Source organism: Streptomyces sp. NPDC048671 (assembly GCF_055587045.1).
Genome location: NZ_JBVJHB010000012.1, coordinates 56,844 through 287,529, shown reverse-complemented (window position 1 = coordinate 287,529; position 230,686 = coordinate 56,844). Strand labels below are relative to the sequence as shown.

156 protein-coding genes and 12 pseudogenes (2 of these 168 only partly in view) are annotated in these 230,686 nt (G+C 70.7%); 113 read left to right on the top strand and 55 right to left on the bottom strand.

Features of this window, described 5'->3' with window-relative positions; all coding sequences use genetic code 11:
* Both ACZ6S6_RS25345 and ACZ6S6_RS25340 read right to left on the bottom strand, forming a co-directional pair.
* Positions 1-426, bottom strand: the 5' portion of a protein-coding gene (locus tag ACZ6S6_RS25345; protein WP_469707014.1) for a glutamate ABC transporter substrate-binding protein. 417 nt of this gene lie to the left of the window's left edge; only the first 426 of its 843 coding nucleotides appear in the window; it begins with the start codon at positions 424-426; its stop codon lies beyond the left edge, outside the window.
* A gap of 81 nt (positions 427-507) precedes the next feature.
* Complete coding sequence (locus ACZ6S6_RS25340; protein WP_469707013.1) at positions 508-1,296, bottom strand: amino acid ABC transporter ATP-binding protein; 789 nt, start codon at positions 1,294-1,296, stop codon at positions 508-510.
* Positions 1,297-1,645: 349 nt separating this feature from the next.
* On the opposite strand from ACZ6S6_RS25340, the gene ACZ6S6_RS25335 reads away from it, so the two are divergent.
* Together ACZ6S6_RS25335 and ACZ6S6_RS25330 are read left to right on the top strand one after the other, a co-directional pair.
* Positions 1,646-2,338 carry a response regulator transcription factor gene (locus tag ACZ6S6_RS25335; RefSeq protein WP_326591124.1) on the top strand — a complete coding sequence of 231 codons (693 nt, stop codon included), beginning with the start codon at positions 1,646-1,648 and terminating at the stop codon, positions 2,336-2,338.
* Positions 2,339-2,353: 15 nt separating this feature from the next.
* Positions 2,354-3,748 (top strand): sensor histidine kinase, encoded by a 1,395-nt coding sequence (locus tag ACZ6S6_RS25330; protein WP_362965254.1) that lies wholly within the window; start codon positions 2,354-2,356, stop codon positions 3,746-3,748.
* 32 nt (positions 3,749-3,780) lie between these two features.
* Here the strand turns inward: ACZ6S6_RS25330 and ACZ6S6_RS25325 are convergent, their stop codons facing one another.
* Positions 3,781-4,782, bottom strand: a complete 1,002-nt coding sequence (locus ACZ6S6_RS25325) for a TAXI family TRAP transporter solute-binding subunit (protein WP_469707012.1) — start codon at positions 4,780-4,782, stop codon at positions 3,781-3,783.
* A gap of 135 nt (positions 4,783-4,917) precedes the next feature.
* Between ACZ6S6_RS25325 and miaB the strand changes: the two genes are divergently transcribed.
* Both miaB and ACZ6S6_RS25315 read left to right on the top strand, forming a co-directional pair.
* On the top strand, positions 4,918-6,438 hold the full coding sequence (miaB, locus tag ACZ6S6_RS25320) for a tRNA (N6-isopentenyl adenosine(37)-C2)-methylthiotransferase MiaB (protein WP_469707011.1): 1,521 nt from the start codon (positions 4,918-4,920) through the stop codon (positions 6,436-6,438).
* Between the two features lie 85 nt (positions 6,439-6,523).
* Entirely contained in the window at positions 6,524-7,237 is a 714-nt protein-coding gene (locus tag ACZ6S6_RS25315; protein ID WP_362965260.1) for a class III extradiol dioxygenase subunit B-like domain-containing protein, read from the top strand.
* Positions 7,238-7,339: 102 nt separating this feature from the next.
* Here ACZ6S6_RS25315 and ACZ6S6_RS25310 read toward each other — a convergent pair whose 3' ends face one another.
* Positions 7,340-7,576, bottom strand: coding sequence for an antitoxin (locus ACZ6S6_RS25310; RefSeq protein ID WP_362965262.1), 237 nt, complete (start codon positions 7,574-7,576; stop codon positions 7,340-7,342).
* Positions 7,577-7,815: 239 nt separating this feature from the next.
* Between ACZ6S6_RS25310 and miaA the strand changes: the two genes are divergently transcribed.
* The 6 genes from miaA to hflX all read left to right on the top strand — a co-directional run bounded on the left by miaA (position 7,816) and on the right by hflX (position 15,847).
* Positions 7,816-8,754, top strand: coding sequence for a tRNA (adenosine(37)-N6)-dimethylallyltransferase MiaA (gene miaA, locus ACZ6S6_RS25305; protein WP_362965264.1), 939 nt, complete (start codon positions 7,816-7,818; stop codon positions 8,752-8,754).
* A gap of 107 nt (positions 8,755-8,861) precedes the next feature.
* Positions 8,862-9,302, top strand: coding sequence for a hypothetical protein (locus ACZ6S6_RS25300; RefSeq protein WP_469707031.1), 441 nt, complete (start codon positions 8,862-8,864; stop codon positions 9,300-9,302).
* Between the two features lie 91 nt (positions 9,303-9,393).
* On the top strand, positions 9,394-10,266 hold the full coding sequence (gene dapF, locus ACZ6S6_RS25295) for a diaminopimelate epimerase (RefSeq protein WP_362965266.1): 873 nt from the start codon (positions 9,394-9,396) through the stop codon (positions 10,264-10,266).
* A 242-nt stretch (positions 10,267-10,508) separates the two neighbouring features.
* On the top strand, positions 10,509-12,623 hold the full coding sequence (locus ACZ6S6_RS25290) for a RelA/SpoT family protein (protein WP_362965268.1): 2,115 nt from the start codon (positions 10,509-10,511) through the stop codon (positions 12,621-12,623).
* 110 nt (positions 12,624-12,733) lie between these two features.
* Entirely contained in the window at positions 12,734-14,194 is a 1,461-nt protein-coding gene (locus ACZ6S6_RS25285) for a M1 family metallopeptidase (protein ID WP_469707010.1), read from the top strand.
* A 132-nt stretch (positions 14,195-14,326) separates the two neighbouring features.
* Positions 14,327-15,847, top strand: a complete 1,521-nt coding sequence (hflX, locus tag ACZ6S6_RS25280; RefSeq protein ID WP_362965272.1) for a GTPase HflX — start codon at positions 14,327-14,329, stop codon at positions 15,845-15,847.
* A gap of 80 nt (positions 15,848-15,927) precedes the next feature.
* Here hflX and ACZ6S6_RS25275 read toward each other — a convergent pair whose 3' ends face one another.
* On the bottom strand, positions 15,928-17,094 hold the full coding sequence (locus ACZ6S6_RS25275; protein ID WP_469707009.1) for a trypsin-like serine peptidase: 1,167 nt from the start codon (positions 17,092-17,094) through the stop codon (positions 15,928-15,930).
* Positions 17,095-17,331: 237 nt separating this feature from the next.
* On the bottom strand, positions 17,332-18,561 hold the full coding sequence (locus ACZ6S6_RS25270) for a trypsin-like serine peptidase (RefSeq protein WP_469707008.1): 1,230 nt from the start codon (positions 18,559-18,561) through the stop codon (positions 17,332-17,334).
* 371 nt (positions 18,562-18,932) lie between these two features.
* On the opposite strand from ACZ6S6_RS25270, the gene ACZ6S6_RS25265 reads away from it, so the two are divergent.
* From ACZ6S6_RS25265 to ACZ6S6_RS25245, 5 genes are all read left to right on the top strand, one after another.
* Entirely contained in the window at positions 18,933-20,309 is a 1,377-nt protein-coding gene (locus ACZ6S6_RS25265) for a diaminobutyrate--2-oxoglutarate transaminase family protein (protein ID WP_469707007.1), read from the top strand.
* A 28-nt stretch (positions 20,310-20,337) separates the two neighbouring features.
* Positions 20,338-22,230, top strand: coding sequence for an IucA/IucC family protein (locus ACZ6S6_RS25260; protein ID WP_469707006.1), 1,893 nt, complete (start codon positions 20,338-20,340; stop codon positions 22,228-22,230).
* Between the two features lie 63 nt (positions 22,231-22,293).
* Positions 22,294-23,067, top strand: a complete 774-nt coding sequence (locus tag ACZ6S6_RS25255; protein ID WP_469707005.1) for a GNAT family N-acetyltransferase — start codon at positions 22,294-22,296, stop codon at positions 23,065-23,067.
* A gap of 60 nt (positions 23,068-23,127) precedes the next feature.
* Positions 23,128-25,104, top strand: coding sequence for an IucA/IucC family protein (locus ACZ6S6_RS25250; RefSeq protein WP_469707004.1), 1,977 nt, complete (start codon positions 23,128-23,130; stop codon positions 25,102-25,104).
* Between the two features lie 50 nt (positions 25,105-25,154).
* Positions 25,155-27,125, top strand: coding sequence for an ATP-dependent DNA helicase (locus ACZ6S6_RS25245; protein WP_362965736.1), 1,971 nt, complete (start codon positions 25,155-25,157; stop codon positions 27,123-27,125).
* A gap of 86 nt (positions 27,126-27,211) precedes the next feature.
* Here the strand turns inward: ACZ6S6_RS25245 and lexA are convergent, their stop codons facing one another.
* Complete coding sequence (gene lexA / locus ACZ6S6_RS25240) at positions 27,212-28,006, bottom strand: transcriptional repressor LexA (protein ID WP_362965738.1); 795 nt, start codon at positions 28,004-28,006, stop codon at positions 27,212-27,214.
* Between the two features lie 520 nt (positions 28,007-28,526).
* On the opposite strand from lexA, the gene nrdR reads away from it, so the two are divergent.
* Both nrdR and ACZ6S6_RS25230 read left to right on the top strand, forming a co-directional pair.
* Entirely contained in the window at positions 28,527-29,039 is a 513-nt protein-coding gene (nrdR, locus tag ACZ6S6_RS25235) for a transcriptional regulator NrdR (protein ID WP_362965740.1), read from the top strand.
* 159 nt (positions 29,040-29,198) lie between these two features.
* Positions 29,199-32,105, top strand: coding sequence for a vitamin B12-dependent ribonucleotide reductase (locus ACZ6S6_RS25230; protein ID WP_469707003.1), 2,907 nt, complete (start codon positions 29,199-29,201; stop codon positions 32,103-32,105).
* A gap of 103 nt (positions 32,106-32,208) precedes the next feature.
* On the opposite strand, the gene ACZ6S6_RS25225 is transcribed toward ACZ6S6_RS25230, so the two are convergent.
* Entirely contained in the window at positions 32,209-32,745 is a 537-nt protein-coding gene (locus ACZ6S6_RS25225; RefSeq protein WP_362965744.1) for a TerD family protein, read from the bottom strand.
* A 260-nt stretch (positions 32,746-33,005) separates the two neighbouring features.
* Here ACZ6S6_RS25225 and ACZ6S6_RS25220 point away from each other — a divergent pair, with 260 nt between their 5' ends.
* The 4 genes from ACZ6S6_RS25220 (at position 33,006) to ACZ6S6_RS25205 (ending at position 37,372) form a co-directional block, all read left to right on the top strand.
* Positions 33,006-33,611: a YdbC family protein gene (locus ACZ6S6_RS25220; protein ID WP_362965746.1), complete on the top strand. Its 606-nt coding sequence runs from the start codon at positions 33,006-33,008 to the stop codon at positions 33,609-33,611.
* Positions 33,612-33,703: 92 nt separating this feature from the next.
* On the top strand, positions 33,704-34,363 hold the full coding sequence (locus tag ACZ6S6_RS25215) for a histidine phosphatase family protein (RefSeq protein WP_362965748.1): 660 nt from the start codon (positions 33,704-33,706) through the stop codon (positions 34,361-34,363).
* A gap of 10 nt (positions 34,364-34,373) precedes the next feature.
* Positions 34,374-35,270: an ADP-ribosylglycohydrolase family protein gene (locus tag ACZ6S6_RS25210; RefSeq protein ID WP_362965750.1), complete on the top strand. Its 897-nt coding sequence runs from the start codon at positions 34,374-34,376 to the stop codon at positions 35,268-35,270.
* Positions 35,271-35,503: 233 nt separating this feature from the next.
* Positions 35,504-37,372, top strand: a complete 1,869-nt coding sequence (locus ACZ6S6_RS25205; protein ID WP_469707002.1) for a DUF4153 domain-containing protein — start codon at positions 35,504-35,506, stop codon at positions 37,370-37,372.
* Positions 37,373-37,501: 129 nt separating this feature from the next.
* Here the strand turns inward: ACZ6S6_RS25205 and ACZ6S6_RS25200 are convergent, their stop codons facing one another.
* A complete protein-coding gene (locus ACZ6S6_RS25200; RefSeq protein ID WP_469707001.1) occupies positions 37,502-39,055 on the bottom strand; it encodes an MFS transporter in 1,554 nt (517 codons plus the stop codon).
* Between the two features lie 253 nt (positions 39,056-39,308).
* On the opposite strand from ACZ6S6_RS25200, the gene ACZ6S6_RS25195 reads away from it, so the two are divergent.
* From ACZ6S6_RS25195 to ACZ6S6_RS25185, 3 genes are all read left to right on the top strand, one after another.
* Positions 39,309-39,935, top strand: a complete 627-nt coding sequence (locus ACZ6S6_RS25195) for a TetR/AcrR family transcriptional regulator (protein ID WP_362965756.1) — start codon at positions 39,309-39,311, stop codon at positions 39,933-39,935.
* A 139-nt stretch (positions 39,936-40,074) separates the two neighbouring features.
* Positions 40,075-40,785 (top strand): ribonuclease HII, encoded by a 711-nt coding sequence (locus ACZ6S6_RS25190; RefSeq protein WP_362965758.1) that lies wholly within the window; start codon positions 40,075-40,077, stop codon positions 40,783-40,785.
* A gap of 60 nt (positions 40,786-40,845) precedes the next feature.
* Complete coding sequence (locus ACZ6S6_RS25185) at positions 40,846-41,466, top strand: hypothetical protein (RefSeq protein WP_469707000.1); 621 nt, start codon at positions 40,846-40,848, stop codon at positions 41,464-41,466.
* Positions 41,467-41,531: 65 nt separating this feature from the next.
* Here the strand turns inward: ACZ6S6_RS25185 and ACZ6S6_RS25180 are convergent, their stop codons facing one another.
* The gene (locus tag ACZ6S6_RS25180) at positions 41,532-42,161 is read right to left on the bottom strand and encodes a hypothetical protein (RefSeq protein WP_362965762.1); all 630 of its coding nucleotides are present in this window, start codon (positions 42,159-42,161) and stop codon (positions 41,532-41,534) included.
* Between the two features lie 425 nt (positions 42,162-42,586).
* Here ACZ6S6_RS25180 and ACZ6S6_RS25175 point away from each other — a divergent pair, with 425 nt between their 5' ends.
* From ACZ6S6_RS25175 to ACZ6S6_RS25145, 7 genes are all read left to right on the top strand, one after another.
* Positions 42,587-44,746, top strand: coding sequence for a RecQ family ATP-dependent DNA helicase (locus ACZ6S6_RS25175; protein WP_362965764.1), 2,160 nt, complete (start codon positions 42,587-42,589; stop codon positions 44,744-44,746).
* Positions 44,747-45,006: 260 nt separating this feature from the next.
* Positions 45,007-46,305 (top strand): DUF4192 domain-containing protein, encoded by a 1,299-nt coding sequence (locus ACZ6S6_RS25170; protein ID WP_469706999.1) that lies wholly within the window; start codon positions 45,007-45,009, stop codon positions 46,303-46,305.
* Positions 46,306-46,434: 129 nt separating this feature from the next.
* Positions 46,435-47,199 carry an NUDIX hydrolase gene (locus ACZ6S6_RS25165; RefSeq protein ID WP_362965768.1) on the top strand — a complete coding sequence of 255 codons (765 nt, stop codon included), beginning with the start codon at positions 46,435-46,437 and terminating at the stop codon, positions 47,197-47,199.
* Positions 47,200-47,438: 239 nt separating this feature from the next.
* The gene (locus tag ACZ6S6_RS25160; protein WP_469706998.1) at positions 47,439-49,301 is read left to right on the top strand and encodes an ATP-binding cassette domain-containing protein; all 1,863 of its coding nucleotides are present in this window, start codon (positions 47,439-47,441) and stop codon (positions 49,299-49,301) included.
* 160 nt (positions 49,302-49,461) lie between these two features.
* Entirely contained in the window at positions 49,462-50,349 is an 888-nt protein-coding gene (locus ACZ6S6_RS25155) for a FadR/GntR family transcriptional regulator (RefSeq protein ID WP_362965777.1), read from the top strand.
* Positions 50,350-50,670: 321 nt separating this feature from the next.
* Complete coding sequence (locus ACZ6S6_RS25150) at positions 50,671-52,218, top strand: RNA polymerase sigma factor (RefSeq protein WP_362965771.1); 1,548 nt, start codon at positions 50,671-50,673, stop codon at positions 52,216-52,218.
* Between the two features lie 202 nt (positions 52,219-52,420).
* Positions 52,421-53,251 (top strand): S1 family peptidase, encoded by an 831-nt coding sequence (locus ACZ6S6_RS25145; RefSeq protein ID WP_362965773.1) that lies wholly within the window; start codon positions 52,421-52,423, stop codon positions 53,249-53,251.
* Between the two features lie 104 nt (positions 53,252-53,355).
* On the opposite strand, the gene ACZ6S6_RS25140 is transcribed toward ACZ6S6_RS25145, so the two are convergent.
* Complete coding sequence (locus ACZ6S6_RS25140; RefSeq protein ID WP_024489001.1) at positions 53,356-53,589, bottom strand: DUF7455 domain-containing protein; 234 nt, start codon at positions 53,587-53,589, stop codon at positions 53,356-53,358.
* Positions 53,590-54,028: 439 nt separating this feature from the next.
* Here ACZ6S6_RS25140 and ACZ6S6_RS25135 point away from each other — a divergent pair, with 439 nt between their 5' ends.
* The 7 genes from ACZ6S6_RS25135 to ACZ6S6_RS25105 all read left to right on the top strand — a co-directional run bounded on the left by ACZ6S6_RS25135 (position 54,029) and on the right by ACZ6S6_RS25105 (position 62,162).
* Positions 54,029-56,149, top strand: a complete 2,121-nt coding sequence (locus ACZ6S6_RS25135; RefSeq protein ID WP_469706997.1) for a DNA gyrase/topoisomerase IV subunit B — start codon at positions 54,029-54,031, stop codon at positions 56,147-56,149.
* 157 nt (positions 56,150-56,306) lie between these two features.
* Positions 56,307-56,825: a DUF1453 domain-containing protein gene (locus tag ACZ6S6_RS25130; protein ID WP_362967164.1), complete on the top strand. Its 519-nt coding sequence runs from the start codon at positions 56,307-56,309 to the stop codon at positions 56,823-56,825.
* Entirely contained in the window at positions 56,822-57,985 is a 1,164-nt protein-coding gene (locus tag ACZ6S6_RS25125) for a sensor histidine kinase (protein ID WP_469706996.1), read from the top strand. The genes ACZ6S6_RS25130 and ACZ6S6_RS25125 overlap by 4 nt, the downstream gene beginning before the upstream one ends.
* A complete protein-coding gene (locus ACZ6S6_RS25120) occupies positions 57,982-58,659 on the top strand; it encodes a response regulator transcription factor (protein WP_362967168.1) in 678 nt (225 codons plus the stop codon). The genes ACZ6S6_RS25125 and ACZ6S6_RS25120 overlap by 4 nt, the downstream gene beginning before the upstream one ends.
* A 131-nt stretch (positions 58,660-58,790) precedes the next feature.
* Positions 58,791-59,234, top strand: coding sequence for a DUF485 domain-containing protein (locus ACZ6S6_RS25115; protein ID WP_469707030.1), 444 nt, complete (start codon positions 58,791-58,793; stop codon positions 59,232-59,234).
* Entirely contained in the window at positions 59,231-60,823 is a 1,593-nt protein-coding gene (locus ACZ6S6_RS25110) for a solute symporter family protein (RefSeq protein ID WP_362967170.1), read from the top strand. Before ACZ6S6_RS25115 ends, ACZ6S6_RS25110 begins: the two co-directional genes overlap by 4 nt.
* Before the next feature lie 319 nt (positions 60,824-61,142).
* On the top strand, positions 61,143-62,162 hold the full coding sequence (locus tag ACZ6S6_RS25105) for a LacI family DNA-binding transcriptional regulator (protein ID WP_362967172.1): 1,020 nt from the start codon (positions 61,143-61,145) through the stop codon (positions 62,160-62,162).
* 29 nt (positions 62,163-62,191) lie between these two features.
* Here the strand turns inward: ACZ6S6_RS25105 and ACZ6S6_RS25100 are convergent, their stop codons facing one another.
* Entirely contained in the window at positions 62,192-63,514 is a 1,323-nt protein-coding gene (locus ACZ6S6_RS25100) for a citrate/2-methylcitrate synthase (protein WP_469706995.1), read from the bottom strand.
* 112 nt (positions 63,515-63,626) lie between these two features.
* Here ACZ6S6_RS25100 and ACZ6S6_RS25095 point away from each other — a divergent pair, with 112 nt between their 5' ends.
* Positions 63,627-64,787: a citrate synthase/methylcitrate synthase gene (locus ACZ6S6_RS25095; RefSeq protein WP_469706994.1), complete on the top strand. Its 1,161-nt coding sequence runs from the start codon at positions 63,627-63,629 to the stop codon at positions 64,785-64,787.
* Positions 64,788-64,807: 20 nt separating this feature from the next.
* Positions 64,808-65,920, top strand: a complete 1,113-nt coding sequence (locus ACZ6S6_RS25090; protein ID WP_469706993.1) for a CobW family GTP-binding protein — start codon at positions 64,808-64,810, stop codon at positions 65,918-65,920.
* A gap of 35 nt (positions 65,921-65,955) precedes the next feature.
* Here the strand turns inward: ACZ6S6_RS25090 and ACZ6S6_RS25085 are convergent, their stop codons facing one another.
* A complete protein-coding gene (locus ACZ6S6_RS25085; protein WP_362967180.1) occupies positions 65,956-68,406 on the bottom strand; it encodes a DNA gyrase/topoisomerase IV subunit A in 2,451 nt (816 codons plus the stop codon).
* Between the two features lie 245 nt (positions 68,407-68,651).
* Here ACZ6S6_RS25085 and ACZ6S6_RS25080 point away from each other — a divergent pair, with 245 nt between their 5' ends.
* The 4 genes from ACZ6S6_RS25080 (at position 68,652) to ACZ6S6_RS25065 (ending at position 73,725) form a co-directional block, all read left to right on the top strand.
* Entirely contained in the window at positions 68,652-70,034 is a 1,383-nt protein-coding gene (locus ACZ6S6_RS25080) for a M16 family metallopeptidase (protein ID WP_469706992.1), read from the top strand.
* Positions 70,035-70,060: 26 nt separating this feature from the next.
* A complete protein-coding gene (locus tag ACZ6S6_RS25075) occupies positions 70,061-71,443 on the top strand; it encodes a M16 family metallopeptidase (protein ID WP_469707029.1) in 1,383 nt (460 codons plus the stop codon).
* A gap of 565 nt (positions 71,444-72,008) precedes the next feature.
* Positions 72,009-72,845 (top strand): M23 family metallopeptidase, encoded by an 837-nt coding sequence (locus ACZ6S6_RS25070; protein ID WP_469706991.1) that lies wholly within the window; start codon positions 72,009-72,011, stop codon positions 72,843-72,845.
* 175 nt (positions 72,846-73,020) lie between these two features.
* Complete coding sequence (locus tag ACZ6S6_RS25065; protein ID WP_469706990.1) at positions 73,021-73,725, top strand: GntR family transcriptional regulator; 705 nt, start codon at positions 73,021-73,023, stop codon at positions 73,723-73,725.
* Between the two features lie 179 nt (positions 73,726-73,904).
* On the opposite strand, the gene ACZ6S6_RS25060 is transcribed toward ACZ6S6_RS25065, so the two are convergent.
* Positions 73,905-74,186, bottom strand: a complete 282-nt coding sequence (locus tag ACZ6S6_RS25060) for an HPr family phosphocarrier protein (RefSeq protein ID WP_123462851.1) — start codon at positions 74,184-74,186, stop codon at positions 73,905-73,907.
* Between the two features lie 173 nt (positions 74,187-74,359).
* Here ACZ6S6_RS25060 and ACZ6S6_RS25055 point away from each other — a divergent pair, with 173 nt between their 5' ends.
* The 4 genes from ACZ6S6_RS25055 (at position 74,360) to ACZ6S6_RS25040 (ending at position 79,894) form a co-directional block, all read left to right on the top strand.
* A complete protein-coding gene (locus tag ACZ6S6_RS25055) occupies positions 74,360-77,293 on the top strand; it encodes a bifunctional acetate--CoA ligase family protein/GNAT family N-acetyltransferase (protein WP_469706989.1) in 2,934 nt (977 codons plus the stop codon).
* 76 nt (positions 77,294-77,369) lie between these two features.
* Positions 77,370-77,966, top strand: a complete 597-nt coding sequence (locus ACZ6S6_RS25050; protein ID WP_123462856.1) for a DUF5998 family protein — start codon at positions 77,370-77,372, stop codon at positions 77,964-77,966.
* Positions 77,966-79,153, top strand: coding sequence for an alkaline phosphatase family protein (locus ACZ6S6_RS25045; protein WP_469706988.1), 1,188 nt, complete (start codon positions 77,966-77,968; stop codon positions 79,151-79,153). Before ACZ6S6_RS25050 ends, ACZ6S6_RS25045 begins: the two co-directional genes overlap by 1 nt.
* A gap of 90 nt (positions 79,154-79,243) precedes the next feature.
* On the top strand, positions 79,244-79,894 hold the full coding sequence (locus tag ACZ6S6_RS25040) for a thymidine kinase (RefSeq protein ID WP_362967087.1): 651 nt from the start codon (positions 79,244-79,246) through the stop codon (positions 79,892-79,894).
* 70 nt (positions 79,895-79,964) lie between these two features.
* Here the strand turns inward: ACZ6S6_RS25040 and ACZ6S6_RS25035 are convergent, their stop codons facing one another.
* The 13 genes from ACZ6S6_RS25035 to ACZ6S6_RS24975 are packed head-to-tail and all read right to left on the bottom strand — an operon-like array spanning position 79,965 to position 93,205.
* Positions 79,965-80,681, bottom strand: coding sequence for a DUF6390 family protein (locus ACZ6S6_RS25035; RefSeq protein WP_469706987.1), 717 nt, complete (start codon positions 80,679-80,681; stop codon positions 79,965-79,967).
* Positions 80,682-80,717: 36 nt separating this feature from the next.
* Positions 80,718-81,890: a hydrogenase expression/formation protein HypE gene (gene hypE, locus ACZ6S6_RS25030; protein WP_469706986.1), complete on the bottom strand. Its 1,173-nt coding sequence runs from the start codon at positions 81,888-81,890 to the stop codon at positions 80,718-80,720.
* Between the two features lie 8 nt (positions 81,891-81,898).
* Positions 81,899-83,002 carry a hydrogenase formation protein HypD gene (gene hypD, locus ACZ6S6_RS25025; protein ID WP_362967091.1) on the bottom strand — a complete coding sequence of 368 codons (1,104 nt, stop codon included), beginning with the start codon at positions 83,000-83,002 and terminating at the stop codon, positions 81,899-81,901.
* Complete coding sequence (locus tag ACZ6S6_RS25020; protein WP_469706985.1) at positions 82,999-83,295, bottom strand: HypC/HybG/HupF family hydrogenase formation chaperone; 297 nt, start codon at positions 83,293-83,295, stop codon at positions 82,999-83,001. The genes hypD and ACZ6S6_RS25020 overlap by 4 nt, the downstream gene beginning before the upstream one ends.
* A gap of 48 nt (positions 83,296-83,343) precedes the next feature.
* On the bottom strand, positions 83,344-85,938 hold the full coding sequence (hypF, locus tag ACZ6S6_RS25015) for a carbamoyltransferase HypF (RefSeq protein ID WP_469706984.1): 2,595 nt from the start codon (positions 85,936-85,938) through the stop codon (positions 83,344-83,346).
* Between the two features lie 2 nt (positions 85,939-85,940).
* Positions 85,941-86,507 carry a hydrogenase maturation protease gene (locus tag ACZ6S6_RS25010; protein WP_469707028.1) on the bottom strand — a complete coding sequence of 189 codons (567 nt, stop codon included), beginning with the start codon at positions 86,505-86,507 and terminating at the stop codon, positions 85,941-85,943.
* A 13-nt stretch (positions 86,508-86,520) separates the two neighbouring features.
* On the bottom strand, positions 86,521-86,640 hold the full coding sequence (locus tag ACZ6S6_RS25005) for a DUF6893 family small protein (RefSeq protein WP_469706983.1): 120 nt from the start codon (positions 86,638-86,640) through the stop codon (positions 86,521-86,523).
* Complete coding sequence (locus ACZ6S6_RS25000; protein ID WP_469706982.1) at positions 86,637-88,040, bottom strand: hypothetical protein; 1,404 nt, start codon at positions 88,038-88,040, stop codon at positions 86,637-86,639. Before ACZ6S6_RS25000 ends, ACZ6S6_RS25005 begins: the two co-directional genes overlap by 4 nt.
* Before the next feature lie 34 nt (positions 88,041-88,074).
* Complete coding sequence (locus ACZ6S6_RS24995) at positions 88,075-88,719, bottom strand: DUF6084 family protein (RefSeq protein ID WP_469706981.1); 645 nt, start codon at positions 88,717-88,719, stop codon at positions 88,075-88,077.
* Positions 88,716-89,369, bottom strand: a complete 654-nt coding sequence (locus ACZ6S6_RS24990; protein ID WP_469706980.1) for a DUF5947 family protein — start codon at positions 89,367-89,369, stop codon at positions 88,716-88,718. The genes ACZ6S6_RS24995 and ACZ6S6_RS24990 overlap by 4 nt, the downstream gene beginning before the upstream one ends.
* On the bottom strand, positions 89,366-90,310 hold the full coding sequence (locus ACZ6S6_RS24985; RefSeq protein WP_469706979.1) for a NifU family protein: 945 nt from the start codon (positions 90,308-90,310) through the stop codon (positions 89,366-89,368). The genes ACZ6S6_RS24990 and ACZ6S6_RS24985 overlap by 4 nt, the downstream gene beginning before the upstream one ends.
* On the bottom strand, positions 90,310-92,103 hold the full coding sequence (locus ACZ6S6_RS24980; RefSeq protein ID WP_362967104.1) for a nickel-dependent hydrogenase large subunit: 1,794 nt from the start codon (positions 92,101-92,103) through the stop codon (positions 90,310-90,312). Before ACZ6S6_RS24980 ends, ACZ6S6_RS24985 begins: the two co-directional genes overlap by 1 nt.
* Positions 92,104-92,149: 46 nt before the next feature.
* A complete protein-coding gene (locus tag ACZ6S6_RS24975; protein ID WP_469706978.1) occupies positions 92,150-93,205 on the bottom strand; it encodes an NADH-quinone oxidoreductase subunit B family protein in 1,056 nt (351 codons plus the stop codon).
* 254 nt (positions 93,206-93,459) lie between these two features.
* On the opposite strand from ACZ6S6_RS24975, the gene ACZ6S6_RS24970 reads away from it, so the two are divergent.
* A complete protein-coding gene (locus ACZ6S6_RS24970; RefSeq protein ID WP_207316343.1) occupies positions 93,460-93,789 on the top strand; it encodes a hydrogenase maturation nickel metallochaperone HypA/HybF in 330 nt (109 codons plus the stop codon).
* A 3-nt stretch (positions 93,790-93,792) separates the two neighbouring features.
* Positions 93,793-94,572 carry a hydrogenase nickel incorporation protein HypB gene (hypB, locus tag ACZ6S6_RS24965; protein ID WP_469706977.1) on the top strand — a complete coding sequence of 260 codons (780 nt, stop codon included), beginning with the start codon at positions 93,793-93,795 and terminating at the stop codon, positions 94,570-94,572.
* A gap of 50 nt (positions 94,573-94,622) precedes the next feature.
* Here the strand turns inward: hypB and ACZ6S6_RS24960 are convergent, their stop codons facing one another.
* Complete coding sequence (locus ACZ6S6_RS24960) at positions 94,623-95,399, bottom strand: VOC family protein (protein ID WP_469706976.1); 777 nt, start codon at positions 95,397-95,399, stop codon at positions 94,623-94,625.
* Between the two features lie 231 nt (positions 95,400-95,630).
* Between ACZ6S6_RS24960 and ACZ6S6_RS24955 the strand changes: the two genes are divergently transcribed.
* Complete coding sequence (locus ACZ6S6_RS24955) at positions 95,631-96,461, top strand: sulfurtransferase (protein ID WP_469706975.1); 831 nt, start codon at positions 95,631-95,633, stop codon at positions 96,459-96,461.
* Positions 96,462-96,623: 162 nt separating this feature from the next.
* On the opposite strand, the gene sepH is transcribed toward ACZ6S6_RS24955, so the two are convergent.
* Positions 96,624-97,688: a septation protein SepH gene (sepH, locus tag ACZ6S6_RS24950; RefSeq protein ID WP_362966749.1), complete on the bottom strand. Its 1,065-nt coding sequence runs from the start codon at positions 97,686-97,688 to the stop codon at positions 96,624-96,626.
* Positions 97,689-98,185: 497 nt separating this feature from the next.
* On the opposite strand from sepH, the gene ACZ6S6_RS24945 reads away from it, so the two are divergent.
* Complete coding sequence (locus ACZ6S6_RS24945) at positions 98,186-99,274, top strand: hypothetical protein (protein WP_469706974.1); 1,089 nt, start codon at positions 98,186-98,188, stop codon at positions 99,272-99,274.
* A gap of 13 nt (positions 99,275-99,287) precedes the next feature.
* Here ACZ6S6_RS24945 and ACZ6S6_RS24940 read toward each other — a convergent pair whose 3' ends face one another.
* Positions 99,288-100,610, bottom strand: coding sequence for a D-arabinono-1,4-lactone oxidase (locus ACZ6S6_RS24940; protein WP_469706973.1), 1,323 nt, complete (start codon positions 100,608-100,610; stop codon positions 99,288-99,290).
* Positions 100,567-101,814, bottom strand: a complete 1,248-nt coding sequence (locus tag ACZ6S6_RS24935; RefSeq protein ID WP_362966743.1) for an MFS transporter — start codon at positions 101,812-101,814, stop codon at positions 100,567-100,569. Before ACZ6S6_RS24935 ends, ACZ6S6_RS24940 begins: the two co-directional genes overlap by 44 nt.
* Before the next feature lie 160 nt (positions 101,815-101,974).
* Here ACZ6S6_RS24935 and ACZ6S6_RS24930 point away from each other — a divergent pair, with 160 nt between their 5' ends.
* Together ACZ6S6_RS24930 and ACZ6S6_RS24925 are read left to right on the top strand one after the other, a co-directional pair.
* The gene (locus ACZ6S6_RS24930) at positions 101,975-103,105 is read left to right on the top strand and encodes a ferrochelatase (RefSeq protein ID WP_469706972.1); all 1,131 of its coding nucleotides are present in this window, start codon (positions 101,975-101,977) and stop codon (positions 103,103-103,105) included.
* A gap of 46 nt (positions 103,106-103,151) precedes the next feature.
* On the top strand, positions 103,152-103,973 hold the full coding sequence (locus ACZ6S6_RS24925; RefSeq protein ID WP_469706971.1) for an inositol monophosphatase family protein: 822 nt from the start codon (positions 103,152-103,154) through the stop codon (positions 103,971-103,973).
* 85 nt (positions 103,974-104,058) lie between these two features.
* On the opposite strand, the gene ACZ6S6_RS24920 is transcribed toward ACZ6S6_RS24925, so the two are convergent.
* Complete coding sequence (locus tag ACZ6S6_RS24920; RefSeq protein WP_362966737.1) at positions 104,059-104,232, bottom strand: hypothetical protein; 174 nt, start codon at positions 104,230-104,232, stop codon at positions 104,059-104,061.
* A gap of 395 nt (positions 104,233-104,627) precedes the next feature.
* Here ACZ6S6_RS24920 and ACZ6S6_RS24915 point away from each other — a divergent pair, with 395 nt between their 5' ends.
* The 4 genes from ACZ6S6_RS24915 (at position 104,628) to ACZ6S6_RS24900 (ending at position 108,220) form a co-directional block, all read left to right on the top strand.
* Positions 104,628-105,281: a response regulator transcription factor gene (locus ACZ6S6_RS24915; RefSeq protein ID WP_024490544.1), complete on the top strand. Its 654-nt coding sequence runs from the start codon at positions 104,628-104,630 to the stop codon at positions 105,279-105,281.
* Between the two features lie 5 nt (positions 105,282-105,286).
* Complete coding sequence (locus tag ACZ6S6_RS24910) at positions 105,287-106,522, top strand: sensor histidine kinase (RefSeq protein ID WP_362966735.1); 1,236 nt, start codon at positions 105,287-105,289, stop codon at positions 106,520-106,522.
* 404 nt (positions 106,523-106,926) lie between these two features.
* A complete protein-coding gene (locus ACZ6S6_RS24905; RefSeq protein WP_003965732.1) occupies positions 106,927-107,223 on the top strand; it encodes a DUF4193 domain-containing protein in 297 nt (98 codons plus the stop codon).
* Positions 107,224-107,236: 13 nt separating this feature from the next.
* Positions 107,237-108,220, top strand: coding sequence for a hypothetical protein (locus ACZ6S6_RS24900; RefSeq protein ID WP_469706970.1), 984 nt, complete (start codon positions 107,237-107,239; stop codon positions 108,218-108,220).
* Positions 108,221-108,289: 69 nt separating this feature from the next.
* Here the strand turns inward: ACZ6S6_RS24900 and ACZ6S6_RS24895 are convergent, their stop codons facing one another.
* On the bottom strand, positions 108,290-108,748 hold the full coding sequence (locus ACZ6S6_RS24895; RefSeq protein ID WP_362966731.1) for a DUF3093 domain-containing protein: 459 nt from the start codon (positions 108,746-108,748) through the stop codon (positions 108,290-108,292).
* A 58-nt stretch (positions 108,749-108,806) separates the two neighbouring features.
* Between ACZ6S6_RS24895 and ACZ6S6_RS24890 the strand changes: the two genes are divergently transcribed.
* The 12 genes from ACZ6S6_RS24890 to ACZ6S6_RS24835 all read left to right on the top strand — a co-directional run bounded on the left by ACZ6S6_RS24890 (position 108,807) and on the right by ACZ6S6_RS24835 (position 121,183).
* Positions 108,807-109,391 (top strand): PaaI family thioesterase, encoded by a 585-nt coding sequence (locus ACZ6S6_RS24890; RefSeq protein WP_362966729.1) that lies wholly within the window; start codon positions 108,807-108,809, stop codon positions 109,389-109,391.
* Positions 109,391-109,924, top strand: a complete 534-nt coding sequence (gene dut, locus ACZ6S6_RS24885; RefSeq protein WP_362966727.1) for a dUTP diphosphatase — start codon at positions 109,391-109,393, stop codon at positions 109,922-109,924. Before ACZ6S6_RS24890 ends, dut begins: the two co-directional genes overlap by 1 nt.
* Before the next feature lies 1 nt (position 109,925).
* Complete coding sequence (locus tag ACZ6S6_RS24880) at positions 109,926-110,699, top strand: DUF3710 domain-containing protein (RefSeq protein WP_362966724.1); 774 nt, start codon at positions 109,926-109,928, stop codon at positions 110,697-110,699.
* A gap of 338 nt (positions 110,700-111,037) precedes the next feature.
* A complete protein-coding gene (gene kdpF / locus ACZ6S6_RS24875; RefSeq protein WP_037777601.1) occupies positions 111,038-111,127 on the top strand; it encodes a K(+)-transporting ATPase subunit F in 90 nt (29 codons plus the stop codon).
* Between the two features lie 7 nt (positions 111,128-111,134).
* Entirely contained in the window at positions 111,135-112,799 is a 1,665-nt protein-coding gene (kdpA, locus tag ACZ6S6_RS24870; RefSeq protein ID WP_362966722.1) for a potassium-transporting ATPase subunit KdpA, read from the top strand.
* A complete protein-coding gene (kdpB, locus tag ACZ6S6_RS24865; protein ID WP_469706969.1) occupies positions 112,796-114,922 on the top strand; it encodes a potassium-transporting ATPase subunit KdpB in 2,127 nt (708 codons plus the stop codon). Before kdpA ends, kdpB begins: the two co-directional genes overlap by 4 nt.
* A 6-nt stretch (positions 114,923-114,928) precedes the next feature.
* Complete coding sequence (locus ACZ6S6_RS24860) at positions 114,929-115,606, top strand: potassium-transporting ATPase subunit C (protein ID WP_362966719.1); 678 nt, start codon at positions 114,929-114,931, stop codon at positions 115,604-115,606.
* A gap of 111 nt (positions 115,607-115,717) precedes the next feature.
* Positions 115,718-116,455: an ABC transporter ATP-binding protein gene (locus tag ACZ6S6_RS24855; protein ID WP_362966717.1), complete on the top strand. Its 738-nt coding sequence runs from the start codon at positions 115,718-115,720 to the stop codon at positions 116,453-116,455.
* Between the two features lie 170 nt (positions 116,456-116,625).
* Positions 116,626-119,169 carry a DUF4118 domain-containing protein gene (locus tag ACZ6S6_RS24850; protein WP_469706968.1) on the top strand — a complete coding sequence of 848 codons (2,544 nt, stop codon included), beginning with the start codon at positions 116,626-116,628 and terminating at the stop codon, positions 119,167-119,169.
* Between the two features lie 50 nt (positions 119,170-119,219).
* Positions 119,220-119,912, top strand: a complete 693-nt coding sequence (locus tag ACZ6S6_RS24845; RefSeq protein ID WP_123462937.1) for a response regulator — start codon at positions 119,220-119,222, stop codon at positions 119,910-119,912.
* Positions 119,913-119,998: 86 nt separating this feature from the next.
* Entirely contained in the window at positions 119,999-120,415 is a 417-nt protein-coding gene (locus ACZ6S6_RS24840) for an OB-fold nucleic acid binding domain-containing protein (protein WP_073737652.1), read from the top strand.
* Between the two features lie 3 nt (positions 120,416-120,418).
* Positions 120,419-121,183 carry a DUF3159 domain-containing protein gene (locus ACZ6S6_RS24835; RefSeq protein WP_469706967.1) on the top strand — a complete coding sequence of 255 codons (765 nt, stop codon included), beginning with the start codon at positions 120,419-120,421 and terminating at the stop codon, positions 121,181-121,183.
* 84 nt (positions 121,184-121,267) lie between these two features.
* Here ACZ6S6_RS24835 and ACZ6S6_RS24830 read toward each other — a convergent pair whose 3' ends face one another.
* Both ACZ6S6_RS24830 and ACZ6S6_RS24825 read right to left on the bottom strand, forming a co-directional pair.
* On the bottom strand, positions 121,268-121,945 hold the full coding sequence (locus tag ACZ6S6_RS24830; RefSeq protein ID WP_362966675.1) for a potassium channel family protein: 678 nt from the start codon (positions 121,943-121,945) through the stop codon (positions 121,268-121,270).
* Entirely contained in the window at positions 121,945-122,613 is a 669-nt protein-coding gene (locus ACZ6S6_RS24825) for a potassium channel family protein (RefSeq protein ID WP_024490560.1), read from the bottom strand. Before ACZ6S6_RS24825 ends, ACZ6S6_RS24830 begins: the two co-directional genes overlap by 1 nt.
* A 340-nt stretch (positions 122,614-122,953) precedes the next feature.
* Here ACZ6S6_RS24825 and ACZ6S6_RS24820 point away from each other — a divergent pair, with 340 nt between their 5' ends.
* The 3 genes from ACZ6S6_RS24820 (at position 122,954) to ACZ6S6_RS24810 (ending at position 127,492) form a co-directional block, all read left to right on the top strand.
* A complete protein-coding gene (locus ACZ6S6_RS24820) occupies positions 122,954-125,002 on the top strand; it encodes an APC family permease (protein WP_362966677.1) in 2,049 nt (682 codons plus the stop codon).
* A gap of 155 nt (positions 125,003-125,157) precedes the next feature.
* Positions 125,158-126,555, top strand: coding sequence for a class I SAM-dependent RNA methyltransferase (locus ACZ6S6_RS24815; RefSeq protein WP_362966679.1), 1,398 nt, complete (start codon positions 125,158-125,160; stop codon positions 126,553-126,555).
* Positions 126,556-126,730: 175 nt separating this feature from the next.
* Entirely contained in the window at positions 126,731-127,492 is a 762-nt protein-coding gene (locus ACZ6S6_RS24810) for a hypothetical protein (RefSeq protein WP_362966681.1), read from the top strand.
* 177 nt (positions 127,493-127,669) lie between these two features.
* Here ACZ6S6_RS24810 and ACZ6S6_RS24805 read toward each other — a convergent pair.
* From ACZ6S6_RS24805 to ACZ6S6_RS24795, 3 genes and pseudogenes are all read right to left on the bottom strand, one after another.
* Positions 127,670-128,465: pseudogene (locus tag ACZ6S6_RS24805) on the bottom strand (SDR family oxidoreductase).
* Positions 128,466-128,543: 78 nt separating this feature from the next.
* A pseudogene (locus ACZ6S6_RS24800) lies at positions 128,544-129,107 on the bottom strand (cytochrome P450); the annotation flags it as partial.
* Between the two features lie 75 nt (positions 129,108-129,182).
* On the bottom strand, positions 129,183-129,527 hold the full coding sequence (locus ACZ6S6_RS24795; RefSeq protein ID WP_362966683.1) for an aldehyde dehydrogenase family protein: 345 nt from the start codon (positions 129,525-129,527) through the stop codon (positions 129,183-129,185).
* A gap of 143 nt (positions 129,528-129,670) precedes the next feature.
* On the opposite strand from ACZ6S6_RS24795, the gene ACZ6S6_RS24790 reads away from it, so the two are divergent.
* From ACZ6S6_RS24790 to ACZ6S6_RS24760, 7 genes are read left to right on the top strand one after another with little or no spacing between them, the layout of a single operon-like run.
* Entirely contained in the window at positions 129,671-130,831 is a 1,161-nt protein-coding gene (locus ACZ6S6_RS24790) for an NAD(P)/FAD-dependent oxidoreductase (RefSeq protein WP_362966685.1), read from the top strand.
* The gene (locus tag ACZ6S6_RS24785; RefSeq protein WP_362966687.1) at positions 130,828-131,091 is read left to right on the top strand and encodes a 2Fe-2S iron-sulfur cluster-binding protein; all 264 of its coding nucleotides are present in this window, start codon (positions 130,828-130,830) and stop codon (positions 131,089-131,091) included. Before ACZ6S6_RS24790 ends, ACZ6S6_RS24785 begins: the two co-directional genes overlap by 4 nt.
* Entirely contained in the window at positions 131,084-132,520 is a 1,437-nt protein-coding gene (locus ACZ6S6_RS24780; protein ID WP_469706966.1) for an FAD/NAD(P)-dependent oxidoreductase, read from the top strand. Before ACZ6S6_RS24785 ends, ACZ6S6_RS24780 begins: the two co-directional genes overlap by 8 nt.
* A 9-nt stretch (positions 132,521-132,529) precedes the next feature.
* Positions 132,530-133,444: a dihydrodipicolinate synthase family protein gene (locus ACZ6S6_RS24775; RefSeq protein ID WP_362966691.1), complete on the top strand. Its 915-nt coding sequence runs from the start codon at positions 132,530-132,532 to the stop codon at positions 133,442-133,444.
* Between the two features lies 1 nt (position 133,445).
* Positions 133,446-134,447, top strand: coding sequence for a proline racemase family protein (locus ACZ6S6_RS24770; RefSeq protein WP_362966693.1), 1,002 nt, complete (start codon positions 133,446-133,448; stop codon positions 134,445-134,447).
* The gene (locus tag ACZ6S6_RS24765; protein ID WP_362966695.1) at positions 134,444-135,520 is read left to right on the top strand and encodes a proline racemase family protein; all 1,077 of its coding nucleotides are present in this window, start codon (positions 134,444-134,446) and stop codon (positions 135,518-135,520) included. The genes ACZ6S6_RS24770 and ACZ6S6_RS24765 overlap by 4 nt, the downstream gene beginning before the upstream one ends.
* Positions 135,517-136,458, top strand: a complete 942-nt coding sequence (locus tag ACZ6S6_RS24760) for an ornithine cyclodeaminase family protein (RefSeq protein ID WP_362966697.1) — start codon at positions 135,517-135,519, stop codon at positions 136,456-136,458. Before ACZ6S6_RS24765 ends, ACZ6S6_RS24760 begins: the two co-directional genes overlap by 4 nt.
* Before the next feature lie 104 nt (positions 136,459-136,562).
* Here the strand turns inward: ACZ6S6_RS24760 and ACZ6S6_RS24755 are convergent, their stop codons facing one another.
* Positions 136,563-137,273, bottom strand: a complete 711-nt coding sequence (locus ACZ6S6_RS24755) for a GntR family transcriptional regulator (RefSeq protein WP_362966699.1) — start codon at positions 137,271-137,273, stop codon at positions 136,563-136,565.
* Between the two features lie 79 nt (positions 137,274-137,352).
* Positions 137,353-138,734 (bottom strand): annotated as a pseudogene (locus ACZ6S6_RS24750) (aminopeptidase P family protein).
* A 267-nt stretch (positions 138,735-139,001) separates the two neighbouring features.
* Between ACZ6S6_RS24750 and ACZ6S6_RS24745 the strand changes: the two are divergent.
* The 10 genes and pseudogenes from ACZ6S6_RS24745 to ACZ6S6_RS24700 form a co-directional block, all read left to right on the top strand.
* The gene (locus ACZ6S6_RS24745) at positions 139,002-140,747 is read left to right on the top strand and encodes an ABC transporter substrate-binding protein (RefSeq protein WP_469706965.1); all 1,746 of its coding nucleotides are present in this window, start codon (positions 139,002-139,004) and stop codon (positions 140,745-140,747) included.
* Positions 140,748-140,767: 20 nt separating this feature from the next.
* On the top strand, positions 140,768-141,739 hold the full coding sequence (locus tag ACZ6S6_RS24740) for an ABC transporter permease (protein ID WP_362966704.1): 972 nt from the start codon (positions 140,768-140,770) through the stop codon (positions 141,737-141,739).
* A complete protein-coding gene (locus tag ACZ6S6_RS24735; protein WP_362966706.1) occupies positions 141,736-142,722 on the top strand; it encodes an ABC transporter permease in 987 nt (328 codons plus the stop codon). The genes ACZ6S6_RS24740 and ACZ6S6_RS24735 overlap by 4 nt, the downstream gene beginning before the upstream one ends.
* Positions 142,723-142,725: 3 nt before the next feature.
* Positions 142,726-143,793: an ABC transporter ATP-binding protein gene (locus ACZ6S6_RS24730; RefSeq protein WP_362966708.1), complete on the top strand. Its 1,068-nt coding sequence runs from the start codon at positions 142,726-142,728 to the stop codon at positions 143,791-143,793.
* Positions 143,790-144,821, top strand: a complete 1,032-nt coding sequence (locus ACZ6S6_RS24725) for an ABC transporter ATP-binding protein (protein WP_362966710.1) — start codon at positions 143,790-143,792, stop codon at positions 144,819-144,821. The genes ACZ6S6_RS24730 and ACZ6S6_RS24725 overlap by 4 nt, the downstream gene beginning before the upstream one ends.
* 338 nt (positions 144,822-145,159) lie before the next feature.
* On the top strand, positions 145,160-147,676 hold the full coding sequence (locus tag ACZ6S6_RS24720) for a collagenase (protein WP_362966712.1): 2,517 nt from the start codon (positions 145,160-145,162) through the stop codon (positions 147,674-147,676).
* A 245-nt stretch (positions 147,677-147,921) separates the two neighbouring features.
* Positions 147,922-148,192: pseudogene (locus ACZ6S6_RS24715) on the top strand (IS110 family transposase); the annotation flags it as partial.
* A gap of 700 nt (positions 148,193-148,892) precedes the next feature.
* A pseudogene (locus ACZ6S6_RS24710) lies at positions 148,893-149,333 on the top strand (transposase); the annotation flags it as partial.
* 17 nt (positions 149,334-149,350) lie between these two features.
* A pseudogene (locus tag ACZ6S6_RS24705) lies at positions 149,351-149,620 on the top strand (transposase); the annotation flags it as partial.
* 132 nt (positions 149,621-149,752) lie between these two features.
* A pseudogene (locus tag ACZ6S6_RS24700) lies at positions 149,753-149,833 on the top strand (telomere-protecting terminal protein Tpg); the annotation flags it as partial.
* Positions 149,834-151,423: 1,590 nt separating this feature from the next.
* Here the strand turns inward: ACZ6S6_RS24700 and ACZ6S6_RS24695 are convergent.
* Complete coding sequence (locus tag ACZ6S6_RS24695; RefSeq protein WP_362960266.1) at positions 151,424-151,867, bottom strand: hypothetical protein; 444 nt, start codon at positions 151,865-151,867, stop codon at positions 151,424-151,426.
* 574 nt (positions 151,868-152,441) lie between these two features.
* A pseudogene (locus ACZ6S6_RS24690) lies at positions 152,442-152,687 on the bottom strand (IS1380 family transposase); the annotation flags it as partial.
* A 418-nt stretch (positions 152,688-153,105) separates the two neighbouring features.
* Here ACZ6S6_RS24690 and ACZ6S6_RS24685 point away from each other — a divergent pair.
* Entirely contained in the window at positions 153,106-153,873 is a 768-nt protein-coding gene (locus tag ACZ6S6_RS24685) for a transposase (RefSeq protein WP_469706964.1), read from the top strand.
* A gap of 1,037 nt (positions 153,874-154,910) precedes the next feature.
* Here the strand turns inward: ACZ6S6_RS24685 and ACZ6S6_RS24680 are convergent.
* The 3 genes from ACZ6S6_RS24680 to ACZ6S6_RS24670 all read right to left on the bottom strand — a co-directional run bounded on the left by ACZ6S6_RS24680 (position 154,911) and on the right by ACZ6S6_RS24670 (position 162,055).
* A complete protein-coding gene (locus tag ACZ6S6_RS24680) occupies positions 154,911-155,177 on the bottom strand; it encodes a hypothetical protein (protein ID WP_362960269.1) in 267 nt (88 codons plus the stop codon).
* Positions 155,177-160,378, bottom strand: coding sequence for a DUF6531 domain-containing protein (locus ACZ6S6_RS24675; protein WP_469706963.1), 5,202 nt, complete (start codon positions 160,376-160,378; stop codon positions 155,177-155,179). The genes ACZ6S6_RS24680 and ACZ6S6_RS24675 overlap by 1 nt, the downstream gene beginning before the upstream one ends.
* Before the next feature lie 1,353 nt (positions 160,379-161,731).
* Complete coding sequence (locus ACZ6S6_RS24670) at positions 161,732-162,055, bottom strand: site-specific integrase (protein WP_362960275.1); 324 nt, start codon at positions 162,053-162,055, stop codon at positions 161,732-161,734.
* 91 nt (positions 162,056-162,146) lie between these two features.
* Between ACZ6S6_RS24670 and ACZ6S6_RS24665 the strand changes: the two genes are divergently transcribed.
* Positions 162,147-162,377, top strand: coding sequence for a hypothetical protein (locus ACZ6S6_RS24665; protein ID WP_362960277.1), 231 nt, complete (start codon positions 162,147-162,149; stop codon positions 162,375-162,377).
* Positions 162,378-162,491: 114 nt separating this feature from the next.
* Here the strand turns inward: ACZ6S6_RS24665 and ACZ6S6_RS24660 are convergent, their stop codons facing one another.
* Together ACZ6S6_RS24660 and ACZ6S6_RS24655 are read right to left on the bottom strand one after the other, a co-directional pair.
* Complete coding sequence (locus tag ACZ6S6_RS24660; protein WP_362960280.1) at positions 162,492-162,881, bottom strand: hypothetical protein; 390 nt, start codon at positions 162,879-162,881, stop codon at positions 162,492-162,494.
* Positions 162,882-163,128: 247 nt separating this feature from the next.
* Positions 163,129-164,250: pseudogene (locus ACZ6S6_RS24655) on the bottom strand (IS701 family transposase); the annotation flags it as partial.
* A gap of 69 nt (positions 164,251-164,319) precedes the next feature.
* On the opposite strand from ACZ6S6_RS24655, the pseudogene ACZ6S6_RS24650 reads away from it, so the two are divergent.
* The 4 genes and pseudogenes from ACZ6S6_RS24650 (at position 164,320) to ACZ6S6_RS24635 (ending at position 168,418) form a co-directional block, all read left to right on the top strand.
* A pseudogene (locus tag ACZ6S6_RS24650) lies at positions 164,320-165,529 on the top strand (IS3 family transposase).
* Between the two features lie 548 nt (positions 165,530-166,077).
* Entirely contained in the window at positions 166,078-167,031 is a 954-nt protein-coding gene (locus ACZ6S6_RS24645) for a helix-turn-helix domain-containing protein (RefSeq protein WP_362960283.1), read from the top strand.
* A gap of 14 nt (positions 167,032-167,045) precedes the next feature.
* Positions 167,046-167,507 (top strand): cupin domain-containing protein, encoded by a 462-nt coding sequence (locus tag ACZ6S6_RS24640; RefSeq protein ID WP_024494953.1) that lies wholly within the window; start codon positions 167,046-167,048, stop codon positions 167,505-167,507.
* The gene (locus tag ACZ6S6_RS24635; protein ID WP_469706962.1) at positions 167,504-168,418 is read left to right on the top strand and encodes an NADP-dependent oxidoreductase; all 915 of its coding nucleotides are present in this window, start codon (positions 167,504-167,506) and stop codon (positions 168,416-168,418) included. The genes ACZ6S6_RS24640 and ACZ6S6_RS24635 overlap by 4 nt, the downstream gene beginning before the upstream one ends.
* A gap of 416 nt (positions 168,419-168,834) precedes the next feature.
* Here the strand turns inward: ACZ6S6_RS24635 and ACZ6S6_RS24630 are convergent, their stop codons facing one another.
* Positions 168,835-169,275 carry a hypothetical protein gene (locus ACZ6S6_RS24630; RefSeq protein ID WP_362960289.1) on the bottom strand — a complete coding sequence of 147 codons (441 nt, stop codon included), beginning with the start codon at positions 169,273-169,275 and terminating at the stop codon, positions 168,835-168,837.
* A 211-nt stretch (positions 169,276-169,486) separates the two neighbouring features.
* Positions 169,487-181,567, bottom strand: coding sequence for an amino acid adenylation domain-containing protein (locus ACZ6S6_RS24625; protein WP_469706961.1), 12,081 nt, complete (start codon positions 181,565-181,567; stop codon positions 169,487-169,489).
* A 386-nt stretch (positions 181,568-181,953) separates the two neighbouring features.
* Here ACZ6S6_RS24625 and ACZ6S6_RS24620 point away from each other — a divergent pair, with 386 nt between their 5' ends.
* The 8 genes from ACZ6S6_RS24620 to ACZ6S6_RS24585 all read left to right on the top strand — a co-directional run bounded on the left by ACZ6S6_RS24620 (position 181,954) and on the right by ACZ6S6_RS24585 (position 200,644).
* A complete protein-coding gene (locus ACZ6S6_RS24620) occupies positions 181,954-183,531 on the top strand; it encodes a TIGR02677 family protein (protein ID WP_469706960.1) in 1,578 nt (525 codons plus the stop codon).
* Positions 183,528-184,772: a TIGR02678 family protein gene (locus ACZ6S6_RS24615; RefSeq protein ID WP_469706959.1), complete on the top strand. Its 1,245-nt coding sequence runs from the start codon at positions 183,528-183,530 to the stop codon at positions 184,770-184,772. Before ACZ6S6_RS24620 ends, ACZ6S6_RS24615 begins: the two co-directional genes overlap by 4 nt.
* Positions 184,769-188,965 (top strand): TIGR02680 family protein, encoded by a 4,197-nt coding sequence (locus tag ACZ6S6_RS24610; RefSeq protein WP_469706958.1) that lies wholly within the window; start codon positions 184,769-184,771, stop codon positions 188,963-188,965. Before ACZ6S6_RS24615 ends, ACZ6S6_RS24610 begins: the two co-directional genes overlap by 4 nt.
* Positions 188,956-190,200, top strand: coding sequence for a TIGR02679 family protein (locus ACZ6S6_RS24605; protein ID WP_469706957.1), 1,245 nt, complete (start codon positions 188,956-188,958; stop codon positions 190,198-190,200). Before ACZ6S6_RS24610 ends, ACZ6S6_RS24605 begins: the two co-directional genes overlap by 10 nt.
* Before the next feature lie 144 nt (positions 190,201-190,344).
* Positions 190,345-191,493, top strand: coding sequence for a protein kinase domain-containing protein (locus ACZ6S6_RS24600; RefSeq protein WP_469706956.1), 1,149 nt, complete (start codon positions 190,345-190,347; stop codon positions 191,491-191,493).
* A gap of 81 nt (positions 191,494-191,574) precedes the next feature.
* Positions 191,575-194,559 carry an SNF2-related protein gene (locus tag ACZ6S6_RS24595; RefSeq protein WP_469706955.1) on the top strand — a complete coding sequence of 995 codons (2,985 nt, stop codon included), beginning with the start codon at positions 191,575-191,577 and terminating at the stop codon, positions 194,557-194,559.
* 1 nt (position 194,560) lies between these two features.
* Entirely contained in the window at positions 194,561-200,065 is a 5,505-nt protein-coding gene (locus ACZ6S6_RS24590) for an Eco57I restriction-modification methylase domain-containing protein (RefSeq protein WP_469706954.1), read from the top strand.
* Between the two features lie 162 nt (positions 200,066-200,227).
* Positions 200,228-200,644, top strand: coding sequence for a hypothetical protein (locus ACZ6S6_RS24585; protein WP_469706953.1), 417 nt, complete (start codon positions 200,228-200,230; stop codon positions 200,642-200,644).
* Between the two features lie 89 nt (positions 200,645-200,733).
* On the opposite strand, the gene ACZ6S6_RS24580 is transcribed toward ACZ6S6_RS24585, so the two are convergent.
* Positions 200,734-200,979, bottom strand: coding sequence for a DUF397 domain-containing protein (locus tag ACZ6S6_RS24580; protein ID WP_469706952.1), 246 nt, complete (start codon positions 200,977-200,979; stop codon positions 200,734-200,736).
* A complete protein-coding gene (locus ACZ6S6_RS24575) occupies positions 200,976-201,827 on the bottom strand; it encodes a helix-turn-helix domain-containing protein (protein WP_469706951.1) in 852 nt (283 codons plus the stop codon). The genes ACZ6S6_RS24580 and ACZ6S6_RS24575 overlap by 4 nt, the downstream gene beginning before the upstream one ends.
* A 220-nt stretch (positions 201,828-202,047) precedes the next feature.
* Here ACZ6S6_RS24575 and ACZ6S6_RS24570 point away from each other — a divergent pair.
* The 6 genes and pseudogenes from ACZ6S6_RS24570 to ACZ6S6_RS24545 all read left to right on the top strand — a co-directional run bounded on the left by ACZ6S6_RS24570 (position 202,048) and on the right by ACZ6S6_RS24545 (position 215,238).
* A pseudogene (locus ACZ6S6_RS24570) lies at positions 202,048-202,450 on the top strand (ATP-binding protein).
* 93 nt (positions 202,451-202,543) lie between these two features.
* Positions 202,544-203,836 (top strand): GmrSD restriction endonuclease domain-containing protein, encoded by a 1,293-nt coding sequence (locus ACZ6S6_RS24565; RefSeq protein WP_469706950.1) that lies wholly within the window; start codon positions 202,544-202,546, stop codon positions 203,834-203,836.
* Complete coding sequence (locus ACZ6S6_RS24560; RefSeq protein WP_469706949.1) at positions 203,829-205,016, top strand: AAA family ATPase; 1,188 nt, start codon at positions 203,829-203,831, stop codon at positions 205,014-205,016. The genes ACZ6S6_RS24565 and ACZ6S6_RS24560 overlap by 8 nt, the downstream gene beginning before the upstream one ends.
* Before the next feature lie 124 nt (positions 205,017-205,140).
* On the top strand, positions 205,141-206,055 hold the full coding sequence (locus ACZ6S6_RS24555; protein ID WP_469706948.1) for a hypothetical protein: 915 nt from the start codon (positions 205,141-205,143) through the stop codon (positions 206,053-206,055).
* Positions 206,056-206,179: 124 nt separating this feature from the next.
* The gene (locus tag ACZ6S6_RS24550) at positions 206,180-212,971 is read left to right on the top strand and encodes a DEAD/DEAH box helicase (RefSeq protein WP_469706947.1); all 6,792 of its coding nucleotides are present in this window, start codon (positions 206,180-206,182) and stop codon (positions 212,969-212,971) included.
* Entirely contained in the window at positions 212,968-215,238 is a 2,271-nt protein-coding gene (locus tag ACZ6S6_RS24545; protein WP_469706946.1) for a UvrD-helicase domain-containing protein, read from the top strand. Before ACZ6S6_RS24550 ends, ACZ6S6_RS24545 begins: the two co-directional genes overlap by 4 nt.
* A gap of 134 nt (positions 215,239-215,372) precedes the next feature.
* Here the strand turns inward: ACZ6S6_RS24545 and ACZ6S6_RS24540 are convergent, their stop codons facing one another.
* The gene (locus ACZ6S6_RS24540) at positions 215,373-215,588 is read right to left on the bottom strand and encodes a hypothetical protein (protein ID WP_469706945.1); all 216 of its coding nucleotides are present in this window, start codon (positions 215,586-215,588) and stop codon (positions 215,373-215,375) included.
* 112 nt (positions 215,589-215,700) lie between these two features.
* Entirely contained in the window at positions 215,701-215,943 is a 243-nt protein-coding gene (locus ACZ6S6_RS24535) for a hypothetical protein (RefSeq protein WP_469706944.1), read from the bottom strand.
* Between ACZ6S6_RS24535 and ACZ6S6_RS24530 the strand changes: the two genes are divergently transcribed.
* From ACZ6S6_RS24530 to ACZ6S6_RS24520, 3 genes and pseudogenes are all read left to right on the top strand, one after another.
* Entirely contained in the window at positions 215,921-216,403 is a 483-nt protein-coding gene (locus tag ACZ6S6_RS24530; RefSeq protein ID WP_469706943.1) for an NUDIX hydrolase, read from the top strand. The two genes, ACZ6S6_RS24535 and ACZ6S6_RS24530, sit on opposite strands and share 23 nt — an antisense overlap.
* A 9-nt stretch (positions 216,404-216,412) precedes the next feature.
* Positions 216,413-216,664, top strand: a pseudogene (locus tag ACZ6S6_RS24525) (RHS repeat-associated core domain-containing protein); the annotation flags it as partial.
* 571 nt (positions 216,665-217,235) lie between these two features.
* Entirely contained in the window at positions 217,236-217,670 is a 435-nt protein-coding gene (locus tag ACZ6S6_RS24520) for an Imm1 family immunity protein (protein ID WP_469706942.1), read from the top strand.
* 280 nt (positions 217,671-217,950) lie between these two features.
* Here ACZ6S6_RS24520 and ACZ6S6_RS24515 read toward each other — a convergent pair whose 3' ends face one another.
* Both ACZ6S6_RS24515 and ACZ6S6_RS24510 read right to left on the bottom strand, forming a co-directional pair.
* Complete coding sequence (locus ACZ6S6_RS24515; protein WP_469706941.1) at positions 217,951-224,727, bottom strand: beta-ketoacyl synthase N-terminal-like domain-containing protein; 6,777 nt, start codon at positions 224,725-224,727, stop codon at positions 217,951-217,953.
* A gap of 69 nt (positions 224,728-224,796) precedes the next feature.
* Positions 224,797-230,686, bottom strand: partial view of an SDR family oxidoreductase gene (locus tag ACZ6S6_RS24510; protein WP_469706940.1) — the 3' portion only. The gene runs 257 nt beyond the window's last position; the window shows 5,890 of its 6,147 coding nt (coding positions 258-6,147); its start codon lies off the right edge, out of view — the gene reads right to left on this strand; it ends in the stop codon at positions 224,797-224,799.

The window sequence follows — 230,686 nt, the reverse complement described above, 5'->3', positions numbered from 1 at the left end:
CGACTTGATCGAGTCGTCGTCCGCGCGGACCAGGATGTCCTGGTGGGCGAGGAGGTACGGGCCCGCGAAGTCGACCTTCGCCAGACGCTCGTCGTTGATCGAGTAGGAGGCGGCGATGAGCTTCACGTCACCGCGCTCGAGCGACGTCTCGCGGTCGGCGCTCTTGGTCTCCTTGAAGTTGATGTCCTTGGCGTCGTAGCCCAGTTCCTTGGCCACGTACGTGGCGACATCGACGTCGAAACCGGTGAACTTGCCGTCCGGGGTCTTCAGGCCCAGACCCGGCTGGTCGATCTTGATGCCGATCGAGATCTTCTTGCCGCCGCCCGAACCGGACGAGTCGTCCTTGTCGTCGGAACCACAGGCGGTGGCGGTGAGAGCGAGAGCGAGCACGGCGGCCGAGGCGGCGGTGACCTTACGAAGCTGCATGGTGAAATTCCCTAGAGTTGACGCGATGTGAGTGATCAGCCGGTCCGGAAGCCGGCGCTGAAGGCCACGACGGCGGCTCCATCAGTGGTGAAGGATCTTCGACAGGAAGTCCTTGGCCCGGTCACTGCGCGGGTTGCTGAAGAACTGGTCGGGCACGGCCTCTTCGATGATCTTCCCGTCCGCCATGAAGATGACCCGGTTCGCCGCGGAGCGGGCGAAACCCATCTCATGGGTGACGACGACCATGGTCATGCCCTCGCGGGCGAGCTGCTGCATGACCTCCAGCACCTCGTTGATCATTTCCGGGTCGAGTGCGGAGGTCGGCTCGTCGAACAGCATGACCTTGGGGTCCATCGCCAAGGCCCGCGCGATCGCCACGCGTTGCTGCTGACCGCCGGAGAGCTGCGACGGGTACTTGTCGGCCTGGGTCGCCACGCCCACCCGGTCGAGCAGCGAACGCGCCTTGTCCTCGGCCGCCCTCTTCTCCGTCTTGCGGACCTTGAGCTGGCCCAGCATCACGTTCTCGAGCACCGTCTTGTGGGCGAAGAGATTGAACGACTGGAAGACCATGCCGACATCGGCGCGCAGCCGTGCCAGCTCCTTGCCCTCCTCGGGCAGGGGCTTCCCGTCGATCGAGATCGCGCCCGAGTCGATCGTCTCCAAGCGGTTGATCGTGCGGCACAGCGTGGACTTCCCGGACCCCGAGGGCCCGATGACGACCACGACCTCGCCGGAGGCGATCGTCAGGTCGATGTCCTGGAGCACATGCAGCGCGCCGAAGTGCTTGTTGACGTTGCTCAGCACGACCAGGTCGTCGCCGGCCGCGGGCACAGCGTCCTCGGCGCCCTTGGTCACTGAAACTCCGCTCATCGGCTTTTTGCTCCGTCCTCCTCGGTTGGGAAGGACCCTAGTGACGCAGTGCGACCAGCGTCATTACATCTGAGCGGAAATTGAGCATAACGATCCGGCCGCAACCGGACACTCCGTGTGAAGGGGACGCCCTGCGGGCCCTCCGGGCGTACCGGGTGCATAACGGAAACATGGATGCAACGGGTGAGCACTTGACTGGTCCACCGGTCATCGGAGTGGATGCCCTGATACACCCTGATGTGAAACGCCTCGAAACGGGGAAGTGACCAGAGGTCCACGCGACCGCGCCGACATCACGACCGCACCGACCCACAACCGCACCGACACCGCACCTTCGGAGAGGGGGCCCATGAGACTGCTGCTCGTCGAGGACGACAACCACGTCGCCGCCGCCCTGTCCGCGATCCTCGGCCGGCACGGCTTCAAGGTGGTGCACGCCCGCAGCGGCGAGGAGGCCCTCCAGGCCCTCCTTCCCACGGATACGGAACCCTTCGGCGTCGTGCTCCTCGATCTGGGGCTGCCCGACCAGGACGGCTACGAGGTGTGCGGCAAGATCCGCAAGCGCAGTTCCGTTCCGGTGATCATGGTGACCGCACGGGCCGACGTCCGCTCCCGGATCCACGGGCTGAACCTCGGCGCGGACGACTACGTGACCAAGCCGTACGACACCGGCGAGCTCCTCGCCCGTATCCACGCCGTCAGCCGCCGCAAGCCGGCCGGTGAGGAGACCGGGCCAACGCCCGTCGCCGCGCTGCGCCTGGGCCATGTGCACATCGAGCTGCCCACCAGGCGGGTCAGCGTCGACGGGAGCGAAGTACAGCTCACCCGCAAGGAGTTCGATCTCCTCGCCCTCCTCGCGCAGCGGCCCGGAGTGGTGTTCCGCCGGGAGCAGATCATCAGCGAGGTCTGGCGCACGAGCTGGGAGGGGACGGGGCGCACGCTTGAGGTGCACGTCGCCTCCCTGCGCGCCAAGCTGCGGCTGCCCGCACTGATCGAGACCGTGCGCGGGGTCGGCTACCGCCTCGTCGCCCCGTCCGCGTAGAGGCGTACGTCTCCGGTGCGTACCAGGCTGCTTCCGCTGCTCATCGTGCTCATGGCGAGTGTCCTGCTCGCGCTCGGCTTCCCGCTGGCCGTCAGCGTGGCCGCCGCCCAGCAGCAGGGCGTCGTGATCGACCGGATCGACGACACGGCACGCTTCGCCGCACTCGCCCAGTTCATCACCGAACGCACCCACGGCTACGACGAACGGCAGCGCACGCTCCAGACCGAACTGGAGACGTACGACTCCGTGTACGGCATCCGGGCGGGCGTCTTCTACCGTGACGACTCCGCGATGGCGAAGGCCCCGGCGAGCTGGCGGCTGCCAGCCGAGGGCGAGGGCCGCGAGGCGTTCAAGGAGGCGCTGCTCGGCCGTCGCAGCCACGATCCGCCGCAGGTCTGGCCCTGGCAGAACGGCCGGGTCGTCGTCGCCTCGCCCGTCGTGCGGGACGGCGACGTGGTGGCCGTCGTCGTCATCGACTCGCCCACGGCGCAGATGCGTTCCGACACACTCCGCGGCTGGCTGGTGATCGCGGCGGGCGAGGTGGTCGCGATGCTGGTGGCCGTCGGCGCGGCGATCCGGCTCACCGGCTGGGTCCTGCTGCCGGTGCGGACGTTGGACGTGGCCGCCCACGACATCGCCAGCGGCCGGATGCGGTCCCGGGTGGCGGCTTCCGGAGGGCCGCCGGAACTCAGGCGGCTGGCCCGTTCGTTCAACGAGATGGCCGACAACGTCGAGGACGTGCTGGAACAGCAGCGCGCCTTCGTCGCGGACGCCTCGCACCAGTTGCGCAATCCGCTGGCCGCCCTGCTGCTGCGGATCGAGCTGCTCGCCCTCGAACTTCCCGAGGGCAACGAGGAGATCGCCTCCGTGCGCACGGAGGGAAAGCGCCTCGGCCAGGTCCTCGACGATCTGCTCGACCTGGCCCTGGCCGAGCACGCCGCGGCCGATCTCCAGCTCACGGACATCGGCGCCCTCACCGCCGAGCGCGTCTCGTCCTGGCGGCCGGTGGCGGAGGAGAGGGGCGTACGGCTCAGGGCGGACGGCACGCCCGCCGTCACCGCCTGGACGGACCCCATAGCCCTGTCCAGCGCGCTCGACGCCATCATCGACAACGCGCTCAAGTTCACCCCCGCCCAGGAGGAGGTCCGGGTCACGGTCGCCTCCGGCAGCGAATGCGTCACGGTCGTCGTCGCGGACCGGGGGCCGGGTCTCACCGAACAGGAGCTGGAGCGGGTCGGAGACCGCTTCTGGCGCAGCTCACAGCACCAGAACGTGCGGGGGTCCGGCCTCGGCCTCTCCATCTCCCAGGCACTCCTGGCCGCGAGCCGCGGCTCCCTCACCTATGAGCGGCAGGAACCGCACGGGCTGCGGGTGACGGTGTCGGTGCCGCGCAACGGACCGCACGGCTGAGCCCACTTCCGTAGAGCGGCCGGGACGGGACGTCAGGGCTTGACCGAGCGGTAGTAGCGCTTGGCCCCTTCGTGCAGCGGCAGCGGATCCGTGTAGATCGCGGTCCGCAGATCCACCAGCTGCGCGGCGTGCACCTCGCGCCCGATGCGGTCCCGGCTGTCGATCACGGTCCGGGTGAACGCCTCGGTCATCGCCGCATCCGTACGGTCGGTGGTCACCAGCACATTGGCGACCGCCACGGTGGGCACCGCCTGGCCCTGCTGCGCGTTGCGGTAGGCGTCCGCGGGCATCACGGCCGAGCGGTAGTAGCGGGTGGAGCCGCCCGCCGCCTGGAGCTCCTTGATCAGCGGGTCCTCCAGCGGGACCAGCCGGATCGCGAACCGCTCCGAGAGGTCCGCCACCGCGGTGGTCGGCAGCCCGCCGGACCAGAAGAACGCGTCGAGCCTGCCCTCCTCCAGCAGCTTGGGCATGGTGTCGATACCCGCCGGTATCGCCGTCACGTCGTTGACCGGGTCAAGGCCGGCGGCCGTCATCAGCCGGTCGGCGACCAGCCGCACCCCCGACCCCTGCTGTCCGACCGCGACCTTCTTGCCGCGCAGGTCCGCGACCTTGCGGATCTCCGAGCCCCGGTCCACGACCAGCTGTATGTAGTCGTCGTACAGCCGGACACAGCCGCGCAGCCGCTCGGCGCCCGGCTTCCCGTCCCGCAGATAGGTGGCCACGGCGTCGGTGGTCGCGATGGTGAAATCGGCCTTCCCCGCCGCCACCCGGGCGATGTTCTGCTGAGATCCCTCGCTGGTCTGCAGCTGTACGGACACATCGGGCAGGTCCTTGGCGAGTGCGCCCTTGAGCCGCTCGCCGTAGCGCTGGTAGACGCCGCTGCGGACCCCGGTACTGAACGACAGGGTTCCGCTCGGTGTGGAATCCCCGAGCGGAAACAGCCACCAGAGGAGCAGCCCGAGCACGACGACGAGGGCGGCGCCCGCCCGGAAGGAGCGGCGCCGGCCGATTCGGGACAGTGCGGCCGGGAGCATGGCGGCGATCCTGCCAGGTCGTTCCCGGCCATGGCCAGGGGTGCCGACGGATCCTCCGCCCGCCGCGACGGCCGGAAGAAGGGTCCACAAGCCGCCCGCGACGGGAGGTGTCCGGGCAGCGCCTACCCTTGTCGCATGAGCAGCGGCAACCGGAGCGAAGCAGTGGACGTCAGAAAAAGCTACGAGGTGCGTACCTACGGGTGCCAGATGAACGTCCACGACTCCGAGCGGTTGTCGGGGCTGCTGGAGGACGCCGGCTACGTACGGGCGCCCCAGGGCTCCGACGGGGACGCCGACGTCGTCGTCTTCAACACCTGCGCGGTGCGGGAGAACGCCGACAACAAGCTGTACGGCAACCTCGGCCGGCTCGCCCCGATGAAGACGAAGCGCCCCGGGATGCAGATCGCGGTCGGCGGCTGTCTCGCCCAGAAGGACCGCGACACCATCGTCGCGCGGGCTCCCTGGGTCGACGTCGTCTTCGGTACGCACAACATCGGCAAGCTGCCCGTGCTGCTGGAGCGCGCCCGTATCCAGGAGGAGGCGCAGATCGAGATCGCCGAGTCCCTGGAGGCGTTCCCCTCGACGCTCCCCACCCGCCGCGAGTCCGCGTACGCGGCCTGGGTCTCCATCTCCGTCGGCTGCAACAACACCTGCACCTTCTGCATCGTCCCGGCGCTGCGCGGCAAGGAGAAGGACCGCCGGACCGGCGACATCCTGGCCGAGATCGAGGCCCTGGTCGCCGAGGGCGTCTCCGAGATCACCCTGCTCGGCCAGAACGTGAACGCCTACGGCTCCGAAATCGGCGACCGCGAGGCCTTCTCCAAGCTGCTGCGCGCCTGCGGGCGGATCGAGGGGCTGGAACGGGTCCGTTTCACCTCCCCCCACCCGCGCGACTTCACGGACGACGTGATCGCCGCGATGGCCGAGACCCCGAACGTGATGCCGCAGCTGCACATGCCGATGCAGTCCGGCTCCGACACGATCCTCAAGGCGATGCGGCGCTCGTACCGGCAGGAACGCTTCCTCGGCATCATCGAGAAGGTGCGCGCCGCGATGCCGGACGCCGCGATCTCCACCGACATCATCGTCGGCTTCCCCGGGGAGACCGAGGAGGACTTCGAGCAGACCATGCACGCGGTCCGGGAGGCGCGCTTCGCCAACGCCTTCACCTTCCAGTACTCCAAGCGCCCCGGAACCCCGGCCGCCGACATGGAGGGGCAGATCCCCAAGGAGGTCGTCCAGGAGCGTTACATGCGCCTGTCCGTCCTCCAGGAGGAGATCTCCTGGTCGGAGAACAAGAAGCAGGTCGGCCGCACGCTGGACGTCATGGTCGCGGAGGGCGAGGGCCGCAAGGACGGCGCGACCCACCGGCTGTCCGGCCGCGCCGCCGACAACCGCCTGGTCCACTTCACCAAGCCGGACCAGGAGGTCCGGCCCGGCGATGTGGTGACCGTCGAGATCAGCTACGCCGCCCCGCACCACCTGCTCGCCGAGGGCGCGGCCGTCGCTGTGCGGCGCACCCGGTCGGGGGACGCCTGGGAGAAGCGCAACGCCGCCCCGGCCGCCGAGCCCGCCGGCGTGATGCTGGGCCTGCCCGGGATCGGTGCCCCGGCCCCGCTGCCCGCCGCCCCGGCCCCGGGCTGCGGCTGCGACTGACGGAGCCGCACCGCTTCGCCCGCCACGGGCGTCGGGGGCGCGTGCGCCGAGGGGCGGGCGATCCCCAGCCAGTACGCTGCCCACCATGCTTGTCGCCGCCGCTGTCTGCCCCTGTCCGCCGCTGCTGGTCCCCGACGTCGCCGCCGGTGCCGCGCCCGAGCTCGACGCCGCCAGGACCGCGTGCACGGACGCCCTGGGCGTCCTGGCCGCCTCCCGGCCCGATCTGCTGATCGTGATCGGCCCGGCGGACCTCGCGGGCCGCGGACCCCATCCCGAGGGCGCCACCGGCACCTTCCGGGAGTTCGGCGTCGATCTCGCGGTACGGCTCGGGCGGGACCTGGGCACGGTCGCGGACCGGCCTCTTCCGGCGTCACTCGCGGTCGGCGCCTGGCTGCTGGCCCGTACGGGGTGGGCGGACGCCCCGGTCGAGGGGCTGGGCGTGGGGGAGCCGCTGGAGACCGGCCGCTGCACGGAGACCGGGCGGGCGCTGGCCGCGCGGGCGGACCGGGTCGCGCTGCTGGTGATGGGCGACGGCAGTGCCTGCCGCACCCTCAAGGCCCCGGGCTACCTGGACGAGCGCGCCACGGAGTTCGACGCGGCGGCCTCGCGCGCGCTGGGCGCGGCGGACACCGATGCGCTGATCGCGCTGGACGAGGCGCTGGCGTACGAGCTGAAGGCCGCGGGCCGCGCACCCTGGCAGGTGCTCGCGGGGGCCGCGCGGGGCGCCGGTCTCGACGGCCGCCTGCTGTACGACGACGCGCCGTACGGCGTGGGCTACCTGGTCGCCGCCTGGTCCTGACCCCGCGGCGGCCCTGACCGCGACGGGGCCCGCCGTACCGGCGCACGGCGGCCGCGGAGCGATGCCGCTCCGCGGCCGTCACGGTGTCCTGCCGGACCGGGGTCAGGAAGCGGGCGGCGTGGTGCCCCCGTCCTTGTGGGACAGCCGCTCCACCGCGTCCTTGGCCTTCTGGGTGCCGGACTCGATCTTGTCGCTGTACTTGCCCTTGGTCTTCTCGTCCACCGTCCGCGCGGCCTTTTGGAGCCCCTGGTCGATCTTGCCCCCGTGCTGCTGCGCGAGGTCGCTGACCTTGTCCTTCGCCGGGCTCAGCTTCGCCTTCAAATTGTCCATGAAGCCCATCGGACACCTTCTCTGCTGGGGGACTGCGTGCGAGTGTTCTCTCCGGCCCGGATACCCGCCGTGCTGTGACGCACTCTCCCGGCCGCGATATCGGCGGTCGTGGAGGACGGACGGCAGAACCGTAAGAAAACGCCCATATATACTCGACATTTTACTTGACGGGGCATCCGGACGCGTCCCCGTCCCGGCTGCCGCGTCGTCCATTCGGGAACGGCCCCCGGGTTTGCGAGACTGTCGCAGTGAGAAGTCCAGCTCCCGCACCGCGGGTCATCGCCGTCGTCGGTCCCACCGCAGCCGGAAAGTCCGACCTGGGGGTGTTCCTCGCCCAGCAGCTCGGGGGCGAAGTGGTCAACGCCGACTCCATGCAGCTCTACCGGGGGATGGATATCGGCACCGCGAAACTGACACTTGAGGAGCGCGCGTCCGTCCCGCACCTGCTGCTGGACATCTGGGACGTGACCGAGGCCGCCAGCGTCGCCGAGTACCAGCGGCTGGCCCGCACCGAAATCGACCGGCTGCTCGCCGAGGGCCGCACCCCGGTCCTGGTCGGCGGCTCCGGCCTCTATGTGAAGGGCGCGATCGACGCCCTGGAGTTCCCCGGCACGGACCCCGGCGTCCGGGCCGCGCTGGAGGCCGAACTGGCCGAACGGGGCTCCGGCGCCCTGCACGACCGGCTCGCCGCGGCGGACCCGGAAGCGGGCCGAGCCATCCTGCCGAGCAACGGGCGGCGCATCGTCCGGGCCCTCGAAGTCATCGAGATCACAGGCAAGCCCTTCACCGCCAACCTCCCCGGTAACGATGCGGTCTACGACACCGTCCAGATCGGCGTCGACGTGGCCCGCCCCGAACTCGACGGGCGCATCGCCCAGCGGGTCGACCGGATGTGGGACGCGGGCCTGGTCGACGAGGTGCGCGCCCTGGAGGCACGCGGGCTGCGGGACGGCCGCACCGCCTCCCGGGCACTCGGCTATCAACAGGTGCTCGCCGCGCTGGCCGGGGACTGTACCGAGGACGAGGCGCGCGGCGAGACCGTGCGCGCCACCAAACGGTTCGCGCGCCGCCAGGACTCCTGGTTCCGCCGCGACCCGCGTGTCCACTGGCTGAACGGCGCCGCGGCGCACCGCGGGGAACTCCCGGGCCAGGCGCTGGCGTTGATCGAACGAGCGGTCACAGCCTGATCACGTGATGGCATCGGGAAGCCCTGCCCGTCAGTTCGGCGAGTCCCGACGTGCCATCATCGAGCATCGATCGACCAGTGGAGTCCGAGTTGGGAGGGCGCGTGGCGATGGAGGCCGGCCCTCGCGACACAGAACAAGACGCACCGGACACGCAGCACGAGGCAGGACGCTTGAGCCCCGACGGGCCCGATGAGCTCGAAGTGACCCCCGAGGTCCAGGTCGAGCTGCGCCCCGCCCGCCGGCTGCGTATCTGGCAGCTCGCGCCGATCGTCACCCTCGCCGCGATGGGATCGCTGATGTTCGCCTTCCCGCTCGCCTTCGAGTTCGGTGACGGTGGTGCGGTCGTCGCCATGCTGGGGCTGCTGATCAGCTGCTGCGCCGCGGGCTGGGGCATGATGGCCGCCCGCCGCGTCGGACACACCTGGCCCGGACTGCCGTCCAAGGGCTCGGGGGAGCGCCCCGACTGGCGCGTGATCATGCTGTACGTCGCCGTGTGCGCGGCACTGGTCGCGCTGGCCGTGTGGCGCGTGGCGCGGCTGCGTTCCTGACACCGGGACGGACCCCGCCGGGCCGGCGGCAGCCTCTCCACGCGGGTGGCCGGTTCGCGGGGCTGTCGGCGCCGCCTCGTACAGTTGTCCCGTGACCACCTCGCAGATCGCCTTCCTCAAGGGCCACGGCACCGAGAACGACTTCGTGATCGTCCCGGACCCGGACAACGCCGTCGACCTGCCCGCCTCCGTCGTCGCCCGGCTCTGCGACCGCCGGGCCGGCATCGGCGGGGACGGCCTGCTGCACGTCGTGCGGTCCGCCGCCCACCCCGAGGCGCGGGCCATGGCGGACGAGGCCGAGTGGTTCATGGACTACCGCAACGCGGACGGCTCGATCGCCGAGATGTGCGGCAACGGCGTACGGGTCTTCGCCCACTACCTCCAGCGCTCCGGCTCGGTCGGGCAGGGCGATGTGGCCGTCGCCACCCGCGGCGGGGTGAAGAAGGTGCACCTCGCCAAGAACGGCGACATCACCGTCTCCATGGGCCGCGCGGAGCTCCCCGCCGACGGCGTCACCGTTACCGTCGGCGGCCGCAGCTGGGACGCCCGCAACGTGAACATGGGCAACCCGCACGCGGTCGCCTTCGTCGACGATCTGGCGCACGCCGGTGATCTGCTCTCCGAGCCGTCCTTCGGCCCGGCCGCGGTCTACCCCGACGGGGTCAACATCGAGTTCGTCGTGGACCGCGGCCCCGGCCATGTCGCGATGCGCGTCCATGAGCGCGGCTCGGGGGAGACCCGGTCCTGCGGCACCGGCGCCTGTGCCGTGGCCGTCGCCGCGGCCCGCCGGGACGCGGCAGACCCCACACTGACCGGCGCCCCGGTCACGTACACCGTCGACCTCCCCGGCGGCACGCTGGTGATCACCGAGCACCCGCACGGCGAGATCGAGATGACCGGACCGGCCGTGATCGTCGCCGAGGGCACGATCGATCCGGCCTGGCTCGAAACGCTGAACGGCTAGGTCCTTTCGCTTCGCATGAGGCCGGATCAGGGTGGATGAGGCCGGATCAGGATGCGGTGCCGGAACCCGCGAGACCGGCATGATCCAAACGAGAGGCCCTGGAGCTTCGCTCGAATGGGTGATCCGTTTCACGCTGGGCGAGAGCCGGACTCCGCCACGTGGTGGGGTCGGTAGCATCAAGCACCGGCCCGGAGGCGCGACCGCACCTTCTCACCGCCGGTCGACGTTGCCGGAGGTGCCCCATGAGCGCAGAGGCCACCAACCCAGGTGCCCCCATCCGCAGGCGGGGCCGTCCCCGGATCGACCTCCGCAGGCTGGGCCGGGTCGCCCTGCTCGGCCCGGTCTCCCGGGACCGGCTGCCGGACGCCATCGGCCATGTCGCGGAGGCGCACCGGGCCCACCATCCCGACGCCGACCTCACCGTCCTGCGCCGGGCCTACGTCCTCGCGGAGTCCTCGCACCGCGGGCAGATGCGCAAGAGCGGCGAGCCGTACATCACACACCCGCTCGCGGTCACCCTGATCCTCGCCGAACTCGGCGCCGAGACGACGACGCTGACCGCGTCGCTGCTCCACGACACGGTCGAGGACACCGAGGTGACCCTCGACCAGGTGGGGGAGGAGTTCGGCGACGAGGTCCGCTATCTGGTCGACGGCGTCACCAAGCTGGAGAAGGTCGACTACGGCGCGGCGGCCGAGCCCGAGACCTTCCGCAAGATGCTGGTGGCCACCGGGGACGACGTCCGGGTGATGTCGATCAAGCTCGCCGACCGGCTGCACAACATGCGCACGCTCGGCGTGATGCGCCCCGAGAAACAGGCCCGGATCGCCAAGGTCACCCGCGACGTACTGATTCCGCTCGCGGAACGGCTCGGGGTGCAGGCGCTCAAGACCGAGCTGGAGGATCTCGTCTTCGCGATCCTCCACCCCGAGGAGTACGCACACACCCGCGCCGTGATCTCCGCCGCCACCACTGCGGCCGACCCGCTCACCGCCATCGCCGGGAACGTCTCCTCGGTGCTGCGGGAGGCCGGTATCCCCGCCGAAGTCCTCGTCAGACCGCGGCACTTCGTCTCCGTGCACCGGGTCAGCATCAAACGCGGCGAACTGCGCGGCACCGACTTCGGACGGCTGCTGGTGCTCGTCGGCGAGGACGCCGACTGCTATGCGGTCCTCGGTGAACTCCACACCTGCTTCACCCCGGTGATCTCCGAGTTCAAGGACTTCATCGCGGCCCCGAAGTTCAACCTGTACCAGTCGCTGCACACCGCCGTGGTGGGACCCGAGGGCGAGGTCGCCGAAGTCCTCATCCGCACCCACCGGATGCACAAGGTCGCCGAGGCGGGCGTCATCGCGCTCGGCAATCCGTACGCCGCGGACAGCGTCGCGCAGACCGCCGAACCGGCCGACGGGGAACGCGCCGACCCGACCCGGCCCGGCTGGCTGTCCCGGCTCCTCCAGTGGCAGCAGTCCGCGACCGACCCCGACACCTTCTGGACCACACTCCGCGCCGACCTCGCCCAGGACCGCGAGATCACGGTCTTCCGCACCGACGGCGGCACGCTCGGCCTGCCCGCGGGCGCCAGCTGCGTCGACGCCGCCTACGCGCAGTACGGGGACGCGGCACACAGCTGTATCGGGGCCCGGGTGAACGGCCGGCTGGCCACGCTCGGCACCGCGCTCGGCGACGGCGACACCGTGCAGCTGCTCCTCGCCGAGGACACCGCTTCGGGGCCCTCGCCCAGCTGGCTCGACCACGCCCGGACACCCACGGCGCGCATCGCGATCACCGGCTGGCTCGACGCCCATCCGCAGGATCCGGAGACCGTGCCCGGCAGCCGGCCCGTGGACGCCAGGCCCGTACCGCAGCCCGCGCCGCCGGGATCCGCGGGGCCGGGCGGCCGTACCGCGAGCGCCCTGGTCGACCGGCCGGACGCCACCGTACGGCTCGCCGGCTGCTGCACCCCCGTACCGCCCGACGACGTCACCGGCTTCACGGTGCGCGGCGGCGCCGTCACCGTCCACCGGCTGGCCTGCCCCGCGGCGGCCCGTATGGAGGCCATCGGCCGGGTACCGGTCGCGGTGAGCTGGGGCGACGCGTCCGAATGCCGGGTGACGCTGGTCGCGGAGTCCTTCGGACGGCCCCGGCTGCTGGCCGACCTCACCGAGGCGATCGCCGGCGCGGACGCGGCGATCATCTCCGCCACCGTCGAACCGCCCAGTGAACAGCGCGTGCGGCACACCTACACCCTGCAACTCCCCGACGCCGCGGGCCTGCCCTCACTGATGCGCGCCATGCGTGACGTACCGGGGGTGTACGACGTGAGCCGCGCCCAGCACCCGGCCGCCGTTCTCTGACCCGGCGGGCTCCCGGGCCCGGCCCGCGTCATCGGCCACCGCGGATCTCGTTCGAGTGGCGCGGCGCGCGCCGTCCCCTGACGGGCGGGCGGCGCTGGTAGCCGTAGTCCATGCCGTTCCTCTCCCGCCGTCTGCGGGCCGCTCTGCTGGCCACCGCATCGGCCACTCTCGTCGCCGCCACCCTGCCCGCACCGGTGCCGCTCGGCATCGGTGACCCGCTCTTCCCCCACCTCGGCAACCCCGGATACGACGTACTCGCCTACGACATCGGCCTCGACTACCCGGGCCGCAACGATGAACCGCTCGAAGCCGTCACCACGATCGACGCGCGGACGACCGGGCCGCTGGACCGGATCAACCTCGACTTCACCCGGGGCACCGTGCACTCCGTCGAAGTCAACGGCCTGCGCGCCGGCTTCGCGGTCGAGGACGAGGACCTGATCGTCGAGCCGCCCGGCCGGCTCCCGGCCGGCGTGCCGCTGCGGATCACGGTCCGGCACACCAGCGACCCACGGGGGGAGCGGAACAGCGGCGGCTGGGTGCGGACCGCCGACGGACTCGCCATGGCCAACCAGGCCGACGCCGGGCACCGGGTCTTCCCCAGCAACGACCACCCGGCCGACAAGGCGTACTTCACCTTCCGGATCACCGCCCCCCAGAACCTGACGGTGGTGGCCAACGGTCTGCGCACCGGGCGTACCCGGCACGGCGACCGCACCACCTGGACCTATCGCACCGGCCACCCGATGGCCACCGAACTGGCCCAGGTCAGCATCGGGAAGTCCGCCGTCGTGCGGCGGACCGGGCCGCACGGACTGCCGGTGCGCGACGTCGTGCCGGCCGCGGACCGGAAGCGGCTGGAACCGTGGCTGAGGAAGACACCCGGGCAGCTGGCGTGGATGGAGAAGCAGGTCGGCCGCTACCCCTTCGAGAACTACGGCGTACTGATCGCCGACACCGACACCGGCTTCGAGCTGGAGACCCAGACCCTGTCGCTCTTCGAACGCCGCCTGTTCACCGACGACGGCTTCCCCGAGTGGTACGTCGACTCGGTCATGGTCCATGAGCTGGCACACCAGTGGTTCGGCGACAGCGTCTCGCCACGGACCTGGTCCGATCTCTGGCTCAACGAGGGACACGCCAGCTGGTACGAGGCGCGCTACGCGGAGGAGCACGGCGACAAGCCGCTCGAACGCCGGATGCGTGACGCCTACACCAGCTCCGACGGCTGGCGCGCCGACGGAGGACCGCCCGCGCGCCCCGACGCGCCGGCCCCCGGCGAGAAGATCAGCCTGTTCCGCCCGGTGGTCTACGACGGCAGCGCCCTCGTCCTGTACGCGCTCCGCCAGGAGATCGGCCACGGCGCCTTCGACCGGCTGGAGAGGCTCTGGGTGCGCGCGCACCGCGACTCCAACGCCGCCACGGCGGACTTCACCCGGCTGGCGTCCCGGGTGGCGGGACGCGACCTGAGCACGTTCTTCGACGGCTGGCTGTACGGGACACGTACGCCGCCCATGCCCGGCCACCCGGACTGGCACAGCACCGCACCGGCGGGCGGTAAACCCGCGTGACGGGCCGGGCGGGCCATGTCACTATCGACGGGTCGCCGCGGCGGCCGGACCGGAGCCTTCCCCGTGCGGGAATCATCCGGGGAGGTCACGCGTTGTGACTGTTACAGACCATTTCTTCGACGTAAGGATCCAATGACCTCCTCTTCTTCCCTTCCCCAGGACGCGCAGGACGCGCAGAGCGCCACGGAGAACGTCACCGAGAGCCTCAACGAGCCCCTTCGGGCCGACGCCCTGATGGAAGAGGACGTCGCCTGGAGCCACGAGATCGACGGAGAGCGGGACGGCGCACAGCTCGACCGCTCCGAGCGCGCCGCGCTGCGGCGGGTGGCAGGACTCTCCACCGAGCTCGAGGACGTCACCGAGGTCGAGTACCGGCAGTTGCGCCTGGAGCGTGTGGTGCTGGTCGGTGTCTGGACCTCGGGCACCGTGCACGACGCGGAGATCTCGCTCGCCGAGCTGGCGGCTCTCGCCGAGACGGCCGGGGCCCAGGTGCTCGACGCCGTCTTCCAGCGCCGCGACAAGCCCGACGCGGCCACCTACATCGGTTCCGGCAAGGCCCTGGAGCTGCGCGACATCGTCCTCGAAACCGGGGCCGACACCGTCGTCTGCGACGGTGAGCTCAGCCCCGGCCAGCTGATCCACCTGGAGGATGTCGTCAAGGTCAAGGTGGTCGACAGGACCGCCCTGATTCTCGACATCTTCGCCCAGCACGCCAAGTCCCGTGAGGGCAAGGCGCAAGTCTCGCTGGCACAGATGCAGTACATGCTGCCGCGGCTGCGAGGCTGGGGTCAGTCGCTGTCCCGTCAGATGGGCGGCGCCGGTTCCGGCGGCGGTGGCGGCATGGCGACCCGTGGCCCCGGTGAGACCAAGATCGAGACGGACCGGCGCCGGATCCGCGAGAAGATGGCGAAGATGCGCCGGGAGATCGCGGAGATGAAGACCGGCCGCGAGATCAAGCGCCAGGAGCGCAGGCGCAACAAGGTGCCTTCGGTCGCGATCGCGGGCTACACCAACGCCGGTAAGTCCTCACTCCTCAACCGGCTGACCGGCGCGGGCGTGCTGGTGGAGAACTCGCTGTTCGCCACCCTCGACCCGACCGTGCGCCGGGCCGAGACACCGAGCGGCCGGATCTACACCCTGGCCGACACCGTCGGGTTCGTGCGGCATCTGCCGCACCACCTCGTCGAGGCGTTCCGCTCCACCATGGAGGAGGTCGCCGAATCCGACCTGATCGTGCACGTGGTGGACGGCTCGCACCCGGTGCCGGAGGAGCAGCTCGCCGCCGTGCGCGAGGTGATCCGCGAGGTGGGTGCGGTGGACGTGCCCGAGATCGTGGTGATCAACAAGGCGGATGCCGCGGATCCGCTGGTGCTCCAGCGGCTGCTGCGCATCGAGAAGCACGCGATCGCGGTGTCGGCCAGGACCGGCGCCGGAATCGATGAGCTGCTCGCGCTCATCGACAGCGAACTGCCCCGGCCCTCGGTCGAGATCGAGGCGCTCGTGCCGTACACCCAGGGCGGCCTGGTCTCCCGGGTGCACGCCGAGGGCGAGGTGATCTCCGAGGAGCACCTGCCGGAGGGCACCCTGCTCAAGGCACGGGTGCACGAGGAACTCGCTTCGGAGCTCTCCACGTTCGTACCCGCGGTGCACTGACCGCGGCGCAGCACCGTACGGACCGACGGCCCGCTCCCCATCCAGGGAGCGGGCCGTCGGCCGTTCGTCGTGCGGTGTCGTCACTGACCGCCGAACTTGTCGCTCATCATCGTGAAGATCTCCTCGGCGCCCCGGCCCAGGTGAGGTCCGGCCAGCCAGCCCGAGGTCACCGGGCCGATGGAGGTGTTGGAGACCAGCACCAGTCTCCCGTCGTTGCCCTCGCTGAACCAGCCGCCGCCGGAGGAACCGCCGGTCATGGTGCAGCCGATGCGGTACATCGTGGGGGTGGCGGGGCTGATGGAGAGCCGGCCGGGACGGTCGACGCACTTGTGCATGATCAGGCCGCCGTACGGCGGGGCGGCTGGGTAGCCCCAGGCGCCCATCGCGCTGATCTGCTTGGCCTCGGGGGCGTCGAAGTCGACCGCCAGAGCGTTGCCCACGGTCTCCTCCAGGGACTTCGTGCCCTTCTCCGGCCTCACATGCAGGACCGCGTAGTCGTACGGCGCGCCCTCGCCACCGGTGGGGCCTCCGTCGGCCAGCCACTCGCCGGAGGTGGTGGCCCAGTCGGCCCAGTAGGCGCCGTAGGGGGCGATCTCCTGGGGCTGCGCGTTCCGGAGCGCGGCGGCGTCCTTGCCCTGGTCGTTGTACGCGGGAACGAAGACGATGTTGCGGTACCAGCCGCCCCGGGAGCCGGCGTGGACGCAGTGGCCGGCGGTCCACACCAGGTTGGACCTGCCCGGGTTCTCCGGGTCCTTGACGACCGTGCCCGAGCAGACCATGTGGCCCTCGGGGGAGTCGAAGAACACCTTGCCGACCGGCGCCGCGTAGTCGTGGTACGGCGTCTTCTCGCGCTCGGCGCTGACCGGCTTCGGCTCGGGGTCGCTGACGCCCTGGCCGCCGGAGAGGTCGCCGGCGGACATGGTCTTGGCCGGGTCCTTGGCGGACTTCATCCGGTCGGGCTTCCACAGCCCGTCGATGACCGGGTTCACGAAGTCCTTGGCCTCACGCAGCCACTTGTCCTTGTTCCAGTTCTTCCACTCGCCGTTCTTCCACTTCTCCGGGTCGACACCGTGCTTCTTCAGCGTGTCGGCCAGACCGGCGGACAGGCCGCCGTCGCCGGCACCGGCGGTCTCCGTGGCGGCGGGCTTGTCGGCCGCCTTGTCCTCGCTCGAACCGCAGGCCGTGGCGGTCAGAGTCAGCGCGGCGACGAGGCCGGTGACCGCGAGCAGCGGACGTATGGATCGCATGGAAAAGATTCCCCCTGAAATCTTATGAATGGCATGAGCGTGTCATGCGAAACGCCGGCCGGACCGGCTGTCGGTGACGATGCGGGACCACCCTGTGCGGGGTGTGGGGGCCCGGAAGAAGGCCCGGACGGCCCGTCGACAGGTCAGGGGCCTTCGGTTCCGGCGGGCGGCATTCCCGCCGGAACCGAAGGCCCCTGACCGGCCGTCACCCGTGCCTGGACGGGTGACGATCCGTCCTCACTGTCCCGCGTACTTCTTGCTGACCGAGTCGTAGACGCCCTTGGCCTCCTTGCCGAGGCGCGGACCGGCCAGCCAGCCGGCCTTCACCGGGCCGATGGAGGTGTTCGAGACCAGTGCGGGCTTGCCGTCCCGGCCCGCCGCGACCCAGCCGCCACCGGAGGAACCACCGGTCATGGAGCAGCCGATGCGGTACATCGTCGGGTCGGCCTTGGTGAGCGAGAGCCGGCCCGGCTTGTCCTTGCACTGGAACAGCTTCTGGCCGTCGTACGGCGGCGCGGCCGGGAAGCCGGTGGCCGTCATGCCGGCGATCTCGGGGACGGCCGGGGCGTTGAACTCGACGGGCAGCGCCGCACCGACGGTCTCCTCCAGGGACTTCCCGTTCGAGCCCTTCTCCGGTGTCACGTGCAGCACCGCGAAGTCGTACGGGGCGCCCAGACCGCCGACCGAGGAACCCTGGTCGATCCACTGCTCGGAGGTCTGCGCCCACGCGCCCCACCACACGCCGTACGGGGCGACCTTCTCCTTGGGCGGGTTGTTCCGGAGCTCAGCGGTCGACAGGCCGCTGTCGTTGTACGACGGCACGAAGGCGATGTTGCGGTACCAGCCGCCCTTCTTGCCCGCGTGGACGCAGTGGCCGGCGGTCCACACCATGTTGGACTTGCCGGGGTGCGCAGGGTCCTTCACCACGGTCGCCGAGCAGACCATCGAGCCCTCGGGGCCGTCGAAGAACAGCTTTCCGGACTCGGCGGCGTTGGCGTGGAGCGGAGTCTTCACGCCCACGGCCTGGACCGGCGCGGGAGTCGGGTCGGTCACGCCCTCGTCACCCGAGATGTCGTTGTCGACGGGCTTCTCGGGCGACTTGTCCGCGTCCCGCATCCGGTCCGGGTCCCAGAGGCCCGCGATGATCGGATTGATGAAGTCCTTGGCCTCACGCAGCCACTTGTCCTTGTCCCAGTTCTTCCAGTCGCCGTTCTTCCACTGGCCGAGGTCGATCCCGTGCTCCTTGAGCCGGTCCTTGAGATCGTCCGGGACGGTGATCTTGTTGTCCGACGTCCGGCCCGCGGAGCTGCCGCTCGGCTCGGCGCTCGCACCGTCGTCGTCCGGTCCGCAGGCGGTCGCGGTGAGGGCGAGGACGGCGGCGACCGCCGCGGTGGCGAGCACGGGGGAGGAGGAACGACGGGCGCTCCCCCCACGGCGTGCGGTGGCTGCTGGTCGAATGAGTCGCATCTGGTGATCCCCCTGGGACTTCGTAACTCAACGCTTCTGTACTGCACTTCTGCACGGCGCACCGGACTCCGTACGGCACACCGGACGGTTCCCCGGATGGCGTTCCGGGACTGCTCCGGAGGTGCCGCGGCCGCCGGGAAGCTGTCCCGGAGGCTCGGCGCGGTCCCCCACTATGCCGGTGCCGGTGTGGACGGTGTGCGGCAGGGGCATGGTTCCGCTCCGCAAGGATCTTCAGATTTACCCGTGATCCCCTGCGTCCTGCGTCGTTGGTACATCCGGGGGACACAGGGACAGAGTTCACCCCCGCAGTCCGTCCCTGCGGAATCGTGCTGACGTGCAACGCAACTGTTACAGCGGGAGGATCAAGAGCCGTGGCCGTGACCGAACCAGCTCCGGCGCCGCCCGCGGCGTACGAGGGAATCCTGCGCCGCCAGGCCATGCGCGAGTCGGCCGCCCGTACCTACGCCCGGTCGCTGCCGATCGTCCCGGTACGGGCCCGGGGGCTGACGATCGAGGGCGCGGACGGGCGGCGCTATCTCGACTGCCTGTCGGGAGCCGGGACGTTGGCCCTCGGGCACAACCACCCGGTCGTCCTGGAAGCGATCAAGAAGGTCCTCGACTCAGGCGCACCCCTGCATGTGCTCGATCTGGCCACCCCGGTCAAGGACGCCTTCACGACGGAGCTGTTCGCCACGCTGCCGTCCGAGTTCGCGGACGACGCGCGGATCCAGTTCTGCGGACCCGCCGGTACGGACGCCGTCGAGGCGGCGTTCAAGCTGGTCCGCTCCGCCACCGGACGCAACGGCCTGCTCGCCTTCACCGGCGCCTATCACGGCATGACAGCCGGCGCCCTCGCGGCATCCGGCGGCGCCGGGGACGTCCGGGTGACCCGTCTCCCCTTCCCCCAGGACTACCGCTGCCCCTTCGGTATCGGCGGCGAGCGCGGCGCGCGGATTGCCGCGCGGTGGACCGAGACGGTGCTGGACGACCCGAAGAGCGGAACGCCCGCGCCGGCCGGAATGATCCTCGAACCGGTACAGGGTGAGGGCGGCGTCAACCCCGCCCCGGACGGCTGGATGCGCCGGATGCGGGAAATCACCGCGTCCCGGTCCATCCCTCTGATCGCGGACGAGGTCCAGACCGGCGTCGGCAGGACCGGTGCCTTCTGGGCCGTCGAGCACAGCGGGGTCGTTCCCGATGTGATGGTGCTCTCCAAGGCCATCGGCGGCTCCCTCCCGCTCGCTGTGATCGTCTACCGCTCTGAACTCGACACCTGGCAGCCCGGTGCCCACGCGGGCACCTTCCGCGGCAACCAGCTCGCGATGGCGGCAGGCACGGCCACCCTCGCCCACGTCCGGGAGAACAAGCTCGCCGAGCGGGCCGGGATCCTCGGCGCCCGGATGCTGGCGAGCCTGCGGGCACTCGCCGCGGACCACCCGTGCATCGGCGACGTCCGAGGACGTGGCCTGATGATCGGGGTGGAACTTGTCGACCCCGAGGCGGCCCCGGTGGACGGCGGTAACGAGCCCCCGCCCGACCCGGTCCTCGCCGTCGCCGTCCAGCAGGAGTGCCTGCGCCGAGGCCTCATCGTCGAACTCGGCGGCCGTCACTCCACGGTCGTACGCCTGCTACCTCCCCTCACGCTCACCGACGAACAGGCAACAGCGGTCATCGACCGCCTTGCCGACGCCATGGCAGCCGCGGAGCGCTCACCGCACCGACGGACCGCGACCGGGTCGATCCGCTGATCCGGACACCATCACAGGAAAGACCGCCGTGAACCCCACCCCCGCGCCCGAGGCCGACGGCCCTCCCTCCAGCCCCCACCGAGGAGAGGCCGGAACATCCGGCCACCTCACTGTCGAGCCGACGACCGTGCCGCGTCAGAAGGAGGTGCCGCACGGTCAGTGGTACGCCTCCAGGGCAACGCCCGCCTGCCCGGCACCGGCCGCCGACCCCCTGGACCACCCGGACCCGGTCCAGGCCGCGGACGCCGCCGGCATCGAGAACCTGCTGCGCTGCTGGGTCCGCGAATGCGATCTGCCCCGCCCGGAGGGGGAGACCCTCCGCATCCCGCTGACCGCGAGCGGCACCGCCCTGCTCGTCCCCGTCCGCCACTGGTCGGCCACGGGCTGGCACCGCTTCGGCGCGCCCGTCCTGGAACAGGCACCCGACGGGGCACCCACCGCGGACGCCGTCACCGTCGCCGCTCTCCTGGGCCGCGAGGCCGACCACAACGAGGGCGCCGACATGGTGGCCAGGGTGGCCGACTCGGTAAGGCGAACCGCCGGATTCATCGACAGCCAACGCCGCCGCCCCACTGCTCCTGCCGAGGCCGACCTCTTCCTCACCGCGGAGCAGTCACTTCTCCTCGGACATCCTCTCCACCCCTCTCCCAAAAGCCGCGAAGGTCTCTCCGACTCCGAATCCCGCCTCTACTCACCTGAGTTGAACGGCTCCTTCCCTCTCCACTGGATGGCCGTCGACCGGTCCGTACTGGCATCCGACTCCGCATGGACCGACCAGGGCCGACCGGTGCCGGCGACGGAACTCGTGGCCCGGCACGCCGAGGGGCTGCGATTCCCCGAGCACACCGCGCCGATTCCGCTCCACCCCTGGCAGGCCCGGGAACTGGGGAACCGGCCCGAGGTCGCCGCCCTGCTCGACGCCGGACTCGTGCACGATCTGGGCCCGTACGGAGCGCGTTGGCACCCCACCTCGTCGGTGCGCACCGTGCAGCGGCCCGGCGTCGACACCATGCTGAAGCTCTCCCTCGGACTGCGCATCACCAACTCCCGCCGTGAGAACCTCCGCAAGGAACTCCACCGGGGGGTGGAGGTCCACCGTCTGCTGCGCAGCGGACTCGCCACGCAGTTGCACCTGGCCCAGCCCGGTTTCGACATCATCCGGGACCCCGCATGGCTCGCGGTCGACACCCCGGACGGCGAGCCCGTCCACGGCTTCGACGTCATGCTGCGCCACAACCCCTTCGGCCGGCACGACGACGCGGTCTGCATCGCCGGACTCACCGCGCCGCGCCCCTGGCCGGGCCGGGAAGGCATGCACTCCCGCCTCGCCGACCTCGTCCGCCGGCTCACCGCAGGCACCGGACGGACCACGACCGCCGTCGCCGCCGAGTGGTTCCTGCGCTACCTCGACCGTGTCGTGCGGCCGGTGCTCTGGCTCGACGCACACGCCGGGGTCGCCCTCGAAGCCCACCAGCAGAACACCCTGGTCATGCTCGACGCCGAGGGCTGGCCGGTCGGCGGCCGCTACCGCGACAATCAGGGCTACTACTTCCGTGAGTCACACCGCTCGGCCCTTGAGCGCAGGCTCCCCGGCATCGGATCGGTCAGCGACACCTTCGTCTCCGATGCCGTCACCGACGAGCGCTTCGCGTACTACCTCGGCATCAACAACGTGTTCGGTCTGATCGGAGCGTTCGGTGCCCAGCGGCTCGCCGACGAAAGGATGCTCCTCGCCGCCTTCCGCCGGTTCCTGGCAGCGGCCACCGGGCTGGGATCCCCGCTCCCCGCACACCTGCTGGAGACTCCGCGCCTGCGCTGCAAGGCCAACATGCTGACCCGGCTGCACGGCCTCGATGAACTCGTCGGCCCCGTCGACACCCAGTCCGTCTACGTCACCATCACCAACCCCCTTTGCTGCTGAAGGAACCCCACTGGGCCCGAAGCGACCTCGTCGTCCGAATTGCTGAGAGAGGAGAGCATCACCGTGCCTCCCACCGACGCACACGCCGAACCCGGAACCGGCCCTGCCCTCCAGGCCGGTACGGGGGCCGAGGACACGCTGGATCTCGAGCTCACCGATGACCTCCTCGCATTCCTGGCGCAGGACATACCAGGCATACGCGGCACACCGGGCACGCACGGCACACCCGGCACACCCGGCACCGAGTGCCGAGCAGCCGTCTCCGAACTGCTCGACCGGCCGGCCGTTTCGTGGAAGCCCGTCACCACGCCGGCCGGAGTGTTCCAGCTCGTGCCCGTGCGGCTGGAGCGCGACCTCGCGGTGATCAGCCGCTGGATGAACGACCCTGCCGTGGCGGCCTTCTGGGAACTCGCCGGAGCCGAAACCGTCACGGCGGAGCATCTGATGCCCCAACTCGACGGCGACGGACGCAGCCTCCCCTGCCTCGGGGTGCTGTCAGGCGTCCCCATGAGCTATTGGGAGATCTACCGCGCCGACCTGGACCCGTTGGCCCGCCATTACCCCGCCCGCCCGCATGACACCGGAATCCACCTCCTCATCGGTGAAGTGAACAATCGCGGCCACGGAGTCGGCACCTCGCTGCTCAGGGCCGCCTCCGACCTCGTACTCGACAACCGACCCCTGTGTACACGAGTCGTCGCCGAACCGGACCTCCGAAATACCCCTTCCGTCTCCGCCTTTCTCAGCGCCGGATTCCGCTTCTCCGCGGAGGTCGAACTCCCGGACAAGCGGGCCGCGCTGATGATTCGCGACCGAGCCAACCGTGCCCAGCTGTGAACCATCTGCTGCCTTCTCTACACCGCTCGAACCCCATCGGTTCCATCCCGAGGAGTCCCCGTGCCCACATATCCTGCGAGCCATGATTCAGCGGAGTCGCCCGCGCTGCTCAGCACTCCAGAACTGAACCGGGCGGTGTGGGACCGAGCCGCCGCCCGGATGCTTGCGAAGATGCTCGGCGAATTCGCCTACGAGGAAGTCATCCAGCCGGTTCCGCGATCCGCCGGGGGCGTTACGTACACCCTCGTGCTGGACGACGGCGGAAGCCTGATCTTCACCGCCGGGCGGGGGGTCTACGGCAGCTGGCGGGTCGCCCCCGACTCGATCCGCGAGGCGACCACCGCCGAGACCGAGGCACACGCACTCGCCGCGACCCCGGCCGAAGCGCCCGAAGCGCCCACCCCACCCGTCGCGCCCGCCGCGCCGGGGCCTGACATGCCCGCCGAGCCCGGCCGCCGGGCCGGACATCCCGATCCGGCCCAGGGCTCCGTCCCCGCCGGCGTCCCCTTCCGCGACCCGCTCCTCTTCCTCGCCCGCGCCCGCCGTCTCCTCGGGCTCGACGGCGCCACCCTCGGCCACCTCGTCCGCGAGCTCACCACCACGCTCACCGCCGACGCCCGCCTCGACCACGGCGCGCTCAACGTCGCCGAGCTGGCCGACCTCGACTACGCGGAACTCGAAGGACACCAGACCGGCCACCCCTGGATCGTCGCCAACAAAGGGCGGCTCGGATTCTCCGCCACCGACGCGTCCCGCTTCACCCCCGAGGCCCGCAGGCCGGTCAGACTGCCGTGGATCGCCGTCTCCTCCCGGATCGCCGCCTACCGGGGCGTGAACTCGCTCGCCTCCGCCGAGCAGCTCTACGCCCAGGAGCTCGACCCAGCGGTCCGCGAGTCCTTCGCCGCCGCCCTCCGCGCCCGGGGCCTCGACCCCGACGACTACTACTGTCTGCCCGTCCACCCCTGGCAGTGGGACGAATGGATCGTGCCCCTGTTCGCTCCGGCCATCGCCGCGGGCGACATCGTCCCCCTGCACGTCGACCCGGATCTGCGGCTGCCCCAGCAGTCCATCCGTACCTTCGTCAACCTTGAGCGGCCCGACCGGCACACCGTCAAACTGCCGCTGTCGATCCTCAACACACTGGTCTGGCGCGGGCTCCCCACCGAACGCACCCTCGCCGCCCCCGCGGTCACCGGCTGGGTCCAGGGGCTGCGCGACGGCGATCCCTTCCTGCGCGACACCTGCGGCGTCATCCTGCTCGGAGAGGTGGCATCGGTCACGGTCGAGCACCCGCTGTACGACCACCTCCCCGAGACGCCGTACCAGTTCAAGGAGATCCTCGGCGCGATCTGGCGCGAGCCCCTCCTTCCGCGTCTGGCACCCGGCGAGCGTGCCCGCACCCTCGCCTCGCTGCTGCTCACCGATCCGCAGGGCCGCTCCTTCACCGCCGAGCTGGTCGCCCGCTCGGGACTGACCCCCACCGCGTGGCTGACCCGGCTCTTCGCCGCGCTGCTCCCGCCGCTCCTGCACTTCCTCTACCGCTACGGCACCGTGTTCTCACCGCACGGCGAGAACGCCATCGTCGTCTTCGACGGCCAGGACGTCCCCGTGCGTCTGGCGATCAAGGACTTCGTGGACGACGTGAACGTCAGCGCCCGGCCGCTGCCGGAGCACGACACCATGCCGCCCGACGTACGCCGCGTCCTGCTCACCGAGGAGCCGGCCTTCCTCACCCAGTTCATCCACTCCGGGCTCTTCACCGGCGTCTTCCGCTTCCTCTCCCCGCTCTGCGAGGAGCAGCTGGGCGTTCCGGAGGCCGAATTCTGGTCACTCGTCCGGGCGGAGATCCTGCGCCACCACGCCCGCTTTCCCGAGCTGAAGGACAGGTTCGAGATGTTCGACATGCTGACGCCGCGCATCGAACGCCTCTGTCTGAACCGCAACCGCCTGCATCTGGACGGCTACCGGGACCGCCCCGAGCGACCGCACGCGGCGGTCCACGGCACGGTGGCCAACCCGCTCCACCCCTCCGCGTGAGGCCGGGACTGATCGCTGTTGTCAGTGGCGCCCCGTAGGCTGGTCGCGCTATGACGAAGCCATCCCTCCCCGAGCTCCTGCACGCCGCCGTGACCGCCGTCGGCGGTACGGAGCGGCCCGGTCAGGCCGCCATGGCCGACGCGGTCGCCGTGGCCGTAGACGACCATTCCCACCTGCTCGTCCAGGCCGGTACCGGCACGGGCAAATCGCTCGGCTATCTGGTGCCCGCCCTGGCGCACGGCGAGCGTGTCGTGGTGGCCACAGCGACCCTGGCCCTCCAGCGCCAGCTGGTGGAGCGGGATCTGCCACGTACGGTCGACGCCCTGCATCCGCTGCTGCGCCGCCGCCCCCAGTTCGCGATGCTCAAGGGCCGGTCGAACTACCTCTGTCTGCACCGCCTCCACGAAGGAGTGCCGCAGGAGGAGGAAGAGGGGCTCTTCGACCAGTTCGAGGCCGCGGCCCCGTCGAGCAAGCTCGGCCAGGACCTGCTGCGGATGCGGGACTGGTCGGACGAGACGGAGACCGGCGACCGTGACGACCTCACCCCGGGTGTCTCCGACCGTGCCTGGGCGCAGATCTCCGTCTCCTCCCGCGAGTGCCTGGGCGCCAGCAAGTGCGCGTACGGGGCGGAGTGCTTCGCCGAACAGGCCCGTGAGCGGGCGAAGCTCGCCGATGTGGTGGTCACCAACCACGCGCTCCTCGCCATCGACGCCATCGAGGGCGCCCCGGTGCTCCCGCAGCACGAGGTGCTGATCGTCGACGAGGCCCATGAGCTGGTCTCCAGGGTCACCGGCGTGGCCACCGGCGAGCTCACCCCCGGCCAGGTCGGCCGAGCGGTGCGGCGCGCGGCGAAGCTGGTCAACGAGAAGGCCGCCGACGCGCTGCTGAGCGCGTCGGAGGGTTTCGAGCGCGTGATGGAGCTGGCGCTCCCCGGCCGCCTTGAGGAGGTGCCGGAGGATCTGGGCTACGCGCTGATGGCCCTGCGCGACGCGGCACGTACGGTGATTTCCGCCCTCGGCTCCACCCGGGACAAGTCCGTCCAGGACGAGGACGCCGTCCGCAAGCAGGCACTGGCCTCGGTGGAGACCATCCACGGTGTCGCCGAACGCATCACGCAGGGCTCCGAGTACGACGTCGTCTGGTACGAACGCCACGACCGCTTCGGTGCCTCCGTAAGGGTCGCCCCGCTCTCCGTCTCCGGACTGCTGCGGGAGAAGCTCTTCACGGACCGCTCCGTCGTACTCACCTCGGCCACGCTGAAGCTCGGCGGCGATTTCAACGGAGTGGGAGCGTCACTCGGGCTCGCACCCGAAGGCACCGCGGGCGACGACATCCCGCAGTGGAAGGGGCTCGACGTCGGCTCGCCCTTCGACTACCCGAAGCAGGGAATCCTGTACGTCGCCCGGCATCTGGCGACACCCGGCCGGGAGGGCTCCCGCACTGACATGCTGGACGAGCTCGCCGAACTGGTGGAGGCCGCGGGCGGCCGCACCCTCGGGCTGTTCTCGTCCATGCGGGCCGCCCAGTCGGCCGCCGAGGAGCTGCGGAGCCGGCTGGACAGGCCGATCCTGCTCCAGGGCGAGGAGACACTGGGAGAGCTGATCAAGAACTTCGCGGCCTCCCCGGAGACCTGTCTCTTCGGCACGCTCTCGCTCTGGCAGGGCGTGGATGTCCCCGGGGCGAGCTGTCAGCTGGTGGTCATGGACCGGATCCCGTTCCCCCGCCCCGACGACCCGCTGATGAGCGCCCGCCAGAAGGCGGTCGAGGAAGCGGGGGGCAACGGCTTCATGGCCGTCGCGGCGACACACGCCGCACTGCTGATGGCGCAGGGCGCCGGCCGGCTCGTCCGTGCCACCGGCGACAAGGGCGTCGTCGCGGTGCTCGATCCGCGGCTCGCCAATGCCCGGTACGGGAGCTATCTGCGCGCCTCACTCCCCGACTTCTGGTACACGACCGACCGCAATCAGACGCGTCGCTCGCTCGCCGCGATCGATGCCGCCGCGAAGGCGGAGGAGAAGTAGTCCCGGACGGGGCCGGGTCGCACGGACGGGGCCCCGGGGTCGGTACGTACAGCCGATCCCGGGGCCCCGTCGGAGCGGTCGAGGCCTCACACCCGCCGCAGCACCGCCACGACCTTGCCGAGGATGGTCGCCTCGTCGCCGGGGATCGGCTGGTACGCGGAGTTGTGGGGGAGCAGCCAGACATGACCGTCCTCCCGCTTGAAGCGCTTGACCGTGGCCTCGCCCTCCAGCATCGCCGCGACGATGTCTCCGTTCTCCGCCACGGGCTGACGCCGGACGGTGACCCAGTCGCCGTCGCAGATCGCCGCTTCGATCATCGAGTCACCGACGACCTTCAGCACGAAGAGCTCTCCGTCACCGACCAGCTGGCGGGGGAGCGGAAAGACGTCCTCGACGGATTCCTCGGCGAGGATCGGGCCACCGGCGGCGATCCGGCCGACCAGCGGCACATAGGAAGCCGCCGGCTTCCCCGTGGTGTCCGTGGGCTGTGTGCTGGGCTGATCCGAACCGCGCACCTCGTACGCCCGGGGGCGGTGCGGGTCGCGGCGCAGGAAGCCCTTGCGCTCCAGAGCCATGAGCTGATGCGCGACGGAGGACGTACTGGAAAGGCCCACCGCCTGACCGATCTCCCGCATCGACGGGGGGTACCCCCGCCGCTGCACGGAGTCCCGGATGACCTCGATCACTCGCCGCTGGCGGTCCGTGAGCCCCGAGCTGTCCGCCCGGATTCCAGGAGGTCGCCCGGGAAGCGAGCGCGCTGGGCGCGCGGGCTCCGGCCCCTCCGTGTTCGTGCCTGAGTCATTCATGGCATGCACCGGCTCGAGTCGGCTCTGGGAGCGGTCCTGGGCAGTGATGATGGCACTGTCTGCGGTGGTGGTCACGTCGGCCCCTCTCGAATGGTCTCCCTAGCTGCACAACGGTAGTAGCTTTCGAAAGGTTGCGCCAAACACACGTTCGAGTGAAAAACAAATAAAAGCCTGTTGAGCGTTCATTGCTAGGTGTATGTGCGAAGCCGGAGGGTGCGCTGCCCGCCGTCGGGTCGAACGGCAATTCGGACCATTACGGTAGCGTTCGCGGCCGCGGTGGCGCCGCGCGGGGTCGCCGTCCGGTCCTCCTCGTGCCCCGGAAGCCGCCGACCCGCGATCGGTGGAGCCAGATGCTTCCCGTACCCTCTTGCTCGGTCGTACGCTGCCTTCCGGCCGCCCGTGACGCGCGACACGCGCTAGGGCCAAATGCGCGGCCAAACCCAAGATCTAGTGGTTGGATTGTTCCAGCCGCCCAGAAGTTGTGGTCCCCGTCCTTCGGGGGTGCGGTCATCGCCTATGCTTGAGACTGCTTCGAAGGCCCCTCGCGGGGCCTGATGAGGCCATTCAGTCGTGCTGTGAAGGAGGGTTGGGAGCCATGCACTGCCCCTTCTGCAGGCACCCCGACAGCCGGGTCGTCGACAGTCGCACCACCGACGACGGGACCTCGATCCGCCGGCGCCGTCAGTGCCCCGACTGCTCCCGCCGTTTCACCACGGTGGAGACCTGCTCGCTCATGGTGGTGAAGCGCAGCGGCGTGACCGAACCCTTCAGCCGTACCAAGGTCATCTCCGGCGTGCGCAAGGCGTGCCAGGGGCGGCCGGTCACCGAGGACGCCCTCGCCAAACTCGGCCAGCGGGTCGAGGAGGCGGTGCGCGCCACCGGCAGCGCCGAGCTGACCACGCACGACGTGGGCCTGGCCATTCTCGGCCCCCTGCAGGAACTCGACCTGGTCGCTTACCTGCGGTTCGCATCCGTGTACCGGGCGTTCAACAGCCTCGAAGACTTCGAGGCCGCCATCGTGGAACTCCGCGAGCAGCGGCCTCTCGCAGAAGGATGCGGGACCGGCGAGACCCCTGAGGTCCCCGTTCCCGCCGTCGCCGCCGACTGAGCGGCGCAGGCCGACCGCCGCCGGTCCGTGGACCGGCGGCCGGGCGGCACACAGACCTGCTCCGGATGCCCTGCGCGGCGTCCGAAGTACCAGACACACACTGTGCCCGGGGAAGTTCTCGGCACTTCAGGGCGTTTTTGCCCACATATGGGAGGCGGCATGACAGAGACGGCGAGCGGCCCGGCACGAGGTTCCCGCAACAAGGGGACCAAGTCGACTGCGACCAAGCAGGGCCTGCGTATCGAGCGCATTCACACCACCCCCGGCGTGCATCCGTACGACGAGGTGGCGTGGGAGCGCCGTGACGTCGTCATGACCAACTGGCGCGACGGCTCGATCAACTTCGAGCAGCGTGGCGTCGAGTTCCCCGACTTCTGGTCGGTGAACGCGGTCAACATCGTCACCAGCAAGTACTTCCGCGGTGCCGTAGGCACCCCGCAGCGCGAGACCGGTCTGCGACAGCTCATCGACCGGATCGTGAAGACCTACCGGAAGGCCGGCGAGGACTTCAGCTACTTCACCTCTCCGGAGGACGCGGAGATCTTCGAGCACGAGCTGGCGTACGCCCTCCTGCACCAGATCTTCAGCTTCAACTCGCCGGTCTGGTTCAACGTGGGCACGCCCCAGCCGCAGCAGGTCTCCGCCTGCTTCATCCTGGCCGTCGACGACTCCATGGAGTCGATCCTCGACTGGTACAAGGAAGAGGGGATGATCTTCAAGGGCGGCTCGGGCGCAGGCCTGAACCTCTCCCGTATCCGCTCCTCCAAGGAGCTCCTCTCCTCCGGCGGCAACGCCTCCGGTCCGGTCTCCTTCATGCGTGGCGCCGACGCGTCCGCCGGAACGATCAAGTCCGGTGGCGCCACCCGCCGTGCGGCCAAGATGGTCATTCTCGACGTCGACCACCCCGACATCGAGAACTTCATCGAGACCAAGGTGAAGGAGGAGGAGAAGATCCGCGCCCTGCGTGACGCGGGCTTCGACATGGACCTGGGCGGCGACGACATCACGTCCGTCCAGTACCAGAACGCCAACAACTCGGTCCGGGTGAACGACGAGTTCATGAAGGCCGTCGAGGCCGGCGGGAAGTTCGGGCTGCGCGCCCGGATGACCGGTGACGTCATCGAGGAGGTCGAGGCCAAGTCCCTCTTCCGCAAGATGGCCGAGGCCGCCTGGGCCTGCGCCGACCCCGGCATCCAGTACGACGACACGATCAACCAGTGGCACACCTGCCCCGAGTCCGGCCGGATCAACGGCTCGAACCCGTGCAGCGAGTACATGCACCTGGACAACACCTCGTGCAACCTGGCCTCGCTGAACCTGATGAAGTTCCTCAAGGACGACGGCAAGGGCAACCAGTCCTTCGAGTCCGAGCGCTTCGCCAAGGTCGTCGAGCTGGTCATCACCGCGATGGACATCTCCATCTGCTTCGCCGACTTCCCGACCGAGAAGATCGGTGAGAACACCCGCGCGTTCCGCCAGCTGGGCATCGGTTACGCCAACCTCGGCGCCCTGCTGATGGCGACCGGCCACGCGTACGACAGCGACGGCGGCCGCGCGCTCGCCGGCGCCATCACCTCGCTGATGACCGGCACCTCCTACCGTCGCTCCGCGGAGCTGGCGGCGGTCGTCGGCCCGTACGACGGCTACGCCCGCAACGCCGAGCCGCACCTGCGCGTCATGAAGCAGCACTCCGACGCCAACGCCGTGGCCGTCCACGCGGACGACCTCGACAACCAGATCTGGGCCGCCGCGACGGAGGCCTGGCAGGACGTCATCCGCCTCGGCGCGAAGAACGGTTTCCGTAACGCGCAGGCCTCGGTCATCGCGCCCACCGGCACCATCGGTCTCGCGATGTCCTGCGACACCACCGGCCTGGAGCCCGACCTCGCCCTGGTCAAGTTCAAGAAGCTGGTCGGCGGCGGCTCGATGCAGATCGTCAACGGCACCGTCCCGCAGGCCCTGCGTCGCATGGGTTACCACGAGGAGCAGATCGAGGCGGTCGTCGCCCACATCGCCGAGAACGGCAATGTGATCGACGCGCCCGGCCTGAAGGCCGAGCACTACGAGGTCTTCGACTGCGCGATGGGCGAGCGTTCCATCTCCGCGATGGGTCACGTGCGCATGATGGCGGCCATCCAGCCGTGGATCTCCGGCGCGCTCTCCAAGACGGTGAACCTGCCGGAGACGGCCACCGTCGAGGACGTCGAAGAGGTCTACTTCGAGGCGTGGAAGATGGGCGTCAAGGCGCTCGCGATCTACCGCGACAACTGCAAGGTCGGCCAGCCCCTCTCCGCGAAGACCAAGGAGAAGGAGAAGGCGGCGGTCACCGCCAAGACCGAGGACACCATCCGTACCGCGGTCGAGAAGGTCGTCGAGTACCGCCCGGTCCGCAAGCGCCTGCCCAAGGGCCGTCCCGGCATCACGACCTCCTTCACGGTGGGCGGTGCCGAGGGCTACATGACCGCCAATTCCTACCCGGACGACGGTCTCGGTGAGGTCTTCCTGAAGATGTCCAAGCAGGGTTCGACCCTCGCGGGCATGATGGACGCCTTCTCCATCGCCGTCTCGGTCGGTCTGCAGTACGGCGTCCCGCTGGAGACGTACGTCTCGAAGTTCACCAACATGCGCTTCGAGCCGGCCGGCATGACGGACGACCCGGACGTGCGGATGGCGCAGTCGATCGTCGACTACATCTTCCGCCGCCTGGCGCTCGACTTCCTGCCGTTCGAGACCCGCTCGGCGCTCGGCATCCACTCGGCCGACGAGCGTCAGCGCCACCTCGACACCGGTTCGTACGAGGCCTCGCTGGACGACGACGAGCTGGACGTCGAGAGCCTGGCCCAGTCCGCCCCCGTGCGGACGGCGGAACCGCTGAAGGCGGTCGCCCCCGTGCGGGCGGCCGAGAAGCCGGACCCGAAGACGGCGCACACCTCGGCGGAGCTCGTCGAGATGCAGCTGGGCATCAGCGCCGACGCCCCGCTCTGCTTCTCCTGCGGTACGAAGATGCAGCGCGCCGGATCCTGCTACATCTGCGAGGGCTGCGGCTCGACCAGCGGTTGCAGCTGATCCCGGCAGCCTGAGGCACAACGGCTGAGCCGCGAAGAGCGGCCGGCCAAGGGGCGGGAAGATCTCCTCGGAGACCTTCCCGCCCCGACCCGTAACCGGAGTCTCACGCTCCGGAAGGGCGGCTTCCCATCGTCGCGGCGAACGAGTCGGCGTCCCCGTCGAAGCCCCGTACCGTGTCGTGGAACAGCCAGACTCCAGAGGCGTCCCGGACGAACTCGGCGACGACGGCCGCAGTGGAGGACCCGACCGCCGAGAAGTCGTCCTCGGCCAGGGCGTCGTAGCCCTCGCGGATCTGCACCGCGGTGTTCTCCACGGCGTCGAAGGTCTTGTGGCCGTCGCGCTGCTGGATGGCCACACCGACGATGACCCGACTGTACGACTCCGACAGCCGGTCCAGTTCCAGCGTCATCACCTCGTCGTATCCCAGGCCCTGACCGGTCCGGCTGTCCCGGTTGAGCGTGATCGTGCCGTCGGGGGCACGGCTGTCGAAGTGCACGAGGTAAGCGGGGCTGCCGTACGGCTCCTCGGCCGGGTAGGTCGCCGCGATGATGTCGAGGTCATTGGGGGACTCGCCCTGGGAACTGGGGTCCCACTTGAGCCTGACCTCGACCTTCTCGATGTCCTTGTTGGGGGTGCTCATCGGACTTCCCTCCTGCGCGCGCGGGGCCGTCGCTCCGGTTTTATCACCCGATCATGTCCGTAACTGTCGGTGAAACCAACCGGCTTGGCCACGGGCGGCGGAATCGGGCCACCGAACTCCCCCGGACCGCCGGGGCGATCGACCGTCGATGATGCCCGAGTGCCGCGGGGTGCGCTCCTGTTGATCATTCCGCGGGCCGGTTCCGGTGCACTCCGCCAGAGCGTGACCCACGCCACGCCCGGCACCCGTACGATGGGGCCGTGCTGGTCAAGTGGATTCGCTGCAATGTGGTCGACCGTCGCGGTTTCGAGCGGGGGCAGCGGAAGTGGGCGGGGCTGCTGGGGGAGCCGGGCTTCAGGGGGCAGGGTGGCGGCTGGAGCCGTGGCCGGCCGGAGGTGGCGCATGTCTTCGCGTTCTGGGAGAACCGGGTCTTCTACGACTCCTTCATGGCACGCGGGCACGACGCGCTGGCCGCCGCGCAGTCAGGTACCTGCAACGACATACAGGTCAAGCTGTTCGAGTACCGCTTCGACGTGAAGACCGGCTTCGAACCCGATTTCGCCGACGCGGACGTGCTCAGGGTGGCGCACAGCAGGGTGTACGAGGACCGGGTCGAGCACTTCGCGCTGATGCAGCAGCGGGTGTGGAACCCGGCGATGGCCGGATCGCCCGGGATGCTTCGGGGAGTGTTCGGAGAGGCGCCGGGCCATGAGTTCCTGGTCCTTTCCATGTGGCAGTCGAGCGCAGAACGCGGCAAGTACCGGGCGGGAAGCGTCGAACGGCTCTCGCAGCGGGCGCAGACCGAGGACGACGTCGCGGCGCTCGCGGGTGACGTGGTGCAGCTCGAACCGTCGTGGACGGTGTGAGCGGACGCGGCGCCGGTGTCGCGCCCGCGACATGCGACCGTCGGGATCCGGACAATTGCTCGAACGGCGGCGACTCGATCTAGGGTCGGTACATGGCAAGACCGAAACGCATTGTCCTCGTCCGGCATGGCGAGTCCGAGGGCAATGTCGATGACACCGTGTACGAGCGTCAGCCCGACCATGCGCTGAGGCTTACGGCAAAAGGGCTGCGGCAGGCTCGCGAGACGGGGGTGCGGCTGCGCGAGCTCTTCGGCGACGAGCGGGTCAGCGTGTACGTCTCGCCCTACCGCCGTACGCACGAGACGTTCAGGTCCTTCGGCCTCGACCTCGAACGCGTGCGGGTGCGGGAGGAGCCCCGGCTGCGCGAGCAGGACTGGGGGAACTGGCAGGAACGGGAAGACGTCAAGCTGCAGAAGGCGTACCGGAATACCTACGGGCACTTCTTCTACCGCCTCGCGCAGGGTGAGTCCGGGGCGGATGTGTACGACCGGGTGGGAGCTTTCCTGGAGAGCCTGCACCGGAGTTTCGAGGACCCGGACCACCCGCCGAACGTCCTGCTGGTCACTCACGGTCTGACCATGCGGCTGTTCTGTATGCGCTGGTTCCACTGGTCCGTGGCCGAATTCGAATCTCTCTCGAATCCAGGCAACGGGGAGTCCCGCACGCTCGTGCTCGGCAAGGACGGGCGCTACACGCTTGACCGTCCGTTCGAGCGCTGGCGTACCCCTGAGCCGTACGGCATCACCGGATAGAGTGGAAGCGATGACCGAATCCGCTTCCGACCAGCGCTTCGAACGCGCCCTTGCCAGCCTGCGCGGCCTCTCCGTGGGAGACGCCCTGGGCTCCCAGTTCTTTGTGCCCGCCAACTATCCGCTGCTGAAGGACCGCTCCCTGCCCCCGGGGCCGTGGCAGTGGACCGACGACACGGAAATGGCCTGTTCGGTCCTGTCCGTGCTCCGGGAGCACCACCGTATCGATCAGGACGCGCTCGCCCGCTCCTTCGCGGTGCACCACGATTTCGACCGGGGATACGGCCCTGCCGTGAACCGCCTCCTCAGGCTGGTCCGGGAGGGCGGGGACTGGCGGGAGCTGGCCTCCGCGCTGTTCAAGGGCCAGGGTTCCTGGGGCAACGGCTCGTCGATGCGCATCGCACCGCTCGGTGCCTGGTACGCGGACGACCCGGAGCAGGCCACGCACCAGGCCGAGATCTCCTCGTACCCGACCCACCAGCACCGGGAAGCCGTCGTGGGCGCGATGGCCGTGGCGGCTGCGGCCTCGCTCGCGGCGTCGCCCACCGGACCGCCGAAGCCGGCGGACCTCCTCGACGGGGTCATCGCGCTCGTACCGCGCAGCGCGGTCGGTGCCGGACTGCGCCGCGCCCGCGACATGCTCGACTACCGCGACGCCGGTACGGTCGCCGCGGTCCTCGGCAATGGCCGTCGCACCAGCGCGCACGACACCGTCCCGTTCGCACTCTGGTCCGCGGCCCGCAGCCTCGGCGATTTCGAGCAGGCCTTCTGGGTGACCGCGCAGGCGGGCGGAGACGTCGACACGACCTGCGCGATCGTTGGCGGAGTGGTCGCGGCGGGCACGGCGGGAGCGCCGCCGGCGGAGTGGACGGCCAAGACGGAGCAGCTTCCCGACTGGCTCGCCCGCTAGAGGCTGTCCCGCCAGGGAATGGGGGGCAGCCGCTTCGAAAGCGGCGCGCTGTACCCGAGTGTCACGGTACTGCCACAGCGCTTCCCCCTTCGGCCGACGCCGGTAACGGGGGGTTACTCTTTCGGCCACGCCGCCCTCGATGATCATTACGACGGGTGTGCACCGAATGAGACGCCGGGGGGCCGCGCGCTGCCCAGGGCTCGCGCGGGCGGACCTCGGTGGGGAGGGGTCCCATGTCCGATCACAGATCAGAGTCACCCCGGCCCGAGCACGCGCCGGGGCCGCCGGAGCCGGCGGATCCGCCCGGAGCGGCCGAGGCCCGGATACCCGAGGCCCGGATACCCGAGGCCCGGATACCCGAGGCCCGGACACCCGAGCCGGTGCCGGCCCAGGTACAGACGACCAAGCCCGTGCGGATGCCCGCGCAGTCCGGTACGCCGGATCCCGCCGTCCCGGACGAGCGCGACACCGTGCCGGAGCCTCCGAAGGTGCCGGCATACGCGCAGCAGCAGCATCCGCGGCAGCCGCCCGCTGCCGGGCCGCACACCGCCAAGCGGACGTCCCCGGAGCTCACGCGGATCCGCCCCGCCGAACCGGGGGTCATACCCGCGGCCACGCTCTGGTCCGTCCTGGCCACCGCGCTGCTCGGCGCCCTGCTGCTCGGTGACGGGATCGGTCTGAACCTGCTCGTCGTGGCGGTGCCCGCGGCACTCGCGGCGTACTTCGCCGCACGGGCGGCCGGTCGCCGGCTGCGCCCGTGGACCGCTGTCTGGGCGGTCGGCGGCCTCTCGCTCCTGGTCGTCCCGGCACTCCGTGACGCCGGCTGGCCGGTCTTCCTCGCCATCGTGTCCGCCGTGGCGGTGGGCTCACTCGCGCTGCACGGCAGCCGGGGCTGGCTCGGGATCTTCCTCGGCTCGCTGGGGCTCCTGACATCCGTCGCCGGATCGCTGGGCTGGGGCGCCCATGGCGTACGCGACCGGATGGCCGGCTCCCGGGGCCGCTGGGGCGTCGCGTTCCGCTCCACGGCCGCGGCGGTCGTGCTGCTCATCGTGTTCGGGGCGCTCTTCGCGAGCGCCGATGCCGCGTTCGCCGATGTCCTCGGCAGCCTGATCCCCGATGTGTCGCTCGGCGAGGGCCCGTGGCGGCTGTTCCTCGGCGCGATCGGGCTCGTGGGTGCGCTCGCCGCCGCGTACACCGCCGCCGCTCCGGTGCGCTGGGACGCGCTGACCGTGCCTCCCGGCCCGGCACGCGGGCGGCTGGAATGGGCCCTGCCACTGATCGTCCTGAACCTGCTCTTCGCCGTCTTCCTCGCCATTCAGCTCACGGTGCTGCTCGGCGGGTACGGCAAGGTGATGGCCGAAACCGGTCTCAGCGACCAGTACGCCCAGTACGCCCGCGAGGGCTTCTGGCAACTGCTCTGGGCCACCCTGCTCACGCTGGGCGTCATCGCGCTCGCGCTGCGCTGGGCGCCTCGCGGCGGAGCACGCGACCGTACGCTCGTGCGGGCCGTGCTCGGCACGCTGTGTCTGCTGACCCTCGTCGTCGTCGCCTCCGCACTGCGGCGCATGGATCTGTACGTCGAGGCCTACGGTCTGACCCGGCTGCGTATCTCCGTGGCGGCGGTGGAGCTCTGGCTGGGCGTGGTCCTGGTGCTGATCATGGCGGCCGGGGTGTTCGGCGCCAAGCTGCTCCCGCGCGCAGTCGCGGCGAGCGCCGCCCTCGGGGTGCTGGCCTTCGGGCTGGCCTCGCCGGACGCCCTGATCGCGGAACAGAACGTCCACCGGTACGGCCAGGGCCACTCGATCGACATCCAGTACCTCCGTGGCCTCTCAGCCGACGCGGTACCGGCTCTGGACACCCTGAGCGAGCCGCTGCGCTCCTGCGCTCTTCAGGAGATCCAGCGGACGCTGAGGAACTCGGACACGCCTTGGTACGCGACGAGTTGGGGCGAGGCGCGGGCGCGGGACATTCTCGGTGACTGGGATCCCGGTGCGCGGGTGCGGAACTGCCAGGGCCTGGGAACGGGCGACGAGGAGGGCGGCCGAGGCGGTGACGGGGGCGGCGACGGGGGCGACTCGTACGATCCGTACGACCCCTACTGATCCGCACGACCCATGCGGCCCGCACGACCCATACGGCCCGTACGCCTCTGCTGATCCAATTCGGGCCTGTCCGGCGGATCGGGGCCGGACAGGCCCGTGCTCCCTTCCGTCCTTCCGGACGGCTGCGCGTTACGCGGCCGGCCCTCCCGCCGACGCCTTGCCGCTCAGCGCGTCCAGATCGCTCTTGCGCACACGGATCACCAGCGCCGCGGTCAGCAGAGCGAGGGCCGCCATGGCCACCGCAGCGATGAACGCGCTTGAGATGCCCTGGGCGAGCACCTCGTGCCCCCAGCTCCCCGGCAGCTCCCGGCTCCTGGCGAACGCCGCCTTCTGTTCGGGTGTCGCCTTCGCCAGGAACTGCGGAACCTGCTTCTCCGCCTCGTTGCGGCTCGCCGTGCCGAAGACCGTGACCAGGATCGAGAGCCCCAGCGAACCGCCTACCTGCTGGCTCGCGTTGAGCAGGCTGGACGCCGCCCCCGCCTCGTGCTGGGCGACGCCGGAGACCGCGGTGAGGGTGAGCGTCACGAAGTTCAGCCCCATGCCGACGCCGAAGAGGAGCATCGGTCCCAGCACCCCCGACAGATAGGAGCTGTCGGAGGATATGAGCGTGAGCCAGCCGAGACCCACGCCGGTGAGCGCCGAGCCGGTGACCATGAAGGGCTTCGGTCCGAGCACGGGAAGGAGCCGTTGCGAGAGTCCGGCCCCGATGGCGATCGCGAGGGCTACGGGCAGGAACGCCAGACCCGATTCGATCGGACTGTAGGCCAGTACGTTCTGCACGAACAGCACGATGAAGAAGAACATGCCGAGCATGGCCGCGGACAGGCTGAGCATGATCACGTACGTTCCGGAGCGGTTGCGGTCGGCGAACATCCGCAGCGGGGTGATCGGCTCCCTGGCACGCATCTCGATGAGGACGAACGAGGCGAGCAGCACGACCGCGGCGCCGAACGAACTCAGCGTGAGTGAGTCGCTCCAGCCTTCCTCGGATGCCCGGATGAACCCGTACACGAGCGAGGCCATGCCGAGGGTCGAGGTCAGGGCACCCGATATGTCGAAACGGCCCGGATGCTTCTTCGACTCGTCGATGTACAGCGGAGCGAGTACGGCGATCAGCACGCCGATCGGCACGTTGACGAAGAAGACCCAGCGCCAGTCCAGCCATTCGGTGAGCATTCCGCCCGCCAGCAGGCCGATAGCGCCGCCACCCGCCGACACGGCGGCGAAGACACCGAAGGCGCGGTTGCGCTCCGGGCCCTCCGGGAAGGTGGTGGTGATGAGGGCGAGTGAGGTCGGTGAGGCGATCGCGCCGCCGATGCCCTGGAGGGCGCGGGCCGCGAGCAACTGCCAGGGTTCCTGGGCGAATCCGCCGAGCAGCGAGGCCAGGGTGAAGATCAGGATTCCGGCCATGAAGACCCGGCGGCGGCCGAGGATGTCCCCGGCCCGGCCACCGAGCAGCAGAAGTCCGCCGAAGGTGAGCGTGTAGGCGCTGAGGACCCAGGAGAGATCGGTGGTCGAGAAACTCAGGGCGTTCTGGATGTGCGGGAGTGCGATGTTGACGATCGTGGCATCGAGCACAACCATCAACTGGCAGGCGGCGATGACGGTCAGGGCGATGCCCGGACGGCCTTGCCGGCGTGCTCCGCCCGGTGCGCTCCGCGCTTCTAACTGAGAGGTTGTCACTATGGGTCCCCCACAAGTGAATTAGTGAACGGATCCGTTCACTGTTCCGGCAACGGTAGTGAATCCCCTTCAGTGAACGCAAGCGTTCACTGAATCCGCTGTTGCACGGTCATGCCCGGAGCCGCCGCCCCGGCCGGGACTGCTCGGTCCCGTCCGGCCCCACGCGCCGCCCCTTTCCGCTGTGCCTGCCCGGGTCCGAGAGCCGGTCGGGCCGGTGCGGGTGCGGCGAACCCGTTTCGATGGAGAGAAGCTCATGGTTACTTCGCGAACGGCAGCCGCCGCCCGGCCGCCGGTGGAGTCCCTTCGCCGCCGAGGCCCAGTGCTGGAGCGCGCGATCCTCGAAGCCGCACTGGAGCGGCTGAGTACGGTCGGCTGGAACGGGCTCACCATGGAGGGAGTCGCCGCGGGCGCCCAGACCGGAAAGGCCGCGATCTACCGCCGATGGTCCTCCAAGGAGGATCTGGTCGTGGACGCGTTGCGCTGTGCGCTGCCGGCGATCGGCGATGCGCCCGACTCCGGCAACATCCGTGACGATCTCGATCAGCTGTGCCGGATCCTGCGTGACGGCATGCTCTCCAAGTCCGGCACCGCACTGCGGTCGGTCCTTCACGAATGTGATGCGAGCACGGCTGAGCGGTTCCAGTCGGTGATCCTCAACGGCGTGATCGCACCGACGACCGATCTCATCAGGGAAGTGGTGCGCCGTGGTGTCGACCGGGGTGAGGTCCGTCCCGACGCGCTGCGCGGGCTGGCCTTCGACGTGATCCCCGCGATGATGATGTATCGCAGCAAGGTGTGCGGCAGCGAATGGAGCGACGGCGACATCGCCGAGCTGATCGATCAGGTCGCGATGCCCTTCTTCCGCTCAGGCGCCCGCTGACCGCCCTGCCGGACGCCGTCCGGGACCCCTCCCTGCGGCGGTGTCGTGGTCCGTCCCGGGGCGCGGCACCGGACGGCGGCGGCCGGCAGGTGCCCCGGGGTGTTCTCGGCGGCAGCATCGGCGTACGCTTGCTGGCGCCATGCCGTATGAACCACCCACGCACACCGTCGAGCGCTCACTGCGCGCCACCACCGGTGCCAGGACCGTCGCCGGTGTCGACGAGGTCGGGCGGGGAGCGTGGGCGGGTCCGGTCACCGTGTGTGCCGCCGTCACCGGTCTCCGTAAGCCGCCCGCCGGACTCACCGACTCCAAGCTGATCAGCCCCAAGCGTCGCGCCGAACTCGCGCCGCTCCTGGAGCGATGGGTCACCGCGTACGGTCTCGGTGACGCCTCGCCGCAGGAGATCGACGAGCTCGGGATGACCGCCGCTCTCCGGCTCGCGGCCGTCCGTGCCCTGGAGGCGCTTCCGGTCCGTCCGGACGCGGTGATCCTCGACGGCAAGCACGACTACCTGGGCCGGCCCTGGCAGGTCCGTACCGTCATCAAGGGCGACCAGTCCTGCGTCGCGGTTGCGGCGGCCTCGGTGATCGCGAAGGTCCGCAGGGACACGGTGATGGCCGAACTCGGCGCGGAATCCGGTGAGTACGAGGACTTCGCGTTCGGCGCCAATGCCGGTTACCCGTCCCCCGTGCACAGGGCCGCACTGGAGGAGCGAGGCCCCACGGCCCACCACCGCCTCTCGTGGTCCTACCTCGACGCGCTGCCCAGGTGGCAGCACCTCAAGAAGGTCCGCTTCTCCGCCGAGGCGGCCGCACTGGAAAGCGGGGGCCAGCTCGGCTTCGACTTCTGATCGCACACACGTACCCACTCGCTGATGTCTTGTGCGTCGGCGTTTGACAGACAATCACCCATGCCTCTCATCCCCGAGGAGCCTCAGATTCACGAGAGCGCCCAGGGTCCCCGCGCCACTCCGGCCACCGGCCGTACCGCGTCGACCCCTCGTCCCGTACCCGGTCCGCGTACAGCGGCCATGCCGCGCCCCGGTCGTCCGGGTCCCGGCCCCGCGAGGCCAGCGCCCCCGGCGCAGCGCCCGCACCCCACCTCCGGCCGGCCCCAGGCCGCTCCGCCGGAGAATCGTTCCTCGCCGCAGCTCCAGCTGATCCCCGCCTCGGCCGACGGCGCGCTTGCCGCCGCCGACGAGGCGGTCGACCTGCTGCTCGACTCCGGTCGGGCACCCGGCGACATCCTGGTGCTCACCACGGGCGAGCAGCACCCGTGGGCGACGCACGAGCTGTCCTTCGGCGAGGACGCCTACTGGGCCCAACAGGAAGCCGGCGACGACGTGTTCTTCGCCGGAGCCGCGGCCGCGGACCGGGTGAAGCCCCGGCCGGTGGTGATCATCGCGGTCAACGGTGCCGTGGACGACGCCGCCACCGACGCGCTGTCCGCGGCGCAGCGGAACGCCGGAGCCCTGCTGATCGTCTGCGGTGACCCGCAGTCGGTCAACGCGGTGCTCGGCGCGGGCGTCTGACACCGGCGCGAGCCGGTCTGTGGTGACCCGGCTGCCCCAAGGGGCGGCCGGGCCCACGACCGGGGTCAGCGCGCCGCGCTGTGGCGCAGAGCCTGGGCCGCCCCGCCGCCGGTACGAGACGGCGCCGGATCCTGGGCCGCCGCGGTGTCGGCGAGAGCGGCCGGCTGCGAGGTGGAGCTGGGGCGCCGGCCGCCCCGGCCCTCGCCCAGCACCTGCCAGCCGCCGCGGGTCAGCGTGATGTACGCGCCGCACCTCAGACCGTGCAGGGTGCAGGCGTCCCGCAGCCCCCACATCCACGCCCCGTCCTCCTCCGTCCAGCGCTCGTCCCCCTCACGGCAGTAGAGAAGCACCGCGGTACGGACGGGTGTGCGGCGGCGGAGATCGTGCGGGATGACCCGGCGCAGATGCGCCAGCAGTGAGTTACGGAATTCCCAGCCGTCCGCCGTCACCGAGCGACGGGCGAACGACGCGCTGGCCGTCAGGCGTTCCTCGTGATCGAGCACGGCGACGACGGCGGTCGCCGGAGTCGGCCGGTGTCTGGCGTGCAGGCCGCTGACGACCTCGCGCGGGTTGCGCAGCAGCGGTATGCCCGCCGCGGCCCACTCGGCCGGTTCGAGTATCCGGGCGAGGCGGTTGGCGGAGTCGGCGGCTGCCGACATCGAAGTGGCTGCGGACGGAGCGAATCCGAAGGTCACGGTCCTCCCTTCGCATACGCGCCCACGATGCGGGCAGGGTCGGGTGAGGGCGCGCCGCGGCACAGCCCTTCCGGGCCGCGAAAGAAACCGTGCGGGGAGCGAGTCCAATTCTTCCTGGCGTATCGGCAGGCGGCAACGAGCAAGTGGCGCAGCTGACGGTAATCAGCTGGAATGACACGCATATCCCTGCCCAATCGGACCCCGGATGACGCCACCTGTCCCGCCTGAACAGCGAGGACCAGCGGAAACACGGCGTCCGCTCCGACCGGCCGCAGCTCAGGCCCGTGACAGCTGCCCCGTCGCAGCTCGGGCTCGTGAGACCCGGTGGCGGCACATCGCGGCACCTGTGCGTGCGCGACTGGTGAGTTGGTTGTCACGCGGGGTGAAGTGGTCGATTGTCCGTGCCATCGGGTTGCATGGGGGGCATGGACAACCTGGAGCTCCGTACTGAAGCCGATGCCATCCTCGCTGAGCTCGTCGGCGACCCCGGGGGGTCGGCACGGCTGCGCGAGGATCAGTGGCAGGCGGTGGCGGCTCTGGTGGAGGAGCATCGCCGTGCGCTGGTCGTGCAGCGGACCGGGTGGGGCAAGTCGGCCGTGTACTTCGTGGCCACCGCTCTGTTGCGGCGGCGTGGCGCGGGCCCCACGGTGATCATTTCGCCGCTGCTGGCGCTGATGCGCAACCAGGTCGAGTCGGCGGCGCGGGCCGGTATCCAGGCGCGCACCATCAACTCGGCCAACCCGGAGGAGTGGGAAACGATCTACGGGGAAGTGGAGCGCGGCGAGACCGACGTTCTCCTTGTGAGCCCGGAACGTCTTAATTCTGTTGATTTCCGCGATCAGGTGCTGCCGAAGCTCGCGGCCACGACCGGTCTGCTGGTGGTCGACGAGGCGCACTGTATTTCCGACTGGGGGCACGACTTCCGGCCTGACTACCGTCGGCTGCGCACCATGCTCGCCGAGCTGCCGGCCGGGGTGCCGGTGCTTGCCACGACGGCGACCGCGAACGCCCGGGTGACGGCGGATGTGGCGGAGCAGTTGGGCACGGGGAGCGGGGACGCCCTGGTTCTGCGGGGGCCGCTGGACCGGGAGAGCCTTCGGCTGGGCGTGCTGGAACTGCCGGACGCGGCGCACCGGCTGGCGTGGCTGGGAGAGCGGCTGGGAGATCTGCAGGGTTCGGGGATCATTTACACGCTGACCGTGGCGGCGGCGGAAGAGGTGGCGGCATTCCTGCGGCAGTGCGGGTATCCGGTGGCCTCCTACACGGGGAAGACGGAGAACGCCGACCGGCTGCAGGCCGAGGAGGACCTGCTGGCGAACCGGGTGAAGGCGCTGGTGGCGACCTCCGCCCTGGGGATGGGGTTCGACAAGCCGGACCTGGGATTCGTGGTGCACCTGGGGTCGCCCTCCTCCCCGATCGCCTACTACCAGCAGGTCGGGCGTGCGGGGCGTGGCGTGGACCATGCCGATGTGCTGCTGCTTCCGGGCCGGGAGGACGAGGCGATCTGGGCGTACTTCGCCTCGGTGGGCTTCCCGCCCGAGGAGCAGGTGCGACGCACCCTCGACGTTCTTGAGCACGCCGGCCGGCCGCTCTCGCTGCCTGCGCTGGAGCCGTTGGTGGAGCTTCGGCGCTCGCGGCTGGAGTCGATGCTGAAGGTCCTGGACGTGGACGGGGCGGTCAAACGGGTGAAGGGCGGCTGGACGGCCACCGGGCAGCCGTGGACCTACGACGCGGAGCGTTACGCGTGGGTGGCGCGCCAGCGGAAGGCCGAGCAGCAGGCCATGCGGGACTACGTGGCGAGCACGGGGTGCCGGATGGAGTTCTTGCAGCGGCAGCTCGACGACGAGAAGGCCGCCCCCTGCGGTCGCTGCGACATCTGCGCGGGACCCTGGCTCGACACCGCCGTCTCACCCGGGGCTCTCGCCGGAGCGGCCGGCGAGCTGGACCGCCCGGGAGTCGAGGTGGAGCCGCGCCGCATGTGGCCCACGGGCATGGCGGCGGTCGGAGTCGACCTCAAGGGCCGCATCCCCGTGGGCCAGCAGGCGGCCATGGGGCGTGCCCTCGGCAGGTTGTCGGACATCGGATGGGGCAACCGACTGCGCCCCCTGCTGTCGGAGCAGGCACCGGACGGGCCGGTCCCGGACGATGTGCTGGCCGCCGTCGTGACGGTGGTGGCCGACTGGGCCCGTTCACCGGGCGGCTGGGCCAGTGGCGCCCCTGACGCGGTGGCGCGGCCGGTCGGCGTCGTCGCCATGCCCTCCCGCACCCGCCCGCAACTGGTCTCCTCCGTGGCGGAGGGCCTGGCCCGCGTCGGCAGGCTCCCGCTGCTGGGCAGCCTGGCCTACACCCCGCAGGCCGACGAGCACGCGGGCCACCGCAGCAACTCCGCCCAGCGGCTCAGGGCCCTGGCCGCCTCGTTCACCGTGCCGGACGAACTCGCGGCGGCCCTGGCCGACGCCCCCGGCCCGGTCCTGCTCGTCGACGACTACACCGACTCGGGATGGACCCTGGCCGTCGGCGCGCGCCTCCTCCGCCAGGGCGGGGCCGGCCAGGTGCTCCCACTCGTTCTCGCACAGGCCGGATAGACGGACCCGGCACAGATCGGCTCGACAGCTCGACTCGACAGACCAACTCGACGGGTCGGCTCGACAGCTCGACTCGACAGACCAACTCGACGGGTCGGCTCGACAGCTCGACAGCTCGGCTCGGCAGACCGATTCGACGAGTCGGCTCGGCAGACCGACGCAACGATCGGCTCGACGGGGCGATTCGGCAGGCTGACCCCCTGTGGATAACTTATCCACAGGGGGTCGCGGATTCTCGCCCGGCACGAGACGGTCATGCCATGAACAAGCACCACGAATCCACCGGCCCGTCCGACGAACAGCAGATCACCCTGCGAGGCCCGGCCGAGCTGGCCGATGCCCTCCCGTATCTCATGGGGTTCCATCCGAGCGACAGCGTGGTCATGGTCGCCCTGCACGGTGGCCGGGGCCGCTTCGGCGGCCGGCTCAGGCTCGGCATTCCGCAGTCCGCGCAGGAGTGGCCGTCGGTTGCCGAGCAGCTCGCGGAGTGCCTGATCAAGGGGAGCGAGCGGCGCGGCGGCCGGCCCGACGCGATCGTCGTTTTCCTCTGCCAGGATCCGGCCGACGGAGAGACCGGCGGCCAGGTCATGGAGCGTCTGCGGCCCTTCGCCCAGCGTCTGCGCACCGCCTGCGGCGCACTGGACGTGCCCGTGCTCGAAGCGCTCTGCATCTCCGGCAACCACTACTGGTCCTATTGCTGCCCCGACGCCCGGTGCTGCCCGGTCGACGGCAATCCGCTGGCCGTGCCCGGCACCTCGGTGATGGCGGCGGCAGCGGCCTACGCGGGCATTCAAGTACGGGGATCGCTGCGTGAGATGGAGGCGAGGCTGGCACCCCTGACGGCGGCGGGTACGGAGCAGCAGCAGGCGCTCGATTCCGCGGGGGCCGTGCTGCTGCCGAAGCTCCTCGACGAGGAGGGCCGCAGGGAGGTCGGCGGCTCGACGGTGAAGCTCGCCCGGCGGCTCATGAAGCGCCTCGGGGAGGCGCCGGCGGCGATGCCCTCGCTCGCCGACCTCAACGATGATCGGCTGATCAGTCACGAGGAGGCCGCCGCGGTGATTCTCGGCCTTCAGGACCGGGAGACCCGCGACAGGGCCGCGGAATGGATGGAAGGGCCCGAGGCGGAGTCCGCGCTGAGGCTGTGGCGGGCGCTGGCGCGCCGTTGTGTCGCGCCGTACGAGGAGCACGCGGCGGCCCCGCTCACGCTGGCGGGCTGGGTCGCGTGGTCCACCGGGGACGAACCGGCCGCACGGGTCGCGCTGGGCCTCGCCCTGCGGCTGGATCCCGGTTACACCTTCGCGCAGCTCCTGCACGAGGCGTGCAACCAGGGCCTCGATCCGGAGACGCTGCGACGCTGCCTGCGCGGTGAGCGGACCACGCGTACGGTGCGGCGCGGCCGGCGCACGGGCGGGGTCGCGGGGGCCCCTTCCGTACGGGCGCGGGCCGCAGGGCGGCGCGGGACGCAGCCGCGTGCCGCCGGGCCCGGAACGGCGACCGGAAGGCGTCGCGCCGGACAGCCGCGGACCCAGGGACGCCGGGGGACCGGGACCCGCCGGTGACGGAGGGCGCGGCAGCGGAACGCGGTCGGGGTGGGCGGCCCGGCCGGCGCGGGGACGGGGGGTGCGGGGACGGACGAAGATCGCGACGAAGGGCGTGTTTATCGTCAGGCAGACGACTATGATCACGACATGCCGCCCTACGACCCGTCGACCTTCCCGCCCTTCGCTGTCACCGTCGACCTGGTCGTGCTCACGGTGCGCCGTCATGCGCTCTGCGCGCTGGTGGTGCGCCGAGGTGAGTCGCCCTTCCAGGGCAGGTGGGCGCTGCCCGGTGGCTTCGTCAGAGCCGATGAGGATCTCGGTGCAGCCGCGGCGCGTGAGCTCGTCGAGGAGACGGGGCTGTCCGCGCACGACCCGGCGGTCCCGGCCGTCGGGAACGGTGCCCATCTCGAACAGCTCGCCACCTACGGGGACCCGGGGCGCGATCCGCGGATGAGGGTCGTCAGCGTCGCCCACCTCGCGCTGGCCCCTGATCTGCCCGCTCCCCGGGCGGGCGGGGACGCGAACAGCGCGCGCTGGGCACCCGTCGAGGACGTGCTCGGACCGGAGGGCGGGTACGGCCGTGACGGCGAACACCGGGCGCCGTTGGCCTTCGACCACGCGCAGATCCTGGCCGACGGGGTGGAGCGGGCCCGTTCCAAGATCGAGTACTCCTCGCTGGCCACGGCCTTCTGCCCGCCGGCGTTCACGGTTGGGGAGCTGCGCAGGGTGTACGAAGCGGTGTGGGGCGTGGTGCTCGACCCGAGGAATTTCCACCGCAAGGTGACGGGCACTCCCGGCTTCCTGGTGCCCTCGGGCGGCACGACCACCCGACAGGGCGGCCGTCCAGCCCAGCTCTTCCGGTCAGGCGCGGCCACCGTACTCAATCCGCCGATGCTCCGGCCCGAGGTCTGACCCTGCTTCGGCGGTCGCTTCGGCGGTAGTGCGGTGCACCGGCTGCGTGCCCGCACCCCCGCTGCGTACTCGTACACCGGAGGCGTGCCCGTTTGCCGGATGCGGCAGCCGTACGCGGTCCTGCGAGGGTGAGGCCGGAACGCCACAGATACGGTGCTGCGCAAAAAGTCGTATATGTCGGGTTATCTTGCTGCGGTACCCACTGCCGTCGAGCGGTCTCACCTCCTGCGAGAGAAGCGATGCTCCAGGCCATCGGACTCACCAGCGCCCGCCACCGCGGACTTCCGCCCGCCGTGGACGACCTCACGTTCGAAGCCGCCTCCGGCTGCGTCACCGCCCTTCTGGGCGCACCGGGCTCCGGCAAGACCGCAGCCCTGCGGCTGATGCTCGAACTCGAGCCGGGCCGGGGGATCACCTACTTCCGGGGCAGAGCGCTGCACCGCGTTGCAGACCCCGCCCGCGAAGTGGGAGTGCTGCTCGGGGACGTGCCGGGCCACCCGGTCCGCACCGTCCGCGGACAGCTCCGCATGCTCTGTGCCGCGGCGGGCGTACCGGCGTCCAGAGCCGACGAGCTGCTCGACACCGTAGGCCTCGCCGGGCTCGGCGATCAGCGCATCGCCTCGCTCTCCCACGGCATGGACCGCAGGCTGGCCCTCGCCTCCGCGCTGCTCGGTGACCCGCACGCGCTCATCCTCGACGACCCCACGGAAGGCCTCGCCGCGCGGGAGGCCGACTGGCTGCACGGGGTGCTGCGGTCCCACGCCGCCCGGGGCGGCGTCGTGCTGTACACCACCAGCGATCCCAAGGAGGCCGCGCGGTCGGCGGGGCATGTGGTCTCCATCGACGGCGGACGGCTTGTCGCGGACCAGGACGTCGCCGACTTCGCACGCACCCGGCTCCGCCCCCGCGTCGCGGTCCGTACCCCGCACGCCGCCCGCCTTGCCGCAGTCGTCAGCCGCGAGGCACGGGCGGCCCGGCGCTCCGTCGAGGTTGTCACCGAGGCGAGCCGCAGCCGCCTCTCCGTCTACGGCAGCACCTGTGCGGAGATCGGCGACACGGCATTCAGGCACGGGCTTCCCGTTCACCAGCTCGCCGACGAGGTCGGCGACGCCGGCCCGGTCGTCGACCACACGGTTCCCGGAGGTGTCACCCCAGCGAGCGGTGCCGACGGGACAGGTGCCGACGGGACCGATGGCCACGTGACCGAGGCCGAGGAGGCAGGCGCCGACGAGGCAGGGGGCAAGGGGGCCGGGGCCGCCGTGGCCGCACCGCAACCGGCCGTGCGTGCCGCCGGGCCCGAGCTTGCGCCACCGATCAGACGGCGGCCCGCCCGCGGTCCGCTGCGCCCGGTGCGTTACGAACTGCGCCGCCTCTTCGGGGTCAGGACCACGACCCTGATCATGGCCGTCGCCCTGGTCGCCTCGGCCGGCATCTCCGTACTGCTCGCCCGCGACGGCCGTACGCCGCTGCCGAACGTGCTTGCCGCCTGGCCGTCCCTGCTCCCGCTGCCGCCCGCCGCGCTCTGTGCCGGGCTGCTCGGGGCGCTCTCCTTCGGAGACGAGTTCCGCTACCCCGCGCTCGCCGCCGGCCGCGGCACCGTACCCCGCCGCCTCGGACTGCTCCTCGCCAAGCTGGCGGTGTCCGCGGGCGTCGCCCTGCTGCTCGCCCTGCTTGTCGTACTGGCCTCCGCGGCGTCCCTTCGCCTCGTCTACGGCGGTGACTTGATCAGGATTCCGCCGAATGTGATGTCGCTGGCCGTCAGTTGGTCGGGCCTGACCGTCGGCTGCGCCTGGGCCGGGCTGCTGGCCGCCGGGGTGTTCCGGGTGACGGCGGCGGGTGTGGCCGCGGTGCTCGCCGTTCCGGTGCTGATGGTTCCGCTCGTCCAGCGGATGCCGAAGGCTCCGACCGCCCGTTCGATGGCCGGACTTCCGGGCCGGCTGCGGGACCTGGCCTGGCCGCGGTGGCCGCACGAGACGGACCGGTGGGCGCTGGCCGCGATGCGGGTCGTGGCGCACCCGGTGGGGACCGCATTGACCCTGTCGTTGTCGGTCCTCATCTGCGCGTATCTGTTCACCAGCCTTCGCGGCAGGGTGCGTTGGTGATCACAGGACGGCGCCGGAACGTCAAAAGTCCCACAACTCCACTGAGAATGCCTGGTTTGCACCAATAAGGCGTCAATTGGGAAGCAGGTGCCGATCACCCTTTCGTGTGCTTTTCACCAAAGACCTCAAGGGGCGGCTGAGCCGCGCCGACAAAGGATGCGTGAGTACCCTTGCGCACACCATGATGACCGCCGCCCGCGCTGCCGACTCCGGCCTCGCCGGCTCGGGCGAACTCGACCGTTACCCCTATGCGGAGGCGTCGGCCGGCGAGCGTGCCGCCACTCGTTCCTGGGGCGGTCCCGACAATGAGCTCGGCAGGGTGGGCCGACGGGGATCGGCCAGCCGTGGCCGAGGCCTGCACGGCCAACTTGTCCAGCAGCTCGGACAGATGATCGTTTCCGGGGACCTGGGTGCTGACCGCCCCCTGGTGCCGGAGGAGATCGGCCAGCGTTTCGAGGTCTCGCGCACCGTCGTGCGGGAGTCGCTGCGCGTGCTGGAGGCGAAGGGGCTGGTCAGCGCCCGGCCCAATGTGGGTACCCGGGTCAGGCCCGTCAGTGACTGGAATCTGCTCGATCCCGACATCATCGAATGGCGCGCCTTCGGCCCGCAGCGCGATGACCAGCGTCGCGAGCTGAGTGAGCTCCGGTGGACGATCGAGCCGCTCGCCGCCAGCCTTGCCGCGGGCCACGGCCGGGAGGATCTTCAGCAGCGCCTCGCCGACATGGTCGAGATCATGGGGCACGCGCTCGGACAGGGTGACGTGATCACCTGCGCTCGGGCCGACGCGGAGTTTCACGCCCTGCTCATCCAGGCCGCGGGCAACCGCATGCTGGAGCACCTCTCCGGCATCGTCTCCGCCGCCCTGCATGTCTCGGGTGGTCCGGTAACCGGTTGTGACCGCCCCAATGAGGCATCGCTCGGCCACCACGCGCGGATCGTCGACGCCCTCGCGTCCGGCGACTCCGCGGGCGCCGAAGCGGCCATGCGCCAGCTGCTCGCGATCCCTCTAGAGGTGGAGCGGGTGGTGCCGGCGCCGCGCGAGCACTGAGCGCGGCACGGGCAGGGCGTACGAGCCAGGTGTCGCCGGACCCTCGTGGTCCGGCGGCACAATTGTGGGGGGATGTTGCCCCTGGTCGCGTTCGTCGGAAATGGGGTGTGACTCGGGCCACGCGGATTGGGCGTAACACTCCTCGAAACAGCGCGATGACTTAAGAGGTGACCGCCGCGGAAGGAATACAGCAGCCAGTCAGTGCGCTGTGCAGTTCTGAGGCATAGCCCGCGCCGTCGGCACACTCCCAGCCGACGGTCGTCGGTTCAGCCCTCTCAGGGCCGGGCCGGAAGCCGTTTCCATCGTTCCGAGAGGTTGTTCGTGTCGGCCAGCACATCCCGTACGCTCCCGCCGGAGATCGCCGAGTCCGAATCTGTGATGGCGCTCATCGAGCGGGGAAAGGCTGATGGGCAGATCGCCGGCGATGACGTGCGTCGGGCCTTCGAGGCTGACCAGATTCCGCCAACCCAGTGGAAGAACGTTCTGCGCAGCCTCAACCAGATCCTCGAGGAAGAGGGTGTGACGCTGATGGTCAGTGCCGCGGAGCCGTCCAAGCGCGCCCGCAAGAGTGTCGCAGCGAAGAGCCCGGTCAAGCGCACCGCCACCAAGACTGTCGCGGCCAAGACGACCGTGACGCGTACCGTCGCGGCCACCGCCGCCCCGTCGGCCGAGACCGTGGACGTGGTGGCCGATGACGCCACCGCGGCCGCCCCTGCGAAGAAGGCGGCAGCCAAGAAGACGGCTGCCAAGAAGACCGCCGTGAAGAAGACGGCGGCCAAGAAGACTGCGACGAAGAAGGCCGGCAAGCAGGACGACGAAGCCCTCGACGGCGACGACGCTGCCGAGGAAGTCAAGGCCGCCAAGGGTGAGGAAGAGGAGGGCGAGGGCGAGAACAAGGGCTTCGTCCTCTCCGACGACGACGAGGACGACGCACCTGCGCAGCAGGTCGCCGTCGCCGGCGCCACGGCCGACCCGGTCAAGGACTACCTGAAGCAGATCGGCAAGGTCCCGCTCCTCAACGCCGAGCAGGAGGTCGAGCTCGCCAAGCGCATCGAGGCGGGCCTGTTCGCCGAGGACAAGCTGGCGAACTCCGACAAGCTCGCGCCGAAGCTCAAGCGCGAGCTGGAGATCATCGCCGAGGACGGCCGCCGCGCCAAGAACCACCTGCTGGAGGCGAACCTCCGTCTCGTGGTCTCGCTGGCCAAGCGGTACACCGGCCGCGGCATGCTCTTCCTGGACCTGATCCAGGAGGGCAACCTCGGTCTGATCCGCGCGGTCGAGAAGTTCGACTACACCAAGGGCTACAAGTTCTCCACGTACGCCACCTGGTGGATCCGTCAGGCGATCACCCGCGCCATGGCGGACCAGGCCCGCACCATCCGTATCCCGGTGCACATGGTCGAGGTCATCAACAAGCTCGCGCGGGTGCAGCGCCAGATGCTCCAGGACCTGGGCCGCGAGCCCACCCCGGAGGAGCTGGCCAAGGAACTCGACATGACCCCCGAGAAGGTCATCGAGGTCCAGAAGTACGGCCGCGAGCCGATCTCCCTGCACACCCCGCTGGGTGAGGACGGGGACAGCGAGTTCGGTGACCTGATCGAGGACTCCGAGGCGGTCGTCCCGGCCGACGCGGTCAGCTTCACGCTCCTCCAGGAGCAGCTGCACTCGGTGCTCGACACCCTCTCCGAGCGTGAGGCCGGCGTGGTCTCCATGCGCTTCGGTCTCACCGACGGACAGCCGAAGACGCTGGACGAGATCGGCAAGGTCTACGGCGTGACGCGTGAGCGCATCCGTCAGATCGAGTCCAAGACCATGTCGAAGCTGCGTCACCCGTCGCGTTCGCAGGTGCTGCGCGACTACCTCGACTAGGGAGTGTTTTAGAAGTAGCGTCGGCCGCCCGGACCACGCGAGACAGACGGGACTTCTAAACACGACCTAGGTCGCAGGAGTACACGGAACGAGGGCCCGCGTCCCACTGGGGATGCGGGCCCTCGGTCTGTGCTGGGGTGCGGATCGGCGTCGGTGGAATGACTCTGGGTAGGCATGGTCCATCACAGAGTCAGGAGTACGTATGTCCCGTACCGTCGTCCGCACCGTGACCCGGGCGCTCGCCCTCGCTGCCGCCGCGGCCGTGATACCGCTCGGATTCCCCGCCCCGGCCGTCGCGGACAGCATCGTCATCGGGGGGCAGCCCGCTCACGTCAAGGACAGCCCGTGGGTGGTGGCGCTCTCCAGCCGTGACCGGTTCGGAGACGCCCGCGCCGGCCAGTTCTGCGGCGCCGTGGCGGTGGGGCCGAAGAAAGTGCTGACGGCCGCGCACTGCCTCAGCAGGGAGGCGCTCGGTGTCGATGTCGGCCAGGTGCGCGATCTGCGGATCATCTCCGGCCGGGACGAGCTGAACGGTTCCGGCGGCAAGGAGATCGCGGTGAGCGGGACCTGGGTCAACCCCGGGTTCGACACCACCACCAACAGCGGCGACGTCGCGGTGCTGACCCTCGCCGAGGCGTTGCCGCAGCAGAGCGTGATCCCGATGGCCGAAGCCGGTGACGCCGGGTACCAGTCGGGTACTCCCGCTGTCGTCTACGGGTGGGGGGACATCACCGGTAACGGCGACTACGCGTCGTCACTCCGGTCCGCGAAAGTGAGCATTCTGCCGGACAGCTCGTGCGAGCAGGCCTACCCGGGCGGCAGGAACGGCACGTACGAGGCCTCTGCGATGCTCTGCGCGGGCGAACCGCAGGGCGGGTACGACGCATGCCAGGGCGACAGTGGAGGGCCTCTGGTGGCCCATGGGCGCCTTGTCGGGCTGGTGTCCTGGGGGAGCGGCTGCGGTCGGGCCGGGAGCCCCGGGGTCTATACGCGGATTTCCGCCGCCATCGGGTGGATGGCCGACGCCGGCTGACCGATACCGGCTCCGGGTACGAGAACGGGCGGCTCCCTCTTGCGGAGGGGGCCGCCCGTCGGTCGGTCCGGGACCGGACCCTGGCTCGTCGTGGATGCGAGGTGTCAGTGTTGTTCCTCTTCGGCGGCTTGGGCCTGCACGGCCGTCAGTCGGTCCGTCTCATCCTGTATTTCCGCGGCGATCTTCTTGAGTTCCGGCTCGAACTTGCGACCGTGGTGGGCGCAGAAGAGCAGTTCACCGCCACTGATCAGGACGACGCGCAGGTATGCCTGGGCGCCGCAACGGTCACAGCGGTCTGCTGCGGTCAGCGGGCTCGCGGGGGTCAGAACAGTAGTCACGTCGCCTCTTCTCTAGCTCGACGAGCTGTCGTACCAGGGTCAACATCCAACCAGGCCGAAAACGTTCCCGCTCGTGGCTTTTCTTCGAAACTTCTTCTCAAGATGGTTGTCTGTTGCCGGTTCGCGGCGAATGTGCCGTATTGCGTGGCGCTACGGTTTCGCGTTGCTTGTCTTGGTCGGTCCGTCCGACCGGCTGGCTTGCCGGCTTGTTCATGAGGACGTGCCCGGAGCCTAAATGGTTCATGCGTGGAAGGGAACGTGATGTGCACGTCACTCCAACAAGGGATCGAACGTGTATGCGAGGCTGGACTAGTGTGAGCGTTCTCCCGAGGGTGGCGTTACACCCGCTCTACCAGGCCTCGGTACCCTCTCAGCGGCAACCGAAGCCGAGCCCGTTACCCACTGGGCCCCAAATGAAATTCAGCGAGGAGCGAACCGCGTGACCGCCGATACGTCCGTGCCGTCCACTGCGCTGCTGACCGGAGCAGACCGAGACGGTTCCAACTACACCGCGCGGCATCTGCTCGTACTCGAGGGGCTCGAAGCGGTTCGCAAGCGCCCCGGGATGTACATCGGGTCCACCGACAGCCGCGGCCTCTTGCACTGCCTCTGGGAGATCATCGACAACTCCGTCGACGAGGCTCTCGGTGGTTACTGCGATCACATCGAGGTCATCCTCCACGACGACAACTCCGTCGAGGTCCGCGACAACGGCCGGGGCATCCCCGTCGACGTGGAACCCAAGACGGGTCTGTCCGGCGTCGAGGTCGTGATGACCAAGCTCCATGCCGGAGGCAAGTTCGGCGGCGGCTCGTACGCCGCCTCCGGCGGTCTCCACGGCGTGGGCGCCTCCGTGGTCAACGCACTCTCCGCCCGGCTCGACGTGGAGGTCGACCGCAACGGCGTGACCCACGCGATCAGTTTCCGGCGCGGGGTTCCGGGCATGTTCACCGAGCAGGGACCGGACAGCCCCTTCGACCCGGCCAACGGGCTCCTCAAGGGCAAGCGGGTCCCGAAGTCGCGTACCGGTACCAGGGTCCGGTACTGGGCCGACCGGCAGATCTTCCTCAAGGACGCCAAGCTCAATCTGGACACGCTCTACCAGCGGGCCCGCCAGACGGCCTTCCTCGTTCCCGGCCTCACCATCGTCGTGCGCGACGAGCGGGGCCTGAACGGCGAGGGCAAGACCGAGGAGACCTTCCGCTTCGACGGCGGGATCAGCGAATTCTGCGAGTACCTCGCGCAGGACAAGGCCGTCTGCGACGTCATGCGCCTGACCGGTCAGGGCACCTTCAAGGAGACCGTGCCCGTACTCGACGAGCGCGGGCACATGACGGCGACCGAGGTCACCCGGGAACTGGTCGTCGACATCGCCATGCGCTGGGGCACCGGGTACGACACCAACCTGAAGTCCTTCGTCAACATCATCGCCACCCCCAAGGGCGGCACCCATGTGTCCGGGTTCGAACGCTCCGTGACCAAGACGATCAACGAGGTGCTCCGCTCCGCGAAGCTGCTGCGCGTCGCCGAGGACGACATCGTCAAGGACGACGCGCTGGAGGGCCTCACCGCGGTCGTCACCGTACGGCTGGCGGAGCCGCAGTTCGAGGGGCAGACCAAGGAGGTGCTCGGCACCTCCGCGGCCAACCGGATCGTCGCCAACGTCGTGGCCAAGGAGCTCAAGGCACACCTGACCTCGACCAAGCGGGACGCGAAGGCCCAGGCCAGGGCCGTCCTGGAGAAGGCGGTGGCCGCCGCCCGTACCCGGATCGCGGCCCGCCAGCACAAGGACGCGCAGCGCCGCAAGACGGCTCTGGAGTCCTCCTCGCTGCCCGCGAAGCTCGCCGACTGCCGCAGCGACGACGTGGAGCGCAGCGAGCTGTTCATCGTGGAGGGCGACTCCGCGCTCGGGACCGCCAAACTGGCCCGGAACAGTGAGTTCCAGGCCCTGCTGCCGATCCGCGGCAAGATCCTCAACGTTCAGAAGGCATCCGTCTCCGACATGCTGAAGAACGCCGAGTGCGGCGCGATCATCCAGGTCATAGGAGCGGGGTCCGGGCGGACCTTCGACATCGACGCGGCCCGCTACGGCAAGATCGTCCTGCTGGTGGACGCCGATGTGGACGGCGCCCACATCCGGATCCTGCTGCTGACGCTCTTCCAGCGGTACATGCGGCCCATGGTCGAGGCGGGGCGGGTCTTCGCCGCGGTGCCCCCGCTGCACCGGATCGAGCTCGTCCAGCCGAAGAAGGGCCAGGACAAGTACATCTACACGTACTCGGACAACGAGCTGCGCCAGCGGCTGCTGGAGCTCCAGCGCAAGAACGTCCGGTACAAGGACTCGATCCAGCGCTACAAGGGGCTGGGCGAGATGGACGCCGACCAGCTGGCCGAGACCACGATGGACCCGCGCTTCCGCACCCTGCGGCGGATCAACATCGGCGATCTGGAATCGTCCGAGCAGGTCTTCGATCTGCTGATGGGCAACGAAGTGGCGCCCCGCAAGGAATTCATCACCAGCTCGGCCGCCACGCTGGACCGCTCGCGCATCGACGTCTGAGTTCGCGGCCGTCCGGCCCGTGCGGCACCGGAGCCGTCGTCTCCACCCCTGGGTGGAGACGACGGCTCCACCCACGATCCACCCCTGAGCCGATCCCCTGACCTGGCCGTTTCCGTAGCGTCGGAGTCGTAGAACTTCCCGCTATTCGGAGGCCTCCATGTCCGGGCTCGTCAATGTCCTGGTGATCGTCGCGGTCATCGCTTTTGTAGTGGTCCGCCAGTGCTCGGCCCAGCAGATCTCCGGCGACCGGCGCTGGTGGGTGCTGCCGGGCGTCCTGCTCGTCATGGCGCTGCGCGAGCCCGGACTCGTGGACCGGCACCACGAGACACTCTCCGTCGTCGTCCTGGGCGCCGAGCTGGTCGTGGGGCTGGTCACGGGCGCCGCCTGGGGATGGACGGCCCGGCTCTGGCGCGCGCAGGACGGCTCCCTCTGGAGCAAGGGGACCAAGGCCACTGCTTACGTCTGGACCGGAGGTCTGGTGCTGAGGGCGGCCCTCTACGGGGTGGCCGCGGCGCTGGGCGTGCATCAGGGGAGCCCCGCCCTGATGATGGCTCTCGCCGTGACACTGCTGGTGCGCAGCGGGGTGCTGGTCCGGCGGGCCGCGGAGATACCGGCGCCGTACGGTGTTCCTGCTGACCGCGCGCCGTTCCGGCAGGCATGGAAGGACCGTGTGTGACACCCGCTTCATGGACGAGCTGGCCATCGCGGGAGGCTCTCTCGCGGGACACGAGCACCCGCTCACGGATCGTCATCGCATGGTCCGTACGGGCCGGGCTGCTCACCCTGATGCTCTGGGGAACCTTCACGGGCGGGCTGTTCGAGCCCTGGGAGATCGCGGTCGGCCTGCTCGGGGTGCTCGGCTGCGCGGTGCTCGCGGTGGCCTTCTTCCGGGCCACTCTGGAGAACCGCCTGTGGGTGTCCCTCGGCGCGCTCGCCCTGCTGATGCTGGCGGCGTTCGGGGCCCAGCAGGACGGGGCCACCGTGCCGGCGGTGGTGCTCTGGTGCGGCTGCGCGGTCACGGCTCTGGAGCGGCTGCCGCTGGTGGCGGGAGTCCCGTCCACGGCGGTGGCGCTCGGCGCGTACGCCGTCGTGAACACCGACGACTGGCCGGCCACGGCCATGACCACGGCGGGGCTCTGTCTCGCGGGCTACGTGCTGCGCCTGGACGCCGAGGCCCGCGGCAGCGCGCGGCGGCTTCTCGCGCAGGAGCGGGCCGCGCGGGTGGCGGAGGCCGAGACGGCCGCTCTGGACGAGCGGTCCAGGATCGCCCGGGAGATCCACGATGTGCTCGCCCACAGTCTCTCCGCGCAGTTGGTGCATCTGGAGGCGGCGCGGCTGCTCATCGAGCGGGAGCCTGCGGGTCAGTTCCGGGACCAGGTCCTTCAGCGGGTGGTCGCGGCCCGCTCCATGGCCCGTGAGGGGCTTGCGGAGACCCGCCAGGCGCTCTCCGCCCTGCGCGGCGAGGTATCGCCGGTGGAGGACTTCCTGCGCCAGCTGGTGGCGGCCGAGCCGGCCGAGGTCAGGGTGGAGGGCGAGCGCCGGACGCTGACCGCCGAGGCCTCGCAGACGGTCCGGCGCGTCGCACAGGAGGCGCTGACCAATGTGCGCAAGCACGCGCCGGGGGCCAGGGTGATCGTCCGGCTGGAGTACCTGCCGGACGGGATCGCCCTGGAGGTCAGCGATTCGGGTGGGAGAAGTCCCGGGGGCGACCTCGCTGTCAGTGGCTCCGGATACGGTCTGCTGGGAATGAGGGAGCGCGCCGAACTGCTGGGCGGCACGCTGGAGGCCGGTCCCGGCGAGGAGGGGTTCGTGGTGAATCTGAGGGTGCCCGCGTGACCGCGCGGGTGGTGGTGGCCGATGACCAGTCGGTGGTGCGCGAGGGAATCGTCATGCTGCTGAGCCTGCTTCCCGGGATCGAGGTGGTCGGATCGGCGAAGGACGGGGAAGAGGCCGTTGCCCTGGTGGCCGAGCATGCGCCGGACGTGGTCCTGATGGACCTGCGGATGCCCCGCTGCGACGGGGTGGAGGCAACGCGCCGTATCCGCGAGGACTTTCCCGCCACCCAGGTCGTGGTGCTCACGACCTTCGCCGAGGACGACTCGCTCTTCCCCGCACTCCGGGCCGGGGCCCGCGGCTATCTCACCAAGGACGCCGGGGGCGACGAGATCGTGCGGGCCATCGAGGCGGTGCTCTCGGGCGAGGCCGGGCTCTCGCCCGCCGTGCAGCGCCGGCTGCTGGAACAGGTCACCACGGGGCCGCTGCCACTGGCCGGGGGCGGTGAGCCGGAGCTGCCCGACGGGATGACCCCCCGCGAGGTGGAGGTGCTCGTCCTGATCGCCGACGGGATGTCCAACGCGGAGATCGCCCGCGGCCTGCATATCTCGCAGGCCACCGTGAAGAGCCACATCAACAACCTGTTCGCCAAGGCGGGGCTCCGCGACCGGGCCCAGGCGGTCCGCTATGCGTACGTTCGAGGACTCGCACAGCCACCCGGTACGTCCTTCACCTGAAGAGGTGAAGTCTCGCGAATGAAGTGCCCGAGATCTTCCCGATCTGCCCATTCTTGGGTACGCGGCCGAAGTGGTCCGTGGACAAGGGGAGTTGTTCGGTGGAGAAGGAAGCAGGGCGCGAGTCCGCAACGATGAGACTCGACGACCCGTGGTACGACGCGCTGGCCTCCGGATGGGGGGAACTGGACGGTACGGGAAGCTTCGCGCCCGCCGGGACGTCCGATTCCGTTGCGCCGCAGCGCGGCCACAGCGCGGCGGACATCTATCTGGAGGTGCAGCGCAGCGACGCCTTCCAGGAGGTGCGGCGCCGGTACCGGCGCTTCATCGTCCCCGCCACCCTCGCCTTCCTCGTCTGGTACCTCGCCTATGTGGTCATGGCGGTCACCGCGCCCGGCCTGATGGCGAGACCGGTGGCCGGGGCGGTCAACGTCGCCATGGTCGCGGGGCTCGGGCAGTTCCTCACGACGTTCCTGCTCACCGGTGCGTACGCACGGCACGCGCGGCTGCGCAGGGACCGGGCGGCGCTCGATCTGCGCTGGGAGACACAGGAGATGACACGGGGGCTGGGGCGTTGAGCGGGAATCACCAGACCCTGGCGCTCCTGCTGTTCAGCGTCTTCATCGCCGTGACACTCGGCATCACCACCTGGGTGAGCCGCAACCGGCACGGTTCGGCCGAGGAGTTCTACGCCGGCGGCCGGCTGTTCTCGCCCATGGAGAACGGTTTCGCCATCGCGGGCGACTACATGTCGGCCGCGTCCTTCCTCGGCATCTCCGGTCTGATCGCCCTCTTCGGATACGACGGCATGCTCTACTCCGTCGGCTTCCTGGTCGCCTGGCTCGTCGTGCTGCTGCTCGTCGCGGAACTCGTCCGCAACTGCGGCCGGTTCACCCTCGCCGATGTGGTCGCGGCGCGAATGGCGGAGCGCCCGGTCCGGATCGCGGCGGGGACGTCATCGGTCACGGTCTCCGTGCTCTACCTGGTGGCGCAGATGGTCGGCGCGGGCAGCCTGGTGGCCCTGCTCCTCGGCGGAACGAGCGGCGCCGCGCGGTCCTGGACCGTCATCGGCGTCGGTGCGCTCATGGTGATCTACGTGTCGCTCGGCGGCATGCGCGCCACCACCTGGATCCAGATCGTGAAGGCCGTCCTGCTGATGGCGGGCACGATCGTCCTCACCGTGCTCGTCCTGGTCCACTTCCACGGCAATGTCAACGAGCTGCTCAACTCCGCGGCCGACCGCAGTGGGTACGGCAAGAAGTTCCTCTCGCCCGGCCTGCGGTACGGCGGCACCTGGACGGCACGCGTCGACTTCATCAGTCTCGGACTGGCCCTGGTGCTCGGCACGGCCGGACTGCCGCACATCCTGTCGCGCTTCTACACCGTGCCGACCGCCCGCGCGGCCCGCCGGTCGGTCGTCTGGTCCATCGGCCTCATCGGCAGCTTCTACCTGATGACGATCGTGCTCGGATTCGGGGCGGCGGCGCTGGTCGGCTCGGCGGACGTCCGGGCGTCGAATCCCGCCGGGAACACGGCCGTTCCGCTGCTGGCCCTGGTGCTCGGCGGCGGTGAGGGCTCCACCGGGGGAACGATTCTGTTCGCCGTGGTCGCCGCCGTGGCCTTCGCGACCATCCTTGCCGTCGTCGCCGGGATTACCCTCGCCTCGTCCGCGTCCGTCGCCCACGACCTCTACGCGTCGCTCCGCCGTCCGGGTTCCAAGCAGCGCAGCGAGGTCGCCGTGGCCCGGGTCGCCGCAGCGGGGATCGGGGTGGCCGCCATCGGGCTGGGGCTGCTCGCCCAGGACCTGAACGTGGCGTTCCTGGTGGGCCTGGCCTTCGCCGTCGCGGCGTCGGCGAACCTGCCGGTGCTGCTCTACTCGCTGTTCTGGCGGAACTTCACCACGCGCGGGGCGGTCTGGTCGGTCTACGGAGGGCTGATTCCCGCCGTGCTGCTCGTCCTGTTCTCCCCGGTGGTCTCCGGCAGTGCCACCTCGCTCTTCCCCGGCGTGGACTTCCAGCTCTTCCCGCTGGAGAACCCCGGCCTGGTCTCCATCCCGCTGGGCTTCCTGGCCGGCTGGATCGGCACCGTTACCTCGCAGGAGCCGCCGGACGCGGCCAAGCACGCGGAGACCGAGGTCCGCGCGCTGACCGGAGCCGGCGCCGTCTGACGGGCGACGGCGTGCCCTCAGGTGCGGGGGAGGCCGGTGCCCCAGGCACAGCGATGCTCCGGAGGCCTCCCGCTCGGCCGAGGGGTGCCGGAAACAGGCCGGTGGCGAGTACGGTGACGCCGGTGGCTGTGGCCGCCCGCATCAGCAGTACCTGCGAGAAGACCCGCCGGGGCCGGCCGAGCCGACGCGGCTTCCTGGCGGTGGGCGATGGGGCGCACATCGTGGAGACGGCGCAGAGGGCATGCCGCTGCTTTCTGAAAATCGTATAGTTTCCAGCCCCACGCAATCCGCTTGCGTTTCTTGCGCTAATCTTGCACGCATGACGCGACGACTTGCTCAGGTGGCACAGAAGGTTGGAGTCAGCGAGGCCACGGTCAGCCGGGTGCTCAACGGCAAGCCAGGGGTCTCCGACGCCACGCGGCAGGCCGTTCTGTCCGCGCTGGACGTCCTGGGGTACGAGCGGCCGACCCAGCTGCGCGGCGAACGGGCCCGGCTGGTCGGCCTGGTCCTGCCCGAGCTGCAGAACCCGATCTTCCCCGCCTTCGCCGAGGTGGTCGGAGGCGCGCTGGCGCAGCAGGGGCTGACGCCCGTCCTGTGCACCCAGACCAAGGGCGGCGTCTCCGAGGCGGACTACGTCGAGCTGCTCCTCCAGCAGCAGGTCTCGGGCGTCGTCTTCGCCGGTGGCCTCTATGCCCAGGCCGACGCCCCGCACGACCACTACAAGGTGCTCGCCGACCGTAAGATCCCCGTCGTCCTGATCAACGCGGCCATCGCCCATCTCGGCTTCCCGGCCGTCTCCTGCGACGATTCCGTCGCCGTCGAGCAGGCCTGGCGCCATCTGGTCTCACTGGGCCACGAGCGCATCGGCCTGGTGCTCGGCCCCTCGGACCACATGCCCTCGCTGCGCAAGCTGGCCGCCGCCCGGGTGCTCGCCGAGGAGTCCGGCAGGGTCATCCCCGACGCGTGGGTGACCAGGGCGATGTTCTCGCTCGAGGGCGGGCAGGCGGCCGCCATGCGGCTGCTGGACGAAGGGGTCACCGGGTTCATCTGCGCCAGCGACCCGCTGGCCCTGGGCGTGGTGCGCGCGGCACGCCGCCGCGGCCTCTCGGTCCCCGCGGACGTCTCCGTCGTCGGGTACGACGACTCGGCGTTCATGAACTGCACCGAGCCGCCGCTGACCACGGTCCGCCAGCCGATCGAGGCCATGGGGCGGGCGGCCGTCGAGCTGCTCTCCGTACAGATCGGAGGGCGTGCCGTGCCCTCCGACGAGCTGCTCTTCGAGCCTGAGCTGGTGGTGCGCGGCTCCACGGCCCAGCCCCCGCGCAACGCTTCCCGCTGACCGTCGCTAATTTGCGCCGGGCGAACCGTCTATTGCGACGGGGCCCCGATGGCGTCGGGCAGCGGTCGAGGCGGCCGCGGCCCGGTGTACTGGCCGATGGGGCGCATCCGCAGCGGGCGCTCCCCGTACTCCTCCAGGGCATGGGCGATCCACCCCGCCGTACGGGAGATCGCGAACACGGTCTCACCCGCCTCCGCCGCCATGCCCGAGGAGACGGACAGCACCGCGAGCGCCAGATCGACATTCGCGTGCAGCGGGGCGTGGCGCGCGGTCGTGGTGACCACATCGCGGGCCGCGGCCAGCGCCGGCGCTGCCCGCGGGACCTCCGCGAGCAGCGCGAACAGCGTCGTGGCCCGTGGGTCCTCGCCGGTGTAGAGCCGGTGGCCCAGCCCCGGCACCCGGCGCCCGGTGCGGAGATGGTCCGCGACCACCGGGGCCGCGCCGCCCCGCTCCAGGGCCTCGGCCAGCATCCGGTGCGCCAGTCCGCTGGCCGCGCCGTGCAGCGGCCCCTCCAGCACCCCCAGCCCCGCCGACACCACCGCGTACGGGTGGGCCCGAGCGGAGGCCGCGACCCGGGCCGCCAGGGTGGAGGCGGCCAGATCGTGGTCGATCAGCAGTCCCAGAGCGGTGTCCAGCACGGCGAGTGACGCCTCGTCGGCCGGGAGCGCGGTGAGTTTCGGCCACAGTTGACGCGCCAGACCGGTGTCGGGGGACGCGACCGCGCCGCCGTCCCCGGCCCCGTTCGCGCCGCCGCCCCTGCCCCCGCCCACCGTCGGCAGTGCGGCCACCAGGGTCGGGATCAGGCTCCGGGCGCCCCCCAGCACCGCCTCCCGCGACAGGTCGAAACGAAGCGGATCGGCGGCCGCCGCGGCGACGACCGCCACCCGCAACCGGTCCGTCGAACCGCAGTGCGCCGGCAGTGCGCCGACCGTCCGGCGGGCCGCGGCCAGCGCTTCGGAAGGCGCAGTGAAGCGCGTGCCCGTCCGCAGCTCACCGGTCCAGAGCCACTCGGCGACCTCCTCGTAGCCATGGCGCCGGGCCAGCTCCGTGGCGTCCACGCCCCGGTAGTAGTAGCGGTCGCCCTCGATGAGCGTGATGCCGGTCCGGAAGGCGAGCTCACCGGCGGGGGAAGCGGGCTCCCTGCGTCCCGTACGCCGGGCCAGGGCGTCGACCTCCGCCGCGTCGAACGTGCTGCCCCGCCCGCCGGGCGCGCGGTTGCTGCTCAGCTGGCCCCGGCTCACGTACGCGTACACCGTCTCGGGCTTCACGCCGAGGCGCTCGGCCGTCTCCCGGGTGGTGAGCCGATGCGCCGTGAGCCCCGAACTGTCGCCCGCACCTGCTTGATCCATCATGCTGTTCACCGTATCCATATTGATTCAATCAACATTGACAGATCTAAAGTCAAGCATGGACAGTCGAATCAATGTAAAGAGTCGCAACACCGGAATGTCCATGGAGGAAGCAATGACGACCATGACCGGCTCAGCCCCGCTCGACGTCCCCCGAGGCCTCGCGGGTGTCGTCGTCACCGACACGGCCCTCGGTGATGTCCGCGGCCGCGAGGGCTTCTACCACTACCGGCAGTACTCGGCGGTCGAGCTGGCGCAGACCCGCGGCTTCGAGGACGTCTGGTACCTGATGACCGAGGGCGAGCTGCCCGGTCCGGCCGCCCGCGCCGACTTCGCGGCCCGCACCGCCGCACTGCGCCGGCTGCCCGCGGAGGTACGTGACGCCCTGCCCGCCATAGCCCGAGCCGGCGCCGTCTCCGGTCCGCTCGCGGGGCTGCGCACGGCGCTCTCGCTGCTCGGCGCATCGGCGGGCTTCCGCCCGGTGTACGACATCGACGCGGACCGGCGCCGCGCCGACGCGCTGACCGCCTGCGCCGCGGTCCCCACCGTGCTCACCGCCCTGCACCGGCTCGGCCAGGGCCTCGAACCGGTGGAGCCGCGCGACGACCTGCCGTACGCGGCCAACTACCTCTACATGCTCACCGGTTCCGTGCCGGACGCCGCCCGGGTCAGGGCCGTCGAGCAGTATCTGATCTCCACCGTCGACCACGGCTTCAACGCCTCGACCTTCACCGGCCGGGTCGTCGCCTCCACCGGCGCGGACGTCGCCGCATGCCTGGTGGCGGCCGTCGGCGCGCTCTCCGGACCGCTGCACGGCGGTGCGCCCAGCCGGGCCCTCGACACCCTGGACGCCATCGGGACCCCCGACCGCATCGACGGATGGATCCGCGAACGGGTGCTCGCCGGTGACCGGATCATGGGCTTCGGACACCCGGTCTACCGCACCGAGGACCCGCGCTCGCGCATGCTGCGCGGCATCGCCCAGAGCTTCGGCGGACCGCTCGTCGACTTCGCCGTCGAGGTGGAACGCCAGGTCGAGGCGATCCTCGCCGAGCTCAAGCCGGGGCGCGAACTGCACACCAACGTGGAGTTCTACGCCGGAGTGGTCATGGAACTGTGCGGGCTGCCGCGCGAGATGTTCACCCCGACGTTCTGCGCGGCGCGAGTGGTCGGCTGGAGCGCCAATATCCTGGAGCAGGCGGAGGACTCCAAGATCATCCGCCCGGCGGCCCGTTATGTCGGCCCGCCTCCGCCGCAGCCGGTCCCGGCCGCCTGACGTCCCCCGAAGGGCCCCCGTTGAACCCGTCGTCCCCGCCCCGCAGCCGGCAGATCCCGGTCATCGTCCTCGCCGGATTCCTGGGATCCGGCAAGACGACGCTGCTCAACCACCTGCTGCTCCATCGCGCGGGAAACCGGATCGGCGTGATCGTCAACGACTTCGGGTCCATCGAGATCGACGCCATGACCGTGTCCGGGCAGGTCGGCTCGACGGTCTCCCTGGGCGGTGGCTGTCTGTGCTGCGCGGTCGACGTGAGCGAGCTGGACGCCTACCTGGAGACCCTCACCCGGCCCGCCGCCCGGCTCGATGTGATCGTCATCGAGGCGAGCGGGCTCGCCGAACCCCAGGAACTCGTACGGATGCTGCTGGCCAGCGACAACCCGCACATCGTGTACGGGGGACTGGTCGAGGTGGTCGACGCCGCCGAGTTCACCGCCACCCGGGTCCGCCACCCGGAGATCGACCGCCATCTCGCCGTCGCCGACCTGGTCGTGCTGAACAAGACGGACCGGGCCGGGGACGCCGGACTGCTCCGCATCCGGGAGGCCGTCGCCGCCACCGGCAGCACGGCGGCCGTCGTCCCCGCCACGTACGGGCGCATTGACCCCGAGCTGCTCTTCGATCCGGCGCTGCGGCCCGACAGCGAGGAGAAGGCCCGGCAGCTGACCTTCGAGGACCTGTACCTGGAGGAGCGGGCGGCGGACGCCGGTGAGGAGCACGGGGACCATCCGCACGCGGCGTACGAGAGCATCGAGTTCACCTCCGACGTGCCCATGAGCCCGCGTCGCCTGATGGGGTTCCTGGACTCCCGGCCGGAAGGCCTCTACCGGATCAAGGGGTTCGTCGACTTCGGCGCGGGGGACGCGGACAACCGCTACGCGCTGCACGCCGTCGGCAGGTTCCTGCGGTTCGCCCCGCAGCCCTGGACCCGCGGCGAACCGCGGCTGACCAGGCTCGTGCTGATCGGCTCCGGCATCGACGCCGGGGCCCTGCGCAAGGAGCTGGCGGACTGCCGGGAGACCGCCCCGGCGCAGGGGGAAACGGCGCCGGACACAGCGCAGGACGCCGCACATGAGCGAAGCATGTGGGGCGTCCTGCGCTACGTGCGGCAGCCCGGCGACGACGCATAGCGCCGACGCACAGCGCCACGTACCGGGCCGGCCGGCTACACCGGGCCGGCGATCACCGCGACCGGGGACTCCAGCGGCGTCCCCGAACCGTCGCGCCGCGGGTCGGGCTCGGGCAGCGTGGCCGGGGTGCCGTTCTTCTGCGCGGCGCGGGCGGGTGTCGGGCCCGCCCAGGCGAACGTCAGGATGTCCTCGCCCTTGAGGAACCGCTGACAGCGCACCCCACCGGTCGCCCGGCCCTTGCGCGGGTACTGGTCGAACGGGGTGTACTTGCACGTCAGCACGGAGTCGTCCAGCGTGCCGTGCGAACCGGCGACCGTGAACACCATGGCGTCCGCGGCCGGATCCACCGCGGCGAAGGAGAGCACCTCCGCGCCCTCCGTGAGCTTGACGCCCGCCATACCGCCGGCCGGACGGCCCTGCGGGCGCACCTGCGCCGCCGGGTAGCGCAGCAACTGCGCGTCCGAGGTGATGAAGACCAGGTCCTCCTCGCCGGTGCGCAGTTCCACCGCGCCGACGACCCGGTCACCGTCCTTGAGGCCGATGACCTCCAGCTCGTCCTTGTTGGCCGGATAGTCCGGCACCACACGCTTCACGACGCCCTGAAGGGTGCCGATCGCCAGCCCCGGAGAGGACTCGTCGAGCGTGGTGAGGCCGATGACCTCCTCGTCCGACTCCAGGGTGAGGAACTCCGCGACCATCGCGCCGCCCGAGAGGTTGGGCGCCGCGTGGGTGTCCGGCAGCTGCGGCAGATCGATCACCGCCAGCCGCAGCAGCCGCCCCGCCGAGGTCACCACGCCGACATCGCCCCGTGCCGTGGCGGGCACGGCCGACACGATCACATCGTGCTTGGCGCGCTTGGCGTCCTCGGCGAAGACGATCGGGTCGCCGTTGGCCGTACGGGCCAGCAGACCGGTCGAGGACAGCAGCACCCGGCACGGGTCGTCCGCGACCTCCAGCGGTACCGCAGCGACCTGCGAACCGGCCGACTCCAGCAGCACCGTACGCCGGTCGGTGCCGAACTTCTTGGCGACCGCGGCCAGTTCCGTGGAGACGAGCTTGCGCAGCTCGTTGTCCGATTCGAGGATCGCGGTCAGCTCGGCGATCTCGGTGTTGAGCCGTTCCTGCTCGCTCTCCAGCTCGACCCGGTCGAACCGGGTGAGCCGGCGCAGCGGGGTGTCCAGGATGTACTGCGTCTGGACCTCGCTCAGCGAGAAGTGCTCGATGAGCCGGTCCTTGGCCTGTGCCGAGTTGTCGCTGGACCGGATGAGCCGGATGACCTCGTCGATGTCGATCAGTGCGACGAGGAGGCCCTCGACCAGGTGCAGCCGGTTGCGGCGCTTGGTCCGGCGGAACTCGCTGCGCCGGCGCACCACCTCGAAGCGGTGGTCGAGATAGACCTCCAGGAGCTCCTTGAGGCCCAGGGTGAGCGGCTGTCCGTCGACCAGCGCCACATTGTTGATGCCGAAGGACTCCTCCATCGGCGTCAGCTTGTAGAGCTGTTCCAGGACGGCCTCCGGCACGAAGCCGTTCTTGACCTCGATGACGAGGCGCAGTCCGTGCGAGCGGTCGGTGAGGTCCTTGACGTCCGCGATGCCCTGGAGCTTCTTCGCCGAGACCAGGTCCTTGATCTTGGCGATCACCTTCTCCGGACCGACGCTGAAGGGCAGTTCGGTGACGACCAGACCCTTGCGGCGTGCCGTGACGTTCTCCACGGCGACGGTGGCGCGGATCTTGAACGAGCCGCGGCCTCCCGCATAGGCGTCCTTGATGCCGCCGAGGCCCACGATCCGGCCACCGGTCGGCAGGTCGGGACCGGGGACGAACCGCATCAGGGTCTCCAGGTCCGCGCCCGGATGCTTGATCAGGTGGCGGGCGGCTGCGATGACCTCGCCCAGGTTGTGCGGCGGCATGTTCGTCGCCATGCCGACGGCGATCCCGGTCGTGCCGTTGACCAGGAGGTTCGGATAGGCGGCCGGCAGGACGACCGGCTCCTGCTCCTGGCCGTCGTAATTCGACTGGAAAGCGACGGTGTCCTCGTCGATCGACTCCGTCATCAACGACGTCGCGTCGGCCATCCGGCACTCGGTGTACCGCATGGCGGCCGGCGGGTCGTCGTTGCCGAGCGAGCCGAAGTTTCCGTGTCCGTCGACGAGGGGGAGCCGCATGGAGAACGGCTGTGCCATCCGCACCAGGGCGTCGTAGATCGACGCGTCCCCGTGCGGGTGCAGCTTACCCATGACCTCGCCGACGACGCGGGCGCACTTCACATAGCCGCGGTCCTGGCGCAGGCCCATCTCGTTCATCTGGTACACGATGCGGCGGTGCACCGGCTTCAAGCCGTCACGGGCGTCCGGCAGGGCCCGTGAGTAGATCACCGAGTACGCGTACTCAAGGAAGGAGCCCTGCATTTCGTCGACGACGTCGATGTCGAGGATCTTCTCCTCGAAGTCGTCCGGCGGCGGGGTCTTCGTGCTGCGGCGGGCCATCGCTGCTGCGACTCCTTCACGGATTCTGTTCGGGCAACCTCAGGTTCTGACGCGGACCATTGTGGACCGCCGCACTGACAACTCCGACCTCGACCCGTCCCAAAGGGGGTTCTCCACCCGTCACGAGGGGTCCGGACGCCGCTTTCCGGTGACGTGCGCGGCACGGGAACTTCGCCAGGCGTCGGTGCGCTTGCTTACAGTGGCAGGTCTCGCATCACTCCAGTATCGCGATCGAAGGGACGTACATGCCCATGGGTCACACGGCCACAGCCCAGGCCGGCTCCGGCGGCTTGACAGCGACCGAGCACCGTCTGGCCAACGGCCTGCGCGTGGTGCTCTCCGAGGACCATCTGACCCCGGTCGCCGCGGTGTGCCTCTGGTACGACGTCGGCTCGCGCCACGAGGTCAAGGGACGCACCGGTCTGGCTCACCTTTTCGAGCACCTGATGTTCCAGGGCTCGGGTCAGGTCAAGGGGAACGGACACTTCGAGCTGGTGCAGGGCGCCGGCGGCTCCCTCAACGGCACCACCAGTTTCGAGCGGACCAACTACTTCGAGACGATGCCCACGCATCAGCTGGAGCTGGCCCTGTGGCTCGAGGCCGACCGGATGGGCTCGCTGCTCGCCGCGCTCGACGAGGAGTCCATGGAGAACCAGCGGGACGTCGTCAAGAACGAGCGGCGCCAGCGCTACGACAACGTCCCGTACGGCACCGCGTTCGAGAAGCTGACCGCCCTCGCCTACCCGGAGGGCCACCCGTACCACCACACCCCGATCGGCTCGATGACCGACCTGGACGCGGCGACGCTCGAGGACGCGCGGACCTTCTTCCGTACGTACTACGCGCCCAACAACGCGGTGCTCTCGGTCGTCGGCGACATCGACCCCGCGCAGACGCTCGCCTGGGTCGAGAAGTACTTCGGCACCATCCCGTCGCACGACGGCAAGCAGCCGCCGCGGGACGGCTCACTGCCCGAGGTCATCGGCGCTGAGCTGCGCGAGGAGGTCCGCGAGGAGGTCCCGGCGCGTGCGCTGATGGCCGCCTACCGGCTGCCGCAGGACGGCACCCGCGAGTGCGACGCCGCGGATCTCGCGCTGACCGTGCTGGGCGGCGGGGAGTCGTCCCGGCTGCACAACCGCCTGGTCCGCCGGGACCGGACGGCTGTCGCGGCCGGATTCGGGCTGCTGCGGCTGGCCGGCGCGCCCTCGCTCGGCTGGCTGGACGTCAAGACGTCCGGCGGCGTCGAGGTGGCGCAGATCGAGTCCGCGGTCGACGAGGAGCTCGCCCGGTTCGCCGAGGAGGGCCCCTCGCCCGAGGAGATGGAGCGCGCCCAGGCACAGTTGGAGCGCGAGTGGCTGGACCGGCTCGGTACGGTCGCGGGCCGGGCGGACGAACTGTGCCGGTTCGCCGTGCTGTTCGGTGACCCGCAGCTCGCCCTGACCGCTGTGCACCGGGTGCTCGACGTCACCGCCGAGCAGGTCCGGGCGGCCGCCAGGGCCCAGCTGCGGCCGGACAACCGGGCGGTGCTGGTCTACGAGCCGGTCGAGTCGGCGGAGCCCGCCGAAGAGGCCGACGCCGACGCCGACGCCGCCAACGACACCGACGCGCACGAAGGAGCGGACAAGTGACCGACGCTGCCGCGACTGGAGTTTCGATGGAGTACCACCCGCAGCCCGCCCCCGGAGCGGCCAGGCCCTGGGCCTTCCCCGCACCCGAGCGCGGCGCCCTGCCCAACGGCCTCACGGTGCTGCGCTGCCACCGCCCCGGCCAGCAGGTCGTCGCCGTCGAGATCTTCCTCGAAGCCCCGCTGGACGCCGAGCCCGAGGGCCTGGACGGGGTGGCCACGATCATGTCGCGCGCCCTGTCCGAGGGCACCGACAAGCACAGCGCCGAGGAGTTCGCCGCCGAGCTGGAGCGGTGCGGCGCCACTCTGGACGCCCACGCCGACCACCCCGGCGTCCGGGTCTCCCTGGAGGTTCCGGCCTCCCGGCTGGCCAAGGCGCTGGGTCTGGTCGCGGAGGCCCTGCGGGCGCCGGCCTTCGCCGACAGCGAGATCGAGCGGCTGGTGAACAACCGGCTCGACGAGATCCCGCACGAGCAGGCGAACCCCGCCCGGCGGGCCGCCAAGCAGCTCTCCAAGGAGCTCTTCCCGGCCACGGCCCGCATGTCGCGCCCGCGCCAGGGCACCGAGAAGACCGTGGAGCGGATCGACTCCGCGGCCGTCCGCGCCTTCTACGACGCCCACGTCCGGCCGTCCACCGCGACCGCCGTGATCGTCGGTGACCTCACCGGCATCGACCTGGACGCCCTGCTCGCCGACACCGTCGGCGACTGGTCGGGCAACACGGCGGAGCCCCGCCCGGTCCCGCCGATCACCGCCGACGACACCGGCCGGGTGGTGATCGTGGACCGCCCCGGAGCGGTGCAGACGCAGCTGCTCCTCGGCCGGATCGGCGCCGACCGGCACGACAGCGTCTGGCCCGCCCAGGTGCTCGGCACGTACTGCCTGGGCGGCACGCTGACCTCCCGCCTGGACCGGGTGCTGCGCGAGGAGAAGGGCTACACCTACGGCGTACGGGCCTTCGCCCAGGTGCTGCGCTCCTCGGCCCGGGACGCCGCCTCGGGGGCGACGGGCGCCGCGATGCTCGCCATCAGCGGCTCGGTGGACACGGAGTCCACCGGTCCGGCGCTGGAGGACCTGTGGAAGGTGCTGCGGACCCTGGCCGCGGAGGGCCTGACGGACGCCGAGCGCGAGACGGCCGTGCAGAACCTCGTGGGCGTCGCACCGCTGAAGTTCGAGACGGCGGCCTCCGTCGCCGCCACCCTCGCGGACCAGGTCGAGCAGCACCTCCCGGACGACTACCAGGCGCACCTGTACGCGCGCCTCGCGGACACCGGCACGGTGGAGGCGACGGCGGCCGTGGTCAACGCCTTCCCGGGGGACCGGCTGGTCACGGTCCTCGTCGGGGACGCCGCGCAGATCGAGGAGCCCGTCAGGGCCCTCGGCATCGGAGAGGTCTCGGTCGTCACCGGCTGACCAGTCAATCCCCGTGATAACGGGACGAAAGGAAGGTCCTGGCGAATCACCCCCCGCCGGGACCTTCCTTTTTCGTCCGGTTTGCGGGAGAGGTTGCCCGTCTGCCCTGTGGGATGCGTTACAAAACCACCTGTCCGTTTGGTGTGGGGAAGTGCCCCCGTTTAGCGTCGGCTCGGCTGTCCGCCACTCGTATGCCGCATCCGTGACGTACCGGGCAGTCATCGCCGAGTCCCCGTCAGGCGCGAGCCCGGGGAGCCGGGGACCCACGCAGTCCCTGGGGTGAATCGGATGCCCATGCCTCAGCGAGGCCGGGGGGTCCGTAGGAGACCTTCCTGCTCCGAACCCGTCAGTCAGGGCCTCTCGTTTGGATCATGCTGGGCTCGCGGGGTCCGGCACCGCACCTCGCGGCGTTGTCGTCGGTCGCCATGACTCCGCCATGACTCCGCCATGGCTCCCTCCTCCGCCTTGCGATGCACGGCACCGGACCCCGCTCCCTGATCCAGCCTGATCCAAACGAAAGACCCTAACCCGGTAGGCGAGAAGGAAGGAAAGGACCAGCCACTTCATGGCGTTCACCCGTGCCACGGGAAAGCACCGTGCCCCGAGCCGTCTGACGCGCTGCGGCGCGAAGGCCGTCGGCATCGCGACCCTGGCCACCACCGGCGTCATCGGCTCGCTGGCCTCCCCGGCCCTCGCCGCGGACACCGAGACCCCCGCCACCGGCGAGACGGGCCTCTCCCAGGTCATCGCCATCGAGGGCGACCTGGCCGACCGGATCGACGCGCAGGCGGACGCGCAGCAGCACCAGGCCGACGCCGCCGCGAAGGCGAAGGCGGAAGCCAAGGCGAAGGCCGAGGCCGAGAAGAAGACTGCCGCCAAGAAGAAGGCCGACGCCAGGGCCAGAGCGGCCGCGGAGGCCGAGGCCGCCGCCAGGGCAAAGGAGGCCCGCGAGAGCGAGGCGCGTGCCGCCCGCTCCGCCGAGCGCGCCCGGCTGGGCACCTTCCAGCTCCCCGTCGCAGGTTCCTACGTGAGCACCGGCTACCAGGCCGGCGGCTCCCTGTGGTCCTCCGGCAGCCACTCCGGCATCGACTTCCACGCCTCGTCCGGCAGCTCCGTCGTCGCCGTCGGCGCCGGCACGGTCGTCGAGGCGGGCTGGGGCGGCGCGTACGGCAACAACATCGTGCTCCGGATGACGGACGGCACGTACACCCAGTACGGCCACCTCTCCTCGATCGGCGTCTCCGTCGGTCAGAGCGTCGGCCAGGGGCAGCGGATCGGCCTCTCCGGCTCCACCGGCAACTCCACCGGACCGCACCTCCACTTCGAGGCCCGGACCACGCCGTCGTACGGCTCCGACACGGACCCGGTCGCCTATCTGCGCGCCCACGGCGTCACCGTCTGACCGACGCGCGAAGCGCATCGGTGAAAGGCTCCGGCAGCCCGCCGGGGCCTTCGTCGTGTCCAGAAGATATTCATGAATTTCCACCCGGCATCGGAAATGCGACCGCATTGCAATAGAGTCACAGGACAGGCGTCGATCGGCCGCGTTCCGCGGGGATTAAGGCGGAGGTTCGGACATGCGCATTCCGGCGCATTCGGTATGCACGGCAATCCGTGACGACATCGTCTCCGGTGTCTTCGGACGCGGCAGCCGGCTTACCGAGGAGGTGCTCGCACGCCGCTACGGGGTTTCCCGCGTCCCGGTACGCGAAGCGCTGCGCACCCTGGAGTCCGAGGGCTTCGTGGTCACCCGCAGGCATGCCGGTGCCTGTGTCGCCGAGCCCGGCGAGCAGGAGGCCGCCGACCTCCTGGAGGTCCGGATGCTGCTGGAGCCGCTCGGCGCGGCCCGTGCCGCCCAGCGCCGCACCGACGCCCACCTCAAGGTGCTGCGCGGCCTGGTCAGGCTGGGCCAGGAGCGGGCCCGCCGGGGCGAGGGCGAGGATCTGCGCTCATTGGGCGGCTGGTTCCACGAGACGCTGGCCCAGGCCTCCGGCAGTCCCGGCCTGATCGCGCTGCTCACCCAGCTCCGGCACAAGATCGCCTGGATGTACGCGGTCGACCAGCCGGCCCGCCCGGCCGATTCCTGGGCCGAGCACGGGGCCATCGTGGACGCCGTGGCGCGCGGCGACGCGGAGCGCGCGCGGGCGCTGGCCGCCCGGCACGCCGAGCGGGCCGCCGCCGCCCACCGGCTGCGCCGCCCCGACCGGCCGGGCGCGGCCGTCCCCCGCGGCCGGGTGAGGACTTCGCAACATGCCGTAAACACCCCGAGCGGCCGGCATTAACAATGAAGCCGTATACAAGTAGCAGGATATTCAGTGGCGCTTTCTTCTCGCTGTCCTGAATTCTTCCGCGCGGGACTTTCTCCACGGTTCGTCATTCCCGCGCACACGAAAGAGCCGCGACTCCCGGTCGGGGGTGTCGCGGCTCTTTCGCAGGAATTTCGGCGGTCGTGACCGCTGGGTCAGACGGTCTCCGGAAGCTCGTCGAGGCCCTCGGCGACCAGCTTGGACAGACGGTCCAGAGCGGCTTCGGCGTTGTCGGCCTCGGAGGCGAGGACGATCTCCTCGCCGCCCTGGGCACCGAGCCCGAGCACCGCGAGCATGGACGCGGCGTTCACCGGGTTGCCGTCGGCCTTGGCGATGGTCACGGGTATGCCGGAGGCCGTGGCCGCACGGACGAAGATGGATGCGGGGCGGGCGTGCAGGCCCTCGGCCCAACCGACGTTGACGCGGCGCTCAGCCATGGTTCTGCCCTTCACGAATCAATGGTTGTCTAGACCAGTCTCTCATGTAGTGCGCGATGCTCCGGTCGGCCCGCGGGCCGACCGGAGCATCGCGCACTACCGTCGACCGGCCATCCCCAGACTGCCCCGGCCCCGACCCCCACGCGACCGCTGACCAGCCGTACGCTTTGCCCATGGAGCCCTCTCCGGAGCAGAGTCCGCATCACGTCTACCCCGATCACTGGGAGGCGGACGTGGTGCTCCGCGACGGCGGCACCGCGCGGATCAGGCCGATCACCACGGACGATGCCGGACGGCTGGTCAGCTTCTACGAGCAGGTGTCCCCGGAGTCGAAGTACTACCGTTTCTTCGCTCCCTACCCCCGGCTCTCCGCCAAGGACGTCCACCGCTTCACCCATCACGACTACGTCGACCGGGTGGGACTCGCCGTCACGGTGGGCGGCGAGTTCATCGCCACGGTCCGCTACGACCGGATCGACGCCCACGGCAGGCCCGCGTCGGCCCCGGCGGACGAGGCCGAGGTCGCCTTCCTCGTCCAGGACGCGCATCAGGGCCGCGGCGTCGCCTCCGCGCTGCTCGAACACATCGCGGCCGTCGCCCGCGAGCGCGGCATCCGGCGCTTCGCCGCCGAGGTGCTGCCCGCCAACAACAAGATGATCAAGGTGTTCCGGGACGCCGGGTACACCCAGCAGCGCACCTTCGAGGACGGCTCCGTCCACCTCACCCTCGACCTCGAACCGACCGCCGAGTCGCTCGCCGTCCAGCGCGCCCGGGAGCAGCGTGCCGAGGCACGCTCAGTGCAGCGGCTGCTCGCACCCGGCTCCGTCGCCGTCATCGGCGCGGGGCGCACCCCCGGCGGGGTCGGGCGCACGGTCCTGCGCAACCTCCTGGGCGCGGGCTTCACCGGCCGCACCTACGCCGTGAACAGCGCCCTCGCCGCCGGCCAGGACACCATCGACGGAGTGCCCGCCCACCGCTCCCTCGGCGAGATCGGCGAACCCGTCGACCTCGCAGTAGTCGCCGTACCCGCCGAGCGGGTCCCGGAGGCCGTCGCGGACTGCGGGGAACACGGCGTCCAGGGCCTGGTGGTCCTCTCCGCCGGATACGCCGAGTGGGGCGCCGAGGGCCGCGAACGGCAGCGCGAGCTGGTGCGCCAGGCCCGCTCGTACGGCATGCGGATCATCGGCCCGAACGCCTTCGGCATCATCAACAACTCCGAAGCGGTCCGGCTGAACGCCTCCCTGGCCCCGGAACGGCCCGCCTCCGGGCGCATCGGCCTGTTCACCCAGTCCGGCGCGATCGGCATCGCACTGCTCTCCGGGCTCTACCGGCGCGGCGCCGGCCTCTCCACCTTCATCTCGGCCGGCAACCGCGCCGACATCTCCGGCAACGACTTCCTCCAGTACTGGTACGAGGACCCGGACACCGATGTCGCCCTGCTGTACCTCGAATCGCTCGGCAACCCCCGCAAGTTCACCCGCCTCGCCCGGCGTACCGCCGCCGTGAAGCCCGTCGTCGTGGTGAAGGGCGCCCGGCACAGCGGCTTCACCCCGCCGGGCCACGCCGTACCCGTCAGCCGGATCCCGGACGCCACGGTCTCCGCGCTGATGCGGCAGGCGGGCGTGATCCGCGTCGACACGGTGACGGAGATGGTCGACGCGGGCCTGCTCCTCGCCGGCCAGCCGCTCCCGGCGGGCGGACGTGTCGCGATCCTCGGCAACTCCGAGTCCCTCGGCCTGCTCACGTACGACGCCTGTCTGGCCGAGGGGCTGCGCCCGCGTCCGCCGCGCGACCTCACCACCGCCGCCACCCCGCAGGACTTCCGGGACGCGCTGGCCGAGGCGCTGGCCGACGAGGGCTGCGACGCGGTCATCGTGACGGCGATCCCGTGGGTGGGCGAGGACGGCGAGGCGGAGAAGGGCGACGGCGAGGTGCTGGCCACCGCCCTGCACACGGCCTCCGCCGCCGGGCCGGCCAAGCCGGTGGCCGTCGTCCATGTGGAGATCGGCGGCCTCGCGGAGGCCCTGGCCGCCGCCACCAGCACGGTGGCCCAGCAGCGCCCCGCGCCGGTGCCGGGACGCCCCCCGGCCACCTCCGCCACAACGCCCCTGGCCACCTCCGCCACACAACCCCCGGCCACCTCCGCCGCCACCCCGCCCCCGGTGGCGCCGCCGCCCGGCGGAACTGACACGGCGCCCGCGGCAACCGCCCCCGAGGGCGCCCGCGCCGCCGGCCGGATCCCCGCCTACCCCGCCGCCGAACGGGCCGTCCGGGCACTCGCCGAAGCCGTGAAGTACGCCCAGTGGCGACGCCAGGCCGCGGTTCCCGGCAAGGTCCCCGAGTTCCTCGACGACACCGTCGACGAGCCGGGCGCGGCCGCCCGCATCGACGCGCTGCTCGGCGAGGACCCCGATCCGCGCGGCAGGCCCCTGGACCACGACGAGGCCCGCGAGCTGCTGGCCTGCTACGGCATCACCGTCCGGCCGACGCTCCCGGCCCCCGACGCGGAAGCGGCCGTCGCCGCCGCCGCACGGCTCGGCTACCCGGTCGCGCTGAAGACCACCGCACCCCATCTGCGCCACCGCGCCGACCTCGGCGGTGTCCGGCTGGACCTCGCCACCGAGTCCGCGGTGCGCCGCGCGTACGGCGAACTCACCGACCTCCTCGGCAAGCCCGCCGAGCTCCGGCCCGTCGTGCAGGCCATGGCCCCCCGTGGTGTCGACACCGTCGTACGGGCCACGATCGACCCGGCCGCGGGCGCCGTCCTCTCCTTCGGCCTGGCGGGCGCTCCCTCCGAGCTCCTCGGCGACACCGCCCACCGGCTGGTTCCGGCCACCGACCGGGACGCCGCCGAGCTGATCCGCTCGATCCGGGCCGCCCCGGTCCTCTTCGGCTGGCGCGGCTCGGCGCCCGTGGACACCGCGGCGCTGGAAGAACTGCTGCTCAGGGTCTCCCTGCTGGTCGACGACCACCCCGAGGTGGTCTCCGTCGCCCTGGAACCGGTCGTGGTCGCCACCCAGGGGCTGACCGTCCTCGGAGCGAGCGTCCGGCTGTCGCCGCCGCCGGCCCGCACCGACCTCGGCCCCCGCCGCCTCTCCAACTACTGAGCCGCCCCGGGCCCCGTCCGGGACGGGGCGGGCAGGACGTCCCCGGCAGCCATCCGCCCCCCGTAGGATGGTGCGTATGGCTAAGACCGGTACGACGACCCAGGGGCTGCGCGCGGCGATCGAGCGCAGCGGCTACTACCCGGCCCTCGTGGCCGAGGCGGTGGAGGCCGCCGTGGGCGGTGAGCCGGTCGCTTCGTACCTGGTGCACCAGGAGACCACCTTCGACTCCAACGAGGTGCGCCGGCACGTCACCGTCCTGGTGCTCACGGACAACCGTTTCGTCGTCAGCCACACCGACGAGCAGAACGCCGACACCAGCTCCCCGACGCCCTACGCCACCACCTCCACCGAGTCGGTCAAGCTCGACCGGATCTCGTCGGTCGTGGTCAGCCGCGTCGTGGCCAACCCGGAGAAGTACGTTCCCGGCACGCTGCCCCGCGAGGTCGTCCTGACCATCGGCTGGGGCGCGGTCTCCCGGATCGACCTGGAGCCCGCCGCCTGCGGCGACCCCAACTGCGAGGCCGACCACGGCTACACCGGCAGCTCCACCGCCGACGACCTGAGCCTGCGGGTCAGTGAGGCCGGTGACGGCCCCGACACCGTGCGCCAGACCCTCGCCTTCGCCCAGGCGCTTTCCGAGGCCACCGCCGCGACCGCGGCGGCCGGCCGCTGATGGTCCAGCCGGCCTGGCAGGACCCCGTCCTGCTGCCCGTAGACACCGCCCCTGTGCCCGAGTACGGCAGCGGCTCGCTCGCCGATCTGCTGCCCACGCTCGTCGCGGGACAGGGCGTGCCCGGTTTCACGGCGGCGATCACCGAGCTGACGCCCGCCGACCGGAACTGCGTCTTCCTGATCGACGGCCTCGGCTGGGAGCAGATCCGGGCCCACCCCGACGAGGCCCCCTTCCTGCACTCCCTGCTGCCCACCTCGCGCGGCGGCACGGGCCGCCCGATATCCGCGGGCTTCCCGGCCACCACCGCGACCTCGCTGGCCTCGGTCGGCACCGGGCTGCCCCCGGGCGAGCACGGCCTCACCGGCTACACGGTGCGCAATCCGGACACCGGCGCGCTGATGAACCAGCTCCGCTGGAGGCCGTGGACACAGCCCAAGGTCTGGCAGCCGCACCCCACCGTCTTCACCCGCGCCGACGCGGCCGGAGTGCGTACCGCACAGGTCTCCGCGCCCACCTTCGAGCAGACCCCGCTCACCAAGGTCGCGCTCAGCGGCGGCTCGTTCCTCGGCCGGCTGACCGGCGAGGACCGGATGGACGTCGCCGCCGAACGGCTGGCCGCCGGTGACCGCTCGCTCGTCTACACGTACTACAGCGAGGTCGACGGCATGGGGCACCGCTTCGGCGTCGACTCCGACGCCTGGCGCGGTCAGTTGATGCACGTCGACGGACTGGCCAGACGCCTCGCCGAGCAGCTCCCGCCGCGCTCGGCGCTGTACATCACCGCCGACCACGGCATGATCGACATCCCGTTCGACGAGCAGTCCAGGATCGACTTCGACGAGGACTGGGAGCTGCGCGCGGGCGTCGCGCTGCTCGGCGGCGAGGGCCGCGCCCGCCATGTGTACGCCGTCCCGGGCGCCGAGGCCGATGTGCTGACCGTCTGGCGCGAGGTGCTCGGCGAGCAGTTCTGGGTGGCGAGCCGGGACGAGGCCGTCGCGGCGGGCTGGTTCGGCCCCCGGATCGACGAACGGGTCCTCGGCCGGATCGGCGACGTGGTCGCGGCGGCCCACGACGACGTGGTGATCATCGCCTCCGACAACGAGCCCCACGAGTCGGCGATGGTGGGCATGCACGGCTCGATGACCCCCGTCGAGCAGCTGGTCCCGCTCCTCGAAGTACGCTCTTAGGCGTGTTTTGAAAGTCCCGTACGCGCCTCGTGGCCGTACGGGCCCGTTCCACGGCCCTCCCCGTCCGTCCTGAAAGGTGCTCGACCTCTCATGCCCGAGCTGGTGTTCTTCTCCGGAACCATGGACTGCGGGAAGAGCACCCTGGCGCTCCAGATCGGGCACAACCGGTCGGCGCGGGGCCTCCAGGGCGTGATCTTCACCCGGGACGACCGGGCGGGGGAGGGCAAGCTGTCCTCGCGGCTGGGACTGGTGACGGACGCGGTCGAGGCGGACGGGGGGATGGACCTGTACGCGTACCTGGTTGCTCAGCTGTCGAAGGGCGGCAGGGTCGACTACGTGATCGTGGACGAGGCGCAGTTCCTGGCTCCGGACCAGATCGATCAGCTGGCTCGCGTCGTGGACGACCTGGAGATGGACGTCTTCGCCTTCGGTATCACCACGGACTTCCGTACGAAGCTGTTCCCCGGTTCGCAGCGGCTGATCGAGCTGGCGGACCGGGTCGAGCAGCTCCAGGTCGAGGCCCTGTGCTGGTGCGGAGCCCGTGCGACGCACAACGCACGGACGATAGAGGGTGAGATGGTCGTCGCGGGCGCCCAGGTCGTGGTCGGTGATGTGAACCGCCCGGCGGGCGAGGTCGGTTACGAGGTTCTCTGCCGCCGTCACCACTCGCGCCGCATGACCGCCGCGTCCGCCCGGGTGGGCGCGCTGTCTCCGGACGTTCTGCCGGTGTCACCCGCCTGACACCGCGTTCGCCCGCCGTGGGCGGCGGCGGATGCTCCTCGTCCGGGGTGTCGCAGTCGACCGTGACCGGCTAGGGAACGAGCAGGCCCAGCCCGGCGCGGGTGCGCGCCTCGAAGGACTCGATGCGCCGGGCCTGCTCATCGGTGAGCACGTCGCACACCCAGTCCCAGTGCAGCGCCACCCGGTCACCGGCGGAGACGCCGTCGATCAGTGTCCGCCCGCCGGCCGAGAGGCGCACGGTCTCCTCCCGCCAGTCACCGGTGGCGGTCGCGGTGCCGTCCCAGACCAGCGGACGCGACCGTACGGTCGCCACCTCGCTGCCGGCCGTGAGCACCACGCCCGTCCGGATGCGGCAGCGGTCCAGGACGGACAGGGCGGTCGGATTGCCGTCGGGCCGGAGCATCGGCGCCCACGGGTACACCTCGAACACCTGGAAGCTGTGGTGGGCCAGGGCCCGCCGCGCCGCCTCGCGCCAGGTACCGCCCGACTGGCCGCGGAAACGGTCCGTCAGGCGCTCCACCAGGGCGGCGGGATCGGCCAGCTCCAGCAGCTCGTTGCCGATCCAGTAGGCCTCGACCACCCGCACATCGAGCGGGTCGGGCAGCCCGGCCGTCTCCGCGAGGAACTGGAGATAGCACCAGGCCCCCTCGAACTGCCGGGCCCGCCGCTCGATGTCGGCGGTCGCCTCCCGGCGCAGGAGGGCCGCCGCGTCGGCGGGCCCGCAGTAGCCGAGCTCGTTGGGCGGGTAGGCGTATCGCGCGAACAGCAGCGCGCCCTCAGCACTCACTCAGCAGATCCTCGGCAGTAGTCGTTCGCCACTCACTCAGCAGATCCGCGGCAGCTGTTCGCCGACCGGCAGCCCGATCACCCGGCTCCCGCCCAGGCCCGTCCTCGCGACCACCATCCCGGCGTGATCCGGCACGCAACCGCCGATCCTGCACGCGGACCGGCCCAGCGGATGGGCCCGCATCGCGGCCAGCACCCGGTCCGCGTCCGCGGCGGGAACGATGGCGATCAGCTTGCCCTCGTTGGCCACCTGGAGCGGATCGAGCCCGAGCAGACTGCACGCGTCCCGCACCGTGGGCGGCACCGGCAGCAGCCGCTCGACCAGCTCGACGCCCACCTCCGCGGCACGGGCGATCTCGTTCAGCGACGCGGAGACACCTCCGCGCGTGGGGTCCCGGAGCACATGGACGTCCGCACCGGTGGCGATCATGGAGGCGACCAGTCCGTGCAGCGGAGCGGTGTCGCTCTCGACCGTCGTACCGAACTCCAGGCCCTCCCGGCAGCTCATCACCGCCACCCCGTGCACCCCGATGTCGCCGCTGACGAGCACCGCGTCGCCGGGGCGGGCCCGGCGCGGGTTGATGTCGACGCCGCACGGCACGACACCGATGCCCGAGGTGTTGAGGTAGACGCCGTCACCGCTGGCGCGCTCCACGACCTTGGTGTCCCCGGTGACCAGGCGTACGCCGGCGTCCTCGGCCGCCCGGCCCACCGCCTGGGCGATCCGGCCGAGGACGCTCAGTTCGGTGCCCTCCGCGAGGATGTAGGCGGTCGACAGGAACATCGGCGTCGCACCCGACATGGCCAGGTCGTTGACCGTCCCGTTCACCGCCAGGTCGCCGATCGACCCGCCGGGGAAGAACATCGGCTTCACCACGAACGAGTCCGTGGAGAAGGCGAGCCGGGTGTCGGTACCGACCGTCAGGACGGCCGAGTCACCGAGTTCGGCGGCTGCCGCGGCCCCGTACGCGGGCAGGAACAGGTGCTCGATCAGCTCGCCGGACATCGCGCCGCCGCCGCCGTGGCCCATCACGACGGACGGGACGTCCCGCAGCGGTACGGGGCAGGCCCACCCCTCGAAGTCCAGTCCGGCCGGCCCCGGCGGCGCGTCGGAGACGTCACGCGTCGTTCCGGTCACGACCCGCTCAGGGGCGGTCGAGTCCCGCACGAGGTCAGCCACGTCCTGCATCGCGTCAGTCACGTCCCGCATCGCGTCAGTCACTTCGCATCGACCAGTTCCAGGCGGCGGTGGGTGTAGTACGCGGCGCAGGCGCCCTCGGACGACACCATGGTCGCGCCGAGCGGGTTCCTCGGTGTGCACTCCTTGCCGAACGCCTCGCACAGGTGCGGTTTGATCAGGCCCTGGAGTACCTCGCCCGAACGGCAGAGCGAGGACTCGTCGGTGTGGATGTCCGTCACGTCGAACCGCTCCTCCGCGTCGAACTCCCGGTACTTCGCGGAGAGCCGCCAGCCGCTGCGGGGAATCGCCCCGATGCCGCGCCAGGTCCGGTCCGTCACCTCGAAGACATCGGCGAGCATCTTCATGGCGGGCGCGTTGCCCTCGTCGCGAACGGCCCGGGGGTAGGCGTTCTCCACCTCGTGACGGCCCGCTTCGAGCTGGAGGACGGTCCGGCGTACGCCTTCGAGGATGTCCAGGGGTTCGAAGCCGGTGACCACGATCGGCACCTTGTACTTCTGTGCCAGCGGAGGGTACTCGGCGGTCCCCATCACACTGCACACATGACCGGCGGCGAGGAACGCCTGCACCCGGCAGGTCGGGGACTCCATGATCGCGGCGATCGCGGGCGGCACCAGGACGTGGGACACCAGCAGCGAGAAGTTCCGCACCCCGAGCTGCTTGGCCTGGTACACCGTCATCGCGTTGGCGGGGGCGGTGGTCTCGAAGCCGATCCCGAAGAAGACGACCTCACGGTCCGGGTTCTCGCGGGCCAGTTTCAGCGCGTCGAGAGGTGAGTACACCACGCGTACGTCGCCGCCGGCGCTCTTGACGGAGAACAGGTCCTGGCTGCTTCCGGGCACGCGCAGCATGTCGCCGAACGAGCAGAAGATGACGCCGGGGCGGGCGGCGATCGCCAGGGCGCGGTCGATGGTCTCCAGCGGGGTGACACAGACGGGACATCCCGGACCGTGGATCATCTCCACGCCCTCGGGGAGGAGCTGGTCGATGCCGTGCCGGATGATCGAGTGGGTCTGACCGCCGCAGACCTCCATCATCGCCCACTTCCGCGTGGTGGCCGCATGGATCTGGTCGATCAGCTTCTTCGCGAGATCGGGGTCGCTGAACTCTTCGAGGTACTTCACCGGCCGGCTCCTTCGGGTGCTGTGCGCTGCTGTGCGGCGAGTTCGAAGCCGTCCCCGAACTCCTCGGCGAGGATGCCGAGCCGTTCGAAGTTGGCCAGGGTGTCCTGGGCGGAGGCCTCGTCGAGGCGCTGAATGGCGAATCCGACGTGCACGATGACGTATTCACCGACGGTCACATCGGGGATGTACTGGAGGCACACCTCTTTGCGCACCCCGCCGAAGTCGACCTCGGCCATCACGGTGCCGTCGACTTCTGCGGTACTGAGGACACGCCCCGGAACAGCGAGACACATGGCTTCTCTTCTCTGTGGATCCCTTGGGGGTACGGGAGCGCCGGGCGGTCAGCCCGCCGCGGCGATCATGAGCTGGCCGAGGGCGATCCCGCCGTCGTTCGGCGGGAGCAGCCGGGGCCGCAGGACCGTGAAGCCCCTCTGCGCCAGGCCCCGTTGCGCCGCTTCGAGCAGGACGGCGTTCTGGAAGACACCGCCGCCCAGAGCCACGGTGCCGAGCCCGGTGTGCGTACGGCAGCGGTCGGCCAGGTCGGTGACCAGCGCGGCGACGGACGTGTGGAAGCGCGCGGCGATCAGCCCGGCGGGAATGCCCGCCCGTACGTCGGACACGACGGCCCGGACGACCGGGGCCGGATCGGCGATCGCGGTGCCCTCGTCCGTTCCGGGCCGGACACCGAAGCGGTAGCCGCCCTCGGGAGCGGCGGGTGCCCCGTGTGCGCCGCGGGCCATTCCCTCCAGCTCCATGGCGGCCTCCGCCTCGTACGCCACCTCGTGCCGGACGCCGGCCAGGGACGCGACGGCGTCGAAGAGCCGGCCCATGCTCGACGTCGGCACGCAGCCGAACCCGGTGGCGAACTGATGTGCCAGCACGTCGCGTTCCGCGGGCGGGCACGCGCGGACAGCGGGCAGGTCCGCGTCCCAGCCGATGCCCGCCGCGTACAGGTGCGCGAGAGCCATCCGGTACGGGCGCAGCACACTCGCGTCGCCCCCGGCCAGCGGTACGTAAGCCAGGTGGGCGGCCCTGCGGAAGGACGCGTACCCCGCTACCAGGACCTCGCCGCCCCAGGCCGCCCCGTCGTCGCCGTGACCGGTGCCGTCGAAGGCGATGCCGATCACGCGCTCGTCCGCGCCCAGACCGTGCTCGGCCATCACGGACGCGATATGCGCGTGGTGGTGCTGCACCGTGCGGACCGGCCGCCCGGCCGCGTGCGCGCGGGCCCAGCCGGCGGAGTGATAGCCGGGGTGGCGGTCGGCCACCAGCCGGGCGGGCGCCACCCCGGTGAGGTTCTCCAGGTGCTTCTCGGTCCGGGTCAGCGCGTCCACCGTGGACAGATCGTCCATGTCGCCGATGTGCTGGCTCAGCCAGGCGTACCGGCCCTCGGCCAGCGCGCAGGTGTTCTTGAGGTCGGCGCCCACGGCGAGCGTCGGCTCCACGTCAAAGGGCAGTGCGAGCGGCAGCGGGGCGTATCCGCGCGACCGGCGGATCGGCAGCTCGGCACCGGCCACCCAGCGGCTGACCGAGTCGTCGCACGGCACCTGGATGCGCCGGTCGTGCCGCAGCCAGCCATCGACCAGCGGGGCCAGTACGGTCAGCGCGGCCTCGTCATCGGTGACGATCGGCTCGCCCGACAGATTGGCCGACGTCATCACCAGCGCGTCCGGGCCCGGCCGGTCGGCACCGATACCGAAGAGCAGGACGTGCAGCGGGGTGTACGGGAGCAGCAGCCCGAGGTCGGGACTCCCGGGCGCCACGGCATCGGACACGCCGGCCCTGGATGTCTGGGTCCCGGACGCACCGGACCCGGACGCGCCCGGCCCGGCCGAGCCCCGTCGGGGGAGGAGAACGATCGGGCGGCGGCCGCCGGTCAGGAGTTCCTCCTCCTCGGCCGTGACGGTCACCAGCTCCCGCGCCACGCCGAGCCCCCGGACCATCACCGCGAAGGGCTTCGAGCCGCGCCGCTTGCGCCGGCGCAGCTCGGCCACGGCCGCGTCGTCGCGGGCGTCGCACACCAGGTGGTAGCCGCCGAGCCCCTTGACCGCGATGATCCCGCCGCCGGCGAGCAGTTCCCGGGCGGACCGCAGCGCGTCCTCGTCACGGGAGCGGGGCACCCCGTCCCCGCCGACCAGTTCGAGCCGGGGTCCGCAGTCGGGGCAGGCGATCGGCTGCGCGTGGAAGCGCCGGTCGCGCGGGTCCTCGTACTCCGTCCGGCAGGCCCCGCACATCTCGAAGTCCGCCATCGTGGTGGCGGCCCGGTCGTACGGGAGGCCGGTGACGATCGTGAACCGGGGGCCGCAGTGCGTACAGGTGATGAAGGGGTGGCGGTGGCGCCGGTTCGCCGGGTCGGCCAGCTCGTCGAGGCAGTCCCGGCAGGTCGCGGTGTCGGGCGCGACGAGCGTCCTGGCCCGGTCGCCCCCGCTGGACTCCTCGATGGTGAAGCCGGTACCGCCCCGGAGCGGCTGTTCGCTGCTGCGCACGTCCTCGACGACCGCGAGGGGCGGGGCGTCGGTACGGAGCCGCCGGCCGAACTCCTCCACCGCGTCGGAGGCTCCCTCGACCTCGGCGAGCACCCCGTCGCCGGTGTTCGTCACCGTGCCCGAGAGCATCAGCTCGCAGGCGGTGACGTAGACGAAGGGCCGGAAGCCCACGCCCTGCACGACCCCGCGCACCTCGAACCTGCGCCGGACGCGCTCCGCCCGGCCGCGGCCCATCATCTCCAGGCCCGACAGGGCCTCGCGGGCCTTCGCCCGGTCGATGAGCTCGACGGCGAAGCCCATGTGGAGAAGCACCCAGTCGTCGCAACCGGGTGCCTCGTCGAGCATGCCGATGTTGACGCGGCGCCTGGCGCCCTCCACATCGACCAGAGCCAGCTGACCCGCGTACCCGTCCACGATCTCCACGACGCGGCCAGGAATGCCTAGGCACATGATCAGGATCTCCGGGGTTCGGTGCTCTTCACGGACGTGTTCGCTGCGGCTGGTCCGGCCGGCACGAGCTGCCGGACCAGGGTGTGCACGGTCTGGACGGCCTCGGGCACCGCGCTCTCGACGGCTTCGCTGAGCCCGATGCCCTCCTCGACTCCGGCGGGTGTGCAGCCGACGAGGTAAGTGAGCGGAAGAGTACCGCCCAATTGGTCCAGGTTTGCAAGGACAGCGACCGGATTCATCCCATGGGCATCGAATTCACCCGTACCGAGGTCCTCCACACCGATGCGCAGCACCGTCAGCTCCCCGGGCGCTCCACCACCCGGGTACGCGTCGACGAGCACCAGCGCGTCGTACCCGTCCAGCAGGTCGTAGGCGAGGTGCATGCCGCGGATGCCGTAGTCCACCACCCGTACCCGCGGCGGCAGTCCGCCGTCGCGGGCCAGCCGGCGCACCGCCTCAGGGCCGAAGCCGTCGTCGCCGAGGAACAGATTGCCGATGCCGGCCACCAGTACCCGCGCGGCCGTGCCCGCCTCCTCGACCGCCCCCGTCTCCCTCGCCGTTCCCGTCATCGGCACCGGCGGTTCACATCGACCGGATGCGCAGATAGCGGCGGACGTCGGGAATCGACTTGATGCCGATGCCCACGGCGACCAGTGCCACGGCCGCGGCCACGCCGGCGGTGATGATGCCCAGGATCTTCACGATCGGTTCTCCTCTCGGTGCCGCGCCGTCTCCTGGACGGTCAGCGGTGTCAGCTCGTCGGGTGCGAAGTAGAAGTAGCGGCCGTACCAGTCGTGCAGGTCCGATGCCGGGTCGTCGACGAGGACCAGAGCGACGTGCGTGCCGCCGTCCACGTCCGAGAGCACCGCGGTCACCCGCGCCACCTGGCCGGCGAAGAACAGGTCCTGCGCGTCGGCACGCCGGGACGGATGGACGCGGACCAGGCTGTCCTTGGCCACCCGGACCCCGTCGATCACCACCGCGTCGCTCCCCGGCCGTACCGAGGCATCGGCCGCCGGGTCCCACCAGGGGGCGCCCGAGGTGTCGAAGGCGGCGGGCTCCACGTCCCGCACGTCCGGCGCCGGCTCCACGGGAGCCGCGGGCCGGGGCCGGTGGGGGTCGCGCAGCAAGCCGTGCAACTGCTGGAGGCCGGCGGGCGACATCCCGTCGCAGCGGTCGATGATCTCCCTGGCCCGCGGGTCGGTGGCCCGCGCCTCCGCCTTCTCCGCCTCCGTCATGGTCATCACCCGGAGGGTCAGGATCTCGTCGATCTCGGTCGAGTCGAACAGGGCGCCGGGGCTCTGCTCGGCGACCTCCGGGTAGTCGTACAGGATGATCGGCGCACCGAGCAGGATGTCCGTCGTCCCCTTCGGACCGGCGAGCACGGGCCAGCACCTGCTCTGCCGGCAGCGCCCGGCGGCGCCCACCGCCCCGGCGGGCGGTTCGAGCAGCGAGACGAACCCGGCGTCATGGGCCCGCAGCAGCAGATGAGCGCCGATCAGCGAGGCCCGGATCGCGGCGTCCTTGGTGGCCGCAGGATCCGGGTGCTCGTTGCGCACCGCCACCGAGAGGCGTACGTAACCGTCGTCCACGACGGCGTCCGTACGGATACGGACCGCCAACGGCAGCCGCCGCCGCACGATCCGGCCCACCACCGCGCCCCGCGCGTCGGTGACCGGCTCGCTGTCCTCGCCGCCGGGGACCGCGTGGACGGTGTCCGTCGGCTCACCCAACGGCAGCGCGGCCAGCACGACTTCCCGCTCGACCGCCTCGTCCCACGACAGCACCGGGACCCCGTCGACCGTGAGCTGATCGACCGGCGTCTCCACCCCGTCCGCGCCCAGGCTCCGCACCTCGCGGACCTGGAGCTGGAGGAAGCGCAGATGCACCGTGACGGCCGCCGGCCCGACGTGCGGCGCCAGCAGGCACTGCGTCTCCATCCCCGGCTGCTCGCCGAAACTCGCCGCCGTGGCGTTCGGCGGGCCGAGGACCCCGAACTGCCAGCGCGAGCGGTTCTTGTTCGAGCTCGCGCGGTACGGGTAGAGCAGATACCCCTCGTACAGGACGGCGTCGGCGATCGAACGCACCTGGTCAAGGCTCACAGGACCACCCCTTGCGAACACATCCGGTCAGGGCTCATCGCGGGACCACCTCGTCGTGCCCGGCCAGGAGGGCCTGGACCGTCTCGTCCCAGCTGATCAGCCCGCGCCGGGCCCGGAAGTCCGCGAAGCGCGCCAGTACCTCGTGATCCAGCCTGATCCAGCCGGTGTTCGGGAAGTGCGCGGCCACCATGCTCCGCCACACCTGGACCGGCATGGAGTAGCGGGCCTCGCAGTCCCACGGCACCTGCTCGACCCCGAAGCCCTTGCTGCCACGGGTGAAGACCGTGCCGGAGAACATCAGGGCGAGCGGGACCGACCCCTCTCCCAGGGCGTGCAGATAGCGGGAGCCGATCACATCGAAGTCGTACGTGCAGGGCAGGGCGAGGTCCACCTCGGTGGCCCCGCTGAACCCCTGCACCGTGGTGTCGCAGCTCATCCACTGGAACGGCTTCAGCGTGTCGGTCCAGCGCTCCCGGCCACCGAACAGGGCGTGCAGGCCGCTCTGTTCGGCATCGTCGTAGTGGCGGCGCTGCGGCTCGATGCGGACCTGGCAGTGCAGCGCGACGGCATGGATCCGCCGGCCCGTCCGCTCCTCGATCCGCAGCCGCGCCGTCAGCTGCGGCGCGGCCGCGTACGGCTCGGCGAAGACGTCGAGGACGGAGAACGCGAAGTCGCTCACGGCGCCCCGATCCCCGCGGCCGGCCGGCTGCGCTCCTCGACCCGTACGAAGAAGGCGTCCATCGCCGCGCGTGCCTCGGAGCCGCCGTCGAAGCCGCGCCACAGCGTGCGCAGTTGCCCCACCAGCTCGTAACAGGCGTCGATCGGCACCAGATGGCACGAACCGCCGCTCTGCGGAGCGCGCCGGATCAGCAGCGCCTCGACATCGGGACGCAGCCCGGCGAGCTCCGGGCTCGACTCGACGACCGCCTCCCAGGCGTCCAGCGGCAGTTCCGACTCGGTGGCCCCGGCCGGACCCGGATAGAACGCGACCATGCGGTCCTGGACCGAATTGCGGAACAGGAACGCCAGCCCGACCGGAATCTGCAACTCGTCCCAGGCACGCCCGTCCACGGTCAGCCCGGCGAAGTGCAGATAGCGCTCGGGAACCGCCCGGTAGCGCAACTGCGCCCCCTCGTCGGTGAAGAGCAGGTAGCACGCCCGGCAGCCGCACATCAGCGCCCGGCTGTCGAGGTTCACCACATGGGAGTGGCTCTCGCCGATCGGCTCCGCACACATCTCGCAGCGCTCCCCGGCGGCCGGCGGCGGCCGGTCGCGGCTGAGGCGCAGCAGCGTGGACGCCGGGGAGGCGGAACGGCCGGCCGCGATCACGGCGCCACCGCCGCGGGCACCGATACACAGACCTCGCCGCCGTCCGACAGCAGCGGCAGCGGGGCCAGGTGCGCGCCGTCCTCGTCGAGGCAGACGCCCGCCCGCCGCACGTCGTAGTGCGCCCGGCAGCCCGCGCAGCGCAGGACCGCGTCCCCCGAGCCACCGCCCAGCCGCCGCGCCAGCGTCGCGCCCTCGAACGGCCGCTCGCAGCGCGCGCACCGGTCCTCGAAGGCGAAGAGATCCGCACCCACCCGGCAGGCCACCACCGGGATCCGGCCGACCTCCACCCGGGCCACCGCGCCGGACTCAAGCCCCGACAGCTCGGGGACGAGCTCCCAGGACGCGCCGTCGTCCGGGGCCGCTCCGGCATCCGTGTGCAGCCGGGAGAACAGCGAGTCCACCGGCATCAGCGGCCCCGGCGCCCCGGACTCCTGCTCGGCCGGGGTCTCGACCTCGATCGAGATGATCTCCGGAGCCGCCGCCTCCACCGCACCCCGCACGGCCAGCTTGAGCGTGACCGAGGACGACGGGCAGCCGTCGCAGCTCCCCAGCAGCCGCAGCCGGACGGTGCCCTCGTCGGTGACGCCGATCAGCTCCACATCACCGCCGTGCGAACCCAGATACGGCCGCACACTCTCCAGCGCCCGCTCGACCCGGGTCTCCACGCCGTACGGGTGCAGCCCGTGCACCAGCAGGACACTGGCCACCAGATCGTCGCCGGCCAGGGCCGCCAGGACGTCGTCGTCCAGCCGCCCCCGCTCGTGCACGAGGTCGAGCAGCCGCTCAAGACCGGCCCCGTAGAAGTCGACGACCAGCCGGACCAGTTCCTCGCTGCGCTCACGGGCGACCGCGCCGCCCGAGCCGCTGGCCGCGATCAGGGCGTCGATGCGGTCACCGGTCGTGCGCCAGTCGGGCGCCGGCGCGGGTTCCTCCCGCGCCATCACTCGCCGCCCGCGGACTGGGTGGGGGAGTGCAGCAGTTCCAGCTTCTTTCCCTCGCCGAGATACATGTGCACACCGCAGGGCAGACAGGGGTCGAAGCTGCGCACCGTGCGCATGATGTCGATGCCCTTGAAGTTCTCCCGGTCGTTCTCCTCGAAGATCGGCTGGCCCTGCACGGCGTCCTCGTAGGGACCCGGCGTGCCGTACGTGTCACGAGGACTCGCGTTCCACGGAGTCGGCGGATACGGGTGGTAGTTGGCGATCTTGCCGTCCCGGATCACCATGTGGTGGGAGAGCACACCGCGCACCGCCTCGGTGAACCCGCAGCCCACACCCTCCTCGGGCACCTCGAACTTCTCCCAGGTCTTGGTGTTCCCGGACCTGATCTCCGCGAGCGCCTTCTCCGCGAAGTGGAGCGCGCAGGCGGCCGCGTAGGCCTGGAAGTAGCTGCGCGCCCGGTTGCGCTCGATGGTGTTGCTCCACTTCGGGACGTGCCACTCCAGCTCCACCGGCCCCTTGAGCGCCGTCTTGGGGAGGTTGATCCTGACGCTGTGGCCGGTGGCCTGGATGTAGCCGATGTCGACCAGGCCGGCCAGCGCGGTGGTCCACAGCCGCGCGAGCGGTCCGCCGCCCGTGTCGAGCGCCAGGTAGTCCTTGCCGTCGAACCACCGGGGCGACATGACCCAGCTGTACTTGTCGTCCAGGTCCCGCTTCTGCGGCTGCGGGTTGGTGTGCTGGTTCCACGGGTGGCGCCGGTCGACCGGGTTGCCGAGCGGGTCGTGGGAGACGAAGGTCTCCTGCTCGTCCCAGTCGTTGTAGTACGACGAGCCGAGCAGGATGCGGATGCCGAGATTGATCTTCACCAGGTCGGTGGTGACCAGCTTCCCGTCGACGACGACACCGGGGGTGACGTACATCTTCCGTCCCCACTCGGTCATGTCCTTGTACTCGAAGTTGCAGTGGTCCGGGTCCTGGAAGGAGCCCCAGCAGCCCAGCAGGATGCGCCGGTTGCCGACCTGCTCGTACCCCGGCAGGGCTTCGTAGAAGAAGTCGAAGAGGTCGTCGTGCATCGGCACGACCTTCTTCATGAACTCGACGTACCGCTGGAGCCGGGTGATGTAGTCCGTCATCAGCTGGATGGTCGCCACGGTGCCGACGCCGCCGGGATACAGCGTGGAGGGGTGGACGTGCCGCCCCTCCATCAGGCAGAACATCTCCCTGGTCATCCGGCTGACCTGGAGCGCCTCGCGGTAGAACTCGCCGGTGAACGGGTTCAGCGACCGCATGATGTCGCCGATCGTCCTGTACCCGTGGTCGTCGGCGTGCGGGCAGGGGGTGCGGTTGGCCTGCTCCAGCACCCCGGGATTGGTCTCCGCGACCATCTTCTCGCAGTAGTCGACCCCGACCAGGTTCTCCTGGAAGATGTTGTGGTCGAACATGTACTCAGCCGCCTCGCCGAGATTCACGATCCATTCGCCGAGGTGCGGCGGCTTCACCCCGTACGCCATGTTCTGCGCGTAACAGGAACACGTGGCGTGGTTGTCACCGCAGATTCCGCAGATGCGGCTCGTGATGAAGTGCGCGTCCCGCGGGTCCTTTCCCTTCATGAAGACCGAATAGCCGCGGAAGATGGAGCTGGTGCTGTGGCACTCGGCGACCACCTTCTGCTTGAAGTCGATCTTCGTGTAGATGCCCAGGCTGCCGACGATCCGGGTGATGGGATCCCACGCCATTTCGACCAGGTCGTTCTTTCCCTGGCCTCCCCGGGCACCCTTGTGCTGCGTCGCGGTCATGTGCGCCGCCTCATCTTTCTTTCCGTAGCGGTGATTGCGCGGTCACTTACCAGGTGCGTGCGGCGCCGGTCGTGAGTTCGGGGCCGGGCTTACGCCATTTCGGTTCGTGGTCCAGGGTGTGCGTGGTGACGCGGCGCAGCCGCCGCATCGTCGACCCGTACAGCCCGACCGCGTTGGTCGACAGCTTTCCGCCCGGGGGCTCGTCCATGAACGGCATGAACTTGTCCGGGAACCCCGGCATGGTGCAGCCGATACAGATGCCCCCGACGTTGGGGCAGCCGCCGATGCCGTTCATCCAGCCGCGCTTGGGCACGTTGCACTTGACGGTGGGTCCCCAGCAGCCCAGCTTGACGATGCACTTGGGCGAGCCGTACTCCGTCGCGAAGTCGGCCTGCTCGTAGTACCCGGCCCGGTCACAGCCCTCGTGGACCGTCGAACCGAACAGCCACGTCGGCCGCAGCGCGTCGTCGAGCGGGATCATCGGCGCCTGGTCGGTGGCCATGTAGAGCAGGTAAGTGAGCGTCTCCGACAGGTTGTCCGGCTGGATCGGGCACCCGGGGACGCACACGATGGGGATCCCGGCCTTGGACTTCCAGTCCCAGCCCAGGTAGTCGGGCACCCCCATCGCGCCGGTCGGGTTGCCCGCCATGGCGTGGATGCCGCCGTACGTCGCACAGGTGCCGACCGCGACGACCGCGGTGGCCTTCGGAGTCAGCCGGTCGAGCCACTCGCTGGTGGTCATCGGCTGCCCGGTGGCGGGATCGTTGCCGAATCCGCACCAGTAACCCTCGTCGTGCAACTGCTCGTTCGGAATGGACCCCTCGACGACCAGGACGAACGGTTCCAGCTCTCCGCGGTCGGCCTTGAAGAACCATTCGAGGAAATCATCGGCGCCGCCGTTGGGGCCGCACTCGAAATCGATGAGCGGCCAGTGGACGGCGATCTTCGGAAGTCCGGGCAGGGCGCCGAGCGCGATCTCCTCGATGCTCGGCTGAGTGGCGGCGGTCAGCGAAACGGAATCGCCGTCGCAGCTCAGTCCCGCGTTGATCCACAGAACGTGGATCAGGGTGTCCTCTGCTTTTACCGCTTCCTCTGTCGGCATGAAGAGCCGCCTTTCAGGATGACGGCCCACCGGCCGTCGTCCCCACAGATGGGTATGCGCACATTGCTACCATCACGCCTCGATTCGGGTGGACCGGCAACACGGGAATTCATGGCCCGCCCCATTCCCGGAGGCCGAATGACGGCACGCCGTGGCCCGCTCGGGTGATCGTGCCGGGCACCGGTCCGGTCGGCCGCCGGCCGGGGCCGCCGCGGTCCTACGGTCGGAGCCACCCCAGGAAGGACGAGGCACCGGTGCACGAGCTGGCCATCACACAGAGCGTCGTCGACTCGGTGTGCGAACGCGCCGAGGGGCGCCCCGTCCGCACGGTCCGCGTCCGCGTCGGTGCGCTCACCGCCGTGGTGCCGGACTCGATGCGGTTCTGCTTCGGCCTGGTCACCGAGGGGACGGCCGCCGAGGGGGCCGAGCTGGAGATCGAGCAGCCGCCCGGAGCCGGCCGCTGCCGTACCTGCGCTGTCGAATTCACCCTGACCGACCTGATTCTGCTGTGTCCCTGCGGCAGCGCGGATGTGGAGATCACATCGGGACAGGAACTGCAGATCGTTTCCATGAGAGTGGGCTGAACCATGTGCGGCACCTGCGGTTGCTCCGAGGAGTCCGGCGGGACCAGGATCACGATGCTGCGGGAGGACGACGAACCCGGCCACGGGCATCCGCATCCACACCCCCATCCGCACGGAGACCATCAGACCGGCGGCGCGGGCGAGACCGTCACCATCGAGCAGAAGGTGCTCGCCAAGAACGACCTCCTCGCGGACCGCAACCGCACGTGGATGACGCAGCGCGGCGTCGTGGCCGTGAACGTGATGAGCTCACCGGGCGCGGGCAAGACCACCCTGCTCGAACGCACCATCACCGCTCTCGGCGGCCGCCGGCCGCTGGCCGTCATCGAGGGCGATCAGGAGACCAGGCTCGACGCCGACCGGATCGGCCGCACCGGCTGCGCCGTCGTGCAGGTGAACACGGGGGCGGGCTGCCACCTGGACGCGGAGATGATGCGGGACGCGCTCACGGCGCTGACCCCGGCCGAGGGCTCGCTGCTCATGGTGGAGAACGTCGGCAACCTGGTGTGCCCGGCCCTGTTCGATCTGGGAGAGCGCGCCAAGGTCGTGATCATCTCGGTCACCGAGGGCACGGACAAGCCGCTGAAGTATCCGTACATGTTCGCCGCGGCGGACCTGATCCTGATCAACAAGGCCGATCTGCTGCCCCACGTCGACTTCGACGTCGAGCAGTGCGCGCGGCACGCGCGCTCGGTCAACCCGGACGTGCGCGTGCTGACGGTCTCCGCGACCACCGGCGAGGGCCTGGACCACTGGTACGAGTGGCTCGCGGCGCAGCGGTAGGCCGTGCCCGGCGGGGGCGGCCGCGGCCGCCCCCGCCGGGCCCTCTCGCATCAGCGGCTCGCGGACCGCACGATCGTGAAGGCCGCGCCCTCCGGATCGGCGACTGTCGCCACCCGGCCGCTGGCCCCCTCCCTGGGGGGCTGGAGAATGTGTCCGCCGAGCTCCACCACGTGCTGCGCCGCCTCGTCCGTGTCGGCGACCTCGAAGTACGTCATCCAGTGCGGGCCGCGGTCCCGCGGCAGGCCGTGGCCGACGCCGTGCAGCGACGCCACCGGGCGGCCGCTCAGATGCAGGGTCTGGTAGTCGAAGTCGGCCGAGACCACGGCCTCCGCCTCGTAGCCGAAGACCGCCTGGTAGAACTTGGTGACCGTCGCCGTCTCCCGGGTCACCAGCTCGTTCCAGACGGGTGTGCCGGGCGCTCCGGCCAGCGCGGTGCCGACATGCGGGGCCGCCTGCCAGATCCCGAAGACGGCCCCGCACGGGTCGGAGGCGATGGCCATCCGGCCCGCCTCGCCCGCGTCGAGCGGGCCGACAGCGACCGTGCCACCGCAGGCACGGATCGTCTCCGCCGTGACATCGGCGTCGTCGGTGGCCAGGTAGGTCGTCCACGCGATCGGGAGGTGCCGGTCGGGAGGCAGCTGTCCGATTCCCGCGACCTCCTTCCCGTCGATCAGTGCCCGGACATACGGGCCCAACTGCTCCGGGCCCGGTCCGAACTCCCAGCCGAACAGTTCGGCGTAGAAGTTCTGGGTCGTGTCCAGGCCGTGCACGATCAGGCTCACCCAGCAAGGTGTTCCGGGTGTACGCCGAGCGGCAGCCTCGGTCATCGTCACTATCTCCTCGGACCATCGTGGTGGCCGTACGGGGGAACGGGGCCTGCGCGCCGTTGTGCGGTACGGGATGTGTACGCCCCGTGCAGATGCTTGCACCACCCGGCGCGCGATGCGCCCCGGCCGCGCCGCACTTCCGTGATCTCGACGGACGAGATCCCGTTTGTTGCGGTACGACCATTTCGCGGTTGTTACGGGTGGGCAGGCAACTGCGCGAGGATGGCTCCCATGAAGCCCATCATCTCCGCATCCGAATGTGCGAGCGAGTCGGCGGGGCCACGTCCGCCGGTGCTCCTGGACGTACGTTGGCAACTGGGCGGCCCGCACGGCCGGCCCGACTACGAGGCCGGGCACATCCCAGGGGCGGTCTTTGTCGATCTGGACGCGGAGCTCGCCGGACCGGCGGGCGCCGGCGGCCGTCATCCACTTCCCGACCCGGCGGAATTCGGGGCGGTGATGCGCCGCGCCGGGGTCCGCCGGGACCGTTCGGTGATCGTGTACGACGGCGGCCAGGGCTGGGCGGCGGCCCGCGCCTGGTGGCTGCTGCGCTGGACGGGGCACCGGGACGTCCGGGTGCTGGACGGCGGTCTCGCCGCCTGGACCGGCGAGCTGTCGAAGGAGACCCCGGCCCCCGCCGAGGGCGACTTCGACCCCGAGCCGGGAGCGCTGCCCCTGCTGGACGCGGACGGCGCGGCGGCCCTGGCGCGCTCGGGCCTGCTGCTCGACGCACGGGCCGCCGAGCGCTACCGGGGCGATGTGGAGCCGATCGACCCGGTGGGCGGGCATATCCCCGGCGCGGTCTCGGCCCCCACGGGGGAGAACGTCGGCGCGGACGGGCGTTTCCTGCCCGCCGGCGCGCTGGCCGCCCGCTTCGCCGGGCTGGGTGCGGACGGGGACACCGCGGGCGTCGGCGTCTACTGCGGCTCGGGCGTCTCCGGCGCCCATGAGGTGCTGGCGCTGGAGATCGCCGGACACCGGGCCGCTCTCTACGCGGGCTCCTGGTCCGAGTGGTCGGCCGACGCGTCCCGTCCGGTCGCCACGGGCCCCGACCCCCTGTAACGGGACAGCCGGGCCGAACCGGGCTCGTAACGGGACAGCCGGTCTGAACCTGGCCCTTAACGGGACAGCCGGGCGCAACCGGGATGACGGGTTCCGTCCGGACAGCGCACAAGGGCCCGTACGCAAGCGCGTACGGGCCCCCGTCATGCGGCGATCACCCGGTCAGTCCTGTTTCTTGCGGCGCGTGCCGAAGACGATCTCGTCCCAGCTCGGCACCGCGGCCCGGCGGCCCGGCCGGACGCCGTCCGCCTCGGCCTGGCGGTCCGTCGTCCCGGTCAGCCGGTCGCGGTGACCGGCCACCGCTCGTGGCATCAGCACATCCGCGTAGGCGGAACCGGCGCCCGCGGAGGCCGCCGGTGCGGGCGGATCCTCGGCCTCCGGCTCCTGCCCGGCCGGTTCGATCGCCGGGGGCTCGGGCGGCGCGGGGCGTTCCGGCACGACCATGTCGCCGCGGAAGCTCGGTACCGCCTCCAGGAGGCTGGTGAGCGAATCGCGTTCGCTCGCCGTGACCCCGCCGATGCGCTCCTCCGGCTCCGGGGCCGGAGGCGGAGCGGGGCGCTCCATCTGGCGGTCCAGGGCGCGGTCCAGCGGCCGGTCGCGCGGCAGCCGGGCGATCCGCGGGACGAACGGGAAGCTGGGTTCGGGCGCGGCGACATCGTCGGTCTCGCCGATCAGCGAGCGCGCCTCGTCGTCCACCGCCTGGACCAGCCGGCGCGGGGCGTCGTACGTCCAGCTCGCCGAGTGCGGCTCACCGGCGACCCGGTACACCAGGAGAACCTCCCAGGTGCCGTCGTCGCGGCGCCAGGAGTCCCACTGGACGGTTTCTCTGTCGGCGCCGCGCAGCAGGAGGCGCTCCTGCACCGCCTCGCCGAGCTGGGGGCCGGTGTTCTCGCCCGGACGGCGCACGGGAGTCTTCCGGGCGCGCTCGGCCATGAAGGCGCGCTCCGCGAGCACGGGGCCCTCGAAGCGGCGGACACGGTCGACCGGAATCCCGGCGAACTGAGCGACTTCCTCCGCCGAGGCACCGGCTCGTATCCGGGCCTGGATGTCGCGGGGCCGGAGGTGGCTCTCCACCTCGATCTCGATCTGGCCGAGCCGCGCGCGGTCGTTGCGCACGGCGGCTCGCAGCCGCTCGTCGATCGGAAGTGTGTACTCCGTGCTGTCTGCAGCCTTGAGCACCAGTCGTGTGCCGTCGTTGGAGACGGCCACGACACGCAGTTCGGGCATGGGGACCTCCCGGGTGGTGCCTGCCGACGTCACGTGCGTCGCTGCTTCCGCTAGTCGAGTGTGGCCTGCCCGGCTGCAGCCTGCCACAACATTGCCGTGTTGCCCGGCGTGTCGGGCGTGAGCCCTTGATCGCCGGTGTGGCACGGTGACCTCTTGCGCAACACAAAGTGACCTTAGGTCACTCCGTGCAGCCGGCCCCCGTGCGATGCCGTGGCGCCGCCGGATCGAGTGCCTCCTTCGGCCCCCTCCCGAAGGTTGCGGACTTCCACGCGGGAGTCCGGCCCCAGGGCTCGCCACAGTACTCCATTCGGACCGTGTGGGTGGACCGCCGCGGCGCCGAAGTTCTCGTGAGGCACGGGAGTTGAGCCACCCGGTTGGAGGTGGGATGTCCCCCTCGCGTGTCCTGCTTCACACAATCACCGTAAGCGGAACTATCGGCTTCGCTCAAATGTCCCTTCTTGTTGCATGGTGGGAGCGATGTCAATCAAGGGCTGGAAATGGTGCAGAAGCCGGAAAGTGACATAGAACCCAGAGAAAGGCGGATCGATCTCAGCCTGCCCCAGGTCGCGGGCAGTGCGGTCGCGGCGGTCGCGGCGGCGGTGGCGGCCTCGCAACTGGGCGTGTACGGAACGATTCTCGGCGCCGGGGTGATGAGCATCGTGGCCACCTGCGGCGGCTCGGTCTTCCAGCACTTCTTCCGTCGTACGGGTGAGCAGATCCGCGAGGTCACGGTCCAGGTGAAGCATCCGGACCGCGAGGTGACCGTGCGCACGCGCCAGACGCGTGACGCCGGGGACGCCGACGCGACGTGGGGGACCCCGCAGACGCGGGTCGCCCTCCGGGAGGCCGAGGGCTCCGCCGACGCGGCCGCGGTGCCGCCTGCGGTGGACGCCACGACGGTCCTGCGCCGGGTGGACGGGGCGACCGCGCCCAAGGACGCGGACGCCACCACCGTCCTGCGCACCGTGGACGCCACCACCGTCCTGCGCCGGACGAACGGCGACCCGGACCGTACGCAGCTGATCAAGGCGCTCGACGGAACCCGGCCGCTCGCGACGGCCCCCGGGGCCGGGGACGACGCGTTCTCGCAGGCGACCACGCACGGCACCCGGATCCGCGGCTGGAAGCGCTCGGCGCTCGGGGCCGCGGTGGTGTTCGCCGTCTCGATGGCCGGGATCACCACGTTCGAGCTGATCTCGGGCAACGACCTGAGCGGCGGTCAGGGAACGACCGTGGGCTCCGTCGTACGCGGTGACCGCGGACCGGCTCCGGCCGACCCCGCGCCGTCCGGCAGCACCGACCCGGGCCAGGACCGCCCGACCCCGGGCCAGGACGACAGCCCGGCTCCCGGCACCGACCCGTCTCCGGGCGGGAGCCGGAGCCCGGAGACGGACCGGGACGGCAGCTCCACGGCGGACCCGACGCCCACTCCCACCCCGACCCCGTCGGACTCCGCGGGCGACGGCTCGGTCGCCCCGCCTCCGCCCACCCCCGGCGACGGCGGCGGCACCACCCCCGACCCGACGGGCACCGGCAGCGCGCCGGCGCAGGAGAACGCGCCGACCGGCACGGACAGCGGTCAGTGAGCGGGCACGGTGATCAGTCGCCCAGGACCCGGCGCAGGTAGTCGTTGGCGAAGCGGCGGTCCGGGTCCAGCCGGTCCCGGACCGCGGTGAACTCGCCGAACCGCGGGTACACCCCGGCGAGGTACCCGGAGTCACGGGTGTTGACCTTGCCCCAGTGGGGGCGGCCGCCATGGGCGGTCATGATCCGCTCCACCGCCGTGAAGTACGCCTGGTAGGGCGTGCCCCGGTACAGGTGGACGGCGATGTACGCGGTCTCCCGGCCCGAGGCCGTGGAGAGCGCTATGTCGTCGGCGGGGGCGGTACGCACCTCCACCGGGAAGCTGATCCGCAGCGGGGAGCGCTCGACCATCGCCCTGACCTCGCGCAGCGCCTCCACGGCCGCCTCGCGCGGCAGGGCGTACTCCATCTCCACGAACCGCACCCGGCGCGGGCTGGTGAAGACCTTGTACGGGATGTCGGTGTACGTGCGCGCCGACAGGGCGCGGCTGGAGAGCTTGGCGATCGAGGGGATCGTGGCGGGTACCGCCCGGCCGAGCGAGCAGGCCGCCTGGAATATCCCGTTGGAGAGGAGCTCGTCGTCGATCCAGCCGCTGACCTTTCCGGGCGGAGCGGCGGGGCCGGAGCTGCGGTTGTTGCGCTTGGTGTTGCAGTTGCCGGTGTGCGGGAACCAGTAGAACTCGAAGTGTTCGTTCTCGGTCACCAGCTGATCGAAGTCGGCCGTGACCTTGTCGAAGGTCATCGGCTCCTCGCGGGCGGTCAGCAGGAACACCGGCTCCACGGCGAAGGTGATCGCCGTGATGACGCCCAGGGCGCCGAGCCCTATCCGGGCGACGGCGAAGACATCCGGATTCTCGGTCTCCGAGCAGGTCAGCACCGTGCCGTCCGCCGTGACCAGCTCCAGGGCGCGTATCTGCGCGGATATCGACGCCGAGTCGCGGCCGGTGCCGTGGGTGCCGGTGGAGGTGGCCCCGGCGACCGTCTGATCCATGATGTCGCCCATGTTGGTGAGCGAGAGGCCCTCGCGGGCCAGCGCGGTGTTGAGCCGCTTCAGCGGCGTGCCGGCCTCGACGGTCACCGTCATCGCCGCACGGTCGATCTCCCGGATGCCGGTGAGCAGATCGGGGCGTATCAGCAGCCCGTCGGTGGCCGCGGCCGCGGTGAAGGAGTGGCCGGTGCCCACCGCCTTCACCTTCAGGCCGTCCTCGGACGCCCTGCGCAGCTCATCGGCCAGCTCGTCCACGGAGGCGGGTGACACGGTCCGTACCGGACGGGCGGTGACGTTCCCCGCCCAGTTACGCCACGCGCTCGTCGTCGTCCGTGCGTAGGTGTCGGTCATCTTCCCCGAGCCCTTCCGTAGGAACCGGCCCACTGAGCCGGCGGTACCCCAGGAACGCCACCGCGGCCGCGAGCGCTCCCGCCACGGCGGGCACCGCGTACCCCGCCTTCGCCCCGGACGCGTCGACCACCCAGCCGGCGGCCGAGGAGCCGAGCGCCACACCCACGGCGAGCCCGGTGCTGGTCCAGGTCATGCCCTCGGTCAGTCTGGTGCGCGGTACGTGCTGTTCGACGAGAGCCATCGTGGTGACCATCGTCGGTGCGATGGCGAGGCCCGCGACAAAGAGCGCCACGGCCAGGAACGGCAGGCTCCCGGCCAGTTGGAGGGGGATCATACTCACGGCCATCGCACACACTCCCACCAGCCACCGGCTGGACGGCCTGCCCTTCAGATGCAGCAGGCCGAAGACGGCCCCGGCGAGGCAGGACCCCAGCGCGTACACGGCCAGCACGAGACTCGCCGCGGCCTTGTGGCCCTGCTCCTCGGCGAAGGCCACCGTCACCACGTCGACCGCCCCGAAGATCGCCCCGGTCGCCACGAAGGTCACCACGAGCACCTGGAGGCCGCGGGAGGCCAGCGCGGAGCCGCCGGTGTGCCGCGCGTGCGGATGCGGCACCGGCTCGGTGGCCCGCTGTGCGGTCAGCCAGAAGACGCCGACCAGCAGGAAGCCCGCGGCCAGCAGCGGGCCCGCCTCGGGGAACCAGGCGGTGGAGAGCCCGATCGAGATGATCGGGCCGAAGATGAAGCACACCTCGTCGACGATCGACTCCCACGCGTACGCGGTGTGCAGCTCGCGCGCCGAGCCCCGGTAGATCTCCGCCCAGCGGGCCCGGACCATCGAACCGACGCTGGGGACGCAGCCGGCTCCGGCCGCGAACACGAACAGCGTCCAGTCCGCCAGCCCCTGCTGCGCGCAGACCAGCAGACCGGCCACGGCCGCCAGGGCGACGAGGGTCACCGGGCGCAGCACCCGGCGCTGCCCGTGCCGGTCGACCAGCCTGGATATCTGCGGCCCCACCACCGCCGCGGCCATCGCCAGCGTCGCCGAGAGCGCGCCCGCCAGCCCGTACCGGCCGGTCAGCTGGGAAACCATGGTCACCACGCCGATGCCCATCATGGACAGCGGCATCCGGCCGAAGAAGCCGGCCGAGGAGAACCCCTTGGAGCCGGGGGCGGCGAAGATCGCGCGATAGGGACTGGGCAAGAGGTACTCCGCTACGGCGCGGTCACACGCGCTGTCAGGGGTGAACGTGGCCGACACAGCTTACGGGTGAGGCGCTGCACGCCGACCGCGGGAGGCCGGCGGCCGTGCGGGGCGGATGTCGGTTGGAGCGGCGCCGGGGGCGGGTGGCAGGATCGATGTCATGTCCGATCTGCGCGAGCCCGCCCCCTACGACGCCCTGCTGCTGCTCTCCTTCGGAGGCCCCGAAGGCCCGGACGACGTGGTTCCGTTCCTGGCGAACGTGACCCGCGGCCGGGGTATCCCCGAGGAGCGGCTGAAGGAGGTCGGCAAGCACTACTTCCTGTTCGGCGGCGTCAGCCCGATCAATGCCCAGAACAGGGCCCTGCTCGACGCCCTGCGCAAGGACTTCGCGGAGCACGGACTCGATCTGCCGGTGTACTGGGGCAACCGCAACTGGGCGCCCTACCTGACCGACACCCTGCGCGAGATGGCCGGGGACGGACACCGTCGCATCGCCGTCCTGGCGACCAGCGCCTACGCCTCCTACTCCGGCTGCCGGCAGTACCGCGAGAACCTCGCCGAGTCACTGGCCGTCCTGGAGGCCGAAGGGCTGTCGGTGCCGCGCGTCGACAAGCTGCGGCACTACTTCAACCACCCCGGCTTCGTCGAGCCGATGGTGGACGGCGTCCTCGCCTCCCTGGCCGGCCTTCCCCAGGACGTGCGGGCCGGGGCGCACCTCGCCTTCACCACGCACTCCATCCCCACCTCGGCGGCCGATGTCTCCGGCCCGCCGGAGGCGCACGACGGCGACGGCGGTGCGTACGTCGCCGAGCATCTCGACGTGGCACGGGTGATCGTCGAGGCCGTCCGTGAGCGGACCGGCGTCGAGTACCCCTGGCAGCTCGTCTACCAGTCGCGCAGCGGCGCCCCGCACATTCCGTGGCTCGAACCCGACATCTGCGATCACCTGGAGCTGCTGCACAGCGACGGCGTTCCCGCCGTGGTGATGGCGCCCATCGGCTTCGTATCGGACCACATGGAGGTCCTGTACGACCTCGACACCGAGGCCACCGCGAAGGCCGCCGAGCTCGGCCTGCCGGTGCGCCGGTCCGCGACCGTCGGCGCCGACCCGCGGTTCGCCGCGGCGGTGCGCGACCTCGTGCTGGAGCGCGCCGCCGCCGAACAGGGCCGCGACGTGGAGAGGTGCGCACTCGGGGCCCTCGGGGCGAGCCACGACCTCTGCCCGGCCGGCTGCTGCCCGGCCCGTGTCCCCAGGCCGGCCGCCGCGGGCGCCGACAGCCCGTACGCGTGACGCCCCACCGACCCGACCCGCACCTCCTCATCCCCCTGGGAGCGCCGTGACCGACCCCCTGCTGTCCGAACTGCTCGACCTCGCCCTGGACGTCGCCCACCGGGCCGGCGCGCTGCTGCGCGACGGCCGGCCCGCCGACCTGGGGGTGGCCGCGACCAAGTCCAGCCCGGTCGACGTCGTCACCGAGATGGACATCGCCGCCGAGAAACTGATCACCGGTTTCCTGTCCGAACGCCGCCCCCGGGACGGCTTCCTCGGGGAGGAGGGCGCCAGCTCCGAGGGCAGCAGCGGCATCCGCTGGGTGATCGACCCGCTCGACGGCACCGTGAACTACCTGTACGGGCTGCCGACCTGGGCCGTCTCCGTCGCCGCCGAACGGGACGGCGAGCGGGTCGTGGGCGTGGTGGAGGCCCCGATGCGCCGGGAGACGTATCACGCGGTCCTCGGCGGCGGTGCGTACGCGAAGGGCGGTGCCTTCGGGGACGGCGGGGCCGCCCTGCGCTGCCGCCCCGCCCCGCCGCTCGACCAGGCGCTCGTGTCGACCGGCTTCAACTACGTCGCCGACGTCCGCGCGCACCAGGCCGAGGTGGCGCGCGTGCTGATCCCGCGGCTGCGGGACATCCGGCGGGGCGGCTCCGCCGCCATCGACCTCTGCGACGTCGCCGCGGGCCGCCTCGACGGCTACTACGAGCGCGGCCTCCACCCTTGGGACCTGGCGGCCGGTGACCTCATCGCACGGGAGGCCGGCGCGCTCACCGGCGGGCGGCCGGGGACGCCGGCCGACGGAGACCTGACGGTCGCCGCGTCACCGGGCGTCTTCGAGCCGCTGAGCTCCCTGCTGGAGGAACTGGGCGCCTGGCACGACTGAGCCGCTGTGCGGGCCGTGGGCGGCACCGCGACGGAGAAGGCCCCGCACGTGCCGGTACGGCACCGCGGGGCCTTCTCATGACGGCTCAGACGCTTGTGGCGCCGATGTGGACTCCGTGCTCGGCCGCGAGGCGGTGCAGATCCTCCAGCTCGCTCTGCTCGACGTCCGCAAGGAAGTCGTCGCCCGTCTCGCGGGCCTTCGTGAGGTCGGACTCGGTGGTCTTGATGCGTTGCAGCAGACCTGCGGTGAAAGCGTCCATGAGGCGCCCCCTCATCGTGGGTCGGTGGCACGGGGGTGTGCCCGGGTTTCCCTCCGCCGAGGCGGTAGGGCGGGTGATCACGCATCCTCCGGGGGAACGGAGGGGGCCAGTGGCACGCCACATACGAGACGTGATCGCGGGTGTGAATTCGTCCTCCCCAGCCCGGCCCGCGGAGAAACCTCAACTGGCCCGGAAAACCACCGCATTCCGGGAAGCCGCAGGTCGGGCCGCGCCGTCTTACCGCCGGTTTATACGCGTTACGGGCAGGATGGAGGCGCACAGACCGTGTCCGGACACGGCCCGGATCCTGGGCCACCGGCCTGATCCGGACATTCCGCCGGTCCGTTCTGGACGTTGTGCAGCTCTGTTGTGGAAGTTCTAAGGAAGGAAGCGCCGTGCGCGTACTCGTCGTGGAGGACGAGCAGCTGCTCGCCGATGCGGTGGCCACCGGATTGCGCCGGGAGGCCATGGCCGTCGATGTCGTGTACGACGGTGCAGCGGCACTGGAGCGCATCGAGGTCAACGACTACGACGTCGTGGTGCTGGACCGGGACCTCCCCCTGGTGCACGGCGACGACGTCTGCCGCAGGATCGTCGAGCTGGGCATGCCGACCCGGGTGCTCATGCTCACCGCCTCCGGAGACGTCAGCGACCGGGTGGAGGGACTGGAGCTCGGCGCCGACGACTATCTGCCCAAACCCTTCGCCTTCAGTGAGCTGACCGCGCGGGTCCGGGCCCTCGGGCGCCGTACGACCGTCGCCCTGCCGCCGGTCCTGGAGCGCGCCGGGATCAAGCTCGACCCGAACCGCCGGGAGGTCTTCCGGGGCGAGCAGGAGGTCCAGCTCGCGCCCAAGGAGTTCGCGGTACTGGAGGTCCTGATGCGCAGCGAGGGCGCCGTGGTCTCGGCCGAGCAGCTCCTGGAGAAGGCCTGGGACGAGAACACCGACCCGTTCACCAACGTCGTCCGGGTGACCGTCATGACCCTGCGGCGCAAGCTCGGTGAGCCGCCGGTCATCGTCACCGTGCCCGGCTCCGGCTACCGGATCTGACGCCGGTGCCCACTGTCCCGCCGCCCGCGACGGCGCCCCCCAAACCCACCTGGGAGCCCAAACAGCAGGAGCCCCCGTACCCCTGGCTGCGCCCGACGATCCGGATACGCCTCACCCTGCTGTACGGCGGCATGTTCCTGATCGCCGGCATCCTGCTGCTGTCGATCATCTACATGCTGGCCGCTCAGGCCCTGCACGTGGGCAGTGAGCTGCCGTTCAAGATCGTCGACGGCCATGTGTCCAGCAACGTCTGCAACCTGCTGGGGGAGGGGAGCTCACCGAACTCCGTCAACGCGGCGATGAACTCCTGCGTCAACCACCAGCGTCAACAGGCGCTCGACACACTCCTCAACCGGTCCCTGCTGGCCCTCGTGGGCCTGAGCATCATCGCCTTCGCCTTCGGTTACGCGATGGCGGGACGGGTGCTCTCGCCGCTGGGCCGGATCACCCGCATCGCCCGCCGGGTGGCCGGCACGGATCTGTCCAGGCGCATCGAGCTGGACGGTCCGGACGACGAGTTCAAGGAGCTCGCCGACACCTTCGACGACATGCTGGACCGGCTGGAGCGGGCCTTCACCGCACAGCAGCGGTTCGTCGGGAACGCGTCGCACGAGCTGCGCACGCCCCTGGCGATCAACCGCACGCTGCTGGAGGTCCACCTCTCCGACCCGCAGGCACCCCCGGAGCTCAAGCAGCTCGGCAAGACGCTGCTGGCCACCAACGAGCGCAGTGAGCAGCTGGTGGAGGGCCTGCTGCTGCTCGCCCGCAGTGACAACCAGATCGTCGAGCGCAAACCCGTCGACCTCGCCGAGGTCGCCTCGCGCGCCCTCGACCAGACACGGGCCGAGGCCGAGGCCAAGGGCGTGGAGTTGCGCGCCGAGCCGGCCCCCGCCGTGGTCCAGGGCAACGGCGTGCTGCTGGAGCGGATCGCGCTGAACCTCGTACAGAACGCGGTGCGCTACAACGTCCCGGACAACGGCTGGGTCGAGGTCACCACCGAGCTCCTGCCGGGCCAGGCCCTGCTCGTCGTCTCGAACACGGGTCCAGTGGTGCCCGCCTACGAGATCGACAACCTCTTCGAGCCCTTCAGACGGCTGCGTACGGAGCGGACAGGCAGCGACAAGGGGGTGGGGCTCGGCCTGTCGATCGCGCGGTCCGTCGCGCGCGCTCACGGAGGCCGTATCATCGCGGAGCCCCGCGAGGGCGGTGGTCTTGTGATGCGCGTCTCACTGCCTGTCTGACAGGCCGGACGAAGCGATTCGCACCCAGATTATTTTGTTCGCTTTGAGCGGAATTTTCAGGACCCGACCCCAGAGAGTCCATGTGTGATCGATCACAGGAGCGAATTTCCGGCCGTCCACGCTCCGTGACCAGGGCCCCCATCGGAAATCCGGTAAAAGTCGGGGTTTTCGGGGGCCATTATCACGGGAAGTACACGGGGTGGTGCCTGTAAAGGGCGCCGCCAGGACCGTGTACGGTCCCCATCGCCACCCAAGCCGATCACTCTCGAGCGGTCCTTTTGGGTGTCGATTGAGTAACAGACCTTGATGTGAGGCAAAATCTCCGCCTCGGGTCGGGCACAAGTCCGGCCTCTCACGCGTTACGTGCGCTGAGACACCGCAGACACCCAGAGGGGGAGAGCGACATGGCAACGGATTACGACACCCCACGAAAGACCGACGACGACGTCGATCAGGACAGCCTTGAAGAGCTCAAGGCTCGTCGGAGCGACAAGACGGCCTCGGCCGTCGATGTCGACGAGTTCGACGCGGCAGAAGGACTGGAGCTGCCCGGCGCAGACCTGTCCAACGAAGAGCTGGCCGTAAGGGTCCTGCCGAAGCAGGCCGACGAATTCACGTGCATGAGCTGCTTCCTCGTGCACCACCGCAGTCAGCTGGCCCGCGAGAAGAACGGCCAGCCGATCTGCCGCGACTGCGACTGAGGTCCGGTCGGCCGTGGCAGGGGACACACCGTTCCGGAAGCGGCGCCCCCGGCGTAGCAGTAAGGCGTCGGAGGCGCATCAGGGCGGTACAGGCCCGGCAGAAGGCGTAGCAGCGCCTGCCGAGCCGTCCGCCCTGCCACCCTCGCCGGGCGGACAGGATGAGCGAGGCCGGCCGGCCTCGCTCGAAGCAGCCGGAGCAGCTGCAGAAGTCGACACGGCCGACAGGGCCGAACAGGTCGACAGGACGGAGCCCGTGACCGGGGCAGGCCGTCTGAATTCAGTGAAACGGGGCGTACGCAAGGGCGGGGAGAGCGCCAGGGCGGCGATCGGTCATATCGCCGACCTGATCATTGATATCGCTCCCCGCGTCCCTGTGCGCGATCTCGCCACCCTGCGGGGGCAGTTCCCGGACCTCGGGCCCGAGGAACTGGCCGACCGGCTCATCGCGGGCGCAGCCAAGGCCACCGCCACCGTCGGCGCCGGAATCGGCGCGGCGGCCATGATGCCCGTACCACCCGCCATGCTCGCCGAGCTGGCCGCGGAGATCACCGGTGTGGCCGCGATCGAGATGAAGCTCGTCGCCGAGCTGCACGAGGTGTACGGACTCCGTCCGCCCGGCGGCATCGGCCAGCGCTCCACCGCCTACCTCACCTCCTGGACCGAGGAGCGAGGCATCGACGTCATGCGCCCTGTGACGGTCAATGCGGCGCTCGGCGGCCAGATGAAGCGCGAGCTGCGCCAGCAGATCATGAAGCGCACCGTGCGCGACCTGCCGAACCTGATTCCGTTCATGATCGGCGCCACGGTCGGCGCGATGATGAACCGCCGCGAGACCAGAAGACTTGCAGAACGGGTCAGAAAGGATCTGCGGAAGCGGCAGATCCCCTGGGACCGGCTGCCGGAGCTGCCGCCGCTGGAACGGCCCGCGCTCCCGTACGAAGCCTTTCCCGGCCACCCGGAGGACCAGCCCCCGGAGGACCAGCCCCCGAAGGGCTAGAGCCGTTCACACGCGGCCGTTCACGCGCCCCGCGCAAGACCCCGGGCTCCTGGGAGCCGGGAGCGGGTTCTAGGCCCGCACCGCCGCCTTCAGCGCCGCCACCAGGGCCTTCGGCTCGCGCGTCGACAGATAGACGTACGGAGTCGGGTCCTTCGGATCGGTGACCTTCACCCGCACCGCCGTCGGGATATAGCTGCGCAGCAGCATGAAGGCCCGGGTGTCCGCCTTGTACGAGCGCCAGGCGCGCGCCTCCTCGGCCTCCAGCACCTCGGCCTCACCGAGCGCCGAGACCGGGATCCGCGCGTCACCCGCCACGAGGGCGTCACCCACCACCCGGATCCGGGCGGAGCCGTACGAGCTCACCACCACCGCCGACGCGGCCGTCCCGCCCACCAGGCCGGCGAGCAGCGGCAGGGTGCCCAGTGGCAGCAGCATCAGCGCGCACGCGATACCGAAGAGGAAGCAGATCACCCACCATGAACGGGGTGCGGTGAGGCGTTCGTCGAATGGCGGGGCGGAAGGCTGCATGCGCCCAAGCTTGGCACGGCGCGACCTGCGGGTACCCGCGCGGGTAAGGTCTGCGGCTGTGAGTGGAACATCTGCGGCTCTGAAGCCCCCGGCCGACGCGGTGAAACCGGTCCGGCACCCTGACGCGCCGCCCCCCGGCGAACTCCTCGGCGCGCACTACGAACACTGTTTCGGCTGCGGCGGGGGACAGCCGCACGGGCTGCACCTCCAGGCGCGGGCCGGCGAGGGTGTCGCGGTCACCGCCGAGTTCACCGTGCAGGCCGCCCACCAGGGCGCCCCTGGCCTGGCGCACGGCGGGGTACTGGCCACCGCGCTCGACGAGACGCTCGGCTCGCTGAACTGGCTGCTGCGGGTGATCGCGGTGACCGGACGGCTGGAGACCGACTTCGTCCGCCCCGTGCCGGTCGACACGGTGCTGTTCCTCGACGCCGAGATCACCGCCGTGCACGGCCGGAAGATCTACTCCAGGGCCACCGGCCGGATCGGCGGCCCGGACGGGCCCGTGGCGGTCCGGGCCGAGGCCCTCTTCATCGAGGTCAAGGTCGACCACTTCATCGAGAACGGCCGCCCGGCCGAGATCCGCGCGGCGATGGCCGACCCCGACCAGGCCAAGCGCGCCCGCGCCTTCGAGGTGAACCCCTGATGCGCCATCCCGTGGACGTACTGATCCGCAGGACCGACCCCGACGTGCCGATCCCGGCGTACGGGCACCCCGGCGACGCCGGGGCCGATCTGGTGACCACCGAGGCCGCGGAGCTGGCACCGGGCGAGCGGGCCGTGCTGCCCACGGGGGTTTCGATCGCACTGCCCGACGGGTACGCCGCGTTCGTGCATCCCCGATCAGGCATCGCCGCGCGCTGTGGAGTCGCACTGGTGAATGCCCCGGGGACGGTTGATGCCGGGTACCGTGGAGAGATCAAGGTGATCGTCATCAATCTCGACCCGCGCGAGTCCGTGCGGTTCGAGCGGTTCGACCGGATTGCCCAACTGGTCGTGCAGCAGGTCGAGAAGGTGCGCTTCCACGAAGTGTCGGAGCTTCCCGGTTCGGCGCGGGCCGAAGGGGGCTTCGGGTCCACCGGCGGTCATGCCGCCGTTGATGTTGATGGCGTCCGGGGCGGGGTTCCCCAGGGCGGGAACAGCTACGCTTCGGTCGAATCCGACCGGGAAGGACAGTGACGTGTTCGGACGTCGCAAGAACAGTGGTTCCGCCGAGGACACGGCGGACGAAGCGCGCGAGGCCGAGCAGGTCGTCGACGAGCTCGATGACGCCGATGCCGCCAAGGGCGGATCGCGTCGGACGAACCTTCCGCCGGCGCCGCGACCGGACGGGCCGTGGGACATCGAAGAGGTGTCCCAGCCCGGCGAGGGCCGGGTCGACCTGGGCGGCATCTTCGTACCCGGTGTCGAGGGCATGGAGCTGCGTGTCGAGGTCGCCGGTGACGCGATCGTCGCCGCCACCGTCGTGCTGCGCGACAGCGCGATCCAGCTGCAGGCCTTCGCCGCCCCCAAGAAGGAGGGCATCTGGGGCGAGGTCCGCGACGAGATCGCCTCCGGCATCACCCAGCAGGGCGGGATCATCGACGAGGTTGAGGGCCCGCTGGGCTGGGAGCTGCGCGCGCAGGTCCCCGTACAGCTTCCCGACGGGGCGAACGGCGTGCAGCTGGTCCGCTTCGTCGGCATCGACGGCCCGCGCTGGTTCCTGCGCGGTGTGATCTCCGGCCAGGGTGCCGTGCAGCCGGAGGCCGCCGGTCTGCTTGAGACGGTCTTCCGGGACACCGTGGTGGTCCGTGGTGACGGCCCGATGGCCCCGCGCGACCCGATCGTCCTCAAGCTCCCCGACGACGCCCAGATGGTGCCCGAGGGCGTTCAGCAGGAGGAGCAGGAGGGCTCGAAGTTCTCCGGTGGCATGGGCCAGCTCCAGCGGGGCCCCGAGATCACCGAGGTGCGCTGACCCCGCACCCGTAAGCACCGGCCGGTGGGCCGTACCCCTTTCGCGGGGGTGCGGCCCACCGGCTTTTCCGTGTCCGCCGGGGCCGTCACCCCGGCCCGTGAGGACAGCCGCCCGTATGGGGCGCGTATCGGGCACGTACGGGCGCCGTCAAGGGCCGGCCCATCTCCGTATGGAAGCCATCAACGCAGGTCAAAGCGGTGTCTGCGGCGGGTTTGCTCATGAGGTCCGAGAAATCCGCACCTCATCCAGGAGCACCCGATGGCCGATATGGCCTTCGTCGCCACCACGATCGCGGTCTTCGCGCTGGTGGCACTCATCGCCAAGGGGGTGACGAAGCTGTGACCGCCGAAAACGTGGTGGGCCTCGTCGTGGCCGTCGCCCTGCTGGGCTATCTCGTCCTCGCCCTTCTGTACCCGGAGAGGTTCTGAGCCCGAAATGAGCCCTGTCCTCGCAGGTGTGCTCCAGCTGCTCGCGCTCGTCGTGGCGCTGGGTCTGGCGTACCGCCCGCTCGGCGACCACATGGCCCGTGTCTACACCTCGCCCCGGCACCTGCGGGCCGAGAAGTGGATATACCGGGCCATCGGCGCCGATCCGAACACGCAGATGCGCTGGCCCGCCTATCTCCGCGGTGTCCTGGCCTTCTCCGCCGTGAGCCTCCTCTTCCTGTATCTGCTGCAGCGGCTCCAGGGCTCGCTGCCCGGCTCCCTCGGCTTCGTCTCGATCGACCCCGACCAGGCGTTCAACACGGCGGCGTCGTTCGTCGCCAACACCAACTGGCAGTCGTACTCCGGCGAACAGGCCATGGGCCATGTCGTGCAGACCGGCGGTCTCGCGGTGCAGAACTTCGTCTCGTCCGCCGTCGGCATCGCCGTCGCGGTGGCGCTGGTACGGGGCCTCGCCGCCACCCGTACCGGTGAACTCGGCAACTTCTGGACCGACCTGGTGCGCGGCACGGTACGGATCCTCCTTCCGATCTCGGTGATCGGCGCGCTCGTGCTGGTCGCCTGCGGGGCGGTCCAGAACTTCTCCGGCATCCACTCCGTCGGCCAGTTCCTGGGCGGTTCGCAGCAGTGGAACGGCGGCGCGGTCGCCTCCCAGGAGGTCATCAAGGAGCTGGGCACCAACGGCGGCGGGTACTTCAACGCCAACGCGGCCCACCCCTTCGAGAATCCCAACGGGCTCTCCAACCTCTTCGAGATCTTCCTGATCCTCGTCATCCCGTTCGCGCTGACCCGCACCTTCGGCCGGATGGTCGGCTCGCTCAGGCAGGGCTACGCGATCCTCGCCGCCATGGGCGTCATCTGGCTCGGCTTCACCGCGCTGATGATGTGGACCGAATTCGCCCACCACGGGCCCGCGTTCGATATCGCGGGCGGGGCCATGGAGGGCAAGGAGAATCGTTTCGGCGTGGGCGGCTCGTCCCTCTTCGCCGTGGCCACCACGCTCACCTCGACCGGCGCGGTGAACTCCTTTCACTCCTCGTTCACCGGCTTCGGCGGCGGCATCACGATGCTCGGCATGCAGCTCGGCGAGATCGCGCCCGGCGGCACCGGCTCCGGTCTCTACGGGATGCTGATCATGGCGGTCATCGCGGTGTTCATCGCCGGACTGATGGTCGGCCGCACGCCCGAGTACCTCGGCAAGAAGATCGGCACCCGCGAGATCAAGCTCGCGGCCTGCTACATCCTGATCACCCCGGCGCTGGTGCTCTGCTTCACCGGCGTCGCGATGGCCCTGCCCACTCCGGGCAACTCGATGACCAACTCCGGGGCGCACGGCTTCTCCGAGATCCTCTACGCCTACACCTCCGGCGCCAACAACAACGGTTCGGCCTTCGCCGGACTGGCCGCGGACACCCAGTGGTTCAACACCACGATCGGGCTGGCGATGCTGCTGGGCCGGTTCCTGCCCATGGTGTTCGTCCTCGCCCTGGCGGGCTCGTTCGCCGGGCAGCGGCCCGTACCGGTGACCGCCGGCACCCTCGGCACGCACAAACCGCTCTTCAGCGGACTGCTGGTCGCCACCGTCATGATCATCGCCGGTCTGACCTACTTCCCGGCTCTGGCTCTGGGGCCGCTGGCCGAGGGGCTGGCGTCATGACCCTCCGTACGAAGCAAGAGGACGCGATGTCCACAGTCACACCTGCCCGCGCACAGCACCGGGACACCCCGTCCGGGCAGGGCCCCGAAGGACGTGTCGGAGCGGGTCTGTTCGACCCCGGGATGCTGATCGCCGCGTTCCCCGACGCGGTACGCAAACTCGATCCCCGGCTGATGGTCAAGTCCCCGGTGATGTTCGTGGTGCTGACCGGCTCGGTGCTCACCACCGTGCTGGCGGCCCTGGACCCGGGGGACTGGTTCGGCTGGGCGATCACGGTCTGGCTCTGGCTGACCACCGTCTTCGCCAACCTGGCGGAGGCGGTCGCCGAGGGCCGCGGCAAGGCCCAGGCCGACACCCTGCGCCGGGCCAAGACGGACACCGTCGCCCGCCGGGTCATCGGCAGGAACGAGGAGCGGGTTCCGGGCACCGAACTGCGCGTCGGCGATCTGGTGGTCTGCGAGGCCGACGACATCATTCCGGGCGACGGGGACGTCGTCGAGGGGGTGGCGAGCGTCGACGAATCCGCGATCACCGGCGAGTCGGCGCCGGTCATCCGGGAGTCCGGCGGCGACCGCAGCGCCGTGACCGGTGGCACGAAGGTGCTCTCCGACCGCATCGTCATCAAGATCACCACCAAGCCCGGCGAGACCTTCATCGACCGGATGATCGCTCTCGTCGAGGGCGCGGCCCGGCAGAAGACGCCCAACGAGATCGCGCTGAACATCCTGCTCGCCTCGCTGACCGTCGTGTTCCTGCTGGCCGTGGTCACCCTCCAGCCGTTCGCCGTATACGCGGGCAGCGAGCAGTCCATGATCGTGCTGGCCGCGCTGCTGGTCTGTCTGATCCCGACCACCATCGGCGCCCTGCTGTCCGCGATCGGCATCGCCGGCATGGACCGGCTGGTGCAGCGCAACGTGCTCGCCATGTCGGGTCGCGCCGTCGAGGCGGCGGGCGATGTGTCGACCCTGCTGCTGGACAAGACCGGCACGATCACCCTCGGCAACCGGCAGGCCGCGGCGCTCCTCCCGGTCGCGGGCGTGACGGAGGCCGAGCTGGCGGACGCCGCCCAGCTCTCCTCGCTCGCCGACGAGACGCCCGAGGGCCGGTCCGTCGTCGTCCTGGCGAAGGAGGCGTACGGGCTCCGCGAGCGGCACCAGGGGGAACTGGCCACCGCGCGGTGGGTGGGCTTCACCGCCCAGACCCGGATGTCCGGGGTGGACGTCGGCGGACGCCGGATCCGCAAGGGAGCCACCGGTTCGGTCGTCGCGTGGGTCCGGGAGCGCGGCGGCACGGTCCACCCCGACGTCGCCACGCTCACCGACCGGATCTCCCGCGAGGGCGGTACGCCGCTGCCGGTCGCGGTCGACGACGGGGACGGCGCCCGGGTCCTGGGTGTCATCCACCTCAAGGACGTCGTCAAGGAGGGCATGCGCGAGCGGTTCGGTGAACTGCGCCGGATGGGCATCCGTACGGTCATGATCACCGGTGACAACCCGCTGACCGCGAAGGCCATCGCCGAGGAGGCGGGGGTCGACGACTTCCTCGCCGAGGCCACGCCCGAGGACAAGATGGCCCTCATCAAGCGGGAGCAGGCCGGCGGCAAGCTCGTCGCGATGACCGGCGACGGGACGAACGACGCCCCGGCGCTGGCCCAGGCTGACGTCGGCGTGGCCATGAACACCGGAACCTCGGCCGCCAAGGAGGCCGGGAACATGGTGGACCTGGACTCCGACCCGACCAAGCTGATCGAGATCGTCGAGATCGGCAAACAGCTGCTGATCACCCGCGGCGCACTGACGACGTTCTCCATCGCCAACGACGTCGCGAAGTACTTCGCGATCATCCCCGCGATGTTCGCCGTGGTCTATCCGGGCCTGGACAAGCTCAACATCATGGACCTGTCCTCCCCCCGGTCCGCGATCCTGTCCGCCGTGATCTTCAACGCGCTGATCATCGTCGCGCTGGTGCCGCTCGCGCTGAAGGGCGTGCGCTACCGGCCCGCGGGCGCCGATTCGATGCTCCGGCGCAACCTCGGGATCTACGGACTGGGCGGCCTGATCGCCCCGTTCATCGGCATCAAGATCATCGACCTGATCATCTCCCTCATCCCCGGAATCGGCTGACCTGCCATGAACAACTCCGTAGGAAACTCCGCCCGGCTCCTGTGGGCCGGACTCCGAGCCCTGCTCGTCCTCACCGTGGTCTGCGGCGTCCTCTACCCGCTCGCCGTCACCGGGATCGCCCAGGGCCTCATGCCCGGCCGGGCCAACGGCTCCGAGATCAGCTCCCAGGGCGAGGTCGTCGGCTCCGAACTCATCGGCCAGCGCTACGACCTGCCGCTGAAGAAGGGCCAGGAGACCCCCGACCCCGATCTCAAGTGGTTCCAGCCGCGCCCGTCCAACGGCCTCGGCACCAACAGCGTCAACACCCAGTACTCGCTCCTCGTCTCCGGCGCGACCAACCGCTCCGGCGACAGCAAGGAGCTGATCGACTGGGTCACGGCCGCCAAGGCCGCGGTGGTGAGGGACAACTCCGTCCCCGGCCACCCCGTGCGCCCCGCGCAGGTGCCGGCCGACGCCGTCACCTCCTCCGGCTCAGGGCTCGACCCGGACATCTCCCCGGCGTACGCACAGCTCCAGGTCCGCCGGGTCGCCGAGCGCAACCAGCTGGACGCGGGGCAGGTGGCGGAGCTGGTGGAGCGGCACACCGACGGCCGGATCCTCGGATTCGCGGGTGAGCCGCGGGTCAACGTCCTCCGGCTGAACGTCGCGCTGCGACAGCTCGTGAGCGATACCGCGGGACGCTGACCGCACGCGATACCCGGGACCGGCCGCCGCGGCCGGCCCCGGGCATTGCCCGTTCCCGGGCCTCATGGACATACTGGCGGCCGACGGGACCGAGGACGTACGGGGAGCGACATGACCGACAGCACCACCGCGGCGGGCACCGGCAAGGAGAGCGGCACCACCGTCGCCGAGAGGCCCATGGTCCGGATCGAGGACCTGCACCGCTCCTACGGCTCCGGCGCCGCGGCCGTGCACGCGCTGCGCGGGGTGTCCTTCGAGGTACCCCGCGGCGAGCTCGTCGCGCTCAAGGGGCGCTCCGGCTCCGGCAAGACCACCCTGCTGAACCTCGTCGGGGGACTCGACAGCCCCGACAGCGGCCGGATCACCGTGGACGGCACCGACCTCTCCACGCTCGGCGAGAACGGACTGCTGGAACTGCGCCGCGACCGGATCGGCTTCATCTTCCAGTCCTTCGGCCTGATCCCGATCCTGACCGCGGCGGAGAACGTCGGCGTACCCATGCGGCTGCGCAAGGCAGACCCCCGCGAGCGCGAGGAGCGGGTGTCCCTGCTGCTCTCCATGGTCGGCCTCGCCGACCACGCGGCCCAGCGCCCCGGCGAGCTCTCCGGCGGCCAGCAGCAGCGGGTGGCGATCGCCCGCGCGCTCGCCAACCGGCCCGCCCTGCTGATCGCCGACGAGCCGACCGGGCAGCTCGACGCGGAGACCGGCCTCGCGGTGATGGAACTGATGCGCGCGGTCGTGCACAGCGAGGGCGTCACCGCGCTCGTCGCCACCCACGACGCCCAGCTGCTCGGCCTCGCCGACCGGGTCCTCGAACTCAGTGACGGGCACATCGTCGAGCACGTGTAGCCGAGCCGGCCGGGCGTATTTCCGGGCCGGGGAGGCCCGGCCCAGGCATCAGAATTACGTCAATACGCTCCGCTCCAGCACCCCCCGCCCGATATGCCGGAAATTCACGGGGTAGCTTCGACAGTGGCTGCCGCATCGGCCGCAGCCGGTTTCGGGAAGACAATGGGGCCATGGCGCGCGGCAAACTTCGGATCTACCTCGGTGCGGCACCCGGCGTCGGCAAGACGTACGCCATGCTCGCCGAGGCGCACCGCCGCGTGGAGCGGGGCACCGACTGCGTCGTCGGCTTCGTCGAGCACCACGACCGCCCGCGCACCGAGGTCATGCTGCACGGCCTCGAACAGACCCGGCGCCGCGAGATCGAGTACCGCTCCGCCGTCTTCACCGAGATGGACGTCGACGCCGTCCTGGAGCGCGCCCCGGCCGTCGCCCTGGTGGACGAACTGGCGCACACCAACGTGCCCGGCTCCCGCAACGCCAAGCGCTGGCAGGACGTCGAGGAGCTCCTCCAGGCCGGCATCGACGTGGTCTCCACCGTCAACATCCAGCACCTGGAGTCCCTCGGCGACGTCGTCGAGTCGATAACCGGCGTACGCCAGCGCGAGACCGTGCCCGACGAGGTGGTCCGCCGCGCCGACCAGCTCGAACTTGTCGACATGTCGCCCCAGGCGCTGCGCCGGCGGATGGCCCACGGCAACATCTACAAACCGGACCGGATCGACGCCTCGCTCTCCAACTACTTCCGCCCCGGCAACCTCACCGCCCTGCGCGAGCTGGCCCTCCTCTGGGTGGCCGACCGGGTCGACGAATACCTCCAGCAGTACCGCGGCGAGCACAACATCCGCACCACCTGGCAGGCCCGCGAACGCATAGTCGTCGGACTCACCGGCGGCCCCGAGGGCCGCACCCTCATCCGCCGCGCCTCCCGGATGGCGGCCAAGGGCTCCGGCAGCGAGATCCTCGCCGTCTACATCGCCCGCAGCGACGGACTGACCTCGGCCTCGCCCAAGGAACTCACCGTCCAGCGCACCCTCGTCGAGGACCTCGGCGGCACCTTCCACCACGTCATCGGTGACGACATACCCTCGGCGCTCCTCGAATTCGCCCGCGGTGTCAACGCCACCCAGATCGTCCTCGGCTCCAGCCGCCGCAAGGCCTGGCAGTACATCTACGGCCCCGGCGTCGGCGCCACCGTCGCCCGTGAGTCCGGCACCGACCTCGACGTCCACATCGTCACCCACGACGAGGTCGCCAAGGGCAGGGGCCTGCCCATCGCCCGCGGCGCCCGGCTCGGCCGGGCCCGCATCATCTGGGGCTGGATCGTCGGCGTGGGCGGCCCGGTCCTGCTCTCGCTGCTCCTCAAGGGCCTGGAGAACGGTCCGGGGCTCGCCAACGACGTCCTGCTGTTCCTCTTCATGACCGTCGCCGCCGCACTGCTCGGCGGGCTGCGGCCCGCCCTCGCCTCGGCCGCGGCGGGCTCGCTGCTGCTGAACTACTGGTTCACCCCGCCCACCCACACCCTGACCGTCCAGGACCCCGAGAACTTCGTCGCCATCGTGATCTTCTTCGCGGTGGCGGTCTCGGTCGCCTCCGTCGTCGACCTGGCGGCCCGCCGCACCCACCAGGCCGCCAGACTGCGCGCCGAGTCCGAGATCCTGTCCTTCCTGGCCGGCAGCGTGCTGCGCGGCGAGACCACCCTGGCCGCGCTGCTCGACCGGGTCCGCGAGACCTTCGGCATGGAGTCCGTCGCGCTGCTGGAGCGGCAGAGCGACGTCGACCCGTGGACGTGCGCCGGGAGCGTCGGCCCCGGACCCGTCGCCCGCCCCGAGGACGCCGATGTGGACATGCCCGTCGGCGACCACATGGCACTCGCGCTCTCCGGCCGGGTGCTGCCCGCCGAGGACCGCCGGGTGCTCGGCGCGTTCGCCGCCCAGGCCGCCGTCGTACTGGACCGCCAGCGCCTCGTCGGCGAGGCGGAGGACGCCCGCCGGCTCGCCGAGGGCAACCGGATCAGGACCGCGCTGCTGGCCGCCGTCAGCCACGACCTGCGGACCCCGCTCGCCGCCATCAAGGCCGCGGTCAGTTCCCTGCGCTCCGACGACGTCGCCTGGTCCGACGACGACGAGGCCGAACTCCTGGAAGGCATCGAGAACGGCGCGGACCGCCTCGACCACCTGGTGGGCAACCTCCTCGACATGTCCCGGCTCCAGACCGGCACCGTCACCCCGCTGATCCGCGAGATAGACCTCGACGAGGTCGTGCCCATGGCCCTGGGCGGCGTGCCCGAGGACAGCGTCGACCTGGACATCCCCGAGACGCTGCCGATGGTCGCCGTCGACCCCGGACTGCTGGAGCGGGCCGTCGCCAACATCGTCGAGAACGCGGTCAAGTACAGCCCCGACGGCGACCGCGTCACGGTGGCCGCCAGCGCGCTCGGCGCCCGCGTCGAGCTACGGGTGGCCGACCGCGGCCGCGGTGTCCCCGACGACGGCAAGGAACGCATCTTCGAACCCTTCCAGCGCTACGGTGACGCCCCGCGCGGCGCCGGGGTCGGCCTGGGCCTCGCGGTGGCCCGCGGCTTCGTGGAATCCATGGGTGGCACGCTGGACGCCGAGGACACCCCGGGCGGCGGCCTCACCATGGTCCTGACCCTCAGGGCGGCATCGGGGCACGTCCCGGTCAGCCCCGACCTGCCCGCGCGGGTCACCTCATGATCCGCGGAGAGCTCCGCGGACCCGATGTACAGCAGAAAGGCAGGACCGCGATGACCCGGGTGCTTGTGGTCGACGACGAGCCGCAGATCGTACGCGCCCTCGTGATCAACCTGAAGGCGCGCAAGTACGAGGTGGACGCCGCGCCCGACGGGGCGACCGCCCTCCAGCTCGCCGCCGCCCGCCACCCCGACGTCGTCGTCCTGGACCTCGGGCTGCCCGACATGGACGGCGTCGAGGTGATCAGGGGGCTGCGCGGCTGGACCAGGGTGCCGATCCTGGTGCTCTCGGCCCGCCACACCTCCGACGAGAAGGTCGAGGCGCTGGACGCGGGCGCCGACGACTACGTCACCAAGCCGTTCGGCATGGACGAGCTGCTGGCCCGGCTGCGCGCCTCGGTGCGCCGCGCCGAACCAGTCGGCCAGGACGGCGGCGACCAGGTCGTGATCGTCGAGACCACGGGCTTCACCGTCGACCTGGCCGCCAAGAAGGTCCAGCGCGAGGGACGGGACGTGAGGCTCACCCCCACCGAGTGGCACCTGCTGGAGGTCCTGGTCCGCAACAGCGGCCGGCTGGTCAGCCAGAAGCAGCTGCTCCAGGAGGTCTGGGGGCCGTCGTACGGCACCGAGACCAACTATCTGCGGGTCTACATGGCCCAGCTGCGGCGCAAGCTGGAGGCCGACCCCTCGCACCCCCGGCACTTCGTCACCGAACCGGGGATGGGCTACCGCTTCGAGCGCGCCTGACGCGCGCCGGCCGGCTCTCCCCGTAACCCGTCCGAGTGAGACGGCGGTCATCCTCCCGGACCCCCGGGGACCGGTACGCTTCGGTTATGAGTGCTGTTCCTCGATTCGAGAAGGCCGGGAAGGCCGAGCGGCCGTCCGGGCGCTTCCGGCGGATGCTCGACCGGCTCTCCAGCTCCCAGGAGGACCTGGAGTGCGAGGAGCTGGCGGAGGACTCGCATGCCTCGGGGTGCACCCGGATCTCGGAGTGCAGCGACCGCCAGATCGTGAAGGTCACTGGTACCTTGCGGACGGTCACCCTGCGACCGCGCGCCGGAGTGCCCGCCCTTGAGGCGGAGCTCTTCGACGGCACCGCTCCGCTGGACGTGGTCTGGCTCGGCCGCCGCTCGATCGTGGGCATCGAACCGGGCCGCAAGCTCATCGCCTCGGGCCGGATCTCCATGAGCCACGGGCGCCGGGTGCTGTTCAACCCCAAATACGAACTCCGACCGCTCGGCAAGGAGTAGCCGGTGACGTCTCTTGACAAGCCGACGTCCGACACGGACCCCACCACCCGCACCGACCAGCAGGAGGCCGACGCGAAGGCCGTCACCGAGGCCGCGCTCTTCGAGGCCTTCGGCGGCATCCGGGGCATGGTGGAGACAGTCCTGCCGGGACTGCTCTTCGTCACGATCTTCACCATCGACAAGAACCTCACGTACTCGGCCATCGCGGCCGTGGCGGTGTCGCTGGTGCTCGTGGCCGTCCGGCTCATCCGCAGGGACACCGTCAAGCACGCCTTCAGCGGTGTCTTCGGTGTGGCCTTCGGTGTCGTCTTCGCGAAGATGACCGGCAACGCCAAGGACTTCTATCTGCCGGGCATGATCTACACGCTCGGACTGGCCCTCGCCTACCTGGTGACCACGGTGGCGGGACTGCCGCTGATCGGCCTGATCCTGGGCCCGGTCTTCAAGGAGAATCTCTCCTGGCGCACCAGGAACCCCGGCCGCAAGAAGGCCTACGCCAAGGCCAGCTACGCCTGGGGACTGATCCTGCTCGCCAAGTGCGCGATCCTCTTCCCGCTGTACTGGTGGGGCGACACCACCCAGTTCGGCTGGGTCCTGGTGGCGCTGAAGATCCCGCCGTTCCTGCTCGCCGTCTACCTCACCTGGGTCTTCCTCGCCAAGGCGCCGCCGCCCATCGACGTCTTCGCCGAGATGGAGGCCGAGGAGCAGGCGGAGAAGGCCCGCAAGGCGGCCACCGCGGAAGCGGCGGCCCGCAGCCAGGAATTCTGAGGTCCCCGCACACGGAACGTGGAAGGGGTCCCGGACCGCCACTGGCGGTCCGGGACCCCTTCCCTGTTCCGTGTCTCCCGCGGCTCAGCTCCCCGGATCGCCCCGGCGCACCGACAACAGGTCCTCCAACTGCTCCTCGCGCGCCTGGGCCGCCACGAACAGCAGCTCGTCTCCGGCCTCCAGGGTCTCCTCCGTGCTCGGCGTCAGAACCCGCTGTCCGCGGATGATCGTCACCAGCGAGGTGTCCTCGGGCCACGCCACCTCGCCGACCTGAGTGCCGGCCAGCGCCGACTCGGGCGGCAGCGTCAGCTCGACCAGGTTGGCGTCGCCGTGGCTGAAGCGCAGCAGCCGGACCAGATCGCCGACGCTCACCGCCTCCTCGACCAGGGCCGACATCAGCCGCGGGGTGGACACCGCCACATCGACGCCCCAGGACTCGTTGAACAGCCACTCGTTCTTCGGGTTGTTCACCCGGGCGACGACCCGCGGCACGCCGTACTCCGTCTTGGCGAGCAGCGAGACGACCAGGTTCACCTTGTCGTCGCCGGTCGCGGCGATCACGACGTTGCAGCGCTGCAACGCCGCCTCGTCCAGCGAGGTGATCTCGCAGGCGTCCGCCAGCAGCCACTCGGCCATCGGCACCCGCTCCACCGAGATGGCGGTCGGCGCCTTGTCGACGAGCAGCACCTCGTGGCCGTTCTCCAGCAGCTCGGCCGCGATGGAACGGCCCACCGCACCGGCCCCGGCAATCGCGACACGCATCAGTGACCGCCCTCCTCAGGGCCCTCGGCGAAGGCCGCCTCGACCTTCGCGATCTCGTCCGTACGCATCATCACGTGGACCAGATCACCCTCCTGCAGCACCGTCTGCGACGACGGCAGTATGGCTTCGCCCAACCGGGTGAGGAAGGCCACGCGGACGCCCGTCTCCTCCTGCAGCGTGCTGATCTTGTGGCCGATCCAGGACGGCGTGGTGTGCACCTCGGCGAGCTGCACACCACCGCTCGGGTCCCGCCACAGCGGCTCGGCGCCCGAGGGCAGCAGCCGGCGCAGCATCTGGTCCGCGGTCCAGCGCACGGTGGCGACCGTGGGGATGCCGAGGCGCTGGTAGACCTCGGCACGACGCGGGTCGTAGATCCTGGCCGCGACGTTCTCGATCCCGAACATCTCGCGCGCCACCCGGGCCGCGATGATGTTCGAGTTGTCGCCGCTGCTCACCGCCGCGAACGCACCGGCCTCCTCGATCCCCGCCTCGCGGAGAGTGTCCTGGTCGAAACCGACGCCGCTGACGCGACGGCCGCCGAATCCGGAGCCGAGGCGCCGGAATGCGGTGGGGTCCTGGTCGATGACGGCGACCGTGTGCCCCTGCTGCTCCAGGGTCTGCGCGAGAGCGGCTCCTACTCGCCCGCAGCCCATGATGACGATGTGCACCTTGCGCCTACCTCGCACTCCTGGTCGTCCGGCTGACCTGCGAAAACACCCTGCTCACACTCTTCCCTCGGCTGGCCGGGCAAACAACGGGGCAACGGTTGGCCCCGTTGCCCAGGATGAGCTTATGCGGCGCCGGGTGCGTTGCCTCATGCGAGTGTCCTTTCGCCGGGGCCACTATGGCAAAGGGGCAGCTCCCCGAAGAGTTCCGGTGCGTTTCAGGGGCCGCGGCGCAAGGATTCCGTTAAGGATTTCGTGGCCTTTCCGTCCGAGTGCAGGAGATTCAACTGATACGGGGGTGGTGCGTGGGCGGGCCCCATACGAAACCCTTACGATCCTCAGCGTGTCCAAACTGACCGACGTGCCCAAACGGATCCTGATCGGACGGGCCCTGCGCAGCGACAAGCTGGGGGAGACACTCCTCCCCAAACGCATCGCCCTGCCCGTCTTCGCGTCCGATCCGCTGTCCTCGGTGGCATACGCACCCGGAGAAGTCCTCCTGGTGCTGTCCGTCGCAGGCGTGTCGGCGTACCACTTCAGCCCGTGGATCGCGGTCGCCGTCGTGGTCCTGATGTTCACCGTCGTCGCCTCCTATCGGCAGAACGTGCACGCGTACCCGAGCGGCGGCGGCGACTACGAGGTCGCGACCACCAACCTCGGCCCGAAGGCCGGCCTGACCGTCGCCAGCGCCCTGCTGGTCGACTACGTCCTCACCGTCGCCGTGTCGATCGCCTCCGGGGTGGAGAACCTCGGCTCCGCGATCCCGTTCGTCGTCGAGCACAAGACGGCCTGCGCCGTCGCGGCCATCGTGCTGCTCACGCTGATGAACCTGCGCGGCGTGAAGGAGTCGGGCAAGCTCTTCGCCATCCCCACGTACCTCTTCGTGGCCGGCGTCTTCATCATGATCATGTGGGGCGCCTTCCGCGGGCTGGTCCTCGGCGACACCATGCACGCCCCGACCTCGAACTACACGATCAAGGCCGAGCACCAGGGCCTGGCCGGCTTCGCCCTGGTCTTCCTGCTGCTGCGGGCGTTCTCCTCCGGCTGCGCGGCCCTCACCGGCGTCGAGGCGATCAGCAACGGCGTCCCCGCCTTCCGCAAGCCGAAGAGCAAGAACGCCGCCACCACCCTCGCGGCGATGGGCCTGCTGGCCGTCACGATGTTCTGCGGCATCATCGGGCTGGCCATGGCCACAGACGTGAAGATGGCCGAGAACCCGGCGACGGACCTGATCAACAACGGCACCCCGGTCGGTTCGAGCTTCGTCCAGGACCCGGTGATCTCCCAGGTCGCGGCCGCCGTCTTCGGTGACGGAACGTTCTTCTTCGTGATCCTCGCCGGGGCCACCGCACTCGTGCTCTTCCTCGCCGCGAACACCGCGTACAACGGCTTCCCGCTGCTCGGCTCGATCCTGGCCCAGGACAGCTACCTGCCGCGCCAGCTGCACACCCGCGGTGACCGGCTCGCCTTCTCCAACGGCATCGTGCTGCTGGCCGGCGCCGCGATCCTGCTGATCGTCATCTACGGGGCGGACTCGACCCGGCTGATCCAGCTCTACATCGTCGGCGTATTCGTCTCGTTCACCCTCAGCCAGACCGGCATGGTCCGGCACTGGAACCGGCACCTGCGGGCCGAGAAGGACCCGCTCAAGCGCCGCCACATGGTCCGCTCCCGTGCGATCAACACCTTCGGCGCCTTCTTCACCGGCCTGGTGCTCGTCGTCGTCCTCGCCACCAAGTTCACCCACGGCGCCTGGGTCGCGCTGCTCGGCATGGTGATCTTCTACGGCACGATGACCGCGATCCGTAAGCACTACGACCGGGTCGCCGCGGAGATCGCCGCCGACGAGACCCCGTCCGACGAGAGCATCCGGCCCTCCAGGGTCCACTCGATCGTCCTGGTCTCCAAGCTCCACCGCCCCACCCTGCGCGCCCTCGCCTACGCGAAGCTGATCCGTTCGGACCACCTGGAGGCGCTCTCCATCAGCGTCGACCCGGCCGAGACGAAGGCCCTCCGGGAGGACTGGGAGCGGCGCGGCATCAACGTACCGCTGAAGATCCTCGACTCGCCGTACCGCGAAGTGACCCGCCCCGTGATCGAGTACGTCAGGGGCCTGCGCCGGGAGAGCCCGCGCGACGTCGTGAGCGTCTACATCCCGGAGTACGTCGTCGGCCACTGGTACGAGCACCTGCTGCACAACCAGAGCGCACTCAGGCTCAAGGGCCGGCTGCTGTTCACCCCGGGAGTGATGGTCACGTCCGTCCCGTACCAGCTGGAATCCTCCGAGGCGGCCAAGAAGCGCGCCCGCAAGCGCGCCGACTGGAGCGCCCCGGGGTCGGTGCGCCGGGGCCCGGTGGAGCGCAGGCCCAAGGATCCCACGCACAAGAGCTGACGAGGGTCGGGTGTGCGGGCGCCGGGTGTGCGGGCGTCGGCTCATCCTGGTAAGCGGCCGGACGACACCCACGTAGACTCATAGGTTGTTGTCCGGCCGCTCTCTTGTCGCGTTCGTTCCCCCTGTTTCCCCTTGATCTCTGGAGCCACCCCCTCATGCAGAACGAATCCACTTCGCCGCAGACCGGGGAAACGCAGGCCGGAGACCCGCAGGCGGAAGAATCGCAGGCCGTGGAATCAGTGGAATCGCTGGTGGGGCAGGAGTACGAGGTCGAGGTCGGCCCGGTCGCACACGGCGGCCACTGCATCGCCCGGACCTCCGAGGGCCAGGTCCTGTTCGTGCGCCACACGCTTCCCGGCGAGACGGTCGTCGCCCGGGTCACCGACGGCGCGGTCGGCTCCCGCTTCCTGCGCGCCGACGCGGTGCGGATCATCGAGGCGTCCAAGGACCGCGTGAAGGCGCCCTGCCCGTTCGCGGGCCCCGGCAAGTGCGGCGGCTGCGACTGGCAGCACGCCAAGCCCGGCGCGCAGCGACGGCTCAAGGGCGAAGTGATCGCCGAACAGCTCCAGCACCTCGCGGGCCTCACCCCCGAGGAGGCCGGCTGGGACGGCACCGTCATGCCGGCCGAGGGCGACAAGCTCCCGCCGGGCGAGGTGCCCGCCTGGCGCACCCGCGTCCAGTACGCCATCGACGAGGACGGCCGGGTCGGCCTGCGCAAGCACCGCTCGCACGACATCGAGATCATCGACCAGTGCCTGATCGCCGCCCCCGGCGTCTCCGAACTCGGCATCGAGAAGCAGGACTGGCCCCAGATGGCCACGGTGGAGGCCATCGCGGCCACCGGTTCCAACGACCGCCAGGTCATCCTCACCCCCCGCTCCGGCGGCCGCCTCCCGCTGGTCGAGCTCGACAAGCCCGTCTCGGTCCTGCGCGTGGACGAGCACGACGGCGGAGTGCACCGCGTCCACGGCCGCGGCTTCGTCCGCGAACGCGCCGACGACCGCACCTACCGCGTGGGCGCCGGCGGCTTCTGGCAGGTCCACCCGCAGGCCGCCTACACCCTGGTCAAGGCCGTCATGCAGGGCCTGATGCCGCGCAAGGGCGAAATGGCCCTCGACCTCTACTGCGGCGTCGGCCTGTTCGCCGGCTCCCTCGCCGAACGCCTCGGCGACAAGGGCGCGGTCCTCGGCATCGAGTCCGGCAAGCGCGCGGTGGAGGACGCCCGCCACAACCTCAAGGACCTGGAGCGGGTCCGCATCGAGCACGGCAAGGTCGACCAGATCCTGCCCCGCACCGGCATCACCGAGGCCGACCTGATTGTCCTGGACCCGCCCCGCGCCGGAGCCGGCAAGCAGACGGTCAAGCGCCTCGCCGCCCTCGGCGCCCGCCGCATCGCGTACGTGGCCTGCGACCCGGCGGCACTGGCGCGGGACCTGGCGTACTTCGCGGAGGGCGGGTACAAGGTTCGGACGCTGCGGGCGTTCGATCTGTTCCCGATGACGCACCATGTGGAGTGCGTCGCGATCCTTGAACCCATCGCAAAGGCTGCCTGACCTGCGGGTTCGGGTGGTGTGCGTTATGTGCGGTGTGGGCGTTACGGGCGATATCTTGACGCTGAAATGACGCTCTACGAGGCATCTTGACGCTCATTTGACGCTCGTTCTGATGGGCCATCAGGAGCATTGCACCGCTGGTCAGGCGGCCTCCTGACTGTACGGGTGCGGCAAGGTGCTGGGAACGGACGGTGAACGGTACGAGACCCAGCCGGGCGCCGCTCTCCCCCGTCGGTTCCACACCGTCGACGAGCGCGAGCACGACAGCGCCGCGGAGGGCGACGAGCCCCTCGTGGAGACGAACGTGGAACTCGACGTTTCCGGTCTGCACTACACGCTGTCCGGTAAACGTGGCCAGGCCCAGCTGCTCGCCGGGATGGTACGTGCCAATCGCCCCTGGCGCCTGGTGCCATCCTTGTCGCCCGCCCTGGTGGGCGCTCTGGCAGGCGCCGCCTTCGGCGTTTTCTACTCCAGCATCTGGCAGTTGGCCGACGCTTCCAGCACCGTCCGTCTGGCGCTCGGCTCCGTGCTCTCCACCGCTTCCATGATCGCCTGGCTGGTGCTCAGCAACGGCTTGTGGGAGCGCCCGGCCACCTCGCGGGCGCGCCGTTTCTCCGCGCTGTACAACGCGGAGACCTTGCTGACTGTCTCCATAGGCGTGGCGATCATGTTCCTACTGCTGTTCACCGCCACGTTCCTGGGCGCCTGCGTCGTCATCCCGGCCGGCTATCTTTCCCGCACGCTGCAACACGAGGCCGGGCTGTCCGACTACGCCACGCTGGCATGGCTGGCCGCCTGCCTGGGGACTCTCGCCGGCGCTCTCGGCTCCGGTCTGGCCGATGAGCGGACCGTCCGGCAGGCCGCCTGCAGCCGCCGCGAACGCGAGAGGCAGGTCCGGCGCGCAGCCGCCGAGGCCCGGGACGAGAAGGACTCGTAGAGTTCCCGCGGGGCAGCTCGGCGCATCGGGCTGCGGCGACTTGCTCGCGACCGTACCGCTCCTACCGAGCCGCTCCACCAGTTCGTATCGCGATGACGATGCGGCGGCCCACCCGCTCTTCTCTCTCCGATGCCGTCGACCGGCTCCTTCACCGTGGGGATCAGCTCTCCGCGGCCGTTACGGAATCGGAGTGCCGCCCGTCGCGTTCATGACTTCGCCGGTGATGTATGTGGCGTTGTCCGAAGCCAGGAACACGTAGGCGGGGGCCATTTCGGCGGGCTGCGCAGGACGTCCGAGGGGGCTCTGCTTCCCGAACTCCTTCGTGTCCGGCAGGGTTGCCGGACGATGGCACCCTTTGTCATGGCGTAGTCGAGCAGATGGGACTCGGCTTGTATGCCTGCACCGACGTGGTGTTGATGATCGATCCGCCTGCCGGAATGTGCGGGAGAGCGGCCTTGCAGAGCCAGAACATCCCGTAGAGATTGGTGCGCATCACTCGGTCGAACTGGTCCGTCGAGATGGCGGAGATCCCATCGGGCTGTGACATCTGGTACGCGGCATTGTTGACGAGAACATCGATGCGGCCGAATTCACTTACGGCTCGGCTGATCAGGGCGCGGCACTGCTTCTCGTTGCGGATGTCGCACGTCTCCGTCAGGGCTCGCCGGCCGGTTTCCTCGACAAGCTGGGCTGTCTCCCGCGCCTCGTCCTTCTCGGAGTCGAGGTGGGTGATGAGCACATCGGCGCCCTCGCGGGCGAAGGCGAGCGCGACGGCCCGGCCGATCCCCGAGTCGCCCCCGGTCACGATGGCCTTGCGTTCGAGGAGGAGTCCGTGGCCGCGATAAGTGTCCTCGCCGTGGTCGGGCGGGGGGTCCATGGCCCCCGTCCAGCCGGGATGCTGCTGTTCCTGCTGCGGGAACTCGGGTCGTGGGTGACGCGTGGTGGGGTCCTGCTGTCGCTCGGACTCGGTCATGAGGTGGCTCCTTCAGTTGCGGGGCCGGGTGACCCGGCCGGTACTTCCCTGGGTGAGTGGTCCCGTTCCGGCGCGCCCTCAGCGGACGTCTTCGATGACGAAGCCGCTCCGGGGGCCGGTCGGGACGCGGCTCAGGGGGATGGTGAGGTCCTGCTCCGCCACCCGGTATACGAGCCCGGAGAGGAGCGTGGAGAGCGCGGCCAGCAGTGAGAGGGTGATGTCCTCGCCAGGACACCGGTGCCCGTTGGCCGGGTCGCCGCCTCCCTGGGGGACGAGGTCCTCGGTCCGGGCCGACGCGTCGGCGAAGCGCGACGGAGTGAAGTCGTACGGCCGGGGTCAGAGGTCCGGATCATGGTTCTGGCCGTAGAGGTCCAGCAGTACGAGTGTTCCGGGCCGGATGGGCCGGCCGAGCCACTCAAGCTTTTCGGCGGCCAGGCCGCCGATGAAGGGCGCGAAGGGGTAGAACCGTCGTACTTCTTGAGCGAACGCGTACGCGTAGTCTGGATCGTCGCCGGACAGCGCGCTGCGATGCTCCAGCCAGCGGTGCAGGGCGTGTGCCGCGAACGTCGCGAACCAGGTGACGGCGACGGTTGGCCGCAAGATGTTGAGTACCTCGACGGCTGCCGTGCGCGGGTCGAGGAGTTCACTGGAACCGAACTGCCGCGGGGTGGACGGACAGGGACCGGGTCGTGCTGTTCGACGAGATGGCCTGCGTCCTCACGCGTGCCGTCCACGCTCCCGGGCCGCGAGTTCCAGCAGGGCGTCGCCGAGCGCCTCGATCTCCTCTGCACAGGCGTCGAGGAAGGCGGCCCGCCGCTCGGGCGGCAGGGCGCGGAAGGCGCGGGAGCCCGCCGCGGCGAGCCGGGCGGCCTCGGCGACCTGTTCCGTCGAGGCGTCCCGGTGCGGGGGGCCGAACGGTTCGCCGGTCGCGGCGGCGACCGCGTACCAGGCGTCCCCGGTGCCGGGGACCTCGCGACCGGCCAGGCGCGAGTGCCCGGTCAGGGGGGCGGGTCCGTTCGGGAACGAGTCCCCGGGCAGAGATGGGTTTCCGGTCGGGTTCACAGCGATGCGTCTCCCTGTGCGCGCCGGTGGGCGCGCCGTCGTCGGGTGCCCGGGTGAAAGTCACCGGGGCGGTGGCGTTGTCCTCGGGTCGTCCGGATGTATAGCCTAAGCAGTGGCATGTGACATTGCACTAAGGGGCGGTCATGAAAGTCGTCGTCGTCGGAGCGGGCATCGTGGGCGCCGCGTGCGCGTTCCACGCCGCCTCGGCGGGGCTCGACGTCACGGTCCTCGACCGTGGTCCCGTCGGCGCGGGCACGACCAGCCGGGGGGAGGGCAACATCCTTCTCTCCGACAAGGAGCCCGGCCCCGAACTGGAGCTGGCCCGGCTCAGCCGTGACCTCTGGGACGAGGCCGGCGAGGAACTCGGCCCGGAAACGGTCGAACTGGAGGCCAAGGGCGGCCTGGTCGTCGCGAGCACACCCGAAGCCCTCGGGGCCCTGCACGCGTTCGCCGCACGCCAGGCGGGCGCAGGCGTCCGCATCGAAGCCGTCGAGCGCGTCGGCGAACTCGAACCCCATATCGCGCCCGGCCTCCCCGGCGGCGTCCACTACCCGCAGGACGCCCAGGTGCAGCCCGTTCTCGCGGCGGCCGCACTGCTGCGTGCCGCGGTCCGGCACGGCGCCCGGACGCACACCGGCGAGGCCGCGGCCGCGGTCACCGGGGCCGGCGGCAGGATCACCGGAGTGCGCACCGCAGATGGCACGGTGCTGCCCGCCGACGCCGTGGTCAACGCCGCCGGCACCTGGGGCGGCGAGGTCGGCCGTCGGCTCGGCGCACCCGTCGAGATCCTGCCCCGCCGGGGCTTCGTCCTCGTCACCGAGCCGCTGCCGCCGATGATCCGGCACAAGGTCTACTCCGCCGACTACGTGGCCAACGTGGCCTCCAGCGACGAGGGGCTGGAGACGTCGTGCGTCGTCGAGGGCACCCGCGCGGGCACGATCCTGATCGGCGCCAGCCGCGAACGCGTCGGCTTCGACACCGCGATGAACCCGGCCGTGGTGGCCACGCTCGCCGCCCAGGCGTGCCGTCTCTTCCCGTTCCTGCGCGGCGTCCACCTGATCCGCGCCTACCGGGGCTTCCGACCGTACTGCCCGGACCACCTGCCGGTCATCGGCCCCGACCCCCGCGTCCCCGGCATCGTCCACGCGTGCGGCCACGAGGGCGCCGGCATCGGCCTCGCACCCGGGACCGGCGCCCTGGTCACCGCCCAACTCCTTGGCCGCCCGTGGCGCGGCGCCGATCCGGCCGCCCACACCGGCCTCCTGCCCGACCGATTCCTCACCACCGGAGGTGTGCCGAAGTGACCGCAGTGACCGCGTTCACCGTGGACGGCGAACCGTTGCCGTTCGTACCGGGACAGACCCTGGGCGCCGCGCTTGTCGCCTCGGGCCGGGTCGCCTGGCGGACCACCCGGGGCGGGCGACGGCCCCGGGGGATCTTCTGCGGGATCGGCGTCTGCTACGACTGCCTGGTGACCGTCGACGGAACGGGCGGGCAGCGCGCCTGCCTGGTGCAGGCCCGCGTGGGCATGGCCGTCACGACCGGGGAGGGCGACGATGAGTGAGTCCCGTGACCTCGTGGTGGTGGGCGCGGGCCCGGCCGGCATGGCCGCCGCCGCCGTCGCTCTGGACGGCGGGCTGCGGGTCGCTCTCGTCGACTCGGGCGCCGCCCCGGGCGGCCAGTTCTGGCGCCACCCCCCGCTCTTCGCGCGAGAGGCCGTTTCGACCGCGGATCTGCACCACGGACTGAGCACCTACCGGGCGCTGTACGCCACCCTCTCCGCCCACGAGCGCACCGGGAGACTCGCGCTGCTGCTGAACCACCATGTGTGGACCACGGCCCGCGACGAGGACGGCTTCGCCGTCCACGCCATGGACCGCGGCCGGGCGCCCGAGGAGAAGGCCGTCGTGCTGCGCGCACCGGCCCTGCTGGTGGCGACCGGCGCCTACGACCGCCAACTCCCCTTCCCCGGCTGGGACCTGCCCGGTGTGCTCACCGCCGGGGGGCTCCAGTCGCTGCTCAAGGGTGGGGGAGTCGTCCCCGGCCGCCGGGTGGTCCTCGGCGGCACGGGCCCCTTCCTGCTGCCGGTCGCCGCCGCGCTCGCCGCACGCGGGGCGAAGGTCGTTGCCGTGTGCGAGGCGGCGGCGCCCTCGGCCTGGCTGCGCCACCCCGCAGCCCTGCTGCGCAACCCCGCCAAGTGGGCCGAGGGCGCCCGGTACGCGGGTACCCTCGCCCGGCACCGCGTCCCGGTCCGGACCCGCACCGCGATCGTCGGCGCCGAAGGGGAGGGGCGGGTCGCCGTGGTGCACACCGCCGCCCTGGACACCGACGGGCGCCCGCTCCCGGGCACGGAGCGCCGGATCGAAGCCGACACCGTGGGCGTCGGCTGGGGCTTCGCCCCCCAGCTCGACCTGCTGCTCCCGCTCGGCTGCGGCCTCGGCGACGCGGGCGACGGCACCATGGCCGCCGCCGTCGACGACGGACAGCGCACCACGGTGCCCGGGCTGTACGCGGCGGGCGAGACCTGCGGCGTGGGCGGGGCCGCGCTCGCGGTGAGCGAGGGCCGCGTCGCCGCCGTCTCGGTGCTCACCGACCTCTCCGCCCCTGGCCGGCCCGGCACCCGCCGCCCGGTCGCGGAGCGCCGGGCGGTGGCCCGGCACCGCGCCTTCGCCCGAGCGATGGCGAAGGCACACCCCCTGCCCCCGGCCTGGCCCGCGTGGCTGACCGACGACACACCGGTCTGCCGGTGCGAAGAGGTCACCGCGGGGGCGGTCCGGTCCGCCCGCGCCGACGATTCGGCAGCCGACCACCGGCAGGTCAAACAGCTGACCAGAGCCGGTATGGGCTGGTGCCAGGGCCGGATGTGCGGGCCCGCCGTGCACTGCCTCGTCGCCCGCGGCGAGCCGTACGCCCCCGCCGAGCGGCTGATCGCGACCCCCGTCACCCTCGGTGCGCTCGCCGATTCCGGCGAGTCCACTTCCGACCACACCTGAGGAGTTCCCATGGCCCTGGACCGCACCTCCATCCGCACCCGCATGCCCTGGCACGGAGTCATCGTCGCGACGAGCCTCCCGTTCGGTCTAGACCTCGCCGTCGACCTCGGCGCCTACGGGGACAACGTCGCCTGGCTCGCCGAACAGGGCCTGCACGGCGTCGCCCCGAACGGCTCGCTGGGCGAATACCAGACCCTGACGTACGAGGAACGCGACCGCGTCGTGGAGACCGCCGTCGCGAACGCCCCCGAGGGTTTCACCGTGATGCCGGGCGTCGGAGCGTACGGCGCGATCGAGGCGAGGCGGCACGCGCGGTTCGCCAAGGACGCAGGCTGCCAGGCCGTCATGTGCCTGCCGCCCAACGCCTACCGGGCCGACGACCGCGCCGTCCTGGAGCACTACGCGATGGTGGCCTCCGCCGGACTCCCCGTCACCGCCTACAACAACCCCATCGACGCCAAGGTCGACCTTCGCCCGGAACTGCTGGCCAAGCTGCACGCCGAAGGATTCATCGTGGGCGTGAAGGAGTTCTCCGGCGACGTCCGCAGGTGCTACGCCATCAACGAACTCGCCCCCGGGCTCGACCTGATCGTCGGCACCGACGACACCCTCCTGGAAGTCGGGGTCGCCGGCGCCAAGGGCTGGGTCGCCGGCTACCCCCAGGTCTTCCCGCGTGCCTGCCTCGACCTCTACAACGCCTCGCTGGCCGGCGATCTCGGCACCGCGCTCCCGCTCTACCGACAGCTCCACTCTGTACTGCGGTGGGACAGCAGGACCGAGTTCGTCCAGGCGATCAAGCTCGGCCAGGACTTGATCGGCCGGACCGGCGGCGGCTGCCGTCCGCCCCGGCAGACTCTGGACCCGGAGACCGAGGCCGTCGTCCGCTCCGCCACCCAGGCCCTCATCGACGCGGGGGTGAACTGACGTGCGCTCGAAGGTCTGTTACCACGCGGTCGACTCGCACACCGAGGGAATGCCGACCCGGGTCATCACCGGCGGGGTGGGTGTCCTGCCGGGCGCGACGATGTCCGAGCGACGGCAGCGGTTCATTGCGGAGCGCGACGGCCTGCGCACCCTGCTCATGTGCGAGCCGCGCGGGCACGGGGCCATGTCCGGAGCGATCCTCCAGCCACCGACCCGGCCGGACGCCGACTTCGGCGTGCTGTTCACCGAGGTCTCCGGCTGCCTGCCTATGTGCGGCCACGGCACCATCGGCGTGGCCACGGTCCTCGTGGAGACGGGCATGGTCGAAGCGGTCGAACCGGAGACCCTCATCCGTCTCGACACCCCCGCCGGCCTCGTCCTGGCACGGGTCGCCGTGCGCGACGGCCGCGCGGAGTCCGTCACCCTGGAGAACGTTGCCTCCTACAGCCACGCGCTGGACCAGGTCGTCGAGGTCGAGGGGTTCGGCCCAGTCCGATACGACATGGCGTACGGCGGCAACTTCTACGCCATCGTGCGCACCGAGGACCTCGGCATCCCCTTCGACCGGGGAGAGAAGGGGCGGCTGCTCGACGCGGGCCTGGCCGTCATGGGGGCGATCAACGAGCGGCACCCGGTGGTCCATCCGGAGAACCCCGCGATCGACGTCTGCCACCACGTCTATCTGGAGGCGCCCGGCTCGACCGCCGAGCACTCGCGGCACGCCATGGCCATCCACCCCGGGTGGTTCGACCGCTCGCCCTGCGGGACGGGAACCAGTGCCCGGATGGCCCAACTGCACGCGCGGGGACAGCTGAAGACCGGACAGGACTTCGTCAACGAGTCCTTCATCGGCTCGCGCTTCACGGGCCGGATCCTGGCGGAGACCACGGTCGGCGGCAGGCCCGCCGTGCTGCCCTCCGTCACCGGCCGCGCCTGGATCACCGGGACCGCGCAGTACCTGCTCGACCCCACGGACCCCTATCCGACGGGATTCACCGTATGACGGCCGACCCGCACACCGGGCCGATCGGGACGGCGTACACCGGGCCTATCGGGACGGTCGACTGGCACACCGGTGGCGAGCCGTTCCGGATCGTGCCCGTGTCCCCGCCGGCCGTGACCGGGCACGGGCCCACCGTCGCCGAGCGCCGCACAGCCGCCATGGCCGACGCCGGGGTGCAGTGGACCCGGGCCCTGCTGTGCGGCGAACCGCGCGGCCACGCCGACATGTACGGGGCCTTCCTGGTGCCGCCGGACGACGCGGGGGCCCACCTCGGCGCCCTCTTCTGGCACAGGGACGGCTTCTCCACGGCCTGCGGGCACGGCACGATCGCCCTCGGCGCCTGGGCGGTCGCCACCGGCCTGGTCCCGGCGTCGGCCGACGGCACGACGGACGTCGTCATCGACGTCCCCTCCGGCCGCGTCACGGCGAGCGTGCGCACGGTCGGTGGCCGGGTCGCGGACGTGACGTTCGTCAACGTTCCCGGCTATGTCCACGCGCGCGGCCTCGAGGTGGCCACCTCACAGCGAGCCGTCACCGTCGACATCGCCTTCGGCGGCGCCATGTACGCCGTGCTTCCGGCCTACCGGCTCGGCCTGCGGGTCCGGCCGCGGGACATCACCGCGATCGTCGCGGCCGGCCGCGAGATCCGCGACGCGCTGAACGCCGCCCATGCCGCCGAACACCCCGAGGACCCAAGGCTGTCCGGCGTCTACGGGACGGTGTTCACCGAGGAGGCCGGCGCCCCGGTCGAACGGCCCGACGGCACCTGGCTGCTGCACCACCGCAACGTCACGGTGTTCGCCGACGGCCAGGTCGACCGCTCCCCGTGCGGCTCGGGCACCGCGGCCCTGGTGGCGCTCCTCGCCGACACCGGGGAACTGCGCCTCGGCGACGCGCTGAGGCACGAATCGGTGGTGGGCTCCGTCTTCCGTGCCCGGATCGAGCGGCCGACCACGGTCCACGGTCGCCACGCGGTCGTCCCGGCCGTGACGGGCACCGCGTACGCCACCGGAACCAGCCGCTTCACCGTCGATCCCGACGACACCCTCGTACCCGGGTTCGTGCTGCGATGACGGTGACGCTCGACGCGGCGGACGTGTTCGCGCTCGGTCCGGCCGGGGCCGTCGCCGCGGTCCGGGAGGCGCTGGCCGGGGGACTCGATCCGGACGGCGACGTACCGCGGGCGGTCGTGCCGCTGGCCCACGGTCAGGGGCTGCTCATGCCCTCGGAGTCCGGCGGCTGGTTCGGCGTGAAGATCGCCACCGTCGCGCCCGGCAACGCCGCGCGCGGACTGCGGAGGATCAACGCCACGTATCTGCTGCACGACAGCGCGACCCTGACGCCGGTGGCCCTGCTGGACGGGGTGGCGCTGACGACCCTGCGCACCCCCGCCGTCTCGGTCGCGGCCTGCCTGGACCAGCTGCGCGCGCTCGCCGGCGGGGGCGGAGGGCTGCGCCTGGTGGTCTTCGGCGCGGGCCCCCAGGGGGAGGGGCACGTCGCCGCCGTACGGGCCCATGTCTCGGTGGCCGACGTCACGGTCGTCACCCGGCGCCGGGGGCCCGTGCCCGGCTGGGCGGACCGGCGCCTGACTGCGGACGGCGCGGGAGCGGCGGATTGGGTGCGACGCGCGGACGTCGTCGTCACCGCGACATCCGCGCGCGAACCGGTGGTCGACGGACGGCTGGTGCGCGACGGCGCGGTGGTGCTGGCGGTCGGCTCGCATGAACCGGACGCGCGTGAGCTCGACAGCGTGCTGATGGGGCGTGCCACCGTCCTGGTGGAGAGCCGCGCCACCGCCCTCCGCGAGGCGGGCGACGTCGTCATGGCGGTCCACGAGGGCTCGCTCGCCCCGGACGACCTCGTCACCCTGGCGGAGCTGACCGGTTCACAGGCGGACGTCCCGGCCGACCGCCCGCTGGTCGTGAAGACGTGCGGGATGGGTTGGCAGGACCTGGTGGTCGCCATCGCGGCCCACCGGCGGAAGGAGGGGAGGCCGGGGGAGCGGAGCTGACCGCCCTCCGGCGCCGCCTCCCGGAGGGGGCTTACGCCAACACGCGCCGCCCCGCGCGGACTTCGGTGCGACCCAACACCCGCCGCCCCGAACGGACTTCGGCGTCAGCGCGCGCCGAGCCTGCGGGACGGAGCGGCGCGTTCGGCTTCCCCCTTCCGGGCCGCCCACAGGGTCCGCACATGCGCCAGATGGCGGCGCATGTGCTCCTCGGCCCCCTCCGCGTCCCCCGCGATCATGATGTCCAGGAGCGCGGTGTGCTCCCGCGCCGAACCCGTCAGCGACCCCTCCTGGGACAGGTCGGTGAGTCCGTAGAGCCGGGAGCGCTTGCGCAGGTCGGCCACGGTCTCCACGAGGCGGGCGTTCCCGGCGAGGGCGAGCAGGTCGAGATGGAAGCGGCGGTCCGACTCCAGGTAGGCGATCAGGTCGCCGCCCTGCGCGGCGGTCACGATCTCCTCGGCCACCGGGCGCACCGCCTCCAACTGCTCGCGGGAGGCGGTGCGGGCCACGCGGCCGATGGTGGGGATCTCGATGAGCGCGCGGATCTCGGTGTACTCGTCCAGGTCGCGCTCGGAGAGCTCGGTGACGCGGAACCCCTTGTTGCGCACCGCCTCGACCAGGCCCTCGCGGACCAGATCCAGCATGGCCTCGCGCACGGGCGTCGCGGAGACGCCGTACTCGGCGGCGAGCGTGGGCGCCGAGTAGATCACGCCTGGCTCGAGTTCCCCCGCGATCAGCGCGGCGCGCAGGGCGTTGGCCACCTGGTCACGCAGATGCTCCTGCACCGAGATGAGTTTGCGGGACTTCAGCTCACTCATGCGTTCCCCTTCAATGATGTGGCACCGCACTATACAATGTCACGTTGCGCGGTGCCTCCTCGGCCGAAGGTCAGCGCTGTCAGCTGTCCAGCCGGCGGGTCATCCACTCCTCGACGCCGTCGACCGTACGGGGCAGCGTGCTGGAGAGCGGCTTCGCCCCGTCCGCGGTGATCACCAGGTCGTCCTCGATGCGCACGCCCATGCCGCGCAGCTCGGGCGGCAGCGTCTCGTCGTCTGGCTGGAGGTAGAGCCCGGGCTCGACGGTGGGGACGTGGCCCTCCTCCAGTACGCCGTCGAGATAGGTCTCCGCGCGGGCCCGCGCGCAGTCGTGCACGTCGATGCCGAGCATGTGCCCGCTGCTGCACAGGGTGTAACGGCGGTACAGGCCGCTGTCGTCGGCGAGCGCCTCCTCGGGCGGGACCGGCAGGATGCCCCACGCGTGCAGTCCCTCGGCGATGACGCGCATGGCCTCGCGGTGGAAGTCCCGGAATCGGGCCCCGGGACGCAGGGCGCCGATGGCGGCCTCCTGCGCGGCCAGCACCAGTTCGTAGACGTCCCGTTGGGCCGGCGAGAAGCGGCCCGACAGCGGGAGGGCGCGGGTGATGTCCGCGGTGTAGAGGGTGTCGGTCTCCACCCCCGCGTCGAGCAGGAGGAGCTGGGGCGGGTCGAGCGGTCCGTCGTTGCGGATCCAGCGCAGGACGCAGGCGTGCGCGCCCGCCGCCGCGATGGTCTCGTACCCCGTGCCGTTGCCCTCGCTCCGGGCACGCAGCTGGAACACGCCCTCGATCCAGCGTTCGCCCCGGGGGTGGCGCAGGGCGTCGGGCAGTGCGCGCGCGACGTCCTCGAAGCCCGCCGTGGTGTGGTCGACGGCCAGCTGGAGCTGGCCGACCTCCCAGGAGTCCTTCCGCAGCCGGAGTTCGGCGAGCGCGGTGTCCAACTCGGCGTCTCCCGCCGGAGTATGGGACCGGGCTGCCAGCAGACCGTCCACCCGGGCGTCGACGCCGGCGAGCAGGCGGGTCGGCGGCTGCGGGCCGGTGAGAGTTTCGCCAGGTCGTCGAGGTGGGCGCAGTGCAGCCCGGTCAGCGCCACCGTCTCGTCCAGGTCGGGGCGGCGGCCGACCCAGAACTCGCCATAGCGGCGGTCGCGGTAGAAGTCGCTGGTGTTCCGGGAGGAGCGGGGGCGGATATGGAGCACCGCCTCGTGCCCCTCGGGGCCGGAGGGTTCGAGGACCAGGACGTGGTCAGGCTGCTCCTCGCCGGTCAGCCCGGTCAGCCCGGTCAGCCCGGTCAGCCCGGTCAGCCAGGCGTAGGCGCTGTGCGGCCGGAAGCGGTGGTCGGTGTCGTTCGATCGGAGCTTGAGCGTCCCGGCGGGTATGACGAGCCGCTCGCCCGGGAAGCGGGCCGACAGCCGCTCCAGGCGGTCCGGCAGCAGGGCGCGCCCGGGGACCTGGGCGGCCCGCATCGAGGGGACACGTTTCGGTAACGGAGTGACGCACTGCTTGGCTGTGCAATGTCACATTACTATGTTACGTGTCACACCACGTGGATGCGGGCTCATTTTCCGGCCCTCTCCGCCTCCCGTTCCGCAAGCAGTCGCCCTCCGGGCCGCTCGGCCGCCCGGATCACCGGGCCCTTCCGGGCCGTCCCTTTCCTCCCGGCCCGATCCCGTATTCGTCCTCCGGCCTGTTTCCGGTCTGCCACGTCCCTTCCCTGTACGAGGAGTGCACCCATGTCCCGTCGCACCCGGATGCTGTCCGCATCCCTGAGCACCTCGCTCGCCCTGGCCCTGCTGGGGGCCTGCACCACGCAGGGAGGTGGCGACCGCGACCCGGACGGGCGACAGCCCGGGGTGGCGACCGGCACCGTCATCGGCGGCACGCCGAAGCGCGGCGGCACCCTGACCGTGCTGTCCAACCAGGACTTCGCCCACCTGGACCCGGCCCGCAACTGGGTCATGCCGACGATGGACTTCGGCACCCGGCTCATCTACCGCACCCTGACCACCTTCCGCGCCGGGCCCGGGAAGAAGGGCAGCGAGATCGTCCCCGACCTCGCGACCGACCTCGGCAGATCCTCCGACGGCGGGCGCACCTGGACCTTCACCCTCAAGCCCGGCCTCGTCTACGAGGACGGCACCCCGATCCGGGCCCGCGACATCAAGTACAACGTCGAGCGGTCCTTCGCCCCCGACCTCGCCGGCGGACCCGACTACGCCCAGCGTTACCTCGCCGACGCCGAGGGGTATGCCGGCCCGCTGGACGGCAAGCACCTCGCCTCGATCCGGACCCCCGACGACCGGACCATCGTCTTCGCGCTGCGCAGGACCGTCGCCGAGTTCTCCTACACGGTCACGCTGCCCACCTTCTCGCCCGTGCCCGAGTCCCGTGAGAAGGGCGTCCAGTACGACCTGCGACCCTTCTCCTCCGGCCCGTACCGCATCGAGAGCTACGCGCGCGGCAAGAAACTGGTGCTGGTCCGCAACACCCACTGGGACGCGGCGACCGACCCGGTGCGCAAGGCCTACCCCGACCGCATCGTCGTGATCCAGGGGCTCAAGGGCGGTCAGATCGACGACCGGATCATCGAGAGCGCGGGCGTCGACGCCTCCGCCGTCGAGTGGTCTGACCTCCAGCCCTCCAGCGTCGCCAAGGTCCTGCCGAAGCCGGAGATCCGTCAGCGGCTCTCCGCCGAGCGCACCGGCTGTACGGACATGCTCGCGCTGAACACCTCCCGGGCCCCGTTCGACGACCCGAAGCTCCGTCAGGCGATGCAGTACGCCGTCGACAAGGAGGCCCAGGTGACCGCCAACGGCGGACCGGCCCTCAATGACGTTGCCACCGCCTATCTGCCGCCATCCCTCACGGGCGGCCGTGCCGTCGCCCCGGTCCACGGCGGGCCGGCCACCGGTGATGTGAAGAAGGCCAAGAAGCTACTGGCCGAGGCGGGCGAGGCCGACGGCTTCGACACGACGATCACCGTGTCCACCGGGGACAAGACCCGCGCCGAGGCGCTCCAGCAGAGCCTGGACCGGGTCGGCATACGGCTGCGGATCGACACCGTCGACCCCTCGGTCTACTACGACACCATCGGTGACACCGCCAACGCCCCCGACATGGCCATCAGCGGCTGGTGCCCGGACTACCCCTCCGCCGCCACCTTCCTGCCGTTCGTCTTCGACGGCCGCACCATCAAGCCCAAGGGCAATCAGGGCAACGTCTCCCAGTTCCGCGACAAGGCCGTCGAGCGCCGCATGGACGAGATCGCCGCGATGTCCGACGCGAGCGCCGCCAACAAGGCGTGGACCGCGCTCGACCGGGAGATCCAGAGCACGTCCCCGGCCGTTCCCCTGCTCTGGGAGCGCAAGCCGCTGCTCGTCGGCGACAACATCGCCGGAGCCTTCGGGCACACCTCCTGGACCGGCCAGTTCGACTTCGCCGTGATCGGTCTCAAGGACCCGTCCCGAAGCAAGGGCTGAGGGGACGAGGACCCACTCCCATGAGCATCGTCACCGCCCCGGCCACCGGACCGGGCGACGCCCCGGCAGCCGGCGGCCGCAGATCACCTGCCCTGCCCGACTCCCCCTGGCGGTCCACCTGGCGCCGCCTGTGGGGCGACCGGGGCAGCCGGTCCGCCCTGATCGCCGCCGCCCTGCTGATCCTGGTCGCCCTCACCGCACCCCTGCTCAGCCGAATGGGCGGCTGGTCGCCCACCGCCTTCGACGCCGACGCCATCGACCCCTACCTCGGCGGCCTGCCCCACGGCACCCTCGGCGGCATCAGCGCCGAACACTGGCTCGGCGTCGAACCGGTCACCGGCCGCGACCTGTTCGCACGCGTCGTCCACGGTGCGCAGGTGTCCCTGCTGATCGCCTTCGCCGCCACCGCGATCGTCGTCGTCACCGGCACCGCCGCGGGCATCGCCGCCGGCTACTTCGGCGGGCGCGTCGACACCGTACTGAGCCGGCTGATGGACCTCACCATGTCCTTCCCCTCGCTCATCTTCATGATCGCGATGATGTCGGTGGCCAAGGACGTCAACCGGGTCGTGCTGATGACCGTCGTCATCGGCGTCTTCGGCTGGCCCGGCATCGCCCGCGTGGTGCGCGCCGAGGCGCTCTCCCTGCGCCACCGCGAGTTCGTCGAGGCCGCCCGCGCCTGCGGGAGCGGGCCCTGGCGCATCCTCACCCAGCAGGTGCTGCCCAACATCTCCGGGCCCGTCATCGCGTACACCACGCTGCTGATCCCCGGAATGATCAGCACGGAGGCGGCGCTCAGCTTCCTCGGGGTGGGCGTGCGCCCGCCCACCCCCTCCTGGGGCCAGATGATCGCCGAGGCCGTCGCCTACTACGAGACGGACCCCATGTACTTCATCGTCCCCAGCGCCTTCCTCTTCGTCGCCGTCCTCGCCTTCACGGTCCTCGGCGACGCGCTGCGCGACATCCTCGACCCCCAGGGAGGACGCCCGTGACCGCCTACCTGGTCCGCAGACTCCTCGGCGTGGCCGGCGTCCTCCTCGCCATCTGCGCCGTCACCTTCGTCATCTTCTACCTGCTGCCCGCCGACCCCGCCTCGGCGGCCTGCGGCAAGACGTGCAGCCCCGAACGGCTCGCGGAAGTAAGCCACTTCATGGGCCTGGACCAGCCAGTGTGGCGACAGTTCGGCGACTTCCTCGTCGGCATCTTCGCCGGCCGCGAGCTGGGAACCGGCCCCCACGCGCTGCAGTGCGGCTTCCCCTGCCTCGGCTACTCCTACGAGAACGCCCTGCCGGTGTGGGACCTGCTGATGGACCGCCTGCCCGTCTCCGTCTCCCTGGCGTTCGGCGCCGCCTGCCTGTGGCTGGTGCTCGGGCTGAGCGCCGGAGTGACCGCAGCCCTGCGCAAGGGAGGGCTGCTCGACCGCACCCTGATGGTCGGCGCGGTGGCCACCGCGTCCCTGCCCGTCTACTTCACCGCGGTGATGCTCCTGTACGGCCTGGTCCGGCTGGCCGGGCTGCTGCCCTATCCCGCCTACGTCCCGCTCACCGACGACCCCCTCGCCTGGGCGGCCAACCTGCTGCTGCCCTGGATCGCCCTGGCCCTGCTCTACGCCGCCATGTACGCCCGCCAGAGCCGCAGTTCGATGATCGAGACGATGGCGCAGCCGTACATCAGGACCGCCCGCGCCAAGGGTCTGCCCGCCCGGACCGTCGTGGTCAAACACGGGCTGCGGTCCGCGATGATGCCGGTCCTCACACTCTTCGGCATGGACCTCGGCGCCCTGCTGGCCGGAGCGGTCATCACCGAGTCCATCTTCGGCATCCCCGGCGTCGGCAGGCTCTTCTACGACGCCCTGCAACGCGCCGACCAGCCCGTCGTGCTCGGCGTCACCCTCCTCGCCGCCTTCTTCATCGTGGCGGCCAACGTCGTCATCGACCTCCTGTACGCCGTCGTCGACCCGAGGGTGAGGAACTGACCCGTGCCGCCCACCACCGAACCGGACCACCCCCTGCTGCGCGTCCACGACCTGCGGGTCGCCTTCGACACCCCCGCCGGAACCGTCCAGGCGGTCGACGGGGTCAACTTCACCGTGGAGGCCGGCCGCACCCTGGGGCTGGTCGGCGAATCCGGCTCCGGCAAGTCGGTCACCTCCCTCGCCGTGATGGGCCTGCACCGCAGGGCCAAGGTGAGCGGATCGATCACCCTCGCCGGACAGGAGCTCCTCGGCCTGAGCGACCGCCGCTTCGGCCGCCTGCGCGGACGCCGGATGGCCATGGTCTTCCAGGACCCGCTGTCCGCACTGCACCCCGCGTACACCGTCGGCGAACAGATCGCGGAGGCCCACCGCCACCACTTCGGCAGTGGCCGGCGCGTCGCCCGCAGACGAGCCGTGGAGATGCTCGGCGAGGTCGGCATCCCCGAACCGGCCCGCCGCGCGGGGGAGTACCCGCACCAGTTCTCCGGCGGCATGCGCCAGCGCGCCATGATCGCCATGGCCCTGTCCTGCGAACCCGAACTCCTCGTCGCCGACGAACCGACCACCGCGCTCGACGTCACCGTCCAGGCGCAGATCCTCGAACTGATCGCCCGGCTCCAGCAGGATCGCGGACTCGGCGTCCTGATGATCACCCACGACCTGGGCGTGGTAGCCCGCGTCGCCCACGACGTGCTCGTCATGTACGGCGGGCGCGGCGCCGAACAAGCCCCGGTGGACGAGCTGTTCCACAGCCCCGCGCACCCCTACACCCGGGGCCTCCTGGACTCCCTGCCCCGACTGGACGACCCGGACGACGCACCGCTGCGCGCGATCCCCGGCTCCCCGCCGTCGCCGGCCGAACCGAGACCCGGCTGCCCCTTCGAACCGCGCTGCCCCAGGGCCGCCGCCGCCACGGCCCCGGAGCGGGCCCGCTGCGCCGGGGAGAGCCCCCGCCCCGGGGCCGTGCCCGGCGGCGGCCGGCTGGTCGCCTGCCACCTGCCCCTCGTCCCGACCGTCCCGCAGTCCGGCCCGCCCGGCGGGGTCCCCGTACCGGCCGAGGAGGCCCGATGAAACCCACGCTCTCCAAGTCCCCTCTTCCCGCAGCGAGTTCCAAGGAGAATGGTGCCGCGTCCCTGCTGTCCGTACGCGGTCTGGTGAAGACGTTCCCCGGCCGCCGCGTCCTGGGCCGCGCCGCCGCGCCGGTCCGCGCGGTGGACGGCGTCGATCTGGAGCTCGCCGCAGGGGAGACCCTCGGGCTGGTCGGCGAGTCCGGCTGCGGCAAGTCCACCACGGGCCGGATGCTGGTCCGGCTGCTGGAACCCACCGCGGGGACCGTCGAGTTCGAGGGTAGCGACATCACGCATCTGTCCCAGCGCGAGCTGCGGCCGGTCCGGCAGCGCCTCCAGATCATCTTCCAGGACCCCCACGCTTCACTGAACCCCCGGCAGACCGTCGCCCGGAACATCTCCGAGCCCCTGCTGGTGCAGGGGGCCACGGTCCGGGCGGCGCGGGACCGGGCCGCCGAACTGCTAGACCTGGTGGGGTTGGGCTCCGAACACCTGGACCGGCACCCGTACCAGTTCTCCGGCGGCCAGGCCCAGCGCATCGGCATCGCCCGCGCCCTGGCGACCGGCCCCCGCCTGATCGTCGCCGACGAGCCGGTCTCCGCGCTCGACGTGTCTGTACAGGCTCAGGTCGTCAACCTGATGGAGCGTCTGGGGGGCGAGCTAGGCCTGTCGTTCCTCTTCATCGCTCACGACCTGTCCGTCGTGAAGCGGGTGTGCGACCGGGTTGCGGTGATGTATCTGGGCCGCATCGTCGAGATCGGCGACAAGCGCGAGCTGTACGACAGGCCGGCGCACCCCTATACCCGGGCGCTGCTCTCGGCGGTCCCGCTGCCCGACCCGGCGGTGGAGCGCCGCCGGGAGCGGATTCTCCTGCTCGGCGACCCGCCGAGCCCGGCCTCCCCGCCCAGCGGCTGCGGCTTCCATCCGCGCTGCCCCAAGGCGCAGGCCGTGTGCCGTACCGAGCGGCCGCTGCTCCAGGTCGTGGGCTCCGGCGCGCGTACAGCGGCCTGTCACTTCCCCGAAACGGGCTGAGAGGCCCCCTGCGGCCCGCCACACGCCCGGCAGGCCACCCCGCCCCGCCTTGCCGCGTTCACCGGAAAGTCGTAGCTGGTTCGACCGCATGCCTTCCCAGTGCTGTGTCACCTGTGCAATTGTACATGGTACAGGGTGTGGGCATGTCAACGCCGGATACCGACCCCATTCCGTCCGGCTGACAACACGGCACGACAACACCCCCTGCCCCACGCCCTGTGCACCCCATCGGTCACGCATGCGCGTGCCTCCGATCCCTCATGGGAGGAAACAACGTGAGAACCCCACTCATCCGCCGAGGTGTGGGTGCCGTTCTGCCCCTAGCTTTGGCCGGGTTAATGAGCGTCGCGCTGCTCGCGCAACCAGCCCAAGCGCAGTCGAACCCCCCTTCGGCCGCCACGGCATCGAACGCGTCCCAGCCGTCCCGCCTCGCCGGGTCGGCCGACCCCGCGCCGCAGGCGCAGCAGTCCCCTACTTCGGACACCGGCCACCAGGCCAAGGGCCGGTTGAAAGCGTCCCAGCTCCCCCCGCTGAGCGCCGACAAGTCCCCCCTCAAGGAGGCCTACGGCGAGTACGACGCCCCGTCGAAGCAGAGCTCGGGCAAGACGTCCTCGGCGAAGGCGGCCGCCGCGTGCGACCCGGCCGACTTCACCGGACGCACCGGAAGCGAACTGGTGCGCTTCATCAAGGCGTCCACCACGGGCTGCGTGAACACCCTGTTCAGGCTGACCGGCAACGACGCCCAACTGGCTTTCCACGAAGCTCAGATGACCTCGGTGGCTTACGCGCTGCGCGACAACGCGGCCTCCTACCCGGGTGACGGCAGCACCGGTACCCCGCAGCTCGTGCTGTACCTCCGCGCCGGGTACTACGTGCAGTGGTACAACCCGGACGTCGTCGGACCGTACGGCCCCACCCTCCAGACCGCCATCCGCTCAGGCCTCGACGGCTTCTTCGCCAGCCCCCGGTCGCGTGACGTCACCGACGCCAACGGCGACGCGCTCTCCGAGGCCGTCATCCTGATCGACAGCGCCCAGGAGAACGCCCGGTACATCTCCGTCGTCAAGCGGATGCTGGCCGACTACGACTCCTCCTGGAACGCGTCCTCACGGATGCTCGCCGCGGTCAACAACGTCTATACGGTGACCTTCCGAGGCCATCAGGTACCCGCGTTCGTCAGCGCCGTCGAGTCGGACCCAAGCCTCATCGACTCCCTGTACCGCTTCGCCGCCGACCACCTTTCCCTGCTCGAAGGAGACCAGGCTTCCCTGACCTCCAACGCCGGACGGGAGCTGGGCCGCTTCCTCCAGCACCCGAACCTGCGAAACAAGGTACGCCCGCTGGCCACCGCCCTGCTCCGGGACACCTCCATCGCCGGACCCACCGCCCCGCTCTGGGTGGGCATAGCGGAGATGGCCGACTACTACGACAAGGCGAACTGCGCCACGTACGGCGTCTGCGACCTCCAGGAGCGCCTCAAGCGCGAGGTCCTGCCGGTCCGTCACACCTGTAGCCCCAGCATTCGCATCCTGGCCCAGCAGATGACGTCCGCCGATCTGAGCGCCACCTGCACCAGCCTCATCCAGCAGGACGCCTACTTCCACCGGATCGCCAAGGACAACGGCCCGGTCGCCGATGACAACAACACGGCCATCGAGGTGATCGCCTACGACTCCAGCGACGACTACCAGACCTACGCCGGCGCGATGTACGGGATCGACACCAACAACGGCGGCATGTACCTGGAGGGCGACCCCTCCGTCGTGGGCAATCAGCCGCGCTTCATCGCCTACGAGGCCGAGTGGCTGCGACCTGACTTCCGCATCTGGAACCTCAACCACGAGTACACCCACTACCTCGACGGCCGCTTCACCATGCACGGCGATTTCGCCGACAACATGACCACCCCCACCATCTGGTGGGTCGAGGGCTTCGCGGAGTACATCTCCTACCACTACCGCGAGGAGCCTTACACCGCGGCGTTCACCGAGGCGGGCAAGGGCACCTACGCCCTGTCAACCCTCTTCAGCACCGACTACAGCCACGACACGACCCGCGTCTACCGCTGGGGCTACCTCGCCGTGCGGTACATGCTGGAGAAGCACCCCGCCGACCTGGACAAGGTGCTCGCCCACTACCGCGCCGGCGAGTGGAGCGCCGCCCGCACCTACCTCACCAGCACCGTGGGCACCCGCTACGACAGCGACTGGAAGACCTGGCTCGCGGCATGCGCCGCCGGTGACTGCGGTGGCGACGGCCAGCCCGGCAACAAGGCGCCCACCGCCGAGTTCACGGCCGTGGTCAAGGACCTGACGGTCACGCTCACCGACCGCTCCACCGACGCCGACGGCACCATCGCCTCCCGCTCCTGGGACTTCGGCGACGGCACCACCTCCACCCAGGCCAACCCCGCCAAGACCTACAGCGCCGCGGGCAGCTACACCGTCCGGCTGACCGTGACCGACGACAAGGGCACCACGGCCACCACCACCCGGACGGTCACCGTGACCAGCGGCTCCACCGTCGGCGAGTGCACCGCCTCCGACGTCCGGGTACTGGGCAAGAACTGCCGCCGTGGCAACCTCTCCGCCACCACCGGCAACTACGCCTACCACTACCTGAACATCCCGGCCGGCACCAAGACGCTGAAGATCACCATCAGCGGTGGCACCGGCAACGCCGACCTCTACTACAGCAACTCCACCTGGGCCACCACCGATTCGCACACCAACCGGGCCACCGGACCCGGCAACTCCCACACCCTGACGATCAGCAACCCACCGTCCGGCGTCAACTACATCAGCCTCCACGCGGCAGCCGCCTTCAGCGGCGCCACCGTCACCACCGCGTACTGACCCACCACTTCACGCCCCGCCGGGGTCGGTGCCATCGGCGCCGGCCTCGGCTCGGCTCTGCACTGGCGGCGGCGGCGGCGGTGGTGGGCGGCGGTGGTGGTGGAGGCAGTGGTGGCCAGTCGGACTCCACTGTCACTGCCTGCACATACAGTCGAAGCATCACTCGGGGGAGCACTCACGTCGCCCTGGTCGTGGACGCCTCAGGTTCCATGTAACAGCACCAGAGTCAGCTCATCCGCGTCGTGGACGAGCTTCTTTCGAAGGTCCTGATGTCCATGCCGGGGATCGGCGTCAGGACCGGAGCCAGGATCCTGATCGAGGCCGGCGACGGCAACACTTTCCCGACCGCCAGCAACCTCGCCGCCTAGCAGGACTCGCACACGCGACCCGCAGTTCCGGGTCGTCGATCCGCGGTGAACGGCCGTCCCGGAGAGGAAACAAGCAACTCAAGCGGGCCTTCTTCCTCTCCGCGTTCGCTGCTTGGGTGACCCGGTATCGCGGGCCCACTACTACCGGCACACCACCGTCCACCTGGGCATGCTCGATTTCCCTGGCGTCGTCGCGCGCATCGACACCAAGCAGCGAAACGAGGATGCGAGGCCGGAGGCGTGACGACGACGAAGTGTTCCTACGTGGCAAGTCCGGCACTGCTATGACGCTGAAGCTGGTCTAGCTCGCTTCCATCCCTGACGTTGCCGGTCGGGCGCAACGCTGCAAACACGGCACTTGCCCTGGGGCACCCTCGGTATCCTGTTTCCTTCGCCTGCAGGCGGAGTCACACGGGAGCAGTTCATCCATGACTCCACGACCGATCCGTCTGTTTCCTGTTGCCGACGCCGAGCGTCACGCCAAAGGACGTCAGAAGATGCACGGCCTTGCTCTGTACATCTCACACGTATGGGAAGCTGCCGCCACCACCTCTACATCGCTCTGCCGCGAGCACGGCATGCATGTGACACCGAACGGATCGCTCTGGAGATTGCCCCCGCTCTGGCGGCGATCCGGACCCTCGACCTGGAGGTGATCTGCAACAGCCAGAGCCCTGCCGACAAGGACCGGTACCGAAGTCTCCTCGCGTCCGATCCACAGGGACAAGTCGTCCGGGGGCTTGTGCTGCTGCGGAACGCGGATATCCATCTGCCGGCCACCGTCGATGTCCAGACTGATCGCATTATCGGGGGTCTGAACCACGTCCGGGTGTTTCCTTCCTGGCAGCCTGTCCCAGGAGATCAAGGAGCTGACCAAACGCACGACCAAGGCCGTCCGGTCCACTCGGCCGCAGCTGCTGGAGCTGGTGGGAGTTGGCCCCGACAGTGCTGCGGTCCTCCTCATCGCCGCAGGCGACAATCCTGACAGGCTCACCGATGAGGCGTCATTCGCTGCCCTGTGCGGTGTCAGCCCGGTCGAGCAGTCCTCCGGCAAGACCCGGCGACGGCGACTGAATCGCGGCGGCCACCGGCAGGCCAACGCCGCTCTCTACCGCATCGTCCAGTCCCGCATACGCTGGGACGAACGCACCCAGGCCTACCTGCAGCGACGCACCGCCGAGGGCATGTCCAGGCGCGAGATCATCCGCTGCCTCAAACGCTACGTCGCCCGAGAGCTCTACCGACACATCCGGCCTCCGGCGACCACAGCGACGCCTCCTGCCGCTTGACGAACCATAGGGGCATCCTCAACGTCCACAAAGCAGCCGGCCTGAGAGAGTTCGCCGAAACCCGCGACTGGCTGACCATCTACTACCTGCCGCCCTACGCACCCGACCTCAACCCCGTCGAGGGCATCTGGTCACTCCTACGGCGCGGATGGCTCTCGAACGTCGCCTTCAGCACCCCCGAACACCTCGTCCAGACCGTCCGGCGCGGCCTGCGGCACATCCAGTACCGCAGCCACCTCATCGACGGCTGTCTCACCAAGACCGGCCTGACCATCCGACCGGCCTGACCATCAGCACGACATCCCGAGTTCAACCTCAGTAGGTCAGGGGATCACATGGAGGGGTAGAAGAGGCTCAACCGTGGCTGTGGACCTCCTCGCGGTCGACTGCTTCAAGCCTCACGAACTCCGTCTCGACCCTTCCAGGACGGCGGCCGCCGCGCCGGTTCCCTGGACGAGGTCCGGTTTACGGACATCGAGCACCTGGAGTTCGACCTGTAGGGCTGCCCCGAACAGTAGGCTGGCCCGGACCAATTGGTCCGGGCCAGCTCTGCATCAGTGGCCAGTTGGCGTTGAGCGCCGGTGGTTGCTCTTCCGAGGCCGTGATGGATTGCAGGTACTCAGCCTTGTCGCACCCGGTGCCCTTTCCCCCACCTACTTCCCTTCGTGTGCCTCCACGGCCAGTGCGAGAGAAGTCGTGCTCAATCGTCGTGCCGTGATGTTCTTGTTGTCTTCGTAGCGAGCCATGACGTCCAGAGCCGCTGGCGTCTCGCACGGCCGGTCAACCTCACGGAGAGCACGAACGTCAGCGCGGTCAGACGCCCCTGCGCCGTCGCGCTCGACCAGGACGACAACTTCTCGCGCATCGCACATCGGGTTGTCGCAATACACCTCCAGTCGGCCTGGGGCATCCGGTCGGTCACCGGAACCCAAAATCGCCGCGCGCCCGCCGCAGAAGTAGCAGGGCAGGTGCTCCGTACCTTGCCGCGCCCATGGCACTTCACGGGCTACTCACTCTGTCTCAGCCATCCTGAAACCCCCCTCCAGCGCTCCGCAGACCGGGCGATACAGCCCCGTTCATTGCCGCGAGAAACCCTATGCCCAGTCGAGACCGTGGTTGGCGAGGGCGGTGAGTTGGTCGGTGTTCAGCCGGTCTCGATGGCGCGGGTTCTTGAAGACTGGTTCTGGATCACTTTCAGTGGCAGGACCACGGAGGGCCACCGAAACCGCGATCATGAACGGTTTGGGGCGCTGAGAAGGACGCGCTTGCGGTCACCGTCCACTCACCGGAGGAGCGGAGCTGCGGAGTCCAGACGATCCACGATGCAGACGAGCAAGACCACAGCGGCGTAGCCGATGAGTTCCGGTGTGCTGGGGCTCTCTCGTGGACCGCGAGGACGTCGACGCACCGGCGGGCCAGCGCAGCGCTGACAGGTCGAGGTAGAACGGCAGGCCGTGCAAGCGGTCCGTGATCACCGTACGGACGGGAGCGGGGATGAGGGGGGTGCCGTCGGTTTCGAGGCGACAGGCGAGGTAGTCATCGCAGCCCTCCGGGCGAAGTCACCGACCAGGACCTGCCGGCCCAGCGCAAAGGGCCGCGGGCCTGCGGGACGGCGGGGCCGGGAGGAGAGCGCGAGGCCGGGCTAGCAGGCGGGACCGGTGTAGTCGAGCTGGCCCTGCAGGGCGGTGTCGGCCCACTAGAGGCGGGAGCGGCTGGTGATGACGAAAAACGGGTTGGGCATCAGCCACACCACCTGCTGGATCACGTGTTCCAGGTCTCGGCGGGTGCGATCGTCGGTGTCCTCGAACGACTACGACACGGCCTGCGCCAGATCCAATACCGCAGCTGCCTCGTCGATAGATGCCTCACCGGAACAGGACTCACCCTAACGACATCGCGCCTACAACCTCAGTATTGGGCAAGCCGCTGCCGAAGGGCCGCCGTGCCTCACGGACGGCGGCCCTCCTCATGGTGCGCGGACCTGCTACTCGCCAGGCTCTACCTGGAAGTGGCTGCCATTGGAGCCCGGCGGGTCGGTTTGGTCCCGTTTCAGCCTTGGTGTGGGCTCAAGGGCCGGGCGAAGCCTTTGGTCAGCAGGACACCACGGCCGAGACGGTGGCGGTCGACGGGGGCCAGCCCCACTGGTTCACGGAGAAGCTGCCGGTGACCGTCGAACCGCACGGCACGGTAGTGACGATACTGCCGACCGAGGTCGTGCCCGCCTGCACGAGCACGGTCGGGTTGATGGGCGCGATCGGAGCGCCGCCGACAACCGTGCCGGAGACCGTGAAGCCGACCTGCTGGGGCTGCCACCCGGAGTTGGTCGTGGCTGCGACCCCGTAGAAGCGCACCTGGTTGCCGGTCACCTCGACACAGGCTCGGGTCAGTAAGATCCCGGGCGCACCGGGAGTGCCGCAGGTGATGACGGGGCCGGCCGACCCGGTCGGCGCGGTCGGCGCGGCGACGGCTTCCTGGCCGGTGGCCAGGGCAGCCAGGGTCGCGGCGGCGACCGCAACAGCGGCAAGACTCTTCATGGGGTCTCTCTCTTTCGTTGCCCTCACTGGAGAGCAATGTGAAATGTCACATACCTTTCGGGTGAAATCATGGCAGTGCATCCAGGGGCAGCGCCGGATTCCGAGGTAAAAAGTACCTTTTCTGCTTGTTTCGGCCAATAACTGGCCTGAATGCCGCGTCAGTGGCCACGCGGGAAGTTGCCGCACGTGCACCGGTGTCGGCGGTGAAGGAGGCGGTCGCACTCGAACGCGTTCCGGTGACGGGCCCGCTTACCCGAACGGTCGATCTCCCGCGAGATCGAGGCTGTCGGCCGATCACGTCTGTACGAGTCCGGTGCGATGAGCTTGCGGGAGATCGCGAAGGAGACCGGGCTGAACCGTCGTACGGTCGGCAAGTACTTGTCGGGCGAGACGCCGGTCGCGCCGCCGCGGCGGGCTCCCAACGGTCAGCCGTACCAGCGGGTGGTGGACGAGGTCGCGCCGTTGATCGACGCGATGCTGCGGGCCGAGATCCTGCTCAAGGGGGCGGTAATCCACGAACGCCTGGTGGCGGAGTATGGGTTCACCATCAACTACCAGCGCGTCAAGATCTACTTGCAGGAGGCCCGGCCCGCAGCATCGCGACATCCGCGAGGCAGTCCCCGCCCGCCGCGACCGCCAGGGCCACGTCCAGCAAGATCTTCCCTGCACCGCCCGAGGCCGCCGTGACGGCGCGAGCGCCGTCGATATCGCGGTGTCCAGGCCGCTCTTGCGGACCGTCTCGACCAGCAGCACCCCTCCGGCCTGGGATACCACCGCCCTCGATGCGGACACGCGGATAGGACCCGATACGCTTCTTCACCTGGGGAGTGCTTCTTTCACGCGACGACCCGGACCCTAGACGAGACCCATCGTTGCAGTTCAGGAGCACTCTTCGCGTTTCCGATCATGCATCGGACACCCAGCCGCGTGAAAGCGCGAGGCTAGGCTACGCCGCGCTTCATCGGCCCTGATCCAACCCGCCTGCTTGACGCTCGCCCACTACGTATCCGCGAACCCTTGCGGATCGCAGCTGCGTATCGACCTTCATGCAGCAGTTGGTTGGCGGGCGTGCACTGCGGACTCGCGGATTCCCTAGCGCCCCCCCGTACTGGTTGTCCCGGCGGCAGGAGGCGCCCGCTGTCGCCAGGGCAAGACCTACCGGTCCCCGACCGCGCCGGTTTTGCGGGACCCCTAAGACCTGTCCCGTAAGTGCTGGTCACCGGTGAGATGATCTTGCTGTGGCTGGTGTGATCACGGCGTCGGAGCCGTCTTGGATAGCCCCGTTCACGGGGCTGAGCCCGCGCGTCTTCAGCAAGTTGGTGACTGCGCTGCGCCGCGAGGGCGCGGATCCGGTGCGTAAGGGCCGCCCGTGGTCTCTTCCGCTGGAGGACCGGGTGCTGCTGGTAGCGGCGTACTGGCGAACAAACCTGACGTTGCGCCAGCTCGCCCCGCTCTTCGGTATCTCGAAGTCCGCGGCCGACCGCATCATCGACCACCTCGGCCCATCGCTCGCGCTGCAGCCCCGCAAGCGGTTCCGCAAGGACACCGTGCTCATCGTGGACGGCACCCTGGTACCCACCCGCGACCACACCATCGCCGAGCAGTCCAAGAACTACCGGTACTCCACCAACCACCAGGTCGTCATCGACGCCGACACCCGGCTCGTCGTCTTGGTCGGCCGGCCCCTGCCCGGCAACCGCAACGACTGCAAGGCATGGGAGGAGTCCGGCGCGAAGGCCGCCGTCGGCAAGACCATGACGATCGCCGACGGCGGCTATCCGGGCACCGGGCTCGTGATGCCCCACCGCCGCCGCAAAGGCGAAGAGCTACCCGACTGGAAACAGGCCCACAACACGTCCCACAAACAGGTCCGCGCCCGCGTCGAGCACGTCTTCGCCCGCATGAAGACCTGGAAGATCCTCCGCGACTGCCGCCTCAGAGGCGACGGCGTCCACCACGCCATGCTCGGAATTGCCCGCCTGCACAACCTCAACCTCGCCGGATAGGCAAACGGCCGGACTCGTCACCACCCACGTCCACACCAGTCAGAGACCATTTACGGGACAGGTCTTAGATGCGGTGTGCCGTATCCATCTTCGTGAGCGGACGGCCGTCGCTCTCCGCGTCCCGCAAGGCTTCCAACGTCGCCTCCGCCTGAATCCCGTAGGGGGTGACGATGCCGGTGTCCTTGCCCTCGCGAGGTGGTAGTCCACCAGTGCTTTGGCGATCAATGATCCGAGGGCTCGTGCAGAGGGCCTAACCGTGGCATCCTGTTTCGTCCCGAGGAGGAGGAACGGACTGTTGGCCATGACGCTCGTTTGACGCTCTGGGCGCCAGCACGCGGTACCGCGAGCCATAATAGGGGCTCTGAACTGGGCTTTTCCGAGACTCTCCCAGGCCGACATCTTTCCGATGACGCATCATGTGGAGTGCGTGGCGATTCTTGAACCGGTCGCGAAGGGCGCCTGACCTGCGGTCGCGCGGCCCAGGCGGGTCGCTCGACCTGTTTTCCTCCGTGGAACGGTTCGAGGGGACGAATCGACCACCCGAAACTGCCTGACCTGCGGTTTCACTGCGAATGCGACCACTTGGACGATGGTTTCAGGACCTTGGTCCAGCATTCTTGGCGCTTGAATGACGCTTGCCCTGGAAGATCAGCCTGGTCGTACGGCTCTGGTCGCAGGTGGCGAACATCGTGGCTGCACGGGATACCGGATGACACCGGTGATCCGGGTGGCAGCAGCAGGTCTTCCGTTCGAGCTCTCGGCTCGGGCCACCGGATGAGGACAGTCAGTACCTCAAGCCTCGGTAATGGAGTCAGAGCCTCCCGAAGCCCCCGCCACATGAGGGACCGGGCGGCCGGTGGCGCGGAGCTTTCGGACAGCCCGCTCACGCAGCTCGTCGGGGTGTTGCGAGCGCGCCGTACTGGGATCACCGTGTGTGCTGGGTCAGAAGAAACGGGCCCGTGGCCTGCGGCAAATGAATGCCGCAGGCCACGGGCCTGTCGCTTCACGACGTTTCGCGAGAGTTATGACCGGTCAGGTCAGAAGAGGTCGAGCTGGGCAGACTCGACCGCACCCAGTAGGCGGCACTCCCTGGTCTCTCCGTCAACGCACACGTAGCCCGTACCGACAGCCATGTCCCGAGGGTCTCCGTCGCGGAGATAGGCAGCTGACTGGCAGTCGAAATAGAAGTTGGATCCCACCTGAGCGCGTTCCCCTTCGACGAGCGCGAAGGTCATGCCCTCGTGGCTGACTTGCTGGTCCAGGAAGTTCTGGGCCAGCACGGTAGCGTCTTCGATGTCCAGCATCAGTCTGTCCTCAGAAGAGAGAAGTTCCGCCATGGCGAGAGATTGGCATGTCCCGACTGACCGTCCAGGAACACGACCTCACCCTTGACGTTTACCACGTTGAAGACATGCGCGCGTCTGCCCTTCTGCCCCTGCACGATACCTCTGGCGCCGTTCCCTGCGGTCTTGATCTCATTGACGATGCCGGAGATCGTGGACGACTTGAACTGTCTGCCTCCGTACAGGGCTTCGAGCGGCGCAGTCGAGCCTGCCGCGAGCCCTCCCGGTGCCGAGGAGGGAGCTCCGTCGGCGAGCAGACGGTCGACTGCCACCGCGCAGGCGCGGCAGTTCGTCTCGCCGCCCTGAGGATTGACCAACGCTTTGAGCTGCGGGGTGAGGGGGGTCTTGTAGGGAATGCCCCCATGTCCCAAGGTCACGCCTCCGCCGCCGGGGCCGAACCTCAGATTCCCGACCTTGATTGTTGTTGCCTCGGGAGCGACAGCTGCTCGCCGCCACCCTGTCAGGCCGCTGACCCCCACGAGAGCTACCTGTTGGGTAAGTTCGTCGGCTGCTTCGGCGTAGAGGTCGGCGAGTGCGTCGCAGCCTTGTTGGCGGAGCATGTATTCGGCGCGGTAGAGGCGGTACGCGGGGCGGACGGGGAGGTACTTGTCGAGGAAGGCGCCGGCGCCGCCGTTCTCGCCGGTGAAGGCGTCCTGTGCGTCTCCGAGGAACACGAAGGGCGACTTGACGACGTCGACGAAGGCGTCGCCGAAGATGCCCAGTACGTCGCCGACGCCGTTGACGCTGTCGTTCGGATCATCAGGGGTTCGGCCGCTCCGGTCGGTCAGGAGGGTGGGCCTGTTGTCGGCGTAGGCGTACGGGGACACATGGGGGGTTGAGGTGCTGCGGGTCACCGGGTCGGTGCTGTTGAAGCGGCCGGTGGCGGGGTCGTACTGGCGGGCGTGGAGGTCGATGTTGCCGGTGGTTGATTCATAGCGGGCACCGGTGTAGGTGGGGGTGCTTGAGGGCGCGCCGGTGGTGACGGTGCCCAGGGCACGGGTGCCATAGGGGTCGTAGGCCCAGCGCTGGAGGAGGGCGCCGGTGCTGCTGGTGACGTCGAGTGGGGAGCCCTGGGTGTCGTGGTGGTAGTAGAAGACTGCACCCGCACCGGTTTTGGTGGCTGCGGGCTGGCCGAGGGGGTCGTAGCGGTAGGACTGCTTGACGGTCGAGGCGCTGTCGTACTCGGTGGCGAGGATCGGCAGGGGGGCGTTGGGGTCCCACTGGGTCCGGCTGGTTACAGCGCCGTCCTGGAGCGTGGCGACCTGATTGCCGCTGGCGTCGTGGTCGTAGGTGTAGTTGGCGCCCGCGACGGTGGCGGCGGAGATCTGTCCGGCCAGGTCGTAGGTGAAGGTGCTGGCGCCGGCCTTTGTCTGGTTGCCTTCCGCGTCGTAGTCGTACGCGGTGGTAGTGGCCCCGGTGGTGGTGGAGGCGAGCTGGTCGGCGTCGTCGTAGGCGTAGCTGGTGGACGTGGTGCCGAGGGCGGAGGTCAGGCGGTTGCCGACCTTGTCGTAGGTGTAGGACGTGGCGCGGGTCGCGGCGCAGCCGGTAATCGAGGGCTGGGGGTAGCAGCCGGAGGTGAGGCGGCCCGCGGTGTCGTAGGTCTGGTCGTAGCCGCCGGTGCCGACTCCGGCCCGGGTGACGTCGACGCGGGTGGGCAGGCCGGCCGCCGACAGGGTCAGGGCGGTCTTGGTGACCGTCGTGCCCGCCTTGGCGGAGGTGACGGCGGTGACGCGGCCTGCCCGGTCGTAGGTGCGCTCCTCGGTCTCGGTGTTGGGCAGTGCCGTCTTGGTGAGGTTGCCCGCCGGGTCCGAGGTGTAGGTGGTGGTGGCGCCGTCGGCCGTCATGGTGGCGGTGCGGCCGTCGTTGTCGTAGGTGTAGCCGATGGTGTTGCCGTCGGAGTACTTACGGGTGAGCATCTGCCCGGCGGCGTCGTAGGTGTAGGCGAAGCCACGGGTCTTGGTGAGGTCGCCGACCGTGTTGTAGACGAAGTCCTCGGAGATCTTCGCGTTGGCACGGGCGGTCATCTGGCCGGCGTCGTCGTAGCCGAGGGTGACGTCCGGCGTGGCATCCGAGTAGTCGATCTTGGTGACCAGGCCACGGACGTCGTACGTCCGGGTGGTGGAACCGCGGGGCGTCGTCACCTTGACCGGATTGCTGTCCGCGTCGTACGCGTACGTCGTCGCCCGGTCCAGCGGGTCGGTGACCGACGTCAGGCGGTGCGCCGCGTCGTAACCGTAGGTGGTGACGTGGTTGTTGGCGTCCGTGCGACCGGTCATGTTCCCGACCGAGTCGTAGCCATAGTTGGTGGCCGCGCCGCCGGGGGCTGTGACGGTGGTCAGTTGGTCGAGTTTGTCGTAGCGGTACGTGGTGGCGCGCTGGTCGGCGTCGGTGCTCCGGGTGATGTTTCCAACGGCGTCGTACTCGGTTCTGGTCACGTTGCCGAGCGGGTCGGTCACGGCGGTCGAATTGCCCGACGGGTCGTAGGCGTAGGTGGTGGTGTACGCCGGGGGAGAGGCGCCGGTGACGTTGCCCCGCGGGTCGACGGCCGTGGTCTGGCGGCCGTCGTCGTCGTAGGTCCAGCTCTCCTTGTTGCCCAGGGGGGAGGTGCTGCTCAGCAGGTTCCCGTCGGCGTCGTAGGCGTAGGTGCTGGTCTTGCTCAATTGGTTGGTGCTGCTGGTCAGCCTATTGTTCTTGTCGTAGACCGAAAGGGTCGTCTTGCCCGCTGCGTCGGTGACCTTGGTGACGTTGTCATTGGCGTCGTACGTGTAGCCGGTGGTGTGGCCCAGCTGGTCGGTGTTCACCAGCGGCCGGTTGATCGCGTCGTAGGCCGTGGTGGTGAACGCGCCGGTGGGACCGGTGACCTTGGTGCTGTTTCCGGCGGCGTCGTAGGCGTAGCTCGTGGTGTGGGCGGCCGGGCCCGCGCCGGTGACGTTGCCGCGCGGGGAGACGCTGGTGAGCAGACGACCGACCTTGTCGTAGGTGTAGGTGGTCTTGTTACCGGCGGCGTCCGTCTCGGAGGCGAGATGTCCGGTGGCGCTGTAGGTGCGGGTGACGGACTTGCCCGCCGCGTCGGTCGTCCTGGTCAGGTGCCCGGCATCGTCGTAGGTGAATGCCGTGGTGTCGCCCTCGGGGTTCTTCGCGGTGAGGAGTTGTTCCGCGCCGTTGTAGGTGTAGATCGTGGTGCGGCCCAGCGGGTCGGTGGCCGAGCTGAGCAGTCCGCGCCCGTCGTAGGCGTACGTCGTGGTGTAGGCGGCGGGATCGGCGTCGGCGGCGTTGCCGCGCGGGTCCGTCTTGGTCAGGATCCGTCCGGCCGCGTCGTAGGTGAACGTCGCTTTCTCACCCAGGGGTGTGGTCACCGACGTCCGGTTACCGGCCGTGTCGTAGCCGTAGGTGGTGATCTTGCCCCGTGGCGTCTTCACTGTCCGGATGGCGCCGAGCGTCGTGTACGTGTAGGCGGTGGTGCCGCCGAGCGGGTCGGTGGTCGTCGTCAGCTGGTTGGACGTGTTGTACGCGTGGGAGGTCTTGTTGCCGCGGCCGTCGGTGTGGCTAGTGATGTTGCCCGACGTGTCGTAGGTCCAGATCTCCTTGTAGCCGAGGCTCGCAGGTGAACTCCGGGTGAGCATGCGGCCGGCGCTGTCGTACGTCATCGACGTGGTGTTGCCGCGCTGGTCGGTGATGCTCACGGGCCGCAGATAGCGGTCGTAGTCGTAGGTGATGCTCTTGCCGTACGGATCGATCGTCGACATGAGGACGTTGCCGGAGTACACGTCGGTCCACAGGCCGCCGTCGGGCGCCGTGGTGTGGGACTCGCGGCTGCCGTCCCAGGTGAACGTGGTCGTCTTGGTGTTCTGGTCGGTCTGGGAAGTGATCCGGCCTGCGGTGTCGAAGGTGTTGCTGACCTTGCCCCCCGCGGGGTCGGTGTAGGACGACAGCCGCTTGTTTGCGTCATACGTGTAGGAAGAGGTCTTTGCGGCGGGGTCGGTCACCGAGGTCAGCAGACCACCGGTGTAGCCGTAGGACACTGACGTCGTGTCCGGCAGGGCCACCTTGGTCAGCAGCCCGTCGGCGCCGACCGTGAAGGTCGTCGTGCGGCCGGCGGCGTCCTTGACGGAGGCGAGCTTGCCGGACACGTACGTCAGGTTCAGCCCCTTCCCTGCCTTGTCCACGATGGAAACGAGCTGACCACCGCCGGTGAAGGTCCGCTTGGTGTGGTCGGGCGTGGTCAGGATGTAGTCACTGGTGCCTTTGACCAGCTTGGCTGCAGAACCGGCCGGGGCTTTGTACGTCCCGTCGCTGTTCTGCGCGAACACGAACGACGCCCCGTCGTCCGCCCGGTAGGTGACCTTTCCCGTCGCGACCGTGAGCTTCGAGTCGAACGGTGTCGCCCAGCCGCGGCCCAGCAGGCCCACTGCGGTCGAGTCGGAACGGTAAGTGCGTTCCAGGGCTAGTGACACACCTGGGCCGACCAGGGAGGCGTCGGTGAGCTGCTCGAAGAACATGCCGGTCGCCGTGTTGACCGGGTCCGCACGGTGAGCCTGCGCGTAGCAGGTGCAGACGCCCGCCTGCGCTCCAGGGATGTCAGGCGTGTAGAAGGCTTCCACCAGGGGAGAGGTGGTTCCACCCGGACTCGAAGACCCGTCCGTGCCGGTGAGGAAGATCCATGCGTAGTACTTCTTGCCGTCCTCGAGATGCCCCCCGAGCGCGCTGCCGCTCCACCAGAAGCACTGGTCGGCGGGGTAGCCGTTGCTCGGCCACCATCCGTAGCACCAGGCACCGTTGTCGAGATAGCGGCCCGAAGGGTCACCGGTGGAGCGCTTGATCTCCTGTTGGAGGACGAAGTTCCCGGCCTCGTCGCGGACGTAGAGCCACATCCCGGACGCCTTGGATGCGGCCATGCCCTCAGGCAACTGCAGTTGCCCGCCGATCGACAGCATCGCTGGGTAGGCGGTGGCGTACGCGCTGACCCACGGGGGATTCCCTGTTGCCTGCGCGCCGAACGGAGTTGCCGATCTGTTGGCGGCCGGGCCTCGGTCGGCTGGGTCGGTGGGACGGGGGTGCGGTGTGCCGGGCGGCATTTCTGCGCGCGGGTCCATGTATTTGTGCATGGGCGACAGCTCGCCCCGGTCCCGCTTCACCTGCTGGCGTCTCTCGGCCAGCGTCATGGCCTTGGGCGGCTTCGGGAGGTCCGAAGCGGTTCTCGCCGCGGCCGTCCGTATGGCAGCCGATGGGGGTATGGAGGTCTGTTGGCCTCCGGGAGAGGCCAAGGAGGGGGTGACCCCTGCGACGGCCAGGAGAGCCAGAGCCAGGAGTGTTGTGAGGAGTCTTCGCGCTTGTGTGCGCACAGTGCATCACCCGTGAGTAAGTCGTGAACAGAGCCGGGGTGATGCTTGATCCAAAAGTGGATCGAACTAACGCACGGTGGCAGATGGGGCTGGATCCCGATGTGCCGCACCGAACGGCGCCCGGAGTGTCCCCTGGTCGCGGGGTCAACCAGCCTCCCCCCTGATGGGCGATTGGCGTGAACAAGCCGTCCTGCCCCGGAGGCGGTAGTTGAACACCCGGAGAGCAGCCATCGAAACCTGGGTTTCTGCTCGGAGACTGGCGTGGCTGTGGGGACCGGTGGGGGAGTGACAGGTGCGCCTCGTTCGCGGACCTCGCTCGCTGCCTATGTGCGGGAGTGGAGCTTTTGGCGGCGCTGTGGCTTTGCGGACCATGATCGGCCGGGTGCCGGCAACTGTCGTTGGTGACGCCCTCGACTGGGCGGTCGGTGCCTACCCCGCGGGCCGGCGCGAGGCCGCCGGGGACAGGGCCGGACGCGCCGAGCGATCACCGTCGACGGCAAGGCGCTGAAGGGATCGGACAGATGGTGCGGGGCATGACAGGTGAGCCGGCGTCCGGAGTCGGCGGGGATGGACCCGATGGGCGACATGGCGTTGGCAGCCTGTTCGCCGGCTGTCGGCCATGACGCTCGTTCTGATGGGCCGTCAGGTGCGTTGCACCGCTGGTCAGGCGGCCTCCTGACTGTACGGGTGTGACAAGGTGCCGGGAATTTTGTGGTGCTGAGCGGTCCCACTCAGCCACCTGCGCAGAGTTCCAGCGGGTTCTTCGTCTGCTGGTGGTAGACGACGTCCACCGCTTCTGAAATGCAGAAACGACTGGAAGTGCTAGGCGGGCCCGGCCGCCCGGCCCACGCACGTCACGGTCGGCCTGGCGGACGGGACGGAGGCCGAGACCGCCCCGCTGCCCAGCGGCCTGCGGTGGGGCGGGCCCGTCGCTGGCGTGCTGGGAGCGCCCCTGCCGGGCGGCCGCCGCCGCGTCGCCACCGTGGTGATCGCCGAGGTGGCGGTGGCCACCACGCGGCACCGGACCCTGCGGTTCGTGCGGCTGCGCGAGGACCTTCTTCCGCTCTCGGACAGGTGGAGGGGGCGCCACGGTGAACGTGCCGCCCCCTTCTCTCCTTGCGATCGCAGGACCGTGCGCGGGGCCGCGTCTGCGAAACGAAGGCCGAGCCCCGGCTACTCGGCCGGATCCGCCGCCGCCTCCGGCCGCAGCCGCTGCAGCTCCGTGATGGCCTTGGACCGCCGGTCGTCCGCCTTCCTGCCCGCGTGTCGCCGACCGATCTTCCGGTACTTCCCGACCTGCTCGGTGGAGGACCAGTCGTTGGTGATCTCCTTGATCTCCCCGGCCGAGTACCCGAGCCGGCCGAGGCCGGTGGGGACGCCGGCGCGCAGCCCGTGCGACGTCACGTCGCCGGCCACGTCCAGCTTCACGCGCCGCGCCAGGCGCTTGACCGCCTCGTTGACGGCGTGCGGCGTCATGCCCCACCCCTTCTTGCTCACCGGCCCGAGTGTGCGGGCCGGACTCGTCCCGGGCGTGCAGAGCCCGGCGGGCCGGCCGTCGTGTCTTCGCTGCCTCTGCGAGGACCTGGTCGTGGTCACAACCGGCTGGATGCAGCCTCTGCTGCGCGGCCTCCCGGTCACCGCCCAGCGACTTCGCGAGGACCGAATCCTCGAAGAGGCCGCCGTCACCGGCGCTGACCCGCAGCACCTATGCGCGGTGTTCAACATCACTCCGGAGACCGGACTCCGCTACACCCGCTTCTTCCACCCCGACCCCACGGACAGCGACGACGTATCCGGCTGCAACATGGAGACATCGTGACCGACCACCACGCTCACCTGCTCGCCGCGATCGTCGAGCTCGGCGGGTGGATGGAGCTCCCAGCTACCCGTGACGGGCGCTTCAGGGGCGCGGTCATCCCGGAAGGCTGCGCGGTCAGCGCCGGCCGCCGCCGATGCGGCGGTCGTCGGCCAGTGCGGTAAGCGGGCCGAACTCGCTGGCAAGCTGGGTCCACGTCAGAACCTCGCCACAGCGGGCCGGGAACTCCTTCGGGTTGAACTCGGGCATGGTCCAGGTGCCAGTGCCCCGGTCCCGCAGCCACAGGTCCCCGTCACCGTCGACCACAGTCGGCGGGACCGGTACGGGCTCGGCCTGATCGGTGGGCTCCCAGGTGACCCGGCCCGGGTGGGAAACGCGGCGCAGCTCGGTGGTGGCCAGCCGCGCGGCCAAGTCACGGGTGGACTCTTCGGCATCCTTGACCGACGCGAGTCGGAAGGCGTCGTCAAGTAGGGGCAGGGCTGGATTCTTGCTGCGCTTTGAACTCATACGCTGACTACCTCCGGTGGGGGGCGTCACATCCGTTATGGCACCCCGTAGAGGAACACGGTATCCGAGGCGGGAGCCGGGCCGGTTACGACAACTGTCCAGGTGGAGGCGCTGGCACACCGGGCGGTGGGGCTAGTAGGGCTTGGTCATGTTGGTGCGGGGTCTGGCATGTCGCGGTGACAGGTGGGGTAGGCGCCGGTCCAGATCACGAGGAGTCGTTGCAGCTCGCGGACGACTCGGTAGAGGCTCAGGCCGACGCCGTCTCTTTTGGGGATCGGCTCAGTCGCTGCAGGGTGCATAAGGCGTGGGCGACGGAGAGGAGGGTGACGTGGTGGTGCCAGCCCGGCCAGGTTCGGCCTTCTGAGTGGGCCAGGCCCAGGGCCTGCTTCATCTCGCGGTAGTCGTTCTCGATGCGCCAGCGGAGCTTCGCGGTGCGCACGAGGACGGGCAGCGGGGTGGTCTCGGGCGTGTTGGAGAGCCAGAACTGCACGGGCTCGTCCTGGTCGGCGGGCCACTCCGCCAGCAGCCAGCGTGTCGGAAGCTCGGTGCCGGCCGTGGCCCTGCGGATCTCACGTCCGGCGGGCCGGATCCGCAGGGCCACGAAGCGTGAGTACATGCGCTTGTGTCCGCCGTGGTCACTGCCCGGCCGTGATCCCTCCCTCCACTGCACCGGCCCCGCGGGGCGTTTACCGGCAGTGATGACCAGGCTCTTTACCCGCTGGGCCGGCTCGGGATAGGCAGGAACCGGTCGTGGGCCGCGGCCGGAATAGGCCGGGGTGCAGGGCTTTGCGTTTTCGGGGTGCGCGGTGGTCGTGGTCGAGATGCCCACCACGTAGTCGAGACCGCGTTCTTCCAGGCCGAGCCGGAAGGCGGCGGTGTCCCCGTAGCCGCCGTCGGCGATGACCTGGGGCACCTCGATGCCCCAGGACCGCGTCTCATCGATCATGTCGAGGGCCAGCTGCCACTTCTCGACATGACCCTCCTGGGCGGGGATGGCGCACTTGTCGCGGCGGGCCACCTTGGCCGGATGAGCTTTCGGTGAGGCGGGGTCCCAGCTCCCGGGCAGGAACAGACGCCAGTTGACCGCCGCGGAGGCGCCGTTGGAAGCCAGGTGCAGTGAAACCCCGGCCTGGCAGTTGGTGACCTTGTCCGCGGTGCCGGTGTACTGCCTGCTCACGCACGCAGACGCGTCCCCGTTCTTGAGGAACCCGGTGTCATCGATGACCAGCGCGGTGGGTTTGATGACCGGCTGCATACGCCAGGCAAGACGGGCCCGCACATGCGCCGCGTCCCACGGGCTGGAGGTCACGAAGTGGGCCACGGCCTGCCGGTTCCCGTCCTCGCCCAGGCGGGCGGCCATCGGCTCCACTGGGGAGACCCCCGGAGTGTGGACACACCTGACAATGGATCTTGACGGTCCAGGCAGGTGTAGATCCTCATTGCAAGGCCCTCGAAGTACAGTCCGGAGTTCCGGTCCGGCGCGATCGCGTTGTGGCGGGCTTCGGCTGGCAGGCGAACGTATCGGGATGTCGCCGCCGATCTGAACGTCAATCCCGAGACGCTGCGCGTCTGGGTGCGTGACGCGGACGGGCCCTCGGCGGACGGCGGCAGGCTGGCGTCGGGAGACGCGGAGGCGGAGTTGGCCCGGCTTCGGGCGGACAACGCCCGGCTTCTGAAGGCCGAGAGGGAATGGCAGCTGGAGCGCGAGATCCTGCGACGGGCAGCCGCTTATTTCGCCAAAGAGATGAAGTGAGGACCCGCCGCTGGGACTTCATCTCCGCCCACGCCGGCGTCTTCGGCGTTCAGCGGCTGTGCCGGGTGCTCCAGGTCTCCCGCTCGGGCTACTACCAGTGGCTCGCCGGCGCCGAGGCCCGCGACGCCTGCCAGGCCGAAGAGGACGTCTTGGTCGCCGAGATCCGCGAGATCCACACCGAACACCGCGAGAACTACGGCGCACTGCGGGTCCACGCCGAACTGCGCGGCTTCGGCCACACGGTCAACCGCACGCGGGTGGCCAGGCTGATGCGCAAGCATGGCATCGTCGGCCGTCACCTGCGCAAGAAGAAGCGCACCACGATCCCGGACCGCCTCGCGCCGCCGGTGGCAGATCTGGTCCAGCGGGACTTCACTGCTGGCACGCTGGACGAGAAGTGGTGCGGCGACATCACATATGTGCAGGTCGGAGCCGCGTGGCTCTACCTCACCTGCGTCCTCGACATCCGGTCGCGCCGGGTACTCGGCTACTCGATGGCCCCGCACATGCGGGCCGAGCTCGTCATCGACGCGCTCCAGGCCGCGGTCGCGACCCGCGGCGGCGACGTCACCGGAGTGATCTTCCACGCGGACCGCGGATCGCAGTACACCTCGGCCGCGTTCGCCCAGGTCTCGACCGGCACGGCATCCGCAGGAGCATGGGCAGAGTCGGCTCGAGCTACGACAACGCCCTGACCGAGAGTTTCTGGCAGGGACCAAAGAGAGAGACGATGCACAGGGAACTGTTCTTGACGATGCGGCAGGCGAGGCTGGAGATCTTCCAGTGGCTCACCTACTACAACGCCCGACGCCGACACAGCGCGCTCGCCTACCTCTCCCCGCTGGAGTTCGAGCAGCAGCACCACACGACAGCTAAACTCTCACTCGCAGCGTGAACCCCTGTGTCCACACCCGGGGGGTCACCTCACCCGAGGCTGGGGACCGGCCATTGGTCACAGGCCGGAGTAGTCGGCTTCTCTCCTTGCAACTACCACTGCATGACAGCCCTTAGGTCGACCGGCAAAAGAGACACTCATTCATGCGATCACGAAGACCACGCGCGATCCTCGCTGCCGCGTTCTTTGCGGCGGTGACCGTGGTGGTGCTCACCAGACGTTACCGGCCGGCGCTCAAGACGACGGGGCTTCGCAACCCTGCACCCGGCCGGCGGTTACGGGTGTCGGCAGGCCGGCCGTCACAGCCGCGTCCACCAGCGGACTCCAGTTGATCGCCAACGAGCGTGAACACATCTCGAAGTCCATCGCGGCGGATACCACCGATTCCGATATCGGTGCTGCGCTCACCGTTCGGCCGTCGGTCGCCGGCGCGACTGAGCCGTCCACCGCGTGCACCAGAGCCTGGTAGAGCAGATGCGGGCCGGCGCCGCTGTAACCCCCCGCCGAACACCGTGCCTGAGCAGAAGTGTCGCCGTTATCATTGACCGGTGATCGGCAACCTTGAGTCTTTCCAGGACGAGCTGGCCGCCAGCGGGTTTCCGCCGCTGATCAACAAGCTGGCCGGGGCCAGCTTCCGGGGCGGGATCGCCACCCGTGACCTCGGGCCGCTGCGGCTGGTCTCCCTCGACACGCCCGAGAGCGCCTGTATCGGGCGGGAGCGCGACGCCTCCGACGGCGAGAACCTGGCGGTCAAGGTGATGATCCGGGGCCGGACGCGGATCGAGCAAGGGCGCGGCGACGCCGAACTCGGGCCGACCGACCTGGTACTGCTCGATCCCACGCGTACGCTCCGGTTCGAGAGCACCGCCGCGGCGCACGTCACCATCCTGGTTCCGCGCCGGGAGCTTCGGATCCGGCCCGCGCAGATCGACCGGCTCATCGGCGTACGCATCGACGGCAGCCATGGTCCGGGCGCTCTCGTCTCCGTGCTGGCCCGGGAGTCGGCGTGGTCGGCGACCGAGTTCCGCGAGGCCGAAGCGCTGCGGTCGGCGGCGGCCGTCGTCGAGCTGATCGCGGTCGCACTGGAGGCCCGGCTCGGCGACGAACAACCGGCCCCGGACGAGTGGCTGCGGAGCCGGATCGCCGGCTACATCGAGACCCGGCTGGCCGATCCCGATCTGTCCCCGCCTGGCATCGCCGCCACCCACAACATATCCGTACGCCGGCTGCACAAGCTGTTCGAGGACCAGCCGCTCACCGTCGCGGCCCTGATCCGCCGTCGCCGCCTGGAGCGCTGCCGGGCCGAGCTGACCGGAAGCGGACGTACGGTCACCGCCGTGGCCGCCCGGTGGGGATTCTCCGATCCCACCCATTTCAGCAAGCTCTTCAAGGCGACGTACGGTTACAACGCCCGTGCACTGGTAACCAGCAACCGTGCACAGACGACCAAGACGCGCACAGCCGGCCCGGACAAGGATGGTGGTGACCAAGGCAGGCAATAGCAATAGGAGAAGTCGTGGCGAAGGTAAACATCGTCCGCCCCGGTGAGGGCGAGATCCTCGGCAGCGGGGCGCAGCAGATCCGCATCCTGGAGAACGGCGAGCACACCGACCACCGGCTGGGGTTCGCCGAGGTCACCATTCCGCCGGGCACCCCGAGCCCGTTGCAGCATCGCCACGCCCAGCATGACGAGGGCTTCTACGTGCTGGCGGGAACTTTCCGGTTCACCGTCGGCGAGGACCAATACGACGCCGGGCCGGGCACCTGGGTCATCGTGCCGACCGGGGCGCCGCACACGTTCGCCAACGTCGGCGACGAGAACGCGGTCATGCTGAACACCTTCACGCCGGACCTGTATGTGCAGTACTTCCGCGACTTCAAGGCCATGATCGATTCCGGGCAGCCGGTCAACGCCGAGACCATGCAACCGCTCTGGAAGAACTACGCCACCGAGATCTCGAACGAATACGCCTCGTGAAGCGCCTTCAATACGACCGCTACGGCGGCCCGGAGGTGATGCGGCTCGCTGAGTTCGAGCCACCACGCCCGGGTCCGGATGAGGTTCTCGTCCGCGTCCGAGCAGCGGCTTCCAACGCGCTGGACTGGAAGATGCGCAACGGCGAGATGAAGCTGATGACCGGCCGCTCCTTTCCCCGGGCGATGGGGCACGACTTCGCCGGAGTCGTCGAGGAGGTCGGCGCCGGCGTCACCCGCCTGAAGGCCGGCGACGCGGTACTCGGCCGGGCTCGGTTCCGGCAGGCGGGGGCGTTCGCCGAGATGGTGACGGCCCCGGAGAAGACGGTCGTGCTCAAACCGGTGGACCTTTCGTACGAGCAGGCCGCCGCCCTGCCGACCGTGGGCGTGACCGCCTACCAGGCCACGGCGGGAATCCGGCCCGGGGAGGCGGTCTTCGTCAACGGGTACCTGGGCGGGGTGGGCCGGGCCGCCGCCCAGTTCGCCCAGGCGCGAGGAGCCTCGGTCGCCGGCAGCTGCCGCAACCCTGCGGCCGACGAGGCCCACGAGCTCGGCGTCGAGCCGGTCGTGGGTTTCGGCTTCGACCCGGCCGCCCTCGCGGAACGGTTCGATCTCGTCCTCGACACGCCCGGCATGCTTCCCTTCGCCGCGGCCCGAACGCTACTGAAGCCCGGCGGAACCATCGTCGATATCGTCCCAACCCCGGCCAAAATGATCAGAAGCGCACTGCCCGGCCCGTTCCGGGCGATGACGAGCCTGCCGGTGACCGCCGACCTGGAGGAGGTGGCCCGGACCCTGCGCCTGCCCATCGCCCGTACGGTCCCGTTGGCCGAGGCGATTCCCGCCCTGACGGAGCTGGAGCGCGAGCAGCGCCCGAAGGGCGGCAAACTGGTCATCGCCATGGCCGGAAGCTAAGCCGGGCCGAGCTAGTGCTTCTCTGCGCAAGTTCGTGGAGGGGGGTTGATGTGTCTGGTCAGGCGGCTTTGAGCGGGGTGCCGTCGTAGGTCCAGCGGTACGGCTTCGCGGCGGGTGACGACCACGGCCGTTATGACGGCGATGTGGGGTGTCGCAGCGATCTTCCCTTGTGTCGCCAATTCACCGCCGTCACGCTCATTTGACGCTCCGAGCCCCGTACGTCTCCCTGGCCGAGTTGAAAACCGATGCATGGGCCTCGGCGTAAGGGAGTGGCGGCGGGAGCGGGACGCGCTGCCGGCCGGGGAGTACGCGCTGTATTTCCGGTTCGGCCCCGTCATGGCTGCGGCAACCGGCGATATCGACTCGTAGCTGGGTGACGGTTCAGCTCGACGCGAGTGTGCGCCGGCGATCCCTGGTCAGCGGCGGCCGGTGGTCAGGGTGACGAGGAACTGGCCGCCGCCCGGCTCGATGTCGGCGGTCACCGGCAGCCCCGGTACCAGTCGGGAGAATCGGTCCACCAGCCAGTCCGCCGCCTCTTGGGCGTCCCGCCTGGTCGGACAGCGGCCCACCATCTCGCGGCCCCCCTTGCGCTCCAGCCTCCCGGCAACGGTGATCAGCGGCGCGGGTTCGACCACGTACAGGTGGTCCGGCCAGGCGATGACCACCTTGACCGCGCCCTTGCGGCTGTTGCATCCGCGGTGCGCGAGCCGCTCGACGACCTTGGCCTTCCGGTCGGCGGTCCGGCTGTCGACGCTGGGCCCCCGCGGGTCGTTCACCGACTCGTCGGGATCGACCGCTTCGTCACACACCCAGCACCGCCAGCCGTCGCGCTCGGCCACATCATCAAGGAGACTCATCCGAGCAAACTAGCCTGCCAGGCCGCCACTCCGCGCACAGGGGCCCCGGCAAGGTCACAACACCGGCCAACAATGCCGCAACGCCTGGCAACCAGCATCACTGATGCTTTGACCTATGTGAATGCCGATGCTTGATGCACACCGTGACGACCGTAGGAGCGCCACCCCCGCAGTGCGGGTGGGGGCGCCGCGCCACCCCCACCCGCATACCTCAGGGACCTGTCGGCACCCCGGCCAGGGGATACGGCCCGACCGTATGGCCCAACAAGTGCAGCGGACCCGCCGTCACCCCGGCGCGTTCCACGGCCTCCCAGTAGGCGAGGGCCGCCGGTCCGTCCACCAAGCCGTTCACCAGGGGCAGTTCGGGGTCCGCCGCGTGCAGAAGGGACTCCACCCGGCAGGAGGCGAGGGTTCCCTCGATCCACGGCTGGGCCAGATAGCCGGCCGCAGCCGGTGCGGGCAGCCCTTCGGCGGCTTCACGGCTCAGTTCGCCGAGGTGCAGGAGACCACCACCCAGCACGAGGACGTCTTTGCGTTCCCGCATCCGCGTCAGTGCCCGGCCGGTGTCGAAGCAGTGCGGAAAGGAGTCGTCGACCACCACGGTGCCGGGCGCCAGCCGGTCCACGTCCAGTACCGCGCCGGAGCCGCTCACCGCAGTCACCAGCAGACCAGCCCCGTACACCGCGTCGGGCAGGGCGGGACGGGACTCCGCCACCTCCACCTCGTCCGCCTGGCCGCGCTCCTGCAGTCGTCGCGCCAACCGCCGCAGCCGGGGTCCGCTGCCGGGTACGTCGCACAGCACCAGCCGCCGTGGCGGCCGGGTGGCCCGGGAGAGCAGCAGCTCCAGTGAAGAGGCGCCGATCGAGCCCAGCCCGGCGAACGCCACATCCAGGTCCGCGAGATCCTTCCCCGTGGCTTCGAGCGCCGCGTGCACCGTCCGGATCACCGAGACGACGGTCGCCGCGTGCCCGGTCGTCACGGCCGCCGGTCCGTCCGCGGAGCGCCGCAGCACATCGAAGCCGTAACCGGTCAGCGACGGAATCATCCCGGCCAGCGAGACACACCGGGCTCCGAGTGAAGAGGCGAGCGACACCGCACGGGCGGAGTGTGCGACGAGCCCGGCATCCCGGTCCAGTTCGTCGGCGAAGAGGGGCACGCAGACGAAACCCGACCTCCCCAGCGGGGTCTGGACCGTCTCCAGCAGGCGCGGCGCGCCGTCGGGGAAGAGCAGCTCGCGCAGGTCTTCCCGCGGCAGTGAGTCCTCGGGCAGCCCCGCCAGTCGCGCCAGATGGCCGGGGGCCGGCAGATAGCCGACCAGCGCGGCGTCCATCGTCTTCCTCGGACCCGAGGGGCGGTTACCAGGCGGGTGGTTATCCGACGTGCGGTTATCCGACGTGCGGTTATCCGACGTGCAGATACCCGGCGGACGGTTATCCGACGGGCGGTTCGCGTCACGCCGGTCCACAGCTCGTGCGAGCCGTTCCTGAAGCGCCCGCGCGAAGTCCTCCAGCGCGGCCGAGGAGAAGGCCGCGGCGGATCCTCGCACCGTCACCCGCAGCCCGGCGCCCTCCGGCCGCACCGCGAGGAAGACGTCCGTCGCCGACGACGGCGGTGCGAACGCGCTGTCCCCGTCGTCCCACGACACGGTCAGCGACTGCTTGTGCGAGGTGGCCGGCACGGAGAAGTCGAGGAAGGTGAAGAAGAACTGCGACGTCAGCGGAAGACCGTCGACATCGCGGGGCACGATCTCCTCGTGCCTGCGCGCCTCCTCGGCCTCGGCCACGATCCGGCGCAGGGCCTCACCGAAGTCCACCGCCACGCGCTTGTCGTCCTGCCCGGCCGCAGGCCGTACGGGAACGGCGGTGGCGAACGGGCCGAAGATCCGGTGCACGTCGGGCAGCGGGCGGTCACGGCCGCTCACCGCCAGGCCGACGACCAGGTCCGAACGGTCGGTCATCTGCTCCAACTGCTGGTAATAGGCGGTGAGCAGCGGCGCGTACAGTGTCGCGCCCGCCTGCGCCGCGAGCGCCCGCAGCGCGGCCGTCCGGTCCGCGTCGAGCACGAACCCCGATGAACGGAAGGGTGCGGACTCACGCCCCGTGCCACTGTCTCCTTCGGTGCCGCGGAGCGCTGGACGCCGGTACGGGTAGTCCATCCGGTCCCGGCGCTCCGCAGTGCCCGGCGCGGTGCCGGGCTGCTCCTCGGCCGGCAGCAGGGCGTGGTCGCGGAAGGTGGCGCGGAGTGCGGGCAGGTCCGCGGCGCGGCCCGCGGCCAGGCGGTCGTAGACCGCGGTCAGTTCCTGTACGAGCAGCGCGGCGCTGTATCCGTCGCCGATCAGGTGGTGTGCGTGCACCAGGAGCACGTGCTCACGCTCCCCGAGACTGAGGACTCGAAGCCGCAGCAGCGGCCAGGCCCACGGCTCGAAGCGCCGCTTCGCCTCGGCCGCCGCACGTTCGGCCACCTCGGCGTGGTTGGTGAGCGTCTCGAATACGACCGGCAGCCGCAGCGAGGGTGGAAGTTCCTGCTGAACGGGTGGCCGGGTACCGGAGGGGAAGACGGTACGCAGCATGCCGTGGCGTTCCACGAGCAGGTCCACCGAAGCCTGGAACACCTCGGGGTCCAGCCGGCCGGACAGCCGCAGCCGCGCCGGCCAGGAACCGCTTGTGCCGGGCGAGATGGCCTCCGCGAGCAGGAAGCCGCGCTGGGCCGGCGTGACGGGGAAGGGGGCCGGATGGTGTGCCGTCGTCGCGGCAGCCTCGGGGGCTCCGGCTGCGGCTGCGGCGGTGCCGTCGTGCCGTCCCGTGACGGTCGCGTCCACGACCGCGGCGAGCTCGGCCAGGGTGCGGTGTTCGTAGATCACGGTCGGCCGGGGCAGCGGTGCCCTGACCTCGCCGAGCCGCCCGAACACCTGGAGGACGAGCATCGAGTCTCCGCCCAGATCGAAGAAGTCGTCCTCCCGGCGGACAGTGTCGATCTCCAGCAACTCCTGCCATATTGCGGCAAGTTGCTGCTCGGTCGGCGTGAAGGCTGAGTCCTCGGGCGGAGCACCGGCACTCTCCTCCCGTGCGGGGAGATCGGCGAGCGCACGGCGATCGACCTTGCCTGTCCCGGTGAGCGGCAGCTCGTCCATCACCGTGATCCGCGCCGGGACCATGTAGGGGGGAAGGAGGCCCGTCACGTGGCGGCGTACCGTGCGCGACTCCGGTCGCCCGGCTCCGGGGCGGGCGGTGACGTACGCCAGCAGCCGACCCTCGCGTGCGATGACCGAGGCTTGCGCGATGCCGGGATGCGTCTGGAGGACCGCCTCGACCTCTCCGGGCTCCACGCGGTTGCCACGGATCTTCACCTGGCCGTCGATCCGTCCGAGGAACTCCAGAGTGCCGTCTCCACGGCGCCGGACCCGGTCGCCGCTGCGGTACCACCGGCGTCCGTCCAGGACCGTGAACGCCTGAGCGGTCAGCTCGGGCTCATCCAGGTAGCCGGGCGTGAGGCCCACTCCCGCGATCAGCAGTTCACCCGGCTCGTCAGGACGGCAGTGTGCCCCGTCGGTTCCGACGACCGACAGGTCGGTACCGCTGACCGGATGTCCGATCGGCAGAGTCTTCAGGCCGTCGTCCGGACGCGTCGAGATGACGTGGCAGGTGGCGTTGATGGTCGCTTCGGTGGGACCGTACAGATTGGCGATGCGCTGTCCGGCGCCGAAGAGGTCGAACCATCGGCGTACGTGCGAGGCGGGCAGTGCCTCACCGCCCACGTGCACCCAGCGCAGCGCCGACAGGTCCGGTCGTCCCGCTCCCCGCCGCACCCGCTCCTCGGCGGCCGACAACAACTGTTCCCACAGCGTCGGGACGGAACTCCACACGGTGATCCGGGTCCGTTCCGCGTACGCCAGGAGCAACTCGGGGTCCCGCAACAGCTCTCGCGGTACGGTCACCACGGCGGCGCCCACCAGGAGCGGCGCGAGCAGTTGGCGCACGGAGGCGTCGAAGCACGGCGACGCGGTCTGCGCCAGGCGGTCACCGGCGCCGTAGCCGAAGGTGGCGACGGCCCAGTCGAGGTAGTTCTCCATCGCCCGGTACGTGATCGGGACCGCCTTCGGGCGCCCCGTGGAACCCGAGGTGAAGATGACGTACGCGGTGGCCTCGGCGTCGGGCACGACTACGGGGGCGCGGTCGTCCGCCCCCGGATCCGGCGGGCCGTCACCGCGTACCGCCCGCACGCCGTCGAGGGCGTCGGCGGTGTGCAGGGTCGGCGCGTGGCACACCACGGTCGAGACATGCGCGCGCTTCAGCTGGTCCGCCAGCCGGGCGGGCGGATGCGCCGCGTCGAGCGGAACCCAGCCCGCCCCGGCACGCAGGATGCCGACCACACCGATCACGGTGTCCGGGCCCGGCTCGGTGAGAAGTCCGACCAACTGGCCTGTGCGTACGCCGTCGGCGCGCAACCGGGTGGCGAGCAGACGGGAGGCGCGGTCGAGTGCCGCGTAGGTCAGCGGCGTTCCGCCGCCTTCCACGGCGGTCGCGTCGGGTGTGGCACGGAACTGCCTCAGCAGCCGGCCGACCACACCGTCCCGTGCGTCCGCCTCGCGAGGCGGCGTGGGCGCCGAGGGGGCGTCGGGGTCCGGTACGGACTGGTCCGGGGATGTGCACAGCGCGGCGAGTTCCTCGCGGTACTCCTGGTCCAGGCGGGCCACCGTCGCCGGTTCGAACAGCTGCTCCGGGAAGTTCCACGACATGCGCAGCATGGGCCCGTCCGCCCAGCACAGCAGGCTCAGCCGGGTTGCGGCCGATCCGGTTCCGGCCGCGCCGGCCCGTACCTCGACCGGGCAGTCGGCCCCGAGGCGGGCCGGGAAGCGGGCGAAGCTGAAGCCCGCCGGGCTCGCCGTGCGCGGTCCACCGCCGGGCAGGAGGCCGGCCAGATCCAGACTGCTCACCGCGGAGTGCCGTTCGCTCTCCAGCCAGGTGTGGCGCAGCCGTTCGGCCAGCGACGTGACCGGCTCGTCGAGGGCTGTCCCGCACAGCAGGGGAAGGGTGTCGGCGAAGGGACCGACGAGCCGGTCCACGCCTTCGAAGCGTTCCTCACGCCGGGCACGAGCCACGTTGACCGCGATGTCCTGGCGCCCCGTCCACCGCGCCAGGCAGCGTACGTAGGCGGCGAGCAGCAGATGGAACAGGGACACCTCGTGTGCGGCGGCCAGCCGCTCCAGGCGGGCGGTGAGCGTCGCGTCGAGCGAGCCATAGTGCTGCCTGAGGGGGCCCGCGGGGGGCGCCTCGGGATCACCGTCGTACGGCAGCCGCAGCGGTTCGCCCCTCCCGGCCAGGCGCTCTGCCCAGTAGCGGCGGTCGTCGTCCGACGCGCTGGTGCCGGCGGACCGTGCGCTCAGCGCGGCGTACGCCGGGAAGTTCGGCGCGTCCGGCTCCGGGGCCGGACGCTCCCCCCGGCACAGCACGGTGTACAGCGACCACAGGTCCTCGGCCAGGACGTTCAGGCTGTACCCGTCCACCGCCGCGTGATGCACCACCAGCAGCAAGTGCGCGGAAGAGGGCCCTTGACGGAGCAGTACGGCCCGCACCGGCGGTCCTGCGGTCAGGTCGAAGGGCTGGTTGCACAGCACCGTCTCCAGGCCGGCCACCTGCTCCGCACCGCACTCGCGGACCTCGTACCAGGTCGACAGCGGCCCGGCGGGTGCCAGGCGCTGCACGGGCCCGGTGTCCGAGTCGTCGACCCGCACGCGCAGCATGCCGTGCCGTTCCGCCAGTTCGGCCAGTGCCAGGCCGAGTACCCGGGTGTCCAGGGGGCCGCGGACCGTCATCCGCAGGTGACCGCGGGCCGGTACGTCGGGGTGCAGCCGACTGCTGGTGTGCAGGGCCAGTTGTACGGGTGTCAGGGGAGACCGGGCGGAGTCCGGCACTGGCTCGGGAGAGGGCTCTCGCACCCCCTCCGTGGCCGCGACGGCTCCGGTGGCCATGTCCAGATGGGCTGTCAGCTCGCGTACGGTCCGGAATTCGAAGAAGAGCGTGGCGGGAAGCTGCCGCCCCACTCTGCGTTCGAGCCGTTTGACGAGGTCGACCGCGCCCAGCGAGTCCAGCCCCATCGAGAGGAACGGCGCGTCGTCGTCCACGGTGGACGCCGGGACTCCCAGTGACCGCGACAGCAGTTCCCGCAGCACCGCGGCGGTGCCGGACGCGGAGGTCACCACGTCCGCCGCGGCGGACGTGTGTCCGGTCGTGGACTGTGGCGCGGGCAGCGGCCCGCGCGGCTCCGCAGGATGGTTGGGCGCGCGATCCGGCGGGACTGCCCTGTCGGCGAGGACCAGTTGAGCCAGGTCCGTGCCGCAGGCGGACAACAGGGCCGCCAGGGCCGGAGCGGTCGCCAGCGGCCGGCCCCCCTCATCGGTGAGGACATCGCCGGCGAACGCGGCGGCGAGGCCCGTCTGTGCGAACGGCCCGAAGTTCACCGACAGCCATGGCCGCCCCGCATGCCGCTCGGCGCCGGCGAACGAGTCCAGAAAGGAGTTCGCGGCCGCATAGGAACCGAGTGCCCCGGCCAGTCCGGGCAGCACCGAGGAGACGGAGGAGAACGCCACGCACACCTCGGGGTGCCGACCCCGTCGGCGCAACGCCTCGGACAGCAGCACGGTGCCGAGCGTCTTCGCTCCCAGCGCCTCTGCCGTCTCCGCCGCCTTCGTCCCGCGCAGACTTCCGGGCCGCACCACTCCGGCCGCGTGGAAGAGGGCGTCCACCGGAGGCAGCGCGGCCACCAGCGCCTCGACGTCGTCCCGCACGGTGAGGTCGGCCCGGTGGTAACGGGCGTCGGCGCCGAGACCGGCGAGCTCCTCCAGCAGACCCGCGGGCGGCTGCGGGGAACGACCCGTGAGCCGGAGCACCGGCCGGCCACGGGCGGCGAGTTCCCGGGCCAGCGCGGAACCGAGGCTCCCACCGCCGCCCGTGATCAGGAAGGTGCCGTCGGCCGGCAGCCGGTCCTGGGCGCCGGGCAGGTCCGCCGCCTCCGCCGCGACGGTCCGCACCAGCCGCTGTCCGTCCCGCCAGGCGACGGCTCCGGCCGCCTGCGGCGCCGTCGCCTCGGCGAGTACGGCCCCGAGCCGCTGCCCGGCATCGTCCAGTGAACAGAGGTCGACCCAGTTGGCCACCGCTCCGGGGTACTCCGACGGCACGGCCAGTGCCAGACCGCCCAGCACCGCCTGCGCCGGGTCCGGTCGCTCGCATCCGTATCCGGTGACGTGCGCGTCCTCGGTCACGACCAGCAGCCGGCGGGCCCTCGTCAGATCGAACAGGGTGAGAGCCTCCTGGAACGCCGTGACCAGCGCACGCTGGATCCGGTCGAAATCCGTGGCCGTGCCGTGGCCGGCCGGTCCGGCCAGGAGAAGCACCGTCTCGGGACGGGTGCCGGGGGCCACGTCCGTCTGTACGCCCCGTTCCGCGAGACGTCGCCTGAGCTCGTGCACGGCCGTCGGGTCGGCGCCGGTCACCAGTACGGGTCCGCGGCGACGGTCCGTGGTCAAGGGCTCGGTCCGCCAGGTGACCTGGCGCAGCAGCTCGTTCGCCCCGGCCCCGGCCTCGGGCCCGGCCCCGGCCCCGGCCCCGGCCCTGGCCCCGGCCCCGGCCTCGGGCCCGTAGCGGCGCCGCTGGTAGGGATAGGGCGGCAGAGGAACCCGCCGGCGGCCCGTGTCGGGTTGCGCACGGTTCAGTCCCACACCGCGAGCCCACAAGTGCGCCACCGTTGCCAGTAGTTCCCGCGCTCCGCCCGCGGCACCGTCCCGCGGCGCTCGGGGACGCTCCGGGACGAAGGGGGCGGACAGCACGAGCACATGTCCGTCGACGCCGGCCGTGCCGGCACTCCGGTGCCGGGCGGCAGCCGCACGTACGAGAACTGCGAGGCTCTCCTGCGAGCCGAGTTCCACGAACGTGTCGTAGCCCTCCTCCAGCAGCCGGGTCACGGCCCGCCCGAACAGCACCGGCCGCAGGGCGTGTTCACGCAGGTGGTCCGGGTCCATGGGCGGATGCCACTCGGCGGTGAGCGTGCTCATCACCGGCAGGCCGGGAGCTGTGATCTCCACGGTGCGTGCCGCGTCGGTCAGGGCCTGGGCGATCGGTTCCATCAGGGGCGAGTGGAAGGCGCGCGACACCTCCAGCGTGCGTATGGCCGCCCCCGACGCGGAAAGCTTCTCCGCCACCCGTCCGATCGCGCCGGGGCTTCCGGAGAGCACCAGCCTGCCGGGACCGTTGTACGCGGCGACCGCGAGTTCACCGGGATCCGCCGCGACCAGGGCGGCCACATCCCCCTCATCGGCTCCCCGCACCGCCACCATCGCGCCCGGCGGGGTCGACGTACCCATGAGCCGTCCGCGTTCCGCCGCGAACGCCAGCGCGTCGGCGAATGACAGCGTCCCGCCGGCGCAGGCGGCGGCGAGTTCACCGACACTGTGCCCGACCAGCGCGTCCGGCCGTACGCCCCACGCCAGCAACTGCCGGGCGAGCGCCACCCCGTGGGCCACGAGCAGCGGTTGCGCCACTTCGGTCGCTGCCTGGGCTTCCGCGTCCACTTCGGCATCGACGCACCAGCCGGTCAACTCCCGCCCGTTCACCGCGCCGACCAGGGCGGACGCCTCATCGAGTGTTTCGCGGTAGACCGGCGCCGTCGCGTGGAGCGCACGGCCCTGGCCCGGCCGGAGCGCACCCTGGCCGGGGAACATGAAGACGGTCCGCGGACGGTTCGTCACCGTCCCCGTGACTGTTCCCGGCAGGCGGCCGCCGCCGGGAGCGGTCGCCGCGGCCAGGCGTTCCGGGAGGTCGCCGTCGGCCACCACGGCGAGGCGGTGAGCGCCCTCGTCGCGGGCGGTCGCCGCGGCCAGGCACACATCGCCCTTGTCCAGCTCCGGGTGGCTGGACACGTGCTCCAGGAGACTGGACGCCCAGGCGTCCAGACCGGCCTTGCTGCCCGCCGAAAGCGTCATCAGGTGCGGGCCGTCGCCCCCGCGCGGAGCGGGCTCCGCGGCCGGCGGCGCCTGCTCCAGCACCGCGTGCGCATTCGTGCCGCCGAACCCGAAGGCGTTGACGCCGGCTCTGCGGGGACCGGACGACGGCCAGGCAGCCGCCTCGGTGACCAGCGCGAATCCGGATTGCCCGACTGCGGGCGACGGCGGCGTGTGATGGAGGGAGGCCGGCAGCCGCCCGTGCCCGAGCGCCAGCACCACCTTCACCAATGAGGGCAGGGCAGCCGCGTTCAGCAGATGCCCGATGTTCGTCTTCACCGAGCCGAGCAGCCGCGGCCGGCCGTCCGCACGGGCCGGGAAGGCGTGCGCCAGGGACCGCAGTTCGATGGGATCACCTACGGCCGTGCCCGTCCCGTGGGCCTCGACATAGGTCACGGACGCCGGGTCGACGCCGCAGACCTCGTACGCGCGAGTGATCACCTCCCGCTGCCGCAGGGGGTTGGGCGCCATCAGGCTCAGCGACGCGCCGTCGTTGTTGACCGCGGTGCCCCGCACGACGGCGAGCACCTCGTCCCCGTCCCGGTGGGCGTCCGGCAGGCGTCGCAGGACGAGGGCCGCACCTCCCTCACCGGGGACGAACCCGTCGGCCGCCGCACTGAAGGCGCGGCTGCGGCCGCCGGGCGACAGGGCCTGTGCGGCCTCCAGGGCCTGATACCCGTCCGGAGTGAGATGAAGGTTGACCCCGCCGACGACGGCGACGTCGCACTCACCGTCCGCGAGGCTGCGCCGCGCCAGGTGCAGGGCGACCAGACCCGATGAACACGCGGTGTCCACGGCGAGCGCCGGGCCGTCCAGGTCCAGGCAGTGCGATACCCGGGCGGCTATGAGGTTGGGCAGGTTGCCCGTCAGGGCCGTCGCGGACGGTGCCGGGGCGGGGGAGACACCCGCGAGTATCCGCCGGTAGCCGCTGTCCCCGGCGGCGGCGAAGACACCGACCCGCAGGCCGAGCCGTCGGGGTCCGGCGTAACCGGCTCGTTCCAGGGCCTCGTGAGCCAGTTCGAGGAAGATCCGGGCCTGCGGATCCAGCGTGCGGGCCTCCTCGTCGCCGATGCCGAAATGCCCGGCGTCGAAAGCGTACGGGTCATCCAGGAACGCCCCCCGGCGTCCGTCGGACACGGTGGGCAGCGGCCCGGCCGGCACCTCCTCGGCAAGCGCGGTGCCCCAGCGGTCCGGTGGGACGTCGGTGACGGCGTCACGGCCGGCTGTCAGGAGTTCCCAGAACTCCTCCGGCGTGCTCGCGCCGGGGAACCGGCAGGCCATCGCGACGACCGCTGTCGCGCTCGCGTCGCCCGCCGCGTGCGGTACCGCCCGTTGGTTCGCGGTGGGCGGTGCCGGCGCCGTGTTCTCCTCCGTCGCGGCCAGCAGATGATCGGTGAGCGTGGCGACGGTGTCGTTGCGCATCACGGCGGGGCCCAGGGTGATCCCCAGGACCTGTTCCAGCTCGGCAAGCGTCTCCATGGCCTTCAGCGAGGTGCCGCCCAGATCGGTGAACCGGTCCCGGTCCCCGAAGGACGTCTCGGACAGTCCCAGTACGCGTGCCCAGGCGTCGCGCACCGTCCGCCGCACGTCGCCGCGGTGGCGGGGTACCGGACGCGGCCCCTTCGGCGCGATCGACGGCCGGGCCGCGGCGTCGTCCGGTATCCCGGACCGCGCGAGGGGCCGGTACGAACCCGCTTCGAAACGCGTACGCATGCGATGCCTCTGCAACTTGCCGCTCGTGGTCCGCGGGAAGGCCGACGGCGGCAGCGCGAGCACGCGTACGTCGTCGTGGTGCAGCGCGGCACGGATCCGCCGTGCGACCTCGTCCAGGACCTCGGCGGCGCCGCGTGGCGGCCGGGCCCAGGGGACGAAGACCATCACCCGCTCACCGCCGGTCGCCGGGTCGGTCGAGCCGACCACCGCCGGGTTTCCCGGCGGCAGCCCGGGGCTCGCGCTCGCGACCTCCTCCATGTCAGGGGCGTGGAAGGTACGGCCGTTGAGGAAGAGGACGTCCTTGTGGCGGCCGCTGACACACAGCCGGTCGTCCCGCAGGAATCCCATGTCCCCGGTGCGCAGCCAGGTGCCGGTGAAGGACCCCGCCGTCGTCTCCGGCAACCGGTGATAGCCGCGGGCGACCTGCGGGCCGCTCACCTCGATGTGTCCCACCCGCCGGTCGCCCAGTGGCCGGCGGGCGTCGTCGGTGATCCGGACCGAGCAGCCGGGCACCGGTACGCCGACGTCCATCACTTCCAGGGCGTCGCCGCCCGGTTCGCGCTCCACGGCCCGGCCCCGGCTGAACGCCGCCCGCTCCAGGGCGACCGGCACGGCCACTTCGCCCAGCGGCGGGAACGTGACGGCCAAGGTGGCCTCGGCCAGTCCGTACACGGGAGTCGCCGCTCGCGGGTCCAGCCGGGCCGGCCGCATCTTGGCGGCGAAGGCCCGCCACACCGTCGCGGAGATCGGTTCGGCGCCCACCAGGATCAGCCGTACGGGGCTCAGGTCGAGCCCGGAGAGCACCTCGTCGGGAATGCGCCGAACGGCCAGCGCGAGCGCGAAGTTGGCGGCCGACAGGACCGTGGCCCGGTGCCTGGCGGCCACGTCGACCCACAGGCGCGGACTCTTCGCGAACGAGAGCGGACCGATCTTCACCTGCTTCGCGTGCGCCGCCAGCGGCGCCAGATGGGTACCGATGAGGCCCATGTCGTGGAAGTGGGGCATCCAGCTGACCAGGACGTCCCGCTCGCAGAGAGCGGAGGCGGCGATGATCTGCCGCAGGTTGGCCACCACGGCGGCATGGGTGAGCTCCACCCCCTTGGGGGCCCCGGTGCTGCCGGACGAGAATTGAAGAAACGCCAGGTCGTCAGGGGCCGGCCTGGCGACCTGGGCCGGCGTGGGGCATTCCCGCAGCGTCTCCAGCCGCAGCACCTCGACCGGTTGCGGCAGTTCGCCGGCCACGTCCGCGCTCGCCGCGTCCACCACAACGGGCGGGCGGCCGAGGTGCTCCCACACCGGAACGACCCGCCGGGCGTCGGGTGCGAGCGGCACCGGGACCAGACCGGCCGCGAGCGCACCCCAGAACATGGGCTGGAAGTCCTCGCTGCGTTCCGCGAGCAAGGGCAGACAGGTACCGGGCGCGACCCCCGCGTCGCGAAAGCCGCCCGCGACGCGCAGGGACTCATCGAGGAGCTGCCGGAAGGTGACGGCCGCCTCGCTGCCGTCACCACGGACGTGGACGACGACTTGTCCGGGCGCCTGACGGGCCGCGTCCAGTAGTACGTCCAGAAGCGTTTCGGGGTTCATGAGTCCGTTCGTTCGTGCGTGGGGGGAAGCGGGACGCGGTGGCTGAGGGTTCAAGTGTGCGGGCAGACGGCGGGCCCCTGACACCGCCGCACTGTTCGCGGGTTCAGTTGTGAACGGCTCGACGACGCAGGGCCATGACGAAGTGACCCGTTGCGCCGGGGTGAGCCGGCGCGGCCACAACGGTCGTCATCGGTTCGACGGAGTGCACCGCCGGCCCTGCGGCGCGGGGGCCGGCGTGTCGCTCGCCGAGGCCGGTGAGAGCGCCTGGGTTCCGACGTGAAGTCGACTCTCCGGGAGGAGGCCAGGTACCCCGCATACCGTCATTAACCGGACAAGCGCTCTGGTTCCTGTCCGGGAGCGCCGCCGCCACGGCACAATAACGGGTGATGACCAGCACCACCGCTCCAGGCTCCGGGCCGGACGGGTTCAGCCCCTTCGCCCACCTCACCGTGCAGAACACGGCCCTCTACCGTCAGGTCATGCGGGCGTTCGTCATGGCCAAGGAACACTTCGCCGTGCATCTGCGTCCCGAGGACGTGTATGCCGCACTGCCAGGGGACGTGCGGCCGGGTGAGCTCGACGGGGTCGTCAAGGCACTGGACAAGCTGGTCGGGTGGGGCAATCTGCGGGCCGACCCCGACACCGGGCGGGTCAGCGCCGTCGAGGACTTCTACCGCAAACGCTTCATCTACCAGCTGACCCGGGCCGGGGAGGCGGCGGAGGAAGCCCTTGCCGCCTATGACGAGGCACTCGGGCGGCGAGGCGCCCTCCAGGCCATCGCCCTGCACGACATCGTCACGCAGCTGCGAGCCCTCCTCGTACTCACCGCCGACGAGCAGCCGGATCCCGGCAAGACGTACCTCGCGCTCGACGCGCTCGTGAGCCGGTTCGCCGCTCTCGCCGACAACGCGCGCGCGTTCATGGGTTCGTTGCAGCGCACCATCGACCTGCACGAGGTGGAGGAAGCGGTCTTCCTCGCGTACAAGGACCGCCTCATCCAGTATCTGGAGCGCTTCATCCAGGACCTGATCACCCTGGGCGGGCGCATCGCCCAGCTCATCGTGGAGCTGGAGGATTCGGGCAGGATCGAGGTCCTGCTCAGGGCCGCCGCCGGGCGGGAGGCGGCCGACGCCGCGCCCGAGGACGCGGAGCCCGCAGCCCAGAGGGCGTACGCCCACTGGGCCGGCCGCTGGAACGGGCTCGCGGTGTGGTTCCTCAGCCGGGACGGCCGCGAGTCGCAGGCCAGACTGCTGCGTGGCCGTGCGCTGGGAGCGATTCCGCAGATGCTGGCCGTCGTCCGTGTGCTGGGGGAACGCCGGGCCGGCCGGTCGGACCGTTCCGCCGACTTCCGCACACTCGCCCGCTGGTTCGCCGAGGCCCCCGACGACGCGTCGCGGCACCAGCTGTGGCGGGCGGCCTTCGGGCTCCACCCCGCCCGGCACCTCACGGCCGACGCGGACACTCTGGCCGCCCGACTGGCCGCACCGGTGCCCGCCGCCACTCCCTGGGCCGCCGCGGAGCCGCTGCGGATCAGCCCCCAACTGCGCCGCACCGGAAGTTACGAGCGGCGGGGCAAGCCCCGCAAGATCGAGGATCGCCAGGAGCGGCGACGCCACCTCGCCGAGGTGGCGGCCAAACAGGTGGCCGAGACCGCCGCTGCCCGAGACCGGCTCGTCACCGACGGAGCGGTCAGGCTGTCCCAGCTCGGCGAGCTCGACCCGGTGTCCTTCGGACTCTTCCTCCAATTGCTCGGTGACGCCCTGGCCACCTGGCGGCCCGGTATGCGGCACACCGCGGCCACCAGCAACGACGGTTCCATGGAGATCAGGCTCAGCGCTCTGGCCGATGGGCCGGCGGCAGAGATCCGTACGCCGTCGGGGACGTTCCACGGGCCCGATCACCTCATCGAGATCGTCGACCTGACCGACAGCGACGGGCCGATGTACGGAGGAAGCGGACGATGACCACGCCACTGGCCGAAGTGCTCGACGGGCAGCACGCCGCCGAGCTCCGCAAGGCCGCCCGCGCACTGCTGAAACAGCCGCTCCTCCTCTCCCACGGCAAGCACGCGGACGAGTTCCGCCTCGTGCGACGGCACGCCTCAGAACTCCGCGAGTGGTTCGACCGCAACACCGGCTGGCCGCTCCAGACGGACGCCGAGACCGCCCGGCTGCGCAAGATCCCCGGCGTGCTCCACGACTCCACACACCCCGCCCGCGAGGCGACCCGTGCCGCCGCCCCCTTCACCCGTCGCCGCTACGTCCTGCTCTGTCTGGCCCTGGCGGCCCTGGAGCGCGGCGAGTCCCAGATCGCTCTCGGCCGTCTCGCCGACCAGGTCGTCCTCGACGCCACCGATCCCGGTCTTGTCGCGTCGGGCATCCACTTCACCCTCGACCGCCGGGACGAGCGCCTCGACCTCGCGGCCGTCGTGCGGCTCCTGCTCGGTCTCGGCGTGCTGCGCCGGGTCGCCGGAGATGAGGACGCGTACGTGAACGGGGCGGGCGACGTGCTCTACGACGTCGAACGCCGGGTACTGGCGGGGCTGCTCGCGACCCGTCGCGGGCCCTCCACCGTGCAGGCCGAGGCCACCGCCGACCGGTTGGCGCAGCTCGTCGCCGAAACCGCCCTCGACAGCGAGGAGCTCCGCTTCCGCGCGATGCGGCACACACTCACCCGCAGACTTCTGGACGACCCGGTGGTCTACTACGACGAGCTGAGCGACGCCGAACTCAGCTATCTCACCAGGCAGCGGGGGTTTCTCACGGCCCGGGTGGCCGAGCTGACCGGCCTGGTGCCCGAGATCCGGGCCGAAGGCATCGCCATGGTCGACCCCGAGGACGACCTCACCGACGTACGGATGCCCGAGCAGGGCACCCACGGCCACGTCACCCTGCTGCTCGCCGAGTACCTGGCGGGGACGGGCAGGCCCGTCACCACCCACCAGCTCACCCAGCGGGTGCGGGAACTCGCCCTCGTACACGGCACGTTCTGGTCCAAGGCCGCACGGGAGCCGGGCATGGAGGCCGAGCTCGTCGAGCAGGCCGTCGCCCGGCTCGCCGCCCTCGGCCTGGTCTCCCGGACCGCCGACGGGGCCGAGCCCCGCCCCGCGCTGGCCCGTTACGCGGTCGGCGAACCCGTCGTACTCGAACCAGGCACACCCGGCAGCGCGCGCAAGCCGGCACAGCGAAAGGCCGGTCAGGCGTGACCAACCCGCTCCCCGAGCCCCTCCGCACCCGCTGGCAGCCCCTGCGGATCGGGCTCGTCGACCTCTTCCACTACGACGTGGAGGAATTCCACTTCCGTGACGGACGACTGCTGCTGCGAGGCAACAACGGCACCGGCAAGTCCAAGGTGCTCGCGCTCACCCTGCCCTTCCTGCTCGACGGCGACCTGAGCCCGCGACGGGTGGAACCGGACGGTGACCCCGGCAAGCGGATGGAATGGAACCTCCTCCTCGGCGGTGAGCACCCGCACACCGAGCGCCTCGGCTACACCTGGATCGAGTTCGGCAGACTCGACGCGAGCACCGGGGAGAGCCACTTCCGCACGCTGCTGTGCGGACTGAAGGCGGTGAGCGGGCGCGGGATCGCCCGGCACTGGTACGCGGTCACCGGCCGGCGCGTCCAGCACGGACCCGGTACACCCGCGGAGGGATTCCTCAGCCTGGTCGACGCCACCGGCACGGCCCTGACCAGGGACCGTCTCGCCGAAGCCCTCACCGGCCACGGCATGGTGTACGACCAGGCCAGGGCCTACCGCAGAGCCGTGGACGAGGCCCTCTTCGGGCTCGGCGAGCAGCGGTACGCCGCCCTGGTCGACCTGCTGATCCAGCTGCGCCAGCCCCAGCTGTCCAAGCGCCCCAACGAGGCAGCCCTTTCCCGCGCACTCACCGAGGCCCTGCCACCGGTGGACCAGGCCGTGATCGCCGACGTGGCCGAGGCGTTCCGCTCACTCGATGAGGAGAAGACCGAACTGGCGGCCGCCTCCGCCGCGGAGCGTGCCGCCGCCGGCTTTCTGGAGCACTACCGGCGCTACGCACGCATCGCCACCCGCCGCCGCGCCCGGCTGCCACGCGCCGAGCACTCCCGCTACGAGCAACGCCAACGGGACCTCGCCGAGGCACAGGCACAGCAGGCCGGGGCCGAGGAGGAACGACAGGCGGCGGCCGAGCTCACCGCGACGCTGGAGGAGCGGCAGAACCGGCTCCGTGCCCAGGACGCGGCCCTGCGGGAAAGCCCCGAGATGCGCAGCGCCGGAAACCTTGAGCAGGCACACCACGAGGTGGAGCGCACGGCGCGTGCGCAACAGCGCGCGCGGAGCGACCGGGACCAGGCGGTGCGGCTGCACCAAAAGGGCCTGGAACGGCTCGGTGCCGCCGAGAACCGGCTCCGGGCGGCTGACCGGCACGCCCGGGACACCTATCGGCAGGCGGGCGAGGCCGCGGCCGCCGCCCGGATCGCCCTGCCGGGGGACGGCCTGCCGGACGACGGACTCGCCCCGAGCGAACTGCGTAGCGCCGTCGAGGAGTCCGTGGAGCGGGGCCGGCGTGCGCACACCCATGTGACGAGCCTCGCCCGGACCGCCGCCCGCGCCTCGGAGGAACGGCGCACGCAGGCCGTCCGACTGGACGAAGCCGATGCCGACCGCTCCGCGGCCGCGGCGGAACTCGGCCTGGCCGAGGAGGACGTGGCGCACGCCGGACGCGCGCTGCTGGACGAAGTCCGCACCCGCGCCCGTGGCTGGACCGAACTCGCCTACGCGGACGAGCCCGGCCTGCTGGACGAACTCCAGGAATGGGTGGGCCGTCTCCACGGCCCGTACCCGGCGCGGGCCGAGGCCGCGCGCGCCCACAGCGCCGCATCCGCACGGCTGGCCGAGCAGGCTGCCGCCGCCGCCCGGCGCCGGGCCGAACTCACCGGGCAGGCCGACGGGCTGCGGCAGGAACTGACCGCGCTGGAGGCCGGCGGGCGACGTCCACCGCAGCCGCCGCGCACCCGCACCCCCGGTCTGCGCGAGCGGCTGACGGGCGCCCCCCTGTGGCGGCTGGTGGACTTCGAGAACGGCCTCCGTGAGGAGGAACGCGCCGGTCTTGAGGCCGCCTTGGAGGCGTCCGGGATGCTGGACGCCTGGGTGCTGCCCAGCGGCGCGGTTCTCACCGCCGACACCCACGAGGTGCTGCTCGCTCCGGCCGGGGCTCCGGTACGGGGCGCGTCGCTCGGTCACCTGCTGCGCCCGGCCGTGGACCATGGTGACGCCGGGGCCGCGGCCGTGGGCGAAGAGACCGTGGCCCGGCTGCTCGCCGCGATCGGTGCCGGGCGGGGTGCCGTTGCGGTGGCCGGTGAGCATGGCGGCGCCGGTGGAGAAGCCGGGCCGGAGGGCGAAGTCGCGACCTGGGCCGCGGTCGACGGGCGTTTCCGGGTCGGCGCGCTGACCGGCCGGTGGGCCAAAACCACCGCCGAGTACATCGGTGAGGGCGCGCGGGAGGCTGCCCGCCGGTCCCGCATGGACGCCATCCGCGGCGAACTCGGCGTCCTGCGGGGCGAACTGGAGACCCTCGCGGAACTGGCCGCTACGGTGGCCGCCCGCCGCGGTGTGCTCGACGCGGAGGTGGCGGACGTACCCGACGAGACCGCCCTCACACGCGCACACGCGCGGGCGGCAGCCGCCGCGGATTCCCTGCGCCGGACCGGTGAACGGCGCGAGGAGCGGGCCGCCGCCCTCCTGGAAGCGGCTGAGCGGAGCGAGTCGGCCGCGGCGGATCTCGCCCGGACCGCCGAGGACCTGAGGATGCCGGCCGACGAGGAAGGGCTGACGGCGGTACGTGACGCACTCGGCGCCCTCGCCGAGGTGCTGGCCGCCCTCTGGCCCGCCCTGCGTGACCGCGGTGAGGCCGGCGGCCAGGTCGCGGACGAGCGTACCGAGGCCGGGCAGGCCGCCGAGCGTGCCGCAGAGCTCACGGAACGTGCGAAGGAGGCGGAGAGCGAGGCGGCAGCGGCCGACGAACGCCTCAGCACTCTGCGTGCCACGGTCGGCGCCGCCGTTGACGAACTCCAGCGCCTGCTGGCGCAGACCGCGGAGGCGTCGCGCACGTGCGAGAGCGAGCAGCGGGCCGCCCACCGGCGCCATGCCGAGGCCGACCGGGCGGCAAGCAAGGCCGAAGGCCGCATCGAGCAGTTGCACGAAGGGCTCCGGGAGGCGGCCGAGGCCCGTACGGAGGCCATCGCCGCACTCCAGCGGTTCACCGGTACCGGACTGATGACGGTGGCAGTGCCCGACATCGAGGTGCCCGCCGTGGACGGCGGCGCATGGGCCGCCACCCCTGCCATCGCGCTGGCCCGCGCCATCGACGCGGCGCTGGCCGCCACCGACGACACCGACAGCGCCTGGGAACGGGTGCAACGCCGGCTCAGCGAGGAGTTCAAGACCCTCCAGGACACCCTGTCCCGGCACGGGCACCGGGCGTCCGCCCGGATGGTGGAGGACGGCATGGTCGTCGACATCACCTACCAGGGCCGCGAACGAGCCGTACCGGACCTGGCCGCGGCGCTGGCTGTCGAGGTCGGCGAACTGGCCCGCATCCTGTCCGCACGGGAGCGGGAGATCCTGGAGACCCATCTGGTCACGGAGGTCGCGGGGACGCTCCAGGAACTGATCGGCGCGGCCGAGCGGCAGGTGCGGGACATGAACGTCGAACTGGAGGAGCGGCCGACCTCCACCGGCATGCGGCTGAGGCTGGTGTGGCGGGCATCCCGCAAGGCCCCCGCCGGCCTCGCCCCGGCCAGGGAGCGGCTGCGCCGGTCGGCCGACGTCTGGACCGCCGAGGACCGCGCGGCCGTGGGCGAGTTCCTGCAAGAGCAGATCGCCCGCCAGCACACCGACGACGCCTCGGGCAGCTGGCTGGACCACCTCACCGCCGCACTCGACTACCGGACCTGGCACGAGTTCGGGGTCGAGCGCCACCAGCAGGGCCGCTGGATCCCGGCCACGGGACCCGCCTCCGGCGGCGAGCGGGTGCTGGCCGTGTCGGTTCCGCTGTTCGCCGCCGCGTCCTCCCACTACGCGAGTGCGGGCAGCCCGTACGCACCGCGCCTGGTCACCCTCGACGAGGCGTTCGCCGGGGTGGACGACGACTCCCGCGCCAAGTGTCTGGGCCTGCTGCACGCCTTCGACCTCGACGTCGTGATGACGAGTGAGCGCGAGTGGGCCTGTTACCCGCAGGTGCCAGGCATCGCCATCGCCCAGCTGTCGCGGATCGACGAGATCGCGGCGGTGCTCGTCACCCGGTGGGAGTGGGACGGCACGCGAAGGCGGCGCGGTCCGGACCCGGTGGGGCCCGAGCACACGGTTCCCGCGCCCCGGCCCGAGGCGGCCGACGCGCCGGAGCCGCTGTGGAACTGACCCCCGCGACGGCGGTGACGGTCGACGACGTACGGCTGCGCAGACTCCTCGGCGCACCCGGACTCGGCTGGCTGGTCGACCGCGCGCGCCGGCGCCTGGAGCGCGGGCGGCCGCTCACCGGCCCGGTATCGCTGAGCTCGCCCACGGCGGACCAACGGATGGCGGCGGAAAGACTGCTGGGGCGCGCTCCGGGTGGCGGCCGGTCCTTGTCCGTGCGCCTCGACGCGGTGGACGAGCTGCTGCGCCGCTCCGGCATCAGCCCGGCGGGACTGGCCGCGGCCGTGGTGGCGCTCACCGGGCCGGTCACCCTCCTCGGCCAGGCGCGCGCCGAGGAACAGCGGGCCTGGGCACAGGCGTACGCCCCGCTCGACGCCCTGGCGGACGAGGTCCCCGCCCTCCGGGGCTGGGCCGAACGGCTCAGGAACGACGGGCTGGTACGGCGCCTCGCCGGTACCCCCACCGCCGCCGCCGACCTGCTCGGCCGGACCGCCACCGCCATCCGGGCCCTCCCGGTGGAGCCTGCGGTGTCGCTTCCCGCGTTCGCCTCCCGGCTCCTGGGCAGTGCGCACGCGCTGGACGACGGGACCCCGCTCTGCACCCTCACCCTCTCCGGCGTCCGGGCGCTGACCGGGGTTCCCGACGCAAGCGGTGCGCAGGGGCGGCGCGAGGTGTGGGCGTCGGTGGGACTGCTGCGTGACGAGCTGTCCTCGACCGTGCTCGCCCTGAACCTGCGGGGCACTCCTGCCCTGGACTGGCTCGCGGACGCGGGCGAGCCCGCCGTGCTGACGCTGCGGCAGCTGACCCGGTGCCCGCCTGGCTCGGCGCCGCCGATGGTCCGGATCTGCGAGAACCCGGCCGTGCTCGCCGCGGCCGCCGACACGTACGGCACGCGGTGCGCACCTCTGGTCTGCCTCCAGGGGCAGCCGTCCGCCGCCGCTCTCGTCCTCCTGAGCCATCTCCACACACACGGCAGCCGCTTCCGCTACCACGGCGACTTCGACTGGGGAGGTCTGCGTATCGCCGCCGCCCTGCTGCGGCGGGTTCCCTGGAGCCCGTGGCGCTACACCGAGGCCGACTACCGCGCCGCCGTGCACACACTGCCCGCCGGCCCGCCCCTCACCGGGGTACGGGCCGACGCCCCGTGGGACCCCGGTCTGCCGGACGCGTTGCAGGAGGCGGGCGTGCGGGTGGAGGAGGAGGCGGTGCTGGGCAGTCTGCTGTCCGATCTCGGATGAGCCGGGCCCGCTTCCGTGTTCACGCGTGGCTGTGACGACGGTCATCGTCCGTGGGACGCCGTGTCGTCATCGGTCATAGACTCCGGATGCGCGGGCGACCGACCGCCGCCCACCCCGCTACCGACCAGGAAGGGACCGCACGCCGTGGAACCACTGAGGGACGACGATCCCCGAACCATCGGCGTGTACACGCTCGTGTGCCGACTCGGCGCCGGAGGTATGGGACAGGTCTACCTCGGAGAGTCACCGGCCGGTCAGCTGGTCGCGGTGAAGGTGATCAAACCGTCGGTCCTCGACGAGGACAGCAGGGCCCGGTTCCTGCTGGAGGTGGACAGCCTCAAGACGGTGTACGGGCCGTTCATCGCCTCTTTCGTCGCCGCCGACGCCCATGCCGAACGCCCGTGGCTGGCCGTCGACTACGTGCCGGGGGCCGACCTGCTCGCCCATGTCGCCGAGCACGGCGTGCTGCCCCTGGTGGCGGGCGCCAGTCTCGGGGCGCTGCTCGCCGAGGGGCTCGGCACCGTGCACGAGGCGGGGCTGCTGCACCGTGACCTCAAGCCCCAGAACATCCTGCTCACTCCGGCCGGCCCCAAGGTGATCGACTTCGGCCTCGCGGTGCTGGCCGAGCGACGCTCCACACTGACCGCCACCGGGGTCGTGGTGGGTTCGGTGCTGTGCATGCCCCCTGAGCAGGCACGCGGTGAGCACGAGCTGGGCCGGCCGGTGGACGTCTACGCCCTGGGCGCCGTCCTCCTGTACGCCACCACGGGCCACTACCCGTACGCCGGCGCCGGCTGGCAGGCCGTCGCGCTGAAGATCGAGGACCCGGCCGTGGCGCCGGACCTCAGCGGTCTGCCGCCCCAGCTGGAACCGCTCATGTCCGCCATGCTCGCCTTCGACCCGGCCGACCGGCCGACACTGCCCCAGGTCATCGAGCAGCTCGTCGCTGTCATGGCAGGCCAGGGGCTCACCGCCCCACAGGCCAAGCACCGGCTCACGGAGCTGACCCCCGAGGTGGCGCTGTCCGTGCACGCGGAGTTTCCCGAGTGTCTGCCCGGCTACACCCCGACCCTGGTGGACGTCGCCGCGCACGAGGACGACGAGACTCCGCCGCGGCCAAAGGACGCGGAGGACGACGTACCGGAAGAGGACGCACCCTTCGACGCTGTTCCGCCCGCCCCCGAGAAGCCCGGGACGAGCAGGACACCCGCCCGTCCGGGCGTCCGGCCCTCCTCACCGCTGCGGATCGCCGAGGGTCTACGGGCCGCCTATGCGAGCGACGCATCCTTCTGAGGTGCTGTACACACCCCATGACAGACTTGGGGCGATATGACCACGCCGCGTTTTCCCGGCCGAACAACGGAGTGACCACGGGTGTCAGAGCAGGGGCAGACGAGGTTTCCGCCCGGGGCACAGATCCTCGTCCGGGACGAGGAATGGCTGGTCAGGAACGCGCGTCGGACCAAGCACACGCGTGACGGCGACCGGATCGAAGCCATCGGCGTCTCGGAGTTCGTACGGGACGAGGAGGCCGTCTTCTACACCGGCATAGACACGGTGGAGATCCTCGACCCCGAGAAGACGCGCCTGGTGCCCGACACCTCCTCCCACTTCCGGCGCGGACGCCTCTTTCTCGAAGCGGTCCTGCGCAAGACGCCGCTGCCGCAGACCGAACGCGGCCTCGCCCTGGCCGACCGCTTCCTCCTCGACCCGCTCCCTTACCAGCAGCGGCCCGCCGAGCTCGCCCTGTCCATGGGCAACCTCCGCCCCCGCATCCTGATCGCGGACGTCGTCGGCCTCGGCAAGACCCTCGAAATAGGCCTCACCCTCGCCGAGCTCATCCGCCGGGGCCGCGGCGAACGGATCCTCGTCGTGACCCCGCAGAGCGTCCTGGAGCAGTTCCAGCACGAGCTGTGGACCCGCTTCTCGATCCCGCTGGTGCGGCTGGACTCGCTGGGCATCCAGCGCATCCAGCGCGAGATCCCCGCCGGCCGCAATCCGTTCACGCACTACAAGCGCGTGATTATCTCCGTGGACACGCTCAAGAACATCGGGCAGTACCGCCACCACCTGGAACGCATCCAGTGGGACGCGGTCGTCATCGACGAATCACACAACCTCATCAACCAGGGCAGCCAGCGCCGCGCCCTCGCCGAGACACTGACCCCGCGCACCGACGCCCTGATCCTGGCCAGCGCCACCCCGCACAACGGCGACAAGCGCTCCTTCGCCGACCTGGTGTCCCTGCTCGACCCCGCCGCCATCGCGGACCGCGACCACTACGACCCGGCGGACGACCTCGGACACCTCTTCATCAGGCGTACGAAGATCAGTCCCGAGGTCCGCAACGGCATCGGCACCAAGTGGGCGGACCGCGGGCCCACCCTCTCGCTGCGCTGCCCGGCCAACGAGGCCGAGGAGCGGATCTTCGCGGAGCTGGCCGAGCACTGGCTGCCCGCCCCCTCCGGCAGCACCGACTTCGGCACGGCGGATCAGGAGCGGACCTCGGTCAGTACGGACCCGCTCTTCGCGTACAACGTCCTGAAGACCTTCCTCTCCTCCCACAAGGCGCTGGGAACACTGGTCGACACACGCGTCGCCTCGCTCGCCAAACGGGTGCGGGACAGGGCGAACGGCGGAAAGCGGCCCGACCCGGCGGTCGAAGGCGAGCAGAGCGCCCTGGCCAGGCTGCGCACCCTGACCGAGGCGATGGGCGACGGCAGCGCGCCTGGCGACTCCACCAAACTGGACGCCCTGGTCGAGCAGTTGGAGCAGATCGGTGTAGCGCCGCGCAGCGACACCCGAGCGGTGATCTTCTCCGAGCGCGTCGAAACCCTCAAGTGGCTGGCCGAGAAGGTGCCCGCGCGCCTCGGCTTCACCCCTGACAAGGACGGCGGCCACAAGAGCGTACGGATCATGCACGGTGGCATCGCCGAGGAGCAACAGCGGCTGATCCGGGAGGAGTTCAGCCTCGCCGGCGCCCCGGTGCGCCTCCTCTTCGCCGGTGACGTGGCCTCCGAGGGCGTCAACCTGCACCGCCAGTGCCACCATCTGATCCACTACGACATCCCGTGGTCGCTGATCCGCATCGAGCAGCGCAACGGACGCATCGACCGCTACGGGCAGCGCCACGAGCCGCAGTTCCGGGCACTGATCCTCACCTCGGAGCAGCCGGGCGTCAAGGACGACAGGACCGTCGCCGAGAAGCTCCTCGTCCGCGAGGAGGAGGCCCACAAGCTGAGCGGAACAGCAGAGGCGGAGACCGGCTACTTCCGCGCCGACGAGGAGGAGCGGCGCCTCATCAGGGAGCTGATGGCGGGCGGCACGGTCGAGGACTTCCTTGACTCCGCACCCGCCTCGGACGATGCAGACCTGACGGCTCTCTTCGGCCAGGTCGACACCATCACCGAGGAGAGGCCGCCGGCCCGCGCCCAAGTGCCCTCACTGTTCGACGGCGACACGTCGGCCTTCGTCGACTCCGCGCTCGCCGAGCTGTACGAGGACCGTGCCGACGACGTCATCGGCCTGTCCCGCAGCAAGGACGCCAAGCACCGCCCGTACCTCTCCCTCTCTCCCGAGCTCGCCCCCGATCTGCTGCGCCGGCTCAAGGCCCTGCCGCCGTCCTACCTGAAGGAGCAGGGGGTGGCCAAGCGCATGATCCTCTCCTTCGACCGGAGCCTGGCCCAGGACAAGCTGACCGAGGCCCGCGAGGCCACGGACACCATCTGGCCGACCGTCTCGTACCTAAGCGACGTCCACCCGGTGGTGGAGTGGCTCACCGACAAGGTGCTGGTGCAGTTCGGCCGGCAGGAAGCCCCGGTGATCACCTCCCCGCACGTGCGGCACCCCACCTTCCTGATCCAGGGCATCTACTCCAACGCGCTCGGCCGCCCCACGGTCGTCCGCTGGATGGCGGTCACCCCCGACCCGGACGCCCCGGTGGCGGAGATGACGGCGGCCCTGCACGCGGCGAGGGTCCGGCCCGACCTCGCCCGCACGGGTGACCCGCGCGACCTCGGCCACCTCCAGTCGCTGGTGCCGGCAGCGGTGGCGCGGGCCCGCGAGCACCTGGAGCGGTCAAAGGAGGAGTGGGCGCGGCAGCTCAGCGTCCCGCTCGCCGACTACCGCAAGCGCCTCGTGGACTGGCGTGCGGAGTCCCTGGACTCCCTGACCGGCGAGAGCACCCGCCGTAAGCGGCAGGTCGAGAAGACCGTCGGCGAACAGGCCGATCTCCTCGACCAGCTGGAGACCACCGGTCTCCCTCTCCTGCGCGTACTCGCCGTCCTGGACAAGCCCGCGCCGGACACCGCCTCCGGTGATCACACACCCGACCACGCCTTCGATCCGGCGGAGAACTGACGTGACGTACGACTCGCTGGTCAACCACGGCGACTACCTCTCGGCGCACTACCTTGCCGAAGTCCTCCCCAAGGACCTCAAGGCCAAGGACGGCCTTCTCGCCCGGTGGGCCGAGACCGAGGAGCGGGAACGGCGTGCCCACGCCGACGCGGTCGCCGAGGCGAAGTCCGCAGGGGACGACCCCTCGGCCGTCCCGCCGCGCGCCCGCACCCCCCGCGAGGGGCTACGAGCCCTGCACGGCCCCTACTTCGCCTCCCGCGCCGACTTCGCCCGCGACGCGGAGGCCCTTGCCGTGCCGGACGCCCCGGTCCCCGGCGACTGGGCCAAGCGCCTCACCGACCTGCACCTGGACACCCTGCACGGGCTCGGCTTCGCGGACGCCCACGAGCGGGTGGCCACCGTCCACCGCTCGGGCCACGCCTACGAGGTCCGGGCGCTGCACGACGAGCCCGGACTGATCGCCGTGTCCTGCGGCTGGACGGATGAGCCGGACGCGGCCCTCGACCCGGACGGCGCGGGCCGGCTGCTGCACCCGGTGGCCCTGGAGGCGTCGGCCCGTCTCGCCGACGCGAAGGCCCTGGCGGACTTCCTCTTCGAGTGCGACGAACCCCCGCGCTACGTCCTGATGGTGGCCGGCGGCGTCGTCGTCCTCGCGGACCGGCTCGCCTGGCACGAGGGCCGCTACCTCGCCGCCGGCCTGGACGCCGCACTCAACCGGCGCGACATCCGTAACGGAGGCGAACTCGACACGGTCGCGGCCCTGTTCGGCGCAGACTCGCTGCGGATCCCCGAAGAGGGCGGCACCGCGCCGCTGGCCGGATTCGTCGACAGGTCGAGCAAGCACGCGGTCGGCGTCTCCACAGAACTCCGCGAAGGCCTGCGCCTGTCCGTCGAGTGGATCGCCAACGAGGTGCTGGCCCGGCTCCGTGACCAGGGCGTCACCCCCGGGCAGATCGACGAACCGGCCCGACTCGCCAAAGAACTCGGCCGCGAGTCGCTGCGCTACCTCTACCGCATCCTGTTCCTGCTGTACGCCGAGGCCCAGCCCTCGCTCGGCATCCTGCCCGCCGACGACCCCGAGTACGTGCGCGGCTACGGCCTCCAGCGCCTCGGCGACCTCGTCGTCCGTGACCTGGTGGGCGAGCGGTCCCGGCGCGGCTTCCATCTGTACGAGTCCCTGGACCTGCTCTTCCGGCAGGTCCAGCAGGGTCACCGGGAGTTCGGCAGCGAGCCCGAGGACCTTCAGGCCCAGGCCGCCGACCGCGCGGCCACCGAGGCCGAGCGGGAGGCCGCCGAACTCTTCGCCGCCGGGACCATCACCCGCGACGAGCACACGGAACGCGTACGCGAGGCCGACCGCACCCGCAAGGCCGCCGCCCGCAGCGCCGATGTCGGCCTGCGTTTCGAACCACTGCGGTCCGAGCTGTTCGAGAGCGACGCCGTACGCCTCATCTCGACGGACCTGATCGAGAACCCGGCGTACGAGGAGGGCTCGGGGCTGCCCGAGTTCCTGGACATCCGGCTGCGCAACGAGACCCTCCACAAGGTGCTGAACCGCCTGATGCTCACCCGGGGCAAGGGCCGCGAGCGCGGCGGCTTCATCTCGTACGCCCAGCTCGGCATCAACCAACTCGGCGCGGTCTACGAGGGGTTGATGTCCTACACCGGCTTCATCGCCGACGAGGACCTGTACGAGGTGGCCAAGGGCGGCGACGCGTCCGGCGGCAGCTGGATGATCCCCGCCTCCCGGGTCCAGGACTACCCGGACGAGGTGTTCGTCGAGCGCCCCCACGAGGAGACCGGCCGCCCGCTGCGCGTCGTCCACCCCAAGGGCTCGTTCGTCTACCGTCTGGCGGGCCGCGACCGCCAGACCTCGGCCTCCTACTACACCCCGAAGTCCCTCACCGAGGTGACCGTCGAACTGGCGTTGAAGCACCGCCTCGACCAGGACGGCACCGAGACGTCCGCCGAGGAGCTCCTCGGCTGGAAGATCTGCGAGCCGGCGCTCGGCTCGGGCGCGTTCCTCAACGAGGCGATCGACCAGGTGGCGGCGGAGTACCTGCGGCGCAGGGAACGGGAGCTGGACCGCCGCATCGACCCGGAGGCGCGCCCCGTCGAACTCCAGAAGGCCAAGGCGTACATCGCCCTGCACAACGCGTACGGCGTCGACCTGAACGCGACGGCGGTCGAGCTGGCGGAAGTCTCGCTCTGGCTGAACTCCATGCACCCCGGCATGCGCGCACCCTGGTTCGGCCTGCACCTCAGGCGCGGCAACTCGCTGATCGGGGCGGGCCGCAAGGTGTATGGGGCGGACGCGCTGCCGCACGGCCAGTGGCTGTCGAAGAAGGCGCCGCTCGCACCCACCGAACTCCCCTTCCGCGACGGCGATCTGCCGGACGGTGCCGTGCACCACTTCCTCCTCCCCGCTCTGGGCTGGGGCGCGGTGGCGGGCGAGCCCGAGGCCAAGAAGCTGGCGGAGGAGCAGGCGAAGGCGCTCGGCCAGTGGCGCAAGGGGGTCCAGAAGACCCCGAAGGGCCCCAAGCCGTTCGAGGAGAAGCCCGACGAGTCGGCGGACAAGCGGCAGGCCCGGTACGCCCGTTGGGTCAAGGCCGGGGCCAAGACTGAGGCCGGCCGGCTCCAGGCGGTGGCCCGACGGGCCGAGTTCCTGTGGAGCCTGGTCGCCAAGCGCCTGGAGCTGTCGGAGCGGAAGGTGTCGCGCCGGATCGACGTGTGGGGCGCGCAGTGGCTGGAACCGGCCAAGGAGGCGGCAGACAAACAGCGCGTCCTGGACGACCTGACAGCGGCCGGCACCCCGTACTGGCGGCTGAAGACGGTCATGGACGCGTGGTGCGCGCTGTGGTTCTGGCCGCTGGACCAGGTGGGGCTGCTGGACGGTACGGATGGGGTGGCGTACGGATCGGGGGGCGGGGCGTTGTTCGGTGCGCCGACCGTGCTGGAGGCCGCCGCGCCGACCGGTCCCGCGCGGGGCGATGTCGCCTGGCAGGCGACGGGGCTCTTCGATGACCCGGAGGGCGAGCAGGGGGAGTTGGCGGCGGCGGACGGTGCCAACGCGTCGGGCCTGCGGGCGAAGGGGCGCTCCGGGAGCGGCGCTGGCCGGAAGGCGGGCATCGCGCAGGACCAGCGGCGGTCCGCCATCCCGCTGAAGACCTTCGGCGACTGGCTGGAGTTCCTGGAGCTGACGCTCGGCACGAAGGACGCGGGTGCGGGCTCGTTCCTGGACGGCCTGGACGACCTTCCGGTGGACGAGGCGTTGCCGCTGCTGGAGACGTACGAACGGAGCCTGGACAGCGTCCTGGGCATGGACAGCGCGTTCAAGCTGTCGGAGCGCTTCCCGTGGCTGCCGGTGGTCGAGGACATCGCAGGCACGAACGAGCGCGACATAAAGACGGAGGACGGGCAGGGGTTCTTCCACTGGGAATTGCACTTCGCGCATGTGTTCCGGGGGGAGCGGGGCGGGTTCGACCTTCAGGTGGGGAATCCGCCGTGGGTGCGACCGGACTGGAACGAGGGCGTGGTGCTCGCCGAGTTCGAACCGTGGTTCCAGCTCTCGGAGAAGCCGTCGGTGACCGCGTGGCGGGAGCGGAAGGCCGAGGCATTGGCACAGAGTGGCAATCGTGTCCAGTATTTGCGTGACCTGGTAACCACTGCGGGCACGGCCGCCTACTTGAGTAATCCGGTTACCTACCCCGTGCTTGCAGGGACGCGACCGGATCTGTATCGCGCGTTCATGTGCACGACCTGGGCTCACACGGCTCGCCACGGCACTGTGGGGCTCATCCACCCGGACTCCCATTTCAGCGGTGACAAGGAAGGCCGGCTCCGCGAGGCCGCCTACGAGCGGCTTTTGGTACACGGCGATTTCGTCAACGCGGGCAACCGGTTCTTCCCACCGCCGGTTGGGCGGTCCAGCCACTTCGGAGTGCACGTCTACGGCGAGGAGAGCGAGATTGGGTTCGACCACTTGTCGTGGCTGTTCTCGGTGGACGCCTTGCGGAAGTCGGAGCACGACGAGGGAACAGCTCCTGATCCCGGTGTCCGGTACGGAGTGACATGGGACGAGCGTCCTCACCGCAAGCGGATTGTCCGGGTGACCGAGGAGACGCTGGCCCAGTGGCAGCGCCTCACGGGCGAGGAATCCCAGCCGCTCCGCCAGGCGAGGCTGTTGTCGCCCGTCAGTACCGCCGAGGCTCAGGCCATTCAGGCTTTGGCGGACTATCCCACGAGGCTTGCCGGGTACGAGCCGCAGATCAGTAGCGGCTACAACGAGAAGACCGCCAAGGACGACGGGCTTATCGGATACAACAGGCCAGACACGAGTGGCGCTGTGCATCAGCCGGCCGACTGGTCCGAGGTGATCCTCAAGGGGCCGCAACTCGGCCTGGCTAACCCGATGTTCAAGCAGCCCAGTCAGGGCGCCGGTGAGGTCCTGGGGCTGAATCCGTTGACGCTGGCGGATGATGCGGTGCCCGAGTCCGAGTACGTGTACGTGGCGAAGCCTGAGGTGTATCGCGCGGCGCAGGACAGGTGGAGCGACCATCGGACGCTGGATGAGCTGAGGGCATCCGAGCGTGAGGTCGCGAGGGCGCGGACCGCTGTGGCCGAGGCGCGGGAGGTTGCGCCGGAGGAGGTCACGGCGGAGGAGGTGGACGGGGAGCTGGTTCGGCGGTTGAGACGGCCGTACACGGAGTTCTACCGAGTTGCGTGGCGCGAGTTCATCGCTCCTGATACCGAACGCAGCTTCTACACGGCACTCGTGCCTCCTGGCACTTCACACATTCATGCGGTTCGCAGTGCTCATGTCGTAGACAATCGGGTTACAGCGCTGGCTGCTGGTTTCTGGTCGGGTATCCCTCTCGACTATCTCTTGCGTACGACACGCATCCGCCACTTGGACGTAACGTCTGCCAAGCGCCTGCCAATGCCGGAAGTCGATCACCCGTTGGCATCGGCTCTCCTGCTGCGGTCCCTTCGCCTCAACTGCCTGACGGCTGCTTACTCGGAAATCTGGGAGGAGCTGTACGACCCTACGTGGCTCGGCTACGAACCATGGGCGCACAACTGGCAGGGGCTCCAGCCCCTGCACAGCGTCACGCCCGAATGGGATCGTGATATTCCGCTGCGTACTGAACGAGCCCGCCGGTCTGCGCTCGTGGAGATTGACGCTCTGGTGGCGGTATGGCTGGGAGTCAGCGCCGATGCACTAGCTGCCATGTATAAGTCCCGCTTCCCGATCTTGCAGGATTTCGATGCCGTCACTTGGTTCGACGCGAATGAGCGCAAGATCGCGGGCGATCGATATACCTACGGCCAGGGCCAGACCAAGCAGGACTACGGACAGTTCCTCGCATACGACAACGGCGAGCGTTCCGAACCGCCCGAGAGCTACTCCGCGCCCTTCTATAAGGCTGACCGGGAGGCGGAAATGCGGTCGGCGCACGCCTACTTCTCGGATCGGTTGCTCAGAGCCGAGGCTAGCCGTTGCTGAGGACGTGAATGTCAGCCTGGCTCGGGTGTGGCAGCTTCGGCCATGTCAGCATGCGGAATTTCTGATTCCGCATGTGTCAACCCCGCGTTACCTCTTGACTGCACAGTCGTGGATACCTGAACCTGAACGAGGTCGAACGAGGGCCTGAGGGTATGGAAAGGGGTGGACGAGGTCTTGAGCGATCGGAACCTGCTGGTCGAGGTGGACGAGGTCACGATGCGCACTCTGCGCTCAATGGCGGCCTTTCGAGGCTGCAGCATGGGGGAGGCGGTCAGGTGGTCGGTGGAGCAGGCTGTAAACGCTGCGTCGAGTCCAAAGACCGGAGGCGTGTTGCTGGCAGGTGAAATCGAGGTCTTCGCGACCTACAAAGCCGTTCGAGTGTCTGCCGTGTTGGACAGGACGAGTGGCGGCGTAAAGGTTACATCGGGTGTTCTCTCTGGCCAGCGCTTTCGGTCTCCTAGTGGGGCGGCCAAGGCTGTTGTCAAGGCGATCAATCCTGATCGAGAGCACTCCGAACAGAACGGCAAGACGTTCTGGCGCCTCGAGGACGGCCGGGAGATCAAGGCCATTCTTCCGTAACAGGTAGGACGGTTGCGGCTGCTAACCATGGGTCGAACGGCATTGCCCCGTACCGGAGTCGACTCTGGTACGGGGCCCTTTGGTGCCGATCAGTATTGGGTTGTGTACTGGAGGAACCTGGTCCAGGTCTCAGGGCTGACATTGAACTGCGGGCTCTGGCGCAGCTTGGAGTCCCGTACGTGCACGGTCGTGGGGCAGGTTGCCACCTCGACGCAGTCGCCCTGGCTACCGCTGCTGTGGGTGGACTTCCGCCACGAGAGTGCCACTTCGACGCAGCTGTCGCCATCGGAGCCGCTGTAGCTGCTCTTGAACCAGGCCAGTTCGGACGTGCTCATAGCGTTCCTCGCAATCGCTTCAGCAGGCCCTTGGAGTCCTCGGGGGTGAGAGCCTGTGAACGCAGTCTTGCACAGCGCTGGAGCATGATGCTGATCTCTTTCGGGTCGGTGATCAGCAGGCCGCCGCGCTGTCCCTCCGCATAGCCGTACCACTTGTTCTCGGACGTCTCCAGCACCTGCAACGGCCCGTCGAAACCTGCATGATCCGGCTGGAGTATCGGCATGATCTGCAACTCCACGTTGAACTGTCCAGCCCGATCCAGTAGATGATCGATCAGCTCTCGTGTGGCTTCAGTCCCGCCAGTGCGTCGCTCGATCAACGCCTGCTCAATGATGAAGCTGAAGGTGATCGGCGGTCGTCGCTGGAAGAGTTCCTGCCGTTCCAGTCGGGCCATTACCTGCTGGTTGACCTGATCGTCATCCTTGACCGGCGGGACGCTGACGGTCACTGCCCGCGCGTATGCTTCTGTCTGCAACAGGCCAGGAATGACCCGGCATTCGTATGTAGCCAGGGTGGCCGCCTCCGCCTCGAACCGCGCCCACTGCCGGAACCAACTCGCCAACCCCGGCTGTCGCGACAGATGCCGCGCCGCGCCCCGCAGCACCCCGAACGCGTCCAGGATCTCCTCCGCCCGCTCCACGAAGTCCGGCTGCGGGAAGCGGCGGCCCTGCTCGATCTTGGCGATCGTCTGGAGCGAGTACCCGATCTGCTCGGCGAACTGCTCCTGTGTCAGGCCTGCCCGTTTACGGAAGGCCTTCAGGACTTCGCCGAACGTCTTGAGACTGTCCGAGACCTCCGGCTCACCGCTGCCCGCCGACCCGCCCGCTCCACCCGTACCGTCCGTCATGCGAGGACACCTCCCGTACGCCACGCCTGCCCTGCCCTGTTCCGTCACCCACTCCGAACTCGGCCATGGTTACGGACAGTCGTCGATCTTGTCCACTCTCCGTACTCGTACTCTGACACAGAGTGCTAGTCGCCGACCTGGCAGCCGGGCCTGCGAGCAGCCAGTTCGGGCCGTGACGTTTCCCCGCGCCCCCCAACGTCCCGTCGCCGTACGTGTGTTCATGCAGTGGTTCGGCTCCACTCCGCGCGGTGCCCGCCTCGCCCACCACCTCGTCGGACACCACCTGGGCGCCTGGGGCATCCCGTACGGCACCGACACCTCCGACACCGCCGCGCTCCTCGTCGCCGAGCTCGCCGCCGACGCCGCCGACGCCGTCACCCACGACCGCGTCCCGGACCGTGACTCCGAGGTGCGGCTCGGCCTCGACGCGTACACGGATCGACGTGTCGGACGCCCGTGGGGAACGCCGGCCCTCCGGGCTCGGCAGGGTCGCCGCCCCCGCGCCCTGTGCCGACGGTGGGCGGGGGCTGCTGCTGGTGGAGGCGCCGGCCGACCGGTGGGACGTACGCGACCGGCTGCCCGTCGGCAGGACCGTCCGCGCCGAACCGGACCTGCCGCGCTGACGGACCTCGCCGACGCACCCGCCCACCGTCTATAGGCTTGCCGCGATACCAAGGTCATCAGTGGCGGGCGAGCGAGGGCGGCGACGGGGAGTCATGGCGGGGCTTGAGGACAGTGGCAGCGGGCGCGCCGCCGGGCGTGGGCGTGCCGTCGGATACCGGCGCTACCAGTTCCCGCCGGGTGAGGACGACGAGCAGCTCCAGCCGGGGCTGTTCCCCACCTTGCACGGTCCCGTCGAGGTCGGTAACGACGGGCTGCCGACCGGTGTGGAGCTGGAGCAGCTCGTCGACGAGGAGAGCGAGGCCCGCGACCCGGGCGAGATCGTCGCACCCTTCCAGCCCGAGAACATCAGGATCGAGACCCAGACGACCACCGTCGACCTGCTCCTCTCCCGGCTCCGGGAGGGAATGATCGATCTCGCGCCCGACTTCCAGCGCCGGGCCGGCATCTGGACCGACGTACAACAGAGTCGGCTCATCGAGTCGCTCCTGCTGCGCATTCCCATCTCGTCCTTCCACATGGCGCAGGACGAGGAGGACAACTGGGCCGTGGTCGACGGTATCCAGCGGCTCACGGCCATCGCGCGGTTCATGGCCCCGGAGACGGTGGGAATGCAGCCGCTTCGGCTGTGCGGGCTCGACTATCTCCAGGACTTCCACAGCCACGGCTACCAGGACCTCACCGGGCGGCTGAAGATCAGGCTGCGTGAGACGCAGCTCGTCGTGCACATCATTCAGCAAGGCACCCCGGAGGCCGTGAAGTTCAACGTCTTCGCGCGGATCAACACCGGGGGGATGCCGCTGAAGCCGCAGGAGATCCGGCACGCCCTGATCGACGGCCCGGTACGCGGCTACCTCGCCGACCTCGCCGAGGACCAGGCCTTCGGTGAGGCCACCGGGAACAGTGTGTCCAACGAGCGCATGGCCGACCGGGAGATGGTGCTGCGCTTCCTGGCCTTCCGGCTGACCGACCCGGCCGAGCACGCCCAACGCGACTTCGACCAGTTCCTCATCGATGCCATGCACCTGGTGAACCGGCTCAGCGCGCAGGAGCGCGGTGCGGTGGCGGTGGAGTTCCGGAAGGCGATGCGTTGCGCGACGCGCGTTTTCGGTGAACACGCCTTTCGGAAATGGCGGGGCGGAAGGAACAAGTCGCCCATCAACAAAGCGCTCTTCGAGACGGTCGCGGTCAATCTCGCCACTCTGGACGATCACGGGCGTGAAGCGTTGGTAATGTCGCGGGACAGGGTGCTCGACGGCTTCTTCGAGCTGATGAAGGACTGGGACTTCGACCGCGCGATCTCCGTCGCCACCGGCGACATCAAGAAGGTGCGCACGAGGTTCTCCGCGATGGAGAAGCTCTTCCGGGGGGTGGCTTACGGTGATTGACCAGCTGACGCTGACGAACTTCAAGGCGTTCCAGCACGCGGAGCTGCGGCTGGGCCCCCTCACCCTGCTGACCGGGCTGAACTCCTCCGGCAAGAGCAGTGTGCTCCAGGCGTTGGGGCTGCTCCAGCAGTCGTACCAGGCGGGGGAGTTCCACGAGGTGACCGAACTGTTCACGTTGCCGGGCGACTGGCGCGGTGTGCCTCGGACCGACCACGGTCTTCTCCTCAACGGCGAATTCGTTTCGCTCGGCACAGGGCGTGACGTCCTGCACGAGGACTTCGCCGGGGACGAACCGGAGATCACACTCGCCGTGAGCGAAGGCCCCGCCCGCTACGCCTGGACCGTCGCCTACGAACCGGAACAGAATCTTCTGCCCCTGCGCGACGTCGACAACCCGCAGAACAGCGAGGGCGCTTTGTCGCGCGGGGACATCGTCTCCGTCATCCCCGGCTACTTCACCGCCGGATTCCAGTACCTGCACGCCGACCGCATCTCGCCCGCAGAGTTCTACCCGCGTGACCACCACGCGGCCATCGGCCGCAGCTTCCTCGGCGTGCGCGGCGAGCACACCGTCAACTTCCTGCGCCACCACCACCAAGTCGGGTACGAGGTCCCCGAGGGGCCGCTGCGCCACCCCGGTGCCGCTTCGCCCCGGCTGCTCGACCAGGCCGCCGCCTGGATGGGGGAGCTGTGCCCCGGAGTGGACATCCAGGCCGCCGCCATCGACGGCACGGACTCCGTTCGCCTCTCGTACGGCTTCGACGGTCCTCGCGGCACGCGCCGGCGCCCCACGAACGTCGGCTTCGGGCTCACCTACGCGCTGCCGATCGTCGTGGCCTGTCTGACGGCGGAGCCGGGTTCGCTGGTGCTGCTGGAGAACCCCGAGGCGCATCTGCACCCGCGCGGCCAGTCCCGGATCGCCGGGCTCCTCGCGGCGGCGGCGGCGCAGGGGGCGCAGCTGATCGTCGAGACGCACAGCGACCACGTGCTCAACGGGGTGCGGCTGGCCGTCAAGCGTGGCGTGCTGGCGCCGGACAGCGCCGTTCTGCACTACTTCCGGGGCGGCGTCACGGGCAGCGAGGTGACCAGTCCTCGCATCGACCGCGACGGGATGCTCGACCAGTGGCCGGAGGGTTTCTTCGACGAGGTGGAGAACCTGCTCGACGAACTGCTGACCTGAGGGACCGGCCGGGGGGCCGGACGACGCGTGGGTGAGACATCACCGAGGGGGAAGTGTGCCGCTGCTGTTCCTGAACGAGATCTCCTGCGGGACCGCGTGTGACCAAGCACGGGCCGAACGAGCGATGACAGAGCTGGCGGAAGCCGTGCTCGCCGTGCTGCGGGCGGACCGGCCGGGCACCGTGCTGGTGAGCAAGGACCCGATCACCGGGCTCCAGATCGCGGACGGGCACCCGATCGGCAAGTGGCACGGCAATCCGAAGAACCGTGACGCGTGGCGGCGGCTCCTCCAGATGCAGAGCAAGTGGCCGCACCGGACCTCGTACCCCGAGGGCGAGGGCTTCTACGACGTCGAGTACCGGCACCAGGGCCGGTTGGCCGAGGGACTCGGCGCGGCTCACCTGATGGACGGGCTCGGGCTGTCCCTCGCGGTCGACGCCTGCTGGGGCGGCGCCCGGGTCACGCTGGAGCGCGAGCAGCTGGTCGACGACACAGGTGACACGGACGCCACAGGCGGCACGGACGCCACAGACGCCACGGCGGGCTCGCACATCGGCGAGGTGGAGATCCGGCATGCGTCCAGCGGGACACACATCGACGGGCACCGGCGCTGGATCGCCGACCGGGTCGAGCTGGCCAGACGCGGAGGAATCGACTCCGTGGCCCGCGGCGCGGAGCTGTGGGAACGGCGGGCAGCCCTCTTCCCGCGGCTGGAGTTCCTGCCACGCGTCGAATCGCAGCTCAGGAACCTGACCCCGGCCTGGGTGCGCCCGGCGGGCAGACGCCTGGTCGAACTGGACCAGGCCGTCACCTCGTGGGACCCCGTCATCGACCCCGAGGGGCCGCAGTGGCACTCGCACGTGACGGGCGAGGGCGAGACCCGAAGCCGTGAGTTCTGTGTGTTCACCGACCTCGACGGCCAACCGCGGACCTTCGGCAAGCACGGCCGCTTCACCCCCGGGCACGGGCGGGTGCACTTCCGGCTCGTACCCGAGAGCAGGACACTGCGCGTCGCCCACGTCGGCCTGAAGCTCCTCTGAGCAGGCCGGTGCGGATGTGGGGCCTCCCGCCCGGTCCGTGCGGGCGGACCGGCGATTACCGTAGAGCCCCGGAGCCGCAGGTGGTGGCACCGGACACCGAGTACGGAACGAAGGAGACGCACGCGTGCGACCGACCCTCGCCGCCGAGCAGGTACGCGACAGCCTGAGCCAGTACCTGGCGACGACGTACGCACTGGCGGACGAAGGTACCCGCAGCGCTCTGGAACAGTTCCTCGGCCACGCCGACGACGGCATCTTCCGCGGCCCGTACCTGCGCATCCGCACCCCCTTCAGCCCGGCTGCGGGCGACGACTGGCAGCGACACCTCACCTGGTGGCCGCGGGGCTTCCACCCCCACCGCCACCAGGAACGGGCCTGGGAACGCCTCTCCACCCTGCACGGCCCGGCCAGGCCCACGCTGGTGACCACCGGCACCGGATCGGGCAAGACCGAGTCGTTCCTCGTGCCGCTCCTGGACCACTGCCGCCGGGAGCGCGAAGCGGGGCGGGAAGGGGTCAAGGCCGTCCTGCTCTACCCGATGAACGCGCTCGCCACCGACCAGGCCCACCGCATCAACGATCACCTCGACAACCCCCGGGACGCCCGGCTCAGGGACGCGGGCGTGCAAGCCGCGCTGTACATCGGCGACAAGGCGTCCAAGGAGTTCAAGCAGGCCAACCCGCGCATCGCGGTCGACCGGGACGAGATCCGGCGCACCCGGCCCGACATCCTGATCACCAACTACAAGATGCTGGACCTGATGCTCCAGCGGCCCGAGGACCAGCGACTCTGGCAGGAGCCGGGCGGCAGCGCGCTCGCCTACGTCGTCCTGGACGAGTTCCACACCTACGACGGCGCTCAGGGCACCGACGTGGCCATGCTGCTGCGCCGGCTCGGCGCCGTCACGGATCTGGCCGAGCCGGGACGGCCGCTCGGCCCGGTCTGCCCCGTCGCCACCTCGGCCACTCTGGGCGAGGGCACCCCGGGGGGCGCCGGCGGGTCGATGCTGGACGTGGCGCGGCAGGTGTTCGGTGTGCCCTTCCCGCCGGACGCCGTCGTGGGGGAGGAGCGGCGCAGCGCCCAGGACTTCGCGGGAGACAGCGACTTCAGGCTGCCCTTCCCGTCCCCCGACGAGGTGACGGACATCGGCGACCCCATCACGGACCCCACCGCCCTCGACCGACTCGCCGCCGCCTTCACCGGGAAGAGCGGCTTGGACGCGGCGCAGCTCGGCCGGCAACTGCGCCGCCACCGACTGACCGCCGCCGTCCTGGAGATCCTCGACGGCCGCCCCCGCACCATGCCCGAGATCATGGACGTCCTGCCGCGCTACGCCTACCACTGGGGCGTGGCGGTCCAGCAGAACCCGGCCGTGGCGGCCAGGGCCCTGGCCCGCTACGTCGCCCTGCTCTCCATGGCCCGCGACCCCGACCGCCCCACCCGTCCGCTCCTGTCGATCGAAGTGCACCACTGGGTGCGCTCCGTCTCCCGGGTGCTGCGCGGTGTCAGTGCGGCGAGGGCCGAGTTCCGGTGGGACGACGAGCGGATCGTCAACGGCGGCCGGCCGGCTGCCCGTACGGCCGGTGGCGGACGAGGGGACGCGCGCTCCTCCGGCTCCACCGCCCCCTTGGACCACGACGGCCCCGCCACCCCCGCCGCCGACAGCGCGCCCCCGCCCGCCCAGGTGTTCCTGCCCGCCGTCTTCTGCCGGGAGTGCGGCCGGTCAGGCTGGGCGGCACTCTCACCGGAGGCGGATCCGGCGGAGCTGGACATGAACGCCACGAAGATCCGCCGGGCATCCGTCGGACGCGACAAGAGCCGCGTGCGCAACATGATCGCGGCGACCCCGCACCAGGCGTACGACGCGGCCTTCGTCACCGAGAAACCGCGCAGCGGGCCGACCGTGCTGGTGCTCGACGGGCAGACCGGGCGGGTCCGTCCGCTGTCGCGCGAGAGGGACTTCGACCCGCCCCGGGACGGCGAGGGCCCGCACCTGGCCAAGCCGTTGCACGACGCGGCGTTCGTCTGGGCCGACCTCGGCGACGACCGGGCCGCGCGCGGCGACCAGTGCCCCGCCTGCCGTACGTTCAACGCCATCCGCTACCTCGGTACCGGTCTCGCCGCGCTCGCCGCCGCCTCCATCACCCAGCTGTTCACCGGCGGTGAGCTCGACAAGAACCTCCAGGAGGACAAGACGCTCCTCTTCAACGACTCCGTCCAGGACGCCGCCCACCGCGCCGGATACGTCGCCAACCGCTCGTACACCTTCTCGCTGCGCTCCCTGCTCGCCAGCCGCATCGAGGAGGAAGCACCGATCGCCCTGAACGACCTCGCCGCCGACCTCATCGCGGACGTCGTGGACAGCAAGGCCGTCCAGGCCGCGGTGATCCCGCCCGACCTGCACGTGGTGCGCGGGGTCGACACCCTGCTGGCCGGGCGCAGCCAGGGCTCCCGCCCCACCTGGGAGCTCATCGCCCAGCGCCTCGCCTTCGCGGCGGTCCTGGAGTTCGGCCTGAAGTCCCGACAGGGCCGCACCCTGGAGCTGACGCGCACCGTCGCCGCGGACGTGCCGCTCCAGGACCCGGACGCGGTCGCCGAGATCGTCCGTGAACTCCTGCACACCACGCCCGGGGAGATCGCACTGCCCGACGGCTCCCTGCCGGGACCGGAACGCTGGACCGCGTACGTGCGGGGCATCCTCGAACGGCTGCGCACCCGTGGTGCCATCCGGCACGCCTGGCTCGACGGCTGGCTGAACGAGGCGGGCGTGCGGCGCTGGCTCGTCTGGGGCGGGCGCAGAACGGGCATGCCCGCGTTCCCTCCCGGCGTGTCCGCGCCCGCGTTCCTGCTGGGCAGCCCCAAGCAGGGCAGTGACGACTTCGACGTGGTCACCGGCCGCCTCGGCTGGTACCAGGACTGGACCCGGCGAAGCCTGGGCCTGCGCCCCGACGCGGCCAACGCGTTCCTCGTACGGCTGCTGCCCGCGCTCGTCGACGCGGGCGTCCTGTCCGCCCGTACCGCCAAGGACGGGGTGACCCGCGTCTACGGCCTCCAGCCCGGCCACGTCACGGTCCGCAAGCTGGCCGACGACCAGGTGGCCGACGCCTGCGCACACTGCCCGGTGTGCTCCTGGGAACAGACCGTCCACCCCGACCTGGCCGACCAGTGGCACGGACAGCCGTGCCCCCGCTACCGCTGCGGCGGACTGCTGCGCACCGGCCAGGACCTGCAGAGCGGGGTGCGACGCCGGGACTTCACCGAGGACTTCTACCGGCGGATGTACCGCGAGGCGGGCGTCTTCACGATCAACACCGCCGAGCACACCGGCACCCTCACCCGGCCCAAGCGCGAAGCGGTCGAGAAGGCGTTCCGAGAGGGCGTCCGGGCCCACTACGCCAACCCGCAGGTTCTGTCATGCACCCCGACGCTCGAACTCGGCATCGACATCGGTGACCTGTCGGCCGTGGTCCTCGGCTCACTGCCCAAGGGGCCCGCCAACTACGTACAGCGGGTGGGCCGGGCCGGCCGAGCCACCGGCAACGCCTATCTCCTGACCATGGTCGACCGCGGCCCCCGGGACCGCTACTACCTGGACGACCCCCGGCAGATGATCGCCGGGGACATCCAGCCGCCCGGCTGCTTCCTCTCCGCGAGCGAGATCCTGCGCCGCCAGTACCTCGCGCACCTCCTCGACCTGGTCGGCGCCGGGCGCCTGCTCACGCCGGACGGCGACGTGCTCAGCCCGATGTCCCGCCTGGCCAGCGACCTGTTCGGTCCGTCCGCGTGGCTGTCGGAGTTCCAGCAGGCCGCACTCGCGGGGGGGCCGCGACTCGTCGACGCGTTCCTGGAGTTGTTCCCGCCGTACGACGCGGAGCGGGGCACGGGCGTCAGCCCCCGGGCAGCCGAGGAATTGCGCGGGTACGCCACCGGAGACCTGGCCGCAGCCCTGGGCGGGGCCCGCGCCCGGTGGGAGGAACGGCGCGGCGAGATGCAGCACCGGGTCGAATCGATCGACAGGGCGCTGAAGGCCCTGGTGGCCGGCGACCCGGACCACGAACGGCAGGGCAAGGAGCTGCGGGCCGAGCGGCGCGCCGTGTCCCGGCACGCGAGTGAGATCAGCCGCAGCACCGCACACGGTGCGCTCGTCGACCTCGGACTGCTTCCCAACTACAGCCTCGTCGACTCGGCGACCGAACTCGAAGCCACCCTCGTCTGGCGGGAGGACGGCAAGGACGGACAGGCCGAACACCACAGCAAGGTGCTCAGGTACGAGCGGTCGGCGCGCCTCGCCCTGACCGACTTCGCCCCCGGCAACCACTACTACGTACAGGGCTACAAGCACCGCGTCACCGGGCTCGACATCGGCAGTCCGAACCGGCCGTCGTGGCTGTGGTGGCGCGTCTGTCCCGACTGCGGTCACATCCGCACACGGCAGGCGGAGATGGACTCGTCCGCCTGCCCGCGATGCCAGTCGCAGGCCATCGGCGATGTCGGCTGCCTGCACAAGGTGCTGGTACCCCATCGGGTGATGGCCCGCGACCAGCGGGACGACATCCGCGTACGCGACGACACCGACGAGCGGGAGCGGCGCCACTACACCGTCGTTCCCGCCGTGGACATCCCGCAGGAGCACATCGAGGCGGGGTGGAAGCACCGGAAGGCCACCTTCGGCTGGGAGTTCACCCGACAGGCCGTGATCCGGCACATCAACGTGGGCGCCTCCCGGGTGGACACCGGGACCGAGGACGCCTTCGCGGGACGCCGGGTCAGGCTCAACCCCTTCTGGGTCTGCGACTCCTGCGGATTCGCCGACCCCGACGGCGGGCCCGTCGCCGCGCACGGCGGACAGCAGGACGCCTTCGGGCCGCCCAGGGCCACCAAGTACCACCGCCCGTGGTGCCCCCGTCTGCGCGACGGACTCGGCGAGACGAACGCCGCACAGCAGGGCGTGAAGCTGCTGCTCGCGCACGAGCTGCGCAGCGAGGCGCTGCGCATCCTCATCCCCGCGGTCACGGCCTACACCGAGGAGCGTCTGGCCTCCTTCAAGGCACTGCTCCTCGCGGGCATCGCCCGGAGCTACGGCGGCGACCCCGATCACCTGGCGGTGGTCACCGATTCGATGCCGGAGCCCGGCAGCGACGTCCGTAGGCACTTCCTCGTGCTGTACGACTCCCTGCCCGGCGGCACCGGTTATCTCCACCGGCTGGCGGGACCCGACGGGCTGTACGACGTCCTGACCCGGGCCCGCCAGGTCATCGAGCGGTGTCCGTGCGTCGGGGAGGACCGTCCCGCATGCCACCGTTGCCTGCTGCGGTATGTCGACGGCGGCGAGTACGAACTGGTCTCGCGCGAGCACGCCCTGGACATGCTCGGTGAACTCCTCGGCCGCACCGGCGACGCCTGGAGCATCGAGGAGACCGGCACGACGCAAGACATCAGCCTCGTTCAGCAGGTCGAGAGTGAGTTGGAGGCGCTGTTCCGCCGGGGGCTCCTCGCCTGGGCCGAGGGCTTCGACGGAGTGAGCGTGCGTCATGCGCAGACGCCCGACGGCGAGCGCGACACCACGCTGCGGTTCACGGCTCCGGACGGCACGGTCAGCGGCTGGCGCATGGAGACGCAGACCGACCTCGGGTTCACCGTGCCCGACGTTGTCTTCCGCAGCCTGGACGACGACCGCAAGCGCGTCGCCGTCTATCTGGACGGCTACCGCTACCACGCGAGCCCCGACCACAACCGCATCGCGTCCGACGCCGACAAGCGGACACGGCTGCGCACCGGGCACGGCTGGCAGGTCTTCCAGCTGACCTGGGACGACGTACGCGCCTGGGCGGGCGACGCCAAGCCTCCCGCCGATCCCGTATGGGTGCCGTACCAGCACACGGCGCAGAAGACCGCCTCCGACATCCACCGGCGGCTGCATGAGGACGACCCGCGCGATCTGCACCGCTTCGTGTGGACGAATCCGGTCGAGACGCTGATCGGCTACCTGACCACCCCCGACCACGGGGTGTGGCGGCGGCGGGCTCAAAGTGCCCTGGCGGGCTTCGCCGCGGTCTCCGCGACGAGCAGGGCCCTGGCGGACGGGCCCGAGATCGGGCACCGCGTCGCCGAGGCGCTGGCGGGCAAACGGCTCGCGGGCGGCAAGGGCGCCGTCCAGGTCATGGCCACCCAGGACGGCAGCGGATGTCCCCTGACGGTCGCCCTCGATCTGCGCAAGGGCCAGGCGGGCGCGGTGTGGAGCGCCCTGACCGTGCTCGACGACAGCCCGGAGGCGCTGGGCCGTGACGAGAACGCCCACCACCGGCGGTGGCAGGCCTGGCTGTACTGGACGAACCTGCTCCAGTTCCTCAACGAGGGTGAAGGAGACGGTGTCCAGCTCGCAGCCAGCCAACTGCCGGGCTTCGACCCGGTGGAGCTGGCCGTGACGGGTGGCGTGGGCTGGCTGGAGTCCCGGCGGCAACGGCCCGAGCCCGAGCGGCCGGCCGAGGAAGCCGGGGCGGCGGCCTCTCCCGTAGCCCCCGCGCGGCCGGCGGCTCCGGCCGCGGGATCCGTGCGCGACCCGGCGTGGGACGAAGTCGTCGACTACCTGGTGGAGGAGCCCGGACTCGCCGAACTGGTCGAGGCGCTGGTGCTGTCCGCGGCACCCGCTCCCGAGGCCGGATTCGAGCTCGGCGAAGCCGCCTGGCCCGCCGAGCTGGCCTGGACCGCCCATCGTGTCGGAGTCGTCCTGGCTCCCGGGGAGGACGAAGCCGCACGCGCCGAGGCACAGGACCGTGACCGTGCGTACGCGGCAGCCGGGTGGACCGTACGGACCGCGGTGGAGTGGGACGCCGGGGAACTCGCGGCCGCCCTGACCGGGGCGCCCGAAGCAGACGGCCGAACGGCCGCGAACGACGACGAGGAGCACGACCGATGACCAGCACCGGCGGGCCGAACGCGGGCGCGACCCTCCGCCTGCTCGACAAGGCTGACAAGGAGATCGTCAGGCTGGACCGGGCGATCGTCGGGGCGGTCTACAAATTCCAGCACGAGTTCCGCAAGAACCCCGAGGCGCCGGGCTTCGACCTCAAGCCGCTGAAGGGCCACGAGCGGCTGTGGTCGGCGCGCGTCAACCGCGAGTACCGGGCGCTGCTGGTGCGGCTCGGAGGCAACGACTGGCTGCTGGTCTCGGTCAAACACCGCGGGCACGTCCACCGCAACCTCGACCGGTTCGCCTACGGCATCAACCAGATCACGGGTGCGATCGAGTACGTGGACCTCCAGGTGGTGGAGGAGGACGTCCTCGGCGCGGAGGGATCCAGGGAGCGCGCGCGGAAGCCGGCTCGGGAAGCCGCTGCCCCCCAGGCTCCGCTGTTCGCCGCGTACACCGCGCGGCAGTTGGCCGACCTGGGCGTGGCCGAGCCGCTGATCCCGATCGCTCTCAAGCTCACCACGGACGACGAGTTGCTCGGACTCGCCGAGTACGCTCCGCGGCACACCGGAGAGGTGCTTCTGCGGCTGCGGGACGGAGTCCCCTACCAGCAGGTCATGGACGAGGTGACCGCGCCGGTCGCGGTCGCGTCCGAGGAATCGCCCGAGAGCGCCGACGGCGAGGACTGGCAGGCGGCGGCGGACCGCTCGCAGGCCGTGGTGATCACCGACGACGAGTCCCTGCGCTCCATCATCGAGGAGGGCGACTTCGGCCGGTGGAAGGTGTTTCTCCATCCCACCCAGGAACGGCTTGTGGGACGCACGTACTCCGGGCCCGCCCGGGTGAGCGGCGGACCCGGAACAGGGAAGACGATCGTCGCCCTGCACCGGGTGAAACACCTCGTGGAGAAACTGCCCCCCGGCCACAACAAGCCGGTGCTCTTCACCACCTTCAACAAGAACCTCGCCGCCGACCTGCGCACCCGCCTTCTCTCGCTCGGCGGGCCACAACTGCTCGCCCGTGTGGACATCCTGCACGTCGACCAGTTGGCGACGCGCGTGGTCAGCGAGGCCGACCCGGGGAACGCCAAGCGCAGGATCGACGACACACAGGCTCTGCGTGAGTGGCGCCAACTGCTGGTGGAGGCCGGGGAGAGCCGTTGGGACGCCGAGTTCCTCTGCGACGAGTGGAACCAGGTGATCCTCGGCCAGGCCGTGACGTCGCGATCCGACTACTTCCTGGCCCGCCGAGCCGGGCGGGGCCGCAGCGTGAGCCGCGCCGACCGTGCCGAGATCTGGCAACTCGCTGAGCGCTACACCCAACGACTCGATGTCAATGGCCTGGAGACACATCGTCAAGTTGCCGAACGTGCGGCTCAGTTGGAGATGGCGCGTCAGCACAAGATCGAGGAGCGCCGCCGCCGGGAGGAGGAGACCGGCGGCCCCGGCAACATCCATGCGCAGTCCGGGACCGGCGCCTGGATGCGCTACCGCTACCGGCACATCGTCGTGGACGAGGCCCAGGACCTCGGTGCCGCACACTGGAAGATGCTGCGGGCCATGGCGCCCAGCGAGACCGACGACATCTTCCTCGTCGGTGACACACACCAGAGGATCTACGACAACCAGGTCACCCTGGGCAGCCTGGGCGTCAACATTCGGGGTCGCTCGGCGAAACTGACGCTCAGCTACCGCACCACCCGCGAGATCCTGGGCGCCGCGATCGGCATCCTGGAGGGGACCTACTTCGATGACCTCGACGGCGGCGCCGATGACCTGGCCGGATACCGCTCGGTGCTGCACGGCGGACGCCCCTCCCTGCGGAGTGCGGACAGCTGGGACCAGGAACTCGATCTCGTCGTGGAGCAGGTACAGGCATGGCATGACGTCCCGCGCGAGTCCGTCGCGGTCTGTGTGCCGACGAACGACATGGCCGACGAGGTGGTGACGCGGCTCGCCCGTCGCGGCATCATGGCCGCGAAGATCACGGGTGACGGAGCACGAGGAGTCGAGGGGGTGCACGTCGGCACCATGTACCGGTTCAAGGGCCTTGAGTACCGCTGCATGATCATCGCCGGCGTCTCGGAGGGTCTGGTTCCCCGCTCGGCCGTTGACACCTGGGAGCGGACCGACCGTCTTCGCCACCGGCGCGAACTGCAGCGGGCACGCTCGCTGCTCTTCGTGGCGGCCACCAGGGCACGGGACGCGCTCACCATTTCGTGGAACGGGGAGCCCAGCCGGTTCCTACGCCCCCTGGGAGCAGGGGGTAACTGAGCCGGCTCCCTGCGTGTTGGGCGCATGTGCGGTGTTCTCGGAGGTGTGGTGCCGCGCTCCGGGGGGACCCGTGCCGACCAAACACCTTGGAGCGCACTCCTCTCCTGACCAGGTCGCTGTCGATCATGGCAGCATCAAGTCCGCCCGTGGTCCCGGCCATTCTGGCGCTCTCGCAGTTCTCGTGCAGTCTTCTGCTGGGCGACAACCTCCTTCAGGCGACTAAGTTGCCAGTGGTCCGGGGCAATAGACGCGAGGAGCTGGCAGAAGGTGTCGAGGCTGTGTTCGTCGTCGATCTCTTCGCCGCGGGCGGATTCGAGCTGGCTACGGATGCCGATCCAGCGGTAGCCCATTCGCGGACGTGCCAGTCGATCATTTCGTCGAGGAAGCGGGCTGCAGGGCCGGTGCCATTGAGCGGCGTTGGCGTTTGAGGGATTGGCGTCCGGCCTGGATCTGCTCGAACTGTCAGAGGAGTCCGAAGTAGTGGTACATGACCTTGTCAGGGTCTTCGTTGCTTTTACCGCGCCGGTAGAACTCAAGTGTGCCGCGGGAGGCGGCGGTGTCTCCTGAGGTGAGATCGTTGTAGAAGGCACGGTCAAGCTCGAAGCCGGCGCGGGTGCTGTTGCCGCGAGCGGCGTAGGCGGCGACAGCTGCTGCAAGGAGTGCCACACCAGCGGTGGGCAGAATGCTGATGGTTGTGGTTGCCATGCCGTGGATGATGTCCGCTTGGGCGGAACCGCTGCAGTCAATAGCGGTTTTCAGAGGGAGAGTTGAGGTTTCGGTGGATGGGTTGATCGCGGGCGCGGTGGTGGCGCATCAGGGACGGGTGTTGTTGATCCGTCGCGCGGTCCCGGCTGGCAGACTCGTCTGGACGTTCCCGTCGGGGAAGGTCGAGGCGGGTGAGTCCGTCGAGGATGCTGCCACGCGGGAGACACTGGAGGAGGCTGGCGTAGTGGTGGAGCCGTTGCGGGTGCTGGGTGAGCGGGTGCACCCAGCCACCGGCAGGAGGGTGGCCTACGTGGTGTGCCAATGGCTGTCGGGCGAAGCTCAGGTCGCATCGCCACGGGAGGTTGCGGAGGTGGCTTGGGTGCCGTCCTCCGAGCTTCAGCGATGGATCCCGGGGGTGTTCGGGCCGGTGCGGGATTACCTGGTCGGGCCTGCTTTTTAGGCTGATAGCCAGGCAGCCATCCGCAATGACGACGGCACCTTCGCCTTCACCATCGCCGACCAACACGGCACCGGCGAACTCGCCATTCAAGCAACCGACCTTGCCATCACCCAGCGTCGCGCCCTTCGCTTCGGAGGCATACGTGGCGCGGAATCCGACACCTGGCCCGGGACAAATGGCTTCGTCGGCGGCACCGACGACACCAAGAGCAGCGGCCTCACCCATTTTGGCGCCCGCGAATATGACGCCGACCTCGGTCGCAACCCACCCAAGACCACAGTCGCGTGTCAGGTCGATGGCCCTTGTGAGATTGTCGAGTACAACGACCAGGTAATGCCCTGGACCCCCGGGGCAACTCGTCTTCTAGTAAATGCAGCACGCGTGGGTGAAGCGTTTAATTCTGCGCAAGTGCTGAAGGGATTGAAGGAAGTAATAAAATGAAAGCCCTTTAAGGAGGGTGGGCCAACTGAATGTGCTCGAAGTTGCCGCCGATGGCAGTAATTATTCCCTTCACGGTGAAAATAAGCGACTCGACAAGGGCCAGCTGGGGAGTGCCAATGCACGACTTGGAGAGGTGGGTATCATGAAGGGCCGGGCCTCGGCTCGTGCGGTGACGCTGAACAGAAAATGTCCGCGATCATGATTCGGGGTGATATGAAAAGGCCGAGATCGTAATTAAGAATCCCGATGGGCCATACGGGCGGCCATTGGGTTGTGATCAAGTATTGAATAAGGTGCTAGACGAAAGGGGGATCACGGTGCATTGGCTGGACGGCCAGGGTGGCTACGAGTCATGGACCTACGGAAGTGGCAGAGCAGGGATGGGTGGAAAGTGACACAAAATCGCGTTCAGGCGTACTGTCGCAAACAGCATGCAGACGAGCCGGCGGTGCTTCGGACTCCTGAAGATGTCGATGCCCTGATCGACGCTTTGGCGGCGGGGTCGAAATTCGAAAACCTGGCCGTTCTGCACAGCTTGGAGCGTGAGCTTCTGCCGTCCGGATTTCCGGATCACGAATTCATGGTGGGCGTCGACCAGGGCCGGCAGGTTGGAGTTCTCAGCTTCATGGATGAAAAGAACTTCGTCTCGGTCGGATCTTCGGGAAATGCTGAAGCGGAGGTCGCATATTTCGTCGCGGGAAATCGAACAGAATTTCCTGCCGCCGCAAAAATTCCCCTCGCCTTGGTGCGTCGAGCAGCGAAGGAATTCCTTTCCTCTGGAGGACTTCGTCCGGAATGTGTTGCTTGGGAGGAGCCGGAAATCTAGTAATCTCCACTTTCCGTAACTCGGTAACTCGGTAGTGCGTTAGTGCGATAGTGGATTTCCGCCCTCCAATTTACAGGCTCCCCCAAGGTCCTCGAAGGCCTGGAATTCTGCGCGACCAGGACCGGGCTGCCTCCCGAACTACACCGCTGCATCACCCGCCGACTCCACGTCCGCAAAGCCACCACCGGCTCCACCCTGGCCGTTATCACCGGAGCAGCACACCCCTCGACGCCGCCGAAGTGCCCGTCCTCGGAGTACGCGGGATGCCGGACGCCGTGCGTCACGGCACCCGCGCTGCCCCCGGCACCACGCGCATACCCAGCCCCCGCACCCGGTAGATGCACATGTCATCGCCCCACAGCGACGCGTCCGCCACGGCATAGGGCCCCCGCACGTCCGTGCCGCTCTCCACGATGTCCATGTCCACCCGGATCAGCCGGTTGGCCGGGGTGATCTGGCCGCGGTACGTCCAGGCTGCCTCGCGGCCGGGCAGCACGGGTTCGAACCGGGGCTGGGGGACGCCGTCGGCCGCGCCGCTTTCGAGCAGGTGGTACTGGAGCAGTTGGCACATGGCCTCGATGCCCAACGAGCCGGGCTGCACCGGGTCCTGGAAGAAGTGGGCCCGGAAGAACCAGGCGTCCGGGGATACGTCCTTCTCCGACCGCAGCCGGCCGAGTCCCGCGCTTCCCCCGTCCGGCCAGTAACCCGTGATCCGGTCCAGCATCAGCAACATCGGGCCCGGCAGGTGCGGTTCCCCGGCGCAGTACCGGGCGGGACGGGCGGTCAGATCGACCGTGAGGCCGCAGGGCTCGTCGAGGCGGGCCCGGTCCTCCGCCGAAGTGGCGAGACCCTGCTGGTCGTCGAAGGCCGTCCGAGGGAAGTAACCGAAGACCGTGGAGAGTTCGAACACGGGCGCGCCGTCGGCCGTGCACGTCACCCGGAACGACTCGATGATCATGTCTCCGCTGCGCGAGACACGCGTCAGTTCGGCCCTGGTACGGACCCTGCGCGTCGCCGGGGTGACCTCGCCGGTGACTGTGCCCGACCCGTCGAGGTTGCGGAACAGCAGGTCCGTCTCGCTGGTCGTCGCGCTGCCCACGTACGAGGCGAGCCACCCGCAGGGTTGCAGCGCGATCTCCATGAGGACGGCGAACGGCATGGAGCGGCCACCGTTCTGCTCGAAGTACCACGCCCGGTCGGGGACGTCGTACTCGGCGACGACGACACTGCCTTCCCGCATTCCGGCCTGCGGCCCGTCCACCGACACGATCCGGCTCATGAAGTGGTACGGCGGGCCGGGAAGCCGGGCCACCCTGCGGGTGCCGTCGAAGGGTTCGTACATGGCGCCGAACGCCTCGCTCGGCCTGCCCCAGGCGCACGCCAGCAGCGAGGCGTAGTCGAAGGGGAATCCGTCGGCCGCCACAGCCACCGGCTTCTCCTCCCGGTGCCCGGCCAGCCCGCCGAGCCGCGGTAGCGGCACCGGGTCCCCGCCGGCCTGCACGGCGGGCGGGCCCGAGTGCCGCCAGTGCGACAGCGGCCAGTCGGGGACCAGCCGGAGCGCCATGTCGCGGCCCAGGAACGCCTTAGCCCCGTCCACCGAGCCGAGGACGTCGGCGTAGAGCGTCGGCACCGGACCGGCCGAGACGCCGCGTACGAACACCTCGTAGACGACCCGCCGGTCCTCCGGGGTCGCCTGGCCCCGGCACATCGCCGTGGAGGGATGTTCGCTGACCGGTTCGAAGCGCCAGCCGTCCCGGTCGACGGTGAAGCCCATGGCCGACAGGTAGAACGCCATCGCCTGGAGACCGCCCTGGAGCATCAGGGTGCCCGGCATACAGGGGTCGTTCTTGAAGTGTCCGGTGAAGAACCAGTCGTCCGGGGACAACGAGGTTTCGGCGCGCAGATATCCGCGGCCCCACGGCCCTCCGGCCGGGTCGAACGCGGTGACCTCGTCCAGCAGTCGCAGCCGGCCCTCGTCGAGCCTGGGCGAGCGGACGTGGGCGGCCGTCGCCTCCCAACCGGGCCCGAAGCAGTCCGCGGGCCGCCCCTGCGCCAGGGCTCGCACCTTGTCCGTGCCGAAACGGGTCGATTCGCAGCGCACGGCCGGCGGGTCGAGCGGCAGGCCGTCGCCGGGTGCGTGCTCGGCGGGATCCCAGCGGACACCACCGCTGCCGGCGAGCTCCGCGGGAGTGAAGAACCCGGCCTGGCCGTCGCGGACACTGAGCCGCAGCTCGCCGTCCACGTAGCAGTCGTAGTGGAAGAAGGCCAGCCGGACGCCGGCGGCCTCCGCGTGGCCGTCGATATGGATCTCGAAGCACAGGGTGTCGCCGGCTTCCGGCGGGCCGCCGTGAAACGTCACCTCGCAGCCGAGCAGCCGGTAGGCGCGCTCGCCCCGGTTGAGGAGGTCGACACCCAGCCAGCTGAGCAGGAGCAGGTCAGCCTGGCCCGCCTCGATCAGCAGGCCGGCCGGCATACGCCCCGTGGAGTCCAGATACCAGCTGCCGGGCAGGACGTCGGTCTCCGTCCAGATCCTCCCGTCCGTGCGGACCGGACCCGGCAGGGCGAGTGCTGCGGGCACCGCGTCGATGCCGGTGACCCGGTCGGCGAACAGCATGGGCGGCTCGGGCATCCGGGTCTGTACCGCGTATCCGTCCTGCTCGGCGAAGAGCGGACCGAACAGGGTGGAGATCTCGCGGGAGGCGAGGTGCTCCAGTTGCACGCGGTCGAACGTCGGCCCCGGCTTCGGGGCCGGAGCGGGCGCCGCTTCCGTCTGGGGAGCGGGCAGCGGCAGCGGCAGCGGCAGTGGCAGCGGACGGGGCGTGGAGCGCACGAAGGCCGGGGGCGGAGGCCCGGCGGGCGGGCGCGGTGCGGTGGGGCCGGGCGGCGTTACGGGAACGGGGCCGGGCCCGGATCTCGTCGTGCCGGCGGCCGTCAGCGCCGTGACGGCGAGCGCGGACACCCGCAGGAACCGCTGATGGGTCTCGGCGTGCGCGGCCATGACCTCCTGGTGCAGCGCGGCGGCCCGCAGAGTCTGCCGGGCGACTGCGGCCCCGACCCCTGCGGCCCCGGGGGAGGGCACGGCAACGGCGGCCGGGGGGGTGGAGACGCGGCCCGGCTCCCGGTCCGCCGGGGTGGCGAAGTGGCCGGACTCCCGGTCCGCCAGGGCGGTGGCGAAGTGGCCGGGCTCCCGGTCCGCCAGGGCGGTGGCGGAGTGGCCGGGCTCCCGGTCCGGGGCGGTGGCGGAGTCGGTGGGTGGGCCGGGGTCCCGGTCCGGTACCGGGGCCAGTTCGGGGGCCCGGGGCAGAACGGTCACAGCGGGCTCCAGGGGCGGTAGGCACGGAGACGGGGGCACGGGAACGGTGACGGTGGGGCCGGGCCTCGGGAGTTCCGTCGCGGCCTCGGCGAGCCGGGCGAGCAACGCGTCGGCCCGCACCGGCACTCCGGCGACGACGAGTTCGCCGACCGAGATGCACAGTTGCCGCAGCCCGGTGTCCCCCGGGGCGTCCAGCGCGACGGCCACATGCTCCCGGTCACCGAGCACCCGCTTGATCCAGCCCGTGCACAGCCTCCGCGGCCCGTGCTCCACGAAGACCCGGACACCGTCCGCCCACGCCTGCTCGACCGTGGCCGCGAAGTCGATCGTGCCGAGTCCCTGAGCGGTGATCGCCTCGGCGGTCCGCTCGGCCGTCGCCCGGTACGCCCGCCCGGTGGCCCCGCTGTAGAACCGCACCCCGGGCACCTCGACCGTGGGACGACTGTGGGCCTCGCGCCACACTTCCCGGACCTCGGCCAACTCCGGGGCGTGGGCCGCCATGTCGTAGTCCAGCTCGACCGCCCGGTCGGCGCCGATCCTGGCCACGACCGCCGCGCACGCCCGTGACTCGCCACCGATGACACAGACCCCGGGCGCGTTCACCGCCATCAGATGGACCGCGGCCTCCGTGGCGAGCTCCGCGCGGACGGCTTCCAGCGGTGCGCCCACCAGGTAGCTCGACCACCGGGAGCCCTGGATGCCCCGCCGCCGCCAGTAGCGGCGGACCGCCCGCAGCTCACCCGTGAGTCCGGTCGTGAACAGACCGCTGTCCCGGGTGGCTTCGTACAGCCCCGAGGCGTCCGGCCAGGCCCCCAGCGCGACCAGCGCCGTCGACTCGCCCGAGGAGTACCCGAGCGCGGCGTCCGGTCGCAGACCGAGCACCTCGCGGCTGAACACGGTGTGGAAGACGGCCAGTTCGGCGGCGGCCCAGATCTGGCCGAGCACTCCGGGCTCCGCCCGGGACCGCAGCCGCGTACCGAGCGCCCGGTGCTCCTCGCGAACAGCCTCGCCCAGTGACGGCAGGGCGAGCATCAGCTCATGGCCCATTCCCGGGTACGTGGCCGAGCCGTTCGTGTACACGAAGGCGGTCTGCCCGGTGACCGGCCCGTCCCGGTACAGCACGTCGGCCGGGCGGACCCCGCCCTCCGTCAGCCAGCGGCGGGCGGCTTCCTTGCGGTCCGCCGGAGTGGTGTCGCCGTCGACCACGAGCGCCAGCCGGGCCGGGCCGGCCGAGGACTCCGTACCGGAGTCCAGTGCGGCCAGCACCTCCCGGCGGTCGGCCCCGGAGAAGACGTGCAGGCGCGGAGCCTGGCCCCGCAGCCACGGCCGGGCGTCCCCCGCGCGCAGCCGTACGCTCGCGGGCGGCCCCTCCAGCGGTGTGACCACGGCCCGCGCGGTGTGGGCGACGGCCGCGGTGTCCGCGAGGCCGCCCGGACGGGGTACCGCGCGGTGCTGGAGCGAGAGCGCCGCGACCGCGACGGAGACCAGCCCGGACGCGGCATGAGCACGCCCGAAGGCCGACGCCGGATCGAACACCGCGTCGGGGCCGTCGCCGATGACCACGTCGGGCTCGTCGGCGTCCCCCTCGTCCTCGTCCTCGTCCAGCAGGGCGATGACGGTGTCGCCGTCTCCGCGCGCGGCGTCCAGGGGCTTGAGGACCAGGACGACGGCCGCGTCCCCCGGCTCGTCCTCGCGGCCCAGCTCCCGCAGGGCGGCCCGGTGGACCGCCTCGCAGGACAGGTCGGTGGCACCGACGAGAGCGGCGTCGGCCTCCCCGGACCGGATGGCCCGAGCCGCGATCTCCAGCGCGACCAGCCCGGACGCCTCCTCCGCGGACACCGTGAACCCGGGCCCCGCCAGATCCAGTTGGGTACTGATGCGGTTCGCCGCGAGGTTCGGCATGCTGCCCACCACGCCTTCCGCCGTCATCGGGGGAGTGAACGCCTCCCGAGCGGCATCCGCCGACGGGCCGGTGACGGGCACCCCCGACTCCTCCAGCCAGTACGGCACCCGCCAGCGGGCACCCGCGCGGGCCACCTGGGGGTCCACCCCGGTTCCGATGACCACCATGGTCCGCTCGCGGGGCAGGCGCACCTTCCGTACGGCCTCCCGGGCCGCCTCCAGCACCAGGAGCTGATGGGGAACGGCGCGCTCCAGGGCCAGCGGCGGGAAGCACAGGTCCGTCAGTTCCACGGCGATCTCCGCTACGGGACCGCGCCGTTCACCGCCCAGCACCGCCCGGCGGAAGTCCTCGGCGGACGTCCCCTCGCCGACCCGGGCACCGACGGCGACGATCGCCACCGGTGTACGGGCGCCCGGCGCGTCGGGTGCCGGATCCGGGGCCGGCGCATGGGCGGCCGGTCCGCCACGCCGTACGGCGGACACCCGGCCGCGCGCCGGCCGGGGTACGGCGGACAGGGGAGCGTCGTCCGGAGGGTCGACGACCACGTGGGCGTTGGTCCCGCCGAATCCGAAGGCGCTCACCGCCGCTCTGCGCGGCCCCACCCACTCCTCCGGCGCGGTCAGCACCCGCAACGGCGTGCCCGTCAGCACGTCCAGCGGCCGTTCCGCGCCGAGCGTCGCCGGGCGGACCCCCGCACGCATCGCGCCGAGCACCTTCAGCAGCCCCGCCACGCCCGCCGAGGCCAGCAGGTGCCCGACGTTCGACTTCGCCGAACCGATGGGCACGTCGTCACCCGCCCCGAAGACCCGGGCCATGCCGCGCGCCTCCACCGCGTCCCCGACCGGAGTCCCCGTCGCATGGCACTCGATGAGCGACACCGACTCGGGAGCGACGCCCGCCACGTCGTACGCCAGGCGTACGGCCCGTACCTGGCCCTCCTCCGACGGGCTGATCAGCCCGGAACCACGCCCGTCGTTGGACAGCCCCACACCGCGGATCACGCCGAGCACGGGCAGACCGGCGGCGCGGGCCTCGGACAGCCGCATCAGAGCGACGAACCCGGCGCCCTCGCCGTGCACCAGCCCGTCCGCGTCCCGGTGGAAGGGACGGCTGCGCCCCGTGCGGCTCGTCGCGGACAGCCCGCAGAACCCCACGTGAAGGTAGAGGGAATCGGGGCGGCTGACCGCACCGGCCACCATCAGGTCGGCCGTGCCGTCGTGCAGCCGGTCGCACGCCAGCTTGATCGCGTACAACGAGGACGCGCAGGCGGCGTCGAGGGACCACGCCCCCGCCCCGAGCCCGAGCGCGCGGGCCGCGAGCCGGGCGGGCAGCCCGGAGGAGAAGCGGTTGCGGGCGTCGGGGCGCGCACGGCGCTCACCCGTCAGCAGGGCGTCACGGAGCGGGGGCCGCTGCGCGGACAGCCAGACGTGTTCGGCGAAGGCCGCCCCGGTGTGTGTGGGGTACGACAGGTTCCCCAGCACCAGACCCCCGCGCGGCAGTGGGCCCGAGCGGCCCGCCTCGGTGAGCGCCTGCCGCACCCCGTACAGGACCCAGTGGAAGAGCGGGTCCAGCGAGGCGATCCGCTCCGGAGCGATCCGGAAGCCGCCCGGATCGAAGACGGCCTCGAACCCGTGGACGTAACCGCCGGCATCGGTCCAGGTGCGGTCGAGGTGGTCGTCCACCGAACCCATGGCCCATCGTCGCGGCAGCCGCCATCGGCCTGCCGGGGCGGCCGACAGGCTCATGCGGCCGGCGGCGATGTTCGCCCAGAACGTGTCCGGGTCGAGCGCGCCGGGCAGCACACAGCCCCGCCCGACGACGGCGATCGGTTCGAAACGCATAACGGGTCTCACTTCACGGCAGGGCGGAGGCCGGGGACGGGGACGGGGACGGGGTCGGGACGGACGGGGTCAGGAGGGGCGGCGGACGAGTTCGACACCGATCAGTTCCAGCCGGACGGACCCGTCGGCGTCGATCAGTGCCGCGTCGCAGCGCGCCCCCGTGTCGTGCGCCTTCCGTCCCCGCACCACACATCGCACGGTGCCGTCCACCGGGCCGCGCCGGTGCACCCTGCACTCGGCGACAGCCATCGGCAGTGTCGCCGCCCCGAGCACCTCCTCGCCCCAGAGCAGGGCGAGTTGGAGCGCGCCGTCCACCGCGGCCGGATCGATCGGCCAGTGCTCACCCGCCCAGTCCAGGGCGCGCAGGCCGGCGACGGTCGCCTCGGCTCCGTCCTCCGAGACACCGCGCACCGTGCGCAGAGCGTGGAACCGGGGGCCGTGGAAGAGAACCTCCCCGTCGTACCACGCGGCCCGGTCGAGCCGCTTGAGGCCGTCCGGGGCGTCCCACGCGGCCGCGTCGGGCTCCACGGCCCCGGTGTCCAGAACGGCCCGGAAGTGCGCCAGGCCGTCCTCGCCCCGCAGTTCCGCCTCCAGACCCGACGGTGAACCGGGCGCGCCCCGGCCGCCGAGCACGGTGAGCCGGTGGCCCGCGCCGGGCAGCTCCGGCAGGGCGTACTTCTTGTACACCCGCAGATCGCGCAGGACGAGCTGTCCGGCAGCCGGCAGCCAGGCCGCGGCCGCGCCCGCGAACCAGTTCAGGACCAGAGCCACGGGCAGCACGGGAACCCCGGCCGGCGCGTGGTCGGCCAGCTGCGGCCAAGTGTCCGAGCGGACCAGCAGCTGTGCGCGACGCGGATCACCGGCCGGGGACAGGGCCGCCGGATCGTTCCCGGCAGCCAGGACGACGCGGGCCTCGTCGGCGGCGCCGTCCAGCTCGGCGGTGAACGCCGCGGCGCCCTGATCCAGGGGGATGAGCGGGACCCCGGACCGGCCGAAACGCGCGGCCAGGGCCGGGGTGACCATGCCGCCCTGCCAGGGGCCCCAGGCCACGCAACGCACCAGGCAGCCGGGGCGTCGGGTCTGCTCGGCCGACGCCACCTGATGGAGGATCTCGTTGGCCATGGCGTAGTCGCTCTGCCCCGGGTTGCCGAACACGGCGACCACCGAGGAGAACAGGCAGATCGTGTCCAGGGGATCGTCCGCCGTCGCCGCCAGCAGCGCCCGCAGACTGTCCACCTTGGTGGACATCACCAGCTCGGCCTGCTCGTCGGCCTTGTCGACGATCCGCTTGTCGGCGAGCACCCCCGCACCGTGCACGATGCCGGTGACCGGCCCCCACGTCTCGCGCACGTCGCGCAGAGCCGCGGCGAGGGCGTCACCGTCGCGAGCGTCCACCTGGACGTACCGGGCGGGTGACCCCGCGGCCTCCAACCCCGCCAGTGTCGTCCGTACCTCGCGCGCGGCCAGGATCTGCCGGGCCCGCTCCGCGATCCGGGCGGGCGAGGAGTCGGCCGCGTCCCCGGCGGAGCGCTCCGCGAGCAGACGGGTGAGCGCCGGTTCGTCGGCCGCCGACGCCAGCCCGGCGGGCTCGGCGGCCAGGTCCGTCCTGCCCAGCAGTACGATCCGCGGCCGGTGGGTCCTGGCCAGGTCGAGCAACGCCGCGGCGGTCACCCCGCGGGCCCCTCCGGTGGCCACGATCACCGACGCGGAGGAGATCCGCCCCGTGCCGCCGGGCGTCACCGGCTCGGGCACCATACGCACAAGGGCGCGGGTGCCGTCCGCGCGGAGGCCGACCTCCAAGTCGGCTCCGCCTTCGAGCAGTTCCCGCACGATCGCTTCGGCGACCTCCTCGTCGTCCCGGCCGCCCCGCTCGCAGTCGACGACCCTGACCGAGGCGTCCGGCCACTCCTTCGCCGCGGTCCTGGCCAGACCGGCGACCCCGCCCAGCCAGGCACGGCCGGGCGCGTGGCCTCCGAGCCCGAAGTCGCCCCCGGTGTCCTGAACGGTCACGAACAGCCCGCCGCCTTCGGCCGCTTGTGCCGCCACAGCACGCGCCGCGCGGAGCGCCGACCGGTGGACCTCCTGCGCCTCGTCCGGCGCCTCGCTCGCGGTGAGCCCGCCGAGATGGACGACACCGCGTGCGTCCGCGGGCACCCGCGCCACGGCGGTGGCGTCCACGCCGCGCTCCGTCAGTTTCCGGGCGACGAGGCCGGTGATCCCGCACCCGCCCGCGCCCTGGCCGGTCACCATGACGGGCCCGTCCAGCAGTCCCGCCGTGGCCAGCCCGGACGCCGGCGACTCCACCACGCGCGGTACCAGCCTCGTCAGCGGCGTCTCCTCGCGGGACCCGGCGCGCGGGGCGGGCAGCTCGGGTACCTCGCAGACGGCGGAGGCTTCGGCGGTTCCCGCGGACCCGGCATGCTCACGGGCCTCCGGCACGGCGGGGGTGACCACGTCCGAGACCACGTCCGCGAGGGGCTCTACGGCGCGGGTGCCCGGTCCCGAGGCCTCGGGAGGCCGGGCGCCGGCGGTGAGCGTCTCGACGATCTCGCGCAGCGTACGGAGCTTGCCGAGCTGCCCGACGTCTCCCGTCGCCATGTCGCCCACCTGCCGGCGTACGACCGACAGGATCTCGACGCGCTTGATGGAGTCGACGCCCAGATCCGCCTCCAGCTCCATGTCCAGGTTGAGCATGGCGGCGGGATAGCCGGTGAGCCGCGCGACCACCGACAGGAGCAACTCCCCCAGCTCAGACGGCGACAGGGGCACCGCATCAGCGCCGGGATCGAGAGCGGGTGTGGGTGCGGGAGCGGGCGTGGGAGCCGGTGCGGCCGCGACGGGCGCGGGAGCGATGGGGACAGGTACCGCTACGGGTGCTGCCGCCGGAACACCGGTCGCGACGGGAGCCGGCGGCGCGACGGGGGCCGGTACGCGCCGCGGTGACGAAGCGCGGGGCAGCGGCAGCGGCGCCGGGGGAACCGGTACGTCCATGGCCCCGCGCGCGTGCGACACCCCGAGCATCGCGGCCAGGGTCGTCTCGGTCATCCGCAGAAAGGCCATATGGCTGTCCGTCAGCATGCGTTGGCAGGCCGCGTGGGCCTCCGCCGTCTGCCGCTGGACACTCTCGACGGCGGCGAGCCAGTCACCCTCGACGGTGCCCCCGGCCGCGGCGTCATAGGGAGCATCGGCCTCGTGCACCGGTTCGGGCTCCGGCTGCCAGGGTGTGGAAGCTGTCCCGTACGCCGCCGGCTGCGGGGTGTGGGCAGGGGAGGGGGTGTACGCGGGCATGAGGACCGCCGGGGTGTCGGACGCGGATACGGATACGGGTACGGATACGGGGGCAGGCTGAGGTCGGCGTTCCGGCTCACGTTCCGGAGCGGGTGGCGGCTGGGCGGACGCGGCGCTGGGCGGGGGCAGCTGGCCGTAGTTGGCTCCGCTGATCTTCACGGTCATCCGGGGCTCGCGCTCCTTCGCTGCGGTTCCGGGCGGGGTGTACGGCGCCCAGAGAGGGTCGAGATCGAACGGGACGCCACGTACGGCGAGTTCGCCGAGCGCGGCGTGCAGGGTGTCGGCCCCGGGCCGGGCCGGCCGGTCCAGGGGAACGGCCGCGTGCTCGCGGTCGCCGAGGATCTGCCCGACCAGGCCGGTCAGCGTGGTGCCCGCGCCGACCTCGACGAAGGTCCGTACCCCCGCCGCGTACATCGCCTCGATCTGGTCCTGGAAGAGCACCGGTGAGGCGAGATGAGTGGCGATCCGGCGGCGCACCTCATCGGGGGACGACGGGTACGGCGCCGCGTCCGCGTTGCCGTAGACCTCGATCCGGGGCTCCGTGAGCGGCACCGTGCGCAGGTACGCGGCGAGCGGCTCGACGGCCGGGGCGACCAGCGGGCTGTGGAAGGCGGTCGACGTGGCCAGGCGACGGGTGCCGGTCCCCTCGGCCGAGAACGCCTTCTCGGCCCGCACGACCGCCTCCACCGACCCCGAAAGCACCACTTGGCGCGGGGAGTTGTGGTTGGCCGGCCAGATATCGCCGAACCCGCCACCGGCCAGCACCTCCGCCACGTGTGCGCGGTCCGCCGCCACCGCCAGCATCGCGCCCGGGGCGACCACCGCGTCCCGCATCAGCTCGCCGCGGCGACGGGCCAGACCCACCAGCGACCCGGCGTCCAGCGCACCCGCGCAGTGCAGCGCCACCAGCTCACCGAAGCTGTGGCCCGCCACGCAGTCCGGCCGCAGCCCCAGCTCCCGCACCACCTCCAGTAGCGCGAGCGCGTGCACCGCCAGCGCGGGCTGCGCCCACTCGGTGGCATCCAGCAGGGTCCGCCGGGCGGTGCGTTCCTCGTCGGTGAAGGAGGGGGGCGGGAACACGACCCGGTGCAGGGGCCGCCCGTCGAAGCGGGCGCCGCCCAGCCGGTCCCACACGGCCTGCGCGGCCGGCGCCAGCATCGCGAGATCAGCTCCCATCCCGACGTACTGGGACCCCTGGCCGGGGAACAGGAAGCCGATGCGGCCGGGCGCGGCCTCCCCGCACGCGTATTGGACACCGTTGGGCGTCGAGAACCCCGTGCCGGGCCGCTGCCGGATCAGCGCGACTGCCTGGGCGTACTTCTCCCGCAGGTCCTCGGCATCGGTGGCGACGACGGCCAGCCGCACCCGGGCGGCGGATGAGAAGGAGGTGTGGCTCTCCCGTGCCAGCGCGGCCAGCGGACGTCCGTCGTCCGTCCGCGGCGGCACCAGGTCCGACGGGGAGGCGCCACTGAACAGGACGAGCTCGCTGGGCGCCGAGCGGTGGCGCAGGGCCGCACGGCCCGCGGCGCCCGAGGGCTCGTACTCCTCCAGCGTGACGTGGAAGTTGCTGCCGCCGAAGCCGAAACTCGACACCGCTGCCCGGCGCGGATGGCCGGCCGGCCGTACCCACGGGCGGGTCTGCGTGTTGACGTAGAACGGGCCGTCAGGGGCGGCGGCGGCCGGGTTCGGCCGTTCGACCTTGACAGTCGGCGGCAGCACCTTGTGGTGCAGGGCCATGACGGCCTTGAGCAGCCCCGCCGCACCCGCCGCGCACTTGGTGTGGCCGATCTGCGACTTGACCGAGCCGATCGCGCACCACTGCCCGTCCGTACGGCCTGACGCGCCGAACACCTCGCCGAGCGCCGCCAGTTCGGCGGTGTCCCCGGCCTTCGTGCCGGTCCCGTGCGCCTCGACCAGCTCCACGGTCTCCGGTCCGTAGCCCGCCTCCTCGTAGGCGCGTCGCAGGGCCCGCGCCTGGCCGGCTGGCAGCGGGGCGTAGATCGCCGTACTCCTGCCGTCGGACGAAGTGCCGATGCCCCGGATCACCGCGTGGATCCGGTCGCCGTCACGCTCCGCGTCGGACAACCGCTTCAGCGCGTACATGACGACCGCTTCGCCGAGCATGGTGCCGTCGGCCGCGGCCGAGAACGGCCGGCAGTCCCCGCTGGGGGACAGCGCGGGTGTCTTGGAGAAGCACAGGAACATGCCGATGTCGTTCCCGGTGTCCACGCCTCCGCTGATCACCAGGTCGGCCCGGCCGAGGGACAGTTCACCGACCGCCGTCGACAGGGCCGCCAGGGAGCTGGCACAGGCGGCGTCGGTGGTGTGGTTGATGCCGTGCAGATCGAACCGGTTGGCGATCCGGCCCGCGACGACGTTGCCGAGCAGCCCGGGGAAGGTCGATTCCTGCCACGGCGCGAAACGGGCCGAGATGCGGTCGCACACGGCCTGCGCCTCGGCCTCGCCGAGCCCGCCCTCCCGCAGCCCCGCGAGCCATACGGGGCGCTGGGTGCGCCCGTACATGTGCGGAAGGAGCTCCAGGGCGGCCGCGCCGAGGACGACGCCGGTCCGGTCCCGGTCCACCCCGGCCGGACCGCCGGCGTCCGTCAGCACCTGGTCGGCGACCATCAGGGCGAGCAGCTGGGAGGCGTCCGTCGCCGGCAGGTTGGCG

Coding starts and splice junctions, on each gene's coding strand:
- ACZ6S6_RS25175 (WP_362965764.1), top strand. CDS start 42,587: ATGGACAACCTGGAGCTCCGTACTGAAGCCGATGCCATCCTCGCTGAG.
- ACZ6S6_RS24630 (WP_362960289.1), bottom strand. CDS start 169,275: ATGAGTCTCCTTGATGATGTGGCCGAGCGCGACGGCTGGCGGTGCTGG.
- ACZ6S6_RS24615 (WP_469706959.1), top strand. CDS start 183,528: ATGACCACGCCACTGGCCGAAGTGCTCGACGGGCAGCACGCCGCCGAG.
- ACZ6S6_RS24860 (WP_362966719.1), top strand. CDS start 114,929: ATGAACAACTCCGTAGGAAACTCCGCCCGGCTCCTGTGGGCCGGACTC.
- ACZ6S6_RS24845 (WP_123462937.1), top strand. CDS start 119,220: ATGACCCGGGTGCTTGTGGTCGACGACGAGCCGCAGATCGTACGCGCC.
- ACZ6S6_RS24565 (WP_469706950.1), top strand. CDS start 202,544: ATGGCGGGGCTTGAGGACAGTGGCAGCGGGCGCGCCGCCGGGCGTGGG.
- ACZ6S6_RS24720 (WP_362966712.1), top strand. CDS start 145,160: ATGAGCGTCGCGCTGCTCGCGCAACCAGCCCAAGCGCAGTCGAACCCC.
- hflX (WP_362965272.1), top strand. CDS start 14,327: ATGACCTCCTCTTCTTCCCTTCCCCAGGACGCGCAGGACGCGCAGAGC.
- hypE (WP_469706986.1), bottom strand. CDS start 81,890: ATGCGGGACGTGACTGACGCGATGCAGGACGTGGCTGACCTCGTGCGG.
- ACZ6S6_RS24895 (WP_362966731.1), bottom strand. CDS start 108,748: ATGCAGCCTTCCGCCCCGCCATTCGACGAACGCCTCACCGCACCCCGT.
- ACZ6S6_RS25040 (WP_362967087.1), top strand. CDS start 79,244: ATGCCCGAGCTGGTGTTCTTCTCCGGAACCATGGACTGCGGGAAGAGC.
- ACZ6S6_RS25185 (WP_469707000.1), top strand. CDS start 40,846: ATGCCTCTCATCCCCGAGGAGCCTCAGATTCACGAGAGCGCCCAGGGT.
- ACZ6S6_RS25195 (WP_362965756.1), top strand. CDS start 39,309: ATGGTTACTTCGCGAACGGCAGCCGCCGCCCGGCCGCCGGTGGAGTCC.
- ACZ6S6_RS24920 (WP_362966737.1), bottom strand. CDS start 104,232: ATGGACGCTTTCACCGCAGGTCTGCTGCAACGCATCAAGACCACCGAG.
- ACZ6S6_RS24515 (WP_469706941.1), bottom strand. CDS start 224,727: ATGCGTTTCGAACCGATCGCCGTCGTCGGGCGGGGCTGTGTGCTGCCC.
- ACZ6S6_RS24975 (WP_469706978.1), bottom strand. CDS start 93,205: ATGCCGACAGAGGAAGCGGTAAAAGCAGAGGACACCCTGATCCACGTT.
- ACZ6S6_RS24625 (WP_469706961.1), bottom strand. CDS start 181,567: ATGAACCCCGAAACGCTTCTGGACGTACTACTGGACGCGGCCCGTCAG.
- ACZ6S6_RS24775 (WP_362966691.1), top strand. CDS start 132,530: ATGGCCCTGGACCGCACCTCCATCCGCACCCGCATGCCCTGGCACGGA.
- ACZ6S6_RS24840 (WP_073737652.1), top strand. CDS start 119,999: ATGAGTGCTGTTCCTCGATTCGAGAAGGCCGGGAAGGCCGAGCGGCCG.
- ACZ6S6_RS25290 (WP_362965268.1), top strand. CDS start 10,509: ATGAGCGCAGAGGCCACCAACCCAGGTGCCCCCATCCGCAGGCGGGGC.
- sepH (WP_362966749.1), bottom strand. CDS start 97,688: ATGCCCGAACTGCGTGTCGTGGCCGTCTCCAACGACGGCACACGACTG.
- ACZ6S6_RS25095 (WP_469706994.1), top strand. CDS start 63,627: ATGACGACCATGACCGGCTCAGCCCCGCTCGACGTCCCCCGAGGCCTC.
- ACZ6S6_RS25130 (WP_362967164.1), top strand. CDS start 56,307: ATGTCCGGGCTCGTCAATGTCCTGGTGATCGTCGCGGTCATCGCTTTT.
- ACZ6S6_RS24780 (WP_469706966.1), top strand. CDS start 131,084: ATGAGTGAGTCCCGTGACCTCGTGGTGGTGGGCGCGGGCCCGGCCGGC.
- ACZ6S6_RS24955 (WP_469706975.1), top strand. CDS start 95,631: ATGAAGCCCATCATCTCCGCATCCGAATGTGCGAGCGAGTCGGCGGGG.
- ACZ6S6_RS25215 (WP_362965748.1), top strand. CDS start 33,704: ATGGCAAGACCGAAACGCATTGTCCTCGTCCGGCATGGCGAGTCCGAG.
- ACZ6S6_RS24945 (WP_469706974.1), top strand. CDS start 98,186: ATGGTGCAGAAGCCGGAAAGTGACATAGAACCCAGAGAAAGGCGGATC.
- ACZ6S6_RS24980 (WP_362967104.1), bottom strand. CDS start 92,103: ATGACCGCGACGCAGCACAAGGGTGCCCGGGGAGGCCAGGGAAAGAAC.
- ACZ6S6_RS25075 (WP_469707029.1), top strand. CDS start 70,061: ATGGAGTACCACCCGCAGCCCGCCCCCGGAGCGGCCAGGCCCTGGGCC.
- ACZ6S6_RS24695 (WP_362960266.1), bottom strand. CDS start 151,867: ATGAAGAGTCTTGCCGCTGTTGCGGTCGCCGCCGCGACCCTGGCTGCC.
- ACZ6S6_RS25085 (WP_362967180.1), bottom strand. CDS start 68,406: ATGGCCCGCCGCAGCACGAAGACCCCGCCGCCGGACGACTTCGAGGAG.
- ACZ6S6_RS25335 (WP_326591124.1), top strand. CDS start 1,646: ATGAGACTGCTGCTCGTCGAGGACGACAACCACGTCGCCGCCGCCCTG.
- ACZ6S6_RS25165 (WP_362965768.1), top strand. CDS start 46,435: ATGCCGCCCTACGACCCGTCGACCTTCCCGCCCTTCGCTGTCACCGTC.
- ACZ6S6_RS24575 (WP_469706951.1), bottom strand. CDS start 201,827: ATGACGGACGGTACGGGTGGAGCGGGCGGGTCGGCGGGCAGCGGTGAG.
- ACZ6S6_RS25060 (WP_123462851.1), bottom strand. CDS start 74,186: ATGGCTGAGCGCCGCGTCAACGTCGGTTGGGCCGAGGGCCTGCACGCC.
- ACZ6S6_RS24530 (WP_469706943.1), top strand. CDS start 215,921: ATGCTGATGGTTGTGGTTGCCATGCCGTGGATGATGTCCGCTTGGGCG.
- ACZ6S6_RS24580 (WP_469706952.1), bottom strand. CDS start 200,979: ATGAGCACGTCCGAACTGGCCTGGTTCAAGAGCAGCTACAGCGGCTCC.
- ACZ6S6_RS25055 (WP_469706989.1), top strand. CDS start 74,360: ATGGAGCCCTCTCCGGAGCAGAGTCCGCATCACGTCTACCCCGATCAC.
- ACZ6S6_RS24755 (WP_362966699.1), bottom strand. CDS start 137,273: ATGAGTGAGCTGAAGTCCCGCAAACTCATCTCGGTGCAGGAGCATCTG.
- ACZ6S6_RS25160 (WP_469706998.1), top strand. CDS start 47,439: ATGCTCCAGGCCATCGGACTCACCAGCGCCCGCCACCGCGGACTTCCG.
- ACZ6S6_RS25115 (WP_469707030.1), top strand. CDS start 58,791: ATGAGACTCGACGACCCGTGGTACGACGCGCTGGCCTCCGGATGGGGG.
- ACZ6S6_RS24725 (WP_362966710.1), top strand. CDS start 143,790: ATGAAACCCACGCTCTCCAAGTCCCCTCTTCCCGCAGCGAGTTCCAAG.
- ACZ6S6_RS24740 (WP_362966704.1), top strand. CDS start 140,768: ATGAGCATCGTCACCGCCCCGGCCACCGGACCGGGCGACGCCCCGGCA.
- ACZ6S6_RS25285 (WP_469707010.1), top strand. CDS start 12,734: ATGCCGTTCCTCTCCCGCCGTCTGCGGGCCGCTCTGCTGGCCACCGCA.
- ACZ6S6_RS25325 (WP_469707012.1), bottom strand. CDS start 4,782: ATGCTCCCGGCCGCACTGTCCCGAATCGGCCGGCGCCGCTCCTTCCGG.
- ACZ6S6_RS25045 (WP_469706988.1), top strand. CDS start 77,966: ATGGTCCAGCCGGCCTGGCAGGACCCCGTCCTGCTGCCCGTAGACACC.
- miaB (WP_469707011.1), top strand. CDS start 4,918: ATGAGCAGCGGCAACCGGAGCGAAGCAGTGGACGTCAGAAAAAGCTAC.
- ACZ6S6_RS25020 (WP_469706985.1), bottom strand. CDS start 83,295: ATGTGTCTCGCTGTTCCGGGGCGTGTCCTCAGTACCGCAGAAGTCGAC.
- ACZ6S6_RS25275 (WP_469707009.1), bottom strand. CDS start 17,094: ATGCGATCCATACGTCCGCTGCTCGCGGTCACCGGCCTCGTCGCCGCG.
- ACZ6S6_RS24680 (WP_362960269.1), bottom strand. CDS start 155,177: ATGCTGGACATCGAAGACGCTACCGTGCTGGCCCAGAACTTCCTGGAC.
- ACZ6S6_RS24905 (WP_003965732.1), top strand. CDS start 106,927: ATGGCAACGGATTACGACACCCCACGAAAGACCGACGACGACGTCGAT.
- ACZ6S6_RS24675 (WP_469706963.1), bottom strand. CDS start 160,378: ATGACGCTGGCCGAGAGACGCCAGCAGGTGAAGCGGGACCGGGGCGAG.
- ACZ6S6_RS24855 (WP_362966717.1), top strand. CDS start 115,718: ATGACCGACAGCACCACCGCGGCGGGCACCGGCAAGGAGAGCGGCACC.
- ACZ6S6_RS25225 (WP_362965744.1), bottom strand. CDS start 32,745: ATGAGCACCCCCAACAAGGACATCGAGAAGGTCGAGGTCAGGCTCAAG.
- ACZ6S6_RS24850 (WP_469706968.1), top strand. CDS start 116,626: ATGGCGCGCGGCAAACTTCGGATCTACCTCGGTGCGGCACCCGGCGTC.
- ACZ6S6_RS24760 (WP_362966697.1), top strand. CDS start 135,517: ATGACGGTGACGCTCGACGCGGCGGACGTGTTCGCGCTCGGTCCGGCC.
- ACZ6S6_RS25230 (WP_469707003.1), top strand. CDS start 29,199: ATGACAGAGACGGCGAGCGGCCCGGCACGAGGTTCCCGCAACAAGGGG.
- ACZ6S6_RS25205 (WP_469707002.1), top strand. CDS start 35,504: ATGTCCGATCACAGATCAGAGTCACCCCGGCCCGAGCACGCGCCGGGG.
- ACZ6S6_RS25105 (WP_362967172.1), top strand. CDS start 61,143: ATGACGCGACGACTTGCTCAGGTGGCACAGAAGGTTGGAGTCAGCGAG.
- hypF (WP_469706984.1), bottom strand. CDS start 85,938: ATGTGCCTAGGCATTCCTGGCCGCGTCGTGGAGATCGTGGACGGGTAC.
- ACZ6S6_RS25270 (WP_469707008.1), bottom strand. CDS start 18,561: ATGCGACTCATTCGACCAGCAGCCACCGCACGCCGTGGGGGGAGCGCC.
- ACZ6S6_RS24985 (WP_469706979.1), bottom strand. CDS start 90,310: ATGGCGCGGGAGGAACCCGCGCCGGCGCCCGACTGGCGCACGACCGGT.
- kdpB (WP_469706969.1), top strand. CDS start 112,796: ATGACCCTCCGTACGAAGCAAGAGGACGCGATGTCCACAGTCACACCT.
- ACZ6S6_RS25310 (WP_362965262.1), bottom strand. CDS start 7,576: ATGGGCTTCATGGACAATTTGAAGGCGAAGCTGAGCCCGGCGAAGGAC.
- ACZ6S6_RS24790 (WP_362966685.1), top strand. CDS start 129,671: ATGAAAGTCGTCGTCGTCGGAGCGGGCATCGTGGGCGCCGCGTGCGCG.
- ACZ6S6_RS25190 (WP_362965758.1), top strand. CDS start 40,075: ATGCCGTATGAACCACCCACGCACACCGTCGAGCGCTCACTGCGCGCC.
- ACZ6S6_RS24830 (WP_362966675.1), bottom strand. CDS start 121,945: ATGCGTGTCGCGATTGCCGGGGCCGGTGCGGTGGGCCGTTCCATCGCG.
- ACZ6S6_RS24540 (WP_469706945.1), bottom strand. CDS start 215,588: ATGGGCTACCGCTGGATCGGCATCCGTAGCCAGCTCGAATCCGCCCGC.
- ACZ6S6_RS24745 (WP_469706965.1), top strand. CDS start 139,002: ATGTCCCGTCGCACCCGGATGCTGTCCGCATCCCTGAGCACCTCGCTC.
- ACZ6S6_RS24815 (WP_362966679.1), top strand. CDS start 125,158: ATGCAGAACGAATCCACTTCGCCGCAGACCGGGGAAACGCAGGCCGGA.
- ACZ6S6_RS25050 (WP_123462856.1), top strand. CDS start 77,370: ATGGCTAAGACCGGTACGACGACCCAGGGGCTGCGCGCGGCGATCGAG.
- ACZ6S6_RS25245 (WP_362965736.1), top strand. CDS start 25,155: ATGACGAAGCCATCCCTCCCCGAGCTCCTGCACGCCGCCGTGACCGCC.
- ACZ6S6_RS25170 (WP_469706999.1), top strand. CDS start 45,007: ATGAACAAGCACCACGAATCCACCGGCCCGTCCGACGAACAGCAGATC.
- ACZ6S6_RS25145 (WP_362965773.1), top strand. CDS start 52,421: ATGTCCCGTACCGTCGTCCGCACCGTGACCCGGGCGCTCGCCCTCGCT.
- ACZ6S6_RS24960 (WP_469706976.1), bottom strand. CDS start 95,399: ATGACCGAGGCTGCCGCTCGGCGTACACCCGGAACACCTTGCTGGGTG.
- ACZ6S6_RS24940 (WP_469706973.1), bottom strand. CDS start 100,610: ATGACCGACACCTACGCACGGACGACGACGAGCGCGTGGCGTAACTGG.
- ACZ6S6_RS24765 (WP_362966695.1), top strand. CDS start 134,444: ATGACGGCCGACCCGCACACCGGGCCGATCGGGACGGCGTACACCGGG.
- ACZ6S6_RS25340 (WP_469707013.1), bottom strand. CDS start 1,296: ATGAGCGGAGTTTCAGTGACCAAGGGCGCCGAGGACGCTGTGCCCGCG.
- hypB (WP_469706977.1), top strand. CDS start 93,793: ATGTGCGGCACCTGCGGTTGCTCCGAGGAGTCCGGCGGGACCAGGATC.
- nrdR (WP_362965740.1), top strand. CDS start 28,527: ATGCACTGCCCCTTCTGCAGGCACCCCGACAGCCGGGTCGTCGACAGT.
- ACZ6S6_RS24930 (WP_469706972.1), top strand. CDS start 101,975: ATGTCCGATCTGCGCGAGCCCGCCCCCTACGACGCCCTGCTGCTGCTC.
- ACZ6S6_RS24535 (WP_469706944.1), bottom strand. CDS start 215,943: ATGGCAACCACAACCATCAGCATTCTGCCCACCGCTGGTGTGGCACTC.
- kdpA (WP_362966722.1), top strand. CDS start 111,135: ATGAGCCCTGTCCTCGCAGGTGTGCTCCAGCTGCTCGCGCTCGTCGTG.
- ACZ6S6_RS25300 (WP_469707031.1), top strand. CDS start 8,862: ATGGAGGCCGGCCCTCGCGACACAGAACAAGACGCACCGGACACGCAG.
- ACZ6S6_RS25100 (WP_469706995.1), bottom strand. CDS start 63,514: ATGATGGATCAAGCAGGTGCGGGCGACAGTTCGGGGCTCACGGCGCAT.
- ACZ6S6_RS24660 (WP_362960280.1), bottom strand. CDS start 162,881: ATGAGTTCAAAGCGCAGCAAGAATCCAGCCCTGCCCCTACTTGACGAC.
- ACZ6S6_RS24545 (WP_469706946.1), top strand. CDS start 212,968: ATGACCAGCACCGGCGGGCCGAACGCGGGCGCGACCCTCCGCCTGCTC.
- dut (WP_362966727.1), top strand. CDS start 109,391: ATGCGCCATCCCGTGGACGTACTGATCCGCAGGACCGACCCCGACGTG.
- ACZ6S6_RS24555 (WP_469706948.1), top strand. CDS start 205,141: ATGACAGAGCTGGCGGAAGCCGTGCTCGCCGTGCTGCGGGCGGACCGG.
- ACZ6S6_RS25010 (WP_469707028.1), bottom strand. CDS start 86,507: ATGACGGGAACGGCGAGGGAGACGGGGGCGGTCGAGGAGGCGGGCACG.
- ACZ6S6_RS25080 (WP_469706992.1), top strand. CDS start 68,652: ATGCCCATGGGTCACACGGCCACAGCCCAGGCCGGCTCCGGCGGCTTG.
- ACZ6S6_RS25070 (WP_469706991.1), top strand. CDS start 72,009: ATGGCGTTCACCCGTGCCACGGGAAAGCACCGTGCCCCGAGCCGTCTG.
- ACZ6S6_RS25210 (WP_362965750.1), top strand. CDS start 34,374: ATGACCGAATCCGCTTCCGACCAGCGCTTCGAACGCGCCCTTGCCAGC.
- ACZ6S6_RS25065 (WP_469706990.1), top strand. CDS start 73,021: ATGCGCATTCCGGCGCATTCGGTATGCACGGCAATCCGTGACGACATC.
- ACZ6S6_RS25315 (WP_362965260.1), top strand. CDS start 6,524: ATGCTTGTCGCCGCCGCTGTCTGCCCCTGTCCGCCGCTGCTGGTCCCC.
- ACZ6S6_RS24620 (WP_469706960.1), top strand. CDS start 181,954: ATGACCAGCACCACCGCTCCAGGCTCCGGGCCGGACGGGTTCAGCCCC.